Below are 225,881 nucleotides of genomic sequence, written 5' to 3'. Positions count from 1 at the left end.
CACGACGTGACGATCGCGGCGCCGCTGAACCTGCCGGCCACGATGCCGGAGCACGCGTCGGAGCTGTACGCGCGGAACGTGTCGGCGCTGCTGGAGCTGATGCTCGACGAGTCGGGTGCGCTCGCCCCGGACTGGGACGACGAGGTGCTCGCGAAGTCCTGCGTCACCCGAGGGGAGAAGTGATGGAGACCGGGCTGCTGGCGAACCTCGCGATCCTGGTGCTGGCCGGGTTCGTCGGCTTCGCCGTGATCTCGAAGGTGCCGAACACCCTGCACACCCCGCTGATGTCGGGCACCAACGCCATCCACGGCATCGTGCTGCTCGGCGGGCTGATCGTGCTCGGACACCTGGAGAACCCGTCGGTGGTCGACGCGATCATCCTCGTCGTCGCCATCGCGTTCGGGGCGATCAACGTGATCGGTGGCTTCCTCGTCACCGACCGCATGCTGGCCATGTTCAAGACCAAGTCCCCGTCGCCGCCGGCGGAGAAGATCGCGTCGAACGGGAAGGGCACGTGATGGACGTCCTGGTCCCGATCCTCTACATCATCGCGTTCGCGCTGTTCATCTACGGCCTGATGGGGCTGACCGGCCCGAAGACCGCGGTGCGCGGCAACTGGATCGCCGCGGCCGGTATGGCGCTCGCGGTGGTGGCCACCCTGCTGCAGGTCGAGCACAACTGGCTGCTGATCGTCGTCGGGCTCGTGATCGGCACGGCCCTGGGTGTGCCGTCGGCACGGCAGGTGAAGATGACCGCGATGCCGCAGATGGTGGCGCTGTTCAACGGCGTCGGCGGTGGAGCGGTCGCGCTGATCGCGTGGTCGGAGTTCCGGACCACCGAGGGGTTCTCCACGGAGCCGGGCTACGTCATCGTGGCGTCGCTGTTCGCCGCGATCATCGGCTCGATCTCGTTCTGGGGATCGTTGATCGCCTTCGGCAAGCTGCAGGAGATCCTGCCCGGCAGGCCGATCGGGCTCGGGAAGGCGCAGCAGCCGGTCAACGGGCTGCTGCTGCTCGGTGCGGTCGCCTGCGCCGTGGTGGCCGGGCTGCGCGGGGCGCCGGAGATCTGGATCATCGGCCTCCTCGTGCTGGCCGCGGTGCTCGGCGTGCTGGTGGTGCTGCCGATCGGTGGTGCCGACATGCCGGTCGTGATCTCCCTGCTCAACGCCCTCACCGGCCTCTCGGCCGCGGCGGCGGGCCTCGCGCTGGACAACACCGCGATGATCGTCGCCGGCATGATCGTCGGCGCGTCCGGCTCGATCCTCACGAACCTGATGGCGAAGGCGATGAACCGGTCGATCCCGGCGATCGTGGCCGGCGGGTTCGGCGGCACCGCCACCCTGCCCGGCGCGGACGACGGCGTCGAGCGCACCGTCAAGTCGACGTCCGCTGCGGACGCGGCGATCCAGATGGCGTACGCGTCGCAGGTGATCGTCGTGCCCGGCTACGGGATGGCGGTGGCGCAGGCGCAGCACGCCGTCAAGGACATGGCGAAGCTGCTCGAGTCCAAGGGCGTGGAGGTCAAGTACGCCATCCACCCGGTGGCCGGCCGGATGCCCGGGCACATGAACGTGCTGCTGGCCGAGGCCGACGTCTCCTACGACGCGCTCAAGGAGATGGACGACATCAACGGCGAGTTCTCCCGCACCGACGTCACCCTGGTGATCGGCGCGAACGACGTCACCAACCCGGCGGCCCGCACCGACCCGAGCTCGCCGATCCACGGGATGCCGATCCTCAACGTCGACGAGAGCCGCAGCGTCATCGTGCTCAAGCGATCGATGAGCAGCGGCTTCGCCGGCATCGACAACCCGCTGTTCTACGCGGAGAACACCTCGATGCTCTTCGGCGACGCGAAGAAGAGCGTGAGCGAGGTGACGGAAGAGCTGAAGGCCCTGTAAGCCCCCGAGAGAGACCGCACCTTGGAGCCGTACTGCTGTTTTTCGGGACCTGGGACAGCAGTATGGCTCCAAGGTGCGGAGGGGGCGCCGGTCAGCAGCAGCGGCTGCCCGGTTTTGCATCTGCTGCCGCGATCCTGCGGCGTTCGAACTCCTTGCGGGAGAGCGGCGGTGCCTCCGGGTGCTCCCGGGCGTGCCGTTCCAGGTAGCGGTCGTACTGCGTCTCCCCGGTGAGCTCGCGCAGGTACCAGTGCACACCGCGCCAGGCGCGGACGAGCGTGCTCATGACCGCTCGCCCGCCGACGCCAGCGCCCGCTTCTCCTCCGCCGTGGCGATGAGCCCCGCGGGCGCCACGATCCGCGACGGTTCCGCGGGCGCCTCGGTGCTCGGCAGCGGCTCGGACGAGGTCAGCGCCCGGTACCAGACCAGCATCGCGTTCGCGATCACGATGATGATCAGGACGGCGAACAGGATGGACAGCACGCCGTCCACGGTCGAGTTCACGACCACGGCCTGCATGTCGCCGATGTCCTTGGCCGGGGCGAGCACCTCTCCCCGGGCCAGCGCCTCCGCGTAGCGTTCCCGCTGGGCGAAGAAGCCGAGCTTCGGGTCGGGCGAGAACACCTTCTGCCAGCTCGCGACGAGGGTCACGGCGGCGTCCCAGGCGAGCGGGACCAGCGTCACCCACGCGTACTTCGCGCGTCCCGTCTTGATCAGGATGGTGGTGCACACGGTGAGCGCGATGGCCGCGAGCAGCTGGTTCGCGATGCCGAACAGCGGGAAGAGCTGGTTGATCCCGCCGAGCGGGTCGGTCACGCCGACGTAGAGGAAGTACCCCCACGCGCCGACGACGACGGCGCTGGTGAGCCACAGCCCCGGCTTCCAGTTGACGTCGGAGAACGGCTTGTAGACGTTGCCGAGGGTGTCCTGCAGCATGTAGCGCCCGACGCGGGTGCCCGCGTCCACCGTGGTGAGGATGAACAGCGCCTCGAACATGATCGCGAAGTGGTACCAGAACGCCTTCATCGCGTCCCCGCCGAAGACACCGGAGAAGATCTCCGACATCCCGACGGCGAGCGTGGGCGCGCCACCGGTCCGCGCCACGAGCGTGCTCTCCTGCACCGCGGCCGCCGCTCCGGCGAGGGCCTCGGGTGTGATCGTGAAGCCGAGGTTGTTCACGGCCTCGGAAGCCGACTCCACGGTGGTGCCGAGCACGCCGGCGGGGGCGTTCATCGCGAAGTAGAGGCCGGGGTCGAGGATGCACGCGGCGATCAGCGCCATGACCGCGACGAAGGACTCCATGAGCATCGCGCCGTAGCCGATGAGCCGGACCTGCGACTCCTTCTGGATCAGCTTCGGCGTCGTGCCGGAGGCCACCAGCGCGTGGAAGCCGGAGAGCGCACCGCAGGCGATCGTGATGAACACGAACGGGAACAGCGAGCCCGCGAACACCGGGCCCGCGCCGGTGAACGCGAACTCGGTGAACGCCGCGGTGTTCATGACCGGGGCCGTGATCACGACGCCGAGCGCGAGCAGCCCGATCGTGCCGATCTTCATGAACGTGGAGAGGTAGTCGCGCGGGGCGAGCAGCATCCACACCGGCAGCACCGACGCCGCGAAGCCGTAGACGATCAGGCAGATCACCAGCGTCGTGGGCTCGAGGGTGAACGCCTCGGCCCAGCTCGAGTTCTGCACCCAGCCGCCCGCGACGATCGCGAGCAGGAGCAGCGCCACCCCGATGACGCTCGTCTCGACGACCCGGCCGGGCCGGATCGAGCGCAGGTAGAAGCCCATGAACAGGGCGATCGGGATGGTCATCGCGATGGAGAACGTGCCCCACGGCGAGTGCGCGAGCGCGTTGACGACCACGAGCGCGAGCACCGCGAGCAGGATGATCATGATCGCGAACACGGCCACCAGCGCCGCGACGCCGCCGACCACGCCGATCTCGTCGCGCGCCATCTGGCCGAGGCTGCGCCCGTTGCGGCGCATCGAGAAGAACAGCGTGACCATGTCCTGCACGGCGCCGGCGAAGATGACGCCGACGATGATCCAGATCGTGCCGGGCAGGTAACCCATCTGCGCCGCCAGCACCGGCCCGACCAGCGGGCCCGCGCCGGCGATCGCGGCGAAGTGGTGGCCGAACAGCACGCGCCGGTCCATGGGCTGGAAGTCGGTGCCGTTGTCCAGGCGCTCGGCCGGGGTCGCCCGGCTGTCGTCGGCGCGCAGCACCTTCTTGACGATGAACCGCGCGTAGAAGCGGTAGGCGATCGCGTAGGACCCGAGCGCGGCCGCCACCAGCCAGATCGCCGACACGTTCTCGCCACGGGCGACGGCCAGGACACCCCAGGCCACGGCGCTGACGACCGAGACCGCCGTCCAGATCAGCACCGAGCGCGGGTTCACCCGCGACCGTGCCTCGCTGAGCGTCATGCCACGCCCCCCGGCCTGCAGACCCGTTCCAGTCTTTCCAGCATCAGCTCTCCTCGCGCCCTCCGCGGCGCCTTCGCCGCGACTACGAAGCATTGGTTGCCGACCCCCCGCCGACGGTTGACACGGCGGGGTCACCGGTTCGGCACGGGCGGTCCGCGGGCGCGAGGCATGGACACGCCGGGATCGGCCTGATGAGGTGTGGGGGCCATGGACGAGCCGCTGGCCACCTCCGCGTTCATCGCCGTGCTCGGCGGGACGTCGGTGCTGGCGTTCGCCGCGCGCTGGTTCCACCGCCGCGACGTGCTGCCCCACCTCGCGGGATGGGCGCTGGCCGACCGCGGGTTCGGCACCGGGGTCACGTGGTTCCTGCTCGGCGGTTCGATCTTCACCGCGTACACGTTCGCCGCGGTGCCCGGCCTGGCCTACGGCACCGGCGCCCTGGGCTTCTTCCCGCTCGCGTACACGGTGGTCCTCTGCCCGGTGCTGTTCGTGCTGCTGCCCCGGCTGTGGGCGGCGGCGCGGAGCACCGGAGCGGTGACGGTGGCCGACTGGGTCCGGGCGCGGTACGACTCGCCCGCGCTGATGCTCGTCGTCGCGCTCACCGGCGTGCTCGCGACGATGCCCTACATCGCCCTGCAGCTGCTCGGTGTGCGCGCCGTCCTCGACGCGGGCGGGCTCTACCCGCAGGGCCCGGCCGGGGACCTCGCCCTGACGGCCGTGTTCGCGGTGCTCGCCGGGGCGACGTTCCGCAGCGGTCTGCGGGCCCCCGCGGTGATCTCGATCGTCAAGGGCGTGCTGGTGTTCGGGGCCGCGTTCGGCGTGGTGGGTGTGGCGATCGGGCGCCTCGGCGGGTTCGCGGCGGTGTTCGACGGCGCCGAGCGCGAGCTGGGCGCGGGAGGTGGCCTGCTGCTCGATCCGGCGCTGCACCCGGCGTTCGCCACGCTGGCGCTGGGTTCCGCGCTCGCCCTGCCGATGTATCCGCACGTGCTCACCGCCGCGTTCGCCGCCGCCGGGCCGGGCACGCTGCGCCGCAGCGCGGTGGCCATGCCCGCCTGGACGTTCGTGCTCGGCCTGTTCGGGCTGCTCGGGATCGCAGCGCTGGCCGCGGGCGTCGCCGCGCCGCTGGGCAACGCCGAGGTCGCCGTGCCGCTGCTGATCCGGGACCTGCTGCCCGAGCTGGCCAGCGGCGCGGTGTTCGGGGCGCTGGCGGTGGGCGCGCTGGTGCCGGCCGCGGTGATGTCGGTCGCGGTCGCCGCGCTGTTCACCCGCAACGTCTACGTGGAGTTCTTCCACCCGGACGCCACCCCGAAGCACGAGGTGCGGGTGGCGCGCTGGGTGTCGTTGCTGGCGAAGGTCGCGGCGCTCGCGTTCGTGTTCGGGCTGCGCGAGCAGGACGCGATCAACCTGCAGCTGCTCGGCGGGATCTGGATCCTGCAGACCTTCCCCGCCGTCGCGCTCGGGCTGTTCAGCACCTGGTGGCACCGTTCGGCGCTGCTCGCGGGCTGGGCGGCGGGCATGGTCACCGGCACGGTCCTCGCGGTGGCGGGCGGCTACACCTCGGTGGTCGCGGTGGGGCCGGTGCTGCTCTACGTCGCCGTCGTCGCGCTCGCGGTGAACCTGGCGGTGGCCGCGGCACTCACGCCGGGGTTCGCCCGCGGCGGGGCGGCACGGACCGGGGTGCCGGGATGACGGAGGACACGGCCGTCCGCGTTCCGGTCGACCTGCGCGGGCTCGACCGGGAGCAGGCCGTCGCGGTGCTCTTCGAGGCGCACCACCTGTCGCTGGTGCGCCTGGCGGTCCTCCTGGGCGCCGACGACGCCGAGGACGTGGTGGCCGAGGCGTTCTACCAGCTCTACCGCCGGTGGCGACGGTTGCGCAGCCCCGAGGCCGCGGCGGCCTACCTGCGCTCGGTGGTGGTGAACCTGACGCGGATGCGCATCCGCCACCTGCAGGTGGTGCGCAAGCACGCCGCCCGCACCGACGAGGTGCCCGCGCACGTGGCCTCGGGCGAGGAGCGGGCGGTACTGCGTGATGACCAGAAGGCGCTGGTGGACGCGGTGAGCGCGTTGCCGGCCCGGCAGCGGGAGGCGCTGGTGCTCCGATTCTGGCTCGACCTGCGGGAAAGTGAGATCGCCGACGCGATGGGCATCTCGGCGGGATCGGTGAAGGTGCACGTGTCACGGGGGATGGCAGCGCTGTCGCGCACGCTCGAGGAACGCCGATGAACACTCCGAACACCGACGACCGGCTGCGCGAGGCCTTCGACGCCCTGGCCACCGGCGTCCGCGCCGACCCCGCCGCCTACCGCAGGGCGAGCGCGGGGTGGCGCCGGCGCGAGCGGCGCAGGCGGCTCGTCCTCGCCATCCTCGCGGCGCTCGTGTTCGCCGCCGCCGACGCCGTGGGGCTGTGGGCGCTCAGCCAGGCGGACCCCAACACCCACGTGATCTTCTCCGACCCCGGGTACCAGCCGGTGGAGCCCGGGTCGGTGGACCGCATCGGGCAGCCCTGACGGCGGATCGCGGCAAGCTCCCACCCTGACGAACGGCACCCTCGTCGGTTCCTAGCCGACGAAAGTGCCGTTCGTCATGCGAATCCCCGCGCCGGTCACACGGCCGGGAGCGGCGCCTGCGGCGCGTCGTCCTCGGGCGTGACGTCGAGCGGGTGCGCGATCTCGTCGGCCGGCAGCCGCCAGCCGACGATCGCCGCGACGGCGAGGAACACCGGCACCAGGCCGGCCAGCACGAAGGTCATCGGCACCCCCAGCCACTCCCCGACGGGGCCTGCCACGGCCATCGAGACGGGCATCAGGGCGAGCGAGACGAAGAAGTCCAGGCTGGAGACGCGGCCGAGCAGGTGCGGGGGCACCCGGCGCTGCAGGAGCGTGCCCCAGATGACCATCGCCGCGGAGCCGGTGAAGCCGACGACGAACGAGGCGGCCGCCATGACCCAGAGCTGCGTGGTGAGCCCGATCAGCGCCATCGGTGCGGCACCCGCACCCCAGAGCAGGAGCATCGCGGTGAGGTAGCGCCGTGGCAGCCGCCACGACGAGACGACGAGCGAGCCGAGGGCGCCGCCCACCCCGAACGTGCCCAGCACGAGCGCGAAGCTGCTCGCGCCGCCACCGGTCTGCTCGCGCACGGCGAACGGCAGCAGCACCTCGATCGGGCCGATCAGCACGAGCACGTAGAGGGTGGCGAACGCCAGCGAGGCGAACAGCCAGCCGGTGCGGAACAGGTAGCGGAAGCCCTCGGCGAGGTCGGCGAGCACCGAGGTGGCATCGGCCGCCGGGACGACCGCGACGCTGCGCATCACCAGCAGCGTGGCCGCGGCGAGCGCGTAGATGCCGGCCGCCAGCAGCAGCGCGATGCCGGGGGCGAACGCGCCCACCACGACGCCGGCCAGCGCCGGGCCGAGCGCCTGCTGCGCGATCGGCCGCAGCGTGCCCTCGACGCCGTTGGCCGCGAGCAGCTCGTCGGAGGGCAGGAGCGTGGGCAGGATCGCCGAGTAGGCCGGGAAGAAGAACGCCTCGGCGGCGCCCAGCACGAAGGCGATGACGGCCAGCTGCCACAGCTGCAGCGCGCCGGTGACGGCGAGCGCCCCCGCGGCGGTGGCCGAGACGACGCGGACCACCTCCACGCCGAGCAGGACGGCCCGCTTGGGGAGCCGGTCGGCGGCCACTCCACCCACGAGCACGCTGACCAGCAGGCCGACCGCCGACGCGGTGGCCACCACCGACAGCTGCGCGGGGCCGCCGCCGAGGGCGATGACCTGGTAGACGAGCGCGACGAGCCACAACCCGCTGGCGAACAGCGAGGCCGCCATCGAGACGACGAGCAGGCGGTACTCGCGGTGGCGGAACGGGCGGATCGGCCGGGGGAGACGGCGGGTACCGGGCTGGGCGTTCATCACACTTCCCACGCAACTACGTGAACCGGGGTGCAGGTCAAGGGCGACGGTAGCGCCGGGGACCGACAAGGGCGGCGTAATTCAGCGGCCGAAGCGGCCGATCGAGAAGAACCAGCTCGGCTGGTGGGCGTGGGCCATGTCGTCGAACAGCGCCACCGTGTCCGGGTGCCGCCTGCCCAGCACCGCGGTGGCGTCGGCGGCGGCCCGGTCGAACGCCACGAGGGCGTCGCCGGAGCGGCCGAGCAGGGCGTAGCAACGCGCGAGGTTCGAGCGCAACGCGATCACGTGCGCGTGCCGGGACCCGTGGAACGGCTCCGCGCCGGCCAGCGCCCGCTCCAGCACCGCGATGGCCGCCTCGACGTCGCCGAACGCCGCGCGCGCGAGCGCGGCACCCAGCTGCGAGGTGAGCGTCTCCAGGTGGACGGGCCCGAGCAGGCGCTCACGCTCCTCCGCGACCCGCTCGGCGAGCGCGAGCCCCTCGTCGATCCGGCCGACGAGCCGGTAGGCCGTGGCGAGCGCGTCGACGGCGGTGAGGGTGCGCGGGTCGGTGTGCCCGAACACCCTGGTGCGGGTCGCGACGCTCGCTCCGAGCAGGTCGATGCCCTCCTGCCAGTCCCCCGAGGCGAACCGCGCGGCGGCGAGGTTCCCGGCGGCGGCGAGCGTGGCGGGGTCGTCGCGGCCCAGCCGGGCCCGGCAGCCCTCGAACGCCTCGGTGAACGCGGCGGCCGCGTCCGCCGCCCGGCCCTCGTGCCAGAGGCGCACGCCCGCCGCGTGCTGCGCCGCGAGCTCCTCCACGGCCACCCGGGAGCGGCGTGACCGCCCGTTCCCCCGGCGTCGGCGCGTCCACATCGGCTTCGTCCACCTCCCCCGCGCGCGAGCGGATCACGCTGGCGACGGCGGTGCAAGGTCTGGACCGCCGCCCAGCGCCGGCGGGGTGCGCGACGGCGGGTGAGCGTACTCACCGCTTCGGGGAGGGGCCCAGCTGCGGGCCGCCACGCCGCGGTCGTACACTGGTGTTTCGGCGCGTCTGCTTGCGCCGGTTCCGTCGTGCCTCCCGTAGCTCACGGTCCCGGAGCAACGACGTGCCTGCGCACGGAACAAGAGTACTGCCACCCGACAGTACGGCTACCTGTCACGGAACGCGGAGGACATGGCCAAGAAGGACGGGGCGATCGAGGTCGAGGGCCGGGTCGTCGAGCCCCTGCCGAACGCGATGTTCCGCGTGGAGCTGGAGAACGGACACCGGGTCCTCGCACACATCAGCGGCAAGATGCGCCAGCACTACATCCGGATCCTCCCCGAGGACCGGGTCGTGGTCGAGCTGTCGCCGTACGACCTGACCCGCGGCCGCATCGTCTACCGCTACAAGTGACTGAACCACCAACGAGAGAGCGACGGACGTGAAGGTCCAGCCGAGCGTCAAGAAGATCTGCGACAAGTGCAAGGTGATCCGCCGTCACGGGCGGGTCATGGTGATCTGCGAGAACCTGCGCCACAAGCAGCGCCAGGGCTGATCACCCGCACCTCGCGGATACAAGAGGAACCCAGCGCACCTACCGCGCCACACGGGCGCAACCACCCCCGGAACCAGGCCGGGGCCCGGCAGTGAGTCAACCGGGACGGGCGCTGGGCAGACCTGGCGACACCACGACAGGAGAACCGCCGAATGGCACGACTCTCTGGCGTCGACCTCCCCCGCGACAAGCGGATGGAGGTCGCGCTGACCTACATCTACGGGATCGGACGCACCCGTTCCCTCGAGATCCTCGCCGCCACCGGGATCGACCGCGACCTGCGGTCGAAGGACCTGAGCGACGAGGACCTCGCTGCACTCCGCGAGTACATCGAGTCGAACCTCCGCGTCGAGGGCGACCTGCGCCGCGAGGTACAGGCCGACATCCGCCGGAAGATCGAGATCGGCTGCTACCAGGGGATCCGGCACCGCCGGGGCCTGCCGGTGCGCGGCCAGCGCACCAAGACCAACGCCCGCGGCCGCAAGGGACCGAAGAAGACGGTCGCAGGCAAGAAGAAGGCAGGTAAGAAGTAATGCCGGGTCGTCCCCGCCAGGCGGCCGGACCCAAGAAGGTCCGCCGCAAGGAGAAGAAGAACGTCGCGCACGGTCACGCGCACATCAAGAGCACCTTCAACAACACGATCGTGTCGATCACCGACCCGACCGGTGCCGTGATCGCGTGGGCCTCCGCGGGCCACGTCGGTTTCAAGGGCTCGCGCAAGTCCACGCCGTTCGCCGCGCAGATGGCCGCCGAGAACTGCGCCCGCAAGGCCGCCGAGCACGGCATGAAGAAGGTCGACGTGTTCGTGAAGGGCCCCGGCTCCGGCCGGGAGACCGCGATCCGTTCGCTGCAGGCCGCCGGTCTCGAGGTCGGCACGATCTCCGACGTCACCCCGCAGCCGCACAACGGCTGCCGTCCGCCCAAGCGGCGCCGGGTCTAGGGGAGAGGGAGTAACAAGACATGGCTCGTTACACCGGCCCCATGACCCGCAAGTCCCGCCGGCTGAAGGTCGACCTCGTCGGCGGCGACCAGGCGTTCGAGCGCCGTCCCTACCCGCCCGGCCAGCACGGCCGGATCCGGATCAAGGAGACCGAGTTCCTCCTGCAGTCGCAGGAGAAGCAGAAGGCCAAGTACGCCTACGGCGTGCTGGAGAAGCAGTTCCGCCGCTACTTCGAAGAGGCGAACCGCCGTCCCGGCAAGACCGGTGACAACCTGCTGCAGATCCTCGAGTCCCGCCTGGACAACGTCGTGTACCGGGCCGGGCTGGCCCGCACCCGGCGGATGGCGCGGCAGCTGGTCAACCACGGCCACTTCCTCGTCAACGGCAAGAAGGTCGACATCCCCAGCTACCGGGTGTCGCAGTACGACGTCATCGACATCAAGCCGAAGTCGGTGAACACGGACCCGTTCGTCATCGCCAAGGAGCTCCAGGGCGACCGGCCGGTTCCGGCGTGGCTGCAGGTCGTGCCCTCGAACCTGCGCATCCTGGTTCACCAGCTGCCCGAGCGTGCGCAGATCGACACCCAGGTCACCGAGCAGCTGATCGTCGAGCTCTACTCCAAGTAGTGCTCGTCCCCCCGCCCTGCAGTGGGGCGGGGGGCTCACTGCGGCATCAAATAGTGGTTGCCGCGGCACCCTAAGGAGACACCCCTGTGCTGATCTCTCAGCGCCCCACCCTGGCCGAGGAATCGGTCGTCGACACCCGCTCCAGGTTCGTCATCGAGCCACTGGAGCCGGGATTCGGTTACACGCTGGGCAACTCGCTCCGGCGCACCCTGCTCTCCTCCATCCCCGGCGCGGCCGTCACCAGCATCCGCATCGACGGCGTGCTGCACGAGTTCACCACCGTGCCGGGCGTCAAGGAGGACGTCACCGACATCATCCTCAACCTCAAGGAGCTGGTCGTCAGCTCCGAGGAGGACGAGCCGGTGACCATGTACCTGCGCAAGCAGGGCCCCGGCCCGGTCACCGCGGGCGACATCGTGCCGCCGGCCGGTGTCACCGTGCACAACCCGGACCTGCACATCGCCACCCTGAACGACAAGGGCCGCCTCGAGGTGGAGCTCGTCGTCGAGCGGGGCCGCGGCTACGTGCCGGCCATGCAGAACAAGGCCACCGGCGCCGAGATCGGCCGCATCCCGGTCGACTCGATCTACTCGCCGGTGCTGAAGGTGACCTACAAGGTCGAGGCCACGCGTGTCGAGCAGCGCACCGACTTCGACAAGCTGGTGCTCGACGTCGAGACGAAGCCCTCGATCACCCCGCGGGACGCGCTGGCCTCGGCCGGCAAGACCCTGGTGGAGCTGTTCGGGCTCGCCCGCGAGCTCAACGTCGACGCCGAGGGCATCGAGATCGGCCCGTCGCCGCAGGAGGCCGACACCATCGCGGCCTTCGCGATGCCGATCGAGGAGCTGGACCTGACCGTCCGCTCCTACAACTGCCTCAAGCGCGAGGGCATCCACACCGTGGGTGAGCTGGTGGGCCGCAGCGAGGCCGACCTGCTCGACATCCGCAACTTCGGCGCCAAGTCGATCGACGAGGTCAAGATGAAGCTCGTCGGCCTCGGTCTGGCGCTGAAGGACAGCCCGCCCGGATTCGACCCGTCGGCCGCGGCCGCCGAGTACGGCTCCGAAGGGTTCGACCCCGAGACCTTCGGGGACGACGGCCAGGACTACGCAGAAACGGAGCAGCTGTAGCCATGCCTCAGCCCACCAAGGGCCCCCGCCTCGGCGGGTCGCCCGCGCACCAGCGGCTGATCCTGGCCAACCTGGCCACGGCGCTCTTCGAGCACGGTCGGATCACCACCACCGAGGCGAAGGCGCGCCGGCTGCGGCCGTACGCCGAGCGGCTGATCACCAAGGCGAAGCGGGGCGACCTGCACAACCGCCGGGAGATCATGAAGGTCATCCGCGACAAGTCGGTCGTGCACCGGCTCGTCGAGGAGATCGGCCCGTTCTTCTCCGACCGCAACGGTGGCTACACGCGGATCACCAAGACGCTGCCGCGCAAGGGCGACAACGCCCCCATGGCGGTGATCGAGCTGGTCGCGCAGAAGACCGTCACCGACGAGGCCGACCGGGCCCGCCGGGTGGCCGCGTCGCAGCAGGCCAAGTCCGAGCCGGCCGCGCAGGCGGCTGCGGAGGCGGCCGACGCCGCCGACGAGGCCTCGGACAAGGCGCTGGACGCCGCGGTCGCGGCCGAGTCCGGCAGTGCCACCGAGGAGAAGGCGCTCGACGCCGCCGAGTCGGCCGAGCAGGCCTCGGGTGCGGCCACCGAGGTCGCCGAGGAGAGCTCCTCCACCGAGGGCGCGCCGTACGGCGAGGGCAGCCACGCCCCGCTGGACGACCCGGCCGAGGCCCCGGAGGGCTTCCCGGTCAAGGGCAACGAGGATTCGAAGCTGTACCACGTGCCCGGGTCGTCGCACTACGACCGCACCGTGGCCGAGGTCTGGTTCGCCACCCCGGAGGCCGCCGAGGCCGCCGGGTTCCAGCTGCCCGCCTCCCAGCGTGAGGACGCCTCCTCCGAGGAGTCCTGATCGCCGGTACGCACCACCCCGCCGAGCCCGCCGTCCACCCGGACGGCGGGCTCGGCGGCGTTCGGGAACCGGCCGCGCGGTTCCGGCTCGACATCGCCTACGACGGCACCGACTTCTCCGGGTGGGCGCGCCAGCCCGGGCTGCGAACGGTCTGCGGGGTGCTCGAGGACGCGCTCGGTACGGTGCTGCGCGCGCCGGTCGCGTTGACGGTGGCCGGCCGCACCGACGCCGGCGTGCACGCCACGGGCCAGGTCGCCCACGCGGACCTGGATGCCGGGCTGGACACGGCGTGGCTGGTGCGCAGGCTGGCCCGGTTGCTGCCGCCGGACGTGCGGGTGCGGGCGGTGACGCCGGCGCCGGACGCGTTCGACGCCCGCTTCTCCGCGTTGCGCCGCCACTACCGCTACCGCGTGGCGACCGCGCCGTACGGCGCTGATCCACTGCGGGCCCGCGACACGCTCTCGTGGCCGTACCCGCTCGACCTCGACGCCGTGCGCGCCGCCTCGGACGGGCTGCTCGGCGAGCACGACTTCGCCGCCTACTGCAAGCGCCGCGAGGGCGCCACCACGGTGCGCGGGCTGCAGGCGCTGTCCTGGACGCGCGGCGCCGACGACGTCGTGGAGGCCGCGGTGTCGGCCGACGCGTTCTGCCACTCGATGGTCCGCAGCCTCATCGGTGCGCTGCTGGACGTCGGGCGGGGGCGGCGTGCGGTCGAGTGGCCCGCCGGGCTCCTGAGCCGCACGGAGCGGGCGAGCGAGGTCCCGGTCGCTCCCGCCCACGGCCTGACGCTGGCGGCGGTCGACTACCCGTCCGACGCCGGGCTCGCGGCGCGGACGCAGGCCACGCGGCGCCTGCGCACCCCGCTCATCTGATCGTCTGCGAGCCCGTATCCCCTGGTCGGGGTGATGTGGCCCGTTCTGTTCACCTGGGCGTGATTCACACGAAGCCTGAGAACACGTACCGTTACGCGCGCCGCCCGTCGTCACCCGATGAGCGGAGCAGCTCCCCTTGCGCTGAGAACCGAACGGAGACGCCGTGACTGCGACGCCGGACGTACGGCTGCACGACCCCCTTCCCGGCACCGGTTGCCAGTACGCGGCCGCCCCGAGCCACGACGAGGTCGGCGAGCCCGTCAGCGCTGCGCGCACGGTGACCCCCGAGCAGGTCGACCTCGCGGTGGTGCAGCTGCGGGAACGCCGTGGCCGCACCGCGGCCGAGCAGATGCAGGCGGTGCTGCGGGCGCTCGACCTCACCGTCGCACCCCGCAACGAACATCGACGTTAACGGCGCTCGCCGCCCATTGCCCGGAAGGCGGGCGGCACCCGAGAGTGGTGACGTGAGCGCCGACCCCGTCCCCGCCGATCCCGCCCCGAGCGAGACCACCCAGGACCGCGAGTACGGCGACCGCGTGGTCGCGGTCGAGCCGGGCGGGAACGAGCCGATCCCCGCCGCCGAGCGGCACGGCAGGCCCCGTCAGCTGTTCTGGACCTGGACCTCGCCGAACCTCGAGTTCGCCACGATCTTCCTCGGCGTGCTGTCGGTGTCGGCGTTCGGGCTGACGTTCCCGCAGGCCGTCGCGGCGGTCCTGCTCGGCAACGCGATCTCCGCGGTGGCGCACGCCCTGCTGTCGGCACGCGCGCCGTCGGCCGGGGTGCCGCAGATGGTGCTCGGCAGGCTCGCGTTCGGCTACCGGGGCAACGCGGTGCCCTCCGCGCTGATGACGATCACCTCCGGGTTCGGTTGGTTCGCCGTGAACAGCGTCAGCGCCGCGTTCGCCCTCGACGCGCTCACCGGGATCCCCGCGGCGGCCTGCCTGGTCGTCGTCGTGCTGGTGCAGATCGGCATCGCGTTCGTCGGGCACAACCTCGTGCAGGCGTTCGAGCGGCTCGCGTTCCCGGTGCTCGCGGTCGTGTTCGCGATCGGCGCCGTGATCGTGCTCGCCCGCTCCGATCCGGGCGCCGTGCCCGACGGTGGTGGCACCGGTGGCGTCGGCGGGTTCCTGCTCACCGTGGGCGCGGTCGTCGGCTACACGGCGGGCTGGAGCCCGTACGCGGCCGACTACGCGCGCTACCTGCCGGCCGACTCCTCGCGGCTGCGCACCGGGCTCGCGGCCGGGCTCGGGCTCTTCGGATCGACGAGCGTGCTCATGATCGTCGGAGCGGCGTCGGTGAGCGCCACGGCCGCGGCCGGGATCGTCTCGGACAACCCGGCCACCGCGTTCGTCGGCGTGCTGCCCGGCGCGCTCGCGGCGCTGACGCTGCTCGCGATCGCGCTCGGCGCCGTGGCCGCCAACGTGCTGAACGTCTACTCGGGCGCGATGGCCTTCCTCAGCGCGGGCGTGGACGTGCCGCTGCGCTGGGCGCGGGCCGTCGTGGCCCTCGCGTTCGGGGTGGTCGGCTTCGTGATCGCGGTGCTCGCCCTCGCCGACGCCGCGCACAGCTACGAGGCGTTCCTGCTCGTGATCGTCTACTGGATCGGGCCGTGGCTCGGCGTCGTGCTCACCGACCAGTACCTGCGTCGCGGGCGGCTGCCGGTGGAACTGCTCTACGACCGCGCGCACCGCAACCACGCGGGGCTGGTCGCCCTCCTGGTGGGCATCGGGGTCTCGGTGCCGCTGTTCTCCAACCAGGTCCTGTTCACCGGGCTCGTCCCGCGCCTGGCGCCCGGCGTCGGCGACGTGACGTTCCTCGTCGGGTTCGTGCTGGCGGCCGGCGTCTACGCGCTGCTGTTCCGGCGGGTTGCGGCGCGCACGGCGGGACCCGCAGAGTGACGCCCGTGGCTCTGGACCCCCGCACGCTGCTCGAGACCGCGCTCGAGGAGGCCCGCGCCGGCCTCGACGAGGGCGGCATCCCCATCGGGGCGGCGCTCTTCGCCGCCGACGGCACGCTGCTCGGGCGCGGGCACAACCGGCGCGTGCAGGACGACGACCCCTCGACGCACGCCGAGACGGCCGCGTTCCGGGCCGCCGGGCGGCAGCGCGACTACCGCGACACGGTGATGGTCACGACCCTCTCCCCGTGCTGGTACTGCTCAGGGCTGGTGCGCCAGTTCGGGATCGGTGCGCTCGTCGTCGGCGAGGCGCGCACGTTCTCCGGGGGGCACGACTGGCTCGCCGAGCACGGCGTCGCCGTCACCGTGGTCGACGACGAGCGCTGCGCGACGCTCATGACCGACTTCATCGCCGCCCGGCCCGAGCTCTGGTACGAGGACATCGGAGAGGTTCGCTCATGATCCCCACCATCGACCTGGCCACGTGGCGCGCGGGCGACCCGGCCGTCGGCCCTGCCGTCGACAGCGCTCTGCAGCGGGCGGGCTTCCTGCTGGCCGCCGGGCACGGCGTCGACGACACCCTGCGCGCCGACGTGCGCGCTGCGGCACGGCGCTTCTTCGCGCTGCCCGTCGAGGTCAAGCAGCGCTACGCGGTGCGCATCGGGGGCCGGGGCTGGCTCGCGCCCGGCGTGGAGGCCAACGGCAACGTCGAAGGCGCCGAGACGCCGCCCGACCTCAAGGAGTCGTTCGCGGTCGGGCCGGAGACGCCGACCGGCGACGCCGCCGTCGACGCGGTGTGGTTCCCGCCGAACGTCTGGCCCGCCGAGGTGCCCGAGCTGCAGGCGGCCGTGCAGCGCTACGTCGCCGCGATGACCGCGGTGTCGCGGGAGCTGCTGGAGCTGTGCGCCGACGCGCTCGGCCTGCCGCGCGACGCCCTGACCGCGCTCGCGGACCACCCCACCTGGACGTTCAACATCAACCGCTACCCGCCGCTCACCGAGGTCGGTGAGCCCGCGCCGGGGCAGTTCCGCATCGGCGCCCACACCGACTTCGGCACGGTCACGGTGCTCGACCGCGAGCCGGGTGCGGGTGGGCTCCAGGTGGACGTCGACGGCACCGGCTGGACCGACGCGCCCTACGACCCGGCCGCCTTCACCGTCAACATCGGCGACCTGCTCGCGCACTGGACCGGGCTGCGCTGGCGCTCCGGGCGGCACCGCGTGCTCCCGCCGCAGCCGGACGCGCCGCACGAGGAGCTGATCTCGCTGGTGTTCTTCTTCGAGCTCGACCACGACGCGCTGGTCACACCGCTCGCCCCGCCGCTGGGTCGACAGGCGGACCTGTCGCCGGTCGTCTCCGCGCCGTTCCTGAAGGAGCGCCTGGACGCGATCTCGGTCGGCTAACCAGTGCCCCCCACCGGCACCGACAGCTTGTCGACCATGACCTGCTGGACCTGCTGCAGGACCCGCTCGTCACCGCGGACACCGATCGACTCGATGCCCGCCAGGTGGCCCGGCAGCTCGACGTAGCGGATCAGGTCGATCATGTCGTAGCCCTCCGCGGTCCGGAACTCGATGCGCACGTCGACACCGGGGTGGCCGGCCACAGTCACCGCGTCGATGCGGGTCACCCGCCCGCTCTTGGTGGCCGCCGTGTTCAAGGCGCCCTGGCGCGCGTCGGCCACGTAGCCCTCGGGCACCGGGAACACGCCGAACCACGTGACCACGCTGGCCGGCGCGCCGATCGCCTGGAAGGCGGTGGCGCCGTCCGGGGTGTCCGGGCGTGGCGCCGGGGTGCCGAACATCCACGCGCTCACGCCGCTGTCGGGGTCGCTGACCGGCAGGACGGGCTGCGGTTCCCAGCCGCCCGCGACCCACTCCGCGTACAGCGCGGTCTCCCCGTCCGATCCGACCGGGCCGGGCGTGTCGGGGACGGGCACCGGCCGTGCGACGGGCGCGGGTCCCGCCGTGGCCCAGCCGTCCACCGCCACGGTGCAGCCGGTGAGGGCGGCGCCCGCGGAGAGGACCACGGCGGCGGCGCGGGCGAAGCGGGTGACCCGGGTCCCCTGGCGCAGCGAGCCGGCGGCCGGGACGTCGGACGGGGCGGGACGGGACATCGGAACCTCCGGGCGGTGGTGCGGACACCCGTGATGACCGCGGCCCGCCCTGCGCGGTTGGGGCGGCCCGCGAAATCCGGCGGGTTCCGCGGAACGGCCCCGCCGCAGCGGGCGCGTCGTTACCGTCGGCACGTGCCCCCAGCGAGCGGCGTGCGGGCCCCCGCCACCCGGGACCAGGCGGACGCCTACCGGTTCGGCCTGCGGCGGCTCGAGGCGGCCCTCGTGCGCGGCGACCCCGTACCGCTGCACGAGCAGATCCGCTCGCAACGCCGCGCCGCGCTCGCCGGCGTCGTGCTCGGCCTGCTCGGGCTGTGCGCCGCCGCCGTGCTCGCCGCCGTGTCCCCGCGGCCGGACTGGACCCGGCAGGCCGTGGTCGTCGGCGCCGGGTCGGGCGCGATGTACGTGGTGGCGCACGGGCCGGACCGGCTCGTCCCGGTGGCGAACCTGCCTGCAGCCCGCCTGGTGCTGGCGGCCCTGCGGGCAGGCGGGAGCACGGACGCCGATCCGGCCGGCGCCACGCCCGTCCGCGTCCCGGACGCCGCGCTCGACGCCGCTCCGCGCACGCCCACGGCCGCGGTCCCCGGCGCGCTGGCCGTCCGCCCGGACGGACCGCCGGTCCCGCCCGGGTGGGCGGTGTGCGACGCGGTGACCCCGGAGGGCGCGCTCACCGCCACCACGGTCGTCGGCGGCACGGCGCCGATCGGGGCCGCGCCCGCGGGGGAGGCCGTGCTGCTCGCCGACGCCGACGCGACCACGTGGCTCGTCACCGGCGGTCGGCGTCACCGCGTCGACGTGGGCGACGGCCGGCTCGTCGCCGCGTTCGGGCTCACCGGGCGCGTCCCGCGGGAGGCCGCGCCCGCCCTGCTGACGGTGCTGCCGGAAGGGCCGCCGCTCGTCACGCCCGTGGTGCCGGACCGCGGTGAGCCTGCTCCCGGCGGCCTGCCCGGTCGGGTCGGCGACGTGCTGGTGGCGCGCCCGGTCGGTGGCGCGGAGCAGCACTACGTCGTGCTGGCCGGCGGGTTGCAGGCGGTGCCCGCGCTGCCGGCCGAGCTGCTGCGGGTGGCGTCCGGGCAGGCGCAGCCGACCCCGGTCGGGGCGGGGGAGCTGGCCGGCGCCGCGGTGGTGGAGGAGCTCGCGGTGCACGGCTGGCCGCCGGGTGCCCCGCCCGTGCGGGAGCCCGCGGACGCGCCCGTCGTCTGCCGGACGTGGGGCGCGGACGGCGGTGCGGACGGCGGTGCGGACGGCGGCGTGTGGACCGGGTCCGCCCTGCCCGTCGGGGAGCGGTCCCCGGTGGTGCTCGCGCAGGCCGACGGGCCCGGTGAGCGCGTCGACGCCGTGTCCGTCGGCCCGGGTGGGGCGGTGCGGGCCACCGCGCCCGGCAGGCCGTCCGGCGGCCCGCTCTGGCTCGTGTCCGCCACCGGCGTGGCCTACGGCGTCGCCGACGACGCCACCGCCGCCGCGCTCGGCATCACCGCCGTCGAGCCCGCACCGGAGGCGGCCCTGCGGTTGCTGCCCACCGGCCCCACGCTCGATCTCGCGGCGGCGAGCCGGACCGTGGACGTCCTGCCCGGGTAGCGGTCAGCGGGGGCGCGGGCGCGGCCGCCCGCGCAGCACCGCGGCCGCCGCACCGGCCGCGGCGAGCAGGATCGCCGCGACCACGAGGTCGAGCGGGCGCAGGGCGGGGGCCGGTGGGTCGGGCTGCGGGTCCGTACCGGGCAGCGCCGCCAGCACGGGCGCGTCCGCGGGCTCTGGCGTGAGCCGGACGGGCAGGGCGGTCAGCGCCGCGACCGGGTCGACGACGCCGTGGCCGAGTGCGCCCCGCAGGTCGGGCTGCCTGCGGGCCGTGGCGAGGATCCGGTCCACGACCTGCGCCGCGGTCAGCTCGGGGAACCGTTCACGCACCAGCGCGGCGACGCCGGCGACCCACGGCGCCGCGAAGCTCGTGCCGTCGAGCCCGTCGACCGTGCCGCCGCCCACGGCGAGCGAGCGCAGGCCGGTGCCCGGGGCGGCCACGTCGACCCACGGGCCGGGCATCGTGAACGGGGCGGGCGCGCCGTCGGGGGCGACGGCGCCGACCGTGAGCACGTCCTGGTCGAACCACCCCGGTAGCGCGACCTGGCCGGGGACGTCGAGGGCGCAGGACCCGGTGCCGACGTTGCCCGCCGCCGCGACCACCACGACGTCGGCGTGGGCCGCGAACCGCAGCGCGGCCTGCAGCGCGGCGCCCGCGCCGGCCGCGCGCGGCGCGGGCAGGCACACGGCCTCGGAGATGTTCACGACGCCTGCCCCGGCGCGGACCGCGAGCACGACCGCCTCCGCGAGGGTCTCGGTGTCGCCTGCCGGGCGCAGGCCCCCGTCCGGGGCGGGGACGTCGAACGACGGGCTGGACTGCCGGATCGAGAGCAGCCGGGCCTGCGGAGCGATCCCGATCGGCGCGCCGGTGCGCTCGCCCGCCGGAGCCGCGGCCGCCAGCAGGCCCGCGACGGCGGTGCCGTGCCCGTCGCAGTCGTCGAGGCCGTCGCCGCCGGTGAGGTAGTCACCGCCGCCGCTCAGCCGGGAACCCAGGAGCGGGTGCGGCGCCACCCCCGTGTCGATCACGGCGATGAGCTGGCCCCGGCCCGTGGCGAGCCGGTGCACCTCCGTCAGCCGCATCGTGTCGGCGGCCTCGTCGGCGGCCTCGACGACGGCCGACCGGGTGTCCGTGCGCGGGGGCGTGCAACGGGCGGGCGCGCGCAGCCCCTCCGCAGGCCCGGGAGGCCGGCCAGGGGGCGGGGTGACCCGGACCGGTGGCGGGGCGGGCGGCTCGGGCAGGGCCCGCGCCTCCTCCGCGATCGCCCGCGCACCCGGATCCGCGGCCGCCGGCGGAGCCGCGGCCACGAGGAGGAGTGCCACCAGCCCGATCCCCGCGCCGAGCCGACGGTGATCGATCCGAGGTCCGCCCGTTCGCCCGCGCGGGGGCGCGGAGCCGGAACTCGCGACGATCATGACGTCATGATCGTCCCACCGCTTCCGGGCGGATGATCCCGGCTCGGCCACGTCCTACAGCCCGCGCACGAGCCGGAACAGGTCCATCGCCGCGAGTGCGAGCGGGACGGCCGCGGCGGCCAGCAGACCGTCGAGCAGGTCGACCGCCCGCCGCGACACCGGGGAGCCCGCCGGACGGCGCCGCGCCACCGCGAGCACGCCTGCCAGCACCACCGCGAGCAGCACGCCCACCGCGACGGCACGGGCGTGCGGCTCCGGTCGGGTGAGCGCGAGCCCGGCGAGCCCGGCCAGGCCGGTGACGGCGCCGCCGAGCAGCGTGCGCGACGGCGCCGCGTCGGCGAACCCGCGCGCCCGCAGGGCGAGGACCACGATGACGACGCCCGCGAGAGCAGGCCCCGCCCACCCGCCGCCGTGCGCCGCCAGTAGCGCCGCCGCGGCCGCCACCGCGGCGCAGCCGCCGACGAGGCCCGCGAGGTAGCCGCGGGCGAGATCGGAGCGCTCGGCGAACTCCTCGGGCGGCAGGAGGTCGGGTGCGTCGGCGTCGGCCAGCTCGGAGCCGTCGGCGGGCACGACCGGGCGTGGCAGCCCCGAGAGGCGCAGCGCGGCGCGCGGCAGCAGCGGCCCGACGACCACCATGAGCGCCCCCACCGCGGCCGCGACCGCGGAGGGCGGGGCGGCCCGCAGGACGGCGACGGCGCCCAGCCCCACGGGCACGGCGGCCACCACGACGGCGACGAGCGCAGGCGCCACCACACGCAGGGCGACCTGCGCGACCGCCGCCACGACGCCGGCCGCCGCGGTGGCGAGCAGCAGCGGCCCGGCAGGTGGCACGCCGGGCAGCGCGGCCCAGCCCGCGGCGGCGGCGAACGGCACCGCAGCGAACGCCGCGGTGCGTGCCGCGAGCCGCGGGTGCGCACCCGCGGCCGGGGCGAGGAGCGACCGCCGGGCGAGCCGGGCGGCGAGGAGCACGGCAGTGCCCGCCGCGGCCGCGGCGACCGCCGCCCGCAGCACGGCGCCGTCGGCGGGGCCGGTGGCCAGCAGCGCGGCGGCGACGGCGGCGACCACGACGACCGCCGCCGCGCCGAACCGCCGGTCCGGGCCGCCCGCGGCGCCCGCCGTGGCCGCCAGAGCGTCGACCGGGTCGTCGAACACCGGTGGCGGCGGTGGCGGCGCGTCGGGTGCGAGCCGGAGCAGCTCGCCGTCGGGCACGCCGAGCTGGGCGAGCGTGGCCCCGGGCGGGAGCGGGCCGCCCACCGCCCCCGACAGCCGCCACGGCTCCGGCCGCAGCCCGAACACCGGCTCCCCGACCAGCTCCAGCAGCATCGGGACGAGCTCGGCGACGGGAACGTCGACCGGCAGCGCGACGTCGACCCGGGCCCGCGGCGCCAGCACCGTGAGCCGGCAGTACTGCGTCTCCTGGGCGGCGCTGCGCATGTGGGCCCTCCGCGGCGCCGGGGAGGACGAGTTCTGCCGAACGGCCCCGGCGCAGGCCGTCGGCTGCCTAGCATCGCAGCGGCGGTGGGTTCGGCGTGGGCGTTCCGCGGAACTCGTCCGGGCGGATCGGCGCAGCCGCGGGGGGAGGGGCGATGACGGTCGTCGGAGCCGGGCGCGCCCGCCGCGTGCCACCGCCGATGCCGGGCGGCGAGCTCGTCCTGGAACCGCCGCCGGAGCCCGAGCGCGTCGTCCCGGCGGGGGTGCTCGCCCGGCTGCTGCCGTTCGTGATGCTGCTCGGATCGGTGGGGTTCATCGCGGTCCTCGGCGTGCAGAACCCCACGTCCTGGCTGTTCGCGGGGATGTTCGCGGTCTCCACGCTGGGCATGCTGGCCACCGGCGCAGGCCGGGGCGGGGGCAACCGCGCGGCGAGCACCGACGAGGACCGGCGCGACTACCTGCGCTACCTGGCGGTGCTGCGCGGGCGGGTGCGGGGCATCGCCGCCGAGCAGCGGGCGGCGCTCGAGTGGGCGCACCCGGACCCGGCCGCGTGGCCCGCGGTGCTCGCCGCGGGGCGGTTGTGGGAACGCGGCCCCGCTGACCCGGACTTCGCCCACCTGCGGGTCGGGCGCGGCGCGCAGCGCCTCGCCACGCGCCTGGTGGCCCCGCAGACCGGCCCCGTCGACGGCCTGGAACCGGTCACCGCCCTCGCATTGCGCCGCTTCCTGCTCGGGCACTCGGTCGTCCCGGACCTGCCGGTGGCGCTGTCGCTGCCGTCCAGCAGCACGGTGTGGCTCGAGCCCGCGCACGGGGCGGGGCTGGACCAGGTGCGGGGCCTCGCCCGCGCCCTCGTCGCCCAGTACGCGCTGTGGCACACCCCCGCGCACGCCCTGCTCGCGGTGGTGGCTCCCCCCTCGCTGGCGCACGAGTGGGAGTGGGTGAAGTGGCTCCCGCACGCCGCCCACCCGCGCCGGCGCGACGCCGTCGGTCCGCTGCGGATGGTCACCGCCGACGCAGACGACGTGCGCCGGTGGTGGCTCGGCGAGCTCGCCGGGCGCCCGGCCGGGCCGGGGCCGGGGGAGCCGCACCTGCTCGTCGTCGTCGACGACGTCACCGAGGGCCCGGGTCCGTGGGCGGGCGTCGCCGGCGTCACGGTGCTGCGGGTCGGCGCGCCGCCGGGCAGGCGCGCGGCGCCGTCGGTGGTGCGCCTGCTGGTGGCACCCGACCGGCTGCAACGCGGCGGCGAGCCGCCGTCCGAGATCGGCACGCCCGACCAGCTGGCGGTCGCGGAGGCCACCGCGCTCGCCCGCAGGCTCGCCCGGCACCGCACCACCGAGGACACCGGGCCGGGGGAGCCGGGCCGGGCCGCGACCGGGCTCCCCGCGCTGCTCGGGCTCGGGCCGGGTCCGGAGGGGATCGCCGCGCTGCGCGCGGGGCGGGCCCGTTCCGATGCCGACCGGCTGCGGGTCCCGATCGGCGTCGACGAGCACGGCGGCGTCGTCGAGCTCGACCTCAAGGAGGCGGCACAGGGCGGCAGCGGGCCGCACGGGCTCTGCGTGGGCGCCACCGGCTCCGGGAAGAGCGAGCTGCTGCGCACGCTCGTGCTGGGGCTGGCCGCCGCGCACTCCTCGGAGGAGCTGAACCTCGTGCTGGTCGACTTCAAGGGCGGCGCCACGTTCCTCGGCCTCGCCGGCCTCCCCCACGTGTCCGCGGTGATCACCAACCTCGCCGACGAGCTCGGCCTCGTCGACCGCATGGCCGACGCCCTCGCCGGGGAGATCACGCGCAGGCAGGAGCTGCTGCGGGCCGCGGGCAACCTCGTAGGCGTCGCGGAGTACGCGGCCGCCCGCCGGGCCGGAGCCGACCTGCCGCCGCTGCCCGCGCTGTTCGTGGTGGTCGACGAGTTCTCCGAGCTGCTCGCGCAGCGGCCGGAGCTGATCGACCTGCTCGTGACGATCGGGCGGCTGGGCCGCTCGCTCGGGCTGCACCTGCTGCTCGCCTCGCAGCGCCTCGAGGAGGGACGGCTGCGCGGGCTCGAGTCGCACCTGTCCTACCGCATCGCGCTGCGCACGTTCTCGGCCGCCGAGTCCCGCGCCGTGCTGGGGGTCCCCGACGCGCACCGGCTGCCGTCCGCGCCCGGCTCGGCGTTCCTGGCCACCGGCACGGGCGAGCTCGTCCGGTTCCGGGGCGCATACGTGTCCGCGCCCGGCGCGCACGTGCCGCGGCCCGCGCCGCGCGGCAGGCCCCGCGCGTACCCGTTCCGGGTCCGCCCGCTGCCCGCCACCGCCCCCGATGCGCCCGACGTGGGCAACGGGGACGCTCCCACCGTCCTCGACGCGGTCATCGCCGCGATGGCGGGCAGCGGGCCGCCCGCCCACCGGGTCTGGCTCCCACCGCTGGACGCGCCGCCCCCGCTCGACGCCGTGCTCGGCGACGTGCGCCCGGTGCCCGGCCGGGGGCTGTCCGCGCCGCGGCGGCCCGCGCTGCAGGTGCCCGTGGGCGTGGTCGACCGGCCTTACCAGCAACGCCGGGACGCGCTGGTCGTCGACCTGGCCGGGGCGGCGGGGCACCTCGCCGTGGTCGGCGGGCCGCGCAGCGGGAAGTCGACGGCGTTGGCGAGCACCGTGCTCGGGCTCGCCCTCACCTGCACCCCTCACGAGCTCGGCGTGCACGTCCTCGACTTCGGCGGCGGCGCGCTCGGGGCGCTGGCCGGCCTCCCGCACGTCGGCACGGTGGCCGACCGCCAGCAGCCAGAGCTCGTCCGGCGCGTGGTCGCCGAGTTCGCCGCGGTGCTCGCCCGCCGCGAGCGGCTGTTCCGCGACGGCGGCATCTCCTCGGTCGAGGAGTTCCGGGCGCGGCGAGCCGCAGGCGGGTTCCCCGGAGAACCGGCCACGGACGTGCTCCTCGTCGTCGACGGGTACCTGGTCCTGCGCGGCGAGTTCGACGACCTGGAGGCCCGGCTGCTGCCGCTGGCCGCGCAGGGCCTGTCCTACGGACTGCACCTCGCGGTCTCGGCCACCCGCTGGACCGAGCTGCGTCCCGCCCTCAAGGACCTGCTGGGCGGGCGGATCGAGCTGCGGTTGGGGGAGGCGGCCGAGTCCGAGGTCGACCGGCGTCGCGCCGCCGCCGTCCCCGACCGCCCGGGCCACGGGCTCGCGATGGACGGCGCCTCCACCGTCGTCGCGGCCCCGCGCCTGAGCGTCGGGGCCGCCGATCCCCTCGCACTCGCCGACGCGATCGCGGCGGCCTGGCCGGGTCGCGGGTTCGCCCCGGCCCGGCTGCTGCCCGGCTGCGTCGCGCTCGACCGGCTGCCGCCCGCGGCACCCGGCTCCGCGGACGATCGCGCCGGAGCCCTCCCGCTCGGCGTCGACGAGGAACATCTGGCGCGCGTCGAGCTCGACGCGGCCGCGGAGCCGCACCTGCTCTGCTTCGCCGACGCCGAGAGCGGCAAGACCGCGCTGTTGCGGCTCCTCGCGCACGGCGTCACCACCCGGTACGCCCCGGAGCAGGCGCGCATCGTGCTGGTCGACCACCGGCGCACCCTGCTGGGCGCGGTCCCGGCCACCCACCTGATCGGCTACGCCAGCACCGCCGAGGCCACGGCCGCTGCCGCGGGGGAGGTCGCGGCGTCGCTGCGCAGGCGGCTCCCCGGGCCCGACGTCACGCCGCGGGCCCTGCGGGAGCGGAGCTGGTGGAGCGGGCCCGACGTGTTCGTCCTCGTCGACGACTACGACCTCGTCGCCCCGGGCGGTGGGGCCCCGAACCCGCTGCTCCCGCTCGCGGAGTTCCTGCCGCAGGCGAAGGACGTCGGCCTGCACGTCGTCGTCGCCCGGCGCTGCGGCGGCGCGGCCCGCGCGCTGTTCGACCCCGTCCTCGGCCGGCTGCGCGAGCTGGCGGCGCCGGGCATCGTCATGAACGGCGACCCGGACGAGGGCGCGCTGGTCGGCGCCGTGAAGCCCGCGCCAGGACCCCCGGGCCGTGGGGTGCTGGTCGACCGCCGCCGCGGCACGCGCCGCATCCAGCTGGCGTGGCTGCCGCCCGACGATGGATGACCGGCGCCCCGTGGGGCCGGTCCGCTGCTCGCAGGGCCGGAGAACGGCCGCAGGGCTCCACGGCGGGGTGGTGGGGTCCGGGTGAGCGGCGCGCCCGTGCGGGTGGCCCTCCAGGAAGGGGCGGACGTCGTCCGGGTCGCCGCCGGCGGCGACGGCGCGCCGTGGCTGCTCGCCGAGCTGCCGGCGCCCGGCCCCGGCACCGCGGCGCTGCTCGCCGAGCTCGTGGGTCCGGCGCCCGAGGAGCTCGTGCTCCTGCACCCCGGGCGGTGGCCGGACGCGCGCGCCCGGGAGTGGGCGCAGCGCCACGCCGGGCTGGCGGCGCGGGTACGGGCCGTTCCGGCGCCGCTCGCCGCCGCCGGGCGGGGCGGGGTCGCGGTGCTCGACGTCGGGGCCGCGGGTGCGGAAGCGGTGTTGCTGGCGCCGGACGGCGGCGTCCGCGCCTGCGCCACGGCGGACGTGGGTGGCCGGACGCTGGACGCGCTGCTGGCCGCGCGCTGGGCGCGGGACGCCTGCGTCGCCCGCGAGCTGCGGGAGGCCCTGTCGTTGCTGCCCGTCGTCGACGGCATCACCGCGGACGAGCTGGACGCGGTGCTCGCCGGCCTGCTCGGCGCGGCGGTGGACGCGTTGCGCGCCGTGCTGGCGGGCGCTCCCGAGGTGCCCGTGCTGCTGGTCGGCGGCGTTGCCCGCAGCCCGCTGCTGGCCCGGCTGGTCGACGCGGCGGGCATCACCGGGGCCGTGGTCGCGCCGCGTCCGGACGCCGCGGCCGTGCTCGGGGCGCTGGCGCACCCCGGCGTGCCGCCACGGGCCCGCGAGGTCGTCGTGGGTCCCGACGAGCACGGTCCCGGCGGCGAGGGGCCCGGTGCCGCGGTGCGCGAACCGGAGGCCTCCGCGCCGGTCGAGCCCCTGCTCCCGCCGCTCCCACCGCGGCGGCACCGCCCGCTGCGCACCGCGCTGCGCACGATCGCCGCGACGGCCGCCGTGGCCCTGCTGCTCGCCGCCGGACGACTCCTCGCGCCGCCGGGCGGCGGCGAGGTGGCGGCGGGCGTGCTCGTGCAGTACGGCTACCGGCTCGACGTGCCCGCGGGCTGGGAGCACACCGGCGGCCTGCCGGAGCGGCGCCGGGTCCTGCTCACCCCGGTGAGCGCGCCCGAGGGCAGCGACCTGATCGCGGTCGAGAGCTCCCCGCTCGGCTACGACGTGGCGGCCGAGCCCGAACGGGCGCGCGCCGAGCTGCGTGCGGTCTTCGACACCGCGGTCGCGCACGGCTCGGCGCTGTCGGGCTACGACCCGGACGCGCGGTTCGCCGGCCGCGTCGTCACCTCCTACCGGCAGCAGGACGGGCGCAACGTCGTGGACTGGTTCGTCGTCCTCGACGGCGACGCGCAGCTCAGCGTCGGCTGCCGGCACACCGCGGCGGGAGCGGCGGCCGTGGCCGCGGCGTGCGCCGTCGTCGTCGGGTCGGTCCGGGGTGCCTGAACGGGGCCCGGTGTTCACACCTGCACACGTTTTCCCGGGTTCCGCCCCGCGCGGGGCTTCCGCGGTGCGAACGTGCGCGGGACAGGTTCCCGCTTCACACGGACTGGGGTGATCGGCATGGCCGAGGGGTTCGGCACGAGCGTCGAGGAGATGCAGCGCGCGGGCAAGCACGTGCTCGCGGTGAACGACACCGTGCAGGCCGATCTGGCCACGCTGCGGTCGCGGCTCGGGCCGCTCGCCGGTGCGTGGCGCGGGGAGGCCTCCACGGCGTTCCTGGCGTTGATGGGCCGCTGGGACGCCGATGCGAAGGCGCTCGGCGAGGCCCTGCGCGGGATCGGCGAGTCGATCCAGGGCTCGGGGGCGAGCTACCAGGCGCAGGAGGCGCAGCACGCCGGTGACCTGTCGGCCATCCGCGCGGCGCTGGGCTGAGGGGGGACGATGTCCGAGATCAAGGTCACGTTCGGTGCGCTCGAGGCGGCGCGCGCCGATGTCGGGGGCACCGCGACGCGCATCTCCGAGCGGCTCGAGGAGCTGAAGCGGTACCTCGCACCGCTGGTCGCGTCGTGGGAGGGGCAGGCCGCCACCGAGTACCGGGAACGGCAGGGCCAGTGGGACGCTGCGGCCGCCGACCTGGCGGCGGTGCTGGCCCAGATCGGCGTCGCACTGGGCACGGCCAACGAGAGCTACCGCCAGGTCGAGCAGGTCAACGCGGCGCGCTGGCGCTGACCGGAGCGTCCCGCGCCGGCCCGTCCGGCGCGGGGCACCGGCGTGTCCGAGGGCCGTCCGCGGCCCGGGTGGGGGGCGTTTTGACCCTGCTCCGCAGCGGCGGGTACCCTCGTTCTTCGATGTGCGGCGGGTGGACACCCGCGGTCGTGCCACCACGGCCCGCAGGGCCCGTCACCGGGCCCGGCGCCCCAGCATGCCGCACTCGCGCACCAGAGGCAGCTCCCACGAGCAGACGACAGCGACGAGGTAGGTCCGTGCCCACGTACAGCCCCAAGCCCGGCGAGATCACCCGCGCCTGGCACGTGATCGACGCCACGGATGTGGTGCTCGGCCGCCTCGCCACGCACGCCGCCACCCTGCTGCGCGGCAAGCACAAGCCGACGTACGCGCCGCACATGGACACCGGCGACTTCGTCGTCATCGTCAACGCCGAGAAGATCGCGGTGTCCGGCACCAAGCGCGACGACAAGTTCGTGTACCGCCACAGCGGTTTCCCGGGCGGGCTGAAGCAGCGTTCGGTCGGCGAGATGATCGAGAAGCACCCCGACCGGCTCGTCGAGAAGGCGATCAAGGGCATGCTCCCGAAGAACCGCCTCGGCCGGGCCATGGCCAAGAAGCTCAAGGTCTACGCCGGCCCCGAGCACCCGCACGCCGCGCAGCAGCCGGCCGCGTTCGAGATCACCCAGGTCGCCCAGTGACCGCGCCAGAAGAGGGACAGCCCGTGACCACGCCCGAGCCCGAGTCCGACATCGAGGCCGTCGAGGCCGTCGAGGAGGCCGCGGTCGACGCCGAGGCCACCGAGATCGCCGACGCCGCCGACGCGGCCGACGCCGACGTCGACGCCACCGAGGAGTACGACGCCGACGCCGACGCCGACCTCGACGTCGAGGTCGACTCCGACTTCGGCGCACTGCCCGAGGTTCCGGCCGCCGTCTTCGGCGACCGACCGATCCAGACCGTCGGCCGCCGCAAGGAGGCCGTGGTCCGCGTGCGGCTCATGCCCGGCAGCGGTGCCTTCCGCCTCAACGGCAAGGCGCTCGAGGAGTACTTCCCGAACAAGCTGCACCAGCAGCTGATCCGGGAGCCGCTGGTCACCGTCGAGAAGACCGAGCGGTTCGACATCTTCGCCAACCTCAAGGGCGGCGGCACCTCGGGCCAGGCGGGCGCGCTGCGCCTTGCGATCGCGCGTGCGCTGATCGAGGCCGACTCGGAGGACCGCCCGCCGCTGAAGAAGGCCGGCTTCCTCACCCGTGACCCGCGCGTCATCGAGCGCAAGAAGTACGGCCTCAAGAAGGCCCGCAAGGCGCCCCAGTACAGCAAGCGCTGATCACTTGAGCGAACGGCGTCTGTTCGGCACCGACGGCGTCCGCGGATTGGCCAACGGCGAGCTCCTCACCCCGGAGCTCGCCGTGGCGCTTTCCGCCTCGGCCGCGCGCGTGCTGGCCGAGCGGAACCGCTCGCGCCGGCCCGTCGCCGTCGTCGGCCGGGATCCGCGTGCGAGCGGGGAGATGCTCGAGGCCGCGGTCGTGGCCGGGTTGTCCGCGGCCGGCGCCGACGCGGTGCGCGTCGGCATCCTGCCCACGCCCGCGGTGGCCTACCTGGTCGGTGAGCTCGGGGCGGACTTCGGGGTGATGATCTCCGCGTCGCACAACCCGATGCCGGACAACGGCATCAAGCTGTTCGCCGCGGGTGGTCACAAGCTCCCCGACTCGGTCGAAGGCGCGGTCGAGGCAGGCCTCGGCGCCGCGGCCGAGCGGCCGACCGGCGCGGGCATCGGGCGCGTGCGGGATCTGCCCGACGCCGTCGCCCGGTACCGGGACCACCTCCTCGCCGCCACCCCCACCGCTCTGGGCGGGCTGCGCGTGGTGGTCGACTGCGCCCACGGCGCGGCGTCCAGGGTGGCCCCGCAGACCTACCGGGGCGCGGGCGCCGACGTGGTCGCGCTGCACGCCGAGCCCGACGGTCTCAACATCAACGACGGCGTCGGGTCCACGCACATCGGCGCGCTGCGCGAGGCCGTGCGGGCACACGGCGCCGACCTCGGCATCGCGCACGACGGCGACGCAGACCGCTGCCTGGCCGTCGACGCCACCGGCGCCGAGATCGACGGCGACCAGATCATGGCCGTGCTCGCCGTCGCGATGCGCGAGGCGGGCGAGCTGACCCACGACACCCTGGTCGCCACCGTCATGAGCAACCTCGGCCTGCACCTGGCGATGCAGGAGGCGGGCATCGCGGTGCGCACCACGGCGGTCGGTGACCGGTACGTGCTCGAGGAGCTGCGCGAAGGCGGGTTCAGCCTCGGCGGCGAGCAGTCGGGGCACGTCGTGCTGCCGCGCTACTCGACCACCGGTGACGGGCTGCTCACCGCGCTCCGGTTGATGGCCCGCATGGCGGCCACCGGGCGCTCCCTCGCCGAGCTCGCCGCGATCGTCACACCGCTGCCGCAGGTGCTGCAGAACGTCCAGGTCGCCGACAAGGCCGCCGTGGCCGGGTCGGAGGCCGTGCGCGAGGCGGTCGAGAAGGCGGAGGCCGAGCTCGGGGGCTCCGGGCGCGTGCTCCTGCGGCCGTCGGGCACCGAGCAACTGGTCCGGGTGATGGTCGAGGCCCCCACCGCCGAGCAGGCGCAGGCCACGGCCGGCCGGCTGGCAGAGGTCGTGGCCGCGGCCGGATAACCCCCGAGGATGCACGTTGGAGCCATCCTGCCGCTGAGAGGCGCGGAAACCAGCAGTACGGCTCCAAGGTGCGGGTTGTCGCGTTCGGGCCTGCGCTGTCGCCTGTTCGGGCACCATCGGGGGCATGCCGTCCGAGCTGCACCTGGATCCCGACCGGTTGCACGCCCACGCGTCGGCGGCGGCGGGCATGTCGGAAGAGTTGCGAGGTGCACTGCACGGGGCGCCGGACGCCGCGGATACCGACACGGAGCAGGAGCGGCTCCGAGCCGTCGTCGGCGCCGCGGTGCGCGAGTTGGCGGGCCTGAGCGCGGCGCTGGCAGGGGCGGCGAGCGCGGCGAGCTCGACGGACGCGGAGGTCGGTCGCTCGCTGCGCGAGATCCTCGGGCGGGAGCGGGCGTGAACCGGGCGCCGCAGCCCGACGAGGACCCCGCGTTGCGGGTCGCCCGCTGGTGCGGCGGGCTCGCCGAGGTACTGGCCGACGTCGGGCGCCGGGTCGCGCAACTCGGGGAGCAGGTCGCGCGCGACTGGCCGGACCCGTACGGCCGGGAGTGGGCGGACCGCACCGCGGAGGTGGGCGGCGCGCTGCGCAGGGAGTCGGGGGCCGCGCAGGAGCTGGCCGAGGCCTACGCGCGGCAGGCGGGGCAGTACGGCTTCCCGACCGCGGCGCCCGCCGGCGCCGGCGGGGTCGCCACCCGTCGCACGGGAGCCCGGCTCGCGGGCACCGACGCCGACCGCGTCGACGACGAGCGCGGGATGCGGATCGCCGAGATGCCGCCGCCGCCACCGCCCGGCTGAGCAGGGGACGCCGTCAGTCGTGAGCGGCGAGCGTGGTGCCGGGCACCTTGCCGTCCACGAGGACGTCGACGCGGTCCTCGTCGCAGAGGTGGTGCAGCAGGAACGCGGTGACCAGGGCCCGGGTGAGGCGCCGGGTCTTGGCGTCCGGGCTCCCGGAGAGCACGAAGTCGCTCCAGTGCACGCCGCCGAGGAAGCCCGTGTGCGAGGCCTTCGTGAGGGTCCGGAGCCGGACGGGGCCACCGGCCGCGGCGGCCACCGGCTCCGCGTGCCCGGCCGCGGGGGAGACGGTGTCGCGGCCGGCGGCGAGGTGCAGCACCGGCACGGTGACGCCGCGCGCGGCGTCCAGCGCCGACGGGTGGGTCTGGGCCAGCGCGATCGTCACGACGGCCGCGACGCGCGGGTGGCCCTTGGCCGCGACCAGCGCGGCCCCGCCGCCGATGCCGTGCCCGGCGAGGGCGGTGCGCCGGGCGTCGACGCTGATGCGGCCGTCGCCGAGGCGCACCCCGGCGCAGACGTCGAGGGTGGTGCGCAGGTCGGCCGCGAACCCGGCGTGGCTCGGCAGCAGACCGCGGTGGCTGCCGGGGGCGGCGGCGACGATGCCCCAGGACGCCAGGTGTCGCAGCAGGTCGGCGTAGCGCTCGGGGGGCTGCAGCCAGTCGTGCCCGAACGCCACCGCGGGCAGCCCGAGGCCCTCCTCGGGGGCGAAGACCACCCCCGGCAGCCCCACCATCCCGAGGTCCCCGCGCAGCACCGGGTGCGGGCCGGGTCGGGACAGGTGCTCGACGGCGTCCTTGGCGCCGCGCACCTCGGGCGGCCGGGTTGCGGGACGGGTGCGGGTCACAGCGCGCACGCTACCGCGCGGGCGCACCGGGGCAGGGGACGCGCGGCGTCGGACGAACGGCACTTTCGTACCGCTCCGTCGGACGCCGTGCATCCCGGCGGGATCGGAGTGCCGTTCGTCCAGATCGACGGGTGCGCGCGCACCCGCCTAGTCTCGCCCGCATGTCGGGGACGGACTGTCGATGAGGGGTGTCTGGACCGCGCAGCAGGTGCGGGACGCCGAGGCCGTGCTGCTGGACCGCACTCCGGAGGGCGCGCTGATGCGCCGGGCCGCGTTCGGGCTCGCGGTGCACGCCCGCCGGATGCTCGCCGCGGGAGGGCGGGTGGCGGGGCGTCGCGTCGTGCTGCTGGTGGGTGCGGGCGGCAACGGGGGCGACGCACTGTGGGCGGGGGTGGAGCTGCGCAGGCGCGGGGTGGGCGTCACCGCGGTGCTGCTCGACCCCGACCGGGCGCACCCCGCGGGGCTCGCGGCGCTGCGCCGCGCGGGCGGCAGGGTCGTGGATGCGGGGTCGGGGCTCGTCGCGGAGCTCGGTGCCGACCTCGTGGTCGACGGCATCGTCGGCATCTCCGGGCGCGGGGCGCTGCGCGAGCCGGCGGCCGGCCTGGTGGCCGCGGTCGAGCGCGCGGGTGTCCCCGTGCTCGCCGTCGACCTGCCCAGCGGTGTCGACCCGGACACCGGCGCCGCGGACGGTCCGGCCGTCACGGCCACCGCGACCGTCACGTTCGGCGCGCTCAAGCCGGTGCACGCGCTCGCGGCCGCGCGCTGCGGCCCGGTGCACCTGGTGGACATCGGGCTGGGCCCGGTGCTGCCCCGGCCGCACGCGTTCGTGCCGAGCACCGGTGACGTGGCCGCCCGCTGGCCGGTGCCCGGTCCGGCCGACGACAAGTACAGCCAGGGTGTCGTGGGCATCGCGGCCGGCTCGGCCACCTACCCCGGCGCCGCCGTGCTCGCCACGGGCGCCGCGGCGCTGGCGACCAGCGGCATGGTCCGGTTCGCGGGCAGCGCCGCGCCCGGCGTCCGCGACCACTGGTCGGAGGTCGTGACCACCGGGTCCGTGCAGGACGCGGGTCGGGTCCAGGCGTGGGCGGTCGGGCCGGGCATCGGGGTCGACGACGCGGGCCGCGCGGTCCTCGCCGAGACGATCGCGCGTGACGTGCCGCTGTGCGTGGACGCCGACGCGATCACGCTGCTGGCGCGCCACGCGGACCTGCGCGCGGCGCTGCGCGGCCGGCCCGTGGTGATCACGCCGCACGACCGCGAGTTCGCCCGGGTGGCGGGCGAGGTCGGCGCGGACCGGATCGGCGCCGCGCGCCGGGCCGCGGCCGACCTGGGGCTCACCGTGCTGCTCAAGGGCAACGCCACGGTCGTCGCCGACCCCGGTGGGCGGGTCCTGGTGCACCCGGCGTCGTCGTCGTGGGCGGCGACGGCGGGCTCCGGTGACGTGCTGACGGGCATGACCGGAGCGCTCCTCGCGGCCGGCCTGGAGCCGTGGTGGGCCGCGACGTGCGCCACCTACGTGCACGACGTCGCCGCCGGCATCGCCGCGAAGGGCGCCCCCGCACCGGCGTCGCGCCTGCAGGCCGCGATCCCGGCGGCGATCCGCGCGATCCGGACGAACGGGGCGTCCTCCGGGCGGTGAGCCGGCGCGAGCGCCGCTGCCGGGCCGGGGGCCCGTCGCCGGATGCGATGATGCCCCCGTGGTGGATCCGTCCGGCAGCAGCCCGCGGGCCGAGGCCGTCGTCGACCTGGCGGCGGTGCGGCACAACGTCGGCGTGCTCCGGCGGGCCGCGCCCGGCGCGGCCGTGATGGCGGTCCTGAAGGCGGACGGGTACGGCCACGGCGCGGTGCCGGTGGCCACGGCGGCGCTCGAGGCCGGCGCGTCCTGGCTGGGTGTCTGCACGCTCGAGGAGGCGCGCGCGCTGCGCGCGGGCGGCATCACCGCCCCGCTGCTCTCGTGGCTGCACCTGCCGGACGAGGACTTCACCGAGGTGGTGGCCACCGGGGTCGACCTGTCGGTGTCGTCGCCGCGGCACCTCGCGGCCGTGCTCGACGGGGCGCGGCGCGCCGAGCGGCCGGCCCGGCTGCACCTCAAGGTCGACACCGGGCTGAGCCGGGGCGGCGCCCAGCCGGCCGACTGGGGCGACCTGCTCGACGGCGCAGCGAAGGCCCAGGCCGACGGGAGCGCGCAGGTCGTCGCGGTGTGGTCGCACCTGGCGAACGGCGACTCGCCGCAGCACCCCTCGCTGGACCTGCAGGCCGCCCGGTTCACCGCGGCGTGGCGAGCGGCGCGCGAACGCGGGCTGACCCCGATCCGCCACCTGGCCAACTCGGCGGCCACCCTCACCCGTCCCGACCTGCACTTCGACCTGGTGCGGGCGGGGATCGCGGTGTACGGGCTGGACCCGCTGGACCGGCAGCCCGCGGATTCCCCGCTGCGGCCGGTGATGACGCTGCGGGCGCGGGTGGCCCTGGTCAAGCGGGTCCCGGCCGGCGAGGGCGTGGCCTACGGCCACGAGTGGACCACCCCGTGCGACACGACGCTGGCCCTCGTCCCGCTGGGCTACGCCGACGGCGTGCCGCGCAGGATGAACCGCGCGGGCCGGATGCGGGTGCTGCTGGGGGGTGCGCTGCGTCCGGTCGTCGGGCGGGTGAGCATGGATCAGGTCGTGGTCGACTGCGGGGACGGTGCGGCCGTCCGGGAGGGTGACACAGCGGTGTTCTTCGGGCCGGGTGACGGCGGTGAGCCGACCGCCCAGGACTGGGCGGACGAGCTCGGGACGATCCACTACGAGGTCGTGACCGGCGTCCACGACAGGCGCGTCGCGCGCACGTACACCGGGGTCGCCGGGTGAAGCGCGGGCAGGTCTGGGGCGCCGTCGCGGGGGCCGCCGGTGCGGCGGCCGGCGGGGTCGCCGTCGGGGTGGCGGCGCGGAAGCACTCGCGGATCGCCGCGGAACGCAGGCGCCTCGCCGCGCAGCTGTCCGAGGAGCCGCCGCAGCTCGCGGGGCTGCCCGAGAGCGAGCCGTCCTCCGTCACGGCCGACGACGGTGTGCGCCTGTCCTGCGAGGAGATCGAGGCCCGCGACGGTCGCGCCGCGCTCACCGTGGTGCTCGTGCACGGCTTCGCGCTGGACCGGCGCACCTGGCACTTCCAGCGCCAGTCGCTGCCCGCGCTCACCGACCCGTCGATCCGGGTGGTGCTCTACGACCAGCGCAGCCACGGGCGCTCCGAGCGCGCCCCGCGGGAGAGCTGCACCATCGAGCAGCTCGGTCATGACCTCGACGCGGTGATCCGCGCCCTCGCCCCCGACGGCCCGCTCGTGCTCATCGGGCATTCCATGGGCGGCATGACGATCATGGCGCTCGCCGAGCAGAACCCGGAGCTGTTCACCGAGCGGGTCGTCGGCGTGGCGCTGGTGTCGACCTCGGCGGGCGAGGTCGCGAGCGCCGGGCTGCCCGGCACCCTGCTGTCGCGGCACAACCCGCTCACCCGGGGCGTCGGGTTGCTCGCCCGGCTGCAGCCGACGCTGGTGGAGACCGCGCGCCGCGCGCTCGGCGACGTCCTCTGGTCGCTCACCCGCAGCTTCGCCTACGGCGACCGGAACGTCGCCCCGTGGCTCGTCGACCTCGTCGACACGATGATCGGCGTCAACGCCGTCGACGCCCTGATCGACTTCACCGACACCGTGGACAGCCACGACCGCGTCGCCGCGCTGCCGGCCCTGGCCACCTGCGAGGTGCTCGTGGCCGCCGGCGACGCCGACCGCGTCATCCCGGTGACGCACAGCGACGTCATCGCGGGCGAGCTGCCGCACGCCACGCTCCTCCGGTTCCCCGGGGTGGGGCACCTCCCGATGCTGGAGCAGCCCGCGCGGATGGACGAGGCGCTGATCGGCCTCATCCGCCGCAGCGCGGCCCGCGCCCCGCGCCGGTTGCGGCGGCGCGCATGACCGAGGAGCTCGAGCCGGAGCTGGAGCTGCCCGGGCCCGCCGACACCGAGGCGCTCGGGGAGCGGTTGGCGGCGTCGCTGGGACCGGGTGACCTCGTGGTGCTGTCCGGGCCGCTGGGCGCGGGCAAGACGGTGCTGGTGAAGGGCCTCGCCCGCGGGCTGGGCGTGGCCGGGCCGGTCACCTCCCCGACGTTCGTGATCGCGCGCGAGCACCGGCCGTTGCCCGGGAGCCGCGGCGTACCGCTCGTGCACGTCGATGCCTACCGCCTCGGCGGTGCCGCCGAGCTGGACGACCTCGACCTGGACACCGACCTCGGCGAGGCCGTGGTGGCCGTCGAGTGGGGCGAGGGCGTGGCGGAGCGGCTGTCGGGGCGGCACCTGCTCGTTCGCCTGCACCGCCGCCCGGACGACGTGCGCACCGCCACCGTCCACCGCGTCGAGGAGGCTCGGTGATCGAGGCCGTGATCTTCGACTGGGGCGGCACGCTCAGTCCGTGGAAGACCATGGACAACCTGGCCGGTTGGCGCCTGTTCGCCGACGTCGTGCACGCGGGCGACACCGAGCGCGCCGCCGCGCTCGCCGACGCGCTGCTGGCCGCCGAGGACGCCCGCTGGGCGACCGCGCGCGAGGAGCACCGGGCGTTCACCGTCGCGCAGGTGCTGGCCGACGCCGCGGCGCACCACCCGGCGGAGGTGGCGGCCGACGTGCACGAGGCCGCGCTCGAGGCGCACCGGGCCTACTGGACCGGTCAGCTGCCCACCGACCCCGAGGCCGGGCCGATGCTCACGACCCTGCGGGAGCGCGGGCTGCGGCTGGGCGTGCTCTCGTCCACGTCGTGGCCGCGGGAGTGGCACGAGGACCGGTTCCGCGAGGACGGGGTGCTGGACCTGTTCGACGCCTGCGTGTGGTCCAGCGACCTGGAGTGGACCAAGCCGCACCCGTCGGCGTTCCGCGCCGCCATGGACGCGATCGGCGTCACGGACCCGACCCGCTGCGTGTACGTCGGTGACCGCCCCTACGACGACATCAGCGGCGCCAAGGGCGTGGGGATGCGCGCGGTGCTGGTGCCGCACTCCGACATCCCGGCGGTGCAGCGGGTGCCGGTGGACGTGCACCCGGACGCCGTGCTCGACCGGCTGGCCGACCTCCCGGACCTCATCGCCGCCTGGTGACACGACGCTCGTAGGCTCTCCGGCGTGCTCGTTCTGGCCATCGACACCGCGACCCCCGCCGTCACCGCGGGCCTCGTCGAGGTGACCGGCGACGCGGTCCTGCTGCGCGCCGCCCGCGTGGAGCACGACGCGCGCAAGCACGCCGAGCTGCTCATGCCCGCGGTGCGGGCCGTGTGCGCCGACGCCGGTACCGCGCTGCGCGACGTCGACGCCGTCGTGGTCGGCACCGGCCCGGGCCCGTTCACCGGGCTGCGGGTCGGCATGGTCACCGCGGCCGCCCTCGGTGACGCGCTGGGCGTGCCGGTGCACGGGGTCTGCTCGCTGGACGCGATCGCCGCGGAGGCGGAGGGCGACGGTCCGCTCCTCGTCGTCACCGACGCCCGGCGCCGCGAGGTGTACTGGGCGGCCTACGACACCGCCGACACCGCCGACGGCACCGCGCGCCGCCGGGTGGACGGGCCGCACGTGCAGGCGCCCGCCGACCTCGCCGCCCGTGCCGCCGAGCTGGGGCTCAGCGCCGCCGCTGGGTCGGCGGGGCTGGTCGGGCTGCCGGTGCGGCCGCCGGAGTCGCCCTCGCCGGCAGGCCTGGTCGCGGTGGCGGCGTCCGCCCTGCGCGCAGGCGCGGCCCCGGGCCCCCTGGAACCGCTGTACCTGCGCCGGCCCGACGCGGCCGAGCCCGGTGCACGCAAGCGGGTGAGCACCTGATGCCCGCCACCGTGCAGATCGACGTGCTGCGGGAGTCGGACGCGGCGCGCTGCGCCGAGCTGGAGCGGCTGCTGTTCCCCGAGGACGACCCGTGGAGCGAGCGGGCGTTCACCGAGGAGGTGCGGGCGGGCCACCCCTATCTCGCCGCGCGCGACGGGGAACTGCTCGTCGGGTACGCCGGGCTCGGTTTCGTGGCCGGCCCGCCGCACGCCGAGGCGGAGATCCACACGATCGGGGTCGACCCGGCCCACCAGCGCCGCGGGATCGGGCGCGCCCTGCTGCGCGGACTGCTGGCCGTGGCGGACGAGCTGGCGGCCACCGTGTTCCTCGAGGTCCGCACGGACAACGACGCCGCCCGCGCGCTCTACGAGGCCGAGGGCTTCGCCGTCGTCGGGTTGCGCAAGCGCTACTACCGGCCCAGCGGCGCGGACGCGCACACGATGCGGCGGGAGCCGAAATCATGATCGTCCTCGGGATCGAGACGTCCTGCGACGAGACGGGCGTCGGGATCGTCCGGTGGGAGCGGGACGGCGCCACCACGCTGCTGGCCAACGAGGTCGCCTCCTCGGTGGACGAGCACGCGCGCTTCGGCGGTGTGGTGCCCGAGGTGGCGTCGCGGGCGCACCTGCAGGCGATGGTGCCCGCCGTGCACCGCGCGCTCGCCACCGCCGGCGTCACGGGCCGGGACGTCGAGGCCGTCGCCGTGACGGCGGGGCCAGGGCTCACCGGTGCCCTGCTCGTCGGGGTCGCCGCCGCGAAGGCCTACGCCGCCGCGTGGGACGTGCCGCTGTACGGGGTCAACCACCTGGCGGCGCACGTCGCCGTCGACACGCTGCAGCACGGCCCGCTGCCGCCGTGCCTCGCGCTGCTCGTGTCCGGCGGGCACTCCAGCCTGCTGGACGTGCCCGACCTGGCCGGGCCGGTCACCCCGCTCGGCGCCACCATCGACGACGCGGCCGGAGAGGCGTTCGACAAGGTCGCGCGGCTGCTCGGCCTGCCGTTCCCGGGCGGCCCGCACATCGACCGGGAGGCCCGCGCCGGCGACCCCGCCGCGATCGCCTTCCCCCGGGGCCTCACCGGGCCGCGGGACGCGCCGTTCGACTTCTCCTTCTCCGGCCTCAAGACGGCCGTCGCGCGGCACGTGGAGGCCTTGGAGCGGGCGGGCACGCCCGTCCCGGTGGCCGACGTGGCGGCGAGCTTCCAGGAGGCCGTGGTCGACGTGCTCACGGCGAAGGCCGTGCGCGCGGCCCGCGAGCGGGGGATGGACACCCTCCTGCTCGGCGGCGGTGTCGCGGCCAACTCGCGGTTGCGGGCGCTGGCGCAGGAGCGCTGCGACGCGGCCGGGATCGGGCTGCGCGTGCCGCGCCCGGGGCTGTGCACCGACAACGGCGCGATGGTCGCCGCGCTGGGCGCGCACCTGCTCGCGGGCGGGGCGCCGGCCAGCCCCGCGGACCTGCCGGCGGACTCCTCGCTGCCGGTCACCGAGGTGCTGGTCGGCTGATCGACGGGTCAGGCCGTCGGGTCGAGCACGGTCAGATCGGTGAAATAGCGGCGGTAGAAGCCGCGATCCCGAGTGAGGAGCCGGTCGGCCTGCACCAGGGCGTGGGCTCCGATGACGAAGTCGGCGACGACGCGGGTCCGGGGCCCACCTGCTGCCCGGTAGGAGCGCCACGCCATGCCCGCGCGGGTCGCGGCCTCGTGGGTCGGCGCGCTGTACCCGACACCGAGGCGGGCGAAGGCATCGGTGGCGGCCTTGTGATCCGGGAACGCCGCGACCGTCTCCGCCCAGACCGCGTCGGACACGACCAGTGCACCCTCTCCGAGGCTCTGCTCCAGGGCGGAGCGCGAGCGTGGTCCGAACGTCTCGTCCGCACCGAAGACATCGAGCAGGACGTTCGTATCGACCGCGGTGATCACGGCAGCTCCGCGGGCCCGCGGAGCTCATCGATCGTCGCGTCGGTGCCGGAGGGCAGGTCCAGGATCCCGTACACCGCGCTCACCGGGCCGCGATCCTGGACCTTGCGCGCCACCAGCCGTCCGTCCTCGTCGGTGAAGTCGAGCTCCTGGCCGGGCACGATCCCGAGACGGTCCCGCACCTGCTTCGGGATCGTCACCTGGCCCTTCTCGGACACGACAGCTTTCATACTTCAACAGTAAGAATTCCTACTGCCAGGGTCAACCGTCGCTTGCTCGCACACCGACTCCGGTGCTCGCACATCAACCGCAGTCGGTGCGTGAGCGCCGCTATCGGTGTGCGAGCAGGTCGGCGGTCAGGACGAGACGTGGGCCAGCAGGCGCTGTTCGTCGTCGGTGAGGTGCAGCTCCAGCGCGGGCAGCAGGTCCGCCAGCTGCTCCGGGGTGCGGGCGCTCGCGATCGGGGCCGTGACCGTCGGCTGGTCGGCGAGCCACGCCAGCGCCACGGCCGCCACCGGCACCTCGTGCCCGGCCGCGATCTCGTCGAGCGCGGCGAGCACGGCTCGGCCCCGGTCGTCGAGGTAGGCCCGCGCGCCCTCGGAACGCACGCTGTCCACGTCCGTGTCGGGCCGGTACTTGCCCGTGAGGAAGCCCTTGGCCAGCGCGTAGTAGGGGAACCCGGCCAGGCCCTCGCTCGCGAGCAGCGGCGCGAGCGCGTTCTCGTACTCGTCGCGCTCCATGAGGTTGTAGTGCGGTTGCAGCGCCACGTAGGACGCGAGCCCGTCGCGGGCGGAGATCTCCAGGGCCGAACGCAGCCGCTCGGCGGTGAAGTTGGACGCGGCGATCGCACGCACCTTGCCCTCCCGCACGAGCCGGTCGAACGCGTCGGCCGTCTCCTCCTGCGCGGTGTCGGGGTCGTCGCGGTGGGCGTAGTAGAGGTCGATCCGGTCGGTCCGCAGGCGGCGCAGCGAGTCCTCGACCGCCGTGGCGATGTTGCGGGCCGACAGCCCCGGCCGCTCCGGCCACGACCCCACCTTCGTGGCGATCACGACCTGGTCCCGGTTGCCGCGGGCCGCCATCCAGTCGCCGATGATCGTCTCGGACTCGCCGCCGGAGTTGCCCGGCTTGCGCCAGAAGTAGGAGTCGGCGGTGTCGACGAAGTTGCCGCCCGCGGCGAGGTAGGCGTCGAGGACGGCGAACGAGGTGTCCGGGTCGGCCGTCCAGCCGAACACGTTGCCGCCGAGGCAGAGCCGGGAGACGTCGAGGTCACTCGAGCCGATCTTCACCATGGGGCGCGAGCCTATCCGGCGCGAGCGCGCGCAGGGCGAGGTCGGTGACGGTGTCGGCGTAGGCAGGGGTCAGCGGGGCCGTGCGCAGCAGCCACCGGTGGTAGAGCGGCCCGACGATCATCTCGACGGCCACGGACAGGTCGAGGTCGCGGCGCAGCTGGCCGGCGTCCTGGGCCGCCCGGAGGCGGTCGGCGATCGCGGCGAGGTTCGGTCCGAGGATGCGTTCGACCATCGACTCGGCGAGGCCGGGGTCCTCCTGGATCTCGATCATCAGGGCCCGGCTGGTGCCGGAGAGCGTGGGGTCGGCGAGCTCCGCGACGATGGCGTGCACCACCCCGCGCAGGTCCGCGTCGACGTCGCCGGTGTCGGGCAGGGCGAGGTCGGCGGGGTCGCTCACGGTGGCGAGCATCGCGTCGAGGACCACGGCGCCCTTCGACGGCCACCAGCGGTAGATCGTCTGCTTCCCCACGCCCGCCCGCGCCGCGATGGCCTCGATCGTCAGCTTCCGGTAGCCGACCTCACCGACGAGCTCGTGCGCCGCGGTGAGGATCGCGTGCCGGGAGCGTTCGCTGCGCCGGGTGGGGTCGGGCATGACAGGAGGATACCCCGAACGAGACGAGACGAACCGTCTTGACACGGCGCGCTCGAGGATGCAGAGTACGACAAGCCGAGACGGTTCGTCTCGCGACGAGAGGAGTTCCGATGGTGCACATCGCCATGGTCAGCATCCCGGCGCCGGGTCACGTCAACCCGAGCAGCGAGGTGATCCGGACCCTCGTCGAGCGCGGGCACCGCGTCACCTACGCCAACGACCCGTCCTACGCCGACACGGTGCGCGGCCTCGGCGCCGAGTTCGTGCCCTGCGAGTCGACGCTCCCGTTCCACACCGGCGAGTCGTTCACCGGCGACACGATCGACGCGCTCGCCCTCTTCCTCGACGACGCCATCGCGATGCTGCCGAAGCTCAGGGCGGCCTACGACGACGACCGGCCCGACGTGTTCCTCTACGACATCGCGGGCGGGGCGGCGCGGCTGCTCGCGGCCGAGTGGGGGATCCCGGCCGTCCAGCTCTCGCCCACCTTCGTGGCGTGGGAGGGCTACGAGGAGGAGATGGCCGAGTCGGTCGCGCAGATGAAGGCCGACCCGCGCGGTCAGGACTACTACCGCCGCCTGGGCGAGTGGCTGGCCGAGCACGGTGCGCCCGCGGACGAGGCGTGGATGGGCCGGCCCGAGCGCGGGCTGGTCCTCGTGCCGCGAGTCCTGCAGCCGCACGCGGACCGGGTGGGTCCGCACTTCACGTTCGTCGGCCCGTGCCTGGCGCCGCGACCCGAGCAGGGCGACTGGACGCGGCCCGCGCAGGCGGAGAAGGTCCTGCTGGTCTCGCTCGGATCGGCCTACACCGACCACCCCGACTTCTACCGGCGCTGCGTGCAGGCCTACGGGGACCTGCCGGGGTGGCACGTCGTGCTGCAGATCGGGGCCCACGTCGATCCGGCCGTGCTCGGCGAGGTGCCGGAGTCGGTGGAGGTGCACTCGTGGGTGCCGCAGCTGGCCGTTCTCTCCCACGCCGACGCGTTCCTCACGCACGCCGGCATGGGCGGGTCCGTCGAGGGCCTGTGGACGGGGACGCCGATGATCGCCGCGCCGCAGGCCGTCGACCAGTTCGGCAACGCCGACGCCCTGGTCGCCGCGGGGGTGGCGCGCCGGGTCGACTCGGCGACGGTCACGGCCGCCGAGCTGCGCGAGGCGCTGCTCGAGCTCACCGGATCCGAAGAGGTGGCCCGGCGCAGCGCGGCGATCCGCGCCGAGCTGCGCGAGGACGGCGGCGCCGTGCGGGCGGCCGAGCTCGTCGAGGACGCGCTGCGCATGACCACTGTTTGAGCGTTGGCACTCTCACCGGTAGAGTGCCAACGGAACGGTCCGGACGTCCCGGCACCCGCGACGACGGGACGCCCGCGCGCTGTCCACCAGAACCCATCAGGCGAGTGCACGCACCCCAGGAAGGGGAGGTCATCAAGTGGCGAACATCAAGCCGCTCGAGGACAAGATCGTCGTTCAGGCCAGCGAGGCCGAGACCACCACCGCGTCCGGGATCGTCATCCCCGACACGGCGAAGGAGAAGCCCCAGGAGGGCAAGGTCCTCGCGGTCGGGCCGGGGCGCATCGACGACAACGGCAACCGCGTTCCGCTCGACGTGAGCGTCGGCGACGTCGTCATCTACTCGAAGTACGGCGGCACCGAGGTCAAGTACAACGGCGAGGAGTACCTCATCCTCTCCGCCCGCGACGTGCTCGCGGTCGTCAACTGACCAGGTCCTCCTGACGCCGCCGCCCCGGTGGTCCCTCGACCGAGTGGGCCGCCGGGGCGGCGTCGTTTCCGCTGAACAAGAGAGGCAGGCATGCCGAAGCAGATCAGCTTCGACGAGACGGCGCGCCGTGCGCTGGAGCGCGGGGTGAACCAGCTGGCCGACGCGGTCAAGGTCACCCTGGGCCCGCGTGGCCGCCACGTCGTGCTGGACAAGAAGTTCGGTGGGCCGACCGTCACCAACGACGGCGTCACCATCGCGCGTGAGATCGACCTGGAAGACCCGTTCGAGAACCTGGGTGCCCAGCTCGCGAAGACCGTCGCCACGAAGACCAACGACGTGGCAGGCGACGGCACCACCACCGCCACCGTGCTCGCGCAGGCCATGGTCAAGGCCGGCCTGCGCAACGTCGCGGCGGGCGCCAACCCGTCCGCGCTCGGTGCGGGCATCTCCGCGGCCGCGGACAAGGTCTCCGCCGTGCTGGCGGAGAAGGCCATCCCGGTCGAGGGCAAGGCCATCGCCCAGGTCGGCACGATCGCCTCCCGCGAGGAGGAGATCGGCGCGCTGATCAGCGAGGCCCTGGAGAAGGTGGGCGTCGACGGCGTCATCACCGTCGAGGAGGGCTCCACGCTCGCCACCGAGCTGGAGATCACCGAGGGCCTGCAGTTCGACAAGGGCTACCTCTCGCCGTACTTCGTCACCGACGCCGAGTCGATGGAGGCCGTGCTCGAGGACGCCTACGTCCTGCTGCACCAGGAGAAGATCGGTGCCATCGCCGACCTGCTCCCGCTGCTGGAGAAGGTGCTCGGCGAGGGCAAGCCGCTCCTGATCGTGTCCGAGGACGTCGAGGGCGAGGCGCTGTCCACCCTCGTGGTCAACTCGATCCGCAAGACCGTCAAGGTCGCCGCGGTCAAGTCGCCGTTCTTCGGCGACCGCCGCAAGGCGTTCATGGACGACCTCGCGGTCGCCACCGGCGGCACCGTGATCAAGCCCGAGGTCGGTCTCAAGCTGTCCGAGGCCGGTCTCGACCTGCTCGGCAAGGTGCGCCGCGTGGTCGTCACCAAGGACACCACCACCCTGGTCGAGGGCGCCGGCACCAAGGACGCCATCGACGGGCGCATCGCCCAGCTCAAGGCCGAGATCGAGGCGTCGGACTCGGACTGGGACCGCGAGAAGCTGCAGGAGCGGCTGGCGAAGCTGTCCGGCGGTGTCGCGGTCATCAAGGTCGGGGCCGCCACCGAGACCGCGCTCAAGGAGCGCAAGCACCGCATCGAGGACGCGGTGTCGGCCACCCGGGCCGCGGTCGAGGAGGGCATCGTCCCCGGCGGCGGCTCCGCGCTGGTCCAGGCGGCCAAGGCGCTGGAGGACGGCCTCGGCCTCACCGGTGACGAGGCCACGGGCGTCGCCATCGTGCGCGGCGCGCTCACCGCGCCGCTCTACTGGATCGCCGCCAACGGCGGCCAGGAGGGCGCGGTCGTCGTCGGCAAGGTCGCGGAGCAGGAGTGGGGCCAGGGCTACAACGCCGCCACCCTCACCTACGGCGACCTGCTGGCCGACGGCGTCATCGACCCGGTCAAGGTCACCCGGTCCGCCGTGGTGAACGCCGCGTCGATCGCCCGGATGGTGCTCACCACCGAGAGCTCGGTGGTCGACAAGCCCGAGCCGCCCGCTCAGCCCGCCGCGGGTGGGCACGGCCACGGTCACGGCCACTGAGCCTGCACGACCGAGCGAACGCGAACGGCGCTCTTCCCGGCGGTCAGCCGTGGAGGGCGCCGTTCGTCGTTCCGGCGTTCGCCGTTCCCGCGGGCGTCGCCTCGGGATCGCCCAGGGTGGGCCTGCGGCGCTGCCTGCGCACGATGTCGTCGCGTTCGGCCGCCGTGAGCCCGCCCCACACGCCGTAGGGTTCCTCGGCCGCGAGGGCGTGCCGACGGCATGGCTCGATGACGGGGCAGCGGGCGCAGATCTCCTTGGCCCGCGCCTCGCGGTCGGCCTTGGCCGGGCCGCGCTCCCGCTCCGGGTGGAAGAAGAACCCGCTGTCCATGCCGCGGCAGGCCGCCTGCATCTGCCAGTCCCAGGTCTCGGCAACCGGCTCCGGAAGCTTCCGCGTGTCCGCCACACCCTCACCTCGTCCGTTCGGCGAACTTTCCCCACGCGCGGGAGGTACCCCGGCCGGAAACGCACCACACCTTGTTCACGGGAGTGTCGATGCGACTTGTCGGTCGCCCCTCCGGCGTCGACGATGGCGCGGTGACGACCCGCCGCCCCCCGCCGCCCGACGTGCCGGGGCTCTCGGTGGCGGCGGTCGCCCGCAGGCTCGGGGTCGCGCCCGGCACGTTGCGCACCTGGGACCGCCGGTACGGGATCGGTCCCAGCGGGCACGCGCCCGGCCGGCACCGCCGCTACTCGCCCGTCGACGTGACGCGCCTGGAGCTGATGCAGCGGGCGCTCGTGCGTGGCGTGTCGCCGGGCGAGGCGGCGCGCTATGCGCTCACCGCACCGCTGCCCGCGGGCGGCACCGTCGCGCCCGGCCCTGCTGCCGACCCCGCTCCGCCGCTGCCGGCCGGTGACGGGCAGGCCCGCGTGGGCGGCCGCGTGCTCCGACTGCCCGGCGCCGGCCGGCGCGCCCGCGGCTTGGGCCGCGCGGCGCTCGCCCTCGACGGGCCCGCGGTCGCGGGCGTGCTGCGCGAGTCGCTGGCCGAGGACGGCGTGGAGACCACGTGGGACGACGTGGTGCGGCCCGTGCTGGCCGCCGTCGGGGAGCGGTGGAACCACACCGGCACCGGCGTCGAGATCGAGCACCTGGTCAGCGAATGCGTCCGCGACCTGTTCGGCGCGGGGTCGGGTCGGGCGGCGCCCGCCGCGAGCGGTGCCGCGCGGCCCGTGCTGCTCGCCGCGATGCCCGGCGAGCAGCACACGCTCCCGCTCCTGGCCCTCGCGTGCGCGCTGGACGCGCGCGGTGTCGCGCAGCGCTACCTCGGTGCGGACCTGCCGGCGGACGCGTTAGCGGCCGCTGCCCGCCGCACCGCGCCCGCGGCCGTGGTGCTCTGGGCGCAGCTCGGGGAGACCGCGGACGGCGACGTGCTGCGCGCCCTCCCGCGCACCCGCCCGCGGTTCCGCACGTTCGTCGCCGGCCCGGGGTGGGTGGACGCGGACGTGCCGCGGCCGATCGTCCGGCTCGCGTCCTTGACCGCCGCTCTGGCGGCGATCTCCGACACCGTTCTGGTGTGAGCTCCGTGTGTGGCGGGGCGGCTAGCCGGGGTGCTCCTGGTGCAAACGAGCACGCTCCCCGGATGGCGCAGCGATCGACGAACGAACGGATGAGCGGCACGCCACGCCGACGACACGCCGGGGCGGCCACGGTGAGCGTTCATCGTGCCTCGTCATGACCTGGTCGGGAGCCGCCCGATGAGGGAGGGTGAGGGCCCTCGTGCTCGGCTCCCGGTAATCTGATTACGCCATTCGGACCTAGGTCACCCACATGACGAGTGCCACTCGGCGCAACACTCCCGAATGGAGGGCACAAACCGCCCTGATCGTGTCAAGGTGAGGCAGTCACCCGCCGATGCGGGGGGTGACACATCACCCGGCTGCAGGAAGCTGCAGGAAGGAATCGTCGTGACGACGGTACTCATCTGCGACGATCGTCGTAGCGTCCGCGAAGGCCTGACCCGCGTGATGTCCGCGGTGCCGGGGGTGCACCGGATTGATTGCGTTGCCCACGGGGACGAGTTGCTGGCGAGGTTCTCGCGGCAGCCGGTGGACGTGGTCCTGGTCGGCACCCAGCGGGCGGTGCCCACCGGGGTCGAGGCCACGCGGCGGCTGGTCGCCGCCCACCCGCAGGCCAACGTCATCGTCTTCGGAGCCCCCGACGACGCGGGCAGCATCGCCGCCGCGATCGCAGGCGGTGCGCGCGGCTACCTCCGTTGGGACGCCTCGCGCCCCGAACTGGTGGCCGCACTCGCGCACACGCTCGCGAGCACCGCGGTGCCCACGCCCCGTGCGCCCACCGATCCCGGCGTGCAGCTCACCGAGCGCGAGCTCCAGGTGCTGCGCGGCATGAGCCAGGGCAAGAGCAACGGCCAGATCGGCCGGGAGCTCTACCTGTCGGAGGACACGGTCAAGACCCACGCCCGCCGGCTGTTCCGCAAGCTCGGCGTGCGCGACCGGGCCCAGGCCGTCGCCCACGGCTTCCGCCGCGGGCTCGTGTCCTAGTAGGCCTCCCCCGGGAGCTCGGCGTCAGGGACCGGCGCTCCGGCCCGTCACGGGTCGTGGCCGCCCGGCCCCCGGCGCGTCGGCGCGGGCGGCCGCGGGCACCACCGCGGCGCCCCGCGTCCCGCGCGTCACCGTCCGCACACACGCGGACGGCTGCGCCCGCTCCACGGTCGAGGGCACCGCCAGCACGCCCCGGCCCGTTCCCGCGCGCCTCACGCTCGGCACCGCCGGTAGCCCGCATCCGGGCGCGGTGGCGGCGCGGCGGCCCCCGTTCGGGCGCGGTGTTCCCCGTCCCGGACCTGCACGTCCTCTTCCCCGCGGTGTCCACTCCCCGCGGTGACGGCACCACTCGAACGGTGCCCTTCCGAGACCCCCGATCGGGTGGTCGTCGGGCTGAACCAGCAACGGAACCCCACTCTCGTTCGTCTTCCCGTCCGAGGAGGAGCCCGTCCCGCGCCGCCGTGCGTCTTCGCTACGGTGGTCCGGAATGAGGGCACGGTTGAGCACGCTCCGTGATCAGCCTCACGAACGGATGATGCCGAACATGTTCCGTAACGCCCGAACCACGGTCCGCGATGAGTGAGACGACAGAGGTACCCGACGAACTGGTGGCCCGCGCCATGACGGGCGACCCCCAGGCCGTCGGGGCCGTGATCGCCATCATCCGGCCCATGGTCGTGCGCTACTGCAGGGCGCGACTCGGACGGGTGGACCGGTCGTCGGTCTCGGCCGACGACGTTGCGCAGGAGGTGTGCTTGGCCGTGCTCACTGCACTGCCGGGGTACCGCGTCCAGGGACGACCGTTCCTGGCGTTCGTGTACGGAATCGCCTCACACAAAGTGATCGACGCCCACCGGGCGGCCACGCGGAACCGGTCGGAGCCGGTCGCCGACGTCCCCGACGCGGTCTCGGGCGCGGACGGGCCGGAGCAGCGCGCGCTGCGGGTCGAGCTGTCGAGCGAGATGGGCAAGCTGCTCGACACGCTGCCGGACAAGCAACGGGAGATCCTCGTGCTGCGCGTGGTCGTCGGCCTCTCCGCAGAGGAGACGGCGGAAGCCGTGGGCTCCACGCCGGGAGCCGTGCGCGTGGCCCAGCACCGGGCGCTCGCCCGCCTGCGCAAGTCGATGCCAGAGGAGGAGGTGGTCTGAGTGCCTGACAGGACTTTCGGGGCGGGTGGCGGCCCCTTCGACGGTGGCCGCAGCTCTCGCAGCCGTCCTCACAACGGTACGAACGGCGCCCGGCACCACGGCTCGACCGCGCACCCCGTCCCGTTCGACGATCTCGCCGAGCCCGTCGACCTGGTCGCCGTCCAGGCCGACGACGAGCTCATCAACGCGCTCGCGGCCGGCATGTCCGTGTCGTCGCCCGGCGTGGGCGGCTACGACGCCGACGACCGGGTCGCGGCGATCCTCGCCGCCTGGAAGGCGGACGTGGACGCCGAGCCGGTCCCGGAGCTCGTCGACGTCGACACCGCGGTGGCCACCGTCGTCGCCGCGCGCCCCCCGTCCTCGCGCGCCCGCCACCTCGTCCCGGTGGCCGCGGCCGCCGCGTTCCTCGTGCTGGTCATCGGCGGGGTCTCGGTCAGTTCCTACAACGCCCAGCCCGAGGACGCGCTGTGGGGCGTGTCGAAGGTCCTCTACTCCGAGCGCGCCGAGTCGGTGGAGGCGGCGTCGCGGGTCGAGGACCGCATCGCGGCCGCCAAGGCGGCGCTCGTCGCCGGGCAACCGGTGCTCGCCGCGCAGGAGCTGGCCCGGGCGCAGGAGGACCTCGCGGCCGTCCGTCCCCAGGAGGGGCAGGACGGGCTCGCCGAGACCCAGGAGTTCCTCCAGGCCAAGGCGGCCGAGACCCCACCGGGGCAGTCCGCCGACCCCGCGAGCCCGCTGTCCACGCAGCCCTCGCGCCCGGTGCCGCAGGGTGCGCGCGAGCCCGTGGACCCGTCCGAGTCCGACACCTCGACCGGTTCCGGGGACGAGGAGTCGACGAGCGGTACGTCGCGGCCGGAGTCCGACCGCGGGCCCGACGTCGCCGGCACCCCCGACGGCGACACCTCGGCGCCGGACAGCTCCACCCGGCCCACGAACGACCCGCGCCACGCCCAGCTCGCGCCGGAGAGCGGGGACGGCACCACCACGAGCCGTCCGCAGCCCGACGGCCACGGCGAAGGCGAGCCGGACGACCCGACCGGCAGCACCCCGCCGAGCGCCACGAACGAGGGGCGTCCCGACCCCACCACCACATCGACGACGCCGCCGCCTCCTCCTCCCTCGAGCGACGGTGGCGGGGGCGCGGCTCCCAGCGACCGGCCCACGGCGTCGGGCTCCGAGCCGCCGCCCGCAGGCGGCTGATACGGCCTGCACGCAGAACGGCCCCCGATCCGCGGATCGGGGGCCGTTCTGCGTCGTGGGTGGCGGCGTCCGCCGCCCGCGTCAGGAGTCGGAGAGCACCGCGTCGGCGTAACCGCGGCAGTACTCCCAGGTGACGTAGCTCGCGGGGTCCGGGTCGAACGCCGGCTCGTGCGGCCGCATCTGCCCCTCGTCGAGCAGCTGCTGGAGGCTGGCGCGCAGGAGGCTCCACTCGTGGAAGTGCTGTTCGCCGCAGTCGCCGCAGTCGACGACGATGCCGCGCACCCCACGGGCCTCCAGCAGGGCCTGGTAGACGGCGAGGTCGGCGAGGTCGGCCACCACTTCGTCGCGCTCGGCCTCGCTCAACACGTCCTGGTCGACGACCTCGGGGCCGCCGTCGAGCGACAGCGCGGGGTCGTGCGGATCCCCGGCGAACGGGTCCGGCGGCAGCGCATCACGTGACACGAAGCTCACGATACCCGCACGTGAGACGCGGTGGAGCGGGCGCACCACGGGCACCCCGCCGCGGCGGGGTGCCCGCCTCGTGCGCAGGCGCCACGGACGGGTGTGGCCACGGCCTCCCCCTCACCCCGCGTCGGGTGCCGCGCCCGCCGATACGATGGGCGGACGGGTCTCTGCACCGGATCCGGTCGGGCGGGCGATCCGGGCCCGCGGGTAAGACAGGATGGGTGGCGATGACGACCGAGAGCGCGACGCAACTGCCCCCCAAGTTCGCGATGTTGGGCTTGACCTTCGACGACGTGCTCCTGCTCCCGGCGGAGTCCGACGTCGTCCCGAGTTCGGTGGACACGAGCACCCAGGTCACCCGGCGCGTGCGGCTGCGGGTGCCGATCGTGTCCTCGCCGATGGACACCGTCACCGAGTCGCGGATGGCGATCGCGATGGCGCGAGCCGGCGGCCTCGGGGTCCTGCACCGCAACCTCTCCCCGGACGAGCAGGCCGCGCAGGTGGAGGTCGTGAAGCGGTCGGAGGCCGGGATGGTCACCGACCCCGTCACGTGCTCGCCGGACGACACGCTCGCCGACGTCGACGCGCTCTGCGCCAAGTTCCGCATCTCCGGCGTGCCGGTCACCGATGCGGGCGGGCACCTGGTCGGGATCATCACCAACCGCGACATGCGGTTCGAGATGGACCACTCCCGCCCCGTCCACGAGGTCATGACACCGACGCCGCTGATCACCGCGCGCGTCGGCGTGACCGCGGAGGCCGCGCTCGGCCTGCTGCGCAGGCACAAGCTGGAGAAGCTGCCGATCATCGACGGCGACGGCATACTGCGCGGCCTCATCACCATCAAGGACTTCAACAAGACCGAGAAGTACCCGCTGGCCACGAAGGACCCGGACGGCCGCCTCGTCGTGGCCGCCGCGGTCGGGGTCGGCGACGACGGCTACGCCCGCGCGATGACGCTGGTCGACGCCGGTGTCGACGTGGTGATCGTCGACACCGCGCACGGGCACTCCCGCCGGGTGCTCGAGACCGTCGCGAAGCTGAAGGCCGAGGTGGGCCACAGCGTCGACGTCGTGGGCGGCAACGTCGCCACGCGGGCGGGCGCCGCTGCGCTCGTCGAGGCGGGGGCCGACGCGGTGAAGGTCGGTGTCGGTCCGGGCTCGATCTGCACCACGCGGGTGGTGGCCGGTGTCGGCGCCCCGCAGATCACCGCGATCTACGAGGCCGCTCAGGCGTGCGCCCAGGCCGGCGTCCCGGTGATCGGGGACGGGGGCATCCAGTACTCCGGCGACGTCACGAAGGCGATCGTGGCGGGCGCGTCCACCGTGATGCTCGGGAGCCTGCTCGCGGGCACCGCGGAGTCGCCCGGCGAGCTGATCCTGGTCGGCGGCAAGCAGTTCAAGACCTACCGCGGGATGGGCTCGCTCGGGGCCATGCAGTCGCGCGGCGACTCGAAGTCCTACTCCAAGGACCGCTACGCGCAGGACGACGTCCTCAGCGAGGACAAGCTCGTGCCCGAGGGCATCGAGGGCCGCATCCCGTTCCGCGGGCCCCTGGCGCAGGTCGTGCACCAGCTCGCGGGCGGCCTGCGCTCCGGCATGGGCTACGCCGGGGCGCAGACGATCGAGGAGCTGCAGCAGGCTCAGCTCGTGCGGATCACCGCCGCGGGGCTCAAGGAGAGCCACCCGCACGACATCACCATGACGGTGGAGGCGCCCAACTACGCGGCCCGCTGAGCGGGGTTCTACTGTGGTCACCCGTGCGTGACCTCGTGGAGATCGGGATGGGCCGAGAGGCCCGTCGTAGCTACGACCTGTCGCAGGTCGAGATCGTTCCGTCCCGGCGGACGCGGAGCTCACAGGAGGTCTCGACCGCCTGGCAGCTCGACGCGTACCCGTTCGAGATCCCGCTCGTGACCCACCCCACCGACGCGATCGTGTCGCCGGCGAGTGCGGTGCGGATCGGGCAGCTCGGCGGCTTGCCGGTGCTCAACGCCGAAGGGCTCTGGGCGCGCCACGCCGACGCCGACGGCGCCCTCGAACGCGTGCTCGAGGCGGCCACCGACGACGACCCGTCCGCGGCCGTCCGGCTGCTGCAGGAGCTGCACGCGGCCCCCATCCAGGCCGACCTGCTCACCGAGGCGCTCAAGACCGTGCGCGAGGCCGGGGTGACCGTGGCCGCCCGCGTCAGCCCGCAGCGCGCCCGCGAGCTCACCCCCGATCTGCTCGCGGGCGGCGTCGAGATCCTCGTCGTGCAGGGCACCATCATCTCGGCCGAGCACGTGTCCGGCGGGGAGCCGCTGAACCTCAAGGAGTTCATCAACTCCCTCGACGTCCCGGTCGTCGCGGGCGGCTGCGGCGACTACCGCACCGCGATGCACCTCATGCGCACCGGCGCGGCCGGCGTCATCGTGGGCTACGGGGAGTCCTCGGCCACCACCACCGACGACGTGCTCGGCATCGGCGTGCCGATGGCCACCGCGATCGTCGACGCCGCCGCCGCCCGCCGCGACTACCTCGACGAGACCGGCGGCCGCTACGTCCACGTCATCGCCGACGGCGGCATGGCCGGCTCGGGGGACATGGCCAAGGCCATCGCCTGCGGCGCCGACGCCGTGATGCTCGGCGAGCAGCTGGCCGAGGCCACCGAGGCGCCGGGCCAGGGCCTGTACTGGACCTCGTCGGTGGCCCACCCCTCCCTGCCCCGCTCGGAGGTCACGGGCTTCGCCCCCGGCGAGCTCGACCTGGAGGGCGTCCTCTTCGGCCCGGCCAGCAGCCCCTACGGCACGGTGAACCTGTTCGGCGCCCTGCGGCGGGCGATGGCGAAGACGGGCTACTCGGACCTGAAGGAGTTCCAGCGCGTGGGCCTGACGGTCCGCGGCTGATCGGTCCGACCCGTGCGTGAGCGCGGTGGCCACCGCGCCGAGGTGCGGTTCGGATCGATCAGGTGCCGGGTCGATGTCGGGCCCTTGATCGTTGCGAGAGGCACCTGCGGGTGGTGGCCGCCGCCCTGGTGGACGGGTCGGATGGATCCGGCCGGGTTGATCGCGTCGAGACGTACGGCAGCGACGTTGCGGCCGCGGTGGTGTGCGGCTCGGACGGATCGATGTGGTGAACGCTGAGCGCACGCCGGCGTGCTGGCGGCAGCGCTGACGTGCGGCTCGCGTCGATCAGGGGCGCGGGTGGGCGTTCCTGGTGTACGGCTCGCGGCGATCAGGCCGCGCCGAGGGCCTCCAGGGGCAGGCCGGCGGCCGCCGCGGCCGCGACGAGGCGGGTGCGGACCCTGTCCGCGACCCAGTCCGGACGGCGGATGACGATGTACGCGCCGAACCGGATGACGACCCACCCGGCAGCCGTCAGGTACGCCTCGCGCTGCAGGTCGTGCAGCGCGCGGTCCGGGTCCAGGTGGTCGCTGCCGTTGTACTCGACGGCGATGCGCACGGCCGGGTAGGCGAGGTCGAGCAGGTACGGGCCGACCGGGTGCTGCAGCTCCGGCTCCGGCAGGCCGCCGAACTCGAGGGCGAGGCGGATCCGCGTCTCCATCGGGGAGCCGGAGCGGCGGTCGGACAGCGCGACGACCCGGGGCAGCCGTGCGCTGCCGCGACCGCCCAGGTGCCGTCGGGCCAGGAGCAGCACCTCGTCGGGGTCGAACCCGTGGGCGTGGCTCAGCGCGTCGACGGCGATGACCGCCTCGACGAGCGAGCCGCGCCGGCCCAGGTCGTACGCCGTGCGCCGCGGTGTCGTGACCAGGAGGTCGCCGACCTCCTCCACCTCGTCGGCCCAGAGTTCGTCCTGGCGGACCAGCAGCCCGGGACGGGACCGCATGCGGTGCGGGACGACGACCTCCGCCGGTGCTCCGAGCGGGCCGCATGAGGCGTCGAGCAGCTCGGCCGCCGAGTACCCGCCGAGCGCGCCGCGCCCCGCGATCAGGAGGTAGGCGGCCCGGGAGAGCAGCTCGAGGTCGACCTCGGCGTCGGCGGGGGCGTAGATGTCGGGGAACAGGCGACGGAAGCGGGGGCCGCGCAGCATCGCGGGGGTGAGCAGGCCTGCGGTGACGGCCTCGGAGCCGCGGAAGGGCTGGGTGAGGTTCATGCGCGGCATGGACGACCCCCGCGCCCGCGCGGTTCCGTTTCCGGCTGGAACGTTCGCACCTGCACACGTTCGGTCCGCAGATCGGTCCGATCCGCACCTCACAATGGCGCCGCGCCCGCATGATCAGTCCGATCCGCACACAGCCGCTGGCGCCAGCTGCTGGCGGCACCTGCAGTTGATCGGTCCGAGTGGTACGCGAGTGTTGCTGCCGGTGCGCTGGTGTGCTTCTCGTCCGCGGTGATCCGCGCGAGTAGCGCGTCAGCGTGGTGGCGCCAGCGATGGTGTGCGGGTCGGAACGATCACGGGGATGATCGGTGCGAGGCGCACCTCCGCGTGGTTCGTCGGCGGTCGTGTGCGGCTCGGAGCGATCTCAAGGCCGTGATCGGTGCGAGGGGTACGTCGTGGTCGTCGGCGCAGCGGTGGTGTGCTTCTCGCCGCGATCGCGGGCGGGCGGCCCGGCGCGGCGGGAGCGGTGATTACCCTGGTGCGGTGCAACCTCCCACCGTCCTCGTCGTCGACTACGGGGCGCAGTACGCCCAGCTGATCGCCCGCCGGGTGCGGGAGGCGCAGGTGTACTCCGAGATCGTGCCGGGTGACACGCCCGTGTCGGAGATCGTCGCGCGCAAGCCGGCGGCGCTGATCCTCTCCGGCGGGCCGTCGAGCGTGTACGAGGCGGGCGCGCCGAGCGTCGACCCCGAGCTGTTCCGGACGGGCATCCCGGTGCTGGGGCTGTGCTACGGGTTCCAGGCCATGGCGCGGGCGCTCGGGGGCGAGGTGGCCCCGGACGGCACCCGGGAGTACGGCCGCACCGAGCTGACGCTCTGCGCCGCGGAGAGCACGCTGCACGGCGGGCTGCCGGCGCGGCACCCGGTGTGGATGAGCCACGGCGACTCGGTCGTGCAGGCGCCGGAGGGCTTCACGGTCACGGCGTCCTCGGAGCGCGCGGCGGTGGCCGCATTCGAGGATCCGGTGCGCCGGCTCGCCGGGGTGCAGTACCACCCCGAGGTCGGGCACTCCCCGCACGGCCAGGAGGTGCTGCGCCGCTTCCTGCACGACATCGCAGGCGTCACGCCCGGCTGGACCACGGCGTCGATCATCGACGACACGATCGACGCGGTGCGGGCGCAGGTGGGCGAGGGCCGCGCCATCTGCGGCCTGTCCGGCGGCGTGGACTCCGCAGTGGCCGCCGCGCTGGTGCAGCGCGCGATCGGTGACCAGCTGACGTGCGTCTTCGTCGACCACGGCCTGCTGCGTTCGGGCGAGCGCGAGCAGGTCGAACGCGACTTCGTGGCGGCGACCGGTGCGAAGCTGCACACCGTCGACGCCCGTGAGCGCTTCCTCGGCGCGCTCGCCGGGATCACCGATCCCGAGGAGAAGCGCAAGGTCATCGGCCGCGAGTTCATCCGGGTGTTCGAGGCGGCCACCACCGAGGTCGCCGAGCAGGAGCATGTCGGCTTCCTCGTCCAGGGCACGCTCTACCCGGACGTCGTCGAGTCCGGCGGCGGCTCGGGAACGGCCACGATCAAGAGCCATCACAACGTGGGCGGGCTGCCGGAGGACATCGAGTTCGCGCTGGTGGAGCCGTTGCGGGCGTTGTTCAAGGACGAGGTGCGCCGGGTCGGTGCCGAGCTCGGGCTGCCCGAGACGATCGTGCACCGTCAGCCGTTCCCCGGCCCCGGGCTCGGGATCCGGATCATCGGTGAGGTCACCGCCGAGCGGCTGGCCACGCTGCGGGACGCCGACGCGATCGTCCGCGAGGAGCTCACCTACGCCGGGCTGGACCGCGACATCTGGCAGTGCCCCGTCGTGCTGCTGGCCGACGTCCGCAGCGTGGGCGTGCAGGGCGACGGCCGCACGTACGGGCACCCGGTGGTGCTGCGGCCGGTGTCCAGCGAGGACGCGATGACGGCCGACTGGACGCGGCTGCCCTACGACCTGCTCGAGCGGATCTCCACGCGCATCACGAACGAGGTGGCCGAGGTCAACCGCGTCGTCCTGGACGTCACGAGCAAGCCGCCCGGCACCATCGAATGGGAGTAGGGCGGCACCGGGGCCCCCGCCCCGGCGCCGCCCGTCGACCGCTCGCTCCCCAGCAGCGGCCCGTGACGCGCGGCCGGTGCTCCCCAGCACCGGCCGGCGTCGTCTAACGCCTGCGCCCCCGCAGGCTGCCGATCAGCAGGAGCAGCCCGACCGCGGCGGCCCCCGCCGCGAGCAGCCACCGCGCGTCGAGGCCGGCGAGCGTCGGCACCTGGCCGACGAACGCGCTGGTCGCCATGCCCAGCGCGAGGATCCCGACGATCAGCGTGAACACCTCGGGCCCGCGCTTGCGGACCTCCTGACCCGTGCCGTCAGCCACGGCGCACCTCCACGTCTCCTGCGCCCGCCTCGATGTCGAGGAGGAGCGGCCGTCCACTGCGGACCCCGTCGGTGCCGAGGTCGTCGACCACGTTCAGCTCCGCGCCCGGCCCGTCGTCGCGCTGCTCGCCGAACGAGATGTCCCCCACGCCGAGCGACCCGGTGAGCGTGACGTCGGCCGTGTTCGGCACCTGCACCAGCACGTCACCCGCGCCGAGGGAGATCCTCGTGCGCACCGCGTTGGTGTTGCCGTCCGGCCCGACGCCCAGGTCGAGGTTGCGCAGGTCGAGGTCGATCTCGCCGGCCGTGCGCTGGTAGGTGGTCTGCAGGGCGGCGACGGTGGTGGGCGCGGCGCGCAGCTCGCCCCACCCGTTGCCCTGCCACCGGTCGAGCGGCGCCGCGACGACGGACCAGGTGAGCACGCTCAGCAGCAGCGCGAACGGGATGAGCCCCCGCCCGGCCCGCAGGAACGACCCGACGACCAGCCCGGCTCCGAGCACCGCGAGCACGACGCCGAGCAGCACCGGCAGGTTCGCCACCGTGAGTGCGCCGGCCAGCAGCATGATCACCGAGGTGGCGGCGCCCGCGATGAGCGCGAGCCCCAGCGTCACCGATGTGACCGGCAGCGTGCGCGGCGGCGGTGGCGCCGGCGCGGGGGACGGCTCGGGGAGGTCCCACGCGAACGGCGCCGCTCCGAGCGGGTCCCACGCCGGTGGCCCTGCCGGGTCCTTGACCAGCGACGGGCCGCCGGCCGCCGCCGGCGTCGCCACCGTCGGTGCCTCGGACGCCGTCGCGCCGGTGCCGAGCTTGCCCCGGCTGCGGTGCAGCAGGTACAGCAGTCCGGCGACGACGAGCAGCGGGAGCAGCACGTCCGGGCCGTTCCCCCCGAACAGCGACCCGACCGTGATGGCCGCGGCGATCGCGAGGCCGACCACGAGGTACCCCCGCGTGCGGGACCGGGCCGGTGCCGACGGGTCGGCGGGGGCGTCCGGCAGCAGGATCCAGCCCGCGATGTAGAGCGCCGCGCCGATCCCGGAGAACGCCGCCACCACGAACCCGACCCGCACCAGCACCGGGTCGATGTCGTAGCGGCGCGCGATCCCTGCCGCCACACCCGCGATCTGGCGGTCGTCCCGCGGCCGCGCGGGCCGCGTCTCCCACATCTCCCGCAGGGTGTCCTGCACGTCCGTGCGAGTCATGTCCGCACCTCCTCTGCGGCACAGCCTGCCCGCCGTGGCGACCCCCGAGCATGGGGGATGGCCCCGAGAAGCCCCGGAGGTTTCCCCGATGTCCGTACTTCCCCCGCGTGTGACCATGGGTGTGTGATCCCAGCTCCTGCCCCCGTCCCGCAGCCCGTGGCGTCGCCGTCCGGCACGCCGCCGCTCGCGCGCAGGCGTGGCGGGCGGCTCGTGGCGGGCGTCGCCGGGGGCGTGGCCGACCACCTCGGGGTCGACGTCCTGTGGGTGCGGACGGCGTTCGTCGTCCTCGCCGCGGTCAACGGCGCCGGTGTCATCGCCTACGGACTGCTGTGGATCTTCGTGCGCCAGGAGTCCGCGGAGGTGCCCCGCGCGCTCGGACGCACCGAGCGCCAGCAGGCGCTCGGACTCGCCGCTCTGGGCATCGGCGCGGGCCTCGCCGCGGCGGCGCTGGGCAACACCGTCATCGGCTGGATCGTCGGCCCGCTCGGAGTGGCAGCGGTCGGTGCCGCGGTCGTGTGGCGGGAGGCCGACGAGTCGCAGCGCAGGCGCTGGACGGCCGGCGCGCGCTCGGGCGTCACCGGCGTCACGGGCACCGGCTGGCCGGCGCTGTGGCGGGTGCTCGCGGGTGCGCTCTTCGTCGCCACCGGGATCGGGGTGTTCCTGTTGGGCAACCTGGACCTCTCGCAGGTGCAGTTCGGGCTGTTGGCGGTGTTCGCCACCCTGCTCGGCGTCGGTGTGCTCACCATCCCGTGGTGGGTGCGCCTGATGCGCGAGCTGGGTGAGGAGCGCCGCGAGCGCATCGTCGAGACCGAGCGTGCCGAGATCGCCGCGCACCTGCACGACTCCGTGCTGCAGACGCTGGCGCTCATCCAGCGCCAGTCCGACCAGCCGCGCGAGGTGCTGCGGCTGGCCCGCGGCCAGGAACGCGAGCTGCGCCACTGGCTCTACGGGCCCGCCGGGTACGGCCGGTCCGGGCGCGCGTCGGGGGACCCGGCGCTCGACGAAGGGCTGGCCGGCGCCATCACGAGCGCCGCCGCGGAGGTGGAGGACACCTACGCGATCGACGTGCGCCCCGTCGTGGTGGGTGACCGCCCGCTCGACGACGGGCTGCGCGCGCTCGTGCTCGCGGCCCGCGAGTCCATGGTCAACGCGGCGAAGCACGCGCAGGTGGGCGAGGTCAGCGTCTACGTCGAGGTCGAGCCCGATGAGGTGCACGTGTTCGTGCGGGACCGCGGCGTCGGCTTCGACCCGGACGCGGTGCCCGGCGACCGGCACGGCCTCGCCGACTCGGTGCACGGCAGGATGGACCGGCACGGCGGGGCGGTGCGGCTGCGCAGCACCCCGGGAGAGGGCACCGAGGTGCACCTGAGCATGCCGGTGGACGGGCGGGCAGCAGCCCGCTCCGAGCAGGACGAGCCCGATGCGCGGGCGCAGGAGGAAGCACACCGATGAGCGAGCCGACGGACACGCCGATCCGCGTCTTCCTGGTCGACGACCACGGCCTCTTCCGGTCCGGGGTGCGGGCCGAGCTGGACCGGCACGTCCCGGACGTCACGGTCGTGGGCGAGGCCGGGTCCGTCGACGAGGCGGTGGCCGCGATCCGGCACGTGCGTCCCGACGTCGTGCTGCTCGACGTCCACATGCCCGACGGCGGCGGTGCGGAGGTGCTGCGGCAGCTGCGACCCGAGCTGCCCGACGTGGTGTTCCTGGCACTGTCGGTGTCCGACGCCGCGGAGGACGTGATCGCGGTGATCCGCGCGGGTGCCCGCGGGTACGTCACGAAGACGATCTCCGGTCGGGAGCTCGCCGACGCGGTGCGGCGGGTGCGGTCCGGCGACGCGGTGTTCTCACCGCGACTGGCCGGCTTCGTGCTGGACGTGTTCTCCGACCGGCCCGGCGCCGCCCCGCCCGGGGACCCGGAGCTGGACCTGCTCACCCGCCGCGAGCGCGACGTCCTGCGCCTGCTCGCGCGCGGCTACGCGTACAAGGAGATCGCAGGGGAGCTGTTCATCTCCGTCAAGACGGTGGAGACGCACGTGTCGAGCGTGCTGCGCAAGACGCAGCTGTCCAACCGCTACGAGCTCTCCAGGTGGGCCTCGGACCGGCGCCTCGTCTGAGCGGGATTCGCATGACGAACGGCACTTTCGTCGGCTAGGTACCGACGAGAGTGCCGTTCGTCAGGTGCGCGACTTGCACCCGCTGCGCTGAGGCCTCAGCCGAGCAGGCCGCTCACGGTGTCGCCGACCGCGTCGACGAGCCCGCCGTCGCCGTCGTCGTCGCCGCTGTCGTCCTTGCCGCTGTCCTCGTTGTCGTCGCTGCTGTCGCTGTCGTCCTTGCTGTCGTCGCTGCGATCGTCGCTGTCGCTGCTCGACTTCCGGTCGTCCTTCTCGGCGTCGTCCTTCTGGGGAGCGGACGAGTCTTCGTCGCCGGCGGAGAAGAGGCTGAAGGAACGCGAGTCCTCGTCGCCTTCGTCGTCGCCGTCGTCATTGCTCTTGCTGTTGCTGCGCTTGTCGTCGTCGTCGCCGTCGTCGTCGCTGGTGAGACCGAGGGCGCCGGTGAGGCCGTTGACCGTGTTGCCGACCGCGCCGAGGAGGCCGTCGCCACCGTCGTCGCCGTCGTCGTCGCTCTCCTCGGACCCGCTGCCCGCGCTGCGGCTCGTGTCGCCGGAGGAACTCTCGTCGCCGCCGTCGGAGTCGTCGCCGGTGCTCGCGCTCTTCGCGGTGTCGGCCCGGTCGTCGTCGGTGCCGGCGGAGCTGCTGCCGTCGGAGTTGCTGCCCGCGTTCTCGTCCGAGTCGTCGGACGTGGCGGTGGCGCTGTCACCACCGGAGCCGCCGCTCGCGGCGTCGTCCGGGCCGGCGGCCGTGTCCTGCGCCTCGGTGCCCGCGGCACCCGCGAGGGCGGCCGGGAACGCGACGGGGACCCAGTTGGTGGGGGCCGCGGTGCCGGCGTCGAGGGTGTCGGTGGCGGCGGCCTGGTCGATGACCACGCTGGGGGGAGTGGCGGCCGGGTCCTGCGCGTCGAGCAGCCCCTGGCCCGGGTACGGGCCCTCGTCCTCGGCGGTGCCGCCACCGGCGGGGGCCTCGTTGCCGGTGGGGACCACGTCGGTGAGGACCGCGGCGCCGACGACCGAGCCGACGGCCAGGAGCGCGCCCGCGGCGATCGCGCCACGGCGCACCAGGGCGTGCCGGCCCGCGGCGCGCCTGTCCTCGTCGGCGTCGGCGGCCTGCTGGTGCGGGCGCGGCTGGACCGGACGGTCCACGGCGTGGGGAGCACGGCCCTCGCGACGCAGCAGCGAACCGACCGAGACGCCGACGGTGGCGGGCTCGTCGGCCGAGTCCTCGAAGGTGGGCGGAACGGGCGCGTTGCGGCTCAACAGATCGGCGACGGTGAGTACCTCCGTCGCAGGTGCATCTGATCCACTTCGGGACAGCAGCTGGGCCACAGCGAGACGTCCTCCCTTGGAGTGAACGGACGCTCGAATGTCTACCGGATGCCGAAGACGGGTACCAAGTGTCATTCATCCGCTCGTCGCGCGTCACCCACATGGGTTACATCCACTCGACGACTGCTACCGACCGCTCGCCTGATCGGCCTGCCGTTCGTCGCAGACCGTTACCGTCCGTCGGGCAGATCAGGCCGCTCGCCCGAGCGCGCGCTGCGCCGAGCGGGCACCGCCGATGGCCCGGAAATCCGCGAACGGATCCGTGATCGTTCCGAGATCCGGCGATCCGTGGCCCCGCGAAACGGCGACCGGTGCGGCCCGCGGCTCAGTGGAGGCTCAGAGGAGAGGCTCAGGGGAGGCTGCGGAAACGCGAGCGCGTGGAGTCGAGCGCCTGCTTCGCGTAGAGACCCGCGCCGCCGGCGAGCAGCAGCCCCGCGATGTCGGGCACCGTGCCACCGGAGGTGAGCAGGAGACCCAGCAGGGCGACGCCGGCCGTGCCGCCCGCGACCTTCCAGCGGCTGTTGACGTAGTCGGTGGTGGTGCCACCGGACATCCCGCGCTTCTTCGCCGCGTTGTTCAGCAGCGCCAGGTAGCCGACGTGCCCGAGCGCGACGATCAGGCCGACCAGGGCGATCACTGCTGCGACGATCCCGAACACCGCACCCATGCACCAAGAGTGCCACGAACCGGGCCCGTCGCGCCGCACTCCGCACGAGGAGTTCCTCCAGGGGTGCCCCTGGGCGGTGTCAGCGCCCGCCGAGGCGGCCGCGGCCCAGCTTCAGCAGCAGGAGGGCCAGGTCGCGGCCTTCGCTGCCGAGCTCGCGGAAGCGGGCCAGCACGGCCATCTCCCGGCTGTAGACGATGCGGGGGCCGCCCGCGGCCATCCGCGCCCTGCCGATGGTCTGGGACACCTCCGTGCGGCGCTTGATCAGCCGCAGGATCTCGGCGTCGAGCCGGTCGATCTCGACGCGCAGCTCGGCGATGTCGGCGTCGGGGGCGGTCGCGGCGGCGTCGTCCGCGGCGGGTCGTGCGGCGGCCGGCTCCACGGCGGGCTGCTCGGTGGTCTCGTCGGTCACGGTCACGGTCTCCTCCTGGCGGTGCCGGGCCCGGGCCCGTGACGCGCGAACGCCCCGGGTCCGATGGACTCCGGGGCGTGGTCGGGGCTGGTCAGCCTGTCACGGGAACCGGTGTCCGGTACCCGTAGAAAAATCGTCGGCTGATCAGTGGCACGCCAGCAGTGTGCCACATCCGAGGGGTGTCGGGGAGCGGCGGTACCCTTTCGAACACGATGAGCGCGCTGTTCGAACTGCCCACGGAGAACCCCGTCCACCCCCGCACCGAGCGCGGTGCGGCCCTGCTGGAGGGGCTCAACCCACGCCAGCGTGAGGCGGTGGTCCACGCGGGCTCGCCGTTGCTGATCGTCGCCGGTGCGGGGTCGGGCAAGACGCGCGTGCTCACCCACCGGATCGCCTGGCTGCTGGCCGAGCGCGGTGTGCACCCCGGCGAGGTCATGTCGATCACCTTCACGAACAAGGCAGCGGCCGAGATGAAGGAGCGGGTCGACGCGCTGGTCGGACGCCGCGGCAACGCGATGTGGGTGTCCACGTTCCACTCGATGTGCGTGCGCATCCTGCGGCGCGAGGCCAAGCACCTGGGGGTGCGCAGCGCGTTCTCCGTCTACGACGCCGACGACACCCGCAGGCTCGTCGGCCTGGTCGCCCGCGACCTGGAGCTCGACCCGAAGAAGTTCGCCGCCCGCGGCGTCGCCGCGCAGATCTCGAACCTCAAGAACGAGTTGCGCTCGCCCGAGGACGCCGCCGAGCGCGCGAGCAACGAGTACGAGCGCAAGGTCGCCGAGGTGTACGGCGTCTACCAGGCGCGGCTGCACACGGCCAACGCGTTCGACTTCGACGACCTGATCATGGAGACGGTGTCGCTGCTGCAGCGGCTGCCCGCCGTCGCCGAGTACTACCGGCGCCGGTTCCGCCACGTGCTCGTCGACGAGTACCAGGACACCAACCACGCGCAGTACGTGCTGGTGCGCGAGCTCGTGGCCCCGGCGGCGGAGGGCGTGCAGCCGGCCGAGCTGTGCGTGGTGGGCGACTCGGACCAGTCGATCTACGCCTTCCGCGGCGCCAGCATCCGCAACATCATCGAGTTCGAGCAGGACTTCCCCGACGCGCGCACGATCATGCTGGAGCAGAACTACCGCTCCACGCAGCACATCCTGTCCGCGGCCAACGCCGTCATCGCGCGCAACCCGGACCGCCGCGACAAGCGCCTGTGGTCCGAGCAGGGCGACGGCGCGAAGGTGGTCGGCTACGTCGCCGACAACGAGCACGACGAGGCCGCGTTCGTCGCGCAGGAGATCGACCGGCTGGTGGATTCGGGCGAGATCCGCAACTCCGACGTCGCCGTCTTCTACCGCACCAACTCGCAGTCGCGGGTGTTCGAGGACGTGTTCCTGCGCGTCGGGCTGCCGTACAAGGTCGTCGGCGGCGTGCGCTTCTACGAGCGCAAGGAGGTGCGCGACGCGCTGGCCTACCTGCGGGTGCTGTCCAACCCGGAGGACACGGTCAGCCTGCGCCGCATCCTGAACGTCCCCAAGCGGGGCATCGGTGAGCGCGCGGAGGAGATGGTCGCCACCTACGCCGACCGCGAGCGCATCTCGTTCGCCGCGGCGCTGCGGATCGCCGCCGAGCGGCCCGAACGCATACCGGGCCTGGTCACGCGGTCGCACCGGTGCATCGCCGGGTTCGTCCGGCTGCTCGACGAGCTCGACGAGCTGGTGGAGCGCGGGGAGGAGACCGCGGAGATCCTCGAGGCCGTCTACGCCCGCACCGGGTACACGGCCGAGCTGGAGGCGAGCGACGACCCGCAGGACGGCTCGCGGCGGGAGAACCTCGCCGAGCTGGTCACGGTCGCCCGCGAGTTCGCGGGTGACGCCGCGGTGGCCGACCTGGACGACTCCGATGTCGAGGTGGGTGCCCCGGCCCCCGGCTCGTTGGCCGCGTTCCTGGAACGGGTGGCCCTGGTCGCCGACGCCGACTCCATCCCGGACAACGACGAAGGCATGGTCACGCTGATGACCCTGCACACCGCGAAGGGCCTGGAGTTCCCGATCGTGTTCCTCACCGGGTGGGAGGACGGCGTGTTCCCGCACATGCGGGCCATGGGCGACCCGGCGGAGCTGGCCGAGGAGCGTCGCCTGGCCTACGTCGGCATCACCCGGGCCCAGCAGCGGCTCTACCTGTCCCGGGCGATGATCCGCTCGTCGTTCGGGCAGCCCAACGCCAACCCGGCGTCGCGCTTCCTCGCCGAGGTGCCCGACGACCTGGTCGACTGGCGTCGGGCCGAGCCGGAGCGATCGGCGCCGGTGGGCCGCTTCGGGTTCGGGAAGCGTCCGGGGGCCACCGACCGCGGCTCCTGGAACGTGCCGAGGGCGGCGATGAAGGCCAGCATCTCGCTCGATGTCGGCGACCGCGTCAACCACGACAAGTACGGCCTGGGCACGGTCATCGAGTCCGACAAGTCCACCCAGCGGGTGCTGATCGACTTCGGAAGCGCGGGCACCGTCCGGCTGATGCTCATCGGCGGGGTGCCGCTGCAGAAGCTGTAGCGACCGGCGCGTCCGCGTGCTCGTCCCGGGTGGTGGGTGACGCGCGCCGCTACGGCTCCCGCGACTCCTGCACGAACAGGATCTTGTTGCCCGCCGGATCGACCGCTTCCGCGGTCTTGACGAACCCGTGGTCGCTGACCTCACCCACGGCGACCTCGACAGCGGCGCACGCGGAGCGCTGGGCGTCGAGGTCCTCGACGCCGACGACGACCGTGGTGCCGCCGGCGGACCCGGGATCGACGGCCACCTGGATCCACGCGTTCTCGGCCAGCTGCCACTCGGCGATTCCCTCCATGGGCTCGACGTCAGGGGCCCGCCCGACCCACTTCTGGTACCACGCCACGGCCTTCGCGTGGTCGGTGACGGGCAGCACGCCGACCACGTTCACGAGGTTCGATCCAGGCATCCGATGCTGACCCTTTCGGCTCGGTCTGCGGGGAGTGGGTGCCCGCGACGGTAGCGGCGGCCGGATGCCGGGTCTTGGAAAAAAGCCGCGGCGGCTCGGCCTCGATCCACCGGATAACCCGGTGTGCTGATCATGTCGTGCGGATCCCGATCCGCTACCCCGAACGCGGTCCGGGACGACGTGGCCGGCGCCAGGATCCGATGAGTTCGCGGCCCTCGGCTGGTCCAAGCTCGTGACCCCGAGGAAAGGACACCGCCATGTCGGAGCTTCTCGTCGACTTCATCACCTCGCTCGACGGCTACGCATCGGGAGAGGGCTGGCCCGGGTTCTGGGGCCTCGAGGGCCCGGAGTACCTGGCGTGGCTCGGCGAGCAGCCCGAGGTCACCCACTTGATGGGAGCGAACACCTACCGCCTGATGTCGGGCTTCGCCGCCGGCGAGGTCCCGGACGGCCAGGACGGGTTCAGGGCCGAAGAGGAGGCGTCCGTCGACGAGCTCACGCGAGCACCCAAGGTGGTGTTCTCCTCCTCGCTCGAGGAGCCACTGACGTGGGCCAACACCACCCTCGTCCGCGGGGACGCCGTCGCGGCGGTCCGCGCCATGAAGGAGAACGGCTCGGGGCTCCTCAGCACGATCGGCAGCCTCAGCCTGTGCCGGTCCCTGCTGCGAGCCGGACTCGTCGACCGCTTCCGGGTCGGGATGTTCCCGGTGATCACCGGGGCCACGGGCGCAGAACGCATCTACGACGGCTATCCGGACGTCGCCCTCGAGATGATCGATCACCGGACCTTCGACGGCCGCATCCAGCTGGTCGAGTACAAGCCCCGCGTGCTCGAGCACCCGCCGCTCGGCGCCCCGGCGTGACGTCGCCCCGCCCCCAGCTGTCGAACGCCGTGGTCAGTCGGCCGAGCTCAGCGTTTCCGGGTACGCCGTGGCAGCCCGGAACCGCCCGGGCGACATGCCCGCGAACTGCCTGAAATCCGCGTTCATGTGCGACTGGTCGTAGTAGCCGTGCGCGAGCGCCAGCCGGCCGAAGGAGCCGGTCCCGGACCGGAGGGCTGCCGCCGACCTGCGGAACCGGACGATGCGGGCGAAGAGCTTCGGCTTCACGCCGACCTGCTCCTCGAACAGGCTGGTGAAGCGCGTGGGGGAGGCGTCGATCCGACGGAGGACGTCCCCGATGGGCGCCTTCCCGCCGGTGCTCTCGATCATCGAAACCGCGTGGGCGATGCGCGGATCGGTGCCGGGGCGTCCGGCGAGCCGCTCGGTGATCCAGCCTCCCAGGAGCAGCACGCGCGCTTCGTCGGAGCTCGCCTCGTCCAGACGCTCGGCGAGGCGTCGCGACTCGCCGCCGATCAGGTCCTGCAGATTCGCGGTGGCCCCGGTCAGCTCGCGCAGCGGGACGCCGAAGAGGGAGAAGGCGCCCGCCGGTCGAAGGCGGACGCCGAGCACGCGAGACCTCGGGGCGGGTGTCTCGATCACGAGTGGGGCCACGGCGAGCCCGGCGAGGAGGGACGGCGGACACGTGGCCGCCGGCTGGCCCTCGACGACGCGGAACGGTGCGCCCAGCTGCACGATCAGGTCGAGCTCGCCGGTCGGGTAGTGGCGTTCCCGGCGCCGCCCGAGCGTGCCGTCGAACAGCCACACGGATTCGACCAGCCCGGCGAGCGCGCTCTGGCGCCACGTGATCTGCGTCCAGGAGCCCAGCTCGGACTCCTCGCGCCACGAGACGAGGCCCACGCCGGGAGGCTAGGCGAGGTGTCCGGCGGGGACCACTAGTAGTCGAGGCCCCGCTTGCGCATCCAGGTCAGCGGGTTGATCTTGGATCCGTCGGCGGTCCAGATCTCCAGGTGCAGGTGGGGGCCGGTGGAGTGGCCGCGGTTGCCGATCTCGGCGATCTCCTCGCCCGCCTCCACCTCGTCCCCGACGTCCACGAACATGCGGTTGACGTGGCCGTACACGCTCTGGGTCCCGTCGGTGTGGCGCAGCACCACCCACAGGCCGAACCCGGTGGCCGGCCCGGCCTCCTCCACGACGCCGTCGGTGAGCGCGTAGATCGGGGTGCCGATCGGCCCCGCGACGTCGATGCCCTGGTGCGTGGTTCCCCACCGGCTGCCGAACACCGAGGTGAGGTTGCCGTCGGCGGGGCGCACGTACGTGGTGTCGCCGTACAGGTTCGCCTGGGAGGCGCCGTGGGACAGGGCGGACTCGATGAGCGCGGCCTGCCGGGTGAGCTCGCGCCCGATGTCGACGGCCTTGGCGAGGCTCTGGACGTCCACCTGCTCCGAGGCGTCGAGCGCGTCGCGGACGTCGAGCGAGAGCGGGTCGGGCAGGAGCTGGTCGCCACCGATGGCGCCGCCGAACGCGGCGGCCGGGTCGGCCTGCGCCTCCTCGGCCCCCGAGTCGGTGCTCTGGGCCACCGGGACCAGGGCGCTGACCGTCTGGACCGGCTCCTCGGTGAACGTCGTGGCCACGGTCTGGCCGCCCGCCACCACGGCACCCGCGGCGACCGCGGCCATGGTGGCCAGCCCGCGCAGCGACGCCGCGGGGGGCGCCGGGAGACGATGCACGCCCGGGACGTCGGTGACGCGCAGGGGCGTCGTGCGTCCCGGATCGTCTGCCTGGGCGCCGCTGGGGGAGCGGTGGCGCGCCAAGACCTGCCCTTCTCGACTGACCGGATGTCCGTGGTCGGCCCGCGGCGGCATGGGCTGGGGATCCCGTGATGACGATCGGGGTCGTCATCGCCGCCGTGATCGAGCTGTGACACGGACCCGCGGACGGTAGCGAGGTGGGTCGGAGTCAGGCAACTCCTCGCGCCGTGTGTCGGTGCGGTCGACGCTGCGTCAGGATGCGGGCGTCGACGGGGCGTCCACCGGTTCGGACTGACCCGTCGGTAGCTGGTGTCCAGGTCGTAACGGGTGAGCGGTTCGCTCTGTTCGGCCCAGCGCGTCCGCCACCCAGTGCACGGCGCGCGGGTCGATCGGCAGGGCCAAGTGACCGACATCACGTATTTCCAGCTCGTCGACCTCGAGGTCGGGATGCCGCAGCCGGCCGTTGCGCTGGGGCAGCACCATCTGGTCCATCCGGCTCCAGACCACCAGGAACCGCGTGCTGCACCCGGGGGCCGGCCGCGCGAGCTCGGCCACCACGTCCGAGCCCGGCCGCAGCTGGCGGGCGAGCGGGGTCGGCAGCAGGTAGGCCGCGAGCGTGCCGGCGTGCGGGCTGCCGAGCGTCACGAGGGTGTCCACGGCGTCGCTGCCGCCCATGCGCTGGACGTAGTAGCGCGCGATCACGCCGCCGAGGGAGTGGCCGACGATGTGGATCCTCTCGGCACCGGTGCGGTCCCGGAGCTGCTCGACGTGCTCGTGCAGTTCCCGGGCGGCCGCGCGGACGTCACCGGTGAACAGGCTGTAGTTGACGGCGTGGGCGATCCCGAAGCCGCGACGGCGCAGCGAACGCCGGAACAGGGTGAACACCGAGCGGTTGTCCAGGATCCCGTGCAGCAGCAGGATCGGCGTGCCGGCGGCCTGCGGGTCGGTGACCACGAGGCCGCGTCGCGCCGGGGGCAGTGGGTCGGTGCGGTAGCCGGCGACGTCCCGGAGCTGCTCGCGCAGCAGGCCGGCCGGGTACACGGCGAGGTGCGCGGCGAGCCACGCCCACTCCACGGCGAGCCCGCGCAGACCGGCCGGCGCGCCGAACGTGCGCGCGGCGTAGGTGCCCACCCGGACGGCCCCGGTCACGCCGACCCGGACCGCCGCGGCCGTCCTGGCCAGGCGGTCCACCCCGGCGTGGGACGGTGCCATGTACTGACGGTAGGTGATCTCGGCCGGGCCCGCCCGCCCTGGCGCGTCCACCGGTGGTCGGGTGACTGCCATCACCCGGGCAGGTCAGGGCGGGTGCGTCCGACGTCGCTAGGGTCGCTGCGGCAGCGGACGTCGCGGGCTCCAGGCCCGCATCGCACAAGCGGAGTGGGCAGGGAGAGAGCCGAGTGGACCTCTACGAGTACCAGGCGAAGGAGCTCTTCGCCGCGCACGGAGTCCCGGTGCTGCCGGGCCGGACCGTGGAGACGGCGGAGGAGGCACGTGCCGCGGCCGCCGAGATCGGCACCGCGGTCGTCGTCAAGGCGCAGGTCAAGACGGGCGGGCGCGGCAAGGCCGGCGGCGTCAAACTGGCGGAGACGCCCGACGAGGCGCAGGAGAAGGCCGGTGCCATCCTCGGGATGGACATCAAGGGCCACACCGTGCACCAGGTGCTGGTGACCGAGGCCAGCGACATCGCCGAGGAGTACTACTTCTCGTTCCTGCTGGACCGGTCGAACCGCACGTTCCTGGCCATGTGCTCGGCCGAGGGCGGCATGGAGATCGAGCAGCTCGCCGTCGAGCGCCCGGACGCGCTCGCGCGCGTGCCGATCGACGCGATCGCCGGTGTCGACCGCGCGAAGGCCGCCGAGATCGTCGCCCAGGGCAAGATCCCGGCCGCGGTCGCCGACCAGGCCGCCGACGTGATCGTCAAGCTGTGGGAGACCTTCGTGGCGGAGGACGCCACGCTCGTCGAGGTCAACCCGCTCGTGCGCGACCCGCAGGACAAGGTCGTCGCGCTGGACGGGAAGGTCACCCTCGACGGCAACGCCGCCTTCCGCCATCCCGGGCACGCGGACCTGGTGGACGAGCGCACCGAGGACCCGCTGGAGGCCAAGGCCAAGGCCAAGGACCTCAACTACGTCAAGCTCGACGGCGAGGTCGGGATCATCGGCAACGGCGCCGGCCTCGTGATGAGCACGCTGGACGTCGTCGCCTACGCCGGGGAGAAGCACGGTGGGGTGAAGCCGGCGAACTTCCTCGACATCGGCGGTGGCGCCTCGGCCGAGGTGATGGCCGCCGGCCTGGACGTCATCCTCGGCGACCCGGGTGTGAAGAGCGTGTTCGTCAACGTCTTCGGCGGCATCACCGCCTGCGACGCCGTGGCCACCGGCATCGTCGAGGCGCTGAAGATCCTCGGTGACGCGGCCACCAAGCCGCTGGTCGTGCGGCTGGACGGCAACAACGTCGTGGAGGGCCGCCGGATCCTCGACGAGGCCAACCACCCCCTGGTCACCCAGGTGGGAACGATGGACGACGCGGCCGACAAGGCCGCCGAGCTGGCAGCGGCGGGAGCCTGACCATGTCGATCTTCCTCAACGAGAACAGCAAGGTCATCGTCCAGGGCATCACCGGCGGCGAGGGCACCAAGCACAGCACGAAGATGCTGGCGGCCGGCACCAACATCGTCGGTGGCGTGAACGCCCGCAAGGCCGGCACGACCGTGACCATCGGGGGCCGCGACCTCACGGTGTTCGGCACCGTCGAGGAGGCGATGAAGGAGACCGGCGCGGACGTGTCGGTGGTGTTCGTGCCGCCGCGCTTCGCCAAGGACGCGGTGATCGAGGCCGTCGACGCCGAGATCCCGCTGGCCGTGGTGATCACCGAGGGCATCCCGGTGCACGACTCGGCGTTCTTCTGGGCGCACGCCTGCGCCAAGGGGAACAAGACCCGGATCATCGGCCCGAACTGCCCCGGGATCATCTCGCCCGGCAAGTCCAACGCGGGGATCATCCCGGCCGACATCGCCGGTGCGGGCCCGATCGGGTTGGTGTCGAAGTCCGGGACGCTGACCTACCAGATGATGTACGAGCTGCGCGAGCACGGTTTCTCCTCCGCGATCGGTATCGGTGGGGACCCGGTGATCGGGACCACCCACATCGACGCCCTCGCCGCGTTCGAGGCCGACCCGGACACCCGGGCGATCGTGATGATCGGTGAGATCGGTGGGGACGCCGAGGAGCGGGCCGCGGACTACATCAGGGCCAACGTCACCAAGCCGGTGGTGGGCTACGTGGCCGGGTTCACCGCTCCGGAGGGCAAGACCATGGGCCACGCCGGGGCGATCGTGTCCGGCTCCGCGGGCACCGCGCAGGCCAAGAAGGACGCCCTGGAGGCGGCCGGGGTGAAGGTCGGCAAGACCCCCAGCGAGACGGCCCAGCTGATGAAGGACATCCTGGCGAGCGCCTAGGCTCCCGCCGCCCGATTGCAGCAGAGCCACTTTCCTGCCACCACGCTGCAGGAAAGTGGCTTTGCTGCAACGGGGGCGCGCGCTAGCGTTGCGGCGTGCGCCTGTAGACACCTCCCGCCCGCGTCCGTGGCTCCGCCCGGCGGGTTCCGGTTCGTCCGTGAGGTGTCCCCGTGTCATCCCCCGCTGTCGTCTGCTCCGGCCTGTCGTTCTCCTGGCCCGACGGCACCCCCGTCCTGCGGGACCTCGACCTCGCGTTCGGGGCCTGCCGCACCGGCCTCGTCGGCGCCAACGGGTCGGGCAAGTCCACGCTGCTGCGGCTCGTCGCGGGCCGGCTCGCGCCCGGCGCCGGGACCGTCCACACCGCGGGCGACGTCGGGTACCTGCCCCAGGACGTGGCCCTCGACCCGCGGCGCACGGTCGCGGAGCTGCTCGGCATCGCGGAGCAGCGGGCGGCGCTGCACGCCGTCGAGGCCGGTGACGCCTCGGCGGTCCCGGCCGTCGGCGACGGCTGGGACGTCGAGGAGCGCGCGGCGGCCGAGCTCGCCCGCTTCGGCCTGCCCGTCGACCTCGAACGCGCGGTCGGCACGCTGTCCGGCGGCGAGGCCGTGCTCACCGGGCTGGCCGGGCTGCTCGTGCGTCGCCCGGCGGTCGCGCTGCTCGACGAGCCGACGAACAACCTCGACCGGCGGGCCCGTGAGCTGCTGTACGACGCCGTGGCCGGCTGGCCGGGCGTGCTCGTCGTCGTGAGCCACGACCGGGAGCTGCTGGAGCTCGTGGACGCGGTCGTCGAGCTGCGCGACGGCGGGGTGCGGCTGTTCGGGGGAACGTTGTCGCAGTACGAGGCGCAGCTGGCCGTGGAGCAGGAGGCGGCGCAGCGGCTCGTCCGGGTGGCCGAGACGGGGCTGCGGCGCGAGCGCCGGCAGCTCGCCGACGCGCGGGTCGCGCTCGACCGGCGTGCCCGCTACGCGGCCACCGACCACGCGAACAAGCGCCGTCCCAAGGTCATCATGAACCAGCGCAGGCAGGAGGCCCAGGTCTCCGCGGGCAAGTACCGGATCATGCACGAGCAGCGGCTCGCCGGCGCCCGCGCGGAGCTGCGTGCCGCCGAGGCGGCGGTCCGGGACGACGACCGCATCCGCATCGACCTGCCCGGGACGGCCCTCCCGGCCGGGCGCACGGCGGTCGAGGTGGACGGGCTCGTCGTCCGGGGACCCGAGCGGATCGGGCTGCTCGGCGGCAACGGCAGCGGCAAGACCACGCTGCTGCGCCGGCTCGCACCGGCGGTCCCGTTCGCGTACCTGCCGCAACGGCTCGACGTGCTCGACGACGCCGCCCCGGTGCTCGACGCGGTGCGGGCCGCCGCCCCGGACGCCGACCCGCAGCGGGTGCGCGCCGGGCTCGCCCGGTTCCTCGTCCACGACGACGCCGTCGACCGCCGGGTGGGCACCCTGTCGGGCGGGGAGCGGTTCCGCGTCGTGCTGGCCCGGTTGCTGCTCGCCGAGCCACCGCCGCAGCTGCTCCTGCTCGACGAGCCGACGAACAACCTCGACCTGGACAGCGTCGAGCGGCTCACGGAGGCGCTGCGGGCCTTCCGCGGGGCGGTCGTGGTCGCGAGCCACGATCTGCCGTTCCTGTGGAGGATCGGTTGCACGCGCTGGTGGAACGTGGAGAGTGGACTGCGAGAGGTGTCCGGACCCACCGGCGCGGGCTGATCGCCCACCCACGCCGTCACCCGCACGATGGACTAGCGTTCCGTGCGCCGCCTGCGCCGGACCGCGGGAGTCCGCACGAGGGGAGTTCGTTCCATGAGCCAGCAACCGGGAACCCATCAACCGGGAACACCGGCGGCCACGTCGGGTTCCGCACCGTCGGACACGTCGAGCTCGGGAACCCCGGACGCCTCGACGGGCCCGCAGCTCGCACCGGGCCCGGCGCGCCTGCTCGCGCTCGTCACGGCCGGCCTCGGCATCGTGATCTACCTGATCGGCTTCCTCGACCTGGGGCTCGCCACCACGTTCATCGGGGTGCTCCTCGTCGGTGGTGGCCTGCTCGCCGGATCGGCCCTGCTGCCGAAGGTCGGCCGCGTCCTCGTGCCCGCCGCGGTGATGGTGACCACCGGCACCCTGCTGTTCCTGCAGATGGTGACCAGCGGCTCCTCGCCGACGTCGGTGATCATCGCGCTCGTGCTCGCCTTCCTGCAGACCGTCGCCGTGATCGGCGCGGTGCTGCTGGACGCGGGCCTGGTGAAGGCGCCCGCGCCGCGGGCGAGCACGCCCCCCGGGTACGGCCAGCCGGGTGGCTACGGCCAGTACCCGCCGGGCTACGGCCAGCCCGGCCAGTACGGGCAGCCGGGCTACGGGCAGCAGGGGTACGGGCAGCAGCAGCCGGGCTACGGCGCCCCGGGGTACGGCCAGCCGGGGCAGCCCGGCCAGTACGGGCAGCCCGGCTACGGGCAGCAGGGGTACGGCGCGCCCGGTGGGTACGGCCAGCAGCCGTGGGGCCCGACGCCGGGGCAGGGCGATGCCGGCGGCCGGCCCGCGGGCACCCCCAGCTGGTACGGCGGCTCCGGGGACAGCGCTGCCGACACCCCGAGCGCTCCGGGCACTCCGCTCGCTTCCGGCGCCCCCGCGCAGACCGGCGAACCGACCGGAGCGGCCCCGCAGACGTCGGGGCGTCCGGAGCAGGGCGACTCGGAGCAGACGAGCGTCGACCAGACCCGGATCATCCAGGCAGGCGAGCAGCGTCCGCCGAACCAGCAGAACGGCGGCTACTAGGAGCCGCCCTCCTAGCGCTCCCCGCCGGGAGCCACCAGCCCGCTCCAGGCCCCGGCGGCGCGCCTGCGCCACCCGCACGGGGAGCGCTGCGACCCTGATCCGGTGACGCGCACCCTCGCCGACACCGACCGCGAACCGCCTGACGACGACCACGTGGCAGGCGGTGTCGAGGGCCTCGACCGCCTGCGGTTGCTGCTGGCCGGGGCGATGGGCACCGTCCTGCTCAGCTACGCCCTGCTCGTCCCCTCCGCCGCCCTGGTGATCGCCACCGCGGGCGGCGCGGTCTCGATCGACGGCGCGTTCGCCGCGGCGATCCCGCTCTGGCTCGCGGCCCACCAGATCCCGCTGGTGCTGGAGGGGCAGCCGCTCAGCCTGCTGCCGTTGCTGCCGACGGCCGGGGTGATCGCGGTGATCGCGTTCGGCGCGGCCTGGTCGGTCCGGCGCCTCGGCGGACGCCCGCGGCACGATGCCGGCGCCGTGGTCGCGGCGCTCGCGGGCGCGCACGCCGCCGTCGCCGTCCTGGGCAGCGCGCTGCTCCCGCGGGCGGCCGAGGTCGCGGTGGCCCCGTGGTCGGCGATGGTCGGTGGCGGGCTCGTGGCGGCCGCTGCGGCCGCGCTCGGCGTCGTACGGGCCTGCGGGCTGCCGCCCGATGCCGCCGCCCGCCTCCCCGGGTGGCTGCGGCCCGCCCTGCGCGGCGCCGCGATCGCGCTCGCCGGCCTGGCGTTCACGGGCGCGATCGTCGTGCTCACCGGCCTGGTCCTGCAGGCCGAGGCGGTGGCGGACGCCTACGCGCGACTCGCTCCCGGCTTCGGGGCCGGTGTCGGGGTCACGTTGCTGGCGGGCGCCTACCTGCCCAACGCCGTCGTCGTGGGCGTCGGCTGGGCGCTGGGGCCCGGTGTCGCCGTGGGATCGGCCACCGCGTCGCCGTTCGTGACGCACACCGCGGAGCCGTCGAGCTTCCCGCTGCTGGCCGCCCTGCCGAGCGGGGTGCCGCCGGTGTGGGCCTTGGCGGTGTTCCTGCTGCCGCTGGGCGTCGGGGTGCTGACCGGGCTCGCGGTGCGCCGCGCAGCGACCGCGCAGGACGGCTTCGCGGCTGCCCTCGCCACCGTGGGCCTCACCGCGGTGGCCGTCGGAGCCCTGTCGGTCATGGCCGGTGGGCGGCTCGCGACCGGGCCGTTCGACCCGGTGCGGCTGCCCGTCGAGCTGCTGGTGCCGGCCGCGATGCTGTGGGTGGGCGTGCCGGTCATGCTGATCTCCGTGTTGCGTCCGGCCGGTGCCGGCGCTGCTCCCGACGAGCGGGAGGTCGACGACGGCGAGGTGGGCGACGGCGAGGTCGACGGCCACGGAGTCGACGGGGACGGAGTCGACGGGGACGAGGGCGGCGCGGACGAGGCTCGAACGCCGGACGCCGCCGAGCCGGACGGCGCCGAGGCGGACGTCGCGGACCGGGGCTCGCGCGTGGAGCCGGACGTCGAGGAGGGCGGCCCGGGTGCCGACCCGGAGGAGACCGGACCCGAACCGGACGGGAGCTCCGAGGACGTGCAGCACCCCCGTGGCGGCGCGGGACCGGACGAGGGCGTGGAGCAGGGCGCGACCGGTCGGCCGGGATCCGGTGCAGCCGGGCGGCGGTCCGGTGACGGCGACGCGAGGCGGGAGCGGCCCCGCGGCCGCCCGCGCGAGGACGAGGACGAGGCCCGGGGCGGTGCGCGACGCCCGCGCGGCGCCGGGAGCGAAGCGGGATCGGGCGAGCCGCGGCGCGCGGGAACCGCTGCGGTGCGGCGCGAGGACACCGACGACACCGACGACACCGCCGCACCGAGCGCGCGGCGGCGCGCGGGGTCCCGGGTCGAACGTCGTGACCCGCGCCGGAGCGAGCGTGGGCAGGGCGGTCGGGAGGCCGGTCGGGGACCGGCCGCGTTGCGTCGGACCCCGGCGTCCGGTCGGGCCGGGGGCGAGCGGCAGGGACCGGTGGGTGCTGCCTCGTCCCGTTCCGGCCGAGGGTCGTTCCTGCCGTGGCGGCGGCGCGGGAGCGAGCAGCTCGCGGCACCGCCCGTGCCGGAGCAGGACGGGCCGCAGACCGTCGGCGAGCTCGTCGCCCAGCGCGCGCAGGAGGCCGCCGAGCGGGAGGCGCGGCCGCGGCGCGACGGCGGAGGCTGACGGGGCGCCTGGCCGCCAAGCAGGTCCGGGGCCGGTGTGACCTGCACCGCCGCCTACCCTGGACACCGTCAGAGGTGATCCCCCGACCGCTCGAGGAGCTCCTGCGTGCCCGCGTCGCCGAGCCGTTCGTACCGGGTCGAGATCCCCGCGCCGGCCCGGGTCGTCGTGCTCGTGTCCGGGTCGGGCACCCTCCTGCAGGCGTTGCTCGACGCCGCGGCGGAGCCCGGGTACCCGGCGCAGGTCGTGGCCGTCGGGGCCGACCGGGCCGACATCGAGGGCCTCGCGCGCGCCCGGCGGGCGGGCGTGCCGGCGTTCGCCGTGCGCGTCGCCGACCACGCCGACCGCGCGTCGTGGGACGCCGCGATCGCGAAGGCGGTGGCCGAGCACCGTCCCGACCTCGTCGTGAGCGCCGGCTTCATGAAGATCCTCGGGCCCGGCTTCCTCGCAGGCGTCGGCTGCCCGATGATCAACACGCACCCGGCGCTGCTTCCGTCGTTCCCCGGGGTGCGGGGGCCCGCCGACGCGCTCGCGTACGGCGTGAAGGTCACGGGTGCCACCGTCCACCTCGTCGACGACGGGGTCGACACCGGCCCGGTGATCGCGCAGAGCGCGGTGCCCGTCGAGCCCGGTGACACCGTCGACACGCTGCACGAACGCATCAAGATCGAAGAGCGGCGGCTGCTCGTGGGCACCGTCGCCGCGCTGGCCCGGGACGGGGCCACCGTGACCGGACGAGAGGTGACCATCCCGTGAGCGAGCGCGCGAGTGAACCATCAGTGCTGAGCGAACGCCGCGCCGTGCGTCGTGCCCTGATCAGCGTGTACGACAAGACCGGCCTCACGGAGCTGGCTGCGGGCCTGCACGGGCTCGGCGTCGAGATCGTGTCCACCGGCTCGACGGCGCAGCGGATCGCCGACGCCGGCGTTCCGGTCACGCCCGTCGAGCAGCTCACGGGGTTCCCGGAGTGCCTGGACGGGCGCGTGAAGACGCTGCACCCGCGCGTGCACGCGGGCCTGCTCGCCGACACCCGCAACCCGGCGCACGTCGCGCAGCTCGCGGAGCTGGAGATCGCCCCGTTCGACCTGCTGGTGTCGAACCTCTACCCGTTCACCGAGACCGTGGCCTCCGGCGCGACGCCGGACGAGTGCGTCGAGCAGATCGACATCGGCGGGCCTGCGATGGTCCGGGCGTCGGCGAAGAACCACGACAGCGTGGCCGTCGTCGTCGAGCCCGCGCGCTACGAGTGGGTGCTCGAGCAGGTCAAGAACGGCGGCTTCGCGCTCGAGGACCGCCGCAGGCTCGCGGCCGCCGCGTTCCGGCACACCGCCACCTACGACGTCGCGGTGGCGTCGTGGATGGGGAACGTGCTCGCTCCCGAGGAGGAGGCGGGCGCGTTCCCGTCCTGGGTCGGCGCCACATGGGAGCGTTCCGCCACCCTGCGCTACGGCGAGAACCCGCACCAGGCGGCGGCCCTGTACGTGTCGGGCCGGCCCGGCCTCGCGGCCGCCGAGCAGCTGCACGGCAAGGAGATGTCCTACAACAACTACGTCGACGCCGACGCCGCCTGGCGCGCCGCGCACGACCACGACGGTGTCTGCGTCGCGGTGATCAAGCACGCCAACCCCTGCGGCATCGCGGTCGGCGCGGACGTGGCCGAGGCGCACCGCCTGGCGCACGCCACCGACCCGGTGAGCGCGTTCGGCGGCGTGATCGCCACGAACACCGAGGTCAGCGTGGCGATGGCCGAGCAGGTGGCGGAGATCTTCACCGAGGTCGTCGTCGCCCCGTCCTACGCCGAGGGCGCGCTCGAGGTCCTCACGCGGAAGAAGAACGTCCGCGTGCTGCGGCTGCCCGGCGCCGTGGAGCGCACCGGCGCCGAGCTGCGTCCGATCTCGGGCGGCCTGCTGCTGCAGCAGCGCGACGCCGTGGACGCCCCGGGCGACGACCCGTCGACCTGGACCCTCGCGACGGGTGAGCCCGCGCCCGCCGACGTGCTCGCCGACCTCGCGTTCGCGTGGCGGGCGTGCCGGTCGGTGAAGTCGAACGCGATCCTGCTCGCGTCCGGTGGCGCGGCCGTCGGGATCGGGATGGGCCAGGTCAACCGGGTCGACTCGTGCCGGCTCGCGGTGCAGCGCGCCGACGAGCGCGCCCGCGGCTCGGTGGCGGCGTCCGACGCCTACTTCCCGTTCGCCGACGGGCTCGAGGTGCTGCTCGAGGCGGGCGTGCGGGCCGTCGTGCAGCCCGGCGGGTCGGTGCGCGACCAGCAGTCGATCGACGCGGCCGCCGCGGCGGGCGTGACGATGTACTTCACGGGCACCAGGCACTTCGCCCACTGAACCCGGCCCCGGCGCCCGTCAAGAGCCGCTTCCACGCAACGAACGGCACTTTCGTCGGCTAGGTAGCGACGAGAGTGCCGTTCGTCCGGCTCGATGGCCCTGCTAATGCGGACGGCCAATAACCGGTCGCCTCCGCCCGGTAGCGTGATACGCATGTTCGCCTCGATACGGCTGCGGCGCGACGCTCGGACGCCGCGCAGCTGATCCCGCCCTCGGGCCCGTTCCGCTCTGCGCGCGTCCGATCCGGACCCCCCCGTCTGTGATCGATGCAAAGCGCAGGTCCCCGCATGCCCTCGTCCTCCCGTCCCGCCGTCGGCGGACGGCACGAACTCGGACAGAACTTCCTCGTCGACCGCCGCGCCGCCGCGCGCATCGTCGCGCTGGTGCCGCCCGGTCCCGTCCTCGAGCTCGGCGCCGGTGACGGCGCCCTGACCCGGCAGCTCGCCGCGCGGTCGGGCGACGTCACGGCCGTCGAGCTCGACCCCGGCCGCGTCGCCGGGCTCCGCCGAGCGCTCGGCAGGCGCGTCCGCGTCGTGCAGGCCGACATGCTGCGGATGCGGCTCGACGGTGCCCCCACCGTCGTGTCCAACGTGCCGTTCGGCATCACGACCCCGGTGCTGCGCCACCTGCTCGCCCAGGGCAGCTGGACGACGGCCGTGCTGCTCGTGCAGTGGGAGGTGGCCCGCAAACGCGCGGCCGTCGGCGGCACGACACTGCTCACCGCGAGCTGGTGGCCCTGGTACGAGTTCTCCCTCGGCGGCCGGGTCCCCGCGTCGTCGTTCCGGCCGCGGCCCGCGGTCGACGGCGGCATCCTGGTGATCCGCAGGCGCCCCGAGCCGCTGGTGCCGCCCGCGGAACGCGTTGCCTACCAGCGGCTGGTCCGGGAGGCGTTCCGCGGCGACCGGCTGCTGCCGGCCGTCCGGCGGGCGCTGCCGGCACCGCGGCGCTGGCTGGCCGCCCACGGGCTCGATGCCGCCGCGCGCCCCCGGGACCTGGGGCCGCAGGTGTGGGCCGCGCTGCACGCCGCCGTGAACGGCGCTGCGCAGCCATAGGGGCGAACGTCGGCTCCGACACACTCCGTCAGGTGGTCACGGGGGCCGGCCCCGCTTGAGTCCGTGACCGGATCCCGCTAGTATCGAACAGACGTTCGATCGCCGTCTTCCCCGCGGCCGACCAACGCGGGAGGCGTGCGTGGGTGGAGCTGCTGTCGAGGCCGGGAGCCGGAGCGATCCGGCGAGCCGGTTGGAGCTCGCGCGCGGGCTGCTGCGCCGCGTCGAGAACCGGTCCGGGGGCGCGCGGCCGGTGGCCGCTCCCGAGCCGGACGGCCGGGTGCTGCCGGTGGTCGCACCGCTGGCCGGGTTGCTGCCCGGTGGCGGGCTGCGCCGCGGGGCCACGGTCGCGCTCCCGCACGCTCCGGCCGCCACGTCGCTGCTGTTCGCGCTCCTCGCGGAGGCGTCCGCCGCGGGGGCGTGGGCGGCCGTGGTCGGCAGGCCGGGGCTGGGGCTGCTGGCGGCCGCCGAGGCGGGGGTGCGGCTCGAGCGGCTGGCACTGGTCCCCGAGCCGGGGACCGACCTGATGGCCGTCACCGTCGCCCTGCTCGACGGGATGGACGTCGTGGCGGTGGCGGGAGCGGAGCGGGCGGGGGTGCGCGCCGCGGATCGGCAGCGGCTGGCGGCGCGGGCCCGCCAGCGCGGGACGGTGCTGGTGGCGCTCGGGGCGTGGCCGGGCGCCGACGTGGAGCTGAGCTGCGCCGACGCCCGGTGGCAGGGGCTGGGCGCCGGGGCCGGTCGGCTGGACGCGCGGCAGGTCCGGGTGCGGGTGCGCGGGCGCGGTGTCACCTCCGCGGGCCGCTCGGCCGGCGTGCTGCTGCCGGCACCCGGCGGGGTGGTGGCCGCTCCCCGGCAGGCCGGTGTGGAGCGGATCCGCGGGCGGCGCGAGGTCGAGCGGGTGGCGGGGTGAGCGAGCGACAGCGGCGAGGCCGTGCGGTGAGCGAGCTCCCGGTGTCCGGCGGCACACACCTCCCGGAGTCCGCACACGCCGACGACGTCGTGTGCGGCACCGCGCAGGTGTGTGCGGCGGAGAGCGGTGCCGCGCGGGTGCTCGCGCTGTGGTCGCCCGACTGGCCGGTCACCGCGGCGGCCATGGCGGCGCACGTCCCGGCCCACCGGCCTGCGGCGGTGGTGGTGGCCAACCGGGTGCTGGCCTGCTCGGCCGTGGCCCGCGCCCAGGGGGTGCGCCGGGGGCTGCGGCGGCGGGAGGCGCAGGCCCGGTGCCCCGATCTCGCCGTGCTCGACCGCGACCCCGACCGGGACGCCCGCGCGTTCGAGCCGGTCGTCCTCGCCGTGGAGGAGCTGGCGCCGGGTGTGGAGGTCGTCCGGCCCGGGCTGGTGGCGCTGGGGGCGCAGGGCCCGGTCGGCTGGTTCGGCGGGGAGCAGGAGGCCGCGGAGGCCCTGGTCGACCGGGTGGCCGCGCGCACCGGCGTCGAGTGCCAGGTGGGGGTGGCCGACGGGCTGTTCGCCGCCGTGCTCGCGGCCCGGCGCGCCCTGGCCGTCGCGCCCGGCGACACCCCGGCCTTCCTGGCGCCGCTCGGCGTCGAGGAGCTGGACCGCGAGCCCGACGTCGACCGCTCCGAGCTGGTCGGGCTGCTGCGCAGGCTGGGCCTGCGCAGCCTGGGGGCGTTCGCCGCGCTCGACGCCGAGGACGTCGCCTCCCGGTTCGGGGCCGACGCCGTGCACTGCCACCGGCTCGCCCGCGGGCTCGACCCGCGCCCGCCCGTGCGCCGCGCGCCGCCGGAGGAGCTCTCGGTCGAGGTGGAGCTCGACCCGCCGGTCGACCGCGTCGACGCCGCGGCCTTCGCCGCCCGTGGGCTGGCCGAGCGGCTGCACGCCGCGCTGGCCTCGCACGGTCTCTCGTGCACCCGGCTCGGCGTCGCCGCGCGCACGGTGGGCGGCGAGGAGCTGCACCGGATCTGGCGGTGCGCGGAGCCGCTCACCCCGGCCGGCACGGTCGACCGCGTCCGCTGGCAGCTGGACGCGTGGCTCACGCGCCGCCGGCGCGCCGGGGAGGACGGCGCCGCCGACGAGGCGGGCGACGGCGCGGTGGCCCGCCTCCGTCTCGTCCCGGAGGAGACCGTCACCGCCGGTGCCCTCCAACTGGGCCTGTGGGGCGATGTCGGGGAGGCCGACGAGCGCGCCGGGCGGGCGCTGGTGCGGGTGCAGGCGCTGCTCGGGCCGGAGTCGGTGGTCACCGCCGTGCTGGTGGGCGGGCGCGACCCGGCCGAGCAGGTCCGGCTCGTGCCGTGGGGCGACGACCGCGACCTCGGCCTCCCGGCGCCCCCTGGCACGGCCGCGGACGACGCCGGGTCACGGGGTGGGGTGCCCGCATCTCGCCGCCCGCAGGTCGGGGACGGGCCGCACGCGGTGCCCGCCGGTGGAGCGGGCCTCGGCAGCGACGCCGAGCCGGCGGGGGGCACCGGGGGCACGAGCGGGCGCGCCGACGTGCGGGGTGGTGCCGAGGTGGATCGCGGGAGGGGCGGTGACCGCGCGCTCGGGGGAGCGGTCGGCGGCTCGCCGGCGGTGGCCGGGGGAAGCGCCGCAACCGGTGGGAGCGCGGGGGCGTGGGAGCGCTCCGGTGCCGCGGGGCAGCTCGTCGCCCCCGCCGGCTGGCCCGAGGACGTCGTGCGCCACACCGGCCGGATCTCCGCCGCCGACCTGCCCGAGGCGGTGCGCATGCGCTCCACCAACCGGCGCCGTCGGGTCTCCCCACCGCGCCGGCCCGCCGGGCACCCCGCGGTCCGCGAGCCACCGCCGTCCTGGCCGGGTCGGCTGCCGGCGCCCTCGCCCGCCACGGTGCCACCGCACCCCCTCCCGGCCGAGCTGACCGCCGCCGACGGCAGCAGCCCGGTCCGGCTCGCGGCGCCCGACCTGCTCACCGCGCCCCCGCGGCACGTCGTGGTCGACGGGGGCGCACCGCTGGAGGTGCTGGGCTGGGCCGGGCCGTGGCCGGTGCAGCAGCGGTGGTGGACGCCGGGCCGCGCCGCCGCGAGCCGGTTGCAGGTCTCCCTCGACGACGGTGGAGCCTTGCTGCTCCTCTGCCGGGAGGGGAGGTGGTGGGTCATCGGCGAGTACGACTAGCCGGCCCGCGACCCCGTGGATGCCCGGTCCGTCTCAGGCGACCGGTGGGGGAGGCTCCGCCGCACCCGTCATGATCGCCACCGCTTCGGTCATCGTGTGCGACTCCGGCGTGATCACCGTGGCTCGGCGCCCGAGCCGCTGGATGTGGATCCGGTCGGCCAGCTCGAACACGTGCGGCATGTTGTGGCTGATGAGGATCACCGGCAGGCCGCGGTCGCGGACGTCCCGGATGAGCTGCAGCACCCGGTTGCCCTCCTTGACGCCCAGCGCCGCCGTCGGCTCGTCGAGGATCACGACCTTGCTGCCGAACGCCGCCGACCGTGCGACCGCCACCCCCTGCCGCTGCCCGCCGGACAGGCTCTCCACGGCCTGCCCGATGTTCTGCAGCGTGGTGATGCCCAGCTCGACCATGTGCCGCTTCGCCTCGGCCCGCATGTGCTTGCGGTCGAGCATCCGGAACACCGACCCGAGGATGCCCGGCTTGCGCTCCTCGCGGCCGAGGAACAGGTTGTCGGCGATGTCGAGCCCCGGCGCGACGGCGAGGGTCTGGTAGACGGTCTCGATGCCGGCGCGCCGGGCGTCCATCGGGCTGTGGAAGTGCACCGGCTCGCCGTCCAGCCGGATCTCGCCGGCATCCGGGATGAGCGCCCCGCACAGCGCCTTGATCAGGCTGGTCTTGCCCGCGCCGTTGTCGCCGATGATCGCGAGGATCTCGCCGGGGTAGAGCTCGAGGTCGCCACTCGCGATCGCCGTGACCGGCCCGTAGCGCTTGACGAGCCCGCGCGCCTCGAGCACGGGCTTCCGGACCGTGGTCGTCATGCGCGGACCTTCCTGATCCACTGGTCGATGGACACGGCCACGAGGACCAGCAGGCCGATCGCGAAGCCCTGCCACACGACGTCGACGCCGCCCAGCTGCAGCCCGTTCTGGAACACGCCGACGATGAGCGCGCCGACCAGCGTGCCGATCACCAGGCCGCGCCCGCCGAACAGGCTGGTGCCGCCGAGCACGACGGCCGTGATGGAGTTGAGGTTGTACTCGATGCCGACGTTCGGGCTCGCGGACGCGAGCCTGCCGATCAGGACCCACGCGCCGATCGCGTAGACGAGCCCGGCCACGGCGTAGACCGAGAACAGCACCCTGCCGGTGCTGATGCCGGCGAGGCGGGCGGCCTCGATGTCGTCGCCCGTGGCGTAGACGTGCCGGCCCCACGCCGTGTACCCGAGCGCGTAGTAGAAGAACGCGAAGAGCAGCAGCATGATGATCGACCCGTAGGTGATCCGGAAGTCACCGATCGGGAACGTGGTGCCGGTCCAGGTCAGGAGCGAGGGCATGTCCGTGCCACGGACGGTCTCGCTCCGGGACACCACCGAGTTGAGCGAGAAGAAGATCGAGAGCGTGCCCAGGGTGACGATGAACGGCGGGAGCGCGATCCGCGTCACCAGGAAGCCGTTGAACGCCCCCATCGCGGTGCCGCACACGATCCCGAGCACCAGGGCGGGAACGCCGGGCATGCCCAGGTCGGTGGCCAGGTTGGCCATGATGATCGAGGAGAACACGGCGATCGCGCCGACGGAGAGGTCGATGCCGGCGGTGAGGATCACCAGTGTCTGGCCGAGGGCGAGCACCGCGATCACCGTGACCTGCTGCATCACGAGCCCGAGGTTGGCCGCGGTCAGGAAGCGGTCGCTCACCAGCGAGAACGCGATGATCGCGAGCAGGAGAACGGCGAGCGGGCCGAGGATGGGGCGGGCGTGCAGGACGTGCTGCAGCCGCTGCACCGGCGTGTCGGCCCGCCGCTCGTCGAACCCGTGGGGCTGCGGCCCGGTCGCCGCGGCGACCGGGCCCCCGGTGTCGTCGGTCATCGGCACTTGATCAGCCCCAGCAGTTCTCGAGCCCGAATGCCGTGTCCTGGGACTCGACGCCCGGCTGCGGCTCGTCGGTGATGAGCGTGACGCCGGTGTCGACGAAGTCCTTGCCCGTGGTGGCCTCCGGCTTGGTGCCGTCGTTGGCGAACGCGGCCATGGCCTCGACGCCCTGTGCCGCCATCTTCAGCGGGTACTGCTGCGAGGTGGCCCCGATGATCCCGGCCTTGACGTTCTCGACGCCGGGGCAGCCGCCGTCGACGGAGACGATCTCGATGTCGTTCTCCCGGCCGGCGGCCTTGATCGCCTCGTACGCACCGGCCGCGGCAGGCTCGTTGATCGTGTAGACGAGGTTGATCGACGGGTCGCGCTGCAGGAGGTTCTCCATCGCCGTGCGGCCGCCCTCCTCGGCGCCGTCGGTGACGTCGTGGCCCACGATGCGCGGGTCGGACTCGTCGCCGATCTGCGTGGGGTCGCCCACCTCGATCCCGAAGCCCTGCAGGAAGCCCTGGTCGCGCTGGACGTCGACGGTCGGCCGGTTCGGCGAGAGGTCGAGCATCGCGATCTTGGCCTGCTTGCCCTCGGCCTCGAACTTCGCCTTGGCCCACTGCCCGATGAGCAGCCCGGCCTGGAAGTTGTCCGTGGCGAAGGTGGCGTCCGCGGCGTCCGGCGGCTCGGTCTGGGTGTCGAGCGCGATGACGAGCAGGCCCTGCTGCCGCGCGCGGTCGAGCGTGGGCACGATCGCCGCGGAGTCGTTGGGCGTGATCATGAACCCGGCCGCCCCCGCGGAGATCAGGGTCTCGATGGCCTGCACCTGCGACTCGTTGTCGCCGTCCTGCCGGCCCGCGAAGCTCTGCAGCTCGACGCCCTGCGCGTCGGCCGCCTGCTGGGCGCCCTCGCGCATCTTGACGAAGAACGGGTTGGTGTCGGTCTTGGTGATGAGGCCGACGACCGGCCGGTCGCCGCCGTCTCCTCCGCCGCCCGGTTCGGACCCGCCACCGCACGCGGCGAGTGCGAGGACCGCCACGGCCCCGATGGCGACTGCGGTGGCCCGCCTGCGGGCCGTCCCTGCCTGGTTCATCGCACGACCTCTCGTCAGCACTGACGTGGAGACAACGTTGTCGGAACCTTGGCGTTCATTGGCCGCGGTACACAAGCCCTCACCGCGCAACTGGTCGTTACGAAGAGGTAACGGTGACAACGATGTCACAGCGTGCGGGTCATGCTGGCGGGCGTGCAGAGCGACCCGGCGCGGCGCCGCCGCCCGACCATGCGTGACGTCGCCCAGCTCGCCGACGTCAGCTTCAAGACCGTGTCGCGCGTGGTCAACGACGAGCCGGGTGTCTCGGCGGCGCTCACCGTCCGGGTGCGGCGGGCGATCGACGAGCTGGGTTTCCACCCGCATCCCGGCGCCCGGCTCCTGCGCACCGACGGCCGGACGTCGGCGATCGCCCTGCTGCTCGAGGACGTCGCCAACCCGTACTCGGCCGCGGTGCAGCGGGCCGTCGAGAACGAGGCGCGGGAGCGCGGCGTCGTCGTGTTCTCCGCCAGCATCGACGAGGACCCGGCGCGCGAGCGCGCGCTGGCCCGCGAGTTCGGCGGCCGGCGGGTCGACGGGCTGGTGCTCGCTCCGGCGGGCGATGACCAGTCCTACCTCGCGGACGAGCTCCCGGCCGGCACCCCGGTCGTCTGCGTCGACCGGGAGGCGCGCGACCTCGCCGTCGACTCGGTGATCACGACGAACGCGCTCGGCGCCGCGGAGGGCGTGCGGCACCTCGCCGCCGCGGGGCACCGGCGCATCGCGTTCCTCGGCGACCGGCGCTCGATCCGCACTGCGGAGCAGCGCTTCGCGGGCTACCGCGAGGCCCTCGCGTCACTCGGCCTGCCCCTCGACGCGGGCCTCGTGGTGCACGACCTGCGCGAGTCGGCCGATGCCGACGGCGCCGTCACCGCGCTGCTGGCAGGGCCCGACCCGCCCACCGCCCTGTTCACCGCGCAGAACCTGATCACGATCGGGGCGGTGCGCGCCCTGCGCAGGTTGGGCGCGGAGTGGGCCGTCGCGCTCGTCGGGTTCGACGACGTCCTGCTCGGCGACCTGCTCTCGCCGGGCATCACCGTGGTGGCGCAGGACCCGGTCGCGATCGGGCGGACCGCGGCGACCCTGCTGTTCTCCCGGATCGGCGGGGACACCAGCCCGCCGGGCGTCCGCCTGGTCCCGACGACGCTGATCCGGCGCGGCTCGGGCGAGCTCCCACCCCGCTGATCCCGATCGGGCCGGCGCGGCGGACGCCGTTCCCGTACGTCCGGCTCCGACGCCCGCGCCCCGAGCCGACCGTGCGCGGTGGGCCACCTGCCGGGGCGGTGCCGGCTCAGCCGCTGGTCAGCTCCTCCGTCGACAGCGCGAAGCGGGCCAGCGCGGCGGCGACGGCGTCGGTGTTGCGGTCCAGCGCGGTGCGGTCCACCGTGTCGAGGCGGTCGCACGCCTGGTGGTAGCACGGGTCGTAGGGCTGCCCGGCGGTGCCGCCCCACTGCTGCGCCTGCTCGGGGGTCTTGACCTCCTCGGCGCCGGTGAACAGCCCGCCTGCCGGGATGCCGTGCTCGATGAACGGACCGTAGTCGGAGCGACCCGTGAAGTCGGTGCCCGCGGAGGTGACCCCCGCCGCCGCCAGGCCCTCCACGAGCGCGCGCTCCACGACGGCCGACCCGGCGGGGCCGGGGCCTGCGCCCACGCGGTCGGAGTCGTCGCCGTCGTAGACCAGGTACCCGGCGTTCGGGGAGGCGACCATGTCCAGGTTGAGGTAGAGCGCGATCCGCGCGCGCTCCGGCTCGGGCAACCCGTTGACGTAGGCGGTGGAGCCCACCAGGCCGACCTCCTCGGCGCCCCAGAAGGCGAACCGCACCGCGTTGGCCACCGGCGGCGAACCGCCGAGGCGCACCGCGGTCTCCAGCAGCGCCGCGACCCCGGAGCCGTTGTCGTTGACGCCCGGCCCTTCGGGCACGGAGTCCAGGTGCCCGCCGGCCACGACCACCTCGTCCGGGTTCCCGGTGCGGGTCTGGGCCAGGACGTTGCGGCTCTGGGTCTCCGTCACCGCCGTCACCAGCGTCAGCGTGACGCTCGCGCCGGCGCGGGCGGCCAGCGCGTCACCCGCGGACCGGCTCACGCCGCCGCTGGGCACCACACCGGTGGCTCCCTCGCCGAGGGTGCCGTCGACCAGCGGCACGTCCTCCGCATTGATCACGATCAGGCCCACCGCTCCCGCTCGTGCGGCGTGTGCGGCCTTGTCGGCGAACGTGCAGGTGCCGCGGCGCACCAGGGCCACCGACCCGGGCGTGACGCCCGCCGCGTCCTCCGGCGCGCACCCCTCGCCCGCGATCAGCGCGAGCGGGCCCGTGACCCCGCCCTCCGGGGTGGTGGGGGAGAACCCGAGGGCCGAGACCGGCACGGCCTCGCCCTCGACCGCGAGCTGCTCCTGCCGCACCTCGAACTGCCGGGCGCTGAACGTGGGCGTCTGCACGTCGTATCCGGCGTCGCGCAGCGTCGTGGCCACGTACTCGACGCTCGCGTCGTAGCCGGGCGTGCCGAGCGCCCGGTTGCCGCCGTTGGCCTCTGCGATGCGTTGCAGCTCGGACAGGTGCGCGAACGCTCCGTCGCCTGTGACGTCGGTGACGATCCGGGACGGCAGCGCCGGATCGGGCGCCGGGGGCGCGGGTGGTGCGGCGGCGGGTGCTCCGCACGCCATCGTCGTCGTGATCGCAACCAGTACCAGCGCGCGCACCGTCCGCATCCGAGCAGTGTGCCTGGTCCGGACGGGCGGCGGGGGAGACCGGGCCGAGACGGCCATGATCATTCCCTGGTCCAGGGCTGCGCGCTCCTGCGTCGCTGTCCGGCGCTGGTTGAGCTTCAGGGGATCACATGGTGCGCGGGGTTGTCCGGGAGTGGCATCGTGACGATGGACGGGGAGTCATCGACTCGCCGGAGACACCAGGTGGATGCTGGGTCCTGTACTCGCACATAGACATGCGTTCAGCTGCAGAGCTTCATGTCGGCCAGCAGGTCGAGCTCACGTTCGAGCAGGTCACCTCGCAGGACGGCTATCGGTGGCGTGCGATCAACGTGCTGCCCGAGGGCACTGACCTGTCGAGTGGCCGTCATGAGGTCGCCGATGCGCCAGGCGCCTTCCGTAGTTCCTTGAGGATCGAGTTCGACGAGCCGGATTCGGATGACCCCGGCCCGGGGCGGTAGGCGTCGGAAGCAGTGTGGTTCTGTTCGAGCTCGACCGTCGCCGCACACTGCGAGGACCTCCGACGCAGTACGACACTGGCGTTGCCGTCGACGTGAAGGTCTAGCGTCGCTGACGTGCGGATCGGTGAGCTGGGGCGACGCGCCGGGGTGAGCACCCGGGCGCTGCGCCACTACGAGGAGCTCGGCCTGCTCGACGCGCGGCGGCGGGCCAACGGCTACCGCGACTACGACGAGGGCGACCTGCAGGTGGTCGCCGAGATCCGGTCGCTGGTCGAGCTGGGGTTCGCGCTCGAGGAGACGCGCCCGTTCGTCGAGTGCCTGCGGGCCGGGCATCCCACGGGGGTGAGCTGCCCGGACTCGCGCGCCGTCCAGCGCCGCAAGCTCGCCGAGGTCGACGAGTGGATGGCGCGGCTGTCGGCCGTGCGCCGCGAGCTCGTGGCCCAGCTCGGTGATCCGCCCGTCCCGCGGTGCGCGGTGACACCCGACGAAACCTGGGAGAACCGATGATCCTCTCCGTCTCGGACGCCACGTTCGAGGAGCTGGTGCTGCGCGCCGAGCTGCCGGTGCTGCTCGACTTCACCGCCGACTGGTGCCCGCCGTGCAAGATGATCAAGCCGGTGTTGCGGGAGCTGGCCGAGGAGCTGGCGGGGCGGCTCGTCGTCGCCGAGCTCGACGTCGACGCGAACCCGGCCACGGCGCGCGACGCCGGGGTGCTCGGGATGCCGACGCTCGGCCTCTACGTCGGCGGGCGGGTGGTCACGCAGGTCGTGGGCGCGCGGCCGAAGGCGTCGCTCCTGCGGGCGCTCGACGAGCACCTCTCGCTGTCTGCGGCCTGACGGCGCACCACGGCGGCGAGCCGCAACCGTGCGGCGGGGGAGCCGAGCGAACTGCGTCGCGGTCGCGTGCGGTGCGCACTACCGTCCGCCGCATGGACGTGCCGGAGGTCGTGCGGGCCAAGGCGCTGCAGGCAGGAGCCGGCGCCTGGCTCGCCGAGCTCCCGGACCTGGTCTCCGGGCTGGAGCGGGACTGGGGGATCACCGTCGGCCGGGCGTTCGGCGACCCGACCGAGGCCTACGTCGCCGAGGCCGCGCTCGTCGACGGCACTCCCGTGGTCCTGAAGCTCCTGGTGCCGCGGCCGGGCCTGGCGGCCGACGAGATCACGGTGCTCCGGCTCGCGGACGGTGCCGGGTGCGTGCGGCTGCTCGCGTCCGACGTCGAGCGCAGCGCGCTGCTGCTCGACCGGCTCGGCCCGTCGCTGTACGCGCTGGGCCTGCCGCTCGGGCGTCGCCTGGAGGTCATGTGCGACCTGGCGGTCCGGTTGTGGCGTCCGGCGCCGGATGCGGACCTGCGCACGGGCGCGGAGAAGGGGCGGTGGCTCGCCGAGCACATCGAGGCGATGTGGGCGCAGCTCGACGCACCCTGCTCCCGCGCGGCCGTCGACCACGCGCTGGCCTGCGCGGACCGGCGGGTCGCCGCCCACGTGCCGGAGCGGGCCGTGCTGGTGCACGGCGACGTCCACCAGTGGAACACCCTGCAGACCCGCGACGGCGGTTTCGCCCTCGTCGATCCGGACGGTCTGCTGGCCGAACCCGAGTACGACCTCGGGATCCTCATGCGCGAGGACCCGGTGGAGCTGATGGCGGGCGACCCGCGCGAGCGCGCCCGGTGGCTCGCCACGCGCACCGGCTGCGACCCGGTGGCGGTCTGGGAGTGGGGCGTGATCGAACGCGTCTCGACGGGGCTGCTGGCGACGGCGATCGGCCTGCAACCGGTAGGGGGGCAGATGCTGGCGGCATCGGACGCGATCGCTCACTCGCTCCCCTGACGAACGGCACTCCCGTCGGTTCCTAGCCGACGAAAGTGCCGTTCGTCAGGGAGGGGTGGCGCGCTTCCGATCGTGTGACCGGGTTCCCCCGCCGAGCCCTTGAGCCGATCATCGAACACGTGTTCGACTCTTCCGGTGGGCTGGAACAACCCGGACGTCTCGTGGAACGAGCTGGAAGCGGCGCTGTCGGGGCGCACGCGGGATGCGCCGAACCTCGCGGGCCCGCCCGACGGCGGTGACGGCCCGGCGTGGTCGCGCAAGCGGGAGCCCTACGTCGCGCCGCCGGTCGGCGAGCCCGGCGAGCGCGTGCCGTACGCCGAGCTGCACTGCCACTCCAACTTCAGCTTCCTCGACGGCGCGAGCCACCCGGAGGAGCTGGTGGAGCAGGCCGCGCGGCTCGGCCTCTCCGCGATCGCGCTCACCGACCACGACGGCATGTACGGGGTGGTCCGGTTCGCCGAGGCCGCCGCCGAGCTGGGCGTGCGCACGGCCTTCGGCACCGAGCTCTCCCTCGGGCTCACGGCCCCGCAGAACGGCGTGGCCGACCCGGAGGGCAGCCACCTGCTGCTGCTCGCCCGCGGCCCGGAGGGCTACCGCGCGCTCTGCCGCACGATCAGCACCGCGCAGCTGCGCGGGCAGGAGAAGGGCCGCCCGGTCTACGACCTCGACGAGGTGGTGGCCGACACGGCCGGCCAGGTCGTGGTGCTCACGGGCTGCCGCAAGGGCAGCGTCCAGCAGGCGCTGCGGGACGGCGGGCGCGACGCGGCGGGCAAGGCGCTGCGCGGGCTCGTCGAGCGGTTCGGGGCCGACCACGTGGCCGTCGAGCTCACCCACGCCGCCCTGCCCACCGACACCGAGCGCAACGACGTCCTGGCGGAGCTGGCCCGGGACGCCGGGCTGCCCACCGTGGCCACCACCGCGGCGCACTACGCCACGCCGCGCCGGTTCCCGCTGGCCACGGCGTTGGCAGCGGTGCGGGCGCGGCGCAGCCTCGACGAGGCCGACGGCTGGCTCCCCCCGGCGGGCACCGCCCACCTGCGCTCCGGCGCGGAGATGGCCGCGCGGTTCGACGCCCGCTACCCGGGCGCGGTGGCGCGGGCCGCGGAGATCGGAACCACCTGCGCGTTCCCGATCCGCCTCGTGGCGCCGGACCTGCCGCCGTTCCCGGTGCCGCCGGGGCACGACGAGGCGAGCTGGCTGTGGGAGCTGGTCCGGCGCGGGGTGGCCCAGCGCTACGGCAGCCACGCCGAGCACCCCGAGGCCGTCGAGACGGTCCGGCGCGAGTTCGAGATCATCAGGCAGAAGAACTTCCCCGGCTACTTCCTGATCGTCCACGACATCGTCCAGTTCTGCCGGCGGGTCGACATCCTCTGCCAGGGCCGGGGATCGGCGGCCAACTCGGCCGTCTGCTACGCGCTGGGCATCACCAACGTCGACGCGGTGGAGATGGGCCTGCTGTTCGAGCGGTTCCTGTCCCCGGCGCGCGAGGGCTACCCGGACATCGACCTGGACATCGAGTCCGGACGCCGCGAGGAGGTGATCCAGTACGTCTACGCCACGCACGGGCGCGGGTGCGCCGCCCAGGTGGCCAACGTGATCACCTACCGGCCGCGCTCGGCCGTGCGGGACATGGCGAAGGCGCTGGGCTTCTCGCCGGGCCAGCAGGACGCGTGGAGCAAGCAGATCGAGCGCTGGGGCGGCCCGGTCGCCGACGCGCCCGCCGAGATGCCCGACCAGGTGGTCGGGCTCGCCAACGAGCTGCTCGGCTTCCCGCGCCACCTCGGCATCCACTCCGGTGGCATGGTCATCTGCGACCGGCCGGTGTCGGAGGTGGTGCCCGTCGAGTGGGCGCGGATGCCCGGCCGCACCGTCGTGCAGTGGGACAAGGACGACTGCGCGTACGCCGGGCTCGTCAAGTTCGACCTGCTCGGGCTCGGCATGCTCACCGCCCTGCACCTGATGATCGACCTCGTCGCCGAGCACCACGGCAGGCGGGTCCGCCTGCACGAGCTGCAGCCCACCGACGAGGCCGTCTACGCGATGCTCGCGCGGGCCGACTCGGTCGGGGTGTTCCAGGTGGAGTCCCGTGCGCAGATGGCCACGCTGCCCCGGCTCAAGCCCCGGGTGTTCTACGACCTGGTCGTGGAGGTGGCGCTGATCCGGCCCGGCCCGATCCAGGGCGGCTCGGTGCACCCGTACGTCCGGCGGCGGAACAAGCTCGAGGAGTGGGACTACGACCACCCGCTGCTCAAGGGGGCGCTGGAGAAGACGCTCGGCGTGCCGCTGTTCCAGGAGCAGCTCATGCAGATCGCGGTGGACGTCGCCGGCTTCTCCGCCGCCGACGCCGACGAGCTGCGCCGCGCGATGGGCTCGAAGCGCTCGGAGGAGAAGATGGAGCGGCTGCGCGACCGCTTCTTCGCCGGCATGGCGGCCAACGGCATCACCGGCGAGGTGGCGGACGGGATCTTCCGCAAGATGATCGCGTTCGCCAACTTCGGCTTCCCGGAGAGCCACGCGATCAGCTTCGCCTCGCTCGTCTACTACAGCGCCTGGTTCAAGCACTACTACCCGGCCGCGTTCTGCGCGGCCCTGCTCAACTCCCAGCCGATGGGGTTCTACTCGCCGCAGTCGCTGGTGGCCGACGCGCGCCGGCACGGGGTGCTCACCCGGGGCGCCGACGTCAACCTCGGGCGCGCCGACGCCGTGCTGCAGCCCGACCCGCTCTCCGCAGGGGGGCAGGCCATCCGGCTCGGCCTGGCCGAGGTGCGCGGCATCGGCCAGGACCTGGCCGACGAGATCGACGCCGAGCGCGACCGGGCCGGCCCCTACCGCGACCTCGCCGACCTCGCCCGCCGCGTCCGGCTCACCGTCCCGCAGGCCGAGGCGCTGGCCACGGCGGGCGCGTTCGGCAGCTTCGGGATCGACCGCCGCTCGGCGCTGTGGGCGGCCGGGGTGGTGGCAGCGGTGCGGCCCGAGCAGCTGCCGGGCACGGCCGTCGGGATGGAGGCGCCCGCGCTGCCGGGGCTCACCGACGTCGAGCTCACCGCCGCCGACGTGTGGGCCACCGGCGTCTCGCCCGGCGCCCACCCGATGCAGCACCTGCGCGAGCGGCTCGAGGGCCTCGGCGCCGTCCGGATCGACGGCCTCGACGCGATCGGGCGCGCCGTCCCACCCGGCGACTCCGAGCACGCCATGCCCCGCGTGCTGGTCGGCGGGCTCGTCACCCACCGGCAGCGGCCCGCCACCGCCCGCGGCGTCACGTTCCTCAACCTGGAGGACGAGAGCGGCATGCTCAACGTCACCTGCTCGGAGGGGCTGTGGGCGCGCTACCGCACGGTGGCGATCAGCAGCTCGGCGCTGCTGGTCCGCGGGCGGCTGGAACGCAGCCCGGAGGGCGTGCTGAACCTGGTGGCCGACCGGCTGCAGAAGCTGGCCCTGACGGTGCCGGTGAAGTCGCGCGACTTCCGCTGAGCAGCTCGCACACCGACTTCTGCGCCGGCGCACCGACTGCAGTCGGTGTGGGAGCACCACAGTCGGTGTGGGAGCGGCGTTGCGGTCGCTGCGGACCCTGACGCACCGACTCCTGCGCTGACGCACCGACTCCTGCGCCGGCACACCGACTGCAGTCGGTGTGGGAGCACCACAGTTGGTGTGCGAGCCGAGGTTCAGCCGGGCAGCTCCAGCGTGCGGGCCAGTGGCACGCCGGGGCGGTAGGCCAGGTGCCGGTAGGACGGCGCGGCGAGCACGCACAGGTCGGCGCGGGCCCCGATTCCGAGGTGGCCGACGTCGGTGCGCCGCAGGGCGGCCGCGCCTCCCGCGGTCGCGGCCCACACCGCCTCGGCCGGTGTCATCCGCATCTCCCGCACCGCCAGCGCCACGCACAGCGCCATGGAGGACGAGAAGCACGTGCCGGGGTTGCAGTCGGTCGCCAGTGCCACGGTGACTCCGGCGTCGAGCAGCCTGCGGGCGTCCGGGTAGGGCTGGCGGGTGGAGAACTCGACGCCGGGCAGCAGCGTCGCGACCGTGGTGCCGGAGGCGAGCGCGTCGACGTCGGCGCCCGTCAGGTACGTGCAGTGGTCGACGCTGGCCGCGCCCAGCTCCACGGCGAGCTGCACGCCGGGTCCCGGGCCGAGCTGGTTGCCGTGCACGCGCAGCCCCAGCCCGGCGTCGCGGCCCGCGACCAGCACGGCGCGGCTCGCGTCGCCGTCGAACGCGTGCGGGGACGCGGGCTCGCAGAACACGTCCACCCACCGCGCGTGCGGGGCGCAGGCCGCGAGCATCGGCCCGGTGACCAGCGCGACGTACTCGCTCGCGCGGCCCGCGTACTCGGCCGGCACGACGTGCGCCCCGAGGAAGGTCGTCTCGGCGGTGACCTCGCCCGCGAGCCGCAGTGCCCGCTCCTCGTCGGCCGCGGTCAGCCCGTATCCGCTCTTGACCTCGACGGTCGTGGTGCCCTGCGCCCGCATCTCCGCGACCAGCTCGCGCAGGCGGGCGCGCAGCACGTCGTCACCGGCCTCCCGGGTGGCGCGGACGGTGGAGGCGATGCCGCCGCCGTCGTACGGGACGCCCGACATCCGGGCCTCGAACTCCGCGGAGCGCTCCCCGGCGAACACCAGGTGCGCGTGGCTGTCGACGAACCCCGGCAGCACGGCGCGGCCCTCGACGTCCACGCGCGCGTCCGCCGCGGGCGCGGCAGCGGCGGGACCGACCCACGCCACGGCGCCGTCCTCGACGACGAGCGCCGCGTCGGGCACCAGGCCCAGCGGGCCCTCGCCCAGCGACCCGTCGTTGGTGACGAGCTCCCCGATACCGGTGACGAGCGTGCTCACGATTCCTCCCACAGCGGTGCGACGGCCGCGGCGAGCAGTGCGCCCACGTCCCCGAGGACGTGCTGCCCGTCGCGGACGACGACGCGGCCGTCCACCACGACGGTGCGGACGTCCTCGGCGCAGGCGGCCATCACGACCTGATCGGGTGCGGCCCCGGCGGTGCGGGGCGAGTCGAGCGCGACCGCGACCAGGTCGGCCCGCCGCCCGGGGGCGATGCGGCCGGCGTCGGGCCAGCCCAGGCAGTGGTGGGCGGTGAGCGCGTCGACGAGCGCGGCGGGTGCGATGCGGCCCCGCTCGCCGGAGGCCAGCCGCTCGTGGGACTCGACGAGTCGCGCCTCGGCCAGCAGGTCGACGGCCGCGTGCTGGTCGCTGCCGACGGCCAGCGGCGACCCGGCGGCGCGCAGCGCGCGGAACGGGCCGATGCCGTCGGCGAGGTCGGCCTCGGTGCTGGGGCAGGCGCAGACGCTGGTGCGCGAGCCGCCCAGCAGGGCGATGTCGGCCTCGGACAGGTGGGTGGCGTGGACGGCGGTGGTGGCCGGACCGAGCACGCCGTGCCCGGCGAGCAGCGCGGTGGGCGTGCACCCGTAGAACGCCTCGCACGCGGCGTTCTCCCGCGGCTGCTCCGACAGGTGCACGTGCAGCGGGCGGCCCGCGGCGGCGCGCACGACGTCGGGCAGCTGGTCGGCCGGCACCGCGCGCACGGAGTGCACCGCGGCACCGACCCGGACGTGGTCGTGCTCGCCGAGACCGTCGACGCGGGCCGCCCACGCCGCGGCGTCCCCGTCACCGAACCGGGCCTGCACGTCGTCCAGCGGGGCGTGGCCGGCCGCGTCGAGCCCGCCGGCCAGGTAGCAGGTGTCGAGCAGCGTGAGCCGGACCCCGGCGTCCGCCGCGGCCCGGACCAGCGCCCGGCCCATCGCGTTCGGGTCGGCGTAGGGCGTGCCGCCCCGGCCGTGGTGCAGGTAGTGGAACTCGCCGACGCACGTGACGCCGGCCAGCGCCATCTCCGCGTACACCGCGCGGGCCAGGGCCAGGTAGGTGTCCGGGTCGAGCCGCGCGGCGACCGCGTACATCCGCTCCCGCCACGTCCAGAACGTGCCCCCGCCGTCGTGGGTGCGGCCGCGCAGCGCCCGGTGGAAGGCGTGGCTGTGGGCGTTCGCGAACCCGGGCAGCACCAGGCCGCGCAACCGCTCGTCGCCCGGGGCGGCGTCCGCCCCGATCTCGACGCCCGCGATCCGGCCGTCCGCGACGGCCACCCGGACGCGGGGCACCGCGCCGCCGTCCAGCCAGGCCCGCTCGCACCAGTACGTCACGCGAGCTCCTCCAGCACGCGCGCGAGCGCGGCGACGCCCGCGTGGCAGTCGGCCGGTTCGGCGTGCTCGTGCGGGGAGTGCGAGACGCCGGTGGGGTTGCGCACGAACAACATCGCGGTCGGGATCCCGGCGGCGGCGAGGATCCCCGCGTCGTGCCCGGCGCCGGTGGCGAGGACGGGAGCGCCTGCGAGGAGCGTGGCGAGCCGGTCCCGCAGGCCCGCGTCGAAGGCGGTGGGCGGAGTGAAGGACTCCTCGACCGGGTCGACGCCCGCGGCGGCCCCGACCGCGGCGACCACGGACCGGACGGCCGGCTCGCCCGGGCCGCGCGCGTCGAGCCACGCGGTGACCGCCGAGGGGATGGCGTTGACGCCGTTCGGCTCGACCGCGACCTTCCCGACCGTCGCGAGGATCGCGTGCTGGTGCGCTGCCGATCGCGCGGTGCGGACGGCGTCGGCGAGGCGCAGCATCGGGTCGTCGCGGTCGGCCAGGAGCGTGGTGCCGGCGTGGTCGGCGCGCCCGCGCAGGTCGAGGCGCCACCGGCCGTGCGGCCAGATCGCGCGCGCGACCCCGACCGCGGCGCTCCCGCCTGCGAGCGCCCGACCCTGCTCGACGTGCAGTTCGACGAACGCACCCACGCGGCGCAGGGTGGCCTCGTCCCGTCCGACCCGGCCGGGGTCGTGTCCCGCAGCCGCCATCGCCTCGGCCATCGTCGTGCCGTCGGCGTCGCGCAGGGCGCGGGCGCGGTCGGCGTCGAGGACCCCGGTGAGGATCCGGCTGCCCGCGCACGCCACTCCGAACCGCGCACCCTCCTCGTCGCCGAAGACCGCGATCCCCAGCGGCCGCCGCGGGCTCCATCCGCGGGCGCGTAAGGCGTCGAGCGCGGCGAGGGCGGACACCACCCCCAGCGGGCCGTCGAAGGCGCCTCCGTCGGGCACCGAGTCGAGGTGGCTGCCGACGACCAGGCCGGGTCCGTCGGCGTCGGGGTCGCCCGCCCAGGCCCACAGGTTGCCTGCGCGGTCGGTGGTGACCTCGAGCCCGCGGGCCTGCACGGCACCGGTGAACCACTCGCGCAACGTGGCGTCGGTGGCCGTCCAGGCGAACCGGCGGTAGCCCCCGCTGCGGGAGTCGCGGCCGACCGGTTCGAGGTCGGCCCACATCGCGTCGAAGGTCACCGCGCACCCGCCTCCTGCTCGACGGTCCCTGGCGGGTAGGTCATCGCCGTCGGCACGTCGGTCGTCCGCCTGGCCCAGGGGTGGTAGACCGCCGCGGTGACGACCAGGCCGACGACCCACGAGATGTCGGCGCCGCCGCTCATCCCTCGCCACCCTCGGCCATCGGCACCCGCAGGCCGTGGACCTGCGCGGTCTCGGCCGCGGTCTCGTACCCGGCGTCGACGTGGCGCAGGACGCCCGTCGCCGGGTCGTTCGTCAGCACCCGCTCGATCTTCGCGGCGGCCAGCTCGGTGCCGTCGGCCACCGTGACCTGACCGGCGTGGATCGAGCGCCCCATCCCGACGCCGCCGCCCTGGTGGATCGACACCCAGCTCGCCCCTGACGATGTGCTGACCAGCGCGTTCAGCAGCGGCCAGTCGGCGATGGCGTCCGAGCCGTCGGCCATGCCCTCGGTCTCGCGGTAGGGCGAGGCGACCGAGCCGGTGTCGAGGTGGTCGCGGCCGATCACGATCGGCGCGCGGATCTCCCCCGACGCGACGAGCTCGTTGAACCGCAGCCCGGCCTTGTCGCGCTCGCCCTGCCCGAGCCAGCAGATCCGCGCCGGCAGGCCCTGGAACGCCACGCGCTCGCGGGCGGCGCGGATCCAGCGGTGCAGCCGGTCGTGCTCGGGGAAGAGTTCGAGCACGGCGTCGTCGGTGACGGCGATGTCGGCCGGGTCGCCCGACAGCGCCGCCCACCGGAACGGGCCCTTGCCCTCGCAGAACAGCGGCCGGATGTAGGCGGGCACGAAGCCGGGGTAGGCGAACGCGCGGTCGTAGCCGCCCTGGCGGGCCTCGTCGCGCAGGGAGTTGCCGTAGTCGAACACCTCGGCGCCCGCGTCGAGGAACCCGACCATCGCCTCGACGTGGCGGGCCATCGACTCCCGTGCCCGGTCGGTGAACTCGTCGGGCTTCTTCGCGGCGTAGTCGTCCCAGTCGTCGAGGTCGACGCCGTCGGGCAGGTAGGACAGCGGGTCGTGGGCGGCCGTCTGGTCGGTGACGATGTCGACCTCGACGCCCCGGCGCAGCAGTTCCGGCAGCACCCGCGCGCAGTTGCCGACCAGCCCGATCGACAGCGCCCGCCGCTCGCCCTTCGCCGCCGTGCAGCGGGCGACGGCGTCGTCGAGGTCGGTGGCCAGCTCGTCGAGGTAGCGGTGCTCGACGCGGCGGCGCAGGCGGGCCGCGTCGACGTCGACCACCAGGCAGACGCCGCCGTTGAGGGTGACCGCGAGGGGCTGTGCGCCGCCCATGCCGCCGCAGCCCCCCGTGACGGTGAGCGTGCCGGCGAGGGTGCCCCCGAACCGCTTCTCGGCGACGGCCGCGAACGTCTCGTAGGTGCCCTGCAGGATGCCCTGGGTGCCGATGTAGATCCAGGAGCCCGCGGTCATCTGGCCGTACATCGTCAGGCCGAGCTTCTCGAGCCGCCGGAACTCCGGCCAGGTGGCCCAGTCGCCCACCAGGTTGGAGTTGGCGATCAGCACCCGCGGCGCCCACTCGTGCGTGCGCAGCACCCCGACCGGCCGTCCGGACTGCACGAGCATCGTCTCGTCGTCGGCGAGCGTGGTGAGCGTGGCGACCATCGCGTCGAACGAGCGCCAGTCACGGGCCGCGCGCCCGGTGCCGCCGTAGACGACGAGGTCGTCGGGCCGCTCGGCGACCTCGGGGTCGAGGTTGTTGCAGAGCATCCGCAGCGGGGCCTCGGTCTGCCAGGACCGGGCGGTCAGGGTCGTGCCGCGTGCGGCGCGGACCGGTCGGGCACCTTCCACCGGTGTTCCTCTCGTCGATGAGAACTCCCTGCACGGGACACCCGCGGGGCCCTGTTCCACTACGGCCGCGGCCACAGGGGCTCCGGGATGCCGGACAGTCGTAGTGTCCCCGCCGGAACCCGTCCGGCGAAGGCCCTCGCGGCGGACGGGGGCGAACTCGACCATGGACCGGCTGACGTGGGTACCGAATCCCGTTGACAGCGGCCGGGATGGCAACAAGCGCTGTTCCATCGGGTTCGCGCTGAGTGCCCTCTCGCGCGCGACCGGGGTGCGTGCGCGCCGCGACGGGTGGGCGCGCAGGACTATCCCTGCATGATCATTTTTGCTAGAATCCGCGCAAGTGACTTATCGGGGGGAGTGTCGCATGGGTCCAGCTGAACCACCAAGCGAATCCTCCTCGGAGAATCCCGACCCCGGCATGCCGTCCACTCCGGGATGCGCCGACGGAGGGCCCGACCACCCGGATCCTGGCGCGGACACCACGGCGGCTCCGGAATCGCGACCCACGCGCTCGTCGGCCCGCTCGACGGCGGTCGTGGCGATCGTGAGCGCGGCGATTGGAGCCCTGGGCGCCGGGGTGCCCACGCTGGTGGTCTCGCACAACCAGATCGTGGCTGCCGAGGACGCGGCCAGGCAAAGTCTCGCGCGCGAGCAACGCCACGAAGCCTACACGAAGTTGAAGGATGCGGTCGTGACTCTCCAGGCGCATGAGCAGAAATGCGTGGATGTGGTGGCCGAAAGCAAAGGGTTTGCGTGGGTGCCGGCGACCGTGCAGGAAATCGAAGAGATCCACGACGATATCCGAGAGGCGTATGACGAGGTTCGAGAAGCTGCAGATCACGTGAACTCGTCCGTCGCCGCACCTGACGAGGTGGTGCGACTCGCTGAGGAGCTGGTGAGAAGGCAGTCCGAGACCGTGCAGATCATGCTCCGTACGTCGAGTGAATCCTATGCCCGACAGGATTCGTCATTGGATCCGGTGCGTACCCGCATGAGGAGCAGCTACGAAGCGTACGAGCGGTTTTCGCGGGCTGTCGGGATGGAACTGAGATCCGGGTGATCTGTGTCCGGTCGTCCTCCGGGATCAGCAGGAAGCGTGCGGGTGAACCGTCCCTCAGCTGGCCGGGTGTGCATCACGTCCGGCGCCGTCGAACGACGGCGGACGGGGTGGCAGGGTGCACTCGTGGACCAGGAGGACGATGGTGAGTACGCCGATCTCGACCTGTCGGACGTGCGGGCGGGCGACGAGCCGTGGCGGCGGCGCCGGTTCGTGCGCTGCAGCTTCGAGGACGCGGACCTGCGCGGGCTGGTCACCGAGTCGTGCACGTTCGACGAGTGCGACTTCACCGGCGCCGACCTCGGCGACTCGCAGCACCGCGGCAGCGCGTTGCGCTCCTGCCGGATCGTGCGGGCCACGCTGGTGGGCACGGCGTTCCGGGGCTGCTCGCTGCTGGGCACCGCGCTGATCGACTGCCGCCTGCGGCCGATCACGTTCACGGACTGCGACCTGACCCTCGCCGCGCTCGGCCGCGCCGACCTGCGGGAGACGGACCTGTCCGGGCTGCGGCTGCGCGAGGCGAACCTCGTGGAGGCCGATCTGCGGGGCGCCGACCTGCAGGGCGCCGACCTCACCGGCGCCCGCCTGCTGCACGCGCGGCTGGAGGGCGCGGACCTGCGGGGCGCCCGGCTCGGGGCGGACGCGATGGTGCAGGCCGGCCTGGCCGGCGCCACCGTGGACGTGGAGCAGGCGATCGCCTTCGCCGCGGCCCACGGGCTGCGCGTCGCCTGACACACCGACTGCTGCGCTCCTACACCGACTGCAGTCGGTGTGCGAGCGCCACGATCGGTGTGCGAGCTCGTGTGTGCGTCGCGCGACGGCGCACCGGGGCTCGACGGCGTCCGGCGAACTGGGAGGATGGAGCCGTGACGGCGACGGTGATGGACGGCAAGGCCACGCTGCAGGAGATCCTGGGCGAGCTGGCGGGACGGGTCGAGAAGCTGCAGGCCGCGGGCGTCGCGCCGGGGCTGGGCACGCTGCTCGTCGGCGACGACCCGGGCTCGCACTCCTACGTGCGCGGCAAGCACCGCGACTGCGCCAAGGTCGGGATCACCTCGATCCAGCGGGAGCTGCCGGCCGACGCCACCCAGTCCGATGTCGAGCGGGCGATCGACGAGCTGAACACCGACCCCGCCTGCACCGGTTTCATCGTGCAGCTCCCGCTGCCGAAGGGCCTCGACGCCGGCGCGGCGCTCGAGCGGATCGACCCGATGAAGGACGCCGACAGGCTCGCCCCGGTGAGCCTCGGGCGGCTGGTGCTCGGCGAGCCGGGCCCGCTGCCGTGCACGCCGCGCGGCATCGTCGAGCTGTGCCGCCGCTACGGCGTGGACCTGAACGGCGCACGCGTCACCGTGGTGGGCCGCGGGGTGACCGTGGGCCGGCCGCTCGGGCTGCTGCTCACCCGCCGCTCGGAGAACGCCACCGTGACGCTCTGCCACACCGGCACCAAGGACCTCGCCGCCGAGGTGCGCCGTGCCGACGTGGTGGTCGCCGCGGCCGGCGTGCAGGGGCTGATCACCGCCGACATGGTGGCGCCGGGCGCCGCGGTGCTCGACGTCGGTGTCACGCGCACCGACGCCGGCCTGGTCGGCGACGTCGCGCCCGAGGTGGCGGAGGTGGCCGGGCTGCTGGCGCCGATGCCGGGCGGGGTCGGGCCGATGACGCGGGCGATGCTGCTCACCAACGTGGTGGAGGCCGCCGAGCGGGCTGTCGGGGGATGACCGTGACCGACCTCCGCTCGCGGCTACCGGTGCACGCGCCGCTGACGTTCGTGCTGCTCATCGCGAGCGCGGGGATGGTCAGGACCCTCACCCAGCACTGGCGCGAGGGGGCGGTGCTGCTCGGCGGCGCGCTGATCGTCGCCGCGGTGCTGCGGGTGCTGCTGCCCACCGACCGGGTCGGCCTGCTCGCGATCCGCAGCCGACCCGTCGACGTGCTCTGCTACGGCGGTCTGGGCGTCGTGATCTCGGTGCTGGCGATGACGATCACCGCGAGCCTGCTGAACGGCGGCTGACGCAGGCATGATCGGGCCATGACCCACCGATCGACCGACCGCTCGGAACGGATCGTGGCCACCCTCGCCGACGCCTTCTCCGACCTGATGGCGGCCAACCCGGCCGCCTTCCGGACGAAGTTCCGCAAGATGGCGGCCGATCCGTTCGCCTTCTACCGCGGCAGCGCGTGCCTGTTCTACGCCGACGTCGCGGCCCGCGACGACCCGTGGGCGGACGAGCGGACGAGCCGGGTCTGGATCCAGGGCGACCTGCACGCGGAGAACTTCGGCACGTACATGGACGGCGACGGCGTGCTGATCTTCGACGTCAACGACTTCGACGAGGCCTACATCGGGCACTTCACCTGGGACGTCACCCGGTTCGCCGCGAGCATGGCCCTGCTGGGCTGGCGCAAGGCGATCTCCGACGATGACATCACGATGCTCGTGCAGCACTACGTGCGGTCCTACCTGGACCAGGTGCGCACGTTCGTCGACCAGGCCGATGACCGCAGCTTCTCGTTGCGCCTGAACACCACCGAGGGCGCCGTCCACCAGGTGCTGCAGCTGGCGAAGCTGCGCACGCGGGTGGGGCTGCTGGACGGCATCACGGAGGCGGAGGGCTTCGACCGGGTGCTGCGCGAGGTGCCGGGCCTGCGCCGCCTCGGCGACGACGAGCGCGCGGCGGTGACGGACGCGTTCGAGCGCTACCTGGAGTCGATCCCACCGGCGAAGCGGCAGCGCGGGGTGACCTACACCGTGAAGGACGTGGCGGGCCGCTCCGGCTTCGGGATCGGCAGCGCCGGCCTCCCGGCGTACACCGTGCTGATCGAGGGCTACAACCAGGCGCTGGACAACGACGTGGTGCTGTCGATGAAGCAGGGCAACGTCGCGGCGCCCTCGCGGGTGGTCACCGACCCGGCCGTCGCGGGCGCGTTCCGCCACCACGGGCACCGCACCGCGGTCTCGCAGCGGGCGCTGCAGGCGCACGCCGACCCGCTGCTGGGCTGGACCGATCTGGACGGTGTCGGGTTCGTCGTCAGCGAGGTCTCGCCCTACGAGGCGGACCTGGACTGGTCGGAGCTCACCGAGCCCTCCGAGATCGCGCCGGTGGTGGACTCGCTGGGCCGCGCGACCGCCAAGGTGCACTGCGTCGCCGACTCCGACGCCGACGACTCGCTGGTCCCGTTCCAGACCGAGGACGCGATCATGCAGGTCGTGGCGGGGCGGGAGGAGGAGTTCGTGGCGTGGGTGGTCGAGTTCGCCCACGACTACGCCGCGCAGGTCCGCACCGACCACGCGCTGTTCGTCGACGCGTTCCGCGGCGGCCGGATGCCGGGAGTCGCCGCGTCCGGCGGGTAGGTCACAGGGCGAACGGCGGGGCGATGTCGTCGAACATCGGAAAGTGCTTGACGTTGAGGGTGGCCAGCTCGTAGCCGTGCACGTCCGCGGACGCGGCGACCAGGTAGTCGGCGGTGCCGATCGCGGCGTGGGAACGGCGGTAGGTCCGGCGCAGCTCGCCTGCGCGCCACGCCACAACGGGGTCGACCGGCACCGGCTGGAGGGAGCCGAGCAGCCGGACGACCTCGCGGCGCTCGCCGGTCCGCATGCCGCCCGCGATCTCGGCGATCGACACCACGCTCACGGCCAGCGGGCCGGCGCGCCGACGGGCGTCGAGGAGCCAGTTGCGCGCCGCCTCGATCCCGCGGAGGTGCGCGATCAGGACGTCCGAGTCGACGAGGATCACGAGTGGGCGATCCGCTCCAGGTGAGCGCCGCGGGCACCGTCGCCGCGATCGAGCTCGATCTCCATGTCGGCGAGCAGGCCGAACGAGGCGTCGATCGCGGCGACGTCGGCGCCGAGCCGGTCCGCCTCGCTGTCGAGGAGCCGGTCGAGCAGCCGGCGGATCAGCTCCGCGCGCGACACCCCCTCCGCCTGCGCGCGCCGGTCGAGCTGGGTGATCTGCTCGTCCGTGAGGTAGATGTTCGTGCGGTGCATACACCGCACCATACACCGTCAGCCGGCGTAGAGCGTCCGTACGAGGTCCTCGATCGACGGCTCGACGACCGTCACGTCCCGCAGCTCCACCCGTGCCGCGACGGCCGCGATCAGCGTTGCCGCGGTGGTGTCGGCGGGCGCGAACGCCAGCCGCTGGCGCATGCCGTCGGCCTCCACCCGGACCGCGCGCACCCCGGGCAGGTCGTCGAGCGGCGCGGCGGGCGCGGTCAGCTCGACCACCACTTCGCGGGCACCCCCGGAGCGGGCCCGCAGGGCGTCGATGGCGTCGTCGGCCACGACCCGTCCGTGGTCGATCACGACGACGCGCCGGCAGAGCCGCTCGACGTCGGGCAGGTCGTGCGTGGTGAGCAGGATCGTCATGCCGTCGACGAGGTTGACCTCCTGCAGGAACGCCCGCAGCCGCTCCTTGCTCACCAGGTCGAGCCCGACGGTCGGCTCGTCGAGCACCAGCAGCGTCGGCGCGTGCAGCAGCGCCGCCGTCACCTCCCCGCGCATGCGCTGGCCCAGTGACAGCTGCCGGACGGGCGTGTCGAGGAACGGGCCGAGCTCGAGCACGTCGGTGCAGCGCTCCAGGCGGGTGCGGTGCTCGGCGGCCCCGACCCGGTGGATCGCCCCGAGCAGCGCGAAGCTCTCGCGCAGCGGGAGGTCCCACCACAGCTGGCTGCGCTGCCCGAACACCACGCCGATCTGGTGGGCCAGCGCCCGGCGCTGCCGGTTGGGGTCCAGCCCGCACACGCGCAGCCGCCCTGCGGTCGGCACGAGGATGCCGGTGAGCATCTTGATCGTCGTGGACTTGCCCGCACCGTTGGGGCCGAGGAAGCCCACGGCCTCGCCGGGGGCGATGCGCAGGTCGACGTCCTCGACGGCGACGAGGCGCCGCCGGGCGCGCCCGCGCCCCACCGTGAACTCCCGGCGCAGCGCCCCGGCCTCGACGATCGCACTCATGATCCGGCTCCCTGGTAGTGGCGGACGGCGGCGCGCCAGACGAGCGCCGCCGTGGCGACGGCGGCGACGGCGACGAGCGGGGCGGCGTAGCGCAGGGCGTGCGGCAGGCCCAGCGGGTCGGGTCGGTCCAGCAGCGCGAGCGCGGGGAAGTAGGCGACGAACGCGGACGGCACGGCATAGCAGAGCGTGCGCCGCAACCAGGGTCCGAAGACCGTGATCGGGTAGGAGGTGGTGAGCTGCGAGCCGTAGGTGAACGCGTTGGCCACCTCGCGGCCCTCGATCACCCAGAACGACACCGAGCAGGTGGCCACCCAGACCGAACCCGTGATCGCCGCGCCGAGCATCGGCGTGGCGAGGACGAGCAGCGCGTTCAGCGGTGTCGGCTCCACCCCGCCCCGGGCGAGCACCACGGCGAGCACGACCACGCCGACGGCCACCCGGCCGAGCCGGCGCAGCTGCAGGTCGCTCGTGACGAGTTGGGGGAGCACCCCGAGCGGGCGCGCGAGCAGCACGTCCAGCTCGCCGGTGCGGATCCAGCGAGGCAGGTCGTCGAGCTGGCCGACGGCGAGGTCGGCGAACCCGAACGAGATGCCGGCGAGCGCGTAGACCAGCAGCACCTCGTCGCGCGTGAAGCCGCCGAGCGTGTCGACCTGCGCGAACACGGTGACGATCACGACCAGCTCGCTGGCCGCGGCGAGCACCTGTCCGAGGAGATCGAGGACGAAGGAGCCCCGGTAGGCGAGCTGGCTGCGCACCCGCGAGCCCAGGATCTGCAGGTAGACGCGGCCGGTCACCGGCTGCTCAGCCACCCTGCACCACCAGCTTGCGGGTGGCGCGCGCGAGGACGAGCTGCCCCGCGGCCAGCGTCACGACGACCCAGAGCACCTGGTGCGCCAGCAGCGCCGCCGGGGAGCCCCGCTCGCCGAACACGTCGATCGGCGTCTGCATCACGGCCGGGAACGGCGTGGCGTAGAGCGCGGTGCGCAGGGCGTCGGGGAAGAAGGCCAGCGGGACGGTCAGCCCGCAGGCCAGGCCCGACACCGACATGTAGACGCCGGCGACGCCGCGGTTGTCGAGCAGCCAGAAGCTCGTGAGGTCGAGCAGGAATCGCAGCGCGAAGCTGATCACCACGGCCAGTGCCGTCGACACCGCGAACAGCGCCACCGTCCACGGGCTCTCCGGCCAGCGGAACGGCAGCACGAGCGCGCCGAACGCCACCGGCGGCGCGAGCCGGACCAGCACGGCGTGCCCCGCCCGCCCGAGGTCCTGGGCGAGGAGCGCGACCTGCAGGTTCCACGGCCGGGCGAGGTCGATCGCGATGTCGCCCGTCCGGACCCGGTGGGCGAGCTCGCGGTCCGGCCAGAGCAGGACGACCGCGAGCAGCCCCTGGCCCAGCCAGACGAACGTGCCCGTGTCGGCGGCGTCGTAGCCCGCGGCGCTGCCGGTCGGGCCGACGACGGCGAGCAGCACGGCGACCCGCAACAGCCCGAACACGGTGTTGGTGAACAGACCCGCGAGGCTGGCGGCGAGGTAGGTGGAGTGACGTCGGAAACCTGCCCCGACCAGGCGGAGGTAGGGCCTGAGCACGTCGATCGACACTACGGGCGCCCGCAACCGGTTTTCGGCTCAGACCAACCCGGCGTCGTGGACAAGCAGGGCGACCTGCGTGCGGTTGCCGAGGTCGAGCTTGGTGAGGACGTGCGAGACGTGCGCCTTGACCGTGGCGACGGTCATCCCGAGCCCGTCGGCGATCTCGGCGTTCGACCGGCCGCGGGCCAGCTCGAGCGCCACCTCGTGCTCGCGCGGGCTGAGGGTGCGCAGGACGTGGCGCGCGCGGTCGGCGTCGCCCGTCGCCTCGGTGACCCGGTCCATCAGCCGCCGGGTGACGCCGGGAGACAGGATCGGCTCACCCGCGGCGACCCGGCGCACCGCCTCGACGATCTGCGGCGGTGGGGTGTCCTTGAGCAGGAACCCGCTCGCACCGGCGCGCAGGGCGCGCAGCACGTTCTCGTCGGTGTCGAACGTGGTCAGCACGACCACCTCCGGCGGGCGGGGCCGCGCCCGCAGCCGCTGCGTGGCGACGATCCCGTTCACCCGGGGCATGCGCAGGTCCATCAGCACGACGTGCGGCGCGTGCGCGTCGACGAGCGCGGGTACCTGGTCGCCGTCGCCCGCCTCGCCGACGACGGCGATGCCCTCGGCGCCGTCGAGCATCATCGACAGCGCGCCGCGCACGAGCGGGTCGTCGTCCACGACGAGCACGCGCACCGCTCCGTTCACGGAGGCCACGGTAGTGCGGCGTGCAGCCGGAACCGGCCGTCAGGGGTGATCTCGTGGCCGAGGGTGCCCCCGGCCAGCTGGGCGCGTTCGGCGAGCCCCACCAGCCCGGTTCCGCTGCCCGGCGGCGCCTCGGGCGGCCCGCCGGGCACCGGGTTGCGCAGCTCGATGAGCAGCCCGTCGCCCGGGCCGCCCTCGAGCCGCACGTGCACGGGGCCGCCGGGCGCGTGCTTGCGGGCGTTGGTCAGGCCCTCCTGGACGATCCGGTAGGCGGTGCGGCCGGTGGTGACGGGGGCGGCGGCCGGGTCGGTCACGCGGTCGTCGACGTGCACCACCGCGCCGGCGTCGCGGGACTCGGCGAGCAGCGCGGACAGGTCGGCGAGCACCGGCTGCGGGCGGTCGGCAGCCGGGTCGGTGCCGTCGGCGCGCAGCACCCCGATGACCTCGCGCAGCTCCTCGAGCGCCTGGTGCACCCCGGCGCGCACCACCCCGGCAGCACGGGCGATCTTCTCCGGGGACGCGTCGGGCCGGTACTCCAGCGCCCCCGCCGAGGCCGCCACCAGGGAGAGCCGGTGGGCGAGGACGTCGTGCATCTCCCGGGCGATGAGGGTGCGCTCGTGCGAGCGCGCGGCGGCGACCCGCTGCGCCTGCTCGGCCTCCGCCCGGCGGGCCCGCTCCCGCAGCGACACCAGCAACGCGCGGCGGGCCCGGGTGAGCGCCCCCGAGGCCACCAGCGCGGCGTGCGCCACCACGGCCAGCACCAGCCACCACACGAACGCCAGCCCGGCCGTCGGGCGCCACAGCCCCTGGACGGCGTGGCCCGCGACGCCGGCGAGGCCGACGGCGATCGCCACGACGAGCGGGCGGCGCTGCGCCACCAGCAGGGCCCCGCACGTCGCGGGCGGCGTCGCGGCCGGGGAGAGCACGGCCAGGACCACGAGCACGAGGGCCACCGGCACCGTCCTGCGCAGCATCAGCGGCAACAGCCCGCAGGCCAGCACCCCGACCGCGATGTCGAGGGGCAGCAACCCGCTCGCCGCGCTGCGGTCCGACCACGAGACGACGGTCAGCGCGACGAGGACCACCATCGTGGCGACGAGCACGACACTGCGGCGGCCCTGCCCGCAGTCCTCGTCCCACTCGTCGAAGAGCACGAGCGGAGCGTAGAGCGGCACGGGGAGCGCGGACACCGACCGAAGTCGAATGCCGCTCGTCGGGCGGGGTGCGACGTCCCGGCCCGGTGTGGCGGAGCGGCCCCTACCGAAGTCGTACCCGCGATCTCCGGTTGCCGATGCCGGACGTGCGGGGCCGGGGGCACGGTGCCGCCATGACCGCGACTCGTGCGATCGTCCGGGCCCGTTCCGCCTGGCACGGCACCCGCCTCGCCGTGCTGGGTCCCGCAGGCGGGCCGCCCGTCCGGCGGCGGGCGCTGCGGGCGCTGCTGCTCGACCTCGCCGCGCCGCTCGCGGCGTACTACGCGCTGCGGGCCGCCGGTGCCCCGGACGTGGTCGCGCTCGCGCTGGGCGCGGTGCCGCCCGCCGTCAGCGCCGTGCTGACGGCGGTGCGCGAGCGGCGGGCTGAGCCCGTCGCGCTGCTCGTGCTCGCCGCGGTGGTGCTCGGGCTCGTCGCGACCGCGATCACCGGTGACCCGCGCGAGCTGCTGGTCCGCCATGCGTGGCTGAGCCTGCCGTTCGGGCTCTGGCTGCTGGTGTCGCTGCGGGCGGCCCAGCCGTTCTGCTTCGCCGCCACCCGCATGCTGCTGCCGCACCGGGCGGCCGTCATGGACGAGCTGTGGGCGCGCGACGCCGCGTTCCGGCGGGCATGGCGGCTGATCACCGCGGTCTGGGGTGCCGCGATGCTGACCGACACCGCTCTGCGCGTGCTGATGGCCTCCACGCTGCCGGTGCCGGTCGTGCCAGCGCTCGACACCGCCCTGACCGTGACGACGGTGCTCGCCCTGCAGGTGCCGACCCACCTGCTCCTGCGCCGCTCCGGCTGCTGGGACCTGCTGTTCCGCCCCCACGCCCACCGAGGAGCCGATCATGGCAGCCGCCACTGACCGCCCGACCCCGCTCGTGCGCGCCGGGGCCGTCGCCGCCGCCGTGCTCGCCGCGCTGGCCGTCTGGGTGCTGGCCGTCCCGGTACTGGGGATCACGCCGGCCGCCGCCCCGATCGGCGGGCCGGTGCAGGTGGTCGGGCCGGTCGCCGTGGCCGTGGGCCCGCTGTGCGCGGGCCTGTCGGGCTGGGCCCTGCTGGCGGTGCTCGAGCGGCGCGTGGCCCGACCGCGGCGCACCTGGACGGTCGTCGCGCTCGTCGTGCTCGTGCTCTCGCTCGTCACGCCGCTGCTGGGTGGTGTGAGCCCGGCCGCCACGGGCGCGCTCGTGGCCATGCACGTGGTCGCGGGCGGCGTGCTGATCGCGCTGCTGCCGCGCCGGTGGCGATCGAGGTCGCGTTGACCCGATATCGGGTGGAGGCGGGCTCGGGCGGCGCCCTACGGTGCCTGGAGTGCCGGCCTGGTTGTGGGCGCTCGCTGCGGCGGCGTTCGTGTTCTTCACCGACGACTACGTGATCGCCGGCGTGCTGCCCGAGATCGCGGGCGAGTTCGCCGTCACGGAGGCGGTGGCCGGTCAGCTGATCACGGTCTTCGCGCTGACGGTCGCGGTCGCGGCTCCGGTCGCCGCGGTGGTGACGGCGTCGTGGCCGCGTCGCCTGCTGCTGCTCGCGGCGTGCGCGGTCTTCGTCGCGGCGAACGTGGCCGCGGCGCTCACCGGCTCGTTCGCGGTCCTGATGGGGTTGCGGGTCCTCGCGGCGCTCGCGGCGGCCGCCGCGACCCCGGCCCTGTTCGCCGTCACCGCGGCACTGGCGCCGGAGTCGCGCAGGGGCCGCTACCTGGCCGTCGTCTCGATCGGCGTGACCGGGTCCATCGCCGCGGGTGTCCCGGTGGGCACCTGGATCGGGGGCGAGTTCGGGTGGCGGGCGACGTTCGCGGCCGTCGCGGTGGCGGGCGTCCTCGCCGGGTTCGCCATCCTCGCGACCGTGCCGGCGACGCCGAGCGGGTCGGCACCCGGGCTCGGTGAGCAGCTCGCCGTCCTCGCGCGGAGGCCGATCACACTCGGGCTGCTCGCCAACGCGACCACGCTCGCGGGCAGCATGCTGCTGCTGAGCTACCTCGCCCCGTTCGTGCGGGAGCTGTCCGGCACCGGTCCGGACGGGCGGGCACTGCTGTTCGCGGTCTCGGGGGTCGCGGGGATGCTCGGGGTCTGGTGGGGCGGGTTGGCCGTCGACCGCGTCGGGCCGGACCGCTCGCTGCTGATCGGCGTCGGGGGCCTGGTCGCCGCGCTGGGGGTGCTGGCCGGGCTGTGGTTCGTGCGGCCGGTGCCGTTCTGGCTGGTCGTGCCGGTGACCGCGGTGTGGGCCGGCTTCGCGTTCTGGAACTCGCCGGCGATCCAGGCCCGCCTGCTCGGCCTCGCCGGCCCGGTCGGCGGGCAGGCGCTGGCGCTCAACACCACCGCGACCTACCTCGGGGTGTCGCTGGCCGGGGCGCTGGGCGGGCTGGTGCTCGGCGGCGTCGGGACGGGTGGGCTGGCCCCGGCCGCCGCCGTGCTCGTCGCGGCGTCGTGGGTGGTGTTCCGGCTCGCGGCCGTGGACGCGCGCACGTCCCGGAGCCCGGATCGATCACCCGGCGGTTCTCAGCAGTCGCGCATGATCTGACCGATCTCGTCGGGGCCGAGCGCGGGCACCGGCAGCGGGTGCGCCGCCGAGGCCCGCAGGCCGTCGAGGACGAACCCGAGGTGGCGGCGCCACGCATCGGGCCGCACGTCGCCGGTCGCCTCGATCGTGCGGGTGATCGACCAGGTCACGAACGCCATGTCGGACAGCTCGAAGTCGGGACGCAGGTCCCCGCTGTCCCGGGCCCGGTCGACGATCCGCGTCATCAGCTCGTGGCCGCGCAGATGACCCGCGGTCGGGGCAGCCTGCGGGATGCTGCGGGCGGACAGGTCGTTGTAGCCGCGGTCCGCGGCCTGCATCCGGCAGACCTGCTCCACGAAGTGGACGAACCCGGACCAGGCGTCCTCCATCGACAGCGCGTGCTCGGCGAGGCGGACGACCGTCTCCGCGCGGTCGGCGAAGACCGCCGCGACGAGGTCGGCGCGCTGCGGGAAGCGGTTGTAGAGCGTTCCGATGCTCACGCCCGCGCGGCGGGCCACCTCGTCGAGCGCGACGTCGAGCCCGCGCTCGGCGAACACCGCGCGGGCGGCCTCGACGAGCCGTTCGCGGTTGCGCTGGGCGTCCTTGCGCAGGGCCACGGGTCCATCCTCGGAAGTTGACAGCAGCCTCATGTTAGTTGGTAGCGTGGGCTGCGTACTTGAGGAAGGCCTCAAGTTCTACGGAGGGGGACGCATGAGCGGAACGCGCAAGGTGATCGCGGTGCTCGGAGCGGGACCCGGGCTCGGGATGTCGATGGCCCGCCGGTTCGGGCGGGAGGGGTTCGCCGTCGCGCTGGTGTCGCGCAGCGCCACCCGGCACGACGGCTACCGCGCGGAGCTCGGGGCGATCGGCGTCGAGGCGCGCAGCTATGTCGCCGACGTGACCGACGCCGACCAGGTGCGCGGCGTGCTCGCCCGGATCGCGACCGAGCTGGGCGAGATCGACACGGTGTACTCCGGCCCGGCGTCACCCGACGCGCTGGGGTCGCTGGTCCCGCTGCCCGATGCCGACGGGGCCGCGGTGCGCGTCCCGTTCGAGTCGGTCGTGGTGCCCGCGGCCGACCTCGTCGCGGCCGTCCTCCCGCCCCTGCTGGCGCGCGGTGGGGGCGCGCTGTTCTTCGCGGGCGGGCTCAGCGGTGTCCTGCCGATGCCGATGCTGGGGGCGCTGGCGCCGGCCGCGGCGGCGCTGCGGATGTACGTGCTCACCCTGCACGCGGCGCTGCGCGAGCGCGGCGTGCACGCGGGGATCCTGACGATCGGAGGGCTCATCGAGCGCGGTGACATCCACCAGGCGTTCGCCGCGCGGGGCGGGCCGTTGCCGGGCACCCTCGACCCGGACGAGATCGCCGCAGCCGCGTGGTCGATGTACGTGGAGCGCGACCGGGCCGAAGCGACGTTCGACGTGCTGACGCCCGCGGCCTGAGTGGCGCGATGCGGTTCGGGAGAGCCACATCCACGAGCCCGTGGGACGTGGATGTGGCTCTCCTGGACTCCGGTGGGGGCCTCAGAACTCCGCGAGCGCCGTGTTGAACGTGGCGCTGGGGCGCATGACCTCGTCGGCCTTGGCCTTGTCCACCACGTAGTAGCCGCCGAGCTCGACCGGGCTGCCCTGCACCCCGTTCAGCTCGCCGACGATCGTCTCCTCGGCGGCGGCGAGCCGCTCGGCGAGCGGGGCGAAGACCTTCGCCAGCTCCGCGTCGTCGGTCTGCTCCGCCAGTGCCTTCGCCCAGTACAGCGCCAGGTAGAAGTGGCTGCCCCGGTTGTCGAGCTCGCCCGCGCGGCGCGACGGCGACTTCCCGTTCTCCAGCAGCGCCCCGGTGGCGTCGTCCAGGGTCTTGCCGAGCACGCCCGCCCGCGGGTTGCCGGTCTTGTCGGCGAGGAACTCGAGGGAGACCGCGAGGGCGAGGAACTCGCCCAGGGAGTCCCACCGCAGGTGGTTCTCGCGCACGAGCTGCTGCACGTGCTTGGGCGCCGAGCCGCCCGCCCCGGTCTCGAACAGCCCGCCGCCGTTCATCAGCGGGACGATCGAGAGCATCTTCGCGCTCGTGCCCAGCTCCATGATCGGGAACAGGTCGGTGAGGTAGTCGCGCAGCACGTTGCCGGTGACCGAGATGGTGTTCTCGCCGCGCTTGGCCCGCTCGAGCGTGTAACGGGTGGCCTCGGCCACCGGGAGGATCTCGATGGTCAGCCCGTCGGTGTCCTCGTCGGCGAGGTAGGCGCGCACCTTCTGGATCACCTGGGCGTCGTGGGCGCGGGTCTCGTCGAGCCAGAACACCGCGGGCCAGCCGGTGGCGCGGGCCCGGGAGACGGCCAGCTGCACCCAGTTGCGGATGGGGGCGTCCTTCGTCTGGCAGGCGCGCCAGACGTCGCCCGCGGCGACCTCGTGCTCCAGCAGCGCGGTACCCGCGGCGTCGACGACCCGGACGGTGCCCGGCGTCCCGATCTCGAAGGTCTTGTCGTGGCTGCCGTACTCCTCGGCCTTCTGCGCCATCAGCCCGACGTTCGGGACCGTGCCCATGGTGGTCGGGTCGAACGCGCCGTGCTCGCGGCAGAACGCGACCGCCTCGGCGTAGAGCGCCGCGTAGGACGAGTCCGGGATCACGAACTTCGCGTCCTGCTGCTCGCCCGCGGCGTTCCACATCTGCCCCGACGAGCGGATGGCCGCCGGCATGGAGGCGTCGATGATGACGTCGCTGGGCACGTGGAGGTTGGTGATGCCGCGGTCGGAGTCGACCATGGCGAGGCCGGGGCCGCTGTCGTAGGTGGCGGTGATCGCCTTCTCGATGGCGGCGCGCTTCTCGGCCGGCAGCTTCTCGAGCGCGGTGAGGACGCTGGCCAGGCCGTCGTCGGGGTCGGCGCCGACGCTCGCGAGGTCGTCACCGTACTGGGCGAACACGTCGGCGAAGTAGGCGGTGACGGCGTGCCCGAACAGGATCGGGTCGGACACCTTCATCATCGTGGCCTTGAGGTGCACCGAGAACAGCACGCCCTTCGCCTTGGCGTCGGCCACCTGCTCGGCCAGGAACGCCTGCAGCGCGCCTGCGCGCATCACGGCGGCGTCGACGACCTCGCCCGCCTGCACCTTCACCGCGGGCTTCAGCACGGTGACGGTGCCGTCGGCGGCCACGTGCTCGATCCGCAGCTCGCCGGCCTCGGCGACGGTGACGGAGCGCTCGGAGTGGCGGAAGTCGCCGTCGGACATCGTGGCGACGTGCGAGGCGGACTCGCTCGACCACGCACCCATCGAGTGCGGGTGGGAGCGGGCGAAGTTCTTCACCGATGCCGGCGCCCGCCGGTCGGAGTTGCCCTCGCGCAGCACCGGGTTGACCGCGCTGCCCTTCACCGAGTCGTACGCCGCGCGCGCGGCGCGCTCCTCGTCGGTCTGCGGGTCGTCGGGGTAGTCGGGCACGGCGTGCCCGGCGGCCTGCAGCTCCTTGACCGCCGCCTTGAGCTGCGGGATCGAGGCGCTGATGTTCGGCAGCTTGATGATGTTGGCCTCTGGCGTCTTCGCCAGCTCGCCGAGCTCGCCGAGTGCGTCCGGGACCAGGTCGAACGCCGCGAGGATGCGGCCTGCGAGCGAGATGTCGCGGGTCTCCACCTCGACGTCCGCCTTGCCGGCGTAGGCCTCGATGATCGGCAGGAACGAGTGCGTGGCCAGCGCCGGCGCCTCGTCGGTGTAGGTGTAGATGACCTTCATCTTCTGTTTCGGCCTGCCTCAGGTACGGGTGGTTACGGGGTGTCGGACCTGGTCGGAAGAGCGCGGCTCCCGCCCGACACGCTATCCCGAACGGCCGCCGCCCCGCGTCACGGAGGCGCGAACGCCACAATCCCGGCTACCGTGGGTCCACACACCGTTTCGGGGAGGCACGGCCGTGGCCAGGATCACCGTTCCGAAGATCGAAGCATCGACCTTCAAGGGATGGGCGTTCGTGCTGGTGGCCGGGGTCGCCCTGACGGTGATCGCGCTCCTCGACCGGGGTGGGCTGAACGAGGTGGGCGTGGCGGACGGTTCCACCGGGTGCCAGCTCGAGGTGACCGCCGACGAGCTGAACGTGCGCACCGGGCCCAGCCCGGGCGCCGCGCTCGTCGAGACCCTCACCCGCGGCACCGTCGTGGACGGCACGCGCGTCGTCACCGACGGGTTCCGCGAGCTGGAGGAGGGACGCTGGGCCGCCGACCAGTTCCTGACCCCCCTGCCGAACACGAACTGCGCCTGAGCAGACTCGTCGAGATGATCGTCGACGTGATCGCGGACCGTTCTGCCGGTCCTCCCGCGTGACCGGCATCAGCCCCACCCGGGTGATCGGCGGTCGCTACGTCGTGCTGGGTGAGCTCGCGCCCGGCCGCGCCGGCCCCGTCTGGCGCGCCCAGGACCGTGTGACGGGCCGCCAGGTCACGGTGAAGGAGCTGCACCTCCCGGCGGGGCAGGGCGCCGAGGAGCGCCTGCTGTTCCGCGATCGGCTGCTGCGGGCCGCGCGCGCCGCGGGCCGCGCCGATGCGCCGGGGATCGTCACCGTGCACGACGTCGTGACCGACGACGGTGTCGACCACGTCGTCACCGAGCTCGTCGAGGCGCCCACCCTCGCCGAGGAGGTGGCCGCTGCCGGCCCGCTGGACGAGCGCGCCGCGGCCGCCGTCGCCGGGCAGCTGGCCGCCGCGCTGCAGGCCGTCCACGAGGCGGGTGTCGTGCACGGGGGCGTGACGCCGGGCGCCGTGCTGCTCGGCCCGGGGCCCCTGGCGCGCCTCGCCGACCTGGGTGTGTCCGAGGCGGCAGCCGACGGTGCGGCCGCCGCCGAGCCCGGCTTCGTCGCACCGGAGCTGCGGGACGGCGGTGCGCCGACCGCGGAGTCGGACGTGTGGGCACTGGGCGCCACGCTGTTCCACGCGCTGCACGGCAGACCGCCGGGAGCCGACGGGACGCGCCCGGACGACGGACCGCTCGGGCCGCTGCTGCGCGGGATGCTGCACCGCGCGCCGCGGGCCCGGCTGACGGCCCTGCAGGTGACGGCCCTGCTCGAGTCGGAGGTGCCGTCCCCGTCGCGGGCCGGTGCCGCGCGCAGGTGGTGGCTCGCGGTCGCCGCCGTGCTGGGCGTGCTCGCCGGGGGAGCGGGCGGGTTCGCGCTCGCGGGTGCGGGCGCACCGGACGTCCGGACGCTCACCCACGGGCCGGGTGGGGATGTGCCGCTGCCCGCGGTGCCCGCCGGCGGATGCCTGCGGGGGCCCCTCGGTGGGCCTGCCCTCGTCGGCTGCGCCGAGCCGCACGACCTGGAGGTCGTCGCGACGCTGGATCCGGGCGGGTCCGCGGGCGACCCCGAGCGGACCGACCGCTTCGCCGCGACGACCTGCACCGCGGCCGTCGAGGCGCTCGTCGCGCAGCGCGACGGGCTCGAGGTCGTGGCGCTCGTGCCGGTGCAGGACGGTGCCGCCGGTCCGGTGCACTGCCTGGTCCGGCAGGCCGACGGCGCGCCGCTCGTCGGAAGCCGGATCTCGGGTGAGGGCGGGTGAGCGACGTGGTGTGATGGCGGGGTGAGCACCGCCACCCACCGCAACGTCGAACTCGTCGTGTCCGCCCTCACCGCGGGTGGTGCCGACCCCGCGCGGATCGCGCGCCTGCAGGTGCTGCCGGACGCGGTCACCACCGCAGCGGCCGCCGCGGCGGCCCTGGGCGTCGAGGTGGGGCAGATCGCGAACTCGCTGGTCTTCGACGCCGACGGCGCGCCGCTGCTCGTGCTCACCTCGGGCGCCCACCGCGTCGACACCACCGCCGTCGCCGGCCGGATCGGGGTGCAGCGCGTGCGCCGCGCCTCCCCGGAGTTCGTGCGGGCGGCCACCGGCCAGCCGATCGGCGGCGTGGCCCCGGTCGGGCACCCGGCGCCGCTGCGCACGCTCGTCGACCGGGCCCTGGCGGCCTACGACGAGGTGTGGGCGGCGGGCGGCATCCCGCACGCGGTGTATCCCACGACGTTCGCCGAGCTGGTGGAGGTCACCGGCGGGGAGCCTGCGGACGTCGCGTAGTCGGAAGGGGCGTTCAGCCGGCCCAGGTGACGATCGACAAGTCCACGCGCTGGTGGTCGTCGAGGACGAGATAGGTGATCAGCCCGAGGCTGCGAACGGCAGTTGGCGCACCGGGCCGTCCGACATCCTCGGCCGATCCGCTGCCGCGGGTCAGCCCGTGGCCACCAGGACGACGCCGGCCAGTACCGCCGCGACGCCGACCACCTGCACCGCGCGCGGCCGCTCCCCGAGCACCGCGACGGCGATCAGCACCGTCACGACCGGGTCGAGCGAGCCCAGCGGACCGACGACGGCGAGCGGTCCGATCCCGACCGCGACCACCAGCGCCAGGTCGCCCACCACGTCGACCAGCCCGACCGCCCCGGCCGCCAGCAGGAGCGCCGGGCGCGGCGCGAGGCAGGCGCGGGTGTGCCCGGCCGCGGCGAGCAGGGTCACCGCAACCGCTCCGGCCTGCACGGCGAGGGCGACGGCGAGCGTGGGGCCGACGGAGCCGCTCCCTCCGGCGGAGGTGGTCGCCAGGTCGAGCAGGACGAAGAAGCCCCCGAAGCCGGCAGCGGCGAGCGCCGCGAGGACCACCGAGGACCGCGTCGAGCTCGTGCCGGGTTCCGGCACGCACCGGTCGTCGGCCGGGACGGGGTGGGCCGGGGCGGGGCTGGAGCGGACCAGTCGGCGGTGGGGCCGGTCGGCCGGCTCGGGGGAGCCGCTGGTGTCCGGGCCGTCGCCGTCGCCGGCCGCAGCGACGACGAGCACGCCGGCGACGACGGCCGCCACCCCGAGGGCGGCCGGCCAGGCCAGCGGCTCCCCGCCGAGCAGCCCGGCCACCACCGGGACCACCACCCCGGAGCCGGCCACCGGGGCGACGACGGCGGTCCGACCCCGCTGCAGGGCGGTGTAGAACAGCAGCAGTGCGACGGCGGCGAGCGCGCCTGCGGCGAGGCCCCAGCCGAGGACCGGCCAGCTCAGCGCCGGCCGTACGACCAGTGCGGCCAGCCCGAGCAGCGCCAGCCCGGTGAGCTGCGACCACAGTGCCACCGACGCCGTCGAGTGGCGGCGCACCGCCGCGCCGCTGAGGACGTCGCTGAGCCCGTACGCCAGGCTGGCGACCACCGCCAGGACCACCCCGAGCATCACCTGCTGCCCCCTTCCGGCGGAGCGTGCCGGTCGACCAGCGCAGTGGCCTCGAACGTCGTGAGTGCGAGGCGGAGCGGCGCGATGTCGCCGGTGGCGCCGGCGAGCAGCAGCCCGCCCTGGTACGCGGCCAGCAGTCCGGCGGCTGCGACCTCCGGGTCGACGCCGGTGGCGAGCTCCCCGTTGTCCCGCACGCGGCGCAGGGCGTCGGCCAGGGCGGCGCGCCAGCGGCAGAAGCCGTCCGCGAGCGCGGTCCGGGCCGCCTCGTCGTGCTCGCCGAGCTCGTGGACCAGGGATCCGATCGGACAGCGCGCTCGGTCGTCGCCTGCGTGCCACTGCTCCGCCGCGGCGCACCACTCCCGGACGTCGGCCGCGGTGGACATGGCGGCCAGCAGCGGCTGCTGGGCGTCGAGCACCCGCCGGACCTGCTGGGCGACGACCGCGGCGACGAGGTCGGACTTGCCGGCGAAGTACAGGTAGAGCTGCCCCCGTCCGGTGCCCGACCGGCTGCCCACCTGGTCGAGCGTCGTCGCTCGGATGCCCTGCCGGGCGAACAGGTCGCAGGCGGCGCCGAGGACCCGCTGCACGGTGGCCCGGCCCTTGGCCGTGCTCGGTTCGGTCCGCATCCGGCGTCTCCCGTTTGTACTGCTCGATACATTCTCCTTTGTACTGCAGGGTACATTCGATGCGTCGTCAGGTCTACCGCCCGGTGGGCCGCGCATGGGGCTGGTGGTCGGTCCTGCCGCGACGCCCGGAGCCGCCGTGGCACCCGCGTCGTCCCGAGTCCCGGCGCCCGGCCGCGATCACCGGTTGGCGGCCAGCACTGCCGCGAGGCCTTCTCGCAGGTCCTTGACGAAGTACTCGGGAACCTCCAGCGACGGGAAATGCCCCCCGGCTTCGGGCGTGTTCCATCGGACGATCTGCCGGTACCGCTCCTGCGCCCAGGGGCGCGGACACTTCTCGACGTCACGGGGATACCCGGTGATCGCCGACGGGACGTCGACCCGGAGCTCGGGGTCCAGCGAGTTGTGGCTCTCGTAGTAGATGCGGGCCGCCGATGCGCCGGTCCGCGTGAGCCAGTACAGGGTGACGTCGTCGAGGATCCGGTCCCGGGGAATCGTCTCGAACGGGCTGTCCGTGGTGTCCGACCACTCGGCGAACTTGTCGAGGATCCAGGCCAGGAGCCCGACCGGTGAGTCGACGAGCGAGTAGCCGATGGTCTGCGGCCGGGTCGCCTGCTGCTTCGCGTACGCCGCGCGGTGGCGCCAGAAGTCACGGGTCTCCTCGGCCCACTTGCGCTCGACCGCCGTCAGCCCGTCCGTGGTCAACCCGGGCGGGCCCTCCGCGAACGTCGTGTGGATGCCGAGAACGTGCTCCGGGAACCTGCCGCCGAGGACCGTGGTGATATTTCCTCCCCAGTCGCCACCGTGGGCTGCGAACTCGCCGTAGCCGAGCCTTCCCATCAGTTCCACCCAGGCCGCCGCGATCTTCTCGGTTCCCCACCCCGTCGTGGCCGGCTTGTCGCTGTAACCGAAGCCCGGCAGCGACGGGACCACGACGTGGAACGCCGGCGCGTCCGCATCCTGGGGATCTGCCAGCTCGTCCACCACGTCGATGAACCGGACAACGCTGTCCGGCCAACCGTGCGTCAGGATCAGCGGAGTGGCGTCCGCGCGCGCGGATCTGCGGTGCAGGAAGTGGATTCCCAGGTCGTCGATGGTCGTGCGGAACTGTCCGATCCGGTTGAGGCGCTCTTCGAACGACCGCCAGTCGTACCCGGTGCGCCAGTGGTCCACGACATCGACGAGGTCGGCGAGCGGAACGCCCTGATCCCAGCGGCGGGGGTCGGGCGCGGCGCGGTGGACCGTCTCGGGCTCCGGTAGCCGTGCCGCGGCCAGGCGCGCGCGCAGGTCGTCGAGCTCGGCGTCGGTTGCGTGGGATTCGAATGCCTGCACGTCGCTGGTCGGACGGGGCACGGGACCTCCTGGCCGTCGCGGGACCGGTCACGACGTTCGCGAACCGGCTATGACGGTTCTAGCAGCCTTCCTGCCGGCGTGCAACCGGCTCGCGCGGTCTGTGACCAGGCCTTCTGCGTGCACCGTCCTCGAACGAGCGACCGGGGCTAAGGTGGTTCCATGCGTGCCGGGTTCCCTGACTTTCGCCTCGGCAACGTCCTGGCCACCAGCTTCACGGGCACTCTGACGGAGCGTCGTGGCAACGCCGTGGAGCGCATTCCCACGCCGCAGCGACTCGTCGACTGGCTGGCGGCGAACGGCCTGGCCGTGGACTCCTGCACCCCCGCCCAGCTCGAACTCGCTCGGGAACTGCGGGAATCGATTCACGCCGCCGCGACGGCGGCCGCGACCCAGGACGCTCTCCCGGCGGCCGCTGTCCAGGTCATCAACGACTGCAGCATTCGGGGTCGGGCCGCGGCCGTCCTGACGCCCGAGGGGCGTCGTCAATGGCGACTCGGCTCGGCTTCCTGCGTAGAAGATGCCCTCAGCGTGATCGCCGCCGACGCGATTAGCATCATCGCAGGCGAACGGGACGGGAAGCTGGCCTTGTGCGCTTCGCCGACGTGCCGGGCCGCCTTCTTCGACACGAGTCGGAGTCGCACCCGCAAGTGGTGTGAGATGAACACGTGCGGGAATCGTGAGAAGAAGGCGCGCTTCAATGCCGGTCGACGCGAGAACGGGACCGCCGCACGGGCGGGTGCCGTCTGATCCGGCGTGTCCGGAAGAGTGCGCCGGGAAGGGGGAGGTGTGGTGCGCGAGCGGGGTGTCGGTCCGACCTGGTCGTGCACCAGTCCCACGAGGCCTGATCGCATGAGTCGAAGGGTGGGGTGCACGCCGTGGCCATCGAGGAGGTCCTGGCCGGCCGGACGCGGTCCGGGCGGGCGTGAGTGCGGCAGGTACGCCGATCCGGGATCTCGACACCCCGTCGGTGTTGGTCGACCTGGACCGGCTCGAAGCCAACATCGCCCGCGCGGCGGCGTTCGCCCGGGAGCACGGGATCTCGTTGCGGCCGCACTGCAAGACCCACAAGGTGGCCGAGATCGCCCGGATGCAGCTGGCGGCGGGGGCCGTGGGGCTCACGGTGGCGAAGCTGGGTGAGGCCGAGGCGATGGCCGACCACGGCTTCGGCGACATTTTCGTCGCCAACCAGATCGTCGGACCGATCAAGGTACGGCGTGCGGTCGCCCTGGCCCGACGGGTGCGCCTGTCGATCGGTATCGATCACATCGACCAGGCGGTCGCGCTCGGTGCGGCGTTCCGCGCGGAGGGATCGGAGCTGCCGGTGCACATCGAGATCGACACCGGTCAGCGCAGGGCCGGGGTCCTGCCCGGGGCGGCGGCCGTCGAGCTCGCCGAGGCGGTCAGCCGCGTCGACGGCGTGCGGCTCGACGGTGTCTTCACGCACCAGGGGCACGACTACCTGGTGCCCAGCCGGGACGAGGTCAGGGCCGTGGCCCTGACGGCTCAGGACGCGATGGTGGCGACCGCGGAGGCCATCCGCGCGGAACTCGGCACCGGGTGCCGCGTCAGCATCGGCTCGACGCCGTCGCTCATCGACGGGGCGCTTCGTGCCGGCGTCGACGAGCTCCGCGTCGGCGCGTACGTCTACCTCGACGCGTCCATGGCGAACGTGGTGGGCCACCACGACTGGTGCGCGCTGACCGTCCTCTCGACCGTGGTGAACAGGCCGACGGCAGCGCGCGCGGTGCTCGATGCCGGCGGCAGGGCCCTCAGCAGGGATCGACGCGGCGCGGGCACCGTACTCGGAACCCCGGGGTACGGCCACGTGGTCGAGTACCCGGAGATGGTGATCGATCGCCTGTCCGACGAGCACGCGGTGATCGACAACGCGGGCGCGGGCGTCGCTATCGGGGAGAAGGTGCGGATCATCCCGAACCACGCCGGCGGCGTCTCGAACCTGTTCGACCACGTCTTCGCGGTACGCGCGGGCGTGGTGGAGGACGTCTGGAGGGTGGTCGCGAGAGGTCGGAACCGGTGAGACCGGCTGGGGAGCGGCGAGGAGGCCGCGCTCAGCGGGCGGCGACCGGTCCGAACGCCGCGAGCGCGACGTCCTGCCAACGCTCCCACTCGGCGATCCGCGCCATGTGCTCCTCGCGCACCGGCTCGAAGGACCTGCCGAAGAAGACCCGCAGCGGCGGCTCGTCCGCGTCGACGACCGCGAACAGCGCCGGGACCGTGGCCGCGGGATCCCCCAACTCGAAGGTGCCGGCACCGGCGCGGAGCGGGTCGTAGGCGGCGATGGGCGCGCTGCGCCGGGAGCCGACCTCCAGCCAGCCCGTGCCGTACGGGCCGGGCTCGACGTTGGTCACCCGGATCCCGAGGTCGCGCACCTCCTTGGCGAGCGACTCGCTCAGGCCCTCCAGCGCCCACTTCGACGCGTGGTAGGCGCCGATGCCGGGGTAGGCCCGGACCCCGCCCTCGCTGGTGACGTTCACGAGGTGGCCGCCGCGCTGCTCCCTCATGATCGGCAGAGCGGCCTGCAGGACCCAGAGCGCACCGAGGAAGTTCGTCTCCAGCTGGGCGCGGATTTCGTTCTCGGTGAGCTCCTCGACGGCGCCGAAGTGCCCGTAGCCCGCGTTGTTCACCACCACGTCCAGCCGGCCGAACGTGTCGGCGGTCCGCCGGACGGCCTCGAACACCGCGTTCCGGTCGGTCACGTCGAGGCGGAGCGGCAGCAGCGCGTCGCCGTGTGCCGCGGCCAGGTCGTCGAGGGAGTGGGGATCGCGCGCGGAGGCGGCGACCACGTCCCCGCGGCGCAGCGCCGCCTCGGTCCAGAGGCGGCCGAAGCCGCGGGACGCGCCGGTGAGGAACCAGACCTTGCCGTTCGTCTGCATGCACCCAGCGTCCTTCGGCTCGAGGTGTGCGACAAGCGACAGTTCGACACGCTTGCCATGAGCAGAACGCATACCATCGGCGACGTGGCCGAGATGACGCTCGTCGGGCTCCGCGTCGTTCACGAGGTCGCGCGGCTGGGCTCGTTCAGCGCCGCGGCGGTCTCGTTGGGCTACACGCAGTCCGCGGTGTCCCGTCAGGTCGGGGCGATGGAGGCGGCAGCGGGCACCGCGCTGTTCGAGCGCCTCGCCAGGGGCGTGCGCCCGACGGCCGCGGGCGAGGTCGTGGCCCGGCGCGCGGGGCGGGTCCTCGGCGAGGTCGACGGCGCTCTGGAGGAGGTCTCGGGGGTGCGCGACCGGCTCGCCGGGCGCCTGGTCGTCTCGTGCTTCCCCGCCGCCGCGGCGGTCCTGCTGCCGCGCGCGATCGCCCTGCTCGGGCAGCGGCACCCCGAGCTCCGGGCGGAGCTCCAGGAGGCGGCGAGCCCGGTCCAGCTGCGCCGGTTGCGGGCAGGGCGGATCGAGGTCGCGCTGGTCGCGACGGTAGAGATGGTGCCGGAGCGGGATCTGGCCGGACTGCGCCACGAGGCGGTGGCGATCCCGCGTGGCCCCGGGATCGCCGTGTCGACCGGGCACCGGCTGGCCGACCGGGAGGCCGTCACCGTCGCCGACCTGGCCGGCGAGACCTGGATCGTGGGGACCGGTCCGGCGGGCGAGCCGCAGTTCGGTCCGTGGCCGGGGCTCGACCGGCCGCGCATCGGTCACGCGGTGCGGAGCTGGCCCACGCGGCTGGGCCTGGTGGCGGCAGGCATGGGGATCACCCGCCTCCCGGGGCTCGCCGCGGACTCGGTGCCCCGCGGCGTGCGCTGGCTCCCCGTCGACGACCCGGTCACGAGGTCGCACGGGTCGCTGGAGGTCGTGACCGCGGAGCAGCCGTCCGCGGCGGCGCGGGCGATGGTCCAGGCCGTCCGTGCGGAGGCGTCGCGGATGGTGCCGTGACGGCAGCGGCGCCGGGTGAACTCGGCACTGCCGCTTGACCTGAAGTGAGGTCGAGGTCCGAGGGTGGGCGCATGACCTTCCCCCACATCGAGGACACCAGCACCGACCACGCCGCCGACATCGTCGCGATCCGGGGCGTGATCGCGGACATCGAGAAGGGCTTCAACGACAACGACGCGGAACTGCTCGTGGAGCACTTCGCGGCCGGCGCCACGGCGGTGACGGCGACCGGTGCGCAGGTCGACGGCCGGCAGGCGCTGCTCGAGGTGAGCCGCGCCGGCCTGGCAGGCCCCCTGCGCGACGAGCGCGCCCGGTACGAGCTCGCCGATGTGCGCTTCGTGCGCCCGGACGTCGCGGTGGCGCACAAGCACGCCTGGGCGGTCGACGGCACGGGCGAGCCGATCGACGTCGGACACGCGATGAGCGCGCTCTACGTCCTCGTCCGGGAGGACGCGCGCTGGTGGGTGGTGGCCCGCCAGAACACGCTGGTGCCGCAGTCCTGACGTCCGCGCTCGCCTGCGCGGGCCTTCGACGGATCAGCGGCTCACCGCGGTCTCCTGCCCGATCCGCGACAGCTTGTCCGGGTTGCGGACGATGTAGAGCCCGGTGATCAGGCCGTCGTCGATCCGCACCGCCACGACGTTGTCGACCCGACCGTCGATCCGCACGATGAGGGCCGGGCTGCCGTTGACCTGCGTCGGCTCGACCGACACCGCGCCCGCGATCCGGGGCAGGCCCGCAGCCAGCAGGCGGGACACCCGGTCGGCACCCACGATCGGCCGCAGCACCGCCTGCACGACGCCGCCCCCGTCGCCGAGGAGGACGACGTCGGGCGCGAGCTTGTCGAGCAGGCCCTGCAGGTCGCCCGTCTCGACCGCCCGCCGGAACGCCGCGACCGCCTCGCGGGACTCGGCCGAGGTGACGGTTCCGCGCGGGCGGCGCGCCGCGACGTGCGCCCGTGCCCGGTGGGCGATCTGGCGGACCGCGGCCGGGGTCTTGTCGACGGCCTCCGCGATCTCGTCGTAGCCCAGGTCGAACACCTCGCGCAGCACGAAGACCGCCCGCTCGGTCGGCGCGAGCGTCTCCAGCACCAGCAGCATCGCCATGGAGACGCTCTCGGCCAGCTCGACGTCCTCGGCCACGTCGGGCGCGGTCAGCAGCGGCTCGGGCAGCCACGGACCGACGTAGGACTCCTTGCGGCGCCCGAGCGTGCGCAGCCGGGTCAGCGCCTGGCGGGTGGTGATCCGCACCAGGTACGCGCGCTGGTTCTCCACCGTGGCGAGATCGACACCCGTCCACCGCAGCCAGGTCTCCTGCAGGACGTCCTCCGCGTCGGAGGCCGAGCCGAGCATCTCGTAGGCGACGGTGAAGAGCAGGTTGCGGTGGGCGACGAACGCCTCGGTGGCGGGGTCCGTGCGCTCGCTCATGGGGGCTCCTCCCGTTTGACGGCGTCCCCTGCAGACGCCGCACCCCCCCGATCTGTGACAGGGGAGCTCGGATTCCGGTGGTGGCGTGGGTCACGCGGCCGAGCTGTCACGCGCTCCGGTCCGCCGGCATCTCGTGGTCGTCCGGTGCACGCACCACCACGAGTGAGGACCCCGTCATGGAACCCCGTATCGACCTGATGGCCAACGAGATCGGCGCGAAGCTCGCCAAGCGGTTCGCAGGCGTCGCCATGGTGATCGCGCAGTCGACGCTGCCCAAGGCCACGCAGGACCTGGTGATGCTGCGGGCCAGCCAGATCAACGGCTGCGCGTTCTGCGTCGACATGCACACGAAGGAGGCGACGGCCGCCGGGGAGACGGCGGCCCGGCTCCACCTGGTCGCCGCCTGGCGCGAGGCGGGCGTGTTCACCGAGGCCGAGCGGGCCGCGCTGGCGCTCACCGAGGAGGGCACCCGGATCGCCGACGCCCACCCGGGCGTGTCCGACGAGACGTGGGCCCAGGTCCGCAAGCACTACGACGACGACCAGATCGCCGCGTTGGTCTCGCTGGTCGGAATGATCAATGCCGCCAACCGGATGAACGTGATCGTGCGCAACCAGGGCGGCTCCTACGAGCCCGGGATGTACGCCGGCGTGGTGAGCTGACCGGGAGCCGCTCGAGGAACCGGCCGTGCTGGTGCGGTGGCCACGCACCGGGCAGTGGTCTCGGGCCGGGAACGGCGCGCCCACAGAGGTTTCCATGATCGTGTCGACACCATGGGTCTGCCCGCGGGCGGAGACCCATGACGTCGATCCGGTCATGCGGGAAGGGCGCGGTCGAGAGGGCCCTGACGTGCGACCCCGCCGTCGAACCGGCGGATCGCATCGCCTTCCTGGGCGGCGGACGGCCCGTGGAGGAGCCGCGGTAGCCGCTACGCGGAGTTCTGGGAGATGGTCGCGGCGCCGGTCTCGCCCAAGTCGATAAGGTCAGGCTAGCCTCAGGTCCCGATCGCTGATGACCACTGGAGGCTCCGTGCCTGCGAGCGACCCCGTCGGCCACCTCACCCGGCGCAGGCTGCTGACCGGCGCGGGCGCACTCGGTGCGCTGGGCCTGCTGTCCGCCTGCGGGGGTGGCTCCACCGCGACCTCGCCGCCCGGTCCGGCCGCAGCGCCCGGGGGCGGCGCGTTCCCGCTCACCGTCGAGCACAGCAAGGGCACCACCGAGGTCGCCGGCGCGCCGCAGCGCGTCGTCACCGTGGGGTTCAGCGACCAGGACCCGGTGCTCGCCATGGGCGTGCGGCCGGTGGCCGTCACCGACTGGTACGGCGACCACCCCTACGCCACCTGGCCGTGGGCGCAGGACGAGCTCGGGGACGCGCAGCCGCTCGTGATGAACAAGGGCGCGTTCACCGGCACCCCCGACTACCAGTACGAGCAGATCGCCGCCCTCGCGCCGGACCTGATCGTCGGGCTCTACACCTCCATGGACGACACCCAGTTCCAGACGCTGTCGCGGATCGCGCCGACCGTCGCCCCGCCCGCCGGGTTCCCGGAGTGGGGAGCGCCGTGGCAGGAGTACACGCGGCTCGCCGGTCGTGCGCTGGGCGTCCCGGATCGGGCGGAGGAGCTCATCGGCGGCATCGACGCGCAGCTCGCCGCGGCGCGGGAGGCGCACCCGGAGTTCGCCGGGCGGACCGCGGTGGTGGCGGAGCGGTTCGAGGGTGGGCAGTCCTTCGTCCGGTCGCCGGGCGACCCGCGCTCGCAGCTCGTGGCGGCCCTCGGCTTCACGATCCCGCCCGAGATCGCGGAGCTCGCAGGCGACCAGGACGGCGCGACGGTCAGCGACGAGCGGATGGGGCTGCTCGACCGCGACGTCCTGCTGTGGAACACCGGGTTCAGCCCCGAGGTGCGCCCGGAGATCGAGGCCGCGCCGCTGTACTCCCAGCTCGGCGTGGTGCGGGCGGGGCGGTCGGTCTTCGTGGAGGACCCGCTGGTCTCCGCCGCCTGGACCTGGGGCACCGTGCTGAGCCTGCCGAGCGTGATCGACGCGCTGGTGGGGCGGCTCGCCGCCGTCATGGCCTGACCGCGCGCTATTCCCGGGTCCCCCTGTGATCTGAACCGTCGGGGGAGCGGTCGACCCCGCCCGGGCGCCGACCTACTGTCAGCCCATGGCCGATGTGCTCCCCGAGCCCGCACCGAGCGACGCCGCCCTCCGCCGCGCGCTGCGGCGGGCCCGCGACGGCGTCACGTTGGACGTCACCGAGGCGTCCGTGCTGCTCGCCGCCCGCGGTGCGGCGCTGGACGAGCTGCTCACCGTGGCCTCGCGCGTGCGCGACGCCGGGCTGGTGGCCGAGGGCAGGCCGGGTGTCGTCACGTACTCGAAGAACGTGTTCATCCCGCTCACCCGGCTGTGCCGCGACCGCTGCCACTACTGCACCTTCGCGACGGTGCCGCACCGGTTGCCCGCCGCGTTCCTCGAGCGCGACGAGGTGCTGGAGATCGCCCGCGCCGGCGCGGCCGCCGGGTGCAAGGAGGCGCTGTTCACCCTCGGTGACCGCCCCGAGGAGCGCTGGCCCGCGGCCCGGGAGTGGCTGGAGGCGCGCGGGTACGGCTCCACGCTCGACTACGTGCGCGCCTGCGCGATCGCGGTGCTGGAGGAGACCGGCCTGCTGCCGCACCTCAACCCGGGTGTGTTGTCGTGGGCCGAGTTCACGCGGCTCAAGCCGGTGGCCGCGAGCATGGGGATGATGCTGGAGACCACGGCCGAGCGGCTGTGGAGCGAGCCCGGCGGCCCCCACTACGGGAGTCCGGACAAGGAGCCCGCGGTCCGGCTGCGGGCGATCACCGACGCCGGGCGCGTCGGCGTCCCGTACACGACCGGGATCCTGATCGGGATCGGCGAGAACCGCACCGAGCGCGCCGAGTCGCTGTTCGCCATCCGGTCCGCGGCGCGGGCGCACGGGCACGTCCAGGAAGCGATCATCCAGAACTTCCGGGCCAAGCCCGACACGGCGATGGCGAACGACCCGGACGCCGACCTGCACGACCTGGCCGCGACGATCGCGGTCGCGCGGATCGTGCTCGGCCCGAAGATGCGCATCCAGGCCCCGCCGAACCTGATCGGCGAGGAGTTCGCGCTCATGCTCCGCGCGGGCATCGACGACTGGGGCGGCGTCTCCCCGATCACGGCCGACCACGTCAGCCCGGAGCTGCCGTGGCCGGCGATCGACGAGCTGGCCACCCGCTCGGCCGCCGCCGGGTTCCGCATCCGCGAGCGGCTCGCGGCCTACCCGAAGTACGTGCTGGCCGGCTCGCCGTGGATCGACTCCCGCCTGCACGCCCACGTCGCCGCGCTCGCGGACCCGGAGACGGGCCTGGCCTGCGAGAGCGCCGCGGTCGTCGGGCGACCGTGGCAGGAGCCGGACGGCGGGTTCGCCTCCAGCGGGCGCACCGACCTGCACACCGCGATCGACACCGAGGGGCGCACGGACGACCGCCGCGGCGACTTCGCCTCCGTCTACGGCGACTGGGACGCGGTCGCCGAGGAGCTGGCCGGGACGCGGCGCGCTGCGCCGGAACGGCTGGACGCCGACGTCCGCGCCGGGCTGGAGCTGGCCGCGTCCGACCCGGCCGCGCTGCTCGACCCGGCGCACGAGGCGGCCGCGATGGCCGCGCTCACCTGTACCGGGGAGGCACTGGAGCAGCTCGCGCGCCTCGCCGACGCGGTGCGCGCGGACGTGGTCGGCGACGAGGTCACCTACGTCGTCAACCGGAACATCAACTTCTCGAACGTCTGCTACGTGGGCTGCCGGTTCTGCGCCTTCGCGCAGCGCGAGCGCGACGCCGACGCGTTCCGGCTCTCGCTCGACGAGGTCGCCGCCCGCGCCGTGGAGGCGGCCGAGGCCGGCGCCACCGAGGTGTGCATGCAGGGCGGGATCGACCCGCAGCTGCCGGTCACCTTCTACGCCGACCTCGTGCGCGCGGTGAAGGCCGCCGTGCCCGGCATGCACGTCCACGCGTTCTCGCCGATGGAGATCGTGTCGGCGGCCGCGAAGGCGGGCGTGTCGATCGAGGAGTGGCTCACCGAGCTGCGCGACGCCGGGCTGGGCTCGATCCCGGGCACCGCCGCGGAGATCCTCGACGACGAGGTGCGCTGGGTGCTCACCAAGGGCAAGCTGCCCGCCGCGCAGTGGCTGGAGGTCGTGGGCACCGCGCACCGGCTCGGGGTGCCGTCGTCGTCCACGATGATGTACGGGCACGTCGACGAGCCCCGGCACTGGCTCGGCCACCTGCGCACGCTCGCCGCGCTGCAGGACGAGACCGGCGGGTTCACCGAGTTCGTGCCGCTGCCGTTCGTGCACCACAACGCGCCGATCTACCTCGCAGGCATCGCCCGCCCTGGCCCCACCGCGCGGGACAACCGGGCCGTGCACGCGTTCGCCCGGCTCGCCCTGCACGGCCGGATCGACCACGTCCAGTGCTCGTGGGTGAAGCTCGGCGACGACCTCGCGGCCGACATCCTGCGCGGCGGCGCCGACGACATGGGCGGCACGCTCATGGAGGAGACGATCAGCCGGATGGCCGGGTCCGAGAACGGCTCGGCGCGCACCGTCACCGAGCTGGCGGCGATCGCGTCGGCCGCAGGCCGCCCGGTGCGCCAGCGCAGCACCACCTACCGGGAGCCGGTGGAGCGGCTGGTGCCTGCGCAGCGTCCCGGCCCGCGGCTGCTGCCGCTCGCCCCCGCATGATCGGTCCGACCCGTACGCCATGGCGGTCGGGACCGCGCTCCCGTGCGACTCGCAACGATCTCGGGGCGTGATCGGTTCGAGCCGTACGTCGACGGCGAAGCACGTCACGCGGGGCGTGGCCGGCACCCGGCGAGCTCCGGCGCGTCGACGCCGTGCACGACCTCCTCGGCGACGAGGCGCCCGGCCACGGCCGCGAGCGTGACGCCGGAGTGCATCACCGCCAGGTGGGCGCCGGGGACCAGCGGCCCGATCAGCGGGTGCCCGGCGGCCGGCATCGGGCGCACCCCCACGCGCGCGCTGCGCAGCCGCACGTCCTGCCCGCCGCGGAACAGGGCCGCGATCCGGTCGCGGGCGCGTTCCGCGGAGCGCGTGAGGGCCGCGGCCGTGGTCTCCCCGGCATGGGCGAGGGCCGCGAGCAGTGCGCCGTCGCCACCGGCGCGGACCTCGACCCCGGGCGCCACGACGACCGTCCGGACGAGGTCCGGCGGGCCGTCGAGCCGCAGCAGGACGGCGGGCGACGGGGCCACCGGCACGGTGATCCCGAGCGGTGCGCACAGCACGGCGACATCGGCGCCCGCGGTCAGTACGACCGTGTCGGCGCCGACGAACCCGGCCGTCGTCTCGACGCCCACGACCCGCCCGCCCGCCACCCGCAACACGGTCACCGCTGTGCCGAAGAGCGTCCGCGCGCCGGCGGCCGCGACCAGGGCCTCGGTCGTGGCCACCGGGTCCACGGCGCCGTCACCGGGGAGGTGCAGGGCCTGCTCGGGCGGGTGGCGCAGGTGCGGTTCCAGCGCGGCCACCTGCTCGGCGTCCACCAGCCGCTGCCCGGGCTCCGGGGAGCCGGGCGGCCACGAGAGCGACCCCGTCCACCGCACCCGCACGGCCGGCACCTCCGCGGACAGCCGCCGGTACTCCCGCGTCGCGGCCGCGCGCAGCGGTCCGCCCGGCCCGGGTACGCGCTGCGAGGCGCCGATCCACGCGAACGACTCGCCGGTGGCCCCCGATCCGGGCAGGGCCCGGTCCACGAGCGTCACGCGCGCGCCGAGCCGTGCGCAGTGGTGCGCCACCGACGCCCCGACGATGCCGGCCCCCACCACGACGATCTCCTGCACCGCCGGGACGCTAGTGTCCCCCGCCGGAAGTCCGCCGAATAATTCGGCGGCCCAGCTCCACGCTGCGCGCACCGGTCGACGAGCCGAGTACGCCCGGTACGAGGCTCGCCGCCCGGCACACGCAGCGAGAACCTGGATCCACCGACTTACGCAGCGAACTTCCGGCGGGGGATACTAGGCCCGGGCCCGGCAGGCGTCGAGCGGGTTCCGCGACGCGTACCGTGGCGGCCATGGGCGTTCTGGGCGAGATGTTCCCCGGGCGGAAGATCCGCGACGAGTCGACCGAGGCGGGCGACGGTCAGCAGCAGTGGCAGCTCGGGCCGATCGACCTCGACAACCGCACCGTCGAGGTGCGTGCGGTCGAGCCCGAACCGGAGCCCGACACCGCGGACTGAGCGTCACGGCAGGCGCTGCACCGTCCCGAGGGTGCCGTCGACGCGGACCTGGTCGCCGGTGCGCAGGACGGCGGTCGCGTCCCCGCATCCGACGACCGCCGGGATCCCGAGCTCGCGGGCCACGACCGCGGCGTGCGAGAGCCGCGCGCCCACGTCGGTGACGATCGCGGCGGCGCGCGGGAACAGCGGCGTCCAGCCGACGTTCGTGACGGTGGTGACCAGCACCTCCCCCGGCCGGAGCGCGTCGCCGCCCGCGACGTCGGGGAGGACGCGTACGCGACCGGTGACGATGCCCGCCGAGGCGCCGGTGCCCCGCACGGTGCCTGCGGCGCGCGTCCCGGGCGCCGCGGCCAGGGTGCCCCGCACGAGCGGCGGCGGGGCGGGCAGTGCGCGGTAGTGCGCGTAGGTGGCGCGCCGCACCGCGACGTCCGCGGTGACCGGCGCGCCCGACAGCACGCCGAGCACCTCCTCGAGCGAGAGCAGGAAGACGTCCTCGCCCAGACCCGTGAGCACCCCGGCACGCAGGAAGAACGCCCGCGCCACCCAGAACACACGCATGCTCGCCGATCGGATCCGCTCCCGTTGCCGGGCGGCGTCCGCCCATGCGTGCAGGCCGCGGCGGGCCCCCTCCACCCGCCGCGGCCGGTTCCGGACGAGCCGCTGCCACGCCTCCTCCCGGGCCGCCTCGCGGCGGGCCAGCAGCGGCCGCGGGTCGGGCCCGCCGCGCAGCTGCGCGAGGTGGCGGTCCAGGTCCTCGGCAGGGCGCGGCACCGAGAGCTCGAACTCGTGCGGGCCGCGGTGCCCGTGCTCGCGGACGTAGGTGTCGCGGTCGATCTCGCCGCGCTCCAGCCGCGCCAGCCCGATCAGCGGCCCCATGCTCGCCAGGTGCTCGCCCGCGGACGTCAGCGCCTCCGCGTCGGCGGCCCCGACGAGCCGGGTCAGCCGCGCAGGCACGGTCACGAGCGCCTTGCCGTCGCGCCGCACCACGTCCATGAGGTCGCCCACGAGGGCGAGCAGCGGGTCGACCTCGGCCGTCCAGATCGTGGCGAGCCGGCGCGGGTCCGCGGTGGCGGCGATCGCGGTGCGCAGGTCCGTGCACCGCTGCGGCAGGGCGGGCAGCTCGGTGGCGAGAGCACGGCGGGCGGCCCTGGCCCGCCGCACCCCCGTGACCGACGAGCGCAGGAGCGCGAGCGCGGTGCGTGCCCTCGGCATCGCGACCAGGGGGATCTCGACGTCCGGTGGCACGGTGCCGAAGACCGGTTCCATCGCCGCGAGCACTCGGCGCGGGGGCACGCCGAAGGTCGCGGCGAGCGAGACGATGACGCTCAGATCCAGGTAGAAGCGTCCCCGGATGCGCCCGAACGCCCGCGCCCCCGGCACCGCCGAGGTGGTCATGGCCCGGGACATGAACAGCGAGACGGTCGACCACGTGGCCGGCGTCATGACACCGGGGACGGCCTCGCCGAGGTTGCCGTTGGTCCAGAGGTGGTCGACCCCGACGCTGTCGTCCCACACCTCGAGGGCGGTGGTCCCGCTGGTCATGCCGGCCCTTCCGCGGCGATGCCTGCGGCGAGCCGGTAGGCCGCCGTGGCCTGCTCGACGGCCGTGGCCAGGTACGCCGTGGTGATCCGGGCCGTCCGCGCGACGTCCGCGGGGGCGAGCGCGCAGCCGCGGTCGAGGGCGCGCTCGACCGTGCCCGCCACGAGGTCGGGCAGCCGGTCCGGGGGAACCGGCGCGGGCAGCAGCGCGCCGGTCGTGAGGAAGCCGAGCAGGACCGCCGCCACGACCGCGAGCAGTTCGGCGGTGGGCAGGTCGGTGCGCACGAGGCCGGCCTCCCGCAGCTCGTCGAGGTAGGCGGCGAACCCGCGGGCCGTTCCCGGCATCTCGGGCACGGGCTCGGAACCGGCCAGCCGGCCGAGCACGTCCGCGTCGCGGCGCAGCACCGCGCCCAGCAGGGGGCGGCGCTGCAGCGCGCGGACGGAGGCGGCGACGACGCCGTGCGGGGTGGCGGCCCCGGCGTCGGCGGCCACGCCCTCGGCGGTGGCGGTGACCAATGCGAGGCGCTCGCGGCGCAGCACCGCGGTGAAGAGCGCCTCGCGGCTGGGGAAGTGCAGGTAGATCGTGCCCTTGGCGACGCCGGCGCCGCGGGCGACGGCCTCGACAGTCGTGCCGGAGTGCCCGACCGCGAGGACGGACTCCGCGGCCCGGTCGAGGATCCGATCGGTGCGCTCGGCCCAGGCTCGGACGTCGCGGCGGCCCGGGGGACCGGGTGCGGTCGTGCGCATGACTTTGACTGTAGCGGACCATCTGGTCAGAGTTACGGCCCCCGGCGGTCCGGTGGACCGGGATTGGGAGAATCGGCGCATGACCACCCCCGCCACCGACCGCCGCCCGCGGGTGCTGTCCGGCATCCAGCCGACCGCGGACTCCTTCCACCTGGGCAACTACCTGGGCGCGGTCCGGCAGTGGGTGGCGATGCAGGACACGCACGACGCGTTCTACTTCGTCCCCGACCTGCACGCGATCACCGTCGAGCACGACCCGAGGACGCTCGCCGCCCGCACCCGCAACGCGGTGGCCCAGCTGCTGGCCCTCGGGCTCGACCCGCAGCGGTGCACGCTGTTCGTGCAGTCCCACGTGCCCGAGCACGCGCAGCTGGAGTGGGTGCTCGGCTGCCTCACCGGGTTCGGCGAGGCGAGCCGGATGACGCAGTTCAAGGACAAGTCGCTGCGCCAGGGCGCCGACCGGGCCACGGTCGGGCTGTTCACCTACCCGGTCCTGCAGGCGGCCGACATCCTGCTCTACCAGGCCGACGGCGTGCCCGTGGGCGAGGACCAGCGCCAGCACCTCGAGCTCACCCGCGACCTCGCGCAGCGGTTCAACGCCCGCTTCGGCGCGGTGTTCACCGTGCCGGAGCCGTTCATCCCCACCGGGATCGCGAAGATCCAGGACCTGCAGGACCCGACGGCGAAGATGAGCAAGTCGGCGTCGAGCCCGGGCGGGATCATCGAGCTGCTCGACGAGCCGAGGGTGAACGCGAAGAAGATCCGCTCGGCCGTCACGGACACCGAGCGGGAGATCCGCTACGACCCGGAGGCGAAGGCCGGCATCTCCAACCTGCTCACGATCTACTCGGCGCTCACCGACCGGAAGGTCTCGGAGCTGGAGGCCGACTACGCGGGCAAGGGCTACGGCGACCTGAAGAAGGACCTCGCCGAGGTCGTCGCGACGTTCACTGAACCGCTGCGGGAACGGGTACGGGTCTACCAGGACGACCCGGCGGAGCTCGATCGGGTGCTCGCCCGCGGAGCCACCCGGGCGCGCGAGATCGCGGGCGCGACACTCACCGCCGTCCACGAGAGGATCGGTTTCCTGCCGCCGAAGTGATGGGGTGACGCCGTGGCTGCACCGGTTGCCGAGCAGGCCGAGGACGACGCCGCGGCGCCGTCGAGGCTCGAGCGGCTACGGGCGCGGTTCCCGTGGCTGGACCACCTCGTGCGGGCGGGCGCCCGCTACACCGAACGGCACGGCGACCACTACGCCGCGGCGATCACCTTCTTCAGCGTGCTGTCGCTCGTGCCGCTGCTGATGATCGCGTTCGCGGTCGCAGGGTACGTGCTGTTCTTCAACCCGGCGCTGCTCGGCGAGCTGCAGGCGTCGCTCACCGAGAACGTGCCGCCGCCGCTGGCCCCCACGGTCACCGGGATCGTGCAGCAGGCCATCGACCAGCGCGGAGCCGTCGGCGTCCTCGGCCTCCTCGGTGCCCTCTACTCCGGCATCGGGTGGATGTCCAACCTCCGGGAGGCGCTCTCGGAGCAGTGGGCGCAGGTGCCCGCCGTGCCCGCCCTGCCCAAGCGCCTGCTGTTCGACCTGCTGGCGCTGGCGGGCCTCGGTGCCGCGCTCGTCGGTTCGTTCGCGGTGACGGGCATCGCCACCGCGTTCGCCACCACCGTGCTGGAGCTCGTCGGGCTCGGCGACGTGGGGTGGGCGCGGTTCCTGCTCGGCCTGCTCGGCGTCGCGCTCGGGATCCTGGCCAACTGGCTGATCTTCATGTGGGTCATCGCGCGCCTGCCGCGGGAGCACGCGACGCTGCGCAGTGCCGCGAAGGCCGCGCTGTTCGGGGCCGTGGGCTTCGAGGTCCTCAAGATCGTCATGCGGTACTACCTGGAGAGCGTCACCGGTTCGCCGAGCGGGGTCATCTTCGGGCCGTTCCTCGGCCTGCTCGTCTTCGCGTTCTTCGCCTCCCGCTTCGTGCTCTTCGTGACGGCGTGGGCCGCAACGTCACGGGAGAACGAGCAGGAGGAGCCGGTGCCGGTGCCCGACCCGCCGGTGCTGCACTCCGAGGTCGTGGTGCGCAGCGGCCCCACCGGCCGCACCGCGCTGGGCCTGCTCGGCGCAGGCGTGGTGACGGGTCTGCTGGGCAGCCGCCTGCTCATGGGCCGCCACTCCCACCGCACCTCGGAGCCATAGCGGTACGGCTCCACGTGCGTCAGCGGCCGGCGAGGTGGGCGGCCAAGCCGTCCAGGTGGCGGGCCATGGCGTGCTCCAGCAGGGCGTCCAGGTCCTGCACGGCGCGCTCGGGTACCGACGCCAGCTGCGGGTAGTGGCCCGAGGCCATCAACCCGCGCACCTCGTCGTCCAGGGCGACCCACCACTGGTCGTTGGCCTGACCGGTCTCCCGTTCGGCCCTGGTCTCGGCGGTGGCGCTCGCGGCGAGGCCGCGGACCAGGGACGCCAGGGCGATCACCTCGCGCGCGCGTTCGGCGGGGCTGAGGTCGAGGCGGGCCAGCGCTTTCAGCGTCCACTCGGTGTGCGACATGGCCTCGGGGAGCAGCAGCGGCCGGGTCAGCGAGACGAGCTCGGGCAGCCAGGGGTGCCTGCGGTAGGCCCGCCATTGCACCCGGCAGGCCAGCTCGAGCTTCGCCCGCCACCCCGCAGGCCCCGGCTCGGGCAGCGGATGGGCCCGGAACACGGCGCGGACCAGCAGGTGCTCCAGCTCCTCGCGCCCGGCGAGGTACCGGTAGAGCGACATCGGGGCGACCCCGAGCTCGGCGGCGATCCGGCGCATCGAGGCGGCCTCCAGGCCTTCGGCGTCGGCGACCGCCAGCCCGGTGGCGACGATCCGGCCCGTCGTCAGGTCCCGGTCGCGGGACCGCGGGCTGCGCCGTGACGGCGGTTCCGGGGAGCGCACGACCGTGCCCGAGCCCGGCCGGGTGACCACCAGCCCCTCGTCGCGCAGCACCGCGAGCGCCCGGGTGGCGGTGGCCATCGCGACGCCGAAGTCGCGGACCACCTGCCGGGTGGAGGGCACGCGCTCGCCGGGCCGCAGATCGCCCGAGACGATCCGACTGCGGATCGCCCCGGCCACCCGTAGGTAGGGCCGGTCGCTCTCGTCGGGGTCCACGCCGTCACCGTACTAGTGCGGATCCCGGTGGGCGAGCCGCGAGTTCGGGTTATCCCCACCAGTTCAGCCCCAGCAAACCCGCATTTTTCGGAAAGTGCACTGCGATAGATCGACGGGATCGGTGCGCACTTCCTACGGTGTACGCATGGTTCCTGTTACCACCGAGTGCGAGGTCGCGGTCGGCGTGCTGACCGCAGCCTTCGCCGACGATCCCGTGTGCCGCTGGCTCCTGCCCGACGACGGGATCGACGCCGCCCGGGTGTTCCGGCCCGTCGTGGAGCAGTCCGCCGGGCAGGGCGAGCTCGTGGTCGATCCCGACGGCACGGCCGTCGCGGTCTGGCTGCGCCGGGGGGCCGAGGCGCCGGCAGGTGACGGCACCCCGCTCCCGGACGAGCTCGCCCGGCTGACCGCCTTCATGATCCTCACCGAGCAGCGGCACCCGGTCGGACGCGAGCACCTCTACCTCGCGTTCCTCGGCGTCGTGCCGGGCGCGCAGGGCAGCGGCACCGGCGGGAGGCTGCTGCGGGACCGGCTCGCCCGTGCCGACGTCGAACGCCTACCCGCCTACCTGGAGGCGAGCTCGGCGCGCAGCCGCGCGTTCTACGAGCGCCACGGGTTCCGCACCACGGGCGACCCGATCACCCTGCCCGCCGGCCCGCGGTTGTGGCCGATGTGGCGCGAACCCCGTCCCTGAACGCACCACGAACGAATGGAGCAGCTCATGCCCGTCACCAGCCAGGTCGTCGCAGGCGGCGACACCGACTTCATGTCCGTCGCGCACCTCACCGCGTCCGGGAGCCAGGTCGAGATCGGCCGCGCGTACGCCGAGCAGGCCCGCCGCGTCTTCGGTTGGACGCCCGCGCGCGCCGACCCGGTGAAGGCCCGCGCCCGCCGTGCCTGGTTCGCCCGGCACTGGCCGCAGCACCTGGCCCGGATGCAGGGCGCCGCGCAGGCGCTCGGCGTCGACCTCGAGGCCGACGAGGTGTACCTGGACGGCCTCACCGGCGTCCCGAACGGGTCGGCCTGCTCGGCGAGCTACTACCCGCGCGCGGCCACCGTCGACGGGCGTGCCGTCCTCGGCCGCAACTACGACTTCTTCACGACCAGCGCGACGGAGCTGTTCGCCCTGCTGGCCGGGCAGCCGGTGCCGGACGGGACCGAGGCGCCCATGTCGTCGCGCCCGCACGTGCTCACCAGCGTGCCCGACGACGGGCCTGCCACCACCGTGCTCACCATGAACGAGCTGGACAGCTGCATGGAGGGGGTCAACGAGCACGGCCTCGCGGTCACCCTGCTGATCGCCGACGCGGAGCGCACGACCGGTCCGATCGATGCCGGGCCGCAGGTCGGGCTGGCCAGCGCCCAGCTCCCGCGCTTCCTGCTCGACACGTGCACGAGCGCCGCCGAGGCGCTCGACGCGCTGTACGCGGCCAAGCAGTACGACCTGGGCACGCCGCTGCACTACCTGGTGGGCGACCGCTCCGGCGACGCCTTCGTCTGGGAACGCGGTCCGGGCGGCGACGAGCACGCCGTCCGGGCACCGGACGGTGCCCTGTGCGTGACCAACCACCTGCTGCACCGCCACCGCGATGCGGCCGCACTACCTGCGGACAACACCGAGACCATGCTGACCTACCAGCGCTACCGGGCCGTCGCCGAGCGCTCGGCCGGCACCGGCCTGTCCGCAGAGCGGATGCGCGATGCCCTCGACGCGGCCCGCGTCGACGCCGCCACCGACACCCCCTACCCGATCCGCACGCTCTGGCGCACCGTCATCGACCTGGAACGCGCCACGATGGCGACGCACTTCTACCTGGGCGACGCCCCGGACGGAGCGCCGCGCTACAGCCCGGAGCTCGAGTTCGCGCTGCCGGCCCTGCAGCGCACCTGACCTCGCCGGACGCGAGCCGGGGTCAGCGGCCGCGGCGCAGGGCGAGGCCGCCGATCACCAGCCCGGCGATCCCGACGGCGCCCAGCCCGATCGGGAGGACCAGCGACGCGTCCGGACCGGCGGTGAGCGTGCTGCCGGCGGCGAGGGTCGTCGTGTCGGGGGCGGGCGGCGCGGGCGCGGCCTCGACCAGCGTGCCGACGGCCGGGGTGGTCGCCGGGAGGTCGAAGCCCCAGTCGAGCAGGTCGGCACCCTGCTCCCACATCGGTTCGGGCTTCTGCTCGCCGCGCATCAGCGCGACGACGAGCCGCCTGCCGTCCCGCTCCGCGGCGGCGACGAGCGTGTGCCGGGCGGCCTCGGTGTAGCCGGTCTTGCCGCCGATCGTCCCCTCGTACCGGGCGAGCAGCTTGCTGCTGTTGTAGAGCTCGAAGCCGGGGTGCTCGCCGTAGCCGGGGAAGGGGATCGAGTCCAGGCTGGTCGTCTGCGCGAACAGCGGTTCGCGCATCGCGGCCCGGAACAGCAGCGCGAGGTCGTAGGCCGAGGAGGCCATGCCGGGCCCGTCGAGACCGGACGGGGTGGCCGGTCGCGTGTCGAGGGCGCCGAGCTCCCGGGCGATGTCCGTCATGACGGCGAGCGCGGCCGCGTCCCCGCCCATCTCACGGGCGAGGGCCTGGGCGGTGTCGTTGCCCGAGTTGAGCAGCAGCCCCGCGAGCAGCTGGCGCACCGTGTACTGCCCGCCCGCGCCGATGCCCGCCTTGCTGCCGTCGATGGCCTGGTCCGCGGCAGTGCCGGCGACGACGGTGTTCGGGTCCAGCGTGCGGATCGCGGCGAGCGCGGTGAGCACCTTGAGCGTGGACGCCGGCCGGTGCCGGGCGTGCGGGGCCTTCGCCGCGAGCACGGCGCCGGTGTCGAGGTCGGCGAGGACCCAGGACTCGGCGGTCAGCTCGGGAGCTCCCTCGGGGCCGATCTCCTCGCAGGTGCCCATACCCGGTCCGCCCACCGGCTCGTCGGGCCAGGGGAGCGGGCCCGGCGCGGGGTCCACCAGCTCCTCCTCGGCCGCGGGCGGCGGTGGAACCTGCTGCCCGCGGCAGCCCACGGTGACGTCCGCCGCCGGGACCGGAGCCGTGGTGGCCGGGCACGCCAGCGCGAGTACCAGCGTCAACGCCGCGGCCCACCGCACACCTCGACTGTAGGTCTCCGGTGTGCCTCCGTGCCCCTCCCAGGTCGCGATGATCACGTGATCGGGGGACGCCCGGCGGTGCGCCGGCACTCACCACCGCCGCCGGCGTGGTCACGCTCTGGAGTCGACGATTCGGTCACGCCCCGGCGTCCGGCGTGTGAACCGCAGCCTCCCTGGACTACGGTCCCTCCGGCGTGGCGGGGCGAGATCGGCCCGGCCGGAACAGGAGAGGTCTTCAGTGCGGATCAGACGAGGATTCGTGCTGGCAGCGGCCGTGCTGACCAGCGCGTTGGTGGTGGCGGGCTGCGCCCGTGACACCGGGTCCCCCCAGCAGGGCGGGGACGCCGCAGGAGCCGAGTGCACGCGCAACGCCGCTCCCGCCGCGGCGGGTGGTGCCGCTGCCACACCGGCCCCGGTCGCGCCGAACTCCGACGCCAGCGCGCTGAAGGTGGGCCTCGCCTACGACATCGGCGGCCGCGGTGACCTGTCGTTCAACGACTCGGCCGCCGCCGGGCTCGAGCAGGCGATCAGCGACCTCGGCCTGCAGCAGGCCAACACGCGCGAGCTCGCCGCCGCGGAGAACGAGAGCGAGGACGCGGCGGCCACCCGCCTGCGCCAGCTCGTCGCCGACGGCTTCAACCCGATCATCGCGGTCGGCTTCAAGTACGCGACCGCGACGCAGACCGTCGCCACCGAGAACCCGAACGTGCAGTTCGCGATCGTCGACGACGCCACGGTCGAGCTCCCGAACGTCACGCCGCTGGTGTTCGCCGAGGAGCAGGGATCGTTCCTCGTCGGTGCCGCCGCCGCGATGAAGACGCAGGCCTGCCACATCGGCTTCGTCGGGGGTGTCGAGACGCCGCTGATCCAGAAGTTCGAGGCGGGCTACGTCGCCGGCGCCCGCGCCGTCGCGCCGGACATCCAGGTCGACGTCGACTACATCAGCCCGGCGGGCGACTTCACCGGCTTCAACGACGCCGCGCGCGGCACCGAGGTGGCCCGCGGCCAGCTCGACTCCGGCGCGGACATCGTCTACCACGCGGCCGGTGCGTCGGGGCAGGGCGTGTTCGAGGCCGTCAACGCGGCGAACAGCCCGGAGGCCCCGAAGTTCGCGATCGGCGTGGACTCCGACCAGTACAACACCGTCGAGCCGCCGGTCAACCAGGTGATCATGACCTCCATGATCAAGTCGGTCGACGTCGCGGTGTTCAACTACATCAACGCGGTGGCCGCGGGCGACACCAGCGTGCTGCCCGAGGCGTTCGACCTCTCCGTCGACGGCGTGGGCTACTCGACGTCCGGCGGCATGATCGACGACATCACCGGCGACCTGGACGCCTACAAGGCCGCGATCATCAGCGGCGAGATCCAGGTGCCGAGCACGCCGTAACGGGCGCGATCACGCATCGGGCACCATCGGGGGCCGGGACCACCATCCCGGCCCCCGACCCGTACGCCCCAGAAGGGCTGGAGGAATGGCCGTAGCCGAGAACGGGCCCCCGGACGGTGCGTACGCCGTCGCGCTGGCCGGGATCACGAAGCGCTTCCCCGGCGTGGTCGCCAACCGCGACATCTCCCTGCAGGTGCGCCGCGGCGAGGTGCACGCGCTGTGCGGGGAGAACGGGGCCGGCAAGTCGACCCTGATGAAGATCCTCTACGGGATGCAGCAGCCGGACGAGGGCACGATCTCGGTGGGCGGCGAGGTGGTGCGCTTCCGCTCGCCCGCCGACGCGATCCGCGCCGGCATCGGCATGGTGCACCAGCACTTCATGCTGGCCGACAACTTCACCGTGGCCGAGAACATCCTGCTCGGCGCGGAGGCGCTGCACGGCATGGGTGCCGCGGCCCGGGACCGCATCGCCGAGCTGGCGGCCACGGTCGGGCTGCAGGCCCCGCCCGACGTGCTCGTCGAGCGGCTGGGGGTGGCCGACCGGCAGCGCGTCGAGATCCTCAAGGTGCTCTACCGCGGGGCGCGCACCGTCATCCTCGACGAGCCGACCGCCGTGCTGGTGCCGCAGGAGGTGGACGAGCTGTTCGCCACGCTGCGCACCATGCGCGCGGAGGGCTACACGTTCGTCTTCATCTCCCACAAGCTCGACGAGGTGCGCGCGATCGCCGACACCGTCACCGTGATCCGGCGCGGGGAGAGCGTGGGCAGCGCCGACCCGAGGTCGGTGACCAGCCGCCAGCTCGCCGAGATGATGGTCGGCAGCGAGCTGCCCAGCCCCGAGACCCGCGAGTCCACCGTCACCGACCGCGAGGTCCTGCGCGTCACCGAGCTGACGCTGGAGGCCGAGGGCGGCGGGCGCCCGGTGCTCGACGGCGTGGACCTCGTCGTCCGCGCCGGCGAGGTGCTCGGCATCGCAGGGGTCGAGGGCAACGGGCAGACCGAGCTCGTCGAGACGATCATGGGGATGCGCCGGGCGAGCGGCGGCACCATCGTGGTGGGCGGCACGGACGTCACCCGCGCCCACACGCTGCAGCGCCGGGAGGCGGGCATCGGCTACGTGCCGGAGGACCGCACGCGCCACGGTCTGCTCGGCACCCAGCCGTTGTGGGCCAACCGCATCCTCGGCCACCAGAGCCGCAAGCCGATCGCCACCGGCGGCCCGCTCGGCCTGCTCGACCGCGGGGCGGCGCGCCGCGACACCGAGCGCATCGTGCGCGACTTCGACGTGCGGACCCCCGGCGTCGAGGTGCCCGCGGCCGCGCTGTCGGGCGGCAACCAGCAGAAGCTGGTGGTCGGGCGGGAGCTCTCCGACGACCCGGTGCTGCTCATCGCCGCACACCCCACGCGGGGTGTCGACGTGGGCGCGCAGGCCGGCATCTGGGACGAGCTCCGCCGCGCCCGCGCCCGTGGCCTCGCGGTGCTGCTCGTCAGCGCCGACCTGGACGAGCTGATCGGGCTGTCCGACACGATCCGGGTGATGCTGCGCGGGCGGCTCGTGGCCGACGCCGACCCGGCCACCGTCACACCCGAGGAGCTGGGGGTCGCGATGACCGGCGCCGACGTGGAGGAGGCTCCGTGACGCGCGTCCGCACCGTCCTGCTGCCGCCCGCACTGGCGATCGTCTTCGCCGCGTTGCTCTGCGCGGTGGCCCTGCTGATCAGCGGCGACTCCCCGGTGACCGCGCTGCGGGTGATGATCACCCAGGTCGGCGCAGGCACCACCGCCGTCGACATCGTGAACAGCGCGGCGATCTACTACATCGCGGGCCTCGCGGTGGCCATCGGGTTCCAGATGAAGCTGTTCAACATCGGTGTGGAGGGTCAGTTCCGCGTGGCGGCCTGCGTGGCCGCGATCGTGGGCGGCGCGCTCGTGCTCCCGCCGGTCGTGCACGTACTCGTCATCATCGTGACCGCGGCGCTGGTCGGAGCGCTCTGGGCCGCCGTCCCCGCGCTGCTGCGGGCCTACCGCGGCGTCAGCGAGGTCATCTCGACGATCATGCTGAACGCCGTCGCGGGCGGGCTGATCGCCTACTTGATCAGCACCGACGCGTTCGGCGTCCTGCAGGGCAACAACATCTCCACCACGCCGATCCCGCCCAGCGGGCACGTCCCGGGCATCTCCTTCGGCGACGCCGGGACGATCTTCGGGATGGTGTTCGTCGCGGCCGCGCTCGGGCTCGCGTACGGGTTCATGCTCAACCGCACCCGGTTCGGCTTCGAGCTGAAGGCGTCCGGCGAGTCGCCCACCGCGGCGTCCGCGGGCGGGGTGGACGCGCGCCGGATGGTCCTCGTCGCGCTGCTGCTCTCCGGGGCGATGGCCGGGTTGGTCGGGCTGCCCGAGCTGCTCGGCCGCGACTTCGCCTACACGCTCACCTCGCCCCAGGGCTACGGCTTCACCGGCATCGCGGTGGCCCTTCTCGGGCGCAACCACCCCGTCGGCATCGCCCTCGGGGCGCTGCTCTGGGCGTTCCTGGACAAGTCCGCGCTGGCCCTGGACAACGTCGGGGTCCCGCGCGAGATCGTGCTGATCATGCAGGGGTCGGTGGTGCTGTCCGTGATCATCGCCTACGAGATCGTGCGCCGCTACGAGCTCGCCGCCGAGCAGCGGCGGGTGGCCGCGCAGCTGCGGGCGACACCGGCCGCACCGGCGGAGGTGTCGTCATGACCGCCCTCGGATCCGCACCGGTCTCCGCGCCGGAGGCCGGCAGCCGTCGACGGATGCCCGGCTGGGCGCGCGCCGCGCTCGTCGTCGCGATCGGCGTCGGGATCCTGGCGATCACCACCACGCTGACCGGGCAGACCCAGCTCACCTCCAGCGGCACCACCCAGGCCGCGGTGCGGCTGCTGCTGCCCATCCTCTTCGCGGCGCTCGGCGGGCTCTGGGCCGAGCGCTCGGGCATCATCAACATCGGCCTCGAGGGCATGATGATCCTCGGCACGTGGGGGGCGGCCTGGGCCGGCTTCTACGGCGGGCCGTGGGCGGCCGTCCTCGGTGGGCTGGTGTTCGGGGCGCTCGGCGGCGTGCTGCACGCGGTCGCCACGGTGACGTTCGGCGTCAACCACATCGTCTCCGGCGTCGCGATCACGCTGCTCGGCATGGGCGTCACGCAGTACCTGTCCACGCTGATCTTCCTGCCGCTGTCGCAGAACCCGCGGCAGTCGCCGCGCATCGAGGGCTTCGAGGAGTTCTCGATCGAGCCACTGGCCGGCTGGCTCGCGTCCCTGGAGGACCAGCAGCGCGTGCTGCTGTCCGACGCGGCCGGGCTGCTCGGCGGAGTGGTCACCGGCCTCAACCCGCTGGTGGTGCTCGGGTTCCTGCTCGTACCGGTCAGCTACCTGGTGCTGTGGCGCTCGCGGTTCGGGCTGCGGCTGCGCTCCTGCGGGGAGAACCCGGTGGCGGCCGAGTCCCTGGGCGTGCAGGTCTTCACCTACAAGTACCTCGCGGTGATCATCTCGGGCGCCCTCGCCGGGCTCGGCGGCGCCGCGCTCACCCTCAACCCGGGCCAGCTCGGCTACCTCGAGGGCCAGACCGGCGGGCGCGGCTACATCGGCCTGGCGGCGATGATCTTCGGCAACTGGCGGCCCGGCGGGCTGCTGGCCGGCTCGGCCCTGTTCGGCTACGTCGACGGTGTGCAGCTGCGCGCCGGTGGGGAGGCCGTGCACGCGCTGCTCTACTCCCTCACGATCCTCGCCGTCGTCGTCGCGGTGTTCTGGGCGGTGCGCCGCCACTGGCGCTCTGCGGTGATCGCGCTCGCCGCGGGCGCCGCCGTCTACGTCGTGTACATGGTGATCCCCGAGGTGCCGCGCGAGTTCGCCTCGTACGCGCCGCAGCTGGTCACGCTGCTCGTGCTCGCGGTGGCCTCGCAACGGCTGCGGCCACCCGCCGCCCTCGGCATGGAGTACCGGAGGGGTGAGGGTGACTGACCTCGACTGGCCGGCCCTGCGCGACGCCGCCGTCGCGGCCGCCGCATCGGCCTACGCCCCGTACTCGCGGCTGCAGGTGGGGGCAGCGGCCGTGTGCGACGACGGCCGCGTCGTCACCGGGTGCAACGTCGAGAACGCCTCCTACGGCCTCGGGTTGTGCGCGGAGTGCACGATGGCCGGGCAGCTGCGCCTCACCGGCGGCGGCCGGTTCGCGGCCGTGGCCTGCCGCTCGGGCACCGGTGAGCTGCTGATGCCCTGCGGGCGCTGCCGCCAGGTCCTCTACGAGTTCGGCGGCCCCGACTGCCTGCTCGACACCCCCCGCGGCATCCTGCCGCTGCGCGAGGTGCTGCCCGACGCCTTCGGCCCGGAGGACCTGCCCGCCTGACCCGACCGGCGCCGCCGCTCCCACACCGACTTCTGCGCTCGCACACCGACTGCAGTCGGTGTGGCAGCACGGAAGTCGGTGTGGGACTGGTGGGAGGTTCGCCGGCGGTCCCGTCCGGCCCCTCGCACACCGACTCCTGCGCTCACGCATCGACTGCAGTCGGTGGGGCAGCACCGAAGTCGGTGTGGGACCGGTGCGGCGGCCGGTGGCCGGGTCCGCCCGGCGATCGCGTTCGAGCCGCTCGTACACCGACTCCTGCGCTCACGCACCGACTGCAGTCGGTGTGGCAGCGCGGAAGTCGGTGTGGCAGTGGTCCGGTGGGCCGCGCCGGGGGGCGGGGGCGTCCGGCATAGGGTCGCCGGCGTGAACGCGATCGACGTCATCCAGGCCAAGCGGGACGGGCACCGCCTCACCGAGGAGCAGGTCGACTGGGTGGTCGCGGCCTACACGCGCGGGGACGTCGCGGACGAGCAGATGGCCGCCCTCGCCATGGCGATCCTGCTCAACGGGATGGACGCGGGCGAGATCTCCCGCTGGACCCAGGCGATGATCGACTCCGGAGACGTGCTGGCCCTGGGTGACGTGGGGCGGCCGCTGGTGGACAAGCACTCCACCGGCGGCGTCGGGGACAAGATCACGCTGCCGCTCGCGCCGCTCGTCGCCGCGTGCGGGGCGGCCGTGCCGCAGCTGTCCGGTCGCGGGCTCGGGCACACCGGCGGCACGCTGGACAAGCTGGAGTCGATCCCCGGCTGGCGCGCCTCGCTGTCGGAGGCCGAGATCGCGGCGCAGCTGGCCGACGTCGGCGCGGTGATCTGCGCGACGACCCCCACCCTCGCCCCGGCCGACCGCAAGCTCTACGCCCTGCGCGACGTCACGGGCACCGTCGAGTCGATCCCGCTGATCGCCAGCTCGATCATGAGCAAGAAGATCGCGGAGGCGACGGGTGGGCTGGTCCTGGACGTCAAGGCCGGCTCCGGGGCGTTCATGAAGACGCCGGACCGCGCTCGCGAGCTCGCCGGGACCATGGTCGCGATCGGCGCGGCGCACGGCCTCCCGACCACCGCGCTGCTCACCGACATGTCGGTGCCGCTCGGGCGTGCCGTCGGCAACGCGCTCGAGGTGGCGGAGTCGGTCGAGGTGCTGCGCGGGGGCGGGCCCGCCGACGTCGTCGAGCTGACGGTGGCGCTGGCGCGGGAGATGGTGGCGCTGGCCGGGATCACCGACGTCGACCCCGCCGAGGTGCTCGCCTCGGGTGCCGCCTACCCGGTGTGGGAGCGGATGATCGCGGCCCAGTCCGGCGACCCGTCGGCGCCGTTGCCGGTCGCGGCGCACGTCGAGGAGCTGGTGGCCGACCGCTCCGGCGTGCTCACCCACCTGGACGCGCTCGCCGTCGGGGTCGCCGCCTGGAGGCTGGGCGCCGGGCGGGCCCGCAAGGAGGACGCCGTGCAGGCCGCGGCCGGGATCCGGCTGCTGGCCGGCGTCGGGGACGCGGTCGAGGCCGGGCAGCCGCTGCTGGAACTGCACACCGACACCCCGGAGAAGGTCGCCGGTGCCCGCGCCGCGCTGGCGGGCGGCGTGCTGGTGTCCGAGGAGCCCGCGGCGCGCCCGGCGCTGATCATGGACACGCTCCGCTCCTGACGGTCCGGGCCCGGCTCGACCCCGTGCTCCTGACGCGACCCCGCGCCGACGACCGACCGTCCTCGTGCCGAAGGTCGTCGGGCGGCCGGCGGGCGCGGACGTCGGCCGGCCTCGCGTCATCGACGGAAGCTCGGCCGTGCAGGTACGGCAGCGGGTGACCGATCCCGCGCCGTCCGGTGATCACCCGTCCCCCCGTCGCGCGGTGGGGCGGCTGACTCACGGGCTCCGGAAAAGGGATCCGCATGACGAACGGCACATTCGTCGGCTAGGTACCGACGAGAGTGCCGTTCGTCATGCGGAGCTCAGCAGCAGCCGGCGGCGTGCTGCCGGCTGTGCACGATCTCAGTGCTGGGCGGTCCTCGTCGTGCTCTGGGTCACCGGGCCGCCGGACAGGATGCCGCCGACCTGGACCTGGGGGCTCACCTCCGCGTCCACGGCCAGGAGCGGGCCGTCGAACACGCCTCCGACCAGGCCCGCGAGGAGACCGTCGCCGCCGAGGAGTCCGGTCGGGCCGACGAGCCCGTCGACCAGGGCGGTCAGGGGGCCGCGGGGTGGCTCGGGCTCCGCCCGGTGAGCCCCGGGCCTGCCTGTGGCGCCGCCTCGCGACGCCCCGTCCTCGGCTGCGTCCTGAGCACCCGCACCTGACGTCTCGGTGCCCGAGGCGCCGGCGCCGGCGTCCGGCACGCCCCTGCTCGCATGCTGCGATCCCGGGGTCGGGAGCGAGTCCGGGGCCGTGGTCGCGTCCGGTGCGTGCGGCCGTCCTGGCGCGAGCGTGCCCGGGCTGTCGACGCCCGGGCGCTCGGCCGGAGCTCCGTCGGGCCCGTGCCCGCCTCCCCGCGCGTCCGTGGTGGCGGTGCCGGTGCCCGCGTGGGCGCCCGACCCTGCGCGGGGGGTGCCGGCGGGACTGCTGGTCGTGTCGACATCCGGGGTCGTCGAAGGTCCGGCGACGCCCGGGTCCACGTCGACCTCCGCGGCCTCGGCGCCACCGACTGCGCCATCCTCCGGGCGGCCGATGGTGTCGTCGGCCGCCACGGTGTCGGTCTCGGCGCCGGTGTCGGTGTCCGTCGCGTCGGGGTCGGCGGACGTGTCCGCGGCGATGTCGGTGTCCCGGGCCGCGTCGGCGTCCGGGGCGTCGAGCGGGTCGGTGGAGGCCAGCACGCCTGCGACCAGGTCCGCGGCGAGGAAGCTGTCCTGCCCGGGGTCCGGTGCCGTGGTCCCGGGGTGCTGGTCCAGGGCGGTGCCGAGCGCGTGCTCGTCCGCGGTGGTGGCGTCGTCGGCGTGCGCCGCGGTGGCCGCGGCAGCGGTGAGGGGCAGCGCCGCCAGCCCGGCGGCGCCCACCCGCAGGCCCACCCGGACGAGCTGTCGTGCGTCCCGCATCTCGGTCCTCCTGGTCGGGGAGCGGGTGGCGGCCCCGGGCACGGGGCCGCCACCCGACGGAGTCAGCGGGGAGTCAGTCCTGCACGATCCCGGAGTTCGAGCTGTCGTGGTCGGCGTTGCCCTGCTGGACGGCGCCGCCGGAGAGGATCCCGCCGAGGTTGAGCTGCGGGTTCGCCTCGAGGCTGCCTTCGACCAGGTCGCCCGCCTGGAACGCCTCGTGGTCGCCGCACCCGGACTGCAGGATCCCGGAGTTCGACGAGTCGCTGCGGCCGTTCTGCTGCGCGACGGGGCCGTCGTTCAGGATGCCGCCCAGGTTGAGGGCCGGGGACGACTCGATCCCCAGGTCGGCCAGCCCGCCGTCCTGCGCGGCGCTGTGGCCGTCGCAGTCGCGGTCGCGCTCGTGTTCACCGGCCTGCGCGAGGCCGGCTGCGGCGACGCTCAGCGGCAGCACGAGCGCCGCGACGGCGACGGCGCGACGCACGGTGACGGCGAGGGTGTTCGGCTTGCGGTGCATGGGGAGTCCTCCTCCGAGTGAACGGGAAACCCGGTCGAGTGGCGGTGCGTGATCAACCGGCGACAGCAAGTTAGCAACGGTGATCTCGGGCCACTCGGACGGGATCGAAGTGAGCGCTCTCCGCGCCTCGATCCAGTGCTCTCCGTACCCGTACGCACACGCTGGGTTATACGGAGAGCGAGCGACACGCCGAGTCTTGATCGCTCTGCGTATGCATTCGACTGCGTTACGTGTCCGTTACCTCGGGGGAGAAAGAGCGGAAATGCTCACTCCCGCGCAACCACGCAGCGACCCGGCGCGTCCCAGGGGACGTCGACGTGTGCCGTCGCACCGGCGCGGCAGCGCGTGCTCACACGACGAGACCCCCGGTACCTGCGGGTACCGGGGGTCTCGTGGAGGTCGGGACGGTGTCAGTCGTCCGGGTCGTCGGTGACGGTGTCGTGGGACGACGCACCGTTCGGGCTCTTCACCGTGACCTTGCTGCGCTGCCGGCGCGGGGTCTGGCGCGGCGGGGGCGGCGGCATCTGCGTCGACGGCCCGCGGCCGAGGATCAGCTCCGCGAAGGTGGCCATCGCCTCGTCGAGCTGACCCGCGTTGCGCCGCTCCGACTCCGAGTTGGCCCGCTCGACGAGCGAGCGCAGCGCGGTGGCGTCGGGACGCTCGACGAGCGCGGCGTCGAGCTTGCCGAGCCGCTCGTCGAGCGTGCCGCCGAGGGTGCCCAGTCGCCCGGCCATGCCCTCCTCGAGCGCCTCCAGGCGAGCGGCGAGCGCCTCGAGCCGCTGCTCGAGGCCGTTCAGCGGCTCCGTCGGGTCCACGGCAGGACGCGCTGCCAGGTCCTCGAGGCGGCGGTGCAGGCCGATGCTCGTGTCGCCGAGCAGGTTGCGCAGGCCCTCGCCGGACTCGTCCACCGACCGGACGGCGTTGTCGAGGTACTCGCGGACGGTGCGGTCGATCCCGTCGATGCGCTCCTTGATCGGCGCGCCGACCGAGGACGGCATCGCGTCGAGGCGCATCTCGTGCCGGTCGAGGCGGCCGTCGAGGTCGTCGAGGCGCTTGTGCAGGCCGCCGAGGCGGTCGTCGAGACCGTCCATCCGGCCCGAGACGCCCTCCAGGCGGCCGGCCATGCCGTCGAGGCGGCCGTCGAGCTGGGCGATCGGCTTCGCCATCTTGTCCGGCATCGCCTCCACCGCGCGCAGCACGGACGCGATGGCGGCGTCCTGCGCGTCGAGCTTGGCGACCGTCTCGTCGAGCCGCTCGGCGAGGACGCTGACCTCGGTGCGATCGGGAAGCTCGGTGAGGCGCTTGCGCACCGTGCCGAGGGCGTCCAGCGCCGCGAGGCGAGCGTGGATCTCGTCGAGCGAGTCGAAGATCTGCTGCTGCTCGCTGTCGCGGATCTCCGCAGCGCGCATCAGCATTCCGCGCATGCGGTCGAACGAGAGCGTGGAGTCATTGCTCATGGGGCGGGGAGCTTCCTCTGAGCCGGACATCGGGTGGTGCGGAATGAGGGTAGCGACCGCGATCCGTCACCCGTCCGCGACTCCCTGTTCCAGGTTCCATCGCCCGATCGGAGCAGCATTCGGCGCCCGAAGATCGCACGTCAGGGCGCATGTTCTAGCGTGACCGGGTGCCTGCGCCGCTGACCGTCGACACCATCCGCGACGCGCCCAAGGTGCTGTTGCACGACCACCTCGACGGCGGCCTGCGGCCGTCCACGGTGGTGGAGCTCGCCGACGCGTCGGGGTACGGGGACCTGCCCAGCACGGACGCGCGCGAGCTGGGCGCGTGGTTCCTCGCCGCCGCGCACTCGGGTTCGCTGGTGCGCTACCTGGAGACGTTCGGGCACACGGTCGGGGTGATGCAGACCGCCGACGCGCTCGTGCGGGTCGCCGCGGAGTGCGCCGAGGACCTCGCGGACGACGGCGTCGTGTACGCGGAGGTCCGGTTCGCGCCGGAGCTGCACGTCGAGGCCGGGCTGGCGCTCGACGCCGTGGTGGAGGCGGTGCTGGAGGGCTTCCGGGTCGGCGCGGCGCGCGCCGCGGAGCGCGGCCGGCGGATCCGGGTGGGTTGCCTGCTCACCGCCATGCGCCACGCGGCGCGGTCGCGGGAGATCGCCGAGCTGGCCGTGCGTTACCGGGACCTGGGCGTGGTCGGGTTCGACATCGCGGGCGCCGAGGCCGGGTTCCCGCCCACCCGCCACCTCGACGCGTTCGAGTACGTCCGCCAGCAGAACGCCCACTTCACGATCCACGCGGGCGAGGCGTTCGGGCTGCCCTCGATCTGGGAGGCGCTGCAGTGGTGCGGTGCCGACCGGCTGGGCCACGGCGTCCGGATCGTCGACGACATCACCCTCGGTGCCGACGGAACGCCCCGGTTGGGGCTGCTCGCGGCGTACGTGCGGGACAAGCGGATCCCGCTGGAGATGTGCCCGACCTCCAACGTGCACACGGGTGCGGCGCCGTCGCTGGCCGAGCACCCCATCGGGCTGCTGACCCGGCTGCGGTTCCGGGTCACCGTCAACACCGACAACCGGCTGATGTCGGACGTGTCGATGACCAGCGAGCTCACGGCGCTCGTCGACACGTTCGGGTACGGCTGGGGCGACCTGCAGTGGTTCACCGTCAACGCGATGAAGTCGGCCTTCCTCGGCTTCGACGAGCGGCTGGCGCTGATCAACGACGTCATCAAGCCCGGTTACGCCGCGCTCACAGCCTGATTCACCCGACCGTGAGGCTGCGCAACCGCGGCCAGATCTCGGCCCACGGCTCCAGCCGCCCGCTGCACAGCCACACGCTCGACTCCCGCGCGTCCGGCCCGCCGTCGTCCACGCGGCGGACCTCGCGGAACCAGGGCCGCACGTCGTCCGGCGACGTGCCGACGTAGAGCGCGGTGCCGGCGGTCTCGGGCGGCGGGGGGAACCAGCCGTAGCCCCGGTTGCCGCTGTGCGCCTCGGGCAGCCCGTACTCGGTCGAGTAGCCGTCGAGGTAGGCGGCGACGATGTAGGACTGCGCCACCAGCACGGTGTCCTCCCGCTCGGCGGGCGGCAGGGCCCGGTAGGCGGCGGCCGCGCTCCGCGCGATGCGCCCGCCGGCGTCGTCGGACTCGGCCACGGCGTCCAGCGACGTCGACAGCATCACCCCGGCGGCCGCGGCGCTCAGCGCGAAGGCCGGCCACACGACCCACCTCCACCGGCGCCGGCCTGCCTCCCGGCGCCGTTGCAGCCCGACGGCACCTGCGGCGGCGAGGACCGCGTAGAACCCGCCCAGGTAGTAGGGACGCCCGACGGTCACGACGAAGAAGGCGTAGAGCACGAGGAAGGTGACGGCGAGGAAGCGGTAGGAGCGCATCTCATCGGCGCGCAGCAGGCGCCACAGACCGTAGGCCCCCAGGACGGTTCCGGCGATGCCCGCGCAGACCACGAGCAGGACGGCCACGCCCGTCCGCCCGCCGTAGAGCGCGTCGGCCTCCGCCGCGACCACGGCGCCCATCTGCAGCTGTGGCCACCCGTGGACGGCCTGCCAGACCAGTGTCGGCAGCGCGATCAGCACCCCGATCCCGGCGCCGACCCACAGCAGCGGGCGGCGCAGCAGCTCCCGTGGCCCGCAGACCAGCACCGCGAGCAGCAGCACCGCACACAGCAGCAGGACCTGGAACTTCGTCTGGGCGGCGATGCCGGCGGCGGCGCCGAGCGCGAGCAGCAGCCGGTCGTCGCGCACCCGGATCCAGCGGACCACCAGCCAGACCAGCACCAGCCACTGGACGGGCTCGAGCGTGTAGGGGGTGAGCCAGTGCCCCGACAGCGTGATCCAGAGGGTGGTGGCCTGCGCGGCGGCGGTGATCGTCTGCGCGCGGCGGTCGCCGCCGACCTCGCGCGCGACCAGCGCCGCGACGAGCACCGCCGCGGCGGTGGCGAGGACGGCAGGCAGGCGCAGCACGACGATCGAGCCGGGGGCGAGCGCGTCGGCCAGCGCGGCGAGCAGCGGCGTGAGCGGGGGCTGGTCGGCCGAACCCCAGTCGAGGTGGTTGCGGCCGATCGCGAGCATGTACACCTCGTCGAACCAGTAGCCCTTCCCGAGGCTCGCGGCGAGGTGGGCCACCGCGACGGCCGCGGTGATCGCCAGGACGGGGCCGCGGGCGAACGGCGGAGCGTGCCGGGCCCGCATCGCCGCTCCGGCGTTCTGGACGGTGGTCATGGTCGTGATGCAACCGGTCCGCCGCCCTCGCGCACCAGCGCCGGGGGACGGCCGGGAGTCCGACGAAAGTGGGTGCCCGCCCCCGTCCCGAGACGGTGATCGGCAGGCCGGGGCCCGGATACGGTGGCCGGGTGCAGCCGCATGCGGAGGCGGGACCTGCCTCCACGATCCACCGGAAAGTGGGGATCGCGATCCTCGTCGGCGGGGTGCTGCTCTTCGCCGGCCTCGACGTGCTGGTGTTCGCGCTGGGATCCCGCACCACCGGTGCGGCCGGTCCGTGGGCCGGCCTCGCGTTGCGGCTCGTGCTCGACCTGGCCGCGCTCGCGATCCTCCGCGCCCCGGTCCTGGTGACGAGCCTGACGATCGCCGGTGCGCTGGCCCTGCAGGTGAGCGAGCTCGTCAGCCCGGGCCTGCTCGTCGCGACCCCCGTGCTCACCGGCGACCCGCTCACCCCGTCCGTGACCCCGCTCGTGGTGGCCACGGCCGTCCAGGTGCACAACCGGCGCTCCACCTGGGTGCTGGTCGGGGTCCTCACGGTGCTCGCGACGCGGCCGTGGGACCCCTCACTGCTGACGGTCTCGCTCGGCCTGCTGGTCACCGCGTTCCCCGCGCTGCTGGGCCGCTACCTGGTGGCCCGGCGCACCCTGATGGCGAACCTGCGGGAGCGCGCGGAGCGCACCGACCGGGAGCAGCACCTGCTCGCCGAGCAGGCCCGCGCAGAGGAACGGCGGCGGCTCGCGTCCGAGATGCACGACGTCGTCACCCACCGGGTGAGCCTCATGGTGCTGCAGGCGGGGGCGCTCGAGGTCACGGCCCGCGACGACGCCACCCGGCGGGCCGCGGAAGGGCTGCGCGACGCGGGCATGCAGGCGCTGGACGAGCTGCGCGACCTGGTGGGGGTGTTCGGCGGGGAGCGGACGGGGGAGTCGCCGCCGGTCGGTCCGCCCGCGCCGCGCGCGGACCTGTCCGAGCTCGTCGACGCCTCGGTCGCCGCGGGCGTCGACGTGCGGCTGGACCGGGCCGGGGACGCCGACGCCGTGCCGCCCGCCGTCCTGCGCACGGCCCACCGCGTGGTGCAGGAGGCGTTGACCAACGTGCACAAGCACGCGCCCGGCGGCCGGGTGCACGTCGAGGTGCGCTACGGCGCCGAGCTCGTGACGGTGGCGGTGTCGAACACCGCGGCGACGGCCGACGCCGTGCTCGTCGCCAGCGGCTCGGGGAGCGGGCTGCGCGGGCTGCGGGAGCGCGTCGAGGTCATCGGTGGCACGCTGCGGGCGGGCGCGCGTCCGGACGGCGGGTTCGCGGTCCGAGCGGAGATCCCGGTGGTGACGTCGTGACGGTGCGCGTGCTCGTCGTCGACGACGAGCCGATGGTCGGCGCGCACCTGCGCACGATCCTCGGCGCGGCCCCCGGGATGGAGGTCGTGGCGACGGCCGCCGACGGCGCCGAGGCCGTGGAGGCCGTCGTGCTGCACGCCCCCGACGTCGTGCTGATGGACCTGCGCATGCCCGGCGTCGACGGGATCACGGCGACGACCCGGATCGCCGCCCTGCCCGACCCGCCGCCCGTCGTCGCGCTCACCACCTTCGACGGCGACGAGCACGTGCACCGCGCCCTGCGGGCGGGAGCGGCGGGCTACCTGCTCAAGTCCACCCCGCCCGACGAGCTCGTCGACCTCGTGCGGGTGGCGGCGCAGGGGCACACGGTGCTGTCACGCTCGGCGGCGCGGCGGCTGGTGGAGCGCTCGAGCGACGCGCACGCGAGCCGCCGCCGGGCCACGGCCCGCCTCGCGCCGCTGACCGAGCGGGAGCGCGAGGTCGTCGCGCTGCTGGGGGAAGGCCGCTCCAACGCCGAGATCGCGGGCAGGCTGCACCTCACCGAGGCCACGGTGAAGGGCTACGTCTCGAACGCGCTGGACAAGCTGGGCTGCAGCAACCGCACGCAGCTGGGCCTGCTGGCCCGGGAGGCCGGCCTCTGAACCCACCTTGGAGCCGTACTGCTCCCACAGGCCCCCCAATTCCGCACCTTGGAGCCAAGGTGCGCTTTTCGGGGGCCCGGATTCAGCAGTAAGGCTCCAAGGTGCGCTAGTGGCTGCGGAAGCGTGCCACCAGGTCGTCCACCAGCTCGCGGAACCGGGCGGACTCCGCGTCGAACGGCGGGCTCGGGGCGAGGCGGGTGGGGTCGGGCCGGGTGACGAAGGAGACCAGCCAGCCCAGCGCCTGCGACTCGGCGAGAGCGCGCCGCGGCTCGTCGTCGTCCGCCCAGTCGCCCACGTCGAGCAGCAGCTCCGCCGCGAGCTCCAGCTGCGACCCGTCGACCGCGGAGGGACCCTCGGCGAGGTCGTCGGCCAGGCCGGTGAGGGTGTAGGCGTTGAGGTCGTCGACCACGACCTCCAGCTCGCCCACCCCGGCCCGCTCGACGATCTCCGGCCACGTCGAGGCCGTCACGAGGTCGTGGCCCTCGGCCCCGTCCTCGCCGAGCCAGCGGGCGAGGGCGCGCTCCGAGCGGAACACGTCGATCCGGCCGTCGGACCCGAGGAACACCGGCCGGTCGTCGAGGTAGCAGCGCAGCGTGTAGTGGTCGCCGTCGCGCGTGGTGATCCGGACGGGGTCGATGCCGACCTCCTCCCAGAAGCCGGGCTCGTCCTCGTCGTCGGCGCCGTCCTCGTCGGCCTCGGTGACGGTCGGCTCGTCGGCGTCGTCGAGGACCTCGACCTCCTTCTCGGCCGCCGCCAGCGCCGCGGCGTCGACGTCGGGCGTCGCCACGAGGTCGTCGAGCGCGTCGATCACCTCGTCCCAGCGCCGCGCGATCGTCTCGACGAGCTGGGTCCACAGCCGCATGCCCTCGCGACCGGCGAAGGGCAGCGTGCCCTGGCGCAGCAGCGCGAACGCCGGGGCGGCGTCGAGCACGTCGTTGACGGTGTCGAGCTCGCAGACGTCGGCGATCGAGCGCACCATCTCCGCGATCTCGGCGAGCTCGCCGACCGTCCACGTGTCGGGGTCCTCCGCCACGATCTCGGGGACGCCGACGATGTCGTAGCGCTGGGTCTCCTCGGGTGTCAGCTCGGCCACGGTGAGGTCGGGCACCACCGACCACGCGGGGTGGTCGACGAGGTCGTGCTCGGTGGCGGTGCGGACGAACGCCGCGAGCTGGGTGACCTCCGGGAAGGCGAACAACGCGTCGTCGTCGCCGAGGAAGGCCTCCCACTCCTCGCCGTCCTCACGCCACCGCGGGGCCCACAGCGTGACGAGGTCGCCGTCGGTGAGCGAGAGCTGGATCGGGACGATGTCGCTGGCCACGGGGGAAGCCTAGGAGAGTGGCAGCTCAGCGGCCCACGGGGTGCCACACCGTCTTGAGCTCGGTGAAGGCGCGCAGCCGCTCGATGCCCGGGGTGCGCGTCGGATCGGGTTCTGCGGCGGGGCGCGGCAGCACGCGCTTGACGCCCTCGGCCGCGGCCCGCTCCAGGTCGGCGGCGATCTCCGCGGGCGCTCCCACCAGGTCCAGGGCCTGCACCTCGCCGTGCGCGGCCAGCCACGGCGCCAGCTCCGCGGTGCGTCCGGTGAGCACGTTGGCCACACCGCCGGGCAGGTCGGACGTGGCGAGCACCTCGGCCAGCTCGACCGCGGGCAGCGGGCGCTCCTGCGCGGCGACGACGACGGCCGTGCACCCGGTGGCGAGCACCGGCGCGAGGACGTCGACGAGCCCGAGCAGCGACGACCCCTGCGGCGCCAGCACCCCGACGACGCCGGTGGGCTCCGGGGTGGACCAGTTGACCAGCGGCCCGGCCACCGGGTTCACCGAGCCGAGCACGGTGGCGATCTTGTCGGTCCACCCCGCGTACCAGACCCACCGGTCGATCGCGGCGTCCACGACGGCGGTGGCCCGCTCCCGGGGCAGGCCCTCGGCGGCCACGACGTCGTCGACGAACTGCGCGTGGCGCCCCTGCAGCATCTCGGCCACGCGGTAGAGCACCTGCCCGCGGTTGTAGGCGGTGGCGCCGGACCAGCCGGCGAACGCGGACCGCGCGGCGGACACCGCGTCGCGCACGTCCTTGCGCGAGGCCAGAGCCGCATGCGCGAGCAGCGTGCCGCCCGCGTCGGTGACGGGGTAGGTGCGGCCGGACTCCGAGCGCGGGAACGCGCCGCCGACGTAGAGCTTGTAGGTCTTGGCGACGGCGAGCCGGTCGGTGGTCACGGGGGCAGGCTACGACACGGTGCGCGGGCGGGCGCCGGTCTGCGAGGACGAGCGGAGGCGGCGTCTCACGGGCCCGCGAGCCCGCCGGAGCGGAGCGGAGGCCATCCCCCGGGCAGTTGTGCGCGGGAGGCCACGCCGAGCTTCGGGAAGGCCTTGTACAGGTGGTAGCCGACGGTCCGCGGGGACAGGAACAGCTGCGCGCCGATGTCGCGGTTGGACAGGCCGGCCGCCGCCAGCCGCACGACCTGCAGCTCCTGCGGCGTGAGCTCGGCGAGGGCGCCGCAGTCCGGCGCGGTCGTGGCCCGGGTCTCGCCGGTGGCGCGCAGCTCCGCGTGCGCGCGCTCGGCCCACGGTCGCGCTCCCAGCTCGGCGAACGCGTCCGCGGCCGTACGCAGCGGGGCGCGGGCCTCGCTGCGCCGGCGGGCCCGCCGCAGCCACTCGCCGAGCAGCAGTTCGGTGCGGGCGCGGGCGAAGAGGTGGGCGCCGTCGAGCCGGTGCAGGGCGACGGCCTCGGCGAACAGGGCCTCTGCGGCGTCGTCCGGCGCCACGAGGGCCCGGCAACGCAGCGCGACCGCCCGCGCCCACGCCTGCCCCGTGTGCTCGGCCCAACGCGTGAACCGCCGCGCGGCCGCGCGGGCCTGTTCGGGCCGTCCGGCCCGGACCGCCGCCTCCACCAGCCCGGGCAGCGCCCGCGGCCGCCCGGGGCCGGCCACCGCCTCCGCGAGCCGGTCGGCCGCGACGTCGAATCGCCCGGCGCCGAGATCGAGCAGGCCGCGGGCGGACGCGGCGGTCCCCGCCGAGGCCGCCGTCGGACGCCGCCCGTCGACCTCGGCCAGTGCGGCGGCGAGCCCCACCTCGTCACCGGTGGCCGCGGCCAGGTGCGCCTGGACCACGACGAGCCCGCCGACGGCCCGGTCCTGCCCGATGTCCCGCGCGATCGAGAGCCCGTCGGCGGCCGCGGCGGCGGCGTCGTTCCAGTGCCCCAGGTGCCAGCGGCTCGCCGCGAGCGCGGACAGCACGCGCGGCAGCGCGCCGAGTGCGCCCGTCGCGCGGCTCTCGCGCTCGGCGGCGGCCGCCAAAGCCAGCGCGGCGGCATCGTCGCCCGTGACGAGGTGCCACCCGGCGAGGCTGGCCGTCGGGCGCGGCGCCCCCGGGCCCTGGCAGCCGGCGACCTCGGCCAGCGCCACCCGCGCGGGCGGCAGCGGGACGTCCGGGTCGTCCTCGAGCTGCGCCGTCGCCATCGCGACGTGGGCGCGCAGGTGGGCGCGGTCGGGCAGGTCCAGGTCCTCGGCCACGGCGAGCACGCGCTCGACCATCCCGCGGTCCCGTGCCGACCACCCCGCCTCCACCGCCCACAGCAGCATCTCGTTCGCCAGCCGGGGCGCCGCGGACGCCGCAGGCCCGACCGCGTCGAGCAGCAGCCGGTGGGTCAGCTCGGGTTCGTCGGCCTCGTCGGCGAGCCGGGCCTCCACGAGCGCCAGGCGGGCCCGGTGCGCCGGGTCCCGCGCGTGCGGCGTCGTGGACCCGATCAGCCTGCCCACCCACTCGCGGTGCCCGACCTCCGCGGCCGCCTCCGTCCCCGCGACCATCCGGCGCACCCACTCCGGGCCGGGCGCGGTGAGCGCGGCCGCCCGCTCGTAGGCGGCCGCGACCGCCTCGTGGCTGCCCCGCTCGCGGGCGCGCACGGCGCTCTCCTCCAGCGCGGTCGCCACCCGCTCGTCGGGACCGAAGCTGGATGCCGCGAGGTGCCAGTTGCGCCGGTCGTGCTCGCGCCGTTCGTCGAGCACCTCGGCCAGCGCGGCGTGCGCGGCGCGCTTGGCCGGCAGCGTCGCCGCGCCGTAGACGGCGGTGCGGATCAGCGGGTGGTGGAAGCCCATGCACCCGCTGGTGAACGTCAGCAGCCGTTCCCGCTCCAGCACCTCGAGGTCGGCCGGGGTGGCCCCGAGCCGCTCGGCGGCGGCGAGCACCACGCCCGTGTCGCACGTGCCGTCGGCGGCGGCGACCAGCAGGGCGGTGCGGGCGGCCGCCGGGAGCGCAGCGATGCGGGCGGCGAACTCCCGCTCGACCGGGCTGCCCGTCGGCGCGACCCCGCCCCGCCCGGCCTCCGGAGGCGCGAGCGGGTACACCGGCGCGCGGCCGGCGCGGTGCGCGGCGGGCAGCTCGCGCAGGGCGAGCGGGTTGCCCGCGGCCTCGCGCAGCAACTGGTCGCGGACGCGCCGCGGCAGGTCGCCCGCCTCGGCGTCGAGCATCGCGCGGGCCGCGGCGTCGTCCAGGCGGGAGAGCGTGAGCTCCGGCAGCCCCGGCGCGGGGAAGTCCGGGGCGAGTCCGGTGCGCGCGGCGACGAGCACCACCACCGCCTCGTTGCCCAGCCGGCGCGCCGCGAACAGCAGCACCTGCGCCGACGCCCGGTCGATCCAGTGCGCGTCGTCGAGCACGCAGAGCACGGGCCGGTCGGCGGCCAGCTCGGCGAGCAGGGTGAGCACCGCGAGGCCGACGAGGAACCGGTCCGGTGGCGGGCCCGCGGCCAACCCGAGCGCGACGCGCAGCGCGTCCGCCTGGGCATCGGGCAGGCCGTCCAGCTCCGCGCCTGCGCTGCGGAGCAGCGCGTGCAGCGCGGCGTACGGCAGCTCGGCCTCCGTCTCGACGCCGGTCTGCGCGAGCACGCGCATCCCCGTGGCCGCTGCCGTCGCGTACGCGAGCAGCGCGGACTTGCCGATGCCGGCCTCGCCGCGCACCACGAGCGCCGCGCTGCGGCCGGTACGGGCGGCGGCCAGCAGCCGTTCGACCGTCGCGAGCTCGACGGCGCGGCCGTGCAGCGGCGGTGCCGTCGTCGGTGCGCGGTTCACGAGCGCCGCACCGGGACCAGCAGGACCAGCAGCCCCAGACCCACCGCGACGGTGATGGTCGTGGCTCCGTTGCGGAAGCCGGCCACGCCACCACCGCTGAGCGTCCAGGTGAGCGCGGACGCGGCGGGGGCGACGGTCATCGCGATTGTCCGGACCGTCATGCCGACGCCGCCCGCCACCCCCTCCGACCCCGCAGGGGCCCCCGCGAGCATCGCGGCGTTGATCGCCGGGTTGTAGAGCGCCGCACCGATCCCGAGCACGACGAGCCGCCAGGCCAGGTCCGCGAGCCCCGCGTCGGCGTCCAGCGTGAGCATCAGCAGCATCGCCACCACGGTCACGGCCCCGCCGACGACCGCGACGAGCCGGGTCCCGAGCCGGTCGGCCAGCGCGCCGGCCACGGCCGAGAGCGGGGCCATCGCCCCGACGAAGAACAGCAGTGCGACGCCGGTCAGGTCCGGGCCCCCGCCCAGCACGTCCGCGACGTAGTAGGGCAGCAGGAACCCGACCAGCCCACCGGTGAAGGCGTTCGCCAGCAGGGAGAGCAGCGGGACCCCGAACGCCGGGGCGCGCACGAGGGCCAGCACCGGGCGGGACGCCGCCAGCCGGGACCACCAGAACGCCAGCGCGACCGCGCCCGCACCCAGCCCGACCGCGACGACCGGGCGCGCGTCCACCTCCTCGAAGGTGAGCAGCAGGGCGGCGACCGCCCCGCCCAGCAACAGCGTCTCGCGCACCAGGGGCGCCTCGGGTACCGGCAGGCCGCGGTCCGCCAGCCGCGCGACCGTCCGCAGCCCGACCCACAGCACCGCGGCCACCAGCGGCAGTTTCACGAGGAAGACGGCGCGCCAGCCGAACCCCCCGGCCACGAGCCCGGCGAGCGGCACGGCTGCCATCGCGCCCACCGTCATGATCGTGATGACGAAGCCGATCGCCCGGCCGCGCTGCTCGCGCCGCACGCTGGTGGTGATGATCGGCATGTAGACCGCGACGACCAGCGCGCCCGCCGCGCCCTGCAGCAGCCGCCCGGCGACCACGACCCAGAACGCAGGGGCGAGCGCCACGACGACGCTCGCGACCCCGATCCCGATCATCGCGAGGGCGAACGCCGCCCGCACGTCCGCGCGGTCGGCCCAGCGCCCGGCCGGGATGGCGACCGCCGCCATCGGCAGCGCGTAGGCGAGCAGCACCCACGCCGTCGCCGACGGCGAGACCGCGAGGTCGGCGCCGATCCCGGGCAGCGTCACCGCCGCGATGGTCATCTCCGAGGTGACCACCAGCATGGCGAGGCCGAGGGCCATCACCGGAGCCCAGTTCGTCCGCTGCGGGGCTACCGCCTCCGTCGCCATGCTCGTTCCCTTCCGTCCGGTACCGGTCGCACCGACCGTAAGAGTTGTAGTTGAGTGCAGGTCAAGGAACTCACGACTCGACGTACGGCCGTGCCGCGCGGGCGTCGCGCAGGGCGTGCGCCCACCAGGTGAGCTGGTCGAGCATCGCCTTCGCGGCCGCCGAGCACTCCGCGGCGTCGACGGGTCGGGCGTCGGGCCCGAAGCGGTCCCACGCGCCGTGGAAGCTGACGGTGTCGCGCACCGTCACCGCGTGCACCTCGGCGAAGACGCCCCGCAGGTGCTCGACGGCCCGCAGGCCACCGGACATCCCGCCGTAGGACACGAAGCCCACGGGCTTGGCCTGCCACTCCGCCAGGTGCCAGTCGATGAGCGTCTTCACCGGCGCCGGGTAGCTGTGGTTGTACTCGGGCGTCACCACCACGAACGCGTCCGCCGCCGCGAGCCGGGGCGTGACGGCGGTGACCGGTGCGGGCACCGGTGCCCCGTAGCCGGTGAGCCGATCGGGCAGGCCGGCCTCGGCCAGGTCCAGCACGTCGAGGTCCAGATCGGCGCGCCGGCGCGCCTGCTCGGTGAACCAGCTCGCGACGGTCGGTCCGAACCGGCCCTCCCGGGTGCTGGCGATGACGACCGCAAGCCGCAGGGGTGTGGCATCCATCGTGTGCTCCTCTCGTCGATCGGAGCACCGACGCTAGGAACGGGAGGGGCTCGCCCGAATCCGTCAGGTGACCGGCGGGGGCAGGGAGGCGCGTGCGCTGCTCGGCCCGCTCCTCCCGCACCCGCGGGGCAGGCCGCACAGACCTCCGCGCCGTCGCACATGCGGTGGGACATGGGTGCGACGCCGTGGAGGTGTGTGTGGCCGCATCCGCCTAGCCCGGGGTGTCAGTCGCGCAGGAAGGTCCGGAGGCGGGACGCCGTCGGGCCGAAGTCCGCCAGCGCGTCCCAGCCCCATCGGACCATCGACAGGTTCTCCGCGCGCAGCGCGTCCTCGCGGCGCTTCTCCGCGTAGACCGCGTCGGCCGGGCTCTGCCCGGGCCGCAGGAGGCGGCCGTACTTCTCCTTCCCGTCGAACTCGCCGATCGTCCGCTTCTCCGGCCAGCCGAAGTCCACGGTTCCGATCCAGCCCGCGCCCCCGAACACCTCCCACTGCAGCACGGGCACCGGCAACCCCGCCCGCGCCATCGCGACCCGGCTGCGCGACTCCCCGACGCTGCCGCTGCGCTCGTCGGCGAAGGCGACGACGCGGCGGGCGGCCGGGCACCCGCGCCAGCCCGCCGCGCGCGCGAGGACCTCGGCGAGTGCGGTCCGGAGCGCAGCCAGTTGCTCCGGATCGTTGATCAGGGCGTGCAGCGCCGCGTCGGCGACCACGAGGGCCGCCTCGAACGGCAGGGTGCGCGCCAGGTCCACGACCGTGCGCGCGACCGAGGTGACCGGCAGGCCGTCGACGAGATCGATGTCGTCGGGGTGCAAGGGCGCGGTGTGGAGGTGCAGCCCGCGTCCCGTGCGGCCTCCGGTACGCCAGTTCCGGGTGACGTGCACGCGCTGGAGCCGCATCCCCCACGTCGGCAGGCGGTGGAGCACCGCGGCCGAGGCGTGGCTGGCGACGGCCCCGTCGGCGAGGTGCGCGAGCTCGGCCCGCACCTGCAAGGCGTGGCGGCTGTCGGGGTCATCCGGCGCGGCGCCGAGGACGTAGCTCCCGCGACGGACCGCTGTGAGGTGGCCTGCCCGCAGCATCCGCTGCACCTCGTCGTCGCCGAACCCCTCGAGGCGCAACGCCTTCCGCTGGTAGATGTCGGGCAGCTCCACGGCAGGAGCATGCCCCGGACCGCGTCGCCGGCGGGCCGGTTTCGCCCGACCCGCGGTCTGCCCGCGCCCCGCACAGACCTCGAGCACCTCGCACCCACGTCCGGCGGTCTGTGCGGCGGTGCGGAGGTCTGTGCGGGTGCAGGCGGGCGCGAAGGGGCGGCGGGGCTCGAACAGCGCACACACCTCCCGACCCCGGCACCCATGTCCGGGCGCGTGTGCGGAGTCGTCGACGTGTGTGCGGCGGCCGTGCCGCAACGTCGTGAGGTCGTCGGGGGCCGCTCCCTCGCCGGGGTCCCCTCGTCAGCCCTGTCCCGACTTGGCCCGGACCAGGTCCTCGACGGCCTGCGGGATCGTGGTCTCGAAGTCCAGCAGCCTGGCCCACTCCGGCTCCACCCGGATGCGGACCATCTCGTCGTACAGCGCGCGGACGCCGGTTTCCCACTCCGGGAACACCTCGGCCGGGGTGATCTTGCGCGACGCCGCGACGTACTCGTCCGGCACCCCGTCCACGTGCTCGATCCGCGCCGTCCCGCGGACGAGCAGCACTCGTGGCGGCCACTCGCCCTGGGTGTCGATGGTGACCGCGACGCGGGGGTCGCGCCGCAGGGCGGGCACCTTCGCCATGGTCGGCAGTGAGCACACCACGATCTCCGCACCGGTCCACCAGAACGCGACGGGTACGACCCGCGGCCCGCCGTCCAGACCCGTGTAGGCGAGCCTCGCCGGGATGCCCGACCCCAGCAGCCGCTGCGCGATCGGCCTCTCCAGCACCTCGATGACCTGGTCGCGGTCCATGCCGTCCTCCTCGTCGCGGGGCCTGCAGGGGTGGGACGGGGCCGACCCCACGTCCTCGACATTGTCCGGGTCGTAGGTTCAGGGGTGTGGAGTCGCTCCCCGATGCGCAGATCCGGTCCGGCGTGCGGGTGGCCGCGCGCGTCCTGCTCGTCGACGCGGAGCAGCGGCTGCTGCTGTTCCAGGGCGTCGACCCGCACGTCCCCGACGCGACGTTCTGGTTCACCGCGGGCGGCGGGCTGGAACCGGGGGAGGAGCTGCTCGACGGCGCCCTGCGCGAGCTGCGCGAGGAGACCGGCATGCGGGTGGCGGCGGATCGGATGCTCGGTCCGGTGTGGCTGCGCCGCGTCCGGTTCTCGTTCGAGGGCGTGGAGTACGACAGCGAGGAGTGGTTCTTCCTCACCGCCCTCACCGACGCCGTCGTGGTCGACACGGCCGGCTTCACCGAGCTGGAGAACCGCACCGTGCGCGGGCACCGGTGGTGGAGCGCGGACGACTTGGCGGCCACCGGCGAGACGGTCTACCCGCTGCAGCTCGCCGAGCTGCTGCCCGGCCTGCTCGCCGACGGGTGGGACGGGCAGCTCCGGCTGGTCGACTGACCGGAACCCGGGCAGCCCACATCCGGCCGCCCACCTGGCAGACTCCCCTCGATCACCGTGCGTCGTCGAGTGGGAGCGGAGCGCCGTGACCGGACGGAACGGAGCCGTCGTGCGGCGGATGCAGCTCGGCCGCGTCCTGCGGGAGCTGCGGGAGCAGGCGGGGCTGTCGCTGGAGGTCGCCGCGCCCGCCCTGGACTGGTCGAGCAGCAAGCTGAGCCGCATCGAGAACGGCCACCAGGGCATCGACGTGCACGGTGTGCGCTCGATGCTCGACCTCTACGAGGTCGGCGGCGAGCGGTGGACGGAGCTGATCGAGCTCACCCGCGCTGTGGCGCGGAAGGGCTGGTGGCGGGCCTACGGACTGGACGACACGGGCTACGTCCCGCTGGAGGCCGAGGCGACCTCGGTACGTGACGTGACGATCGGGTTCGTGCCGGGGTTGCTGCAGACCCCGGACTACGCCAAGGCGATCTTCACGAGTCGGCTGCGACCGTACGCCCCGTCGGAGCTCAGCAACGCTGTGGCGGCTCGCACCGTGCGCCAGCAGCGACTGGTCCGCGACGACGATCCCCTGACGTTGATCGCCCTCGTCGACGAGGCCGTGCTGCGGCGCCCCGTCGGCGGGCCGGACGTGATGCGGGCGCAGTGCGCGCACCTCGTCGCGTCCGCCGGGATCGACCGCGTGACACTTCGTGTCCTGCCTGCCGGCCTCGGGGCCGCCTCGGCGATGGCGGCGGGGTTCACGCTGCTCTCGTTCGCCGGTATCGGCGCACCGGACATCGCCTACGTCGAACACCCCTTCGGTTCGGTCCGGACGGACAAGGAGAGCGACGTCGCGAGGGCTGCTGCTCGGTTCGACCGGCTCTACGCCATCGCGCTGACGTCCGACGAGTCGGTGGCGCTGATCCAGCGGGTGGCCGCCGAGACGTAGCGGACTGGACATCACGCGCACCGCGGGGTGGCGCGAACGCAGACCGGCGGAGGCCGCGCCCCGATGTCTACGGCTCCGCCCGCGGCACCCGGATCCCCTTCGCCTCCAACCGCGGGATGACCTCCGCCGCGAACTGCTCCAACTCGCCGACGTAGTCCACGAACGACAGCGTCATGCCGGCCAGGCCGGCCTTCGCGTAGTGCTCGATCTCGTCGGCGACGTCGTCGGGGGTGCCGATCAGCGGGCACGTGCCGTGCCCGGCCGCGAACCGGGAGCGGAACGACGCCAGCATCTCCGGGGTGAACGACTGCGCGTGCATGCCCTGCAGCCGCATCAGGTTGTCCACCGCGTCCCAGTCCGCGTTCTCCTCGGCGTAGTAGTGCAGGTACTCCCGCGCCTCGGCACGGGTGGGGCGGCACACCACGTGGGCAGGGGACATCACCCCGACCTCGCGGCCGTACCCGGAGCGCGCGGCGGAGGTCAGCTCCGCGACGACCCGCGCCCCGTCCGCGGAATCGCCGATGATCGTGAACACGAAGTCGGCGTTGCGGGCGGCGAAGGCGCGGCCCTGCCTGCTGGAGCCGGCGTTCAGCACCGGCAGCGTGCCGTGCACCGGCTTCGGCTTCGACTCCACGCCCTTCAGCGCGAAGAACCGGCCCTCCAGTTCGTAGCGACCCTCGCGGGTCCACAGGGTGCGGACGTGGTCCCACCACTCCTGCGCCATGGCGTAGCGGTCGTCGTGCTCGGACGGCAGCGGCACGCCCATCGCCTCGTACTCCGGCTGGTTCCAGCCCGCGACGATGTTCACGCCGGCGCGCCCTCCGGCGACCTGGTCGATGGTGGCCAGCTGCTTCGCGCTGACGACGGGGTGGTTGAACGCGGTGTGCACGGTGGCGAAGACGACCACCCGGCGCGTGCTCGCCAGCAGCGCGGAGGCCCAGGGGATCGGTTCGAGCACGCCGTCGTGGAAGTTCGTCTCGCCGCCGTAGCCGATCCAGCGCGCGATCGGCAGGATGAAGTCGATGCCCACGTCGTCGGCGAGGCGGGCGAGGCGCAGGTTGTCCGGCCAGGTCGCGCGCCACCGCTCCGGGATCTTCGTGACGGCCAGCCCGCCGGCGCAGTTCGGGGAGAACAGCCCCAGCTTGAAGTCCCGGCCGTCGACGAGCGTGTTGTCCATCGCCCCATCCCACCGCACGGGTCAGGCCGTGAGGTAGGCCTCCAGCCCGGCGCGTCCGCCCTCGCGCCCGAAGCCGGACTCCCGGTAGCCGCCGAACGGCGCCGTCGGGTCGAAGCGGTTGAACGTGTTCGTCCACACCACCCCGGCCCGCACGCGTTGCGCCGTCCACATGGCCTTGGAACCCTTCTCCGTCCAGATGCCCGCCGACAGGCCGTAGGGCGTGTTGTTCGCCTTCGCCACGGCCTCGTCGGGCGTGCGGAAGGTGAGCACCGACAGCACCGGGCCGAAGATCTCCTCGCGGGCCACCCGCATCGTCTGCTCGACGCGCGAGAACACCGTGGGCGGGAAGAACAGGCCCCGCTCGGGCAGCGGGCACGAGCTCGTCCAGCGGCGCGCGCCCTCGGCGTCGCCCGCGGCCGCGAGCTCGGTGATCCGGTCCAGCTGGGGGCGGGAGTTGATCGCTCCGACGTCGGTGTTCTTGTCCAGCGGGTCGCCCACGCGCAGGGTCTCGATCCGGGCGCGCAGGAGCTCGGTGAACTCCTCCTCGATCGACTCCTGCACGAGCAGCCGCGAGCCCGCGCAGCAGACGTGCCCCTGGTTGAAGAAGATCCCGTCGACGACGCCGTCGACGGCCTGGTCGAGCGGCGCGTCGTCGTAGACGATGTTGGCGGCCTTGCCGCCCAGCTCCAGGGTGAGCCGGCGGCCGGTGCCCGCGAGGCGCCGCTGGATCTCCTTGCCGACGTCGGTGGAGCCGGTGAACGCGACCTTGTCCAGGCCGTCGTGGCCCACGAGCCCGGCGCCGACGTCGCCCGCCCCCGGCAGCACGTTGAGCACGCCCGGCGGGAGCCCGGCGTCCGCGGCGATCTCGGCCAGCACGAGCGCGGTGAGCGGGGTGGTCTCGGCCGGCTTGAGCACGACGGTGTTGCCGCAGGCCAGCGCGGGCGCGATCTTCCAGGCGGCCATCAGCAGCGGGAAGTTCCACGGGATCACGGCGCCGACGACGCCGACGGGCCGCGGGTCGGGTCCGAGGCCCACGTGGCCGAGCTTGTCGGCCCAGCCCGCGTGGTGGAACAGGTGCGCGGACGCCGTGGGCACGTCGACGTCACGCGCCTCGCGGATCGGTTTCCCGTTGTCGAGCGTCTCCAGCACGGCGAGCTCGCGGGCGCGCTCGGCCACCACCCGCGCGATCCGGAACAGGTACTTGGCGCGCTCCGCGCCCGGCATCGGCCCCCAGACCTGCTCGTACGCCCGGCGGGCCGCGGCGACGGCGCGGTCGACGTCCTCGGTGCTCGCCGTCCCGACCTCGGCGAGCACCTCCTCGGTGGCCGGGTTCAGCGTCTTCAGCGGCTCGCCGCCGCCGTCGACGAACTCGCCGTCGACGAACGGGCGGTAGGCCGGCTTGAGGTTCGCGAGCGCCGCGGACTCCGGGGCGGGCGCGTAGGTCCAGTCCGGCATCAGGCCCCTCCGATGTGGTCGCGGTCGGTGTAGTGGCCCTCGAGCTGGGTGCGTCGCTGCCGCAGGAGGTCCCCGAGCAGCGACGACGCTCCGAACCGGAACAGCTCGGGCGTGAGCCATGCGGGCCCGGCGACCTCGTTGACGGCCACGAGGTGGCGGACCGCGTCCTTGGCGGTGCGGATCCCACCCGCCGCCTTGACGCCGCGGTGCTCGCCGGTGGCGCGGTGCCAGTCGCGCACGGCCTGCAGCATCACCTGCACCACGGGCAGCGTGGCGGCGGGGGAGACCTTGCCGGTGGAGGTCTTGACGACGTCGGCGCCTGCCAGCAGCGCGAGCCAGGACGCGCGGCGCACGTCGTCGTAGCCCGCGAGCTCGCCGGTCTCGAGGATGACCTTGAGGTGCGCCTTCCCGCACGCCTGCTTCACCGCGACGATCTCGTCGAGGACCGCGCCGTAGCGGCCGGTGAGGAACGCGCCGCGGTCGATCACCATGTCGATCTCGGACGCGCCCGCCTCGACGGCCAGCGCGGTGTCGGCGAGCTTGACCGCCCGCGACGACCGGCCCGACGGGAACGCCGTGGCCACCGCCGCGACCGCGATCCCGGAGCCGCGCAGGGCCTCGACGGCGACACCGGCCAGGTCGGGGTAGACGCAGACGGCCGCGACCGACGGCACCTCCGGGTGGTCGGGGTCGGGCCGGCGGGCCTGGGCGCACAGCGACCGCACCTTGCCCGGTGTGTCGGCGCCCTCCAGGGTGGTCAGGTCGATCATGGAGATCGCCATGTCCAGCGCCTGGAGCTTCGACTCCTTCTTGATGGAGCGGGTGGCGAGCGTCGCCGCGCGCCGCTCGACGCCCACGTGGTCGACGCCGGGCAGGCCGTGCAGGAAACGCCGCAGCGAGGCGTCGTCGCGCACCGCGTCCGCGAAGTGCCCGTCGCGGCCTGCGGTGCGCGGGGCGGGAACGGTCGTGGTCACGCGGCGAGTCTAGGTGCGCACGCGGCCGGAGAACGCGGTCGAACCGTCGGAGCTGTCGATGGTCGGACAGCGAGCCGCCGGAGCGGAGCGCTGCTGGTGTTCGTCGGGTGGCCGGGAGGGCGTGTGAGCGGGCCGGCGCCGTTCTGCGGGGGAGGAGCGCAGGGAGCGAGGGACGAGCGACTGAGCACCGGAGGAGCAGGACGGTGCCTGAAGGGCCCGCGAACCGCCGGAGCGGAGCGGAGGCAATCCAATACAGCACACCGCCCGCCGCGCGGGAGGGGCGGCGGGCGGGGATGTGTGCAGGGGGAGCGAAGCGTAACGCTGTCGTGCGGCCGTGCGAGCTTGCGGTCGTGCGTACTGGCGGGCGAGCGGTCTGCGGCTCAGGTGGAGCTGTGCAGCCGCACGACGCCCACGGTCACGTCCTCGAGTCCGCCGCGGTCGAAGTCGCGGCGCAGCTGGTCGGCCTTCAGGGTGGCCGTCAGCCCGTCGAACGGACCGTGCGCGTCGACCTCCCCGGTCTGGGGGTCGACGGCCAGTACGACGTATCCGTCGCACTGCGTGAGCTTCTCCGCCGCTGCGACCAGCGTCGCCTCGTCGGAAGTCGTGTTCTCCGGCACCGGATCACCTCCTAGTCATCTAGTACAGCGTCGGCGGGGGCTCCGGCGTGACAGTGTTCGTGGCATACCACCCGTTCGGGTCAGGGTGAAAGTTCGAGTTGATCACTCACGGTGCCGTTCGTCGCACGCTGAGCATGTGGACCGGGGTGTGTAGGCAGTATGCGTGACCATCCGGGCACTGACCGTGATCAACGGCGGTGGTCGTGGCCCCGTCGTGCTGCCCGCGGTGTGAGCGGTACCGCCGACGGGGTACGGCTCGGTCCGGACGGGCGAGAACGCGGCCGTGAGGGGCGTCCGCGCGGTAGCGGAAGGTGACGGCCGCCACCGCGACGCGGGGTGTCAGGATCCGGGTATGCGCACCCTCCGCACCCCCGACGAGCGGTTCACCGGCCTCCCCGGACCGGACCTCCCGCCCCGATACGCCGACGTGCCGGATCCGGACGGCGGGACGCTGCGGATGGCGTGGGTCACCGACGGCCCCGCCGACGGTCCGGTGGCGCTGCTCCTGCACGGCGAGCCGAGCTGGTCGTTCCTGTACCGGACGACGATCCCGGTCCTCGCGGCGGCCGGGATGCGGGTGGTGGCGCCGGACCTGGTCGGTTTCGGCCGCTCGGACAAGCCCGCCGAGATCGGCGACCACAGCTACGCCCGGCACGTCGAGTGGCTGCGCGCGCTGCTGTTCGACGTGCTGGACCTGCGCGGCGTCACGCTCGTCGGGCAGGACTGGGGCGGTCTGCTCGGGCTGCGGCTGGTGGCCGAGCACCCCGACCGCTTCGCCGCCGCCGTCGCGGCCAACACCGGGCTGCCGACCGGCGACAAGGACATGCCGGAGGTGTGGTGGCGGTTCCGCCGCGCGGTCGAGAAGGCGGAGCGCCTCGACGTCGGTCGCCTGGTCCAGTCCGGATGCCGCACCGCCCTGACGCCGCAGGTGCGCGCCGCGTACGACGCCCCGTTCCCGGACGAGTCGTTCAAGGCCGGGCCGCGGGCGATGCCGCTGCTGGTGCCGACCCGCCCTGACGACCCGGCGACCGAGGCCAACCGCGCTGCCTGGGCCGCGCTGACCCGCAGCGACCTGCCGTTCCTGTGCGCGTTCAGCGATGGCGACCCGATCACGGCGGCGATGGAGCCGGTCCTGCGCCGCGCCATGCCCGGTGCGGCGGGCCGGGAGCACCCGACGATCACCGGCGCGGGCCACTTCCTGCAGGAGGACGCCGGGGAGGAGCTCGGAGCGGCGGTCGCGGCGTTCGTCCGCGAGGTGCGCGGGTGAGGTGCGAGGAGGCGACGGGTCCGGAGGTGACGGGTCTCGGGGTTCAGGAAAGCCACATCCCTGAACCCGGAGGGCAGGAAAGTGGCTTTCCTGAACCGCCGGGGCCGCCCGGGTCCGGGCCGTCGCGCAGCTCCACAGGCGGTGCGGGCTGGGGATGTCGGGAGCGCGGGATCGGGGCCGGGCTCGCGCCGCCCGGCAGCCGCTTCTCCTGGCTACGGCCGGGGCCGCTGATCGCGTCCCGCAACGACGTGCTGGTGCGCTGGTTCGGCGACCCCACCGACGCGCAGCGTCGCGAGTGGCTGCGCCGCCTCGACGCGTACGCTCACGCCGCCGGCGTCGCGCCGCCGCCGCGCGATCGGCTCGTCACCCGCCACGCCGGCCTCGAGCGCGTCTCCGTCGCGGTGCTCGGCGATCCGGGGGAGGGCGACGCCTCGCAGTACGTCGTGGTCCCGGTGCTGGAGCGGGTCGCGAACGACACCGACTTCGCGGTCCTGTGCAGCGACGTCGTGTACCCCGCGGGTGGCGTGCGCGCCTACGCCGACCGCTTCTACCGCCCCTACGCCGGCTACCCGGGCCCGATCTACGCGCTGCCCGGCAACCACGACTGGTACGACGGGCTGTCCGGGTTCATGACCGCGTTCTGCGACGCCCCGCCGGCCGCGGGCGCGCCCTCGCCCGCGGCCGGCGGACCGTGGTGGCGGCGGTTGCTGCGCGGGCTCCTGTGGCGCCGGGCGCCGAAGGCCACCGCCGAGGACGTCGCCGAGATGCGCTGGTGGCGCGACGCGGAGTCGCAGCAGGGCGGGCAGCCGGGGCCCTACTGCGCGATCGACGCCGGGCCGGTGCGCCTGGTGCTGATCGACACCGGGCTGGACGGGCACATCGACCGCGACCAGGCCGACTGGCTGCGGGAGGTCTCGGCGGGCGACCGGCCGAAGATCCTGCTCACCGGCCGACCGATCTACAGCTACGCGCACCGGCAGGAGAGCCCGGTCGAGGGCGGCGGGGACGTCGACGAGATCGTCACCGACCCGGCGAACCACTACGTGGCCTGCATCGGCGGCGACGACCACAACTACCAGCGCTACCCCGTGCGCCTGCGCGACGGGCGGACCATCCAGTACCTGGTGGCGGGCGGCTCCGGTGCCTACCTCTCTGCCACCCATCAGATCCCGAACGTCGACCGGCTCGCCCCGGCCGTCGACGAGGAGGGCTTCCGCTGCTACCCGCTGCGCGGCGACTCCCTCGCGCACTTCAGCCGGCGCTACGACGCGCTGCTCGGATTCGGCCGGGGCCGGCTGGTGATCTCCCCGGACGACGCCACGACGCTCATGGCCGAGCGGGTGGGCAACAGCCCGCCGCGCGCCGGCTCGTCGCACGTCGACGCGCGCACGCGGCGAGCGGCCGAGCGGGTCTTCCCGCTGCCCGCACGGGGCTCGGCGCCTGCGCACAACATGATGTCGCTGCTGTTCGACTCGAACGCCGTGCCCCAGTTCAAGAGCTTCCTGCGGCTCGACGCCGGCCCCGACGAGATCGTCCTCTCCTGCTGGGCGGCCACCGGCTGCCGCGAGCACGAGCGCAACCCGGTGCTCGAGGACCGCGTCCGGGCGATCCGGGACCCGGACGGCGGCTGGGAGTGGCGCAGCGAGACGCCGGGCAGGGCAACCCCCTGACGAACGCCACTCTCGTCGGTTCCTAGCCGACGAGAGTGCCGTTCGTCGGATCAGGCGTGTACCGCCACGCGCGTCCGGCGCAGGCCGCTCGCCGTCAGCGCCGTGCCGAGCGCCGCGGCCACCAGCGGCACCACCAGGCCGGCGCGGTAGCCGGCGAGCGCCACCTCCGGGGACGCGTCCGCCGTCGCCGCGACGATGACGGCCGACACCGCCGCGAGCCCGAGCGCGGCCCCGAACTGGAACGACGTGGTCAGCAGGCCGCTGGCGAGGCCCTGCTCGTGATCGTCGACGCTCTCGGTGCCCGCGATCGTGAGCGGCCCGTAGGCCAGCGCGAACGCGACGCCGAGCACGGCGAGGGACGGCAGCATCGCCAGGAACCCCCAGTCCGCCCCGACCGGCAGGAACAGCAGGTAGGCCAGCACCGTGAGCGCGAGCCCGGCGACGACGACGCGCGCGTTCCCGAAGCGGGCGACCAGCCACGGCGTCAGCGTCGGGGCGAGCACCGCGTCGATGCCGGCGACGGCGAGCGCGAGCCCGGTCTCCACCTCCGACCAGCCCCGCAGCTCCTGCAGGTAGAGCACCACGGTGAACTGGAAGGCCATGAACGAGCCGACCAGCAGCATCGCGCCCGCGTTCGCGCGCAGCAGCGGGCCGGAGCGCAGGATCGAGAGCCGCACGAGCGGGGCGGGCGAGCGCCGCTCGATCCGGACGAACGCCGCGAGCAGCACGACGGCGCCCGCGAGCGTCGCGAGGGTGGTCGAGACGGCGACCTCGGGGGCGTGGACCACGGTGACGACCAGGAGCAGCATCGCGCCGGTGAGCGCCACGGTGCCGGCCACGTCGAAGCCGCCCGTGGCGCGCGCGGGCCGCTGCTCGCGGGGGATCAGCACGACGGCCGCCACGAGGAGCGCGGCGGCCACCACCACCGGCGCGAAGAACACCCAGCGCCAGTGCACGGCCGTGAGCAGCCCGCCCACGACCATGCCGAGCGAGAACCCGCCCGCGCCCGCCCCGGCGTAGACGAGCACGGCCCGGTTGCGGGTCGCGCCCGCGGCGTACGTGGTGGTGATGATGGACAGGCCTGCCGGGGCCAGGAACGCGGCGGCCACGCCCGTCGCGAAGCGGGCGAGCACGAGCACCCAGCCCTCACCGGCGAGGCCGCCGAGGCCGGAGAACGCCACGAACACGACCAGCCAGAGCAGGAACATCCGGCGCCGTCCCAGCAGGTCCGCGGCCCGCCCGCCGAGCAGGACGAAGCCGCCGTAACCCAGGACGTAGGCGCTCACCACCCACTGCAGCGAGCCGGTCGACAGGCCCAGCTCGGCGCGGATGGACGGCAGCGCCACGCCCATCATCGAGACGTCGATGCCCTCGAGGAAGATCGCCCCGGACAGGACGAGCAGGAGCCCCCACGCGCGGGCGGTCATGCGTTCCGCACGCGGTGGGGCGGGGATAGCGGACACGGCGTCTTCTCCACTCGGTCGGTTCCTTCTTGTAACTGACCGAATCGTGCGTCACCATGGACGACTGTGGAAGAAGGCACTTCGAAGTCACCGACGCACCCCGGCGGCACCGCGTGCGACTACAGCGAGGCCCACCAGTGGGACACGCGCGAGGACTGCGAGGTCCGCCAGATCCTCGACCGGGTCGCCGACAAGTGGTCGCTGCTGGTGATAGCGCTGCTCGACCGGCGCGTCCTGCGGTTCACCGAGCTGCGCCGCGAGATCGACGGGATCAGCCAGCGCATGCTCACGGTGACGTTGCGCCAGCTCGAACGCGACGGCCTCGTGCGCCGCACCGTGCACCCCGTGGTGCCGCCCCGGGTCGACTACGAGCTCACGCCGCTCGGCGCCTCGCTGCACGAGACGATCCAGGCGCTGGTGACCTGGACCGAGTCGCACCAGCAGGAGATCGCCGCCGCCCGCACCACCTACGACACCCGCGTGGCCCTCTAACCTCTGGCCCATGGACGTGCAGGTCGTCGACCACCCACTGGCCAAGGCGCGCCTCTCGGAGCTGCGCGACGCGCGCACCGAGAACGCGGCCTTCCGCGCGGCCCTGCGCGACCTCACCCTGATGCTCATCTACGAGGCCACCCGCGACGCCCCGCTGGCCACGGCGCCGCTGCACACCCCGGTGGCGCGGACCACCGGCTACCGGCTCGCGGCGCCACCGCTGCTCGTGCCGGTGCTGCGGGCCGGGCTCGGGATGGCCGACTCCGCGCTCGGGCTCATGCCGGAGGCGCAGATGGGGTTCGTCGGGCTCGCCCGCGACGAGGAGACCCACCTGCCGGTGCCCTACATGGAGTCGCTGCCGGAGTCGCTGCAGGGCCGGCCGGTGTTCGTGCTCGACCCGATGCTGGCCACCGGGGGCTCCATGGTCCACACGATCCGGCTGCTCACCGAGCGCGGCGCGTCGGACGTCACGGCGATCTGCGTCCTCGCAGCGCCGGAAGGAGTGGCCCACCTGCGCGACAGCGGCCTGCCCGTCCGCGTGGTCACCGCGAGCATCGACGAGCGCCTCAACGACTCGGCGTTCATCGTCCCGGGACTGGGCGATGCGGGCGACCGGCAGTTCGGGGCCGTCTAGGCGGGCCGCCAGCCGTCCAGCACCCCGCGCACGGCGTCCTCCAGGCGGTCGCGGCCCTCGGGCAGCAGGTGGCGGCGCTGCAGGGAGACCCAGCCGTGCACGGTGGCCCAGAGCGTGAGTGCCGCGGTGGCCGGGTCGAGGTCGGGGCGCAGGGACCCGCGGGCCACCCCGCGCTGCACCAGCTCCCGCAGCGGTCGCAGCGCCGCGTGGGCGGTGGCGGGCGGGAGTGCGCCGCCGAACATCGCGTCGAACAGCTGCGGCGCGGCCAGCGCCGCACGCCGGTAGGCACCCGCGAGGCGGACGAGGGCGGCGACGGGGTCGTCCTCCGCGCGTACGGCGTCCACGTGGGCGGTGAACCGCCGCAGCGCCTCGTCCAGCAGCTCCCCGAGCAGCTCGGGCTTGCCGCCGAAGAGCGAGTAGACGGCGGTCGTGGACGTGCCGCAGTCGCGTGCGAGCACCCGCAGGCTCACCCCGTCCGTGCCGTCGGACGAGAGCAGCTCACGGGCCCGCGTCAGCAGCTGCGCGCGGAGCGCGGCGTCATGGACCTTGGGTCGGGCCACGGCAGCAGGGTAGTCAGTCGCCCTCCGCGATGCCCGCGGCGACGACGGCGCCGAGCTCCCAGCACGCCTCCAGCGCGGCCTTGTCCGGCGCGCCGGTGACCTCCACCGGCGCGGCGGCGCGCGTCCAGCCCATGCCCTCGGTGATGGACCCGACGGCACGGACGGCGCCCTCCACACCGAGGTTGCCGTGCACGTAGAGGCCGTAGGGCAGGCCGCGCGTGTCGTCGCCGCACACGTAGTAGACGGTGTCGAAGAAGTGCTTGAGCGCCCCGGACATGTAGCCGATGTTGGCCGGGGTGCCGAGCACGACCGCGTCGGCGGCGAGCAGGTCCGGCGCCGTGGCCGCCAGGGCCGCCCGCCGCACCACCTCGACGCCGGTGATCTCCGGATCGGACGCGCCCCGCACCACGGCGTCGAGCAGCTCCGCCGTGGCGGGCGAGGGCGTGTGGTGGACGATCAGCAACCGGGCCACGCCCGAATGCTCCCACCGCGCCTCGCGCTCCCGATACTCTCGGGGCACTGGTCGACGCGATGGGGGACGGGTGGGGTCGGTCCGGTTCGGCCGCGGGTTGCTGGTGCTGGCCTGCCTGGCCGCGGTGCTCGCGGGTGTGCCGTCCGGCACGCCCCCGCTGCACCGCAGTGCCGGGACGGCCCCCGCCACGGTGCGGATCATGCCGCTCGGCGCGTCCAGCACGGTCGGCGTCGGCAGCCCGGAGACGGCGGGCTACCGGGGCCCGCTGCAGGAGCTGCTGGCGCGCGACGGCCTGTCGGTCGACCTCGTCGGTTCGCAGCGCGACGGCCCCGACTCGGTGCCCGACCGCGACCACGAGGGCCACAACGGCATCACGCTGGAGCAGATGCGGCCCCGGGTGGCGCAGTGGGTGCGCAGCGCGCGTCCGGACGTCGTGCTGCTGCACAACGGCACCAACGACCTGCTGCAGGGGGCATCGCCCGCGGAGGCCGCGGAGCGACTGGAGGGTGTCCTCGCCGAGATCGCGCGGGTGTCGGACGCGCACGTCGTCGTGGCGGGTGTGTGGGCGCCGCTGCCCGGTGACGGCCGGGACCGCGAGGAGTTCGAGCGCCTGAGCGCCGTGACCGTCGCCGGGTTCTGGGAGCGCGGCCACCCCATGCGGTTCGTCGACGCCACCGACCTGTTGACGCCGGCCGGGCTCGCCGACGGCCTGCACCCGAACGCCCGGGGCTACCGCCGGATCGCCGAGATGTGGGAGCGGGAGATCCTCGACGTCCTCGCCCACCGGCCCGGCGTCAGCCGGCCAGCAGGCTCGTGACCTCGGTGCGCAGCGCGTCCAGCCGGGCCTCGGCGGCGCCGCGCGCCGCGGGGAGCCCGGCGGCGTCCGGCACCGGCTCCACCACCTCGAGGTAGGCCTTCAGCTTCGGCTCCGTGCCCGAGGGGCGCACCACCAGCCGCTCGCCCGCGCGGCGCAGCACCAGCACGTCCGGGGCGGGGAGCTCGCTCGCCCAGCCCTGCGGCGGCGCGGCCCGCAGCCGGGCGGCCGCGGCGTCGCGGGCCTGCGGGTCCATGCGCAGCGACAGCCCCTCGGTGAGGTGCACCCCGTGCGCGACGGCCAGCTCGTCGAGCCGGTCCGGCAGGCTCCGGCCCGCGGCCGCAAGAGCGGCGGCGAGGTCGCAGGCCAGCACGGCGGCCGCGATGCCGTCCTTGTCGCGCACGGCGTCGGGGTCCACGCAGTAGCCCAGCGCTTCCTCGTACCCGTACACGAGCCCGGGCCCGCCGCGCACGATCCACTTGAACCCGGTGAGCGTCTCGGCGTAGCGCACGCCGTAGGCGGCGGCCACGGAACGCAGCATCGACGACGACACCACCGTGGTGGCCACCAGCGGATCCGAGTAGCCGCCCGCGCGCAGCAGGTGGTCGCCCAGCAGCACTCCGGTCTCGTCCCCGCTCAGCATCCGCCACCCACCGCCGGGGCGGGGGACGGCGAGGGCGCACCGGTCGGCGTCCGGGTCGAGGGCGATCGCCAGGTCCGCGCCGACGTCCGCGGCCAGCGCGAGCAGCGCGTCGGTGGCGCCCGGCTCCTCCGGGTTGGGGAACGCGACGGTCGGGAATTCCGGGTCCGGCGCCGCCTGCGCGGAGACGACGTGCACGTCGGTGAACCCGGCCCGGTGCAGCGCGTGCACGGCGGTGGCGCCGCCGACGCCGTGCATCGGGGTGAGCGCCACCCGCAGCGACCGCGCCGGCCCGCGGGGCAGGCCCGCGACGCGCTCGAGGTAGGCCTCGGTGACGTCGACCTCGGTGGCCGTCGCGCTCGTCGGGATGCTCACCGCGGCAGGCGCCGCCGCGATCGCGGCCTCGATCTCGGCGTCCGACGGCGGGGCGAGCTGCGCGCCGTCGGCGAGGTAGACCTTGTAGCCGTTGTCGGCAGGCGGGTTGTGCGAGGCCGTGATCTGGACGCCCGCCACGGCGCCCAGGTGCCGCACCGCGAACGCGAGCACCGGCGTCGGGAGCGGCGCGGGCAGGACGCGCACGGTGAACCCGGCTCCGGCCAGCACCTCGGCCGCCGCGCCTGCGAACGCCGCCGAGCCGTGCCGCGCGTCCCGGCCCACGACGACCGCGCCGCGCGTGCCGGCGCGGGCCAGCCACGAGGCGAGCCCGGCCGTCGCCCGGCGGACGACGGCGACGTTCATGCCGGCCGGGCCCGCCCGCACCGGCCCGCGCAGGCCCGCCGTGCCGAAGCGGAGCATCCCCGACATCCGGTCGGCCAGCTCGTCGACCGCACCGTCCGCGCCCGCCATCGCCGACGCCAGCACCCGCTGCAGCTCCTCGCGCGTGACCGGGTCGGGGTCGTCGGCGACCCAGCGCAGGGCCGCGTCGCGCAGCGCGGGGCGGAGCGTCATGCCCGGCTGATCAGGTCGCGCAGCAGCTCGCCCATCCGTCCCGCCGAGGCGGCGCCCGCGGCGAGCACCTCGTGGTGGTCGAGCGGCTCGCCGGTGATCCCGGCGGCCAGGTTCGTGACGAGCGACAGGCCGAACACCTCGACGCCCTCCGCGCGCGCCGCGATCGCCTCCAGCACAGTGGACATCCCGACGAGGTCGGCGCCCAGTCCCCGGAACATGCGGATCTCGGCGGGTGTCTCGAAGTGCGGGCCGGGCAGCCCGACGTAGACGCCCTCGGTCAGCTGCGGATCGATCTCCCGGGCCAGCGCGCGCAGCCGCGGCGAGTAGAGGTCCGTGAGGTCGGTGAACCGGGGCCCCACCAGCGGCGACAGGCTGGTCAGGTTGAGGTGGTCGGAGATCAGCACGGGCTCGCCGACCCGCATCCCGTCCCGGATCCCGCCTGCCGCGTTCGTGAGCACGACCGTGCGGCACCCCGCGGCGGCGGCGGTGCGGACGCCGTGCACCACGGGCTCCACGCCGTGGCCCTCGTACAGGTGGGTGCGGCCCAGCAGCACGAGCGCCCGGCGCTCGCCGACGCGGACCGAGCGCACGGTGCCCGTGTGGCCGGCCACGCCCGGCGGGCGGAACCCGGGCAGGTCGGCCATGGCGAGCTCGTGCTCCGGTGCGCCGAGGACGTCGGCGGCGGGGCGCCAGCCCGATCCCAGCACCACGGCGACGTCATGGGTGTCGACGCCGGTGGCTTCGGCGATGGCCGCGGCGGCCGCTGCGGGGTCGTTCATGCCCGGCAGCCTACGGGTGCGCGCGATCAGGTCGTCGTCGGCGCGAAGCCGTCCACCAGCAGCTCGAACAACGCCGCCGAGGTGGCGCCGGCCGCGCGCTGGGGCACCGTCAGCGTGACCGTCCAGACGCCCTCGTCGGCGGGCAGGACGTGCCGCCACGAGGTGCGCAGGTCGTCGCTGTAGACCAGCTCCACGGCGTCTCCCGACGCCGACTGCTCCAGCACGACGCCCGGCACGGACTGCGCGTCCTCCCGGGACGCGGCGCGTTGCACCGTGAGCGCCTCACTGCCGTCCGGGCTCACGAAGCTCACCGACGGCTCGCCGTCCACGGGCTGGTGCGGGTAGGGCGTCCAGTCCCGGGGCACCGGGATCGTGAAGCCGAGCTCGTCGCTGTGCTGCTGCAGCTGCGTGCTCGCCGACGTGACGTTCACCGTCGTGGACGGGGACTGGCCGCCCAGCATCCGCGTGACGCTCCAGCCGCCGACGACCCCCGCCAGCACCACGGCGGCGCCCGCGACCACGAGGCCGACGGCGGCGGCCCCGGTGACCGTGCGCTGCGGGGCCGGGCGGGCCGCCATCCGGGCGGAGCGGCTCGCCGACGGGCCGCGTGGCGGTACCGGCAGCGCGCCCGGTGAGGTGGCGAGCGGCGCCGCGCCCACCGGCGCCCGTGCCCCCGTCGGGCTCGGCGCGAGGGGGGCGGACGCGGCCCGGCCGGTGTGCTCGGCCCGCGGCGGGCTGGGCACGGTGATGCCGGAGCCGATCGTCGGCGCGTCGGGCGAGCCGGGGTAGACCGGGTCGTCCGGGTCCTCGATCAGCGGCCGCAGGCGCTGGCGCACCTCCTCCAGCGGCATCCGCGCGTCCGGCTCCTTGCGCATCAACGCCGCGATCACGTCGACGACCGGGCCCGACCCGCGCGGGCGCGGCACCTCCCCGTCCACGACCTCGGTGATCGTGGCGACCGGATCGCCGTTGACGTCGTAGGGCGGGCGGCCCTCGACCGCCGCGAACAGCGTGGCGCCCAGCCCCCACAGGTCGGCCGCCGGCGTGACCAGCTGCCCCATCGCCACCTCGGGCGCGATGTAGGCGGGCGAGCCGAGCACCAGGCCCGCGCTCGTCATCGGGGCGTCGGCGACGTTGCGGGCGATGCCGAAGTCGGTGAGCTTGACCCGACCGTCGTCGGCGATGAGGACGTTGCCGGGCTTGACGTCGCGGTGGGTGATCCCGCTGCGGTGCGCGGCGCGCAACCCGCCCGCCGTGGCGAAGCCGACCACGGCGACCTGCGACATGGAGAGCGTGCCGTGGTCCCCGATCATCGTGGCCAGGTTGCGCGACGGCACGAGCTCCATCACGACCATCGGCTCGCCGTCGACGTCCACGACGTCGAAGACGGTGATGATGTTCGGGTGCGACAGGCCGCCGAGGGCCCGCGCCTCCCGCATCATCCGTTCGCGCGCCTCCTCGGCCTCGTGGGCCGGTACGCCGGGCGGGACCTTGAGCTCCTTCACCGCGACGCGGCGCTGCAGCACCTCGTCGAAACCCGACCAGACGGTGCCCATGGCGCCGGCGCCCAGCAGACCGGACAGGGTGTACCTGCCACCGATCCGCCGCACCTGCTCGACGTCCGAGCCCTCCTGCGTCACCTGCCCATTCTGACGAGCCGGACGCCACCGCGCGCCCTCGGCCCCCGGATCACCGCTCCGGGTGGTGTCGGGCGGCACGCGCGTCGCGGGCGGGGCAACGGGTAGCTCTCAGGGCATGCGAGCACCCGCCGCGATCGCTCACCTGCGACGAGCGGCGCGAATCCCCGTTCGGCGCACCAGGACGCGACCGTTCGTCACCACGTGTGCGCCCGCCTGCCTCAGATCGGCAACACCTCGGCGCCGAAACCGCCACGCGGCCCGATTCCGGTTGGTCTACCGCCGTCCGGGTGAGCACCATTGGGAGATGCACGCCAGAGCAGCCTCGATGCGCGGTCCGGCGCCGCACCGCGCCGTCGCGGATCGACCGGCGGTGAACGGGCGCGGTGGTGCCCGGTGACCCTCCTGGAGGCGCACCCCGACCTCGTGCCGTCCGCCGACCTCGCCGTCGCCGACCTCGGCGCCGGTAGCGGGCCCGCGTGGCTCGACTCCTGGCTCGCTGCCCACCGCGCCGACGTGGTGGCCTGGCGGCGCCGGCTGCACGCGGCACCGGAGCTCGGCCGCGCCGAGCAGCGCTCCACGCAGCTCGTCGCGCAGCAGCTGATGGCCGCCGGCCTCGAGCCCCGCACCCTGCCCGGCGGCACCGGACTGGTCTGCGACGTCGGCTACGGCGAGCGCTGCGTCGCCCTGCGGGCCGACCTCGACGCGCTGCCCCTCCCGGAGGCCACCGACCTGGAGTTCGCGTCCACGGTCGACGGCGTCATGCACGCCTGCGGCCACGACGCCCACACCGCGATGCTGCTCGGCACGGGCCTCGCGCTCGCCTCCGCACCGGCGCTGCCCGGCCGCGTGCGGCTGGTCTTCCAGCACGCCGAGGAGGTGCAGCCCGGCGGCGCCATCGACATGGTCGCCGACGGCGCCATGGAGGGCGTCGAACGGATCTTCGCGCTGCACTGCGACCCCCGGCTGGAGGTCGGGAGGCTCGGCACCCGCGTCGGGCCGATCACCTCGGCCTGCGACGTGGTCGAGGTGCGGCTGAAGTCCCCGGGTGGGCACACGTCCCGCCCGCACCTCACCGCCGACCTCGTCGAGGCCATCGGCCTGCTCATCACGCAGGTCCCGCTGCTGCTCACCCGGCAGGTCGACCCGCGCTCGGGCACCGTCCTCGTCTGGGGCGCCGTCCAGGCGGGCGAGGCGGCCAACGCGATCCCGCAGCACGGCGTGCTCCGGGGCACGCTGCGCACCGCCGACCACGCCACCTGGGGTGAGCTCGAGGGCACGATCCAGCAGCTGGTCGCGTCCGTGCTCGCCCCCACCGGGGTCACCTACGAGCTCGAGCACATCCGCGGCGTGCCGCCGGTCGTCAACGACGAGGTCAGCGCCGGCATGCTCGCCGACGCCGCCGTCACCGTCCGCGGCCCCGACGCCTCGGCGGGCACGGAGCAGTCGAGCGGCGGCGAGGACTTCGCCTGGTACCTCGAGCACGTTCCCGGCTCCATGGCCCGGCTCGGCGTCTGGCCCGGCCAGGGCCCGATGCGCGACCTCCACCAGCCCACGTTCGACCTCGACGAACGCGCGCTGCCCTTCGGCGTCCGCGTCCTCACCCACGCCGCCCTCACGGCCCTGACCACCTGACCCACCCCGCGAGTCTCCCGTTCGGACGGGGCGAGTCTCCCGTCCGGGCAGGGTGAGTCTCCCGTTTCGGACAGGGCGAGTCTCCCGTCCGGACGGGGTGAGTCTCCCGTTCCGACGGGGCGGGGCTCCCATCCGGACCGGTTCGAGGGACTCGCCCTGTCGGTTCGGGGGACTCGCGCTGTCGGTTCGGGGGACTCGCGGATCGGGGGTGGGTCGGGGGGAACCCTGATGGCCGGCGGTCTGCCCGCGCGGACGATCGGAGGCATGACCACCCTGCCTGCCACCTCCCGCGTTCCCACGGGCGCCGTCCTGCTCGCCGGGCTCGGCGCGCAGTTCGCGGACGACGTCGCGTACTTCGTCCTCCCGCCCACCGCCGTGCTCGCTCCGCTGGGCGGGCTGCTCGCGATCCTGCTGACGGCGGCGGCCGCCCGCTACGTCTCCCGGGACCGGACCGGGGCCGCGGTGGCGCGCACCGGCCTGGCGGTCGGTGCGACGTCGGCGGCGGTCGGCCTGCTCGCCGCCGGCCTCGGGTGGGTGGCGATCCTGCTCGCCGGGCTGACGGTGCTCGCAGGCGTGGCCGGTGCCGTGGTCGGTCGCGGGCTGACCGCCCGCGTGGACCGGTAGCCGGTCAGCCGGCGGCGGCCGCGTTCGCGGTGGCCAGCAGCTGCGTGACCCGGTGCCGGAGCTCGCGGGCGTCGGCGGGGGCGACCGTCGCCCACTCGGTGCCGTCGTCGCCGGTGCTGCGGGTGAGCAGGTAGCGGCCGCGGGGGCCGTCCAGCACGCCGAGGACGCCGCCCGCGCGACGCAGCACTCCCCAGCGGTCGGCGGCGAGCGCCACGACCTGAGCGCGGCGGTCGACGCCGGTGAGCATGCGGACGAGCAGGCTCACCTCGGCCGCCGGGATCCCGCGCCGCAGCAGCGCCGGGCGGGCGTCGGCCACGGGGACGCCGGTGAGCACGGCGGTGGGCGCCGTGCAGGCCCGGCCCGGCCCGCGGACGGCCGGCGGGAACGCGGCAACGACCGCGGACGGGAGCGAACCGCACGCCGAGATCGTGACCGTGCTGCCGGCCCGGTGCCCGAGCGCGGCGACGCCCGCGCGGGCGGCCCCCAGCACGCGGACCTCCTGCTCCCACACCGCGCGCAGCTCCATCTGCTCGGTGGGCCGGGCGAGCAGGTGCAGGAGGCGGACGAGCTCGGCCGCGGGCCCGTCGGATCCGGCGAGCCCGCGTTCGCGCATCCCGCGCCAGGCGTCGGCCTGCACGCTGCGCCGCTCGGCGTGGCTGCGTCCGGGCGAGGGGATCTGCAGCACGACCGGGGTGGGACCGAGGCCCAGCCACTCCCACAACACGTCGAACTCGACCGCGGTGAGCGCGTGCCTGCGGGTGTCGAGGACGGGCACGGGTTCGGTCACGGACGGGACGGTAGGCGCGGCGCCCGCGCCGTGGGCCCGGTTCACCGAAGAACGTGTGCAGGTGTGAACGGTGCCGGACGTACCGGTGGCCGGTGCTGCCGCGGGCAGCACCGGCCACCGGTTGGGGCGACCTCGTCAGCTCGTGCGGGCCAGCGACGCGTTCGGCGTCCGGCACCCGGAGAGCGGGCAGAGGGTCGTGCAGGCCATCCGGTCGTGCAGCGCGGCGTCGCCGAGGGTGCTGGGGAACGGCCAGTCCCCGGTGAAGCGCTGCAGGTACCAGTACAGGAACAGGTAGTCCGGATCGGCGGTGTCGGCCACGAACACCGGCCGCCCGGGCAGCCGCTCGAGCCACCGGACGTAGGCGTTCATCGCGAGGGCGGGTGGACGGCTGGCCCGGCGGGTGGAGAGCCAGTCCTCCGCCCGTCGCCTCCAGGACTGGAGGGCGACCGGGTGCAGGGTGGCGCCGGGCAGCTCGCGGACGTTGACGGTGAACATGGAGGTCGGTCGTCCACCGCCGGCCGGGTGGGCCGCGGAGACGAGGGTGAGCAGGGAGTGGGGGCCGGGGATCGGCCCGTCGGTGTGGATGTGGCTGGTGACGTGGACAACTTGAGGGACATCTGGGGGCATGACGGATCCTGGGTCGCCGGTGGACGGTGGCGTGTTCGCGGCGCGGCTGGGCCGGCGTGGCGAACGGATCCGCGGCGCGGTGTTACGCGTGGCGGGATCACCGGGCCCCGTGGACATGTGGACACACGGGTCGTCACTGCTTTCCGCTATGCACTTGTGCAGCACGGTGCGGGGTCGCTGTGGATTCACCTGGCGCGATGACGTTAAGACGGTGTGTGGTCCACCGTCAACCGCCTGTCGCCGGCGCAGACGAGACTCGCCCTGTCCGGCAGGGGCGAGTCTCCCGAACTGCCAGGGCGAGTCTCCCGTCTCGTCCGGGCGAATGTCGCGTGCTGACAGGGCGAGCGCGGCCAGTTGTCCACATCGTCTCGCAGTTGTCCACAGGATCGAGACGTCCTGCCCACACCGCTCCCTCGTCCGGCAGCGTCGTCCACATGGCACTCCCGGTCCCAGGTCTGCACGGCGCGCACCTGCGTTCCCACCTCGTCGCGGTCTTCGGCCGGCACCGGGTCGCGCACGCCGTCGCCAACAAGGAACTGCGCCCGCTGTGGCGGGGTGTGCTCGTCGAGCCCGGCCGGATGCTCGACCCCTGGACGCGAGCGGCAGCCGCCACCCTGTCCGCGGGTCCGCACTCCGCCATCACCGGTGCCACCGCCGCCGCCCTGCACGGCTGCCCCGCCGCGGACTCGCCGGACACCCACATCCTCCTGCCGTACGGGTACCGCACCCGCAGCAGAAACGGCCTCGTCGTCCACCACGGGTCGCAGTTCGCGGAGGACGTCCTCGAGCTCGAGGGGGTGCGGGTGCTGCCGCTCGACCGGGTGATCGCCGATCTCCTCTGCCTCCTGCGCCCCCAGGACGCGCTCGCCGTGGCCGACCAGGCGCTCGGGGCCGCGCGCGCTTCGCACGAGCTGTTCCGCAGGCAGGTCGCCGCGCGGCTCGAGCGGCGGCTGGATCCGCGGGGCACCGTGCGCGCGGCGAGCCTGCTCGACCTGGCATCGGAACGGGTCGATTCGCCTGCGGAGAGCTGGATCCGGCTGAAGATCGTCGAGAACGGGTTCCCGGTTCCGGAGGTGAACTGGCCCGTCACCGACGCCGCCGGGAAGGAGATCTACCGCCTCGACCTCGCGTGGCCACAACTGCGGATCATGCTCGAGTACGACGGCGTTGCGGCCCATGCGGGGCAGGAAGAACACGATCGAGCGAGGCGAGCGGACCTCGAACGACGTGGATGGATCGTCGTGGTCGCCACCTTGGAGGACCTGCGGGCGTTCAGCCGCGTCCTCGCCGCCCTGCGGTCCGCGTTCCGTGCACGCGGGTACACCTGGTGACGGGCTGGAGGAACCGGTTCAGAGCGACTTGCGGCTCGGACGGCTCCGCAGCGCGGCGACATAGTCGTCGGGGGCCCCTGCCTGCTCCGCCGCGTCCGCGATCACACCGAGGTAGCGGGCGCTGGGTTCGCCGCCCTCGTAGGCGTCGAGCACGTAGATCCACGCGAGCACGTCACCGTCGAGGGTGTGCACCCGCAGGCGCAGCTTCTTGTGCAGGCCGAGCTCCCCGCCCTCCCAGCGGTCGAGCTGCGGGGCGTCGAGCTCGGACACGTCGTAGAGCACGACGAACACCTGCGAGCCCGGCTCCTCGACCACCGTGGAGAGCGCGCCCTCCCAGCCGTAGTCCTCGCCGCCGAAGGTCAGACGCCAGCCCATCAGCCACCCGGTACCCGCCATCGGCGAGTGCGGAGCGCGCTCCTTCATCTGGGCGGGATCCATGTTCGACCCGTAGGCGGCGTAGAGCGGCACCGGAACAGAGTAGAGCGAGGCGTCCCGCGTACCGTGCTCGGGGAACAGATCGGACACGAAGGGGGCGTAGCCCGGTGACGCGGATCGTGATCATGGGTGGCGGACCGGCGGGCTACGAGGCCGCCCTGGTGGCGGCCCAGCACGGCAGTGACGTCACCGTCGTCGAGCGGGACGGCATGGGTGGTGCCTGTGTCCTCGACGACTGCGTGCCGTCGAAGACCTTCATCTCCTCCGCGGGCATCCGCTTCGACATGCACCAGGCGCCCGACCTCGGTGTCACCGCCGATCCGCACGCGATCGGCGTCGACCTGCCCACGGTGCACTCGCGCGTGAAGGGCCTCGCCCTCGCGCAGTCGGCCGACGTGCGGGCGCGCGTGGAGCGCGAAGGTGTGCGGATCGTGCGCGGCACGGCCGAGTTCACCGACGAACCCGCCGCTCGCGCCCCTCACCTCGTCGTGGCCCGCACCCCCGACGGCGGACGCGAGGAGCTGCCCGCCGACGTCGTGCTGATCGCGACCGGCGCCACGCCCCGCGTGCTCCCGGACGCCGAACCGGACGGCGAGCGCGTCCTCACGTGGCGCCAGCTCTACGACCTCGAGGAGCTCCCCGAGCACCTGGTCGTGGTCGGGTCGGGTGTCACGGGCGCGGAGTTCGTCTCCGCGTACTGCGAGCTGGGAGCGCGTGTGACCCTCGTGTCGAGCCGGGACCGCGTCCTGCCCGGCGAGGACGCCGACGCCGCCGCCGTCCTGCAGGACGTCTTCACCGACCGTGGCGTCGAGATCCTCTCCCAGTCCCGCGCCGACTCCGTCAAGCGCGACGGTGACGGGGTGGTCGTCACGCTCTCCGACGGGCGCACGGTCACCGGCTCCCACGCGCTCATGACGGTCGGCTCCGTGCCCAACACGGCCGACCTCGGGCTCGAGAAGATCGGCGTCGAGACCGGGCGCGGTGGGTTCATCCCGGTCGACCGCGTCTCGCGCACCTCCGTCCCCGGTGTCTACGCGGCGGGCGACTGCACCGGGGTGCTGATGCTCGCCTCCGTCGCCGCCATGCAGGGCCGGATCGCGATGTGGCACGCCCTGGGCGAGGGGGTCGCGCCGATCAAGCTGAAGACGGTGGCCGCGGCCGTGTTCACCCGGCCCGAGATCGCGACCGTCGGTATCAGCCAGCGCGCGATCGACGCCGGTGAGGTGCCGGCGCGCACCATCATGCTCCCGCTCTCGACGAACCCCCGGGCGAAGATGCAGGGACTGCGGCGGGGCTTCGTGAAGCTGTTCTGCCGTCCGGCCACCGGTGTCGTGGTCGGCGGCGTCGTGGTGGCGCCGGTCGCGAGCGAGCTGATCCTGCCGATCGCCCTCGCCGTGCAGAACGGGCTGACGGTCGCGGACCTCGCCCACACGTTCTCCGTCTACCCCTCGTTGTCGGGCTCGATCACCGAGGCCGGGCGGCAGCTGATGCGCCACGGCGACCTGGACTGACGACGCCCGGACCGCGGAGGCGCCGACGCGCCGCGGCGGACGCGGGCCTCGCATCCCACCGCGGCGATCGCCTGCTCGGACGCGAGACCCGCCCGGCCGGGACGGGAGACTCGCCCGGTCGGGACGGGGGACTCGCGCTGTCAGGACGGGAGACTCGCCCGGTTCAGAGGGGGGACTCGCGCGGGGCGAACGCGCGTACCGAGATGACGTGGGCGCGTGGGGCGCCGTTCGTCGCGGTCGCCACGACGCGCAGGGCGCGCACGGTCGTCGGCCGGTCGAGCGGGTGCACGCGGTGCCGGCGCCGGTTGCCGGTCACGCGGACGGCCGTGCGCCGGCCGTCGCCGTCGTCGAGCTGCACTTCGTAGTCGCGCACGAGCGTGGGTAGCACCCGGAACGGGGTGTGGTGGTGGTGGAGGTTGATGAGGTCCTCCTCGACGTCGTCGTCGAGCACGATGGCCACCTCGGCCACGGTCACCGGCTCGTCCCAGTGCAGCTCCACCCACGGAGCAGGGTCGTGCTCGAGCGGCTCCGAGACCCAGGTCTGCGGCCCGCCGTAGGGGCGCGCGTGACCGCCGACGACCCGGTCGGCGGCGAACGCGGACGTCGGCTCCGCGAGCCGGAAGCACAGGCTCTGCCGCTGCAGGATCCGCTTCCACGCCCGCCACTGCTCGGTCCAACGCTCGTCGGGTGCGGGGTCGCGGTGCCGGAAGAACAGGGTGCCCGGCTCCGCGGTGGCGCTGCGGTGCACGGCGAGCGCCGGGTCGGCGCGCAGCACGACGAACGCGTTGCACGGCGCGTCGGGTCGCCAACCGACGTCCAGGGGCACCCACTGCTTCTCCCCGGCACCGACGTCGGTGGTGACGGTCTCGACCAGCTCGGCAGGCAGGTAGTTCTGCGGCTTGCTCGTCGCGTGGACCTCGGCCACGAGCTGCGTGGCGCGCGAGGCGTCGACCAGCAGTTCCAGCGTGCCGAGCGCAGGGTCCACCGGTAGCACGAGCCCGAGCGCGTCCTCGAGCGGCTCGGTGCCGTCCGAGTCCTCGACCGCGAGCATCCGCAGCTGCGACGACGACCGGGCACGGGCGGTGAGGGCGAGGTCGGCGGGGTCGTCGGCGGGCACCCCGAGCAGCGGCCCGTCGGCGCGGGTGAGGGCCCGGTGCACGAGGTCCACGTGTCCGGTGGCCAGCTCCCGCGGTGTCATCGCGTGCCGGACGGCCAACGCCGCCGCCGTGCCCGCGGCCTCGCCGCCGACCGCGCACGTCGCCATCACGCGGGTGGTGCCGAACGCGACGTGCGACGCGGAGATCGTGCGTCCGGCCATCCACATGTTGGTGACGTTGCGGGAGTACAGGCAGCGCAGGGGGATGTGGTAGACGCCGTCGGGGTGCCAGTGCCGCGAGCCGGGCTCGGTGGCGTACATGCCCCCGGGCGGGTGCAGGTCGATCGACCAGCCGCCGAACGCGACGCGGTCGGGGAACTCGGTCTGCCCGAGCACGTCGTGCTGGGTGAGGACGTGGTCGCCGACGAACCGCCGGTACTCCCGCTTGCCCGGCACCGACCCGATCCACTCCAGGGTCAGGTTGTCGGCGTCGAACTCCCCGGAGTTCTTGATGTGGTCCCAGATCCCGTAGACCGCGGCCTGCAGCTCGTCGCGGATCTCCTCGTTGTCGTGTACGACGTCGCGCTCGCCGCCCCACTCGATCCACCAGAAGGCGCAGCCCTTGGCGTCGGCGCGGATCACCCGCCGGTCGACGATGGAGGTCGCGCCGATGTCCTTCGCGAACGACGGCGGCACGAACGGCACGGGGTGCCCGGCGTCGGTGGAGTAGAACAGGATCGTGCTGCCGAGCATGACCTCGTCGGGCACCTCGGGCGCCCACGGCTCGTCGAACTCGGCGCGGGCCTCGCGCCCGGTGCGGTACTCCGCGCCCGCGAGGTGGCCCACGAGCCCGTCGCCGCTGCAGTCCACGAACGCGGGGCTCGTGAACTCGAGGATCCGCTCCGAGCCCATCATCCAACCGGTCACCGACCGGATCACGCGCGCCTCCGGGGGGCCGTCGGCCTCGACCTCGCGCACGTCGGTGTTGAGGAACAGCCGCAGGTTCGGCTCCGCGCGCACGGCCTCCAGCAGCACCAGGTCCCAGTAGTAGGGGTTGCCGTCGGGGTTGGTGAACTGGTTCTCGACGAACAGCTCGCCCATGATCCCGGTCTCGCGGGCGTAGCGCTGTGCGCCGTGCGCGGTGGCGCCGCACACCCAGACGCGGATCTCGCTCGAGGAGTTACCGCCGAGCACCGGCCGGTTCTGCACGAGGGCGACCCGCGCCCCCTGGCGGGCGGCGGCGATCGCCGCGCAGCATCCTGCGAGACCACCACCGATCACCGTGAGGTCCGACTCGACGTGCTCGGTGCGCATGCGTGTCCTCTCCTGGTGCTACCGCTCCGGCTCGGGCGCCGGTCCGTGCAGGCTGACGAAGGCCTCGGCGAGCGCCTCCGGGGTGCGCTGGGCGACGAGCACCCAGAGCAGGCTGGCCACGAGCGTGTCGCTGGAGCGGCCGGCGAAGTAGTCGGTCCAGGTGCTGGTCTCCCGGGTCCCGGTGAACAGCACGACGTCGGCGGCGGCCGCGATCGGCGAGTCCGGCATGCCGGTGATCACGGTCGTGAAAGCGCCGCGGGCGGCGGCGTCGGTGACGAACGCCAGCGCCACCGGGTCGTTCCCGGAGCGGTCGACGGCGAGCGCGACGTCGCCGCGGTGCAGCAGGCTCGTGGCCACCTGGGAGGACTGCCGGCCCTCGTGGAACCACACCGGGCGTCCGATGCGCAGCAGCCGGATCACGAGCTCGTGGGCCGGGACGGCGTCGCCCCACTCGCCGAAGACGTGGATGCGCGACGCGACGGCCATCCGGTCCGCCACCTGCGCCGCGGCCGCGAGGTCGATCGACCCCATCGCGTTGCGCAGAGCGCGCGACTGAGCGGTCGCGAGCACGGTCAGCACCTGCTCCGGCGAGTCGCCCGGCGTGATCACCGAGCCGATGTCGCGCTCCCACCCGCCCTGCACGCCGCGGCCGTAGTCGGTGGCGATCGCGGCGCGCAGCGCGGGGTAGCCGGAGTAGCCGAGCAGCACGGCCAGCCGCGTGACGGTGGCCGGGGAGGCCTCCGCCCGCGCGGCGAGCACGGTGATCGAGCTGCGGCCGGCCTCGGCGGGCGAGCCGAGGATGGTGTCGGCGACCCGCCGGGTCGCGCCGCTGAGCGAGGCCTGCACGTCACGGATCTGCTGCAGCGGGCTGGCCTCGTCGGCGGTCGTCACGGGCTCATCAGGTGTAGACGAACTGGGCACTCGCGGAAGTGTCCACGTCGCTGACCAGCCGGACCCAGTGGGCGCTGAACCCGGTGGGGAACACGTGCGTGCGGGTCTCGCCGGGTCCCACCTCGAGCCGCTCAACGGCGCCGAAGCGGCCGTGCCCGTGGAAGTCGATCTCGACGGTGACGGTCATCGGCGTCCGGCCCTGGTTCTCCAGGTGCAGGCACTTGTGCTCGAAACCGGTCATCAGGTACGGGTCCGACGGCTCGCCCGCAACGACGTCGTCCTCCCACCACGGCCCGCCCCACCCGGCCGGCTTGCCGAAGCCCCACAGGTCGTCGGTCTTGCCGAAGAACATCCCGGACTGCGGCTCGGCCGTGGTCGGGTTGAGGCCGTGGCTGGGCGAGGCGTTGTCGGCGCCGGCCACGAACATGCCGCGCCACGAGCAGAAGTCGCCGAGCACCCACAGGTGCGTCGACACCGGCCGCACGCCCCACACCCGCCCGCCGTACGCCCACGGCGAGAGCTCGTAGAACATCCCGTGGTGGTCCACGAGCAGCCGCTCGTGCTCCACCTCGCGGATGCGCGGCCACTCGGTCTGCCACTTGTGGTCGAACGTGTGCGAGGCCTTGGGCAGGCGGTAGCGGGTCCAGCGGCCGTCGGAGTCGGTGTAGACCTCGAGGATCGCCGAGGCCTGGTCCCACCCGGTCGCGAAGATCGTGCCGCCGAACTCGTGGCGTCCGCCGATGGCCGTGAACGGCTTGCGCTCCAGGACCGTCCAGCGCTCGCCGTCGTACTCGGCGAGCCGGCCGCGGGCCTGCTTGCCGGCCCAGTCGTCCTCGCCGTACTCGTTGGAGCAGACGACGAACCGGCCGAAGCTCGTGTAGCAGTCCTTGTAGTGCACCTTCCACTCGCCCTCGGTGCCCAGCTCGGCATTGAGGTCGAAGACCTGACGGCACTCGAGCGTGGTGACGTCGAGCTCGAAGACCTCACCCTCCATGGCGAGCACGTACACGTGGGTGTCGGGCTTCGTCAGGTGCCGGGTGGTGCCGCAGACCCGCATCGGGACGAGCTCGGGGACGGTGCGGATCGTGTGGTCGGCGGCGATCACGTGCGGCCCGATCACCAGGTGGCTCGTGGGGAAGTGCACGAACCGGTTCGTGTAGGTGCCGTCGACGCCGAGCGTCTCGGGCACGACCTCCATCGACATGTCGGCGTCGATGCGCCGCAGGCTGACGCCGGCGCCGCTCGCGGCCCGGTGCGAGTTGTAGTTCTGCACGTAGAGCGCGCCGTTCCAGGGCATCAGCGCCCCCACGCCGAGCTCGCTGCGCGGCGGGCCGAACTCACCCACCTGCGCCAGCGCCGGGAACACCCCGGAGACCTGCATCATCTTCTTCGATCCTCACTTGATTCCGGTGTGGGTCATCGCCTGTACGAAGCGCTTCTGGAGCACGAGGAACACGATCAGCACGGGGACGATCGACACGACCGACGCCGCCATCGACAGGCTCGGCGACAGCGCCCCCTGCTCGTCGGTGAAGTTCGTGAGGCTCAGCGGCAGCGTGTAGGTCTCCGGGCTGGAGATCAGCACCAGCGGGGCCTCGTAGTCGTTCCAGGACCACACGAACGCGAGGATCCCGAGCGCGCTCATCACCGGGGTGGCCATCGGCAGGTAGATCCGCCAGAAGATCTGCCACTCCGACGCCCCGTCGATCCGTGCAGCCTCGGCGAACTCGCCCGGCTGGCCAACGAAGAACTGGCGCATCAGGAACGTGCCCAGCACCGTGAACATGCCGGGCAGGATCAGCGCCCACAGCGTGTCGTAGAGCCCGAGCGTCTGGAAGTAGACGAACCGCGGGACGAGCAGCAGCTGGGCCGGGATGATCGCGGTGGCCAGGTAGAGCAGGAACACCGTGTCGCGGCCGGCGAACCGGATGCGCGCGAACGCGTAGCCGGCCATCGTCGCCGTCACGACCTCGCCGAGCACCCGCAGCGCGGCCACGAACACCGAGTTGGCGAACGCGGGAACGATCGAGGACTCGCCGAACAGGACGGTGCCGAACGCCTCCCACGTCGCCGGGTCCGGGATCCACTGCATGGGCACCGTGTACGCGTCGACGTCGCGCTTGAGCGCGGTCGAGAGCATCCACGCGAACGGGGTGAGGAACGCGAGCGCGAGGATCCACAGCGGGGCGCCCCAGAGCCAGCGCTGCCTGCGGGCGCGGGAGGAGCGGGTCACGTCAGTCATGGAGGGCCCTCCCGCGCTGCGCGCGCCACGTCAGGAGCGTCAGTGCCAGCACGCCGACGAACGTCACCATGCCGATCGCCGACGCGTAGCCGAACCGGTAGAACTGGAATCCCGTCTGGTACATGTAGTACGGCAGCGTGCTCGTGGAGTCGCCCGGCCCGCCCGCCGTGATCAGGGCGATCAGCCCGAACCCCTGCGACGCGCCGATGAACAGGGTGACCAGCAGGAACACCGTGGTCGGCACGAGCGACGGCCAGGTGATCACCCGGAACTTCGTCCAGGCGCCCGCGCCGTCGAGGTCGGCGGCCTCGTACAGCTGCGTGGGTGCGTCCTGCAGCGCGGAGAGGTAGATGAGCGCCGCGTACCCGACGCCGCCCCACACCGCGATCACGATGAGCGCCGGCAGCGCCCAGTACGAGGAGGCGAACCAGGCCGGGGCGTCCTGCAGGCCGAGCGCGCCGAGCACCTGGTTGACCAGGCCTGCGGACGGGTTCATCAGCATCAGCCAGGTCATGCCGATCGCGACGACGCTGACGATGTAGGGCACGAAGAAGATCGCGCGCAGGGCGCCGCGGCCGGGCAGGTCCCGGTTGAGCGCCAGCCCCAGCGCCATGCCGAGGATCGTGGTGAGCGGGACGCTGACGCCGGCGTAGACGAGCGTGAGCACCACGCTGTTCCAGAAGCCGGGGTCGCGGAAGACGTTGACGAAGTTGTCCAGCCCCACGAACTCGATGCCGCCGAAGCCGGACACCAGGTTCCACTCGGTGAACGACAGCGCGACGACCGAGAGGAGCGGGACGAGGGTGAAGAGCACGACGCCGACGAGGTTGGGGGCGATGAACAGCCAGCCGACCCAGGCGCGCGGCTGGGCGACGGAGCCCCGGGGCGGGCTCGTGCGGGCCTGGGCGGGGACCCCGGCGGGGACGCCGGGCGGAGCGGTCACGGCCATCGTCAGGCCACCTCCCGGAAGCGGCCGATCGCCGCGGTCGCCTGCGCGTCGATGGACGCGACGGCGTCGTCCGGCGAGCGCTCGTCGATCCAGCACAGGTCCTGCTGCTGCTTCACGGCGAGGGCGATCTCGGCGTAGGCCGTGAGCTCGCTGTCGACGTAGAGCTGCGCCGGGTCGTCGAACAGCACGCGGCGGAAGGAGTCCACGTCGAACCAGCGGTCCGGCTCCGGGCCGAGCAGGCTCGCGAGCATCTCGTCCTGGGGCACGTTGCCCAGCGTGGGGATCTTGCCGCCGACGGCCATGTGCGGCGCGCCCTCGGTCACCCAGAACCGCACGAAGTCCCAGGCCAGGTCCTGCCGCGGCGAGCGCGGGTTGATCATGATGAAGTTGTTGTACTGGCCCTGGTTCCAGCCGGTGCCGTCCACCGAGGTGGGAAGCGGCGCCGCGGCCACCCGGAAGTCGTGCGGGTAGTCCTCGGCGTTGTAGAGGTAGCGCAGGCTGTAGGGCGCGTTGACCCAGGTGGCGAACTCGCCGGAGACGAACGCGTTCTGCTGGTAGGCGTCCAGGCCCCGGGCCAGCACCTCCGTCCACGGGTAGGCCACCCCGTCCCGGATCATGTGCTGGCCGAGTTCCAGCCACTCCAGGAAGTGCGGGTCGGAGAAGTTGGAGCCGCCCTCGGGCGTGAACCAGTGGTCGGGGCCCAGGGCGATGCGCGCGGTCTCGGGCACCTCGTAGGTGCCGAACATGCCGTCGGTGCGGATCTCGCGGGCGATCCGCGCGAACTCCGGCACGGTCCAGCGCGTCGGGAGCGGGATGCCGGCCCGCTCCCGCGCGTCCTCGTTGAACAGCACGAAGAAGGGCTCCGCCGCGGTCGCGAGCGCCCGCACCCGGTCGCCGTCCCAGAAGGCCGTCGGGTTGGCGCGGTCGAGGAACGGGGCGAGCTCGGGCTCGGCGGCGAGCCGGTCGGTGACGTCGAGCATCATCCCCGACTCGGCCCGCAGGGCCAGCGACTTCGTCTGGTAGGTGAAGTAGACGTCGATGTCCACGCCGCCCTGCAGGGCCGTGTCGAGCTTGAGGTTCCCCCGGTCGTCGTTGACGAAGCGGGTGTAGGTCACCTCGGTGCCCGGGTGTGCCGCGGTGAACGCGTCGATCAGCGCGGCCGGCCCGGACGCGGGCGGCACGCCGCCCCAGACGTTCAGCGTGTGGGGCGACCTCGCGCCGCTCCCGGCGCTGCAGCCGCTCACCCCGCCGAAGGCGGCGGCGAGCCCCGCGCACCCTGCGAGGAACTGCCTGCGTGTGGGCCTTCCGGCCCGTCCTCGTCCGACCACCCGATCTCCTTCGACCGTCGGGACCTGCTGCAAGAGATTATTGCTAGAGGCGCCAGATGGCTAGGTATCAAGCAAGACTTTTTCAGGTCGGACATGCACAAGCCCCGGGCGCCAGGTGAAGGCGCCCGAACTCCGGTCGAACGACTCAGGCGTCGGTCGCCAGGCGCCCTGCGACGTGCACGTCCACCCGCCGCCCGTCGACCACCCACGCCGCGCGCTGCCGGCCCTCGAGCACGAAGCCGCACTTCTCCGCCACGCGCCCGGAGGCGACGTTGCCGTCCGCCCAGGCGTAGGTCACCCGGTGCAGGTCGAGGCCACCGAACGCGAACCGCAGCACGGCCGCGAGCGCGGTGCTCGTCATCCCGCGGCCGCGCGCGGCCGGGAGCGCCCAACAGGTGACGTCGGCGGTGCCGTGGCAGAGGTCGAGCTGGGCCAGCTCGACCTCGCCGAGCATCTCGCCGGTGGTGGGCTCGCACACCGCCCACGTGCACCGCTCGTCACGGGTCCACCCGCCGGCGCGGCGGCGGATGTAGGCCTCCGCCTCAGCGGGCTCGGCCGGTGGGCGGTGGCGCCAGCGCAGGATCTCCGGATCGGAGCTCGACTCCAGCACCGCCTGCCGGTCGTCGACCCTGTCGTCGCACCGCAGGGCGCGGAGGTACCAGAGGCCGGCGTTGATCTCGACGGGTTCCAGCTCTAGTCCTTGATCTCGCAGAGGACGGTGCCCTGCGACACCGAGCTGCCCTGTTCCGCGGAGAGGCCGGTGACGGTGCCTGCCTTGTGGGCGGTGACCGGGTTCTCCATCTTCATCGCCTCGAGCACGACGACGAGGTCGCCCGCGGAGACGGTGTCGCCGTCGGACACGGCCACCTTGATGATGGTGCCCTGCATCGGAGCGGTCACGGCGTCGCCCGACGCCGCCGAGCCGCCCTTGCCGCCACCGCGCTTGCGAGGGGGCGCCTTCGCCGCTGCGGCCGGCGCGCCCCCGCCGAGGGCGAGGTCGCCGGGCAGCGAGACCTCCAGCCGGCGGCCGCCGACCTCGACGACCACGCTCTGCCGCGGCGCCTCCTCGGTGTCGCCGCCCCCGCCACCGGTGAACGGTGCGACGGTGTTGTCCCACTCCGTCTCGATCCAGCGGGTGTGGACGGTGAAACCGTCGGCGTCGGTGGCCGCGAACGCCGGGTCCGCGACGACGAGCCGGTGGAACTCCAGCACCGTGGCCATGCCCTCGACCTGGAACTCGGCCAGCGCACGCCGGGAACGCTCCAGCGCCTGCGCCCGGTCGGAACCGGTGACGATCAGCTTCGCGAGCAGCGAGTCGAACTGCCCGCCGACCACGGAGCCGGCCTCGACGCCGGCGTCGACCCGCACGCCCGGGCCGGCCGGGAACGAGATCGCGGTGACGGTGCCCGGCGCGGGCAGGAAGCCGCGCCCGGCGTCCTCGCCGTTGATCCGGAACTCGATCGAGTGGCCCCGCGGCTCGGGGTCCTCGAGGAGGTTGAGCACCTCGCCCTCGGCGATGCGGAACTGCTCGCGCACCAGGTCGAGCCCCGAGGTCTCCTCCGAGACCGGGTGCTCCACCTGCAGCCGGGTGTTGACCTCGAGGAACGAGATCAGCCCGTCCTGCCCGACGAGGAACTCCACGGTGCCGGCGCCGTGGTAGCCGGCTTCGCGGCAGATCGCCTTCGCCGACTCGTGGATCGTGGCGCGCTGCTCGTCGGACAGGAACGGCGCGGGCGCCTCCTCGACGAGCTTCTGGAACCGGCGCTGCAGGGAGCAGTCGCGGGTGCCCACGACGATGACGTTGCCGTGGGTGTCGGCGAGCACCTGCGCCTCGACGTGGCGCGGCTTGTCGAGGTAGCGCTCCACGAAGCACTCGCCGCGACCGAACGCGGCGGTGGCCTCGCGCACCGCCGACTCGTAGAGCTCGCGGATCTCCTTGCGCTCCCGCGCGACCTTCATGCCGCGCCCGCCGCCGCCGAACGCGGCCTTGATGGCGATGGGCAGGCCGTGCTCGTCGGCGAACGCCTCGACCTCATCCGGGCCCGAGACCGGGTCCGGGGTACCGGGAACGAGCGGGGCGCCCGCGCGGGTGGCGATGTGGCGCGCGGTGACCTTGTCGCCGAGGTCGCGGATCGCCTGCGGCGTCGGCCCGATCCAGACCAGGTCGGCGTCGATCACGGCCTGGGCGAAGTCGGCGTTCTCGCTCAAGAAGCCGTAACCGGGGTGGATGCCGTCGGCGCCCGCCTGCTTCGCCGCGGCCACGACCTTCTCGATGTCGAGGTAGGACTCGGCCGCCGTGCTGCCGCCGAGGGCGAACGCCTCGTCGGCCAGCCGCACGAACGGCGCGTCCCGGTCCGGGTCGGCGTACACGGCGACACTCGCGATCCCGGCGTCGCGGCAGGCCCGGACGACCCGGACAGCGATCTCCCCGCGGTTGGCGACGAGGACCTTGCTCAAGCGCGGCACGGTCGGCCTCCTGGAGTCGGCGTGCTCCGGGAGCCCCGCGCCCCGGTGCAGTGGTTACCCGGGAGTTTAGGACCGATACCCGATCTCGCGACCGGGGTGTGACGGACGCCGGGTCGCGCCCTGCGCCCCGGCCCCGCCCCGCAGGTCCGCTACCCCTCGAAGCGGCCTGCCGGGGCGGGGCGCCGCGCTCGCGGCGCGCTCGCCGCGACCGCCGCCCGCCGGTCCCCCCGACCAGTCGGGCAGCGGTCGCCGCGGAGGCGGCTCACCCCCCGCCGCCTCCGCTCACCCGCCGTCGCCCCCTCCGCCGACGGCGAGACCAGTGGCGCCGGTCCGGCGCCTGCGGGCGTCGCGCGGATCCACCGCGCGGGCGAATCCCGGCGCGGCGGTCGCGAGCGCACCGGTCCCGAAGAGGCCGATCCCCAGCGCAGCCCCCGTCGGGCCGTGCGCCCGCAGGTCGGGAGCGTGTTCCGGCGCGAGTGCCCGGTGTTCGACGCGCAGCGCGGCGAGCGCCCTGTCCCCGGACCGGCTGCGGCGCGGTGCCAGGGTGAGCTGCGCCAGCGCGACGACGGTCACGGCCGCCAGCGCGGCGAGGAGCGGCCCCACCGGGCGCGCCTGGGAGATCTCGGCGAGCACCCGACCGAGCCCGACGAGCGCGACGGCGAGCATCCACAGCCCGACGCGGCGGATCCGCCGGCGCCGGTCCTCCGACAGCAGGAACCCGGCCGCCACCAGCCGCTCCTCGGTGGCGCTCAGCACCGTCTGCACCGACCGGTGGAACAGCAGCCGCCTGCGCCCCGCACCCGTGGTGGCAGTGGCGTGGACGGCCCGCTCCAGCGGGTCGGCGTCCGCGTCCATGCGGCCGATCGCCTGCACGCTGCCGTCGGTGGCGGTGATCCGGCCGCGCACGTGCAGCGCGCACAGCGCCGACCAGACGGCCAGCTCGCTGCCGCCGGCCAGGTGCGCGACGTCGTGCGGCCGGGTCGTGAGATCCGAGACGGGGCCCGTGGCCCCCGGATCGGCGAGAGCCCTCCTCGCCCGCCGGCTCCCCACCCCGATCGCGACGGCGATCAGGACGTAAGCCGACAGGAAGGAGGGTGCGCTGATGCCCCAGGCGTCAGCGGTAGCTGCTGCGAGGGCCACGGACACCTCCCTGAGCCGTCCTCATGAGACGGCTCACAGTGTTGCGGCCCACACCCGGTCGGGGGAACGTTCTTCACCAGGACTTGAGGTTGCGCGTCCTCAGGCCGCCGTGGCCATCCGGATCTGCTTCTTGATCCGCGCGAGCATGGCGGCCATCCCGCGCAGGCGCAGCGGGCTGACCGCCTCTCCGAGCCCCAGCGCGGTGTAGAAGTCGTCGGGAACGGCGAGCACGTCGGCGGCGGGCTCGCCGTCCAGGCCGGTGTGCATGATCGACGCGAAGCCGCGGGTGGTGGGGGCCTCCGGAGGGGCGGAGAAGTACAGGTGGACGCGCCGGTCGGCGCCGGGCTCGACCTCGACCGCCAGGAACAGCGGCGACTGGCACTCGTGCACCTGCTCCATCGAGTCGGCCGCGTCGGCGTACCGGGCGGGGAGCTCGGGCAGCTCCCGCGAGAGCTCGAGCAGCAGCTGCAGCCGCTCCTTCGGCCCGACGTCGGCGAAGTCCTCGACGAGCTCCGCGAGCTGCGGAGGCAGCGTGCCCGCTGTCGGTTCGCTCATGCCGACCCGCGCTCCGATCCCTGCACGATCGGCACGCGCACCGAGTTGCCCCACTCGGTCCAGCTGCCGTCGTAGTTGCGGACGCGGCCGAAGCCGAGCAGGTGGGTGAGCACGAACCAGGTGTGGCTGGAGCGCTCGCCGATGCGGCAGTAGGCGACCACGTCGTCGTCGGGGGACAGCCCCTGCTCCTGCTGGTAGATCGACTCGAGCTCGGCGCGGGACTTGAACGTGGCGTCCTCGGCGGCCGCCCGCGCCCACGGCACGCTCGCGGCGCCCGGGATGTGCCCGCCGCGGACGGCGCCCTCCTGCGGGTAGTCGGGCATGTGCAGCAGCTCGCCGGAGTACTCGCCGGGCGAGCGGACGTCGACGAGGGGCCTTCCCAGGTGCTCGAGCACGTCCTCCTTGAAGGCCCGGATCGTGGCGTCGTCGCGCTCCACGACCGGGTACTCGACGGGCGTGGGCTTGGGCTGCTCGCTGGTGAGCTCGCGTCCCTCGGCCACCCACTTCGCGCGCCCGCCGTCGAGGATCCGCACGTCGGGGTGCCCGAACAGGGAGAACACCCACAGCGCGTAGGTGGCCCACCAGTTGTTGCGGTCGCCGTAGAAGACGACGGTGGTGTCGCGGGTGATGCCGCGCTCGCCGCAGAGCCGGGCGAACCGCTCGCCGTCGACGTAGTCGCGGGTGACGGGGTCGTTCAGCTCGGTGTGCCAGTCGACCTTGACCGCGCCCGGGATGTGCCCGGTGTCGTAGAGCAGCACGTCCTCGTCGGACTCCACGACGACGAGCCCGTCGGCGCCCAGGTTCTGGGCGAGCCACTCGGTGGTGACCAGGCGCTCTGGGTGCGCGTACTCGGTCAGCTTCGGGTCGGTGTCGTTCGGCAGGGCCATGGTCGCGAGGTTAGTCGTGGCGTCCGACGGATGCAGCGGAGCCTCGTGCCGCTCGCGGTCAGTCGAGGAGCACCGTGCGCAGGTCCAGGCGCCGCAGCACCCGGTCGGCCGCCTCCGGGTCGACGCCGGGCTCGCGGCGGGCCGCCAGCACCTCCTCGCGGGCGGCGGCCAAAGCGTCGGCCTGCACCTTCGCCGCGAGCTGCCGGCCGCGGCGCACCGCCTCGAAGCGGTCCCGCTCGTCGGACGTGGCCGGCGCACCGCGCAGCACCGCCTCCAGGCGGGCCATGCGCTCGTGCAGGGCGGCGACCGCCTCGTCGGGTAGGTCGTAGCTGCGTTCCTCGGCCGCCATCCGGGTCAGCGCGGCGTGGCGGGCCCGCTGCGTGATCGCCAACTCGGCGGCGTGCTCGGTGTCGGCGTCGGCCTGCACGCCCAGGGCCCTGACCAGGACGGGGAGGGTGAGCCCCGGGCCGATCAGCGTCACCACGAGCACCGAGCAGGCGATGACCACCAGCTCGGCGCGCGCCGGGAACGCGCCGTCGAGCGTGGTGGTGGGCAGGGCGAGAGCCAGCGCCAGCGTCGCGAGCCCGCGCATCCCGCACCAGCTCATGACGACCGCCTCCCGGCCCGTGCGCGGCGCGGCGGAGGCGTCGGCGGAGCGGCGGACCACGAGCCAGGCACCGGTCATCCAGAGCGCGCGCACCCCGATCACCACGGCGCAGACGACCGCGGCGTGGGCGAGCATCCGGGGCAGGTCCGGCCCGGCCGCGGTCACCACCTGGCGCAGGTCCAGCCCGATCAGCCCGAACGCCACGCCCGTGACGAGCAGCTCGACCACGTCCCAGAACGAGCGCTGCACGATCCGGTCGGCGGCCTCGTCGACGGTGCTGGCCGAGCGCAGCTGCAGCGCGACCACGACGACGGCGACCACCCCGGACGCGTGCAGCTCCTCCGCCGCGAGGTAGACCGCGAACGGCAGCACGAGGGTGAGCGCGCTGCGGCCGGTCGCATCGGTGACGCGGTCGGCGACCCACCGGGCGGCGCGGGCGAACACGATCCCGAGCGCCACGGCCGCGGCCGCGCCCACCACGAACCGCAGGACCAGCCCGGGCGCGGACAGCTCGCCGCCCTGCACCGTGGCGAGGACGGCGGTCTGGAACACCACCAGCGCCGTGGCGTCGTTGAACAGCCCTTCGCTCTGCAGCACCGACAGCAGCCGGCGGGGCATGCGGACCGACCCCGCGACGGCCTCGACCGCCACCGGGTCCGGCGGCGCGACCATCGCCCCCAGCGCCACGGCGGCGGTGAGGGTGATCCCGGGCACCAGCGCGAGCGCGGTGCCGGCCACCGCCGTGATCGTCACGGCGACCAGCGCGACGGCCAGCAGCGCGATGCTGCGCCAGCGCGCCCGGAACAGCGCCCACGACGTGCGCTGCGCCGTCGCGAACAGCAAGGGCGGCAGGAACAGCGGGAGGATCAGCTCGGGATCGAGCTCGAACGCGTCCGGCAGGCCGGGAACGGCGGCGACCGCCACCCCGAGCAGCACCATCAGCGCGGGCCACGGCAACCGCAACCGGTCGCCGACCCCCACCAGGACCACGGCCGCGAGCATCAGCCCGACGACGAGCAGCAGGACCTCCACGGCCACAGCGTGCCCCGACGGCGCCCGCCCACCGGCCCCGACGCGCGGGTCACCCGTCGGGCGGCGCGCTCCAGAGGTCGGTGACCCGGACGCCGACACCCGCGAGCAACCTGCGCACGAGCGGGAGGCTGATCCCGATGACGTTCGACGGGTCGCCGTCGATGCCCTCGACGAACCAGCCGCCCAACCCGTCGAGGGTGAACGCGCCGGCGACGGCGAGCGGCTCGCGCGTGGCGAGGTAGGCCGACAGCTCGGCCTCGGACGGCTCGGCGAACCGGACCGTCGTGACGGCGTGGCCCTCGGCGACGCGGTCGATCTCGCCGTCGGCGAGGCGGAGCACCGCGTGGCCGGTGACGAGCTCGCCGGTGCCGCCCGCCATCGTCCCCCAGCGCCGGCGGGCGGTGTCGGCGTCGCCGGGCTTGCCGACCAGCTCGCCGTCGATGTGCAGCATCGAGTCGCAGCCGATCAGGACGGCGTCCGGGTGGGCGCTGCCGATCCGCCGCGCCACCGTGGTGGCCTTCGCGCTCGCGAGGTGCGTCACCTTCTCCGCCGGAGCGGCCTGCGGCATCGCCGCGAGCAGCGCCTCCTCGTCGACGTCGGCGATCTCGACGATCGGGTCGACGCCCGCGGCGCGGAGCACGGCCCGGCGGGCGGGGGAGGCGGAGGCCAGTACGACGCGCACGGCCGGTCAGCCTACGAGACGCCGCCCCGTGCGGGCGGGGCCCTGTCGTGGCCGCCGCCGCGCGCACCATCGTCGGACGGGACGGTGATGCTCACGCGGTCGTGCAGCGGCCGATACGAGACCACCCCGAAGGCAAGTGGTCGCGAGCCGGGAACGGCGCGCCCACCGCAGGAGGACCCACCCGACGACCGAGACGTCAGCGGGGTTCGATCTCCAGCAGACCCCGCTCACGTCTCATTGATCATGCAACGGGTGCGTTCCGCGGAACGCGGGACGGTCATGATCAGTAAGGGTGGTGCTAGGGCGGCAGATCTGCAGCCCTCGCACCACTCCTGGCGATCACCGGTCGCGCCGGTACGCGAGAGGCGTCAGCGCGGTCGCGAGGGCCGTGGCGTGCGACTCGCACCGTTCGCCGCCGCGTGACCAAAGGCGGCGAATGGATGTGGTCAGGGCGCTAGAAGCCCGCGCTGCGGGTCAGCAGCGCCGCGTGCCGGCCCCGCTCTGCGCTGGGGCGCGCGACCGGCGCGGCCGGCGGCCGCTGCTTGGTGACGAACGCGTGGCGCGCCGCGGCGAACCCGTAGCGGTCGTCGAAGATGTCCCGGCTCATCTCGGCCAGCTCGCGGACGCGGTAGGTCTCCAGCGGCCTGCGCCGCTCGTCCGCCGCCCGGACGGCCGCCTTCGCGGCGAGCTGCTGCGCCAGCCCGTCGCTCGTGGCGAGCCGGGCGGCGCGCTCGAGCACGGCGGCGTCGAACTCGCCGGGGTCGCCGGGCAGCACGGCGTCGGCGAGGCCGGTGCCGGCCGCCTCGGCGGCGCCGATCGGCAGGCACTCGCCGGTGAGCCGCTCGGCCTCGGCCGGGCCGACGCGGCGGGGCAGCACGTAGGTCCAGTACTCCGAGCCGGTCAGGCCCATCGTCCGGTAGTGCGGGTTGAGCACCACGCCGTCGCGCAGCAGCACCTGGTCGGCGCCCAGGCCGAGCATCACCCCGCCGGCTCCGGCGTTGCCGCCCACCGCGGCGACGACGAGCTGGTGCGTGCAGGTGATGATCTCCCGGCAGACGTCGTTGATCGCGTTGATGTTCCGCCACGCCTCCGCGGCCGCGTCCGGGCGGGCCTCGATGACGTTGAGGTGGATGCCGTTGGAGAAGAACTGCCCGCCGCGCAGCACCAGCACCGAGGTGTCCTGGGCCGCGGCGGCCCGCAGCGCGGCCGCGAGCCGGTGGCACTGGGCCGTGGACATCGCGCCGTTGTAGAAGTCGATGTCGAGCACGCCGACCGGGCCGCTGCGGTGGTAGGAGATCTCGTGGTGGGCGGCCGGGCCGTCGTGGGCCGCGGGCGGCCCGAGCGGCTCCAGTGCCTCGGGCACCCCGGCGATCCGCTCACCGAGCACCGTGGTGGCCGGCAGCTTGATCCGCGGGCCGCCGTCGTCGCCGCCCCCGGTGGCGAGGCGGCGCAGGTGGCCGATCCACAGCGCGCCGTCACCAGTGCGGACGAGCACCGCGCCCTGCCGGCGCAGGGCGATCGAGCCGGGCTCGCCGGGGGTGGCGGTGCCGCGGTGCGCGTCGAACACCGAGACCGGCACGCCGGCCAGCTCGCTGCGGACGCCGGGGGAGCCGTCCGCCGCGCGGATGCGCCGCAGCACGTGCTCGGTGGGGTCGGCCCACGAGAAGGCGCGGTCGGCCTGGCGCATCGTGGGCCGCAGGCGGCCGCGCACGCCGGGGCGGGAGTAGTCGAGCGGGCGCGGCGCGAACGTCGGGTCGGCGACCTTCGCGACCACCTCGCGAGCCAGCGCGGCGGCGGCCTCCGTGACCGGACCGGCGTAGAGCGCGCTCTTGCGCGGCGGGTCGGCAGGCACCCGGAACACCCGGGTGCCCCAGACCGGGCCGGCGTCCATCTCGTCGATCGCGCCGATCGCGGTGACCCCCCACTCCGGCTCGGCGTCGCGGATCGCCCAGTCCAGCGAGGACGGGCCGCGGTCGCCTTCGGGGCCGGGATGGATGATCACCGTGGGACGGGAGCGCCACACGTCGTCCGGCACGCGCTCCTTCAGGAACGGGCAGAGGACCACGTCCGGATCGGTGGCGGCCACCGCGGCCCGCATTGCGGCATCGGAATCGGCCGGCTGCATCGTGACGTCGTGCCCGTCCGCCCGCAGGTCGGTCCAGATCCGCTGGGTGAGGCCGTTGAACGACGAGCACAACAGCAGGATTCTCACACTGATCTCCGTTGTCGCGATTTTCCTCGGGCGCGCCCGAACAACGGACCGCGTGAATGGGCGGCCCGCGCCAATGTGCGCCCGCGGATCGTCATCGACCCCTGCGGTCGCGGTGGGCGCACCTCCCCGGCCTGTCGATCGTTGGGGGAGCGGAGGGGCGGTGCGTGATTGAACTGTAACCGCCCTCGGCCGCACGTTCGGCGGTCGAACGGCCGCACTCTGGCGGCCATTTGGCCTAACGGCACTGCGCTGAACGGCACGGACACACAGTGTTCGTCGCACCGCGCCCAACGGCGGTCCCTCGGCGCTCAGAGACGTACCCGCGTCACGCTACGCACGCGTTCGCCTGCGTGCCGTAGTTGATGCTGGACTTCACCGGTCCGTTCGCCGAGATCGGGGCGAGCCGAGCGGGCGAATGCCCGAGGCGAGCGGCCGGACGGTTAGGCCATTTCGCGCATGGCGGCGATCACCGTTCCCACGGAACCCGGATCTCCTTGTACTGTCCGCCGACTACCAGTACGCAACGGCGATGGCGACCGGACGGAGCAGATCTCCATGCAGACCAGTACGCCGATCGGTCCTCCCGTGGAGGGGGTCGACGGAGAGGGCGGGGCGGCGAACCGCCTGCTGGCCTACCTGCCGCGCGGCAACACGCTCGACGACAGGTCGTGGCACCGGCGCCACCGTCTCCTGCAGTGGGTGCTGGCGATCCACCTGCCCGCCATCGCCGTGCTCGGCCTGGCGCTGGGCAACTCGCCCCTCGTGGTGGGCTACGCGCTGATCGCGCCGGTCGCCTTCCTCGTGCTGGGCCACGTCCTGCGCACCAGGCGGCTGGCGTCCTCCATGATCACCGGCGGGTTGGTCTTCTGCTCCGCCGGACTGGTGGTGCTCACCTCGGGCAGCATCGAGGCGCACTTCCACTTCTTCATCATCATCGGCTTCATCGCGCTGTACCAGGACTGGGTGCCGTTCCTCTGGAACGTCGGGTTCACCGTGGTCAGCCACGGCATCGGCACCCTCTGGCTGGGTGGCCTGATCTTCTCGCACCCCGCGGGGCAGGCGAACCCCTGGCTGTGGTCGGCCATCCACGGCATCGCGGTGCTCTTCGCGTGCGTCGGCATGGTCATCTTCTGGCGCATCACCGAGGACGAGCAGACCGAGAAGGAGGCGCTGGGCCGTCGGCTGCTCACCGCCGACGCGGAGATCGGACGCCGCCGCTTCACCTCGGACATGCTGGTGAACCTCGCCCGGCGCAACCAGAGCATGCTCTACCGCCAGCTGGACATCATCAACCAGCTCGAGGAGAAGGAGCGCGACCCGGACACGCTCTCCGACCTGTTCACCCTCGACCACCTCGCCACCCGGGTCCGCCGCAACGCCGAGAGCCTGCTGGTGCTCGCCGGCGAGCAGTCCCCGCGCACCTGGACGGCGCCCGTGCCGCTGCGCGACGTCGTGCGTGCCGCGATCGCCGAGACCGAGGACCTGGACCGCGTCGTGTTCGCCATCGACGACCGCGTCGCGGTGTCGGGGCAGGCCGTCGCCGACCTCACCCACCTGCTCGCCGAGCTCACCGAGAACGCGGTGCGCTTCTCGCCGCCGGACACCGCGGTGACGATCCGCGCCCGGCCCGACCGGCGCGACGACGGCGGCTACCTGCTGACGATCGAGGACTGGGGCGTCGGGATGCCGCCCGACGACCTCGACGCGGCCAACGAGCTGCTCGCGGTGCCCCGCGAGGTCGACCTCGCGGTCGCGCAGCGCCTCGGCTTCCACGTCGTAGCCCGGCTCGCGGCCCGGCACGGCGTCGGCGTCTCGCTCGGCAACACCCCCGGCTCGGGGGTCACGGCGATCGTCTCGCTCCCCGCGGCGCTGTTCGCCCGCCCCGGGGTCGAGGCGCCGCCTGCGCCGCTGCGCAACAGGGAGGCCCTGCACCACAGGGAGGCGCTGCCGCAGACCGAGGCCCTGCCCCACGCCGAGACACTGCCCCACGCCACCGCCCGGCCGTACGTCACCGGCGAGGCGGGTCGCCCCGCACCGCGCGTCGAGCTGCCGTCGGACAGCACGGGGTGGGTCGAGCCGTTCTCGACGGCAGCTCCGTCGCCGGCGTCGAACGGAGCGGGGGCCGAGCCGGCCCGCGGTGACGCCGGATGGCGCGGGTGGTGGAACCCCGAGTCGGCGGCGGCCGGCTCCCGCCCGCCCGGTGGCGACGGGATCGACGGTGCGCGCACCGACCCGTCCGCGACCGGCGCCCAGCGCCAGACGCTGCCGGCCGTGCCTCCTGCGGCCGAGGGCGGTCGCACGCCCAGCCCGTCGCCGCGGCCGCGCCCGGCGGACTCGGACATCCCGGAGCCCCGCACCGGCGGTGAGCCTCCGGCGTCCACCGGGGAGGGCCGGCCGGGCCTTCGCCGTCGCGTGCCGCAGGCGCACCTGGCGCCCGAACTGCGCCACCCCGCGTCCGAGGAGCCCGACTTCTCACTGCCGCCCGACGGGGGCGCCGCGAGCGCCCTGTCGCGCTACCAGGCCAGCCGGCAGGCCGCGCAGGCCGTCGTCGACGGTGCCGGCGCGGACGGGAGGCGGTCGTGAGCGGGCGTTCGGGGCAGCTGGACTGGCTGCTCGCGGAGTTCGTCCGCGACGTGCCGGGCGTCGTCCACGGTGTGGTCGTCTCCGGTGACGGGCTGCGGCTGGCGACCTCGCCGGACGTCGGCGTGTCCCTCGGCGACCAGCTCTCCGCCGCCGCGTCCGGGCTCGTCAGCCTCGCCCGCGGCACCGCGCACCTGCTCGGTGCCGGCGCGGTCAGCCAGACGATCCTCGAGATGGCGGGCGGCTACCTGTTCGTCACCTCGATCAGCCAGGGCGCCACCTTGGCCGTGTTCGCCCAGCGCACGTGCGACATCGGCATGGTGGGCTACGAGATGACCATGCTCGCGGCCCGGGTGGGTCACGCCCTCACGCCCGCGCCGCGGTCGAGCGCGGGAGGCTAGCGGTGACCAGCCCCGATCCGGGCGGGCGCGTGGTGCCGGTGTACGCGCTCACCGGCGGTCGCACCCGCTCCACCACGGGCTCGGACATGCCCGTGGAGACGCTGGTGACGGTCACCCCGGCGGGTTCCCGCGCCGTGGACCTGCACCTGGAGTACCGGGCGACGGTGGACCTCGCGTCGCGCCCGATCTCGGTCGTCGAGATCGGCGCGGCACTGCGCGTGCCGGTCGGCGTCGCGAGGGTGCTGGTCAGCGACCTCGTCGACGGCGGATACCTGACCGTGCACCTGCCCCCGTCGGCGACGGGTGAGGGACCGGGACCCGAGGTCCTGGAGAGGCTGTTGGAGGGACTACGTGCACGCTGATCAGCAGGACGAGCTGATCCCGCTGAAGGTGTTGATCGCCGGCGGGTTCGGGGTGGGCAAGACGACGCTCGTGCGGTCGCTCTCGGAGATCCCGCCGCTGCTCACCGAGCAGGCGATGACGGCGGCCTCGATCGGGGTGGACGAGGCCGGCGCGGTGCCGGACAAGCAGACGACCACCGTCGCGATGGACTTCGGGCGCCTCACCGTCGACGACTCGCTGATCCTCTACCTGTTCGGTACGCCGGGCCAGTCGCGGTTCTGGTTCATGTGGGACGAGCTCGCCCGCGGTTCGGTCGGCGCGGTCGTGCTGGTGGACCTGCGCCGGATCGACGACTGCTTCCCCGCGATCGACTACTTCGAGAACCGGCGGCTCCCGTTCGTGGTCGGGGTCAACCGGTTCCCCGGAGCCGACGACTACGACGAGGAGACCGTGCGCGACGCGCTCGCCCTCCCCGCGGACTGCCCGCTCGTCTGGATGGACGCGCGCGATCCGAGGTCGAGCCAGGACGCGCTGGTGGCGCTGGTCGAGCACGCGCTGGCGCGCAGCACGATGGTCCGAGCGAGCTGACGGGCCGGCGGCACCAGGTGCCGCCGGCCCGCCGGGACCGTTCGCCGGCTAGCTGCAGCCGCCTCCGCCGCCGCCACCGTCGCCGCAGCTCCCCGAGCTGCCTCCACCGTCGCTGTATCCCCCCGAGTACACGCCGGTGTAGGAACTGCCGCTGTAGGAGCTACCGGTCCTCCTCGTGCCGCCCCCTCCGCCCGAGCGGCCGACGGCCACGAGCGCCGCGATCACGACGAGCGCGGCGACTCCGATCCAGATGATGGTCCCCATCTCGATCGCCTCCTCCCGGCCGTGGCGCACCGTCCCCCCTGGACGCCGATCGCCCCGACCCTCGCACCGAGTGTGACGGGCACCACGAGCGCGCGGCCAGCGTTTTGAGCAGGACTTGAGGTGCGCGGGTGCGGCCTCAGCGGGGCCAGGTGGAGGCCTTCCACGCGCCAGGGCCCGGGTGCAGCGGGACGCGGAAGCGCGCCGTGGGATCGGACCAGCGGTCGTGCGCGGCGGGTGCTGCCGACGCCGGCGCCGACGCCGCCGCGGCGAGCACCACGGTGAGCGCGGCGAGCTCCTCGTCGGTCGGGTTCCCGCGCACGACGCGGAACGCGGCCCGCCGCTCCTCGGGGTTGCCCGCCCCGGTCGCGGTGCCGAGGGTGTCTCCGCTCCGCTCCGTCACGGTGCCGAGGGTGTCTCCGCTCCGCTCCGTCACAGGGGGATGTTCCCGTGCTTGCGCGCGGGCACGGCCTCGCGCTTCGTGGCCAGCATCCGCAGCGCGCGACCCACGTAGCCGCGGGTGTGCGAGGGCGGGATGACGCCGTCGATGTAGCCGCGGTCGGCCGCGATGTAGGGGTTGGCGAGGGTGTCCTCGTACTCCTGCTGCAGCTCCGCGCGGCGGGCGGCCAGCTCGTCGCCCTCCAGGCCGCGCAGCTCCTTGCGGTACAGGATGCTCACCGCGCCCGCGGCACCGGTGACGGCGATCTGGGCGGTCGGCCACGCCACGTTGACGTCGGCGCCCAGGTGCTTGGACCCCATGACGTCGTACGCGCCGCCGTAGGCCTTGCGGGTGATCACCGTGATCTTCGGGACCGTCGCCTCGGCGTAGGCGTAGATCAGCTTCGCGCCGCGGCGGATGATGCCGTTCCACTCCTGCTCGGTGCCCGGCAGGAAGCCGGGGACGTCGACGAACGTCACCACCGGCACGTTGAACGCGTCGCAGGTGCGGACGAAGCGCGCGGCCTTCTCGGAGGCGTCGATGTCGAGGCACCCGGCGAACTGCGTGGGCTGGTTGGCCACGACGCCGACCGAACGGCCCTCGATCCGGCCGAACCCGACCACGATGTTGGGCGCGAACAGCTCGTGCACCTCGAGGAACTCGCCCTCGTCGAGCACCCGGTTCACGACCTCGCGGATGTCGTAGGGCGTGTTCGGGGAGTCCGGGATGATCGCGTCGAGCTCGAGGTCGGTGTCGGTCAGCCCGTCGGCGATCGCGCCGGCCGTGGGCTCCGGCGCCGGGTAGGCGGGCGGTTCGGACAGGTTGTTGGACGGCAGGAAGGACAGCAGCTCCTTGACGTAGGAGAACGCGTCCTCCTCGTCGCCCGCCAGGTAGTGCGCCACCCCGGACCTCGTGTTGTGGGCGCGCCCGCCGCCGAGGTCCTCGAAGTCGACGTCCTCGCCGGTGACCGTCTTGATGATGTCCGGGCCGGTGATGAACATGTGGCTGGTGCCGTCGACCATCACGGTGAAGTCGGTGATCGCGGGCGAGTACACGGCCCCGCCCGCGCAGGGGCCCATGACCAGCGAGATCTGCGGGACCACACCCGAGCTGCGCACGTTGCGCACGAAGATCTCGCCGTAGAGCCCGAGCGCGACGACACCCTCCTGGATGCGCGCGCCGCCGCCGTCGTTGATGCCGATGACAGGGCAGCCGATCTTCGTGGCGAGGTCCATCACCTTGACGATCTTCTCGCCGTAGACCTCGCCGAGCGCCCCGCCGAACACCGTGGCGTCCTGGCTGAAGACCGCGACCGGCCGGCCGTCGATCGTGCCGGTGCCGGTCACGACGCCGTCGCCGAAGGGCCGCTTGTCCTGCATGCCGAAGTTGGTGGAGCGGTGCCGCGTCAGCGAGTCGAGCTCGACGAACGAGCCGGGGTCCAGCAGCTGGTCGACGCGCTCGCGGGCGGTCTGGCGACCCTTCGCGTGCTGGCGCTCGACGGCGGCCTCGCTGCCCGCGTGCACAGCGCCCTCGATGCGCCGGTGCAGGTCGGCCAGCTTCCCGGCGGTCGTGTGGATGTCGGGCTCGTCGGCACCGGACGCGAACGGCTCCGTTGCAGCGCTCATGGGTGCGGAGCCTAACGCCGTGGGCACGGCCCGCGCCGCGACGATCGTCACCCCCGGGTGCACTCGGCGCGGTCGTGCGCGCGTCCGGCGACCGCAGGACCCCGTCCGTCGCGGACGCCGTACGAGGTGGGCGGAGGAACAGGGTGCGCCGGTAGCGTGCCGAGACATGAACCGGACCGTCCAGCCGCTGGACGCCGACGCGCTGCGCGCGGCGCTCGTCGGCCGATGGGCCCAGGTCGACGTCGTGGAACGCACCGGCTCCACCAACGCCGACCTGCTCGCGGCCGCGGCGGGCGGCGCCCCGGACCGCTCCGTCCTCGTGGCCGACCACCAGGACGCGGGCCGCGGGCGGCTGGCCCGCAGCTGGGTGGCTCCCCCCGGCTCCGGCATCGCGGTCAGCGTGCTGCTGCGCCCCGCGGGGGTGCCCCCGTCGCGGTTCGGCTGGCTCCCGCTGCTGGCCGGGCTCGCCCTGCTCGACGCCATCCGCGCGCTGTGCGCCGTGCCTGCCGCGCTGAAGTGGCCCAACGACCTCCTGCTGGGCGCCGAGCAGCGCAAGGCGGCCGGCATCCTCGCCGAGGTCGGCGACGCGGTGCGGCCGGCTGTCGTGATCGGCATCGGGCTCAACGTCGCCGCCTCGCCGCCGGACCACCCGGGCGCCACCTCCCTGGCCGCGGAGGGCGCCGCCGTCGACCGCGCCCAGGTGCTCACCACCCTGCTCGGCTGCCTCGCGGAGCGGGAGTCGGCGTGGCGCGAGAACCGCGGCGACCCGGAGGCCACCCGCCTGCGCGCCGACTACCGGGCGGGCTGCGCCACGCTGGGCTCCGAGGTGAAGGTCGAGCTGCCCGGTGGCGCCGCGCTGCACGGCATCGCCGAGGACGTCGACCGGGACGGGCGGCTGCTGCTGCTCGACCCGGCGGGCAGGCGGCGGGCCGTCGCCGCGGGCGACGTGGTGCACCTGCGACCGTCGGGGTAGGAGTCCCCCTGTCGGGACCGGACGCGGCGCGGATCGAGCGCTTACCGTGGTGTCGTGGCGTTCCCGGACGACCTGCTCGTGGAGGACGAGCAGGTGGTCGTGCACAAGCACCCGCACTGGAAGATGCTGCTCGGGCCCGTGCTGGTGCTGCTCCTCGTGGTCGGTGCGGCGAGCTTCCTGGCCGCGCTGGTGCGCACCCAGGACTGGGCCACGTGGGCGTGGGCCGGGCTCGCGGCCGCCGGTCTCGTGCTGGTCGGGCGGTTCACCGTGTTCCCCGTCGTGCGCTGGCGCACCACGCACTTCGTGGTCACCGACCGCCGCGTGCTCGTGCGCGAGGGCGTGCTCACCCGCCACGGCATGGACATCCCGCTGAGCCGGATCAGCAGCGTGCGGGTTCGCCACACCCTGTGGGAACGGATGCTCGGCTCGGGCACGCTGGTCGTCGAGTCGGACTCCGACGAGTCGCTCGAGTTCGACGACGTGCCCGGCGTGCAGCGCGTGCACGCCCTGCTCTACCAGGAGGTCGCCCCGTGACGCGAGACCTGCCGATGACCGTGCCCTCGCCCGGGCTGCCCGACCACGTGACGATCTACGAGGTGGGCGCCCGGGACGGCCTGCAGAACGAGGCCGCCGTCGTCCCGGTGGAGGTGAAGGCCGAGTTCCTGCACCGGCTCGCGGCCGCCGGGCTGCCGGTGCTCGAGGCCACCAGCTTCGTGCACCCGAAGTGGGTGCCCCAGCTCGCCGACGCCGCCGACCTGCTGAACCGGCTCGTGCGTGCCGAGGGCGTCGACTACCCGGTGCTGGTGCCCAACGAGCGCGGGCTCGACCGCGCGCTGGAGGCCGGCGTCTCGCACGTGGCGATCTTCGGAAGCGCCACCGAGACGTTCGCGAAGCGCAACCTCAACCGCACCCTCGACGAGCAGTTCGCCATGTTCGCCCCCGTCGTGCAGCGCGCGCTCTCGGCGGGCCTGCGGGTGCGCGGCTACGTCTCCATGTGCTTCGGCGACCCGTGGGAGGGCGCGGTCGCACCCGAGCAGGTGGCGTCGGTGGCGCGGCGGCTGGTGGAGATGGGCTGCCACCAGCTCTCGCTGGGCGACACGATCGGCACCGGTACCCCGGGGCACGTCGACGCGGTGCTCGACGCCTGCGTCGCGGCGGGCGTGCCCGTCCGGCAGCTCGCGGTGCACTTCCACGACACCTACGGCCAGGCGCTGGCCAACACGCTCACGGCGCTGCGCCGGGGCGTCCGCACCGTGGACGCGAGCGCGGGCGGCCTGGGCGGGTGCCCCTACGCCGAGTCGGCCACCGGCAACCTCGCCACCGAGGACCTCGTCTGGATGCTCGACGGGCTGGGCATCGGGCACGGCGTGGACCTCGACGCGCTGGTGGGCACGAGCGTGTGGATGGCCGAGCAGCTCGGGCGGCCGTCGCCGTCGCGGGTGGTGCGGGCGCTGACCGGCGGCGCGTAGTCCTGTCGGTGGTGTGCGCCACAATGTGCTGACCGAGAGGAGGTGCGCGGTGGCGCTGCCGATCCCCCGAGACCTGATGACCCTCGACGAGTGGGACGCCCTGCCCGAGGACAACTCGGCGCACTACGAGCTGCAGGAGGGCGTGCTCGTCGTGTCGCCGAAACCGGCCAGGAGGCATCAGCTCGCGGTCACGCGACTTGCCTCGCAGATGGAACGGCAGCTGCCCGTGGACTGGGACGCCGTCCCCGACTTCGAGGTCGTCGTGCAAAGGGAGGGGCCGGCAACCGTCCGCGCGCCGGATCTCGTGGTCGTGCGAGCGGGAGGCCCGGAGGTCCGCGTGGAAGCGGGTGAGGTGCTGCTCGCCGTCGAGATCATCTCCCCGGGTTCTCGCAAGATCGACACCCGCATGAAGCCGTTCGAGTACTCCGAGGCGGGCATCCCGCACTACTGGGTGGTGGACCTGGACCCGCCGGCTGCCTCGATCACCGTCTACGGTCTCGGCGCCCCGGGCGACGGCTACGTGGAGAGCCAGACGGCCGTGGGCGAGCTCGTCGTGCCGGAACCGTTCGGGATGCGGATCGACATCGCGGCGCTCGTGACGCGCAGGGACGGCTCCTGACGGGCTCGCCCGCCGCGCGGATCAGGGCGCGAACTCGCAGAAGCTCTCGTAGTGGTCGCCGGTGTAGTACCAGTGGTCGGGCGCGCGCTCGTCCGGGCCTCCGGTGACGATCCGGCGGGCGCCCCGGTGGTCCAGTCCCGGCGTCTCCACGGTGAACTCGCGGTAGTAGCCCGGGTCCTCGTCGGGGAGGATGCCCTCGCGGTTCTCGAACTCCACGCCGTCGTTGCGCGGGTACTCGTAGGGCCCGCCCGCCTCGATGTCCGCGATCACCTCGTCGGCCTCGGCCGGCAGCGCCTCGACGCAGGCCGGGACGGAGCCTGCGGACGCGGGTGCCGCTGCCGGCGCCGCCGTCGACGGCGGTGCGGCGGGAGCGGGTGCGGCCTGGCACCCCGCCAGCACGAGCCCGGCCAGCAGCAGCCGGACGACCGCCCACGCCCGGTTCACCGCGAGGCCTCCGCGATCGTGCGCACCCCGTGTCGCTCGACGAACGCCACCGTCTCGAACTGGCGGTCGCCGATGCGGCCCCCCGGCCCCAGCTCGGCCGCGGCCGTCCGCAGGATCTCGGTCAGGGTCAGGAAGCCCGGCAGGTCGGCGTCGACGAGCCGACCGGCGTCGTGCCAGAGCAGGACGACGCGCTCGTCGTCGGGCCACCGGACGGCCAGGTCGCGCAGCGCGTCGACCAGCGCGTCGAGGTTGCGGCCCGCCGTCTCGGGCAGCCGCAGCGCGCGGGCGATCGCGGCCTGCGTCGGGCGCATCGCGTCGGTTGCGCCCGCTACCTCGGCCAAGGCGACGCCGTCGGCCGCCAGGTTCGCGCGCACCGCCTCGACGTCGGCCGGGCTGGCGAGCAGCACCCCCCGGCCGGTCAGGCCGGGGACGAGCCGGCTGACCGGCGTCCGTCGTGACCCACCCACCGGACCATCGAACCACCGCTCGGTGACCGGGTCGGTACGGGGCGTGGAACTCGCTGCTCCCGTCCGGTTGCGCCAGACTGTCGGAGGCACCTGCCACCCTCGCAGCGATCGGACAGGAGGACGTGCGATGGCCATGCCGCTGCACCGAGATCTGATGACGCTCGAGGAGTTCGTCGCGCTGCCCGAGGACAACTCGGCGCGCTACGAGCTGCAGGAGGGGGTGCTCGTCGTGGCGCCGCGCCCGCGTCCGCTCCACCAGGATGCGATGTTCCGGCTCGGGACGCAGATCGATCGGTGCCTGCCACCCGAGTTGACCATGCTGCTCGACGTCGACGTCGTGGTCCAGGCGGCGGATCCGGCGACGGTCCGGTCGCCGGATGTCGTGGTCACCACCGCGAGCACCGACGTCGACCGGCTCACCGCCTCGGACGTGTTGCTCGCCGTCGAGATCATCTCGCCGGGCTCCCGCAACGTCGACCTGCACCTGAAGCCCTTCGAGTACGCCGACGCCGGCATCCCGCACTACTGGGTGGTCGACCTCGATCCGCCGGCGCCCACGATCACCGTGTACGGGCTGGGCGCCCCGGGCGACGGCTACGTCGAGAGCCAGACGGCCACGGGCGAGCTCGTCGTCCAGGAGCCGTTCGCCATGCGGATCGACATCTCCGCCCTGGTCGCGCGCCGGGGCGGTGCCAGCCGATCGGAGGGGTGACCGGGAGCGCCGGTCGTGCCTACTGTCGAAGTTCCCCGTCGACGACGACTGGAGCGCCGCATGACGCGTCTGAGGTTCGGCATCTTCCTGGCCCCGTTCCACCCGGCGGGTGAGAACCCGACCACGGCGCTGCAGCGCGACCTGCAGCTCGTCGAGCACCTCGACGCGCTGGGGTACGACGAGGCGTGGATCGGCGAGCACCACTCCGCGGGCTCGGAGATCATCGCATCGCCCGAGATCTTCATCGCGGCCGCGGCCGAGCGCACCCGGCACATCCGCCTGGGCACCGGCGTGATCTCGCTGAGCTACCACAACCCGCTCTGGGTGGCCGAGCGCATGGTGCTGCTCGACCACCTCACCCGCGGCCGCGTGATGCTGGGCGTCGGGCCGGGCTCGCTGCCCACGGACTCGGCCATGATCGGGCTGAACCCGACCGACACCCGCGAGCTGCTCGACGAGAACCTCGACATCGTCATGCGGCTGCTGCGCGGCGATGAGCCGGTCACCGCCACCACCCGCACCCACCGGCTGATCGACGCCCGCCTGCACCTGCGCCCGTACTCGGACCCGCTTTCGACGTGGCCGTCGCCGCGGTGGCCTCGCCGACCGGCCCGCGACTGGCGGGCCGGCACGGCATCGGCCTGCTCTCCATCGGGGCGACGCTCACCAAGGAGGGTTTCGACGCCCTCGCCCACCACTGGAACGTCGTGCAGGAGCGGGCCGCGGCGCACCAGCGGGGCGTCGACCGGGCCTCGTGGCGGCTGGTCGGCCTGATGCACGTGGCGGAGACGCGCGAGCAGGCCTACCGGGAGGTCGAGCACGGCATCGAGCAGTGGTTCCGCTACTTCCAGAAGGTCGCCGCGTTCCCGCAGATGGCGGTGGAGGGCGGCGACGTCCGGGAGATGATCGAGTTCATCAACGAGGCCGGCATCGGCGCGATCGGAACGCCCGACGACGCGGCCGCGCAGGTGCAGCGGCTCGTCGACCAGTCCGGCGGGTTCGGCGCGATGCTGCTGCTCGCCCACGAGTGGGCGAACCCGCAGGCCACCCGCCGGTCCTACGAGCTGATCGCGCAGCACGTCATGCCGCGCTTCCAGGGCCATGCCCAGCCCACGCTCGACGCGAAGGCGCGGGCCAGCCAGACCCGCTCCGGCCACGCGGAGCAGCAGCTGGCGGCCGTCGCGCACATGACCGAGAAGTACGAGAAGGAGCGCGGCGCCTGAGGGGTCAGTCCCGCGTGCCGAACATGCCCGTGAAGCTCGCGCGGTAGACCTCCAGGTCGCCGCGGTGCAACCGGCCGCGCAGCCGCACCAGACCCAGGCCCGGGCGGCTGCGCGAGCGCCGCGCCTCGAGCACCTCCATCGACGCCCGCAGCGCGTCGCCCGCGAACACGGGGGCGGGCCAGGCGATCTCGTCACCGCCGGGGGAGCCGAGCGACGTGGCCCGCGCCAGCACGCCGTCGGCGTAGGCGCGCATCCACAGGCTCGCGGTGAACCAGCCCGACGCCGCGAGCGCGCCGAAGATCGACGCCTTCCCGGCCTCCTCGTCGACGTGGAAGGGCTGGGGGTCGAAGCGGCGGGCGAAGGCGAGCATCTCGTCGCGGTCGACGACCGTGGTGCCGAGGTCGAAGACGCGGCCGGCGGTGAAGTCCTCGAAGGCGAGTTCCGGGGCCATGCCGGTCACCGCCCCACGATCGCCAGCGCGGCCTTGTGGACCGCGCCGTTGGAGGCGAGCCCGTCCCCGCCGGCGAACGTCGCCGCGCCGGAGAGGTCGGTGAGCGCGCCGCCTGCCTCGGTGAGGAGGGGGACGAGGGCGGCGAGGTCCCACGGGTTCGCGGCGGCGTCCACGGCGATGTCGAGCACGCCCTCGGCCACCAGGCAGTACTGCCAGAAGTCACCGAAGGCGCGGGTCTCCCAGCAGGCGTCGACCAGCCGCAGGTAGTCCTCGCGGCGGCCGAGCTCGGCGAAGGTCTTGACGTCGGTGGTGGACAGGTAGGCGTCGGCGAGCTCGCCCACCCCGGAGACGGCGATCCGCCGTGTGCCCTGCGCGTCGGAGGTCCACGCGCCCTCGCCGCGCGCGGCCCACCAGCGCCTGCCCAGCGCTGGCGCGCTCGCCACGCCCACGACCGGCACGCCGTCCACGGCCAGCGCGATCAGGGTGGCCCAGACCGGCACGCCGCGGGAGAAGTTCTTGGTGCCGTCGATCGGGTCGATCACCCAGCCGCGCTCCGCGTCGGTGACGGCGCCGCCGCGCTCCTCGCCGAGCACGGCGTCGTCCGGGCGCTCCGCGGTGATCACCTGGCGCAGCGCGTCCTCGACGGCCGTGTCCGCGTCCGTGACGGGCGTGCGGTCGGGCTTGCGGGTCACGCGCAGGTCGGCGGCCCGGAAGCGGGCGAGGCTGAGCGCGTCGGCGGTGTCCGCGAGGCGCAGGGCGAGCTCGAGATCGGCGTACACGAGGGGCAAGCCTGCCTCATCCACCGGCCGAGCCACTGATCCGCTCCCGCAGTCGGCCGCGGGCAGGCGTGGGGGAGTGCTGCGCTCAGAGCGAGCAGGCGAACGCGTGGATGTCGCGGACGGTCGCGCGGTACGCGTCCGGGACGGCCTGCCGGAAGGACATGTCGGCGCCGTGGGTGAGGCCGAGGTTGACCTTCCCCACCACCGGCACGCCGGCCCGCTGCAGCGTGCGGAAGTACGCGATGCCCTCGTCGCGCAGCGGATCCAGCTCGTTGACCGTGATCACGTGCGGTGGCAGGCCCTCGACGTCGGCGGTGGTGGCGAAGTAGGGCCAGCAGAGCGGGTTCTCGGCGTTCTCGCCCGTCGGGTCGTAGACCGAGACGAGCAGGTCCATCATCGCGCAGCCGATGTAGTGGCCGTCGTTCTCGACCATCGACGGTAGCTCGCGCAGCTTGCGGTCGGTGGGCCACCCGTAGCCGCCGCTGATGTAGGGCACCATCGCGTAGACGCCGTCGATGCGGTCCAGCCGCCCGTCCCGCTTGGCCTTGAGCGCGGTGGCGAGCGCGAGGTTGGCGCCGCCCGACTCCCCCTCCACGACGACCGTCGAGATGCCGAGGTCGGCGCGGTGCTCGTGGACCCAGTCGAGGGCGGAGCCGCAGTCGTCGAGCCCGGCGGGGAACGGGTTCGCCCCGCGGGGTGTCCAGGCGTTGCGGAAGTCGACGGTGACCACCACCATCCCGGTCGCGGCGAGGTCACGGCTCCACTGCCGGTGCACCTTGTTGTCCGCCTCGATGATGGTCATACCGCCGCCGTGGATGTAGACCACGGCGGGCAGCGGGCCGGCCGCGTCGGCGGGCCGGACGATGTGCAGCGCGATGTCGTGGCCGTCCACTCCGCGCACTGATTCGGTCCGGGTCGACACCTCGACCGGTGCCTCCCCGGGCCACTCGGCCGGCAGCGCGGCGTAGAGCCCCTCGAACGCCGCATGGGCACCGCCGACGTACTCGGCCACGGCGGCGGGCTCGGCGCTGCGGTCCAGCGGTGGCGGTGCGGCGTGCCCGTCCAGGCCGAGGGCGCCCAGCGCGGCCCGCAGGCCCGGGTGCAGCCGCGGGTCGGTGCGGAGGCTCACCGACGGGTCGTGGAGCCGGCCCTCACGCCGGGCGCCGGGCGCATGCGCCATTTCGCTCATCTGTGGCCCCTTTGCAACACGAGCAGGATGTGTTGCATGCGACTGTGTCCTGCGACACTCTGAAGTGTCAAGACGACGGGAGGCGACATCGTGGCGGTGACCCCGCTGCAGGCGCAGCTGGCCGGGGTGGATGCCCGCCCGGGGGCGCTCGACGCTTTCCGCCGGGCGCGCCGGACGTTCCTCGAGGGCCGCCGCGTCGACATGGGGGTCCTCGCCCGGGAGCTCGGCGTCAACCGGGCGACCCTCTACCGCTGGGTCGGCTCCCGGGAACAGCTGCTGGTCGAGGTCCTCTGGTCATTGGCGCAGCAGACGTTCGCCACGCTGCTCGCCGACCCGGCCACCCTGCAGCCGGGCCGGAGCCGATCGGCGTCGGTCCTCGACGCCTGGGTGCACGCGGTGATCCAGAACCCCGGCATGCGGGCGTTCGTCGAGCACGAGGGAGAGCTCGCGATGCGGCTGCTCACGACGCGCGCGACCGACTACCAATCGCGGCAGCTCGGTGTCGTGCACGACATCCTCGCCGAGGACCTCGACGCGGGCCGCGTGCAGAGCGAGATCCCCCTCGAGGACCTCACGTACGTCGTCGTCCGGATCCTCGAGTCCTACGTCTACCTGACGCTGACCACCGGGGAGCAACCCGACGCCGACCGAGCGGGGCGCGTGCTCCACGCGCTCCTGCCGGCGGTCCCGGCGAAGGAGCGCCCGCCTGCGGACACCGGCCGGTGATCGGTGCTGCCTAGACTTGCCGGGTGACCACCGTCCTGCTCGCCGAGGACGACGCCGCGATCGCCGAACCGCTGTCGCGCGCGTTGCAGCGCGAGGGCTACGCCGTCGACGTCGCCACCGACGGCGTCGCGGCCCTCGAACGCGTCCGGTGCGGCCAGGTCGACCTGCTCGTTCTCGATCTCGGCCTGCCCGGGATGGACGGTCTGGAGGTCTGCCGCCGGGTGCGGTTGGACGACCCGGACCTGCCGGTGCTGATGCTCACCGCGCGCACCGACGAGGTCGACTTCGTCGTGGGCCTCGACGCGGGCGCCGACGACTACGTCGGCAAGCCGTTCCGGCTGGCGGAGCTGCTCGCGCGGGTGCGGGCCCTGCTGCGCAGGCTCACGCCTGAAGCCGTCGAGGTCGGCGGGGTCCGGATGGAGCTGTCCGGGCGCCGGGTGCTGGTGGACGGCACCGAGGTGGGGCTGGCCAACAAGGAGTTCGAGCTGCTGCGCGTGCTGCTGCTGCGCGCGGGCCAGGTCGTCACGCGCGAGGAGATCCTGCGCGAGGTGTGGAACGACCCGGACATGAAGACGTCCAAGACGCTGGACATGCACATGTCCTGGTTGCGCCGCAAGATCGGTGGCGAGCGCCGCATCGCGACGGTGCGCGGCGTCGGCTTCCGGTTCAACCACGACTGACCGGGGGCGGGGAGCGGTGCGCCGGCGGATCCTGCAGTCCACGTTGCTCGTGGTCGCGATCACGGCGCTCGTGCTGGGCGGCCCGCTCGGGATCACCACGTGGCAGCTGGTGGAGGACATCCACCGCGCCGACCTGACGTCGCGCCTCGAGCAGGTGGCCGCGCGGCTGGACACGCCGGGGGCGCGGATCGACCGCGCGTCGATCGAGCTCGCGGTGCCGACCGGCGGGCGGCTGGTGCTGCAGCGCGCCGGGGAGCCGGAGCACGTGATCGGCGCGGACGTCGGCGCCGACCCGGTGTCGGAGTCGCTGCCCTTCGGGCCCGGCGACGTGCTGACGATGCAGGAGCCGCTGTCGCTGATGCGCACCGAGCAGGTGCAGGTCACGCTGGTGGTGCTGTTGCTCGTGGTGTTGTCGGTCGGCACGGGGGCGGTGGTCGCCACGGTGACCGCGCGGCGGTTGGCCGAGCCGCTGCGCGGGGTGGCCGACCGCGCCGCCCGGCTCGGTGCCGGCGACTTCCGCGCCGTGCCCGGCCGGCACGGCATCCCCGAGCTGGACCGGGTGTCGGACGTCCTCGACACCTCCGCCATCGCCCTCGCGGACCTGCTGCAGCGGGAGCGCGCGCTCGTGGGTGACGTGTCCCACCAGCTCCGCAGCCGGCTCACCGCGCTGCAGCTGCGGCTCGACGAGCTCGCCTCGCACCCCGACCCGACGGCGCGGTCGGAGGCTCTGGCCGCCCTCGAGCAGGCCGAGCGGCTGGCCGAGGTGCTCGACGAGCTGCTGGAGGCCGCCCGGGCGGCGCGGGCCGCAGGGGCGGAGCTGCAGGACCTGCGCGAGGGGCTCACCGCGGCCGCGGAGGAGTGGCGGCCCGCCCTGCGCGCCGCGGGCCGGTCGCTCAAGGTCCGGGTGCCGGAGGGGCTGTTGGCGCGGGTCACCCCGGCGCGGATCCGCGAGGCCGTCGGCGCGCTGGTCGACAACGCCATCCAGCACGGTGCCGGCACCGTCACGCTCAGCGCGCGGACCGCAGAGGGCGGCCTCCTGATCGAGGTCGCCGACGCGGGCGCGGGCGTGCCGGAGGAGCTCGTGCCGCACGTCTTCGACCGCGGGGTGTCGGTCGGCTCGTCCACGGGGCTCGGGCTCGCACTCGCCCGCGCGCTGGTGGAGGCCGACGGCGGGCGGCTGGAGCTGTCGCGCGCGCGGCCGCCGGTGTTCACGATCTTCCTGCCGGCCGCCCGGGCCGACGACGTGGTGGGCGTCGCGCCCCGCCGCGGCTCCGCTCCCCGCTGACCGTGTTTGCGAACGATGTCCGCAAACGGCTATCCTCACTTTGCAAACACTGTTCGCGAAGGAGGGCGTCATGACGACGCGGTACGCGCACAACGGGCCGGTCTCGATCGCGTTCGAGGACCTCGGCGGCGCCGGTGGCCGGCCCCTGCTGCTGGTGATGGGCCTCGGCGTCTCACGGTTCTGGTGGCCGCCGGGCCTCGTCGCCGAGCTCGTCGGGCGGGGGTTCCACGTCGTCGCCTACGACCAGCGCGACGCGGGGCAGTCCACCCACTTCGACGACCACGCCGCGGGCCACCCGCTCGCGACCCTGCTGCGCGGCCGGCGCGTCGCCTACACCGGCGAGGACATGGCCGACGACGCCGTCGCGGTGCTCGACGCGCTCGGATGGGCATCCGCGTACCTGTTCGGCCACTCGAT

The 225,881-nt window shown here is 74.3% G+C and carries 221 protein-coding genes and 1 pseudogene (2 of these 222 cut by a window edge); 124 read left to right on the top strand and 98 right to left on the bottom strand.

From position 1 onward, the window contains the following. The 3 genes in view from FB558_RS10830 to FB558_RS10820 are tightly spaced (each overlapping or abutting the next) and all read left to right on the top strand, a layout consistent with a single transcriptional unit that may run on beyond the window. A protein-coding gene (locus tag FB558_RS10830; RefSeq protein ID WP_342787298.1) for an NAD(P) transhydrogenase subunit alpha crosses the window boundary here: on the top strand, positions 1-183 show its end. Its footprint begins 882 nt before the window's first position; only the last 183 of its 1,065 coding nucleotides appear in the window; its start codon lies off the left edge, out of view; its stop codon occupies positions 181-183. Then, positions 183-518, top strand: a complete 336-nt coding sequence (locus FB558_RS10825; protein WP_142051187.1) for an NAD(P) transhydrogenase subunit alpha part 2 — start codon at positions 183-185, stop codon at positions 516-518. The genes FB558_RS10830 and FB558_RS10825 overlap by 1 nt, the downstream gene beginning before the upstream one ends. Further along, positions 518-1,900: an NAD(P)(+) transhydrogenase (Re/Si-specific) subunit beta gene (locus FB558_RS10820; protein ID WP_142051184.1), complete on the top strand. Its 1,383-nt coding sequence runs from the start codon at positions 518-520 to the stop codon at positions 1,898-1,900. The genes FB558_RS10825 and FB558_RS10820 overlap by 1 nt, the downstream gene beginning before the upstream one ends. Before the next feature lie 91 nt (positions 1,901-1,991). Here the strand turns inward: FB558_RS10820 and FB558_RS10815 are convergent, their stop codons facing one another. Then, on the bottom strand, positions 1,992-2,183 hold the full coding sequence (locus FB558_RS10815; RefSeq protein ID WP_142051181.1) for a YbdD/YjiX family protein: 192 nt from the start codon (positions 2,181-2,183) through the stop codon (positions 1,992-1,994). Then, positions 2,180-4,330: a carbon starvation CstA family protein gene (locus tag FB558_RS10810; RefSeq protein WP_211366286.1), complete on the bottom strand. Its 2,151-nt coding sequence runs from the start codon at positions 4,328-4,330 to the stop codon at positions 2,180-2,182. Before FB558_RS10810 ends, FB558_RS10815 begins: the two co-directional genes overlap by 4 nt. Positions 4,331-4,537: 207 nt before the next feature. Between FB558_RS10810 and FB558_RS10805 the strand changes: the two genes are divergently transcribed. From FB558_RS10805 to FB558_RS10795, 3 genes are read left to right on the top strand one after another with little or no spacing between them, the layout of a single operon-like run. After that, positions 4,538-6,019, top strand: a complete 1,482-nt coding sequence (locus FB558_RS10805; protein ID WP_142051175.1) for a sodium:solute symporter family protein — start codon at positions 4,538-4,540, stop codon at positions 6,017-6,019. Next, complete coding sequence (locus FB558_RS10800; RefSeq protein ID WP_142051172.1) at positions 6,016-6,555, top strand: RNA polymerase sigma factor; 540 nt, start codon at positions 6,016-6,018, stop codon at positions 6,553-6,555. Before FB558_RS10805 ends, FB558_RS10800 begins: the two co-directional genes overlap by 4 nt. After that, positions 6,552-6,839 (top strand): hypothetical protein, encoded by a 288-nt coding sequence (locus FB558_RS10795; RefSeq protein WP_142051169.1) that lies wholly within the window; start codon positions 6,552-6,554, stop codon positions 6,837-6,839. The genes FB558_RS10800 and FB558_RS10795 overlap by 4 nt, the downstream gene beginning before the upstream one ends. Positions 6,840-6,934: 95 nt before the next feature. Here FB558_RS10795 and FB558_RS10790 read toward each other — a convergent pair whose 3' ends face one another. Together FB558_RS10790 and FB558_RS10785 are read right to left on the bottom strand one after the other, a co-directional pair. Then, positions 6,935-8,236: an MFS transporter gene (locus tag FB558_RS10790; RefSeq protein ID WP_142051166.1), complete on the bottom strand. Its 1,302-nt coding sequence runs from the start codon at positions 8,234-8,236 to the stop codon at positions 6,935-6,937. An 81-nt stretch (positions 8,237-8,317) separates the two neighbouring features. Next, positions 8,318-9,037: a tetratricopeptide repeat protein gene (locus FB558_RS10785; protein WP_211366283.1), complete on the bottom strand. Its 720-nt coding sequence runs from the start codon at positions 9,035-9,037 to the stop codon at positions 8,318-8,320. Between the two features lie 349 nt (positions 9,038-9,386). Here FB558_RS10785 and infA point away from each other — a divergent pair, with 349 nt between their 5' ends. The 12 genes from infA (at position 9,387) to FB558_RS10725 (ending at position 17,457) form a co-directional block, all read left to right on the top strand. Then, positions 9,387-9,608 carry a translation initiation factor IF-1 gene (gene infA / locus FB558_RS10780; protein ID WP_028929190.1) on the top strand — a complete coding sequence of 74 codons (222 nt, stop codon included), beginning with the start codon at positions 9,387-9,389 and terminating at the stop codon, positions 9,606-9,608. Between the two features lie 28 nt (positions 9,609-9,636). Continuing rightward, a complete protein-coding gene (gene rpmJ, locus FB558_RS10775) occupies positions 9,637-9,750 on the top strand; it encodes a 50S ribosomal protein L36 (RefSeq protein ID WP_010148647.1) in 114 nt (37 codons plus the stop codon). A 152-nt stretch (positions 9,751-9,902) separates the two neighbouring features. Next, positions 9,903-10,283, top strand: a complete 381-nt coding sequence (gene rpsM, locus FB558_RS10770) for a 30S ribosomal protein S13 (protein ID WP_142051160.1) — start codon at positions 9,903-9,905, stop codon at positions 10,281-10,283. Beyond that, positions 10,283-10,690 carry a 30S ribosomal protein S11 gene (rpsK, locus tag FB558_RS10765; RefSeq protein WP_142051157.1) on the top strand — a complete coding sequence of 136 codons (408 nt, stop codon included), beginning with the start codon at positions 10,283-10,285 and terminating at the stop codon, positions 10,688-10,690. The genes rpsM and rpsK overlap by 1 nt, the downstream gene beginning before the upstream one ends. A gap of 20 nt (positions 10,691-10,710) precedes the next feature. Continuing rightward, positions 10,711-11,316 carry a 30S ribosomal protein S4 gene (gene rpsD, locus FB558_RS10760; RefSeq protein ID WP_142051153.1) on the top strand — a complete coding sequence of 202 codons (606 nt, stop codon included), beginning with the start codon at positions 10,711-10,713 and terminating at the stop codon, positions 11,314-11,316. An 86-nt stretch (positions 11,317-11,402) separates the two neighbouring features. Further along, positions 11,403-12,446 (top strand): DNA-directed RNA polymerase subunit alpha, encoded by a 1,044-nt coding sequence (locus tag FB558_RS10755; protein WP_142051151.1) that lies wholly within the window; start codon positions 11,403-11,405, stop codon positions 12,444-12,446. Positions 12,447-12,448: 2 nt separating this feature from the next. Continuing rightward, positions 12,449-13,285 (top strand): 50S ribosomal protein L17, encoded by an 837-nt coding sequence (gene rplQ / locus FB558_RS45670; protein ID WP_142051147.1) that lies wholly within the window; start codon positions 12,449-12,451, stop codon positions 13,283-13,285. Positions 13,286-13,377: 92 nt separating this feature from the next. After that, positions 13,378-14,157: a tRNA pseudouridine(38-40) synthase TruA gene (gene truA, locus FB558_RS10745; protein WP_246106510.1), complete on the top strand. Its 780-nt coding sequence runs from the start codon at positions 13,378-13,380 to the stop codon at positions 14,155-14,157. 163 nt (positions 14,158-14,320) lie between these two features. After that, positions 14,321-14,569 carry a hypothetical protein gene (locus FB558_RS10740; RefSeq protein ID WP_142051141.1) on the top strand — a complete coding sequence of 83 codons (249 nt, stop codon included), beginning with the start codon at positions 14,321-14,323 and terminating at the stop codon, positions 14,567-14,569. A 52-nt stretch (positions 14,570-14,621) separates the two neighbouring features. Beyond that, positions 14,622-16,055, top strand: a complete 1,434-nt coding sequence (locus tag FB558_RS10735; RefSeq protein ID WP_142051138.1) for a purine-cytosine permease family protein — start codon at positions 14,622-14,624, stop codon at positions 16,053-16,055. 5 nt (positions 16,056-16,060) lie between these two features. Then, the gene (locus FB558_RS10730) at positions 16,061-16,516 is read left to right on the top strand and encodes a nucleoside deaminase (RefSeq protein WP_211366280.1); all 456 of its coding nucleotides are present in this window, start codon (positions 16,061-16,063) and stop codon (positions 16,514-16,516) included. Continuing rightward, positions 16,513-17,457, top strand: coding sequence for an isopenicillin N synthase family dioxygenase (locus tag FB558_RS10725; RefSeq protein WP_142051135.1), 945 nt, complete (start codon positions 16,513-16,515; stop codon positions 17,455-17,457). Before FB558_RS10730 ends, FB558_RS10725 begins: the two co-directional genes overlap by 4 nt. Here FB558_RS10725 and FB558_RS10720 read toward each other — a convergent pair. Next, positions 17,454-18,170, bottom strand: a complete 717-nt coding sequence (locus FB558_RS10720; RefSeq protein WP_142051132.1) for a hypothetical protein — start codon at positions 18,168-18,170, stop codon at positions 17,454-17,456. The genes FB558_RS10725 and FB558_RS10720 overlap by 4 nt on opposite strands. 132 nt (positions 18,171-18,302) lie before the next feature. On the opposite strand from FB558_RS10720, the gene eccB reads away from it, so the two are divergent. Beyond that, positions 18,303-19,745 (top strand): type VII secretion protein EccB, encoded by a 1,443-nt coding sequence (gene eccB, locus FB558_RS10715; protein WP_170231271.1) that lies wholly within the window; start codon positions 18,303-18,305, stop codon positions 19,743-19,745. A 3-nt stretch (positions 19,746-19,748) separates the two neighbouring features. Here the strand turns inward: eccB and mycP are convergent, their stop codons facing one another. Together mycP and eccD are read right to left on the bottom strand one after the other, a co-directional pair. Then, positions 19,749-21,062 carry a type VII secretion-associated serine protease mycosin gene (gene mycP, locus FB558_RS10710; protein WP_142051126.1) on the bottom strand — a complete coding sequence of 438 codons (1,314 nt, stop codon included), beginning with the start codon at positions 21,060-21,062 and terminating at the stop codon, positions 19,749-19,751. A gap of 147 nt (positions 21,063-21,209) precedes the next feature. Then, positions 21,210-22,589, bottom strand: coding sequence for a type VII secretion integral membrane protein EccD (gene eccD, locus FB558_RS10705; RefSeq protein ID WP_142051123.1), 1,380 nt, complete (start codon positions 22,587-22,589; stop codon positions 21,210-21,212). Positions 22,590-22,741: 152 nt separating this feature from the next. On the opposite strand from eccD, the gene eccCa reads away from it, so the two are divergent. From eccCa to FB558_RS10660, 9 genes are all read left to right on the top strand, one after another. Next, positions 22,742-26,638 carry a type VII secretion protein EccCa gene (gene eccCa / locus FB558_RS10700; RefSeq protein WP_142051120.1) on the top strand — a complete coding sequence of 1,299 codons (3,897 nt, stop codon included), beginning with the start codon at positions 22,742-22,744 and terminating at the stop codon, positions 26,636-26,638. A gap of 81 nt (positions 26,639-26,719) precedes the next feature. Beyond that, positions 26,720-28,114: a type VII secretion-associated protein gene (locus FB558_RS10695; protein ID WP_142051117.1), complete on the top strand. Its 1,395-nt coding sequence runs from the start codon at positions 26,720-26,722 to the stop codon at positions 28,112-28,114. A gap of 117 nt (positions 28,115-28,231) precedes the next feature. After that, positions 28,232-28,543, top strand: coding sequence for a WXG100 family type VII secretion target (locus FB558_RS10690; RefSeq protein ID WP_142051114.1), 312 nt, complete (start codon positions 28,232-28,234; stop codon positions 28,541-28,543). 9 nt (positions 28,544-28,552) lie between these two features. Next, positions 28,553-28,840: a WXG100 family type VII secretion target gene (locus FB558_RS10685; RefSeq protein ID WP_142051111.1), complete on the top strand. Its 288-nt coding sequence runs from the start codon at positions 28,553-28,555 to the stop codon at positions 28,838-28,840. A gap of 254 nt (positions 28,841-29,094) precedes the next feature. Beyond that, the gene (rplM, locus tag FB558_RS10680; protein WP_142051107.1) at positions 29,095-29,538 is read left to right on the top strand and encodes a 50S ribosomal protein L13; all 444 of its coding nucleotides are present in this window, start codon (positions 29,095-29,097) and stop codon (positions 29,536-29,538) included. A gap of 23 nt (positions 29,539-29,561) precedes the next feature. Continuing rightward, on the top strand, positions 29,562-30,167 hold the full coding sequence (rpsI, locus tag FB558_RS10675; protein ID WP_142051104.1) for a 30S ribosomal protein S9: 606 nt from the start codon (positions 29,562-29,564) through the stop codon (positions 30,165-30,167). Between the two features lie 4 nt (positions 30,168-30,171). Continuing rightward, a complete protein-coding gene (gene glmM / locus FB558_RS10670) occupies positions 30,172-31,515 on the top strand; it encodes a phosphoglucosamine mutase (protein WP_142051101.1) in 1,344 nt (447 codons plus the stop codon). Between the two features lie 124 nt (positions 31,516-31,639). Beyond that, positions 31,640-31,915, top strand: coding sequence for a hypothetical protein (locus tag FB558_RS10665; RefSeq protein ID WP_142051098.1), 276 nt, complete (start codon positions 31,640-31,642; stop codon positions 31,913-31,915). Continuing rightward, a complete protein-coding gene (locus FB558_RS10660) occupies positions 31,912-32,310 on the top strand; it encodes a hypothetical protein (protein WP_142051095.1) in 399 nt (132 codons plus the stop codon). Before FB558_RS10665 ends, FB558_RS10660 begins: the two co-directional genes overlap by 4 nt. Before the next feature lie 13 nt (positions 32,311-32,323). On the opposite strand, the gene FB558_RS10655 is transcribed toward FB558_RS10660, so the two are convergent. Beyond that, the gene (locus FB558_RS10655; RefSeq protein ID WP_246106361.1) at positions 32,324-33,151 is read right to left on the bottom strand and encodes a dienelactone hydrolase family protein; all 828 of its coding nucleotides are present in this window, start codon (positions 33,149-33,151) and stop codon (positions 32,324-32,326) included. A 181-nt stretch (positions 33,152-33,332) separates the two neighbouring features. On the opposite strand from FB558_RS10655, the gene FB558_RS10650 reads away from it, so the two are divergent. Genes FB558_RS10650 through tsaD form a run of 8 tightly spaced genes read left to right on the top strand, consistent with a single transcriptional unit; the run spans position 33,333 to position 40,477 of the window. Further along, entirely contained in the window at positions 33,333-34,790 is a 1,458-nt protein-coding gene (locus tag FB558_RS10650; protein ID WP_142051089.1) for an NAD(P)H-hydrate epimerase, read from the top strand. 58 nt (positions 34,791-34,848) lie between these two features. Beyond that, positions 34,849-36,003 carry an alanine racemase gene (gene alr, locus FB558_RS10645; RefSeq protein ID WP_425467988.1) on the top strand — a complete coding sequence of 385 codons (1,155 nt, stop codon included), beginning with the start codon at positions 34,849-34,851 and terminating at the stop codon, positions 36,001-36,003. Then, positions 36,000-37,100, top strand: a complete 1,101-nt coding sequence (locus tag FB558_RS10640) for an alpha/beta fold hydrolase (protein WP_142051086.1) — start codon at positions 36,000-36,002, stop codon at positions 37,098-37,100. Before alr ends, FB558_RS10640 begins: the two co-directional genes overlap by 4 nt. Next, a complete protein-coding gene (gene tsaE / locus FB558_RS10635) occupies positions 37,097-37,552 on the top strand; it encodes a tRNA (adenosine(37)-N6)-threonylcarbamoyltransferase complex ATPase subunit type 1 TsaE (RefSeq protein ID WP_142051082.1) in 456 nt (151 codons plus the stop codon). Before FB558_RS10640 ends, tsaE begins: the two co-directional genes overlap by 4 nt. Then, positions 37,549-38,271, top strand: a complete 723-nt coding sequence (locus FB558_RS10630) for an HAD family hydrolase (RefSeq protein ID WP_142051078.1) — start codon at positions 37,549-37,551, stop codon at positions 38,269-38,271. Before tsaE ends, FB558_RS10630 begins: the two co-directional genes overlap by 4 nt. Before the next feature lie 24 nt (positions 38,272-38,295). After that, entirely contained in the window at positions 38,296-38,976 is a 681-nt protein-coding gene (tsaB, locus tag FB558_RS10625; protein ID WP_142051074.1) for a tRNA (adenosine(37)-N6)-threonylcarbamoyltransferase complex dimerization subunit type 1 TsaB, read from the top strand. Next, entirely contained in the window at positions 38,976-39,440 is a 465-nt protein-coding gene (gene rimI / locus FB558_RS10620; RefSeq protein ID WP_211366275.1) for a ribosomal protein S18-alanine N-acetyltransferase, read from the top strand. The genes tsaB and rimI overlap by 1 nt, the downstream gene beginning before the upstream one ends. Then, the gene (tsaD, locus tag FB558_RS10615) at positions 39,437-40,477 is read left to right on the top strand and encodes a tRNA (adenosine(37)-N6)-threonylcarbamoyltransferase complex transferase subunit TsaD (RefSeq protein ID WP_142051071.1); all 1,041 of its coding nucleotides are present in this window, start codon (positions 39,437-39,439) and stop codon (positions 40,475-40,477) included. The genes rimI and tsaD overlap by 4 nt, the downstream gene beginning before the upstream one ends. A gap of 8 nt (positions 40,478-40,485) precedes the next feature. On the opposite strand, the gene FB558_RS10610 is transcribed toward tsaD, so the two are convergent. The 4 genes from FB558_RS10610 to FB558_RS10595 form a co-directional block, all read right to left on the bottom strand. Next, positions 40,486-40,893: a type II toxin-antitoxin system VapC family toxin gene (locus FB558_RS10610; RefSeq protein ID WP_142051068.1), complete on the bottom strand. Its 408-nt coding sequence runs from the start codon at positions 40,891-40,893 to the stop codon at positions 40,486-40,488. Continuing rightward, complete coding sequence (locus FB558_RS10605; protein WP_142051065.1) at positions 40,890-41,120, bottom strand: AbrB/MazE/SpoVT family DNA-binding domain-containing protein; 231 nt, start codon at positions 41,118-41,120, stop codon at positions 40,890-40,892. Before FB558_RS10605 ends, FB558_RS10610 begins: the two co-directional genes overlap by 4 nt. 126 nt (positions 41,121-41,246) lie before the next feature. Then, positions 41,247-42,179 carry an aldo/keto reductase gene (locus FB558_RS10600; protein ID WP_142051062.1) on the bottom strand — a complete coding sequence of 311 codons (933 nt, stop codon included), beginning with the start codon at positions 42,177-42,179 and terminating at the stop codon, positions 41,247-41,249. After that, positions 42,157-42,771 carry a TetR/AcrR family transcriptional regulator gene (locus FB558_RS10595; RefSeq protein WP_142051059.1) on the bottom strand — a complete coding sequence of 205 codons (615 nt, stop codon included), beginning with the start codon at positions 42,769-42,771 and terminating at the stop codon, positions 42,157-42,159. The genes FB558_RS10600 and FB558_RS10595 overlap by 23 nt, the downstream gene beginning before the upstream one ends. Before the next feature lie 38 nt (positions 42,772-42,809). Between FB558_RS10595 and FB558_RS10590 the strand changes: the two genes are divergently transcribed. From FB558_RS10590 to groL, 3 genes are all read left to right on the top strand, one after another. Further along, on the top strand, positions 42,810-44,060 hold the full coding sequence (locus tag FB558_RS10590) for a macrolide family glycosyltransferase (protein ID WP_425467987.1): 1,251 nt from the start codon (positions 42,810-42,812) through the stop codon (positions 44,058-44,060). Positions 44,061-44,196: 136 nt separating this feature from the next. Next, positions 44,197-44,487, top strand: a complete 291-nt coding sequence (gene groES / locus FB558_RS10585) for a co-chaperone GroES (protein ID WP_142051053.1) — start codon at positions 44,197-44,199, stop codon at positions 44,485-44,487. A 90-nt stretch (positions 44,488-44,577) separates the two neighbouring features. Further along, positions 44,578-46,197, top strand: coding sequence for a chaperonin GroEL (gene groL, locus FB558_RS10580; RefSeq protein WP_142051050.1), 1,620 nt, complete (start codon positions 44,578-44,580; stop codon positions 46,195-46,197). 43 nt (positions 46,198-46,240) lie between these two features. Here the strand turns inward: groL and FB558_RS10575 are convergent, their stop codons facing one another. Beyond that, on the bottom strand, positions 46,241-46,600 hold the full coding sequence (locus FB558_RS10575) for a WhiB family transcriptional regulator (RefSeq protein WP_142051047.1): 360 nt from the start codon (positions 46,598-46,600) through the stop codon (positions 46,241-46,243). A gap of 131 nt (positions 46,601-46,731) precedes the next feature. On the opposite strand from FB558_RS10575, the gene FB558_RS10570 reads away from it, so the two are divergent. The 4 genes from FB558_RS10570 (at position 46,732) to FB558_RS10555 (ending at position 51,041) form a co-directional block, all read left to right on the top strand. Continuing rightward, positions 46,732-47,712: a MerR family transcriptional regulator gene (locus FB558_RS10570; protein WP_246106360.1), complete on the top strand. Its 981-nt coding sequence runs from the start codon at positions 46,732-46,734 to the stop codon at positions 47,710-47,712. A 387-nt stretch (positions 47,713-48,099) separates the two neighbouring features. Next, entirely contained in the window at positions 48,100-48,696 is a 597-nt protein-coding gene (locus FB558_RS10565; RefSeq protein ID WP_075942692.1) for a response regulator transcription factor, read from the top strand. A gap of 575 nt (positions 48,697-49,271) precedes the next feature. After that, positions 49,272-49,844, top strand: a complete 573-nt coding sequence (locus FB558_RS10560; protein WP_142051041.1) for a sigma-70 family RNA polymerase sigma factor — start codon at positions 49,272-49,274, stop codon at positions 49,842-49,844. Further along, positions 49,845-51,041 (top strand): anti-sigma-D factor RsdA, encoded by a 1,197-nt coding sequence (locus FB558_RS10555; RefSeq protein ID WP_142051038.1) that lies wholly within the window; start codon positions 49,845-49,847, stop codon positions 51,039-51,041. It abuts the gene before it with no gap. 81 nt (positions 51,042-51,122) lie between these two features. Here the strand turns inward: FB558_RS10555 and FB558_RS10550 are convergent, their stop codons facing one another. Beyond that, on the bottom strand, positions 51,123-51,503 hold the full coding sequence (locus FB558_RS10550; RefSeq protein WP_170231270.1) for a DUF5319 domain-containing protein: 381 nt from the start codon (positions 51,501-51,503) through the stop codon (positions 51,123-51,125). A 230-nt stretch (positions 51,504-51,733) separates the two neighbouring features. Between FB558_RS10550 and guaB the strand changes: the two genes are divergently transcribed. Together guaB and FB558_RS10540 are read left to right on the top strand one after the other, a co-directional pair. Further along, entirely contained in the window at positions 51,734-53,242 is a 1,509-nt protein-coding gene (gene guaB / locus FB558_RS10545) for an IMP dehydrogenase (RefSeq protein WP_142051032.1), read from the top strand. 23 nt (positions 53,243-53,265) lie between these two features. Beyond that, positions 53,266-54,390: a GuaB3 family IMP dehydrogenase-related protein gene (locus FB558_RS10540; RefSeq protein ID WP_142051029.1), complete on the top strand. Its 1,125-nt coding sequence runs from the start codon at positions 53,266-53,268 to the stop codon at positions 54,388-54,390. Between the two features lie 328 nt (positions 54,391-54,718). On the opposite strand, the gene FB558_RS10535 is transcribed toward FB558_RS10540, so the two are convergent. Continuing rightward, a complete protein-coding gene (locus FB558_RS10535) occupies positions 54,719-55,597 on the bottom strand; it encodes a DUF559 domain-containing protein (RefSeq protein ID WP_170231269.1) in 879 nt (292 codons plus the stop codon). 489 nt (positions 55,598-56,086) lie between these two features. Here FB558_RS10535 and guaA point away from each other — a divergent pair, with 489 nt between their 5' ends. Further along, positions 56,087-57,637 carry a glutamine-hydrolyzing GMP synthase gene (gene guaA / locus FB558_RS10530; protein WP_142051023.1) on the top strand — a complete coding sequence of 517 codons (1,551 nt, stop codon included), beginning with the start codon at positions 56,087-56,089 and terminating at the stop codon, positions 57,635-57,637. Positions 57,638-57,740: 103 nt separating this feature from the next. Here the strand turns inward: guaA and FB558_RS10525 are convergent, their stop codons facing one another. Both FB558_RS10525 and FB558_RS10520 read right to left on the bottom strand, forming a co-directional pair. Beyond that, positions 57,741-57,953 (bottom strand): hypothetical protein, encoded by a 213-nt coding sequence (locus FB558_RS10525; RefSeq protein ID WP_142051020.1) that lies wholly within the window; start codon positions 57,951-57,953, stop codon positions 57,741-57,743. After that, positions 57,946-59,151 carry a PspC domain-containing protein gene (locus FB558_RS10520; protein WP_170231268.1) on the bottom strand — a complete coding sequence of 402 codons (1,206 nt, stop codon included), beginning with the start codon at positions 59,149-59,151 and terminating at the stop codon, positions 57,946-57,948. The genes FB558_RS10525 and FB558_RS10520 overlap by 8 nt, the downstream gene beginning before the upstream one ends. 57 nt (positions 59,152-59,208) lie before the next feature. Between FB558_RS10520 and FB558_RS10515 the strand changes: the two genes are divergently transcribed. Together FB558_RS10515 and FB558_RS10510 are read left to right on the top strand one after the other, a co-directional pair. After that, positions 59,209-60,603, top strand: coding sequence for an ATP-binding protein (locus FB558_RS10515; protein WP_142051012.1), 1,395 nt, complete (start codon positions 59,209-59,211; stop codon positions 60,601-60,603). Beyond that, complete coding sequence (locus FB558_RS10510; protein WP_142051009.1) at positions 60,600-61,268, top strand: response regulator; 669 nt, start codon at positions 60,600-60,602, stop codon at positions 61,266-61,268. Before FB558_RS10515 ends, FB558_RS10510 begins: the two co-directional genes overlap by 4 nt. 95 nt (positions 61,269-61,363) lie before the next feature. On the opposite strand, the gene FB558_RS10505 is transcribed toward FB558_RS10510, so the two are convergent. From FB558_RS10505 to FB558_RS10495, 3 genes are all read right to left on the bottom strand, one after another. Then, positions 61,364-62,524 (bottom strand): hypothetical protein, encoded by a 1,161-nt coding sequence (locus tag FB558_RS10505; protein WP_142051006.1) that lies wholly within the window; start codon positions 62,522-62,524, stop codon positions 61,364-61,366. A 418-nt stretch (positions 62,525-62,942) separates the two neighbouring features. Next, positions 62,943-63,260, bottom strand: a complete 318-nt coding sequence (locus FB558_RS10500) for a hypothetical protein (protein ID WP_142051003.1) — start codon at positions 63,258-63,260, stop codon at positions 62,943-62,945. Positions 63,261-63,339: 79 nt separating this feature from the next. Beyond that, positions 63,340-63,669 (bottom strand): chorismate mutase, encoded by a 330-nt coding sequence (locus FB558_RS10495; protein ID WP_425468019.1) that lies wholly within the window; start codon positions 63,667-63,669, stop codon positions 63,340-63,342. 212 nt (positions 63,670-63,881) lie between these two features. Here FB558_RS10495 and pcrA point away from each other — a divergent pair, with 212 nt between their 5' ends. Continuing rightward, entirely contained in the window at positions 63,882-66,212 is a 2,331-nt protein-coding gene (gene pcrA, locus FB558_RS10490) for a DNA helicase PcrA (protein WP_142051000.1), read from the top strand. 49 nt (positions 66,213-66,261) lie between these two features. Here pcrA and FB558_RS10485 read toward each other — a convergent pair whose 3' ends face one another. Next, on the bottom strand, positions 66,262-66,618 hold the full coding sequence (locus FB558_RS10485) for a VOC family protein (protein ID WP_142050997.1): 357 nt from the start codon (positions 66,616-66,618) through the stop codon (positions 66,262-66,264). Between the two features lie 257 nt (positions 66,619-66,875). On the opposite strand from FB558_RS10485, the gene FB558_RS10480 reads away from it, so the two are divergent. Further along, entirely contained in the window at positions 66,876-67,481 is a 606-nt protein-coding gene (locus FB558_RS10480; RefSeq protein ID WP_142050995.1) for a dihydrofolate reductase family protein, read from the top strand. 33 nt (positions 67,482-67,514) lie between these two features. On the opposite strand, the gene FB558_RS10475 is transcribed toward FB558_RS10480, so the two are convergent. The 3 genes from FB558_RS10475 to FB558_RS10465 form a co-directional block, all read right to left on the bottom strand. Continuing rightward, positions 67,515-68,357: a helix-turn-helix transcriptional regulator gene (locus FB558_RS10475; protein WP_142050992.1), complete on the bottom strand. Its 843-nt coding sequence runs from the start codon at positions 68,355-68,357 to the stop codon at positions 67,515-67,517. Between the two features lie 35 nt (positions 68,358-68,392). Next, complete coding sequence (locus FB558_RS10470; RefSeq protein WP_246106358.1) at positions 68,393-69,187, bottom strand: M23 family metallopeptidase; 795 nt, start codon at positions 69,185-69,187, stop codon at positions 68,393-68,395. 273 nt (positions 69,188-69,460) lie between these two features. After that, positions 69,461-70,420, bottom strand: a complete 960-nt coding sequence (locus tag FB558_RS10465) for an esterase/lipase family protein (RefSeq protein ID WP_142050989.1) — start codon at positions 70,418-70,420, stop codon at positions 69,461-69,463. 185 nt (positions 70,421-70,605) lie between these two features. Between FB558_RS10465 and sucC the strand changes: the two genes are divergently transcribed. The 10 genes from sucC to FB558_RS45665 all read left to right on the top strand — a co-directional run bounded on the left by sucC (position 70,606) and on the right by FB558_RS45665 (position 84,065). After that, complete coding sequence (gene sucC / locus FB558_RS10460; protein WP_142050986.1) at positions 70,606-71,775, top strand: ADP-forming succinate--CoA ligase subunit beta; 1,170 nt, start codon at positions 70,606-70,608, stop codon at positions 71,773-71,775. Positions 71,776-71,777: 2 nt separating this feature from the next. Continuing rightward, entirely contained in the window at positions 71,778-72,665 is an 888-nt protein-coding gene (gene sucD, locus FB558_RS10455) for a succinate--CoA ligase subunit alpha (RefSeq protein WP_142050983.1), read from the top strand. Between the two features lie 170 nt (positions 72,666-72,835). Continuing rightward, positions 72,836-74,377: an ABC-F family ATP-binding cassette domain-containing protein gene (locus tag FB558_RS10450; protein ID WP_142050979.1), complete on the top strand. Its 1,542-nt coding sequence runs from the start codon at positions 72,836-72,838 to the stop codon at positions 74,375-74,377. 93 nt (positions 74,378-74,470) lie between these two features. Next, positions 74,471-75,439, top strand: coding sequence for a DUF5336 domain-containing protein (locus tag FB558_RS43200; protein ID WP_170231267.1), 969 nt, complete (start codon positions 74,471-74,473; stop codon positions 75,437-75,439). Positions 75,440-75,541: 102 nt separating this feature from the next. Beyond that, entirely contained in the window at positions 75,542-77,596 is a 2,055-nt protein-coding gene (locus FB558_RS10440) for a cell division protein PerM (protein ID WP_142050976.1), read from the top strand. A gap of 105 nt (positions 77,597-77,701) precedes the next feature. Next, positions 77,702-78,349 (top strand): phosphoribosylglycinamide formyltransferase, encoded by a 648-nt coding sequence (purN, locus tag FB558_RS10435; RefSeq protein WP_142050973.1) that lies wholly within the window; start codon positions 77,702-77,704, stop codon positions 78,347-78,349. Between the two features lie 26 nt (positions 78,350-78,375). Then, positions 78,376-79,932 carry a bifunctional phosphoribosylaminoimidazolecarboxamide formyltransferase/IMP cyclohydrolase gene (gene purH / locus FB558_RS10430; RefSeq protein WP_142053979.1) on the top strand — a complete coding sequence of 519 codons (1,557 nt, stop codon included), beginning with the start codon at positions 78,376-78,378 and terminating at the stop codon, positions 79,930-79,932. A 287-nt stretch (positions 79,933-80,219) separates the two neighbouring features. Further along, complete coding sequence (gene erm / locus FB558_RS10425; RefSeq protein ID WP_142050970.1) at positions 80,220-80,984, top strand: 23S ribosomal RNA methyltransferase Erm; 765 nt, start codon at positions 80,220-80,222, stop codon at positions 80,982-80,984. Positions 80,985-81,123: 139 nt separating this feature from the next. Then, on the top strand, positions 81,124-81,891 hold the full coding sequence (locus tag FB558_RS10420) for a hypothetical protein (RefSeq protein ID WP_246106357.1): 768 nt from the start codon (positions 81,124-81,126) through the stop codon (positions 81,889-81,891). Between the two features lie 26 nt (positions 81,892-81,917). After that, positions 81,918-84,065, top strand: a complete 2,148-nt coding sequence (locus tag FB558_RS45665; RefSeq protein WP_425467985.1) for a Y-family DNA polymerase — start codon at positions 81,918-81,920, stop codon at positions 84,063-84,065. 33 nt (positions 84,066-84,098) lie between these two features. Here the strand turns inward: FB558_RS45665 and FB558_RS10410 are convergent, their stop codons facing one another. From FB558_RS10410 to FB558_RS10400, 3 genes are read right to left on the bottom strand one after another with little or no spacing between them, the layout of a single operon-like run. Further along, complete coding sequence (locus FB558_RS10410) at positions 84,099-84,884, bottom strand: ATP-binding cassette domain-containing protein (protein WP_142050967.1); 786 nt, start codon at positions 84,882-84,884, stop codon at positions 84,099-84,101. Further along, positions 84,881-85,930 (bottom strand): ABC transporter permease, encoded by a 1,050-nt coding sequence (locus tag FB558_RS10405; RefSeq protein ID WP_142050964.1) that lies wholly within the window; start codon positions 85,928-85,930, stop codon positions 84,881-84,883. The genes FB558_RS10410 and FB558_RS10405 overlap by 4 nt, the downstream gene beginning before the upstream one ends. Positions 85,931-85,940: 10 nt before the next feature. Beyond that, positions 85,941-87,011, bottom strand: a complete 1,071-nt coding sequence (locus FB558_RS10400; protein ID WP_142050961.1) for a sugar ABC transporter substrate-binding protein — start codon at positions 87,009-87,011, stop codon at positions 85,941-85,943. A gap of 141 nt (positions 87,012-87,152) precedes the next feature. Here FB558_RS10400 and FB558_RS10395 point away from each other — a divergent pair, with 141 nt between their 5' ends. Next, positions 87,153-88,193 (top strand): LacI family DNA-binding transcriptional regulator, encoded by a 1,041-nt coding sequence (locus FB558_RS10395; RefSeq protein WP_142053975.1) that lies wholly within the window; start codon positions 87,153-87,155, stop codon positions 88,191-88,193. Between the two features lie 106 nt (positions 88,194-88,299). On the opposite strand, the gene FB558_RS10390 is transcribed toward FB558_RS10395, so the two are convergent. Further along, on the bottom strand, positions 88,300-89,715 hold the full coding sequence (locus tag FB558_RS10390; RefSeq protein WP_211366272.1) for a M28 family metallopeptidase: 1,416 nt from the start codon (positions 89,713-89,715) through the stop codon (positions 88,300-88,302). 233 nt (positions 89,716-89,948) lie between these two features. Here FB558_RS10390 and FB558_RS43885 point away from each other — a divergent pair, with 233 nt between their 5' ends. From FB558_RS43885 to FB558_RS10365, 5 genes are all read left to right on the top strand, one after another. Next, positions 89,949-90,173 (top strand): hypothetical protein, encoded by a 225-nt coding sequence (locus tag FB558_RS43885; RefSeq protein ID WP_211366270.1) that lies wholly within the window; start codon positions 89,949-89,951, stop codon positions 90,171-90,173. A gap of 114 nt (positions 90,174-90,287) precedes the next feature. Continuing rightward, positions 90,288-90,680 carry a MerR family transcriptional regulator gene (locus FB558_RS10380; RefSeq protein ID WP_142050958.1) on the top strand — a complete coding sequence of 131 codons (393 nt, stop codon included), beginning with the start codon at positions 90,288-90,290 and terminating at the stop codon, positions 90,678-90,680. Next, positions 90,677-91,009 carry a thioredoxin family protein gene (locus FB558_RS10375; RefSeq protein ID WP_142050955.1) on the top strand — a complete coding sequence of 111 codons (333 nt, stop codon included), beginning with the start codon at positions 90,677-90,679 and terminating at the stop codon, positions 91,007-91,009. Before FB558_RS10380 ends, FB558_RS10375 begins: the two co-directional genes overlap by 4 nt. A 92-nt stretch (positions 91,010-91,101) precedes the next feature. Continuing rightward, positions 91,102-91,998 carry an aminoglycoside phosphotransferase family protein gene (locus tag FB558_RS10370; RefSeq protein WP_142050951.1) on the top strand — a complete coding sequence of 299 codons (897 nt, stop codon included), beginning with the start codon at positions 91,102-91,104 and terminating at the stop codon, positions 91,996-91,998. 135 nt (positions 91,999-92,133) lie between these two features. Further along, positions 92,134-95,469, top strand: coding sequence for an error-prone DNA polymerase (locus tag FB558_RS10365; protein WP_142050948.1), 3,336 nt, complete (start codon positions 92,134-92,136; stop codon positions 95,467-95,469). Between the two features lie 194 nt (positions 95,470-95,663). On the opposite strand, the gene hutI is transcribed toward FB558_RS10365, so the two are convergent. From hutI to FB558_RS10345, 5 genes are read right to left on the bottom strand one after another with little or no spacing between them, the layout of a single operon-like run. Continuing rightward, on the bottom strand, positions 95,664-96,830 hold the full coding sequence (gene hutI / locus FB558_RS10360; protein WP_170231337.1) for an imidazolonepropionase: 1,167 nt from the start codon (positions 96,828-96,830) through the stop codon (positions 95,664-95,666). After that, complete coding sequence (locus tag FB558_RS10355; RefSeq protein WP_142050942.1) at positions 96,824-98,140, bottom strand: formimidoylglutamate deiminase; 1,317 nt, start codon at positions 98,138-98,140, stop codon at positions 96,824-96,826. Before FB558_RS10355 ends, hutI begins: the two co-directional genes overlap by 7 nt. Further along, positions 98,137-99,297 (bottom strand): allantoate amidohydrolase, encoded by a 1,161-nt coding sequence (locus FB558_RS10350; RefSeq protein ID WP_142053971.1) that lies wholly within the window; start codon positions 99,295-99,297, stop codon positions 98,137-98,139. Before FB558_RS10350 ends, FB558_RS10355 begins: the two co-directional genes overlap by 4 nt. An 11-nt stretch (positions 99,298-99,308) precedes the next feature. Then, positions 99,309-99,455, bottom strand: coding sequence for a hypothetical protein (locus FB558_RS43195; protein WP_170231118.1), 147 nt, complete (start codon positions 99,453-99,455; stop codon positions 99,309-99,311). Beyond that, a complete protein-coding gene (locus FB558_RS10345) occupies positions 99,452-101,116 on the bottom strand; it encodes a urocanate hydratase (protein WP_142050939.1) in 1,665 nt (554 codons plus the stop codon). The genes FB558_RS43195 and FB558_RS10345 overlap by 4 nt, the downstream gene beginning before the upstream one ends. Positions 101,117-101,651: 535 nt before the next feature. Here FB558_RS10345 and FB558_RS10340 point away from each other — a divergent pair. The 5 genes from FB558_RS10340 to FB558_RS10320 all read left to right on the top strand — a co-directional run bounded on the left by FB558_RS10340 (position 101,652) and on the right by FB558_RS10320 (position 105,528). Next, on the top strand, positions 101,652-102,176 hold the full coding sequence (locus FB558_RS10340; protein ID WP_142050936.1) for a hypothetical protein: 525 nt from the start codon (positions 101,652-101,654) through the stop codon (positions 102,174-102,176). 123 nt (positions 102,177-102,299) lie between these two features. After that, positions 102,300-102,905, top strand: coding sequence for a pentapeptide repeat-containing protein (locus FB558_RS10335; RefSeq protein ID WP_142050933.1), 606 nt, complete (start codon positions 102,300-102,302; stop codon positions 102,903-102,905). 134 nt (positions 102,906-103,039) lie between these two features. Beyond that, positions 103,040-103,894, top strand: coding sequence for a bifunctional methylenetetrahydrofolate dehydrogenase/methenyltetrahydrofolate cyclohydrolase (locus tag FB558_RS10330; protein ID WP_142050930.1), 855 nt, complete (start codon positions 103,040-103,042; stop codon positions 103,892-103,894). A 2-nt stretch (positions 103,895-103,896) separates the two neighbouring features. After that, on the top strand, positions 103,897-104,187 hold the full coding sequence (locus tag FB558_RS10325) for a DUF3017 domain-containing protein (protein WP_246106355.1): 291 nt from the start codon (positions 103,897-103,899) through the stop codon (positions 104,185-104,187). 18 nt (positions 104,188-104,205) lie between these two features. Next, positions 104,206-105,528, top strand: a complete 1,323-nt coding sequence (locus tag FB558_RS10320; protein WP_142050924.1) for a DUF2252 domain-containing protein — start codon at positions 104,206-104,208, stop codon at positions 105,526-105,528. A 1-nt stretch (position 105,529) separates the two neighbouring features. Here FB558_RS10320 and FB558_RS10315 read toward each other — a convergent pair whose 3' ends face one another. From FB558_RS10315 to FB558_RS10285, 7 genes are read right to left on the bottom strand one after another with little or no spacing between them, the layout of a single operon-like run. Then, a complete protein-coding gene (locus FB558_RS10315; RefSeq protein WP_142050921.1) occupies positions 105,530-105,913 on the bottom strand; it encodes a type II toxin-antitoxin system VapC family toxin in 384 nt (127 codons plus the stop codon). Further along, entirely contained in the window at positions 105,910-106,164 is a 255-nt protein-coding gene (locus FB558_RS10310) for a ribbon-helix-helix domain-containing protein (RefSeq protein WP_142050918.1), read from the bottom strand. The genes FB558_RS10315 and FB558_RS10310 overlap by 4 nt, the downstream gene beginning before the upstream one ends. A gap of 18 nt (positions 106,165-106,182) precedes the next feature. Next, the gene (locus FB558_RS10305) at positions 106,183-107,130 is read right to left on the bottom strand and encodes an ABC transporter ATP-binding protein (RefSeq protein ID WP_142050916.1); all 948 of its coding nucleotides are present in this window, start codon (positions 107,128-107,130) and stop codon (positions 106,183-106,185) included. Then, positions 107,127-107,939 carry an ABC transporter permease gene (locus tag FB558_RS10300; RefSeq protein ID WP_246106354.1) on the bottom strand — a complete coding sequence of 271 codons (813 nt, stop codon included), beginning with the start codon at positions 107,937-107,939 and terminating at the stop codon, positions 107,127-107,129. Before FB558_RS10300 ends, FB558_RS10305 begins: the two co-directional genes overlap by 4 nt. Next, entirely contained in the window at positions 107,932-108,717 is a 786-nt protein-coding gene (locus FB558_RS10295) for an ABC transporter permease (RefSeq protein WP_142050913.1), read from the bottom strand. The genes FB558_RS10300 and FB558_RS10295 overlap by 8 nt, the downstream gene beginning before the upstream one ends. Positions 108,718-108,756: 39 nt before the next feature. Continuing rightward, the gene (locus tag FB558_RS10290) at positions 108,757-109,410 is read right to left on the bottom strand and encodes a response regulator (protein ID WP_211366267.1); all 654 of its coding nucleotides are present in this window, start codon (positions 109,408-109,410) and stop codon (positions 108,757-108,759) included. Next, complete coding sequence (locus FB558_RS10285; RefSeq protein WP_246106353.1) at positions 109,407-110,597, bottom strand: sensor histidine kinase; 1,191 nt, start codon at positions 110,595-110,597, stop codon at positions 109,407-109,409. Before FB558_RS10285 ends, FB558_RS10290 begins: the two co-directional genes overlap by 4 nt. A 137-nt stretch (positions 110,598-110,734) precedes the next feature. On the opposite strand from FB558_RS10285, the gene FB558_RS10275 reads away from it, so the two are divergent. The 3 genes from FB558_RS10275 to FB558_RS10265 are packed head-to-tail and all read left to right on the top strand — an operon-like array spanning position 110,735 to position 113,118. Beyond that, entirely contained in the window at positions 110,735-111,466 is a 732-nt protein-coding gene (locus FB558_RS10275) for a VC0807 family protein (RefSeq protein WP_170231266.1), read from the top strand. Next, entirely contained in the window at positions 111,450-111,863 is a 414-nt protein-coding gene (locus FB558_RS10270) for a DUF6069 family protein (protein WP_142050900.1), read from the top strand. The genes FB558_RS10275 and FB558_RS10270 overlap by 17 nt, the downstream gene beginning before the upstream one ends. A 49-nt stretch (positions 111,864-111,912) precedes the next feature. After that, complete coding sequence (locus tag FB558_RS10265) at positions 111,913-113,118, top strand: MFS transporter (protein WP_142050897.1); 1,206 nt, start codon at positions 111,913-111,915, stop codon at positions 113,116-113,118. Here FB558_RS10265 and FB558_RS10260 read toward each other — a convergent pair. After that, a complete protein-coding gene (locus FB558_RS10260) occupies positions 113,097-113,714 on the bottom strand; it encodes a TetR/AcrR family transcriptional regulator (protein WP_246106352.1) in 618 nt (205 codons plus the stop codon). The genes FB558_RS10265 and FB558_RS10260 overlap by 22 nt on opposite strands. A 94-nt stretch (positions 113,715-113,808) precedes the next feature. Between FB558_RS10260 and FB558_RS10255 the strand changes: the two genes are divergently transcribed. After that, a complete protein-coding gene (locus tag FB558_RS10255; RefSeq protein WP_142050891.1) occupies positions 113,809-114,537 on the top strand; it encodes an SDR family NAD(P)-dependent oxidoreductase in 729 nt (242 codons plus the stop codon). Between the two features lie 81 nt (positions 114,538-114,618). On the opposite strand, the gene FB558_RS10250 is transcribed toward FB558_RS10255, so the two are convergent. Then, positions 114,619-116,811, bottom strand: a complete 2,193-nt coding sequence (locus tag FB558_RS10250) for an NADP-dependent isocitrate dehydrogenase (protein WP_142050888.1) — start codon at positions 116,809-116,811, stop codon at positions 114,619-114,621. 175 nt (positions 116,812-116,986) lie between these two features. Between FB558_RS10250 and FB558_RS10245 the strand changes: the two genes are divergently transcribed. From FB558_RS10245 to FB558_RS10235, 3 genes are read left to right on the top strand one after another with little or no spacing between them, the layout of a single operon-like run. Further along, entirely contained in the window at positions 116,987-117,331 is a 345-nt protein-coding gene (locus tag FB558_RS10245) for an SH3 domain-containing protein (RefSeq protein ID WP_246106351.1), read from the top strand. A 58-nt stretch (positions 117,332-117,389) separates the two neighbouring features. Beyond that, positions 117,390-118,619: a protein kinase domain-containing protein gene (locus FB558_RS10240; RefSeq protein WP_142050885.1), complete on the top strand. Its 1,230-nt coding sequence runs from the start codon at positions 117,390-117,392 to the stop codon at positions 118,617-118,619. 21 nt (positions 118,620-118,640) lie between these two features. Continuing rightward, positions 118,641-119,129, top strand: a complete 489-nt coding sequence (locus tag FB558_RS10235; protein WP_142050882.1) for a YbaK/EbsC family protein — start codon at positions 118,641-118,643, stop codon at positions 119,127-119,129. A gap of 150 nt (positions 119,130-119,279) precedes the next feature. Here the strand turns inward: FB558_RS10235 and FB558_RS10230 are convergent, their stop codons facing one another. The 3 genes from FB558_RS10230 to FB558_RS10220 form a co-directional block, all read right to left on the bottom strand. Then, entirely contained in the window at positions 119,280-120,257 is a 978-nt protein-coding gene (locus tag FB558_RS10230; RefSeq protein ID WP_142050879.1) for an EamA family transporter, read from the bottom strand. Then, positions 120,257-120,883 carry a TetR/AcrR family transcriptional regulator gene (locus tag FB558_RS10225; protein ID WP_170231264.1) on the bottom strand — a complete coding sequence of 209 codons (627 nt, stop codon included), beginning with the start codon at positions 120,881-120,883 and terminating at the stop codon, positions 120,257-120,259. The genes FB558_RS10230 and FB558_RS10225 overlap by 1 nt, the downstream gene beginning before the upstream one ends. A 177-nt stretch (positions 120,884-121,060) precedes the next feature. Continuing rightward, on the bottom strand, positions 121,061-122,233 hold the full coding sequence (locus FB558_RS10220) for an epoxide hydrolase family protein (RefSeq protein ID WP_142050873.1): 1,173 nt from the start codon (positions 122,231-122,233) through the stop codon (positions 121,061-121,063). Between the two features lie 159 nt (positions 122,234-122,392). On the opposite strand from FB558_RS10220, the gene FB558_RS10215 reads away from it, so the two are divergent. Beyond that, entirely contained in the window at positions 122,393-122,980 is a 588-nt protein-coding gene (locus tag FB558_RS10215; RefSeq protein WP_142050870.1) for a CGNR zinc finger domain-containing protein, read from the top strand. Between the two features lie 175 nt (positions 122,981-123,155). After that, on the top strand, positions 123,156-124,271 hold the full coding sequence (locus FB558_RS10210) for an alanine racemase (RefSeq protein ID WP_142050867.1): 1,116 nt from the start codon (positions 123,156-123,158) through the stop codon (positions 124,269-124,271). Between the two features lie 31 nt (positions 124,272-124,302). Here FB558_RS10210 and FB558_RS10205 read toward each other — a convergent pair whose 3' ends face one another. Beyond that, the gene (locus tag FB558_RS10205; protein WP_142050864.1) at positions 124,303-125,127 is read right to left on the bottom strand and encodes an SDR family NAD(P)-dependent oxidoreductase; all 825 of its coding nucleotides are present in this window, start codon (positions 125,125-125,127) and stop codon (positions 124,303-124,305) included. Between the two features lie 93 nt (positions 125,128-125,220). On the opposite strand from FB558_RS10205, the gene FB558_RS10200 reads away from it, so the two are divergent. After that, positions 125,221-126,120, top strand: a complete 900-nt coding sequence (locus FB558_RS10200) for a LysR family transcriptional regulator (protein WP_246106509.1) — start codon at positions 125,221-125,223, stop codon at positions 126,118-126,120. A gap of 71 nt (positions 126,121-126,191) precedes the next feature. Beyond that, on the top strand, positions 126,192-126,623 hold the full coding sequence (locus FB558_RS10195; RefSeq protein WP_142050856.1) for an SgcJ/EcaC family oxidoreductase: 432 nt from the start codon (positions 126,192-126,194) through the stop codon (positions 126,621-126,623). A 33-nt stretch (positions 126,624-126,656) separates the two neighbouring features. On the opposite strand, the gene FB558_RS10190 is transcribed toward FB558_RS10195, so the two are convergent. Next, a complete protein-coding gene (locus tag FB558_RS10190) occupies positions 126,657-127,547 on the bottom strand; it encodes an RNA polymerase sigma-70 factor (protein WP_142050853.1) in 891 nt (296 codons plus the stop codon). A gap of 176 nt (positions 127,548-127,723) precedes the next feature. On the opposite strand from FB558_RS10190, the gene FB558_RS10185 reads away from it, so the two are divergent. From FB558_RS10185 to FB558_RS10175, 3 genes are all read left to right on the top strand, one after another. Then, on the top strand, positions 127,724-128,209 hold the full coding sequence (locus tag FB558_RS10185; RefSeq protein ID WP_142050850.1) for a carboxymuconolactone decarboxylase family protein: 486 nt from the start codon (positions 127,724-127,726) through the stop codon (positions 128,207-128,209). A 367-nt stretch (positions 128,210-128,576) separates the two neighbouring features. Then, on the top strand, positions 128,577-129,626 hold the full coding sequence (locus FB558_RS10180) for an iron-siderophore ABC transporter substrate-binding protein (RefSeq protein WP_211366263.1): 1,050 nt from the start codon (positions 128,577-128,579) through the stop codon (positions 129,624-129,626). 85 nt (positions 129,627-129,711) lie between these two features. Then, the gene (locus tag FB558_RS10175) at positions 129,712-132,291 is read left to right on the top strand and encodes a bifunctional FO biosynthesis protein CofGH (RefSeq protein ID WP_142050844.1); all 2,580 of its coding nucleotides are present in this window, start codon (positions 129,712-129,714) and stop codon (positions 132,289-132,291) included. Positions 132,292-132,395: 104 nt separating this feature from the next. Here the strand turns inward: FB558_RS10175 and FB558_RS10170 are convergent, their stop codons facing one another. Then, on the bottom strand, positions 132,396-133,406 hold the full coding sequence (locus FB558_RS10170) for an NAD(P)/FAD-dependent oxidoreductase (RefSeq protein ID WP_142050841.1): 1,011 nt from the start codon (positions 133,404-133,406) through the stop codon (positions 132,396-132,398). Between the two features lie 230 nt (positions 133,407-133,636). Between FB558_RS10170 and FB558_RS43190 the strand changes: the two genes are divergently transcribed. Then, the gene (locus tag FB558_RS43190; protein ID WP_170231263.1) at positions 133,637-133,801 is read left to right on the top strand and encodes a hypothetical protein; all 165 of its coding nucleotides are present in this window, start codon (positions 133,637-133,639) and stop codon (positions 133,799-133,801) included. Positions 133,802-133,804: 3 nt separating this feature from the next. On the opposite strand, the gene FB558_RS43880 is transcribed toward FB558_RS43190, so the two are convergent. Both FB558_RS43880 and FB558_RS10160 read right to left on the bottom strand, forming a co-directional pair. Then, on the bottom strand, positions 133,805-135,343 hold the full coding sequence (locus FB558_RS43880; protein WP_142050838.1) for a PEP-utilizing enzyme: 1,539 nt from the start codon (positions 135,341-135,343) through the stop codon (positions 133,805-133,807). Continuing rightward, positions 135,340-136,086 carry a TetR/AcrR family transcriptional regulator gene (locus tag FB558_RS10160; RefSeq protein WP_170231262.1) on the bottom strand — a complete coding sequence of 249 codons (747 nt, stop codon included), beginning with the start codon at positions 136,084-136,086 and terminating at the stop codon, positions 135,340-135,342. The genes FB558_RS43880 and FB558_RS10160 overlap by 4 nt, the downstream gene beginning before the upstream one ends. Positions 136,087-136,165: 79 nt before the next feature. On the opposite strand from FB558_RS10160, the gene trpS reads away from it, so the two are divergent. Continuing rightward, positions 136,166-137,188 carry a tryptophan--tRNA ligase gene (trpS, locus tag FB558_RS10155; RefSeq protein ID WP_142050832.1) on the top strand — a complete coding sequence of 341 codons (1,023 nt, stop codon included), beginning with the start codon at positions 136,166-136,168 and terminating at the stop codon, positions 137,186-137,188. Between the two features lie 12 nt (positions 137,189-137,200). After that, the gene (yhjD, locus tag FB558_RS10150) at positions 137,201-138,271 is read left to right on the top strand and encodes an inner membrane protein YhjD (RefSeq protein WP_142050829.1); all 1,071 of its coding nucleotides are present in this window, start codon (positions 137,201-137,203) and stop codon (positions 138,269-138,271) included. A 19-nt stretch (positions 138,272-138,290) separates the two neighbouring features. Here yhjD and FB558_RS10145 read toward each other — a convergent pair whose 3' ends face one another. Continuing rightward, a complete protein-coding gene (locus FB558_RS10145) occupies positions 138,291-139,205 on the bottom strand; it encodes a GntR family transcriptional regulator (protein WP_142050826.1) in 915 nt (304 codons plus the stop codon). 145 nt (positions 139,206-139,350) lie between these two features. Here FB558_RS10145 and FB558_RS10140 point away from each other — a divergent pair, with 145 nt between their 5' ends. After that, positions 139,351-139,899, top strand: coding sequence for a GNAT family N-acetyltransferase (locus FB558_RS10140; protein ID WP_142050823.1), 549 nt, complete (start codon positions 139,351-139,353; stop codon positions 139,897-139,899). Positions 139,900-139,926: 27 nt separating this feature from the next. Next, positions 139,927-141,096: a C45 family peptidase gene (locus tag FB558_RS10135; protein WP_142050819.1), complete on the top strand. Its 1,170-nt coding sequence runs from the start codon at positions 139,927-139,929 to the stop codon at positions 141,094-141,096. 22 nt (positions 141,097-141,118) lie between these two features. Here FB558_RS10135 and FB558_RS10130 read toward each other — a convergent pair whose 3' ends face one another. Next, a complete protein-coding gene (locus tag FB558_RS10130) occupies positions 141,119-142,273 on the bottom strand; it encodes a D-alanyl-D-alanine carboxypeptidase family protein (RefSeq protein ID WP_142050816.1) in 1,155 nt (384 codons plus the stop codon). A 259-nt stretch (positions 142,274-142,532) separates the two neighbouring features. On the opposite strand from FB558_RS10130, the gene FB558_RS10125 reads away from it, so the two are divergent. The 6 genes from FB558_RS10125 (at position 142,533) to FB558_RS10100 (ending at position 149,669) form a co-directional block, all read left to right on the top strand. Beyond that, positions 142,533-143,663 carry a BMP family lipoprotein gene (locus FB558_RS10125; protein WP_246106350.1) on the top strand — a complete coding sequence of 377 codons (1,131 nt, stop codon included), beginning with the start codon at positions 142,533-142,535 and terminating at the stop codon, positions 143,661-143,663. An 85-nt stretch (positions 143,664-143,748) separates the two neighbouring features. After that, on the top strand, positions 143,749-145,302 hold the full coding sequence (locus FB558_RS10120; protein ID WP_142050810.1) for an ABC transporter ATP-binding protein: 1,554 nt from the start codon (positions 143,749-143,751) through the stop codon (positions 145,300-145,302). Further along, positions 145,299-146,387 (top strand): ABC transporter permease, encoded by a 1,089-nt coding sequence (locus FB558_RS10115; protein WP_142050807.1) that lies wholly within the window; start codon positions 145,299-145,301, stop codon positions 146,385-146,387. The genes FB558_RS10120 and FB558_RS10115 overlap by 4 nt, the downstream gene beginning before the upstream one ends. Further along, entirely contained in the window at positions 146,384-147,646 is a 1,263-nt protein-coding gene (locus FB558_RS10110; RefSeq protein WP_142050803.1) for an ABC transporter permease, read from the top strand. The genes FB558_RS10115 and FB558_RS10110 overlap by 4 nt, the downstream gene beginning before the upstream one ends. Then, positions 147,639-148,031 carry a cytidine deaminase gene (locus FB558_RS10105; protein ID WP_142050800.1) on the top strand — a complete coding sequence of 131 codons (393 nt, stop codon included), beginning with the start codon at positions 147,639-147,641 and terminating at the stop codon, positions 148,029-148,031. Before FB558_RS10110 ends, FB558_RS10105 begins: the two co-directional genes overlap by 8 nt. Before the next feature lie 363 nt (positions 148,032-148,394). Further along, on the top strand, positions 148,395-149,669 hold the full coding sequence (locus FB558_RS10100; protein ID WP_246106349.1) for a thymidine phosphorylase: 1,275 nt from the start codon (positions 148,395-148,397) through the stop codon (positions 149,667-149,669). A 342-nt stretch (positions 149,670-150,011) separates the two neighbouring features. On the opposite strand, the gene FB558_RS10095 is transcribed toward FB558_RS10100, so the two are convergent. From FB558_RS10095 to FB558_RS10085, 3 genes are all read right to left on the bottom strand, one after another. After that, positions 150,012-151,046, bottom strand: a complete 1,035-nt coding sequence (locus FB558_RS10095; RefSeq protein WP_142050798.1) for a hypothetical protein — start codon at positions 151,044-151,046, stop codon at positions 150,012-150,014. Positions 151,047-151,119: 73 nt separating this feature from the next. After that, the gene (locus tag FB558_RS10090) at positions 151,120-151,560 is read right to left on the bottom strand and encodes a hypothetical protein (RefSeq protein WP_142050795.1); all 441 of its coding nucleotides are present in this window, start codon (positions 151,558-151,560) and stop codon (positions 151,120-151,122) included. Between the two features lie 410 nt (positions 151,561-151,970). Further along, positions 151,971-153,017: a PA containing protein gene (locus tag FB558_RS10085; protein WP_142050792.1), complete on the bottom strand. Its 1,047-nt coding sequence runs from the start codon at positions 153,015-153,017 to the stop codon at positions 151,971-151,973. 167 nt (positions 153,018-153,184) lie between these two features. Between FB558_RS10085 and FB558_RS10080 the strand changes: the two genes are divergently transcribed. Further along, positions 153,185-154,273 carry an adenosine deaminase gene (locus FB558_RS10080; protein ID WP_142050789.1) on the top strand — a complete coding sequence of 363 codons (1,089 nt, stop codon included), beginning with the start codon at positions 153,185-153,187 and terminating at the stop codon, positions 154,271-154,273. A 1-nt stretch (position 154,274) separates the two neighbouring features. Here the strand turns inward: FB558_RS10080 and FB558_RS10075 are convergent, their stop codons facing one another. Continuing rightward, entirely contained in the window at positions 154,275-155,750 is a 1,476-nt protein-coding gene (locus tag FB558_RS10075) for a glycosyltransferase family 39 protein (protein WP_142050785.1), read from the bottom strand. 131 nt (positions 155,751-155,881) lie between these two features. Here FB558_RS10075 and FB558_RS10070 point away from each other — a divergent pair, with 131 nt between their 5' ends. Next, positions 155,882-157,087: a sensor histidine kinase gene (locus tag FB558_RS10070; RefSeq protein WP_142050782.1), complete on the top strand. Its 1,206-nt coding sequence runs from the start codon at positions 155,882-155,884 to the stop codon at positions 157,085-157,087. Then, complete coding sequence (locus tag FB558_RS10065) at positions 157,084-157,728, top strand: response regulator transcription factor (RefSeq protein ID WP_142050779.1); 645 nt, start codon at positions 157,084-157,086, stop codon at positions 157,726-157,728. The genes FB558_RS10070 and FB558_RS10065 overlap by 4 nt, the downstream gene beginning before the upstream one ends. 106 nt (positions 157,729-157,834) lie before the next feature. Here FB558_RS10065 and FB558_RS10060 read toward each other — a convergent pair whose 3' ends face one another. The 7 genes from FB558_RS10060 to FB558_RS10030 form a co-directional block, all read right to left on the bottom strand. Continuing rightward, a complete protein-coding gene (locus FB558_RS10060) occupies positions 157,835-159,049 on the bottom strand; it encodes a primosomal protein (protein WP_142050776.1) in 1,215 nt (404 codons plus the stop codon). A gap of 25 nt (positions 159,050-159,074) precedes the next feature. After that, complete coding sequence (locus FB558_RS10055; RefSeq protein WP_142050773.1) at positions 159,075-159,944, bottom strand: aldehyde dehydrogenase family protein; 870 nt, start codon at positions 159,942-159,944, stop codon at positions 159,075-159,077. 65 nt (positions 159,945-160,009) lie between these two features. Then, positions 160,010-162,790 (bottom strand): helix-turn-helix transcriptional regulator, encoded by a 2,781-nt coding sequence (locus tag FB558_RS10050; RefSeq protein WP_246106348.1) that lies wholly within the window; start codon positions 162,788-162,790, stop codon positions 160,010-160,012. After that, on the bottom strand, positions 162,787-164,136 hold the full coding sequence (locus FB558_RS10045) for an MFS transporter (RefSeq protein ID WP_246106347.1): 1,350 nt from the start codon (positions 164,134-164,136) through the stop codon (positions 162,787-162,789). The genes FB558_RS10050 and FB558_RS10045 overlap by 4 nt, the downstream gene beginning before the upstream one ends. Before the next feature lie 70 nt (positions 164,137-164,206). Beyond that, positions 164,207-164,791, bottom strand: a complete 585-nt coding sequence (locus FB558_RS10040; protein ID WP_142050770.1) for an NADPH-dependent FMN reductase — start codon at positions 164,789-164,791, stop codon at positions 164,207-164,209. A gap of 224 nt (positions 164,792-165,015) precedes the next feature. Beyond that, complete coding sequence (locus FB558_RS10035; RefSeq protein ID WP_142050767.1) at positions 165,016-165,939, bottom strand: hypothetical protein; 924 nt, start codon at positions 165,937-165,939, stop codon at positions 165,016-165,018. Between the two features lie 300 nt (positions 165,940-166,239). Continuing rightward, on the bottom strand, positions 166,240-166,734 hold the full coding sequence (locus FB558_RS10030) for a pyridoxamine 5'-phosphate oxidase family protein (protein ID WP_142050764.1): 495 nt from the start codon (positions 166,732-166,734) through the stop codon (positions 166,240-166,242). Between the two features lie 86 nt (positions 166,735-166,820). Between FB558_RS10030 and FB558_RS10025 the strand changes: the two genes are divergently transcribed. Continuing rightward, positions 166,821-167,330: an NUDIX hydrolase gene (locus FB558_RS10025; protein ID WP_211366260.1), complete on the top strand. Its 510-nt coding sequence runs from the start codon at positions 166,821-166,823 to the stop codon at positions 167,328-167,330. Between the two features lie 85 nt (positions 167,331-167,415). Beyond that, positions 167,416-168,261: a helix-turn-helix domain-containing protein gene (locus FB558_RS10020; RefSeq protein WP_142050759.1), complete on the top strand. Its 846-nt coding sequence runs from the start codon at positions 167,416-167,418 to the stop codon at positions 168,259-168,261. Positions 168,262-168,328: 67 nt separating this feature from the next. Here FB558_RS10020 and FB558_RS10015 read toward each other — a convergent pair whose 3' ends face one another. From FB558_RS10015 to FB558_RS10000, 4 genes are all read right to left on the bottom strand, one after another. Further along, positions 168,329-169,438, bottom strand: a complete 1,110-nt coding sequence (locus FB558_RS10015; protein ID WP_142050756.1) for an LLM class flavin-dependent oxidoreductase — start codon at positions 169,436-169,438, stop codon at positions 168,329-168,331. Positions 169,439-169,459: 21 nt separating this feature from the next. Then, positions 169,460-170,893, bottom strand: a complete 1,434-nt coding sequence (locus FB558_RS10010; RefSeq protein ID WP_142050753.1) for an aldehyde dehydrogenase family protein — start codon at positions 170,891-170,893, stop codon at positions 169,460-169,462. Next, positions 170,893-171,867 (bottom strand): deoxyribose-phosphate aldolase, encoded by a 975-nt coding sequence (gene deoC, locus FB558_RS10005; RefSeq protein ID WP_142050750.1) that lies wholly within the window; start codon positions 171,865-171,867, stop codon positions 170,893-170,895. The genes FB558_RS10010 and deoC overlap by 1 nt, the downstream gene beginning before the upstream one ends. Before the next feature lie 380 nt (positions 171,868-172,247). Beyond that, positions 172,248-172,484, bottom strand: coding sequence for a hypothetical protein (locus FB558_RS10000; RefSeq protein ID WP_094929587.1), 237 nt, complete (start codon positions 172,482-172,484; stop codon positions 172,248-172,250). A 352-nt stretch (positions 172,485-172,836) separates the two neighbouring features. Between FB558_RS10000 and FB558_RS09995 the strand changes: the two genes are divergently transcribed. Together FB558_RS09995 and FB558_RS09990 are read left to right on the top strand one after the other, a co-directional pair. Continuing rightward, entirely contained in the window at positions 172,837-173,751 is a 915-nt protein-coding gene (locus FB558_RS09995) for a haloalkane dehalogenase (RefSeq protein WP_142050747.1), read from the top strand. A 254-nt stretch (positions 173,752-174,005) separates the two neighbouring features. Beyond that, positions 174,006-175,421 carry a metallophosphoesterase family protein gene (locus FB558_RS09990; protein ID WP_211366258.1) on the top strand — a complete coding sequence of 472 codons (1,416 nt, stop codon included), beginning with the start codon at positions 174,006-174,008 and terminating at the stop codon, positions 175,419-175,421. 50 nt (positions 175,422-175,471) lie between these two features. Here FB558_RS09990 and FB558_RS09985 read toward each other — a convergent pair whose 3' ends face one another. Continuing rightward, positions 175,472-176,848, bottom strand: coding sequence for an MFS transporter (locus tag FB558_RS09985; protein WP_142050745.1), 1,377 nt, complete (start codon positions 176,846-176,848; stop codon positions 175,472-175,474). 102 nt (positions 176,849-176,950) lie between these two features. On the opposite strand from FB558_RS09985, the gene FB558_RS09980 reads away from it, so the two are divergent. Together FB558_RS09980 and upp are read left to right on the top strand one after the other, a co-directional pair. Continuing rightward, entirely contained in the window at positions 176,951-177,376 is a 426-nt protein-coding gene (locus tag FB558_RS09980) for a winged helix-turn-helix transcriptional regulator (RefSeq protein WP_142050742.1), read from the top strand. A 10-nt stretch (positions 177,377-177,386) separates the two neighbouring features. Further along, positions 177,387-178,010 (top strand): uracil phosphoribosyltransferase, encoded by a 624-nt coding sequence (upp, locus tag FB558_RS09975; protein WP_142050739.1) that lies wholly within the window; start codon positions 177,387-177,389, stop codon positions 178,008-178,010. On the opposite strand, the gene FB558_RS09970 is transcribed toward upp, so the two are convergent. Both FB558_RS09970 and FB558_RS09965 read right to left on the bottom strand, forming a co-directional pair. Then, a complete protein-coding gene (locus FB558_RS09970) occupies positions 178,007-178,570 on the bottom strand; it encodes a TetR/AcrR family transcriptional regulator (protein ID WP_142050736.1) in 564 nt (187 codons plus the stop codon). The two genes, upp and FB558_RS09970, sit on opposite strands and share 4 nt — an antisense overlap. Positions 178,571-178,583: 13 nt before the next feature. Beyond that, positions 178,584-179,042: a flavodoxin family protein gene (locus tag FB558_RS09965; protein WP_142050733.1), complete on the bottom strand. Its 459-nt coding sequence runs from the start codon at positions 179,040-179,042 to the stop codon at positions 178,584-178,586. Positions 179,043-179,112: 70 nt separating this feature from the next. Here FB558_RS09965 and FB558_RS09960 point away from each other — a divergent pair, with 70 nt between their 5' ends. Further along, positions 179,113-179,859 carry an SGNH/GDSL hydrolase family protein gene (locus FB558_RS09960; RefSeq protein WP_142050729.1) on the top strand — a complete coding sequence of 249 codons (747 nt, stop codon included), beginning with the start codon at positions 179,113-179,115 and terminating at the stop codon, positions 179,857-179,859. Here FB558_RS09960 and FB558_RS09955 read toward each other — a convergent pair. Genes FB558_RS09955 through FB558_RS09945 form a run of 3 tightly spaced genes read right to left on the bottom strand, consistent with a single transcriptional unit; the run spans position 179,837 to position 183,863 of the window. Continuing rightward, positions 179,837-181,444 (bottom strand): phospho-sugar mutase, encoded by a 1,608-nt coding sequence (locus tag FB558_RS09955; RefSeq protein WP_142050726.1) that lies wholly within the window; start codon positions 181,442-181,444, stop codon positions 179,837-179,839. The genes FB558_RS09960 and FB558_RS09955 overlap by 23 nt on opposite strands. Continuing rightward, entirely contained in the window at positions 181,441-182,223 is a 783-nt protein-coding gene (locus FB558_RS09950) for a purine-nucleoside phosphorylase (RefSeq protein ID WP_142050723.1), read from the bottom strand. The genes FB558_RS09955 and FB558_RS09950 overlap by 4 nt, the downstream gene beginning before the upstream one ends. Positions 182,224-182,249: 26 nt before the next feature. Then, complete coding sequence (locus tag FB558_RS09945) at positions 182,250-183,863, bottom strand: serine/threonine-protein kinase (protein WP_142050720.1); 1,614 nt, start codon at positions 183,861-183,863, stop codon at positions 182,250-182,252. A 393-nt stretch (positions 183,864-184,256) separates the two neighbouring features. Here FB558_RS09945 and FB558_RS09940 point away from each other — a divergent pair, with 393 nt between their 5' ends. Together FB558_RS09940 and FB558_RS09935 are read left to right on the top strand one after the other, a co-directional pair. Next, on the top strand, positions 184,257-185,495 hold the full coding sequence (locus tag FB558_RS09940; protein WP_142050717.1) for an amidohydrolase: 1,239 nt from the start codon (positions 184,257-184,259) through the stop codon (positions 185,493-185,495). Positions 185,496-185,759: 264 nt separating this feature from the next. Next, positions 185,760-186,119, top strand: a complete 360-nt coding sequence (locus FB558_RS09935) for a hypothetical protein (RefSeq protein WP_142050714.1) — start codon at positions 185,760-185,762, stop codon at positions 186,117-186,119. 4 nt (positions 186,120-186,123) lie between these two features. Here the strand turns inward: FB558_RS09935 and FB558_RS09930 are convergent, their stop codons facing one another. Together FB558_RS09930 and FB558_RS09925 are read right to left on the bottom strand one after the other, a co-directional pair. After that, on the bottom strand, positions 186,124-186,906 hold the full coding sequence (locus FB558_RS09930) for an ESX secretion-associated protein EspG (RefSeq protein WP_170231261.1): 783 nt from the start codon (positions 186,904-186,906) through the stop codon (positions 186,124-186,126). 135 nt (positions 186,907-187,041) lie between these two features. Continuing rightward, the gene (locus FB558_RS09925) at positions 187,042-187,533 is read right to left on the bottom strand and encodes a hypothetical protein (RefSeq protein ID WP_142050708.1); all 492 of its coding nucleotides are present in this window, start codon (positions 187,531-187,533) and stop codon (positions 187,042-187,044) included. Between the two features lie 434 nt (positions 187,534-187,967). Between FB558_RS09925 and FB558_RS09920 the strand changes: the two genes are divergently transcribed. Beyond that, complete coding sequence (locus tag FB558_RS09920) at positions 187,968-188,864, top strand: hypothetical protein (protein WP_142050706.1); 897 nt, start codon at positions 187,968-187,970, stop codon at positions 188,862-188,864. A gap of 18 nt (positions 188,865-188,882) precedes the next feature. On the opposite strand, the gene FB558_RS09915 is transcribed toward FB558_RS09920, so the two are convergent. After that, positions 188,883-189,332 carry a gamma-glutamylcyclotransferase family protein gene (locus FB558_RS09915; RefSeq protein ID WP_142050704.1) on the bottom strand — a complete coding sequence of 150 codons (450 nt, stop codon included), beginning with the start codon at positions 189,330-189,332 and terminating at the stop codon, positions 188,883-188,885. Positions 189,333-189,406: 74 nt separating this feature from the next. On the opposite strand from FB558_RS09915, the gene FB558_RS09910 reads away from it, so the two are divergent. Further along, the gene (locus tag FB558_RS09910) at positions 189,407-190,810 is read left to right on the top strand and encodes an NAD(P)H-quinone dehydrogenase (RefSeq protein ID WP_142050701.1); all 1,404 of its coding nucleotides are present in this window, start codon (positions 189,407-189,409) and stop codon (positions 190,808-190,810) included. A gap of 163 nt (positions 190,811-190,973) precedes the next feature. Here the strand turns inward: FB558_RS09910 and FB558_RS09905 are convergent, their stop codons facing one another. The 14 genes from FB558_RS09905 to FB558_RS09840 all read right to left on the bottom strand — a co-directional run bounded on the left by FB558_RS09905 (position 190,974) and on the right by FB558_RS09840 (position 208,211). After that, positions 190,974-193,220 carry an FAD-dependent oxidoreductase gene (locus tag FB558_RS09905; RefSeq protein ID WP_142050698.1) on the bottom strand — a complete coding sequence of 749 codons (2,247 nt, stop codon included), beginning with the start codon at positions 193,218-193,220 and terminating at the stop codon, positions 190,974-190,976. 18 nt (positions 193,221-193,238) lie between these two features. Continuing rightward, positions 193,239-194,111: a MurR/RpiR family transcriptional regulator gene (locus FB558_RS09900; RefSeq protein WP_211366255.1), complete on the bottom strand. Its 873-nt coding sequence runs from the start codon at positions 194,109-194,111 to the stop codon at positions 193,239-193,241. A gap of 7 nt (positions 194,112-194,118) precedes the next feature. Then, positions 194,119-195,495 (bottom strand): hypothetical protein, encoded by a 1,377-nt coding sequence (locus tag FB558_RS09895; protein WP_142050692.1) that lies wholly within the window; start codon positions 195,493-195,495, stop codon positions 194,119-194,121. Positions 195,496-195,507: 12 nt separating this feature from the next. Continuing rightward, positions 195,508-196,353 carry a carbohydrate ABC transporter permease gene (locus tag FB558_RS09890; protein WP_142050689.1) on the bottom strand — a complete coding sequence of 282 codons (846 nt, stop codon included), beginning with the start codon at positions 196,351-196,353 and terminating at the stop codon, positions 195,508-195,510. Continuing rightward, positions 196,346-197,302 carry a carbohydrate ABC transporter permease gene (locus tag FB558_RS09885; protein WP_142050686.1) on the bottom strand — a complete coding sequence of 319 codons (957 nt, stop codon included), beginning with the start codon at positions 197,300-197,302 and terminating at the stop codon, positions 196,346-196,348. The genes FB558_RS09890 and FB558_RS09885 overlap by 8 nt, the downstream gene beginning before the upstream one ends. A 2-nt stretch (positions 197,303-197,304) precedes the next feature. Then, positions 197,305-198,630, bottom strand: coding sequence for an ABC transporter substrate-binding protein (locus FB558_RS09880; protein ID WP_142050683.1), 1,326 nt, complete (start codon positions 198,628-198,630; stop codon positions 197,305-197,307). Between the two features lie 145 nt (positions 198,631-198,775). Further along, positions 198,776-199,276 carry a GNAT family N-acetyltransferase gene (locus FB558_RS09875; RefSeq protein ID WP_342787360.1) on the bottom strand — a complete coding sequence of 167 codons (501 nt, stop codon included), beginning with the start codon at positions 199,274-199,276 and terminating at the stop codon, positions 198,776-198,778. Between the two features lie 47 nt (positions 199,277-199,323). Continuing rightward, positions 199,324-201,096 carry an acetyl/propionyl/methylcrotonyl-CoA carboxylase subunit alpha gene (locus FB558_RS09870; protein WP_142050680.1) on the bottom strand — a complete coding sequence of 591 codons (1,773 nt, stop codon included), beginning with the start codon at positions 201,094-201,096 and terminating at the stop codon, positions 199,324-199,326. Positions 201,097-201,378: 282 nt separating this feature from the next. After that, positions 201,379-202,236 (bottom strand): TIGR04222 domain-containing membrane protein, encoded by an 858-nt coding sequence (locus FB558_RS09865; protein WP_170231260.1) that lies wholly within the window; start codon positions 202,234-202,236, stop codon positions 201,379-201,381. 99 nt (positions 202,237-202,335) lie between these two features. After that, entirely contained in the window at positions 202,336-202,791 is a 456-nt protein-coding gene (locus tag FB558_RS09860; protein ID WP_142050673.1) for a SufE family protein, read from the bottom strand. Continuing rightward, positions 202,788-203,678 carry a sulfurtransferase gene (locus FB558_RS09855; protein ID WP_142050670.1) on the bottom strand — a complete coding sequence of 297 codons (891 nt, stop codon included), beginning with the start codon at positions 203,676-203,678 and terminating at the stop codon, positions 202,788-202,790. The genes FB558_RS09860 and FB558_RS09855 overlap by 4 nt, the downstream gene beginning before the upstream one ends. A gap of 58 nt (positions 203,679-203,736) precedes the next feature. After that, positions 203,737-205,317 (bottom strand): Na+/H+ antiporter, encoded by a 1,581-nt coding sequence (locus FB558_RS09850; protein ID WP_142050667.1) that lies wholly within the window; start codon positions 205,315-205,317, stop codon positions 203,737-203,739. Between the two features lie 49 nt (positions 205,318-205,366). Then, positions 205,367-205,999, bottom strand: a complete 633-nt coding sequence (locus FB558_RS09845) for a Maf family protein (RefSeq protein WP_142050664.1) — start codon at positions 205,997-205,999, stop codon at positions 205,367-205,369. Between the two features lie 454 nt (positions 206,000-206,453). Next, positions 206,454-208,211: a hydrogenase maturation protein gene (locus FB558_RS09840; protein ID WP_142050661.1), complete on the bottom strand. Its 1,758-nt coding sequence runs from the start codon at positions 208,209-208,211 to the stop codon at positions 206,454-206,456. A 555-nt stretch (positions 208,212-208,766) separates the two neighbouring features. Here FB558_RS09840 and FB558_RS09835 point away from each other — a divergent pair. The 4 genes from FB558_RS09835 to FB558_RS09820 are packed head-to-tail and all read left to right on the top strand — an operon-like array spanning position 208,767 to position 212,122. Further along, positions 208,767-210,794, top strand: coding sequence for an ATP-binding protein (locus tag FB558_RS09835; protein ID WP_170231259.1), 2,028 nt, complete (start codon positions 208,767-208,769; stop codon positions 210,792-210,794). Beyond that, on the top strand, positions 210,791-211,192 hold the full coding sequence (locus tag FB558_RS09830; RefSeq protein ID WP_170231258.1) for a roadblock/LC7 domain-containing protein: 402 nt from the start codon (positions 210,791-210,793) through the stop codon (positions 211,190-211,192). Before FB558_RS09835 ends, FB558_RS09830 begins: the two co-directional genes overlap by 4 nt. A gap of 2 nt (positions 211,193-211,194) precedes the next feature. Next, positions 211,195-211,554 (top strand): DUF742 domain-containing protein, encoded by a 360-nt coding sequence (locus FB558_RS09825; protein ID WP_142050655.1) that lies wholly within the window; start codon positions 211,195-211,197, stop codon positions 211,552-211,554. Then, entirely contained in the window at positions 211,544-212,122 is a 579-nt protein-coding gene (locus tag FB558_RS09820; RefSeq protein WP_246106346.1) for a GTP-binding protein, read from the top strand. The genes FB558_RS09825 and FB558_RS09820 overlap by 11 nt, the downstream gene beginning before the upstream one ends. 48 nt (positions 212,123-212,170) lie before the next feature. On the opposite strand, the gene FB558_RS09815 is transcribed toward FB558_RS09820, so the two are convergent. From FB558_RS09815 to FB558_RS09805, 3 genes are all read right to left on the bottom strand, one after another. Then, positions 212,171-212,386: a hypothetical protein gene (locus tag FB558_RS09815; protein WP_142050652.1), complete on the bottom strand. Its 216-nt coding sequence runs from the start codon at positions 212,384-212,386 to the stop codon at positions 212,171-212,173. Positions 212,387-212,522: 136 nt separating this feature from the next. After that, complete coding sequence (locus FB558_RS09810; RefSeq protein ID WP_142050649.1) at positions 212,523-212,786, bottom strand: acyl-CoA carboxylase subunit epsilon; 264 nt, start codon at positions 212,784-212,786, stop codon at positions 212,523-212,525. Positions 212,787-212,815: 29 nt separating this feature from the next. Continuing rightward, positions 212,816-214,447: an acyl-CoA carboxylase subunit beta gene (locus FB558_RS09805; protein WP_142050646.1), complete on the bottom strand. Its 1,632-nt coding sequence runs from the start codon at positions 214,445-214,447 to the stop codon at positions 212,816-212,818. A gap of 166 nt (positions 214,448-214,613) precedes the next feature. Between FB558_RS09805 and FB558_RS09800 the strand changes: the two genes are divergently transcribed. From FB558_RS09800 to FB558_RS09785, 4 genes are read left to right on the top strand one after another with little or no spacing between them, the layout of a single operon-like run. Further along, entirely contained in the window at positions 214,614-215,420 is an 807-nt protein-coding gene (locus FB558_RS09800) for a biotin--[acetyl-CoA-carboxylase] ligase (protein WP_142050643.1), read from the top strand. A 54-nt stretch (positions 215,421-215,474) separates the two neighbouring features. Next, the gene (locus FB558_RS09795; protein WP_142050640.1) at positions 215,475-215,954 is read left to right on the top strand and encodes a PH domain-containing protein; all 480 of its coding nucleotides are present in this window, start codon (positions 215,475-215,477) and stop codon (positions 215,952-215,954) included. A gap of 14 nt (positions 215,955-215,968) precedes the next feature. After that, positions 215,969-216,889 (top strand): hydroxymethylglutaryl-CoA lyase, encoded by a 921-nt coding sequence (locus tag FB558_RS09790; protein ID WP_142053948.1) that lies wholly within the window; start codon positions 215,969-215,971, stop codon positions 216,887-216,889. Positions 216,890-216,938: 49 nt separating this feature from the next. Then, the gene (locus tag FB558_RS09785; RefSeq protein ID WP_142050637.1) at positions 216,939-217,508 is read left to right on the top strand and encodes a Uma2 family endonuclease; all 570 of its coding nucleotides are present in this window, start codon (positions 216,939-216,941) and stop codon (positions 217,506-217,508) included. Positions 217,509-217,529: 21 nt separating this feature from the next. Here FB558_RS09785 and FB558_RS09780 read toward each other — a convergent pair whose 3' ends face one another. Then, the gene (locus tag FB558_RS09780; protein WP_142050634.1) at positions 217,530-217,952 is read right to left on the bottom strand and encodes a guanyl-specific ribonuclease; all 423 of its coding nucleotides are present in this window, start codon (positions 217,950-217,952) and stop codon (positions 217,530-217,532) included. Then, positions 217,949-218,419 carry a barstar family protein gene (locus FB558_RS09775; RefSeq protein WP_170231257.1) on the bottom strand — a complete coding sequence of 157 codons (471 nt, stop codon included), beginning with the start codon at positions 218,417-218,419 and terminating at the stop codon, positions 217,949-217,951. Before FB558_RS09775 ends, FB558_RS09780 begins: the two co-directional genes overlap by 4 nt. 127 nt (positions 218,420-218,546) lie before the next feature. Here FB558_RS09775 and FB558_RS09770 point away from each other — a divergent pair, with 127 nt between their 5' ends. After that, positions 218,547-219,131 carry a Uma2 family endonuclease gene (locus FB558_RS09770; protein ID WP_142050627.1) on the top strand — a complete coding sequence of 195 codons (585 nt, stop codon included), beginning with the start codon at positions 218,547-218,549 and terminating at the stop codon, positions 219,129-219,131. Between the two features lie 60 nt (positions 219,132-219,191). Continuing rightward, positions 219,192-220,354: pseudogene (locus FB558_RS45660) on the top strand (LLM class flavin-dependent oxidoreductase). A gap of 4 nt (positions 220,355-220,358) precedes the next feature. On the opposite strand, the gene FB558_RS09760 reads toward FB558_RS45660, so the two are convergent. From FB558_RS09760 to FB558_RS09750, 3 genes are all read right to left on the bottom strand, one after another. Continuing rightward, positions 220,359-220,805, bottom strand: a complete 447-nt coding sequence (locus FB558_RS09760; protein WP_142053946.1) for a MaoC family dehydratase — start codon at positions 220,803-220,805, stop codon at positions 220,359-220,361. Positions 220,806-220,810: 5 nt separating this feature from the next. Further along, on the bottom strand, positions 220,811-221,593 hold the full coding sequence (hisN, locus tag FB558_RS09755; RefSeq protein WP_246106344.1) for a histidinol-phosphatase: 783 nt from the start codon (positions 221,591-221,593) through the stop codon (positions 220,811-220,813). A 76-nt stretch (positions 221,594-221,669) separates the two neighbouring features. Next, the gene (locus FB558_RS09750) at positions 221,670-222,773 is read right to left on the bottom strand and encodes an alpha/beta hydrolase (RefSeq protein WP_246106343.1); all 1,104 of its coding nucleotides are present in this window, start codon (positions 222,771-222,773) and stop codon (positions 221,670-221,672) included. A gap of 90 nt (positions 222,774-222,863) precedes the next feature. Here FB558_RS09750 and FB558_RS09745 point away from each other — a divergent pair, with 90 nt between their 5' ends. From FB558_RS09745 to FB558_RS09730, 4 genes are all read left to right on the top strand, one after another. Beyond that, positions 222,864-223,499, top strand: coding sequence for a QsdR family transcriptional regulator (locus tag FB558_RS09745; RefSeq protein ID WP_142050624.1), 636 nt, complete (start codon positions 222,864-222,866; stop codon positions 223,497-223,499). Between the two features lie 23 nt (positions 223,500-223,522). Next, the gene (locus FB558_RS09740) at positions 223,523-224,179 is read left to right on the top strand and encodes a response regulator transcription factor (RefSeq protein ID WP_142050621.1); all 657 of its coding nucleotides are present in this window, start codon (positions 223,523-223,525) and stop codon (positions 224,177-224,179) included. 16 nt (positions 224,180-224,195) lie between these two features. After that, positions 224,196-225,464 carry an ATP-binding protein gene (locus FB558_RS09735; protein ID WP_142050618.1) on the top strand — a complete coding sequence of 423 codons (1,269 nt, stop codon included), beginning with the start codon at positions 224,196-224,198 and terminating at the stop codon, positions 225,462-225,464. A gap of 70 nt (positions 225,465-225,534) precedes the next feature. Continuing rightward, on the top strand, positions 225,535-225,881 hold the beginning of the coding sequence (locus tag FB558_RS09730) for an alpha/beta fold hydrolase (RefSeq protein WP_142050615.1). 553 nt of this gene lie beyond the right edge of the window; 347 of the gene's 900 nt are visible here — the first part of the coding sequence; the start codon lies at positions 225,535-225,537; its stop codon lies beyond the right edge, outside the window.

Origin of the sequence: Pseudonocardia kunmingensis (assembly GCF_006716445.1) — a bacterium.
GTDB lineage: Bacteria > Actinomycetota > Actinomycetes > Mycobacteriales > Pseudonocardiaceae > Pseudonocardia > Pseudonocardia kunmingensis.
Note: the sequence above shows the minus strand (reverse complement) of the source record. Positions and strands in the feature narration are given on the sequence as shown.

What these genes read in the sequence shown, in the direction of transcription:
- FB558_RS10825 (WP_142051187.1), top strand. Translation starts at nt 183, where the DNA reads ATGGAGACCGGGCTGCTGGCGAACCTCGCGATCCTGGTGCTGGCCGGG.
- FB558_RS10820 (WP_142051184.1), top strand. Translation starts at nt 518, where the DNA reads ATGGACGTCCTGGTCCCGATCCTCTACATCATCGCGTTCGCGCTGTTC.
- FB558_RS10815 (WP_142051181.1), bottom strand. Translation starts at nt 2,183, where the DNA reads ATGAGCACGCTCGTCCGCGCCTGGCGCGGTGTGCACTGGTACCTGCGC.
- FB558_RS10810 (WP_211366286.1), bottom strand. Translation starts at nt 4,330, where the DNA reads ATGACGCTCAGCGAGGCACGGTCGCGGGTGAACCCGCGCTCGGTGCTG.
- FB558_RS10805 (WP_142051175.1), top strand. Translation starts at nt 4,538, where the DNA reads ATGGACGAGCCGCTGGCCACCTCCGCGTTCATCGCCGTGCTCGGCGGG.
- FB558_RS10800 (WP_142051172.1), top strand. Translation starts at nt 6,016, where the DNA reads ATGACGGAGGACACGGCCGTCCGCGTTCCGGTCGACCTGCGCGGGCTC.
- FB558_RS10795 (WP_142051169.1), top strand. Translation starts at nt 6,552, where the DNA reads ATGAACACTCCGAACACCGACGACCGGCTGCGCGAGGCCTTCGACGCC.
- FB558_RS10790 (WP_142051166.1), bottom strand. Translation starts at nt 8,236, where the DNA reads ATGAACGCCCAGCCCGGTACCCGCCGTCTCCCCCGGCCGATCCGCCCG.
- infA (WP_028929190.1), top strand. Translation starts at nt 9,387, where the DNA reads ATGGCCAAGAAGGACGGGGCGATCGAGGTCGAGGGCCGGGTCGTCGAG.
- rpsM (WP_142051160.1), top strand. Translation starts at nt 9,903, where the DNA reads ATGGCACGACTCTCTGGCGTCGACCTCCCCCGCGACAAGCGGATGGAG.
- rpsK (WP_142051157.1), top strand. Translation starts at nt 10,283, where the DNA reads ATGCCGGGTCGTCCCCGCCAGGCGGCCGGACCCAAGAAGGTCCGCCGC.
- rpsD (WP_142051153.1), top strand. Translation starts at nt 10,711, where the DNA reads ATGGCTCGTTACACCGGCCCCATGACCCGCAAGTCCCGCCGGCTGAAG.
- rplQ (WP_142051147.1), top strand. Translation starts at nt 12,449, where the DNA reads ATGCCTCAGCCCACCAAGGGCCCCCGCCTCGGCGGGTCGCCCGCGCAC.
- FB558_RS10725 (WP_142051135.1), top strand. Translation starts at nt 16,513, where the DNA reads ATGATCCCCACCATCGACCTGGCCACGTGGCGCGCGGGCGACCCGGCC.
- FB558_RS10720 (WP_142051132.1), bottom strand. Translation starts at nt 18,170, where the DNA reads ATGTCCCGTCCCGCCCCGTCCGACGTCCCGGCCGCCGGCTCGCTGCGC.
- eccD (WP_142051123.1), bottom strand. Translation starts at nt 22,589, where the DNA reads ATGCGCAGCGCCGCCCAGGAGACGCAGTACTGCCGGCTCACGGTGCTG.
- eccCa (WP_142051120.1), top strand. Translation starts at nt 22,742, where the DNA reads ATGACGGTCGTCGGAGCCGGGCGCGCCCGCCGCGTGCCACCGCCGATG.
- FB558_RS10690 (WP_142051114.1), top strand. Translation starts at nt 28,232, where the DNA reads ATGGCCGAGGGGTTCGGCACGAGCGTCGAGGAGATGCAGCGCGCGGGC.
- FB558_RS10685 (WP_142051111.1), top strand. Translation starts at nt 28,553, where the DNA reads ATGTCCGAGATCAAGGTCACGTTCGGTGCGCTCGAGGCGGCGCGCGCC.
- FB558_RS10665 (WP_142051098.1), top strand. Translation starts at nt 31,640, where the DNA reads ATGCCGTCCGAGCTGCACCTGGATCCCGACCGGTTGCACGCCCACGCG.
- FB558_RS10650 (WP_142051089.1), top strand. Translation starts at nt 33,333, where the DNA reads ATGAGGGGTGTCTGGACCGCGCAGCAGGTGCGGGACGCCGAGGCCGTG.
- tsaE (WP_142051082.1), top strand. Translation starts at nt 37,097, where the DNA reads ATGACCGAGGAGCTCGAGCCGGAGCTGGAGCTGCCCGGGCCCGCCGAC.
- rimI (WP_211366275.1), top strand. Translation starts at nt 38,976, where the DNA reads ATGCCCGCCACCGTGCAGATCGACGTGCTGCGGGAGTCGGACGCGGCG.
- tsaD (WP_142051071.1), top strand. Translation starts at nt 39,437, where the DNA reads ATGATCGTCCTCGGGATCGAGACGTCCTGCGACGAGACGGGCGTCGGG.
- FB558_RS10605 (WP_142051065.1), bottom strand. Translation starts at nt 41,120, where the DNA reads ATGAAAGCTGTCGTGTCCGAGAAGGGCCAGGTGACGATCCCGAAGCAG.
- FB558_RS10600 (WP_142051062.1), bottom strand. Translation starts at nt 42,179, where the DNA reads ATGGTGAAGATCGGCTCGAGTGACCTCGACGTCTCCCGGCTCTGCCTC.
- FB558_RS10595 (WP_142051059.1), bottom strand. Translation starts at nt 42,771, where the DNA reads ATGCCCGACCCCACCCGGCGCAGCGAACGCTCCCGGCACGCGATCCTC.
- groL (WP_142051050.1), top strand. Translation starts at nt 44,578, where the DNA reads ATGCCGAAGCAGATCAGCTTCGACGAGACGGCGCGCCGTGCGCTGGAG.
- FB558_RS10560 (WP_142051041.1), top strand. Translation starts at nt 49,272, where the DNA reads ATGAGTGAGACGACAGAGGTACCCGACGAACTGGTGGCCCGCGCCATG.
- guaB (WP_142051032.1), top strand. Translation starts at nt 51,734, where the DNA reads ATGACGACCGAGAGCGCGACGCAACTGCCCCCCAAGTTCGCGATGTTG.
- FB558_RS10535 (WP_170231269.1), bottom strand. Translation starts at nt 55,597, where the DNA reads ATGAACCTCACCCAGCCCTTCCGCGGCTCCGAGGCCGTCACCGCAGGC.
- FB558_RS10520 (WP_170231268.1), bottom strand. Translation starts at nt 59,151, where the DNA reads ATGACTCGCACGGACGTGCAGGACACCCTGCGGGAGATGTGGGAGACG.
- FB558_RS10515 (WP_142051012.1), top strand. Translation starts at nt 59,209, where the DNA reads ATGGCCCCGAGAAGCCCCGGAGGTTTCCCCGATGTCCGTACTTCCCCC.
- FB558_RS10510 (WP_142051009.1), top strand. Translation starts at nt 60,600, where the DNA reads ATGAGCGAGCCGACGGACACGCCGATCCGCGTCTTCCTGGTCGACGAC.
- FB558_RS10500 (WP_142051003.1), bottom strand. Translation starts at nt 63,260, where the DNA reads ATGGGTGCGGTGTTCGGGATCGTCGCAGCAGTGATCGCCCTGGTCGGC.
- pcrA (WP_142051000.1), top strand. Translation starts at nt 63,882, where the DNA reads ATGAGCGCGCTGTTCGAACTGCCCACGGAGAACCCCGTCCACCCCCGC.
- FB558_RS10485 (WP_142050997.1), bottom strand. Translation starts at nt 66,618, where the DNA reads ATGCCTGGATCGAACCTCGTGAACGTGGTCGGCGTGCTGCCCGTCACC.
- FB558_RS10480 (WP_142050995.1), top strand. Translation starts at nt 66,876, where the DNA reads ATGTCGGAGCTTCTCGTCGACTTCATCACCTCGCTCGACGGCTACGCA.
- FB558_RS10465 (WP_142050989.1), bottom strand. Translation starts at nt 70,420, where the DNA reads ATGGCACCGTCCCACGCCGGGGTGGACCGCCTGGCCAGGACGGCCGCG.
- sucD (WP_142050983.1), top strand. Translation starts at nt 71,778, where the DNA reads ATGTCGATCTTCCTCAACGAGAACAGCAAGGTCATCGTCCAGGGCATC.
- FB558_RS43200 (WP_170231267.1), top strand. Translation starts at nt 74,471, where the DNA reads ATGAGCCAGCAACCGGGAACCCATCAACCGGGAACACCGGCGGCCACG.
- erm (WP_142050970.1), top strand. Translation starts at nt 80,220, where the DNA reads ATGCCCTCGTCCTCCCGTCCCGCCGTCGGCGGACGGCACGAACTCGGA.
- FB558_RS10410 (WP_142050967.1), bottom strand. Translation starts at nt 84,884, where the DNA reads ATGACGACCACGGTCCGGAAGCCCGTGCTCGAGGCGCGCGGGCTCGTC.
- FB558_RS10405 (WP_142050964.1), bottom strand. Translation starts at nt 85,930, where the DNA reads ATGACCGACGACACCGGGGGCCCGGTCGCCGCGGCGACCGGGCCGCAG.
- FB558_RS10400 (WP_142050961.1), bottom strand. Translation starts at nt 87,011, where the DNA reads ATGAACCAGGCAGGGACGGCCCGCAGGCGGGCCACCGCAGTCGCCATC.
- FB558_RS10395 (WP_142053975.1), top strand. Translation starts at nt 87,153, where the DNA reads ATGCTGGCGGGCGTGCAGAGCGACCCGGCGCGGCGCCGCCGCCCGACC.
- FB558_RS10390 (WP_211366272.1), bottom strand. Translation starts at nt 89,715, where the DNA reads ATGCGGACGGTGCGCGCGCTGGTACTGGTTGCGATCACGACGACGATG.
- FB558_RS43885 (WP_211366270.1), top strand. Translation starts at nt 89,949, where the DNA reads ATGCGTTCAGCTGCAGAGCTTCATGTCGGCCAGCAGGTCGAGCTCACG.
- FB558_RS10375 (WP_142050955.1), top strand. Translation starts at nt 90,677, where the DNA reads ATGATCCTCTCCGTCTCGGACGCCACGTTCGAGGAGCTGGTGCTGCGC.
- FB558_RS10370 (WP_142050951.1), top strand. Translation starts at nt 91,102, where the DNA reads ATGGACGTGCCGGAGGTCGTGCGGGCCAAGGCGCTGCAGGCAGGAGCC.
- FB558_RS10350 (WP_142053971.1), bottom strand. Translation starts at nt 99,297, where the DNA reads ATGTGGGCCGACCTCGAACCGGTCGGCCGCGACTCCCGCAGCGGGGGC.
- FB558_RS43195 (WP_170231118.1), bottom strand. Translation starts at nt 99,455, where the DNA reads ATGAGCGGCGGCGCCGACATCTCGTGGGTCGTCGGCCTGGTCGTCACC.
- FB558_RS10320 (WP_142050924.1), top strand. Translation starts at nt 104,206, where the DNA reads ATGACCCACCGATCGACCGACCGCTCGGAACGGATCGTGGCCACCCTC.
- FB558_RS10310 (WP_142050918.1), bottom strand. Translation starts at nt 106,164, where the DNA reads ATGCACCGCACGAACATCTACCTCACGGACGAGCAGATCACCCAGCTC.
- FB558_RS10305 (WP_142050916.1), bottom strand. Translation starts at nt 107,130, where the DNA reads ATGAGTGCGATCGTCGAGGCCGGGGCGCTGCGCCGGGAGTTCACGGTG.
- FB558_RS10275 (WP_170231266.1), top strand. Translation starts at nt 110,735, where the DNA reads ATGACCGCGACTCGTGCGATCGTCCGGGCCCGTTCCGCCTGGCACGGC.
- FB558_RS10270 (WP_142050900.1), top strand. Translation starts at nt 111,450, where the DNA reads ATGGCAGCCGCCACTGACCGCCCGACCCCGCTCGTGCGCGCCGGGGCC.
- FB558_RS10255 (WP_142050891.1), top strand. Translation starts at nt 113,809, where the DNA reads ATGAGCGGAACGCGCAAGGTGATCGCGGTGCTCGGAGCGGGACCCGGG.
- FB558_RS10250 (WP_142050888.1), bottom strand. Translation starts at nt 116,811, where the DNA reads ATGAAGGTCATCTACACCTACACCGACGAGGCGCCGGCGCTGGCCACG.
- FB558_RS10230 (WP_142050879.1), bottom strand. Translation starts at nt 120,257, where the DNA reads ATGCTCGGGGTGGTCCTGGCGGTGGTCGCCAGCCTGGCGTACGGGCTC.
- FB558_RS10225 (WP_170231264.1), bottom strand. Translation starts at nt 120,883, where the DNA reads ATGCGGACCGAACCGAGCACGGCCAAGGGCCGGGCCACCGTGCAGCGG.
- FB558_RS10215 (WP_142050870.1), top strand. Translation starts at nt 122,393, where the DNA reads ATGCGTGCCGGGTTCCCTGACTTTCGCCTCGGCAACGTCCTGGCCACC.
- FB558_RS10205 (WP_142050864.1), bottom strand. Translation starts at nt 125,127, where the DNA reads ATGCAGACGAACGGCAAGGTCTGGTTCCTCACCGGCGCGTCCCGCGGC.
- FB558_RS10200 (WP_246106509.1), top strand. Translation starts at nt 125,221, where the DNA reads ATGACGCTCGTCGGGCTCCGCGTCGTTCACGAGGTCGCGCGGCTGGGC.
- FB558_RS10195 (WP_142050856.1), top strand. Translation starts at nt 126,192, where the DNA reads ATGACCTTCCCCCACATCGAGGACACCAGCACCGACCACGCCGCCGAC.
- FB558_RS10190 (WP_142050853.1), bottom strand. Translation starts at nt 127,547, where the DNA reads ATGAGCGAGCGCACGGACCCCGCCACCGAGGCGTTCGTCGCCCACCGC.
- FB558_RS10185 (WP_142050850.1), top strand. Translation starts at nt 127,724, where the DNA reads ATGGAACCCCGTATCGACCTGATGGCCAACGAGATCGGCGCGAAGCTC.
- FB558_RS10175 (WP_142050844.1), top strand. Translation starts at nt 129,712, where the DNA reads ATGGCCGATGTGCTCCCCGAGCCCGCACCGAGCGACGCCGCCCTCCGC.
- FB558_RS43190 (WP_170231263.1), top strand. Translation starts at nt 133,637, where the DNA reads ATGGGCGTTCTGGGCGAGATGTTCCCCGGGCGGAAGATCCGCGACGAG.
- FB558_RS43880 (WP_142050838.1), bottom strand. Translation starts at nt 135,343, where the DNA reads ATGACCAGCGGGACCACCGCCCTCGAGGTGTGGGACGACAGCGTCGGG.
- FB558_RS10160 (WP_170231262.1), bottom strand. Translation starts at nt 136,086, where the DNA reads ATGCGCACGACCGCACCCGGTCCCCCGGGCCGCCGCGACGTCCGAGCC.
- trpS (WP_142050832.1), top strand. Translation starts at nt 136,166, where the DNA reads ATGACCACCCCCGCCACCGACCGCCGCCCGCGGGTGCTGTCCGGCATC.
- FB558_RS10140 (WP_142050823.1), top strand. Translation starts at nt 139,351, where the DNA reads ATGGTTCCTGTTACCACCGAGTGCGAGGTCGCGGTCGGCGTGCTGACC.
- FB558_RS10135 (WP_142050819.1), top strand. Translation starts at nt 139,927, where the DNA reads ATGCCCGTCACCAGCCAGGTCGTCGCAGGCGGCGACACCGACTTCATG.
- FB558_RS10120 (WP_142050810.1), top strand. Translation starts at nt 143,749, where the DNA reads ATGGCCGTAGCCGAGAACGGGCCCCCGGACGGTGCGTACGCCGTCGCG.
- FB558_RS10110 (WP_142050803.1), top strand. Translation starts at nt 146,384, where the DNA reads ATGACCGCCCTCGGATCCGCACCGGTCTCCGCGCCGGAGGCCGGCAGC.
- FB558_RS10095 (WP_142050798.1), bottom strand. Translation starts at nt 151,046, where the DNA reads ATGCGGGACGCACGACAGCTCGTCCGGGTGGGCCTGCGGGTGGGCGCC.
- FB558_RS10090 (WP_142050795.1), bottom strand. Translation starts at nt 151,560, where the DNA reads ATGCACCGCAAGCCGAACACCCTCGCCGTCACCGTGCGTCGCGCCGTC.
- FB558_RS10085 (WP_142050792.1), bottom strand. Translation starts at nt 153,017, where the DNA reads ATGAGCAATGACTCCACGCTCTCGTTCGACCGCATGCGCGGAATGCTG.
- FB558_RS10075 (WP_142050785.1), bottom strand. Translation starts at nt 155,750, where the DNA reads ATGACCACCGTCCAGAACGCCGGAGCGGCGATGCGGGCCCGGCACGCT.
- FB558_RS10045 (WP_246106347.1), bottom strand. Translation starts at nt 164,136, where the DNA reads ATGGCGACGGAGGCGGTAGCCCCGCAGCGGACGAACTGGGCTCCGGTG.
- FB558_RS10040 (WP_142050770.1), bottom strand. Translation starts at nt 164,791, where the DNA reads ATGGATGCCACACCCCTGCGGCTTGCGGTCGTCATCGCCAGCACCCGG.
- FB558_RS10030 (WP_142050764.1), bottom strand. Translation starts at nt 166,734, where the DNA reads ATGGACCGCGACCAGGTCATCGAGGTGCTGGAGAGGCCGATCGCGCAG.
- FB558_RS10015 (WP_142050756.1), bottom strand. Translation starts at nt 169,438, where the DNA reads ATGGACAACACGCTCGTCGACGGCCGGGACTTCAAGCTGGGGCTGTTC.
- FB558_RS10010 (WP_142050753.1), bottom strand. Translation starts at nt 170,893, where the DNA reads ATGCCGGACTGGACCTACGCGCCCGCCCCGGAGTCCGCGGCGCTCGCG.
- FB558_RS09995 (WP_142050747.1), top strand. Translation starts at nt 172,837, where the DNA reads ATGCGCACCCTCCGCACCCCCGACGAGCGGTTCACCGGCCTCCCCGGA.
- FB558_RS09985 (WP_142050745.1), bottom strand. Translation starts at nt 176,848, where the DNA reads ATGACCGCCCGCGCGTGGGGGCTCCTGCTCGTCCTGTCCGGGGCGATC.
- upp (WP_142050739.1), top strand. Translation starts at nt 177,387, where the DNA reads ATGGACGTGCAGGTCGTCGACCACCCACTGGCCAAGGCGCGCCTCTCG.
- FB558_RS09955 (WP_142050726.1), bottom strand. Translation starts at nt 181,444, where the DNA reads ATGACGCTCCGCCCCGCGCTGCGCGACGCGGCCCTGCGCTGGGTCGCC.
- FB558_RS09950 (WP_142050723.1), bottom strand. Translation starts at nt 182,223, where the DNA reads ATGAACGACCCCGCAGCGGCCGCCGCGGCCATCGCCGAAGCCACCGGC.
- FB558_RS09935 (WP_142050714.1), top strand. Translation starts at nt 185,760, where the DNA reads ATGACCACCCTGCCTGCCACCTCCCGCGTTCCCACGGGCGCCGTCCTG.
- FB558_RS09925 (WP_142050708.1), bottom strand. Translation starts at nt 187,533, where the DNA reads ATGCCCCCAGATGTCCCTCAAGTTGTCCACGTCACCAGCCACATCCAC.
- FB558_RS09920 (WP_142050706.1), top strand. Translation starts at nt 187,968, where the DNA reads ATGGCACTCCCGGTCCCAGGTCTGCACGGCGCGCACCTGCGTTCCCAC.
- FB558_RS09905 (WP_142050698.1), bottom strand. Translation starts at nt 193,220, where the DNA reads ATGCGCACCGAGCACGTCGAGTCGGACCTCACGGTGATCGGTGGTGGT.
- FB558_RS09895 (WP_142050692.1), bottom strand. Translation starts at nt 195,495, where the DNA reads ATGATGCAGGTCTCCGGGGTGTTCCCGGCGCTGGCGCAGGTGGGTGAG.
- FB558_RS09890 (WP_142050689.1), bottom strand. Translation starts at nt 196,353, where the DNA reads ATGACTGACGTGACCCGCTCCTCCCGCGCCCGCAGGCAGCGCTGGCTC.
- FB558_RS09885 (WP_142050686.1), bottom strand. Translation starts at nt 197,302, where the DNA reads ATGGCCGTGACCGCTCCGCCCGGCGTCCCCGCCGGGGTCCCCGCCCAG.
- FB558_RS09860 (WP_142050673.1), bottom strand. Translation starts at nt 202,791, where the DNA reads ATGAGCGAACCGACAGCGGGCACGCTGCCTCCGCAGCTCGCGGAGCTC.
- FB558_RS09855 (WP_142050670.1), bottom strand. Translation starts at nt 203,678, where the DNA reads ATGGCCCTGCCGAACGACACCGACCCGAAGCTGACCGAGTACGCGCAC.
- FB558_RS09835 (WP_170231259.1), top strand. Translation starts at nt 208,767, where the DNA reads ATGCAGACCAGTACGCCGATCGGTCCTCCCGTGGAGGGGGTCGACGGA.
- FB558_RS09815 (WP_142050652.1), bottom strand. Translation starts at nt 212,386, where the DNA reads ATGGGGACCATCATCTGGATCGGAGTCGCCGCGCTCGTCGTGATCGCG.
- FB558_RS09805 (WP_142050646.1), bottom strand. Translation starts at nt 214,447, where the DNA reads ATGAGCGCTGCAACGGAGCCGTTCGCGTCCGGTGCCGACGAGCCCGAC.
- FB558_RS09800 (WP_142050643.1), top strand. Translation starts at nt 214,614, where the DNA reads ATGAACCGGACCGTCCAGCCGCTGGACGCCGACGCGCTGCGCGCGGCG.
- FB558_RS09790 (WP_142053948.1), top strand. Translation starts at nt 215,969, where the DNA reads ATGACCGTGCCCTCGCCCGGGCTGCCCGACCACGTGACGATCTACGAG.
- FB558_RS09770 (WP_142050627.1), top strand. Translation starts at nt 218,547, where the DNA reads ATGGCCATGCCGCTGCACCGAGATCTGATGACGCTCGAGGAGTTCGTC.
- FB558_RS09760 (WP_142053946.1), bottom strand. Translation starts at nt 220,805, where the DNA reads ATGGCCCCGGAACTCGCCTTCGAGGACTTCACCGCCGGCCGCGTCTTC.
- FB558_RS09750 (WP_246106343.1), bottom strand. Translation starts at nt 222,773, where the DNA reads ATGAGCGAAATGGCGCATGCGCCCGGCGCCCGGCGTGAGGGCCGGCTC.